Raw genomic sequence first — 230,686 nt, 5'->3', positions numbered from 1 at the left:
CCGTTCGTCGTCTTCTCGAACTTCACCGTCCGGCCCAGCCCGGCGTCGAACGGGGTCGTCGCCGTGGTCAGCTCGTGCCCGTACAGCGGCATGCCCGCCTCCAGGCGGAGCGTGTCCCGGCAGCTGAGCCCGCATGGCACCAGCCCGGCGCCCTCACCCGCGGCGGTCAGCGCCGCCCAGACGGCGACCGCGTCGCCGGGGGCGACGAACAGCTCGAAACCGTCCTCACCCGTGTAGCCCGTACGGGCGATCAGCGCGGGCACCCCGGCCACCGTGCCCGGCAGGCCCGCGTAGTACTTCAGACCGGCCAGATCGGCGTCCGTGAGCTTGCCCAGGATGCCCGCGGCCTGCGGGCCCTGCACGGCGAGCAGCGCGTAGGCGTCCCGGTCGTCCCGCACGCCGGCGTCGAAGCCGCCCTGCCGGTCGACCAGCGCGTCGAGCACGACCTGCGCGTTGGAGGCGTTGGCGACGACCAGGTACTCCTGGGCCGCGGCGGCGGCGTCCGATCCGCCCAGCCGGTAGACGATCAGGTCGTCGAGGATGCCGCCCCGCTCGTCGCAGATCATCGTGTAGCGGGCGCGGCCGGGCTTGAGCGCGGAGAGGTTGCCGATCAGCGCGTAGTCGAGCAGCTCGCCCGCCTGGGGGCCGCTGATCGTGATCTCGCCCATGTGGGACAGGTCGAACAGGCCGGCGCGCTCGCGTACGGCGAGGTGCTCGTCCCGCTCGCTGCCGTAGCGCAGCGGCATGTCCCAGCCGGCGAAGTCGGTCATCGTCGCGCCGAGCGCGCGATGCGTGGCGTCGAGGGCGGTCCGGCGGGGACCGCCGGAGGGCGTGCTGGGGGTAGTCATGTCAGGCTCCCGGGACTGGTGACACGGATGTCCTCCCCATCTGTCATCGGAACCTGAGAGGTTCGCCACCAGTCCGTGCGTACGGACGGGTGGCTTGCACCTTGGGTGGGGCCGCGCACGGCCCGCTTTTCAGATCTGCCTCGCCCTGCGCGGTATCGGGGCCTGAGAGATTCAAGGGAGGATCTTGCTCCTTCGGCGCCCCTGCACACACGAACTGTCACACGAACGTGTGATACCGGGGACTCTCCCGCGCGGATTCAAGCGGCCTGTATGGAGTTGGCGCCCTCATCATTGCACGGGCCGCGCGGACATGGCAGATCGCGTGGACGGCGAGCAATCGTCTTGAATCGCATTACCTTTTCTTGACACTCTCGTGGGTAGCCGCGAACGAGCGGCACGGCCACAGGAGGACATCAGGTGGAGAGCCTGCGCAGCGCCTACGCGACGACGGGCGGGAGCGCACTGCCCGCACCGGCCTCGGTGCCCCTTGCGGGGCGCGACCTGCGCGGGTCGACCACCGCGAGAACGCTGCTGTTCCCCGCCGGCGACCGGGTCGTGGTCTCGGGGCTGCCCGGCAGCGGCAAGTCGACGCTCATCCGCCGCACGGTCGCGGTGGTGGAGCACTCGGTCAGCCGGATCGACTCGCAGGACACCCGGGAGCGCTGGGAGCGCCGGCTGCCCCGCTGGATTCCGTACGTGATCTACCGTCCGCTGGTCCGGCTGGCGCACTACGCCGCGCTGCGCGGCGCGTTGGCCTCGGGGGCCAGCGTGGTGGTGCACGACTGCGGTACGCAGCGCTGGGTGCGCCGCTGGCTGGCCGCCGACGCGCGGCGGCGCGGTCGCGGGCTGCACCTGGTGCTGCTGGACGTGCCCGCGCGCACGGCGCTGGCGGGCCAGGCCGAGCGGGGCCGCGGCGTCTCCGGATACGCCTTCGCGCGGCACCGGCGGGCGGTGGGCAGGCTGCTGGCCGAGGCGGCGGCGGGCCGGATGCCGTCGGGGTGCGCCTCGGTGGTGGTGCTGGACCGCGAGGCGGCGGGCGCGCTGTGCGGGGTGGCCTTCGAGGGCGGCTGACCGGTGCAGGTGCAGGTGCAGGTGCGTGGGGCGGGGCGGCGGGTGGCCGGCCGGCCCGGCGGCGGGTGCACGCGGCCCGCCCCTCCACGCGGGAGCGGCGGGCCGTGTACGGGGACAGCCGTAGGCCGGGCGGGTCGCGCCGCGGGGCCGCGGGCCGGGCCGACGAGGGGCGTCGGCGGTCAGCCGGGAAGCGGTCAGCCGGGGATCTGCGCCGCGGTCTGGCTCTGGTTCTCCGAGACGTCGGGCAGCGCGGGCAGTCCGTCCAGCTCCGGTGCGGGCAGCTGGCCGCTGAGCACGACTGCGGTGAGCAGGTCGACGGTGGCCGACACCGTCGCCTTCAGCTCGGCCCGCACCTTCCGCACGTCCGCCGGACGCTCGTCGGCCGCGGCGTCCTGCCCGGCGGTGCGGAAGGCCGGGGCCGACACCCTGATCAACTCGTCGGCCTGTTCCTGCAACTCGCCCGCCGCGCGGGAGACCAGGTCGGCGGGGGTCGCGGCGGGTGCCACCACCGCACGGCCGCCGGTGCCGCCCGCGACGGCCGACTGCCGGACCTTGGCGACCGCCGCCCGGACCGCCTCGGCGTGCTGCTCGGCGGCTGCGGCGGGCAGTCTGCCCTCGGGGGTCCGCAGTACGGCGCCGATCAGCTCGGTGACCGGGGCGAGTACGCCGCCGGTGTGCGCCAGCAGGTCGTTCTGCGCGGCGATGTCGCCGGCGCCGGGCAGCGGCGCCGGGGACTGTACGGACGGGGAGACAGGCTGGGGGCCGACCGCGAACGCGGTGGTGGCCGCGCCGACTCCGCCGAGGGAGAGGGTGGCCGCGAGGGCCAGGGACGTCGTCTTGTTGACGCGCATGGGGACATATCTTTCTCTGCGGTGTAACGGGAACATTCCTCACCTTTCGAGATGAACCCACACACTGCAACCGGTCGATCGCATCCGGTGACCAATCGGGTTACCCGCTCCGTGAACCGAGGCGCCTGATCCGGCCAAGATCACCCGGCCGTCTCCCCGCAACCGGCGCCCTAAACTTGCCGCATGACCATCCCGCACCAGTACGGACCGGGCCACGGCGGCGGCTGGCCCGGCAACGAGCTGGAGGAGACCCTCGCCGCCTCCCTCGCCGTGTCGCACGCGAGCGCGCGGCTGCTGGAGGTACTCGCGCGCAGCAGCGTCTGGGTGCCGCTGCCCGAGGGCGGCGGACCGGGCAGCCCGCATCTCGACCTGCCGACCGTGGAGCTGGACGGGGCGCCGTACGTCCCCGTCTTCAGCTCCGAGCAGCAGTTCCTCCAGGTGGTCGGCTCCCACATGTCCTTCAGCGTGGCGCCGGTGGGCGAGCTGGCCCGCGGTCTGCCGCCGCAGTTGGGCATCGCGGTGAATCCCGAGGGGACCGTCGGGGTGCCGCTCCCGCCGGCCGCGGTGGCCGAGCTGTGCCGGGGCACCCCGGGCGCCCGGGTGCCCGGGATGGCCAGCGGCGCGCGGGTGCGGCTCTACGAACCGGACTGGCAGGACGACCCGGTGGACTTCCAGGCCGCGGCGGCCGGTGAGTTCGCGGCGGTACCGCAGGTGCGCACGGCGCGGCGCGCGCTGGCCAGCAGCGAGGGCGAGGCGCCCGCCCTCTTCGTGGGGATAGAGCTGGACCTGCTGGACCCGGGGGCGCGGCAGTCCGCGCACGACGCGCTGGGCCGCGCGCTCGGACGCGTGCCGGTGAAGTGGCCGGTGCAGTTGGTGCTGCTGGACGCCGCGCGCGATCCGGTGGTCGACTGGATGCGGCAGTGCGTGCGGCCCTTCTACTCGCGCGAGCAGACCGGCTGAGAGCGACCGGCCCCCGGCGTCACCGGCATCCGCCGGGCTCCGGGGAGCCCCCCTCTGGCGCGGCACTGGCCGCGCTCCGCCACCCCGGACTCGTAAGCTGGTTGGATGTCCGACGGGGGCACAGCCGCGTCCCGGGCGCGGACGACCGATTCGGCGGCGCGGGCGTGGCCGCCGAAGACCCAGTCACTGAGCGACGACTTGAAGGGGGCGGCCCACGTGAGCGCGGGTGAGAGCGTCGAACAGCTGCTGCGGCAGGTGTCGCCCGGCCGGTACGACGTCTACGAGGCACTGCTGCACCACCTCGCCGAGTCCCGGCTGTGGATGCTGCTCTGGAACGGCCAGGCGGGTTCCCCCGACGCGCAGTACGGGAACATGGAGGTCGCCGGCCACGGCTACGCCCCCTGTGTCACCTCCGCCCAGGAACTGGCCGCCTCCGGCTGGAACCGTGCGCACGAGGTGATCGGCGGGCGCGAAATCGCCGCCGCGCTCTTCCCCGACCGCTGGGGCATCTGGCTGAACCCGCACGCTCCCGGCGGCGGGGTCGGCATCCCCTGGCTCGATCTGCGCCGGATCGTCTCCGGCCTCGACCGGCTGCCCGCCGGGCCGCTGCGGATCACCGAGCCCTCGCTGGAGCTGCCGCAGTTCTACGCGCTGCTCTCCCAGAACGCCCACCGGACCCCGGCGGTGCGTTCGCTTCGCCGCGCCTGGGTGCAGCCCGCGCTCGGGTCGCCGTACCTGGCGATCGGGCTCGACCTCTACGACACCGGGCAGCCCGCCGTCGACTCCGTGCGGCTGATGATGCAGCAGTCGGTCGGCGCGGTGCCGGACGGACTGCCGGTGTCCAGCGTGGCCATGTCGGACGACCTCGATCCGGTGACGATGTGGCTCCGCCTCCGCGCGCGGCCCTTCTTCGACCGGGACGCGCACGCGGGTGCGATCCCGGGTGCCGCGCCGGGGTACGGGTACGGTTACCCGCGATCGTATTGAGCGGAAGGCATGTGGGCAGGGAAGACCGGATTTCCCGCCCACGTCAGCGTCAAGAGGCGGGGATCGCCGGGCTGGATTTGATCAAGGCGGACAGATGCGGACTTTCTTGGCGGCATTTCACCGCTCACCAAAGATCTCCGTCCGTATAACGGGAACCCTTTGAAGACATCACAGTTGCGCATCCATTCACCTGGAGGTCTGGCGAGTGATCGTGAGCGCGATGAAGACTCCCGACCCATGGGCCGTCGGCCTTTTGTACGAACCGCAGGGAACTAGCCGCTACAGCGGCGGGCGTGGGCCGGCCACCGCCGGCCGAGAGGGGTCCTCACCACGATGACGGCACCAATGCACGACACGGTTCCGGCCGATGCCGCGGACGCCGATGTCGCAGCCAGCGTCGCCAAGGACGCGGTGGAAGGCCGGTCGCTGGGCCGCATCGCCTGGACCCGCCTGAAACGCGACAAGCTGGCGGTCGCCGGTGGTGTGATCGTCCTCTTCCTGGTCCTGGTCGCGATCTTCGCGCCGGTGATCACCAGCATCGTCGGGCAGGACCCGAACGAGTACCACCAGGACAAGATCGACCCGCTCTTCGGCACCCCGACCGGCTCGCTCGGCGGCATCAGCTCCGAGCACCTGCTCGGTGTCGAGCCGGTGAACGGCCGCGACGTGTTCGCCCGGATCGTCTACGGCGCCCGGATCTCGCTGCTCGTCGGCTTCCTCTCGGCGATCGTCGCCGTGGTCCTGGGCACCGTCCTGGGCATTCTCGCGGGCTACTTCGGCGGCTGGCTCGACGCCCTGATCAGCCGGACCATGGACATGCTGCTGGCTTTCCCGCAGCTGCTCTTCATCATCTCGCTGATCGCCGTCATGCCCAACAAGCTGCTGGGCCTGGAGGGCACCGGAGTCCGGCTCCTGGTGATGATCCTGGTGATCGGCTTCTTCGGCTGGCCCTACATCGGTCGGATCGTGCGCGGCCAGACGCTCTCGCTGCGCGAGCGGGAGTACGTCGAGGCGGCCCGCAGTCTGGGCGCGGGCAAGCGCTACATCCTGTTCAAGGAACTGCTGCCCAACCTGATCGCTCCCATCACGGTCTACACGACCCTGATGATTCCCACCAACATCCTGACCGAGGCCGCTCTCAGCTTCCTCGGCGCCGGAGTCAAACCCCCGACGGCCTCCTGGGGACAGATGCTCAATACCGCCGTGCGGTATTACCAGGAGGATCCGATGTACATGGTGGTTCCGGGCGTAGCGATCTTCATCACCGTGCTTGCTTTCAACCTGTTCGGGGACGGCGTACGCGACGCACTCGACCCGAAGGGCACCCGTTGACCCCCCATTGCCCCACCCCCGGCCCGGCGCAAAGTCCGGTCCGTGACAACCCGGAGGATGCGACATCGTGAGATTCCTACGCACATCGAGGCGCCGGAGCGCCGCGGCGTCAGCCGTGGTGGTCGCGGCCCTGCTGACCACAGCGGCCTGTGGCGGTGGCGACAGCGACGACGGCGGCGGCGGTGACGGGGCGGGCTTCAACGCCGCCGTGGACAAGGTCGCCAACAAGTCGGACAAGAAGGGCGGCACGCTGAAGTTCATCGGCGTGCAGGACGCCGACTCGTGGGACACCACCCGCGGTTACTACGGCTTCGCCTGGAACTTCATGCGCTACTACTCGCGCCAGCTGGTGACGCCCGCGGCGGCGCCCGGCGAGGGCGGCCTCGAGCTGAAGCCCGACCTGGCCAAGGCCGTGGCGAAGGTCAGCGAGGACGGCAAGACCTACACGTACGAGCTCAAGGACGGCATCACCTGGCAGGATGGCAAGCCCATCACCGCCCAGGACATCAAGTACGGCATCGAGCGGCAGTGGGCGCAGGACGTGCTCCCCGGCGGCCCGGTCCACGTGAAGAACACCCTGGACCCCGAGGGCAAGTACAAGGGTCCCTACAAGGACACCTCCGAGGCGGGCCTGAAGGCCATCGAGACGCCGGACGAGAAGACGATCGTCTTCAAGCTGCCGAAGGCGAACAGCGACTTCGAAGAGATGCTGTCGATGACGTCGTCCTCGCCGGTGCGCAAGGACAAGGACACCAAGTCCAAGTACGGCCTGTCGCCCTTCTCCAGCGGCCCGTACCAGTTCAAGGACTACCAGCCGAACAAGAAGCTGACCCTGGTCCGCAACAAGAACTGGAAGCGCTCGACGGACACCGTCCGCGCCGCCCTGCCGGACAAGATCACGGTCACCCTGATCACCAACGGTGACGAGCTGGACAAGCGGCTCATCAGCGGCGACTACGACGTCGACCTGAACGCCACCGGCCTCAGCGCGGCCGGCCGCTCCTCCGCCCTGAAGGAGCACAAGGGCAACGTCGACAACCCGGAGACCGGCTTCATCCGCTACGCCGCGTTCCCGCAGTCGGTCGAGCCGTTCGACGACATCCACTGCCGCAAGGCCGCCATCTACGGTTCGGACCACAAGTCGATCCAGACGGCGCGCGGCGGCCCGATGGGCGGCGGCGACATCGGCACCAACATGCTGCCTCCCGTGGTGCCGGGCTCCGACACCTCCTACGACCCGTACGGCCTGGCCAAGAACGACGGCGCGGCCAACGTGAAGAAGGCGAAGGAGGAGCTGAAGAAGTGCGGTAAGCCGAACGGCTTCAAGACCACCATCGCCGTCCGCAACAACAAGGACGTCGAGGTCGACACCGCCGAGGCGATGCAGGCGTCGCTGAAGAAGGTCGGCATCGAGGCGCAGGTCGACGAGTACGACGGCGCGCAGATCGCCGGCATCGTCGGCAACCCCGAGGTCGTCAAGAAGAAGAACTACGGCATCATCGTGATGGGCTGGGGCCCGGACTTCAACTCGGTCCAGGGCTACGGCAAGCCGCTGTGGCACAGCTCCAACATCCTCGACCAGGGGAACAACAACTTCCCCGAGATCGACGACCCGGAGATCGACAAGAGCTTCGCGCAGTTCGAGGCGGAGCTGGACAAGGACAAGGCCGCGAGCATCGCCACCTCCATCAACAAGAAGGTCATGGAGGGCGCGTACTACATGCCCTTCACCTTCGAGAAGATGATCTCCTGGCGCTCGAGCCGGCTGACGAACGTCTACTCCACCTACGCGTACAGCGGGCAGTACGACTACGCCTCGCTGGGCGTGAAGTAACCGACCGCCGGCACACCCGCCAAGAGGCACGAAGGGCAGGTGAGGGCCGTGGCGGCGGCCCGGGTGACTCTGGACGATCTCCGGAGACACCCGGGCCGCCGCAGGGCCGAGCGCAGTGCTCACATACCTGATCAGGCGGCTGTTCGCCGCCGCAGTGATGCTGGTCGTCATCGTTCTGGTGGTCTTCAGCATCTTCTTCCTGATTCCCAAGTGGACGGGCGTGGACCCGGCCACCATGTATGTAGGGAAGGCTTCCGACAAAGCAGCACTGGAAGGCATCCGGGAGAAGCTCAGCCTGGACGACCCGATCCTCGTCCAGCTGTTCGAGTTCTTCAAAGGCATCTTCGTCGGCCGTGACTACACCGGCGGCGGGGACACGCTCCACTGCTCGGCCCCCTGCTTCGGCTACTCCTTCAAGACCGAGCAGGCCATCTGGCCCGTGCTGACCGACCGCTTCCCGGTCACCTTCGGGCTGGCCATCGGCGCGGCCGTGATCTGGCTGCTCATCGGCCTCACCGCCGGTGTGCTCTCCGCCCTGCGCCGCGGCACGCTGTGGGACCGCGCGTCCATGACCGTGGCCCTGGCCGGCGTCTCGCTGCCGATCTACTTCACCGGTCTGATCTCGCTGGCGGTCTTCTCCTACGGACTCGGCTGGGTGAGCAACGAGTACACACCGATGGAGGAGAGCATCCCCGACTGGTTCAGCGGGATGATCCTGCCCTGGGTGACGCTGGCGTTCCTCTTCGGCGCCATGTACGCCCGGCTCACCAGAGCCACCATGCTGGAAGTGATGGGGGAGGACTACATCCGTACGGCCCGGGCCAAGGGCGTACGCGAGGTGGTCGTCATCCGGAAGCACGCGATGCGCTCCACCATGACCCCGATCATCACCCTGCTGGGTGTGGACCTGGGCATGCTGATGGGCAACGCGATCCTGACGGAGACGACGTTCTCCCTGCCCGGCCTCGGTCAGGCGGTCCTCAAGGCGATCGGCGAGCGCGACCTGCCGCTGATCCTCGGCGTCACGCTGATCACGGCCACCGCCGTGGTCCTCGCGAACCTCGTCGTGGACATCCTGTACAGCGTGATCGACCCCCGAGTGAGGCTCGCATGACAGACCTCAGCAAGTCCGGCGCGGCCGCCAGCAAGTCCGGCGCGGCCGTCGGCGAGCCGAAGGCCGCGGGCTCGCCCGCACCCAGGGCGTTCCTCGAAGTCCGCGACCTGAAGATCCACTTCCCGACCGACGACGGCGTGGTCAAGTCGGTGGACGGGCTGTCCTTCCAGCTGGAGAAGGGCAAGACCCTCGGCATCGTCGGCGAGTCCGGTTCGGGCAAGTCGGTGACCTCGCTGGGCATCATGGGCCTGCACACGGTGGGCCAGTACGGCCGCCAGAAGGCCCAGATCTCCGGCGAGATCTGGCTGGAGGGCACCGAACTGCTCTCCGCCGACCCCCACACGGTGCGCAAGCTGCGCGGCCGTGAGATGGCGATGATCTTCCAGGACCCGCTGTCTGCCCTGCACCCGTACTTCACCATCGGCAAGCAGATCATCGAGGCGTACCGGATTCACCACGACGTCGACAAGAAGGTGGCCCGCAAGCGGGCCATCGAGATGCTCGACCGGGTGGGCATCCCACAGCCCGACCAGCGCGTGGACAGCTACCCGCACGAGTTCTCCGGCGGCATGCGGCAGCGCGCCATGATCGCCATGTCGCTGGTCAACAACCCCGAGCTGCTCATCGCGGACGAGCCGACCACCGCCCTGGACGTCACCGTGCAGGCGCAGATCCTCGACCTCATCCGCGATCTCCAGAAGGAGTTCGGCTCGGCGGTCATCGTGATCACCCACGACCTGGGCGTCGTCGCCGAACTGGCCGACGACATCCTGGTGATGTACGGCGGCCGGTGCGTCGAGCGCGGCGCCGCCGAGAAGGTCTTCTACGAACCGCAGCACCCCTACACCTGGGGTCTGCTCGGCTCGATGCCGCGCATCGACCGGGAGCGGACCGAGCGCCTCATCCCGGTCAAGGGTTCCCCGCCCAGCCTGATCAACATCCCCGACGGCTGCGCGTTCAACCCGCGCTGCCCGTACGCGGACGTACCCAAGGGCGGCATCACCCGCACCGAGCGCCCCGAACTGCGCGAGGTGGCCGACGGGCACTTCTCCGCCTGCCATCTGCCGCGCGAGGACCGGGAACGCATCTGGAACGAAGAGATTGCGCCGAAGCTGTGAGCGAGGACGAGCAGATGACCAAGCCCGAAGGGGCGGGCACGCCCGAGCCGAGCGCGCCGGCCGAGGAGCCCGCAGCCGCCCCCGGCGCCGCCGAGGCCCGGCACGCGGGTCAGGTGGAGGCCGGTGAGGTGCTGCTGCGGGTGAGCGGTCTCACCAAGCACTTCCCCATCACCAAGGGCGTGCTCAAGCGCCAGGTGGCGGCGGTGAAGGCGGTCGACGGCATCGACTTCGAGGTGCGCGCGGGGGAGACCCTGGGCGTGGTGGGCGAGTCCGGCTGCGGCAAGTCGACCATGGGCAGGCTCGTCACCCGGCTGCTGGAGCCCTCCGCGGGGAAGATCGAGTTCCAGGGGCGGGACATCACCCACCTGGGGACCTCGGGCATGCGGCCGCTGCGCCGCGACGTCCAGATGATCTTCCAGGACCCGTACTCCTCGCTGAACCCGCGGCACACCGTGGGCGCCATCGTCAGCGCGCCGTTCAAGCTCCAGGGCGTCCAGCCCGAGGGCGGCGTGAAGAAGGAGGTGCAGCGTCTGCTGTCGGTGGTCGGGCTCAACCCCGAGCACTACAACCGCTATCCGCACGAGTTCTCCGGCGGCCAGCGGCAGCGCATCGGCATCGCCCGCGCGCTGGCGCTCAACCCCAAGCTGGTCGTGGCGGACGAGCCGGTCTCCGCGCTGGACGTGTCCATCCAGGCCCAGGTGGTCAACCTGCTGGACGACCTCCAGGACGAACTGGGCCTGACTTACGTGATCATCGCCCACGACCTGTCGGTGATCCGGCACGTCTCGGACCGGATCGCGGTCATGTACCTGGGCAAGATCGTGGAGCTGACGGACCGGCAGTCGCTGTACAAGTCGTCGATGCACCCGTACACCCGCGCGCTGATGTCCGCGGTGCCGGTGCCCGACCCGCGCGGCAAGGCCAAGCGGAACAGCGGGCGCATCCTGCTCCAGGGCGACGTGCCCTCGCCGATCAAGCCCCCGTCCGGCTGCCGGTTCCACACCCGGTGCTGGAAGGCGACCCGGGTCTGCAAGACGCTGGAGCCGCCGATGCAGGAGCTGCGCACGGGGCACTTGGTGGCCTGCCACCACCCCGAGGACCACGAGGACCTGCACCCCGAGGACACCGAGCTGCTGACCGCCGCGGAGAAGGCGGCGGACAACCTGGAGTCCGAGAAGAAGGCCGTGGAGCAGCGCGACCGGGAGGCCGTGGGCAAGGACTGAGCCGGGTCCGTCCGCCTCGCGCGACTCCCCGTACGGCGCCCCCGGGCGTGCGGTGCGGGGAGTTCTCGCGTGGGCGCACTGCGCGGTGCCGTGCGGAGCGCCGGGTGCGCGGTCCCGCGCGTGCCGTGCGCGGACGGGCCGTCAGAACGGGAAGAGGCTGCGGCCGTGCTGCACCGAGACCCAGCGCTGCGTGGTGAACGCCTCGACCATCGCGTCGCCGTTCAGCCGCCCCATGCCGGAGTTCTGCTCGCCGCCGAAGGGCACTATCGGCTCGTCGTGGACGGTGCCGTCGTTGATGTGGAACATGCCGGTGTCCACGAGCCGGGCGATCGCCAGCCCGCGCTGCACGTCCGCGGTGTGCACCGCCCCGCCGAGCCCGTACGGCGTGTCGTTGGTGATGCGCACCGCGTCCTCCACCTCGTCGAAGGGCAGCAGGATCGCCACGGGGCCGAAGATGTCCTGGCGCAGCACCGCCGACTCGGCGGGTACGTCGATGAGCACCGTCGGCTCCACGAGGCAGCCGTCCGTACGCCCGTGCAGCAGCGCGGTGGCGCCCTCGCGCAGCGCCTGCTCCGCGGCGGCCGTGACGGCCTCGGCCTGGGAGGAGTTGATCAGCGGGCCGATGTGGGTGGCCGGGTCCTTGGGATCGCCGACCTTGAGCGCGCGGACGCGGGCGACGAATTTCTCGGTGAACTCCTCGGCCACGGCCCGCTGGACGAGGATGCGGTTCGCGGCCATGCACGCCTGGCCCTGGTTGACGAACCGGCTGAAGACGGTGGCGTCGACGGCGTAGTCGATGTCGGCGTCGTCCAGCACGATCAGCGCGCTGTTGCCGCCCAGCTCCATGATGGGCCGCTTGAAGTTCGCGGTCGCGACGGTGGCGACGTGGCGGCCCGTGCGGTCCGATCCGGTGAAGGAGATGACCTTGGGCACCGGGTGCTCCAGCAGCACGTCGCCGACCTCGGCGATGTCCGTGATGACGACGTTGAGCAGGCCGGGCGGCAGCCCCGCCTCCTCGAAGAGCCGGGCGAGCAGCGTCCCGCCGGTGACCGGGGTGTTCTGGTGCGGCTTGAGCACCACCGCGTTGCCCAGGGCGAGGGCGGCCGCCACCGATTTGACGGACAGGAGGAAGGGGAAGTTGAAGGGGCTGATGACGGCGACCACGCCGACCGGGTCGCGGTGGAGGTGGTTCTCCTTGCCGTCCGTCGGCGAGGCGAGTATCCGCCCGGTGGGGCGCAGCGCCAGGGAGATGGACTCGCGCAGGAACTCCTTGGCCAGCTCCAGCTCCAGCGCCGCCTTGATGTGGGTGCTGCCCGCCTCCGTGATGATGGCGTCGCGCAGCTCTCTCTCGCGGTCGTCGATCAGCCGTATGACGCGCTCGAGGACGGCACGACGCGCGTAGCCGCCGGCGGCGGCCCAGGCGGGCTGGGTGCTCTCGGCGGCGCGGAACGCCTGGTCCACCTCCTCCGCCGTGGCCACGGTGAGGGCGGCCAGCTTGTCCCCGCTGTACGGATCGAAGTCGATGATGTCCCAGGACCCGGAGCCGGGCCGCCATTCACCTGCGATGTACTGCTGGGTCAGCTCCGAGAAATACGACATCGCTTGCCTCTCCGTCGAGCGCACAGCCGAACACACTGCACAGGTCCTGTCGCGATGTCCCATGTTACGTATGGGGGAGGGGAGTTGGCCCCGTTTCAAGACGATGGCCGGACACCGGAGGCGGGTGGTGCCGGGGGGCGTGCCGAGGCCGGTGCCGCGGGTCGGCCCCGGCGGGCGGGCAGGCAGCGGCACAGGGCGTCCAGGGCGGCGGCGTAGGCGTGGTCGGGCGGGGCGGCGTAGCCGACGACCAGGCCGTCGGCGGCGGTGCCCGCGGGGCCGGTGTCGTCGGCGGCGCCCCCGGCACTGCTCCGGGTGGCGTCCGGGTGGCGGAAGGCGGCGAGCCCGTCCAGTGCGACGCCGTGCCGGGCGGCGGCCTCGACGGCGGCGCGCTCCGTACCGGGCGGCAGCCGGAGCACGGCGTGCAGCCCGGCGGCCACACCGGTGGGCACGATGTGCGGGGCGCGCTCGGCGAGCGTGGCCACCAGTTGGTCGCGGCGCCGCCGGTAGCGCTGCCGGGTACGGCGGACGTGCCGGTCGTAGTGGCCGGAGGCGAGGAACTCAGCGAGCGTGAGCTGGTCCAGCACCCCGGTCGACGCCTCGCGTTCGCCCTTGGCCGCCAGTACGGGGCCGACAAGCCGGCCGGGCAGGACCATCCAGCCCAGCCGCATGGCGGGGGAGAGGCTTTTGCTGACGGAGCCGAGGTAGACCACGTGCTCCGGGTCCAGCCCCTGTACGGCGCCGACGGGCTCGCGGTCGTAGCGGAACTCGCCGTCGTAGTCGTCCTCCAGGAGCAGTCCGCCGCCCGCACGGGCCCAGCTGACCGCGGCGGTACGGCGCGACGCGGCCAGCGGCCCGCCCGTGGGGAACTGGTGGGCCGGGGTGAGCAGCGCCGTCCGCAGGCCGCCGGCGGCCTGCGGCCCGCTCAGCTCGCCGACGCGCGCGCCGTCCGCGTCCACGCCCAGCGGCACCGTACGGACCCCGGCGGCGGCCAGCAGGGCGCGGTGGAAGCCGAGCCCGTACGCCTCCACGCCCAGCGGGCCGCGCAGTACGGGGCCGTGGACGCCGCCGCCGAACAGCAACCGCAGGGCGTGCCCGACGCCCGAGCAGACCACGATCCGCTCCGGCGCCGTACGCACGCCGCGCACGCGGGCCAGGTACTCGGCCAGCGCCCGGCGCAGTTCGGGGCGGCCCTGCGGATCGCCGGGGCCGAACACCTCGTGCGGCGCGGTCCGCATCGCACGGCGGGCGGCGGTGAGCCAGGCGGCGCGCGGGAAGGAGGCGCCGTCCGGCAGGCCCTGGCGCAGGTCGTGCGCGGCGCCGGGGGCGGTGTGCGGCGGGCCGTCGGGGCCCGGCCTGTCCGCCGCTCCCGCGGAGGACGGGCGCGCGGCGGGGGTGCGGGGTGCGCCGGGTGCGGAGACGGGAGGCGGCGCGGCGCGCCGGGCGACCCGGGTGCCGGAGCCCTGGTGTGCGGTCAGCCAGCCCTCGGCGACCAGCTCGGCGTACGCCCCGGCGACGGTGTTGCGGGCCAGTCCGAGATCGGCGGCGAGCGAGCGGTAGGGCGGCAGCAGGGCGCCGGGCGGCAGCCGTCCCTGCCGTACGGCGTCCCGCAGCGCGCGGATGAGGGCGGCGCGGCGGCCACCGGCGCCGGACAGCTCCAGATGCAGGTCGCTGCCGATCCGCTGCGCCAGATTGACCCATGACTCCGTCATGAAAATGCACCTTACGCAAGGTCTATCGCCCCTCCTAGCGTCGGGGTCAGGACGACTACCGCAGGAGCAGCCATGACCGACGAACCCGCCATGACCGAAGAGCCCGCCATCCGCGCCGCCTCCGCCGCTTCGCGGGGTGCCGACGCCCCGGCCGCCGCCCCGGTGCTGGTCCGCGCGGCGGACGCCGAGGTCCTCGCCGACGGCCCCACCAGCCTGATCACCCTGCTCGCCGACGCCGACGCCACCGGCGGCGCGCTGACCGCCAACCGGGCCACGTTCGCCGAGGGGTCCCCAGGAGCGCCCGCCCACTTCCACACCCGCGCCGGCGAACTCCTCTTCGTGCTCGACGGCGCGCTACGGGTGCTGGCCGGAAGAGAGGTGCACACCCTGGGCACCGGGGACTTCCTGTTCGTGCCCCCGCGCCTGCCGCACGCGTTCGCGCCCGCCCCCGGCCGTACGGCGGACGCGCTCGTCCTCTTCACGCCGGGGATGGAGCGCTTCGGCTACTACCGCCTGCTGGAGCGCGTGCACTGCGGCGAGGCCTCCTTCGCGGACGTCCGGGAGTCCGCCGAGCTGTTCGACAACCACTACGTGGAGAGCCCGGCCTGGCGCGCCGCCCTCGCCGCGGGCTGACCGCCCCGTACGGTGCGCACCGTCTGACTACCCGCCGGTAATAAAATCGGTGTAGCGTGCACCTCATGTCTGACGCGACCCTCAGTGAGTTCGACCGCGACACCGCCGTGCGCCGTCGGGAACCCGGCGTCTACGACGCCGACCTCTCCGGGGGCTGGGCGATCGGGCACGCGCTGAACGGCGGTTATCTGCTCGCCGTCCTCGGCCGCGCCCTCGGCGACGCCCTGCCGCATCCCGACCCGTTCAGCGTCAGCGCCCACTACCTCACCGCGACCGCGCCCGGCCCCGCCGTCATCCGCACGGCCACCGCGCGCGGCGGCCGCACCCTCTCCACCGGCTCCGCCTCGCTCCTCCAGGCGGACGCGGACGGCCGCGAGGTCGAGCGCGTCCGCGTGCTCGCGACGTACGGCGCCCTCGCCGCCTTGACGGACGATGTCCGCACCAGCGCCAAGCCGCCGCAGATCCCGCCGTACGAGCACTGCCTCGGTACCGAGCACGACCCGGGCGGTGCCCACACCCCGGCGATGGCAGCGCGCCTCGACATGCGGCTCGATCCGGCGACGATCGGCTGGGCGCTGGGCAAGCCCTCCGGGAGGGGTGAGGTGCGTGCCTGGTTCGGGCTGGCCGACGGGCGGGCGCCGGACCCGCTGTCCCTGCTCCTGGCCGTCGACTCGCTGCCGCCCACCGCCTTCGACCTGGGGCTGAGCGGCTGGGTGCCCACCGTCGAACTCACCGTCCACGTACGGGCGGTGCCCGCCCCGGGGCCGCTGCGGGTCGCGCTGACCACCCGCAACCTGGCGGGCGGCTTCCTGGAGGAGGACGCCGAGGTCTGGGACTCGGCGGACCGCCTGGTGGCGCAGTCGCGCCAGCTGGCCCGGCCGCTGCTCGACCGCTCCTGAACGGTGCGCTGAACGGCCCAGAGCGGCGGCGCCGTACGGGGCCGTCCAGCGCGTGGCTGCCGGGGACCAGTCCGGGCGGCGCCCCCTGCGGCGCCAGCAGTGCGACGCGCAGCGCCGCCGTCAGCACCCTCTCGAGCTTCACGAGGTCTACGACGTGCCCCCTGCGGGGCCGGGCGCCTCCGCGTCGCGGGGGCAGGGCAGTAGCAGTTCGTCGATGCTCCGGTCCAGTTCGCGTTTGAAGTGCGCGTTCGGCGCGTCCTCGTGGTCGCTCCGGCTGCGGGTGTCGCTCTCGGCGGGGTGCGGCATCTGCTCCTCCTGCTCTTTGCGTGCGCGGTGGCGCGTGGCGGCGCGCCACCGCCTTTGGAAAACTGTGCGAACGGTCGTGCTAACTTATCACTGTCGGCCGCCCCGTACGCCGCAGCTTCCGAGGAGAAACCACGATGTACACCGGCAGGACCCTCGTCCGCATCGCGCTCAACGGCACCTCGGTGCTCTCCCCCCGGCTGGCCGGCTACGCGGCCTTCCGCTTCTTCCGGCTGCCGTTCGCCCGCAGCGCACCGCGCCCCGCCGAGCGGCTGGTGACGGCCGAGGCGGCAAAGGAGCGGCTCCGGCTGGGCGACCGGGAGGTGGTGATCTACCGCTGGGGGAACGGGGAGAGGCCGGTACTGCTCGTGCACGGCTGGCGCTCACGTGGCTCCCGGTTCGCCGCGTTCGTGCCCGGTCTGCTCGCCGCGGGCTACAGCCCCCTCGCCTTCGACGCCCCCGGCCACGGCGACTCCACCGGCGACACCACCACGGTCCTGGACTACCGGGAGATCATCGGGCGGCTGCACGCGCGGTACGGGGACTTCGAGGCGATCGTGGCCCACTCGATGGGCGTCCTGGGCAGCTTCCTCGCGCTGCGCTCCGGCGTGCACGCCAAGCGCGTGGTCGCCATCAGCGCCGTCGCCGAGTTCCGCTTCCTGGCCGACGCGTTCTGCGCGATCCTGGGCCTGGGCCCCCGGGTCGGCACGGAGCTGCGGCGCCGGATCGAGACCCGGCTCTTCCCCGGTGAGACGGACATCTGGACGGAGTTCTCGGCGGGGTACCGGCCCGAGGACACCCAAGCACAGGTGCTGCTCATCCACGACGCCGACGACGACATGGCGCACATCGGCCAGTCCCACCTCATCCTCCGGGCCTACGGCGAGACCCGCGCCCGCATGCTCACCACCCGCGGGCACGGGCACCGGCGCATCCTGGGCGCGTCCGAAGTCGTCGACGCGGCGCTGGAGTTCCTGCGCGCCGATCCGGACCGGCACGGGAGGGTGCCGTCGCGGGAGCGCGGGGCCACGGCCCCGAGCTGACGTACGCGGCGCCCGGCGCCGTACGGGGCGGCGCCGGTCCGGCCCGCTCGGCCGTCTCAGCCGGCCGCGGGCGGGGCCAGCAGCTCCGGGTCCGTGGCGCAGCCGCGCAGCCGCGCCGTGACGGCCGTGCGGGCCCGGTCGTAGGAGCGGGAGTCTTCGTGCAGGACGGAGTCCGCGTTGGCCGTCTCCAGGAAGGCGAGGAGCTCGAAGGTCAGCTGGGACACGTCGGTCTCCGGCCGGATCTCGCCCACCCGCACCGCGTCGCCGACGGTCTGCTCGATGTAGGCGATCCAGTTCCCGCGGGCGGTGGCGATCGCGTCCCGCACCGGGCCCTGGCGGGCGCCGAACTCGGCCGAGACGGAGTAGAAGAAGCAGCCGCCGGGGAAGACGCGCTCCGCCGAGTAGCGCAGCCAGCTCTCCGCCAGCGTCAGCACCCGGCGGACGCCGGGCGGTTCGCTTTCGGCGGGCGGCACCACGTGGTCGATGTAGATCCGGGTCGCCGCCCGGATCGTCGCGAGCTGAAGCTCCTCCTTGGAACCGAAGAGCGCGAAGACACCGCTCTTGCTCAGCTCCAGCTCACCCGCCAGCCGCCCCAGCGACAGGCCCCCCAGCCCCTCCACCGAGGCGATGTCGACCGTCCTGCGCAGGATCAGCCGCCGTGTCTGGTTGCCGCGCTCGACGCGGCCGTCCGCCTTGCGTACCGGCCCGCCTCCGTGTGGCCTGCCGCCGGACGGCTCGGTGCCCGGACCGCCGCTCACCTCAGCCGCCGACGGCACGTCTCACGCTCCGGTGGGGGACGGGAGGGGCCGGGCCCGCTCCGTCGTCGCGATCGTCGCCGAGCCGACCACGCGGGTGCCGTCGTACAGCACGATCGCCTGCCCGGGCGCCACCCCCCGCACCGGCTCGCGGAACCGCACCCGCAGTTCGCCGCCGTCCGGCTCCGCGGTCACCTCGCTCTCCGAGCCGTGCGCGCGGAGCTGCGCCGTGTAGCGGCCGGGCGCGGCGGGCGCCGTACCGCACCAGCGCGGGCGGATGGCGGTGAGGGCGCTGACGTCCAGGGACTCCACGGGGCCGACGGTGACCGTGTTGTCCACCGGGGAGATGTCCAGTACGTAGCGCGGCTTGCCGTCCGGCGCAGGGTGCCCGATGCGCAGGCCCTTGCGCTGGCCGATGGTGAAGCCGTGCGCCCCCTCGTGCGTGCCCACACTGGCCCCCGACTCGTCCAGGATCTCACCCGGCTCCCGGCCGAGGCGGTCGGCGAGGAAGCCCTGGGTGTCGCCGTCCGCGATGAAGCAGATGTCGTGGCTGTCCGGCTTGCGGGCCACCGCCAGGCCGCGCCGCTCGGCCTCGGCGCGGATCTCGTCCTTGGTGGTGAGGGTGTCGCCGAGTGGGAACATCGCGTGCGCCAGCTGCCGCTGGTCGAGCACCCCGAGCACGTAGCTCTGGTCCTTGGCGGCGTCGCTCGCCCGGTGCAGCTCGCGGGCGCCGTCGGCCCCCCGTACGACCGTGGCGTAGTGGCCCGTGCACACCGCGTCGAAGCCCAGGGCCAGGGCCTTGTCCAGCAGCGCCGCGAACTTGATCTTCTCGTTGCAGCGCAGGCAGGGATTGGGCGTACGCCCCGCCTCGTACTCTGCGACGAAATCCTCCACGACGTCCTCGCGGAAGCGCTCGGCCAGGTCCCACACGTAGAAGGGGATGCCGATCACGTCGGCCGCGCGGCGGGCGTCGTGCGAGTCCTCCACCGTGCAGCAGCCGCGCGCGCCCGTACGGAAGGACTTCGGGTTGGCGGAGAGCGCGAGGTGCACCCCCGTCACGTCGTGCCCCGCGGCGACGGCGCGGGCGGCGGCGACGGCGGAGTCGACGCCGCCGGACATGGCGGCGAGGACGCGGAGGCGGGCGGTGGGCGCGGGCGGCGGCACGGCGGCGGAGGTGGCATCCATAACCCCTCCAGAGTACGGGGCCGCCGCGGGTTCCCCCGGGCGGCCGGGGGACGGGGAACCGGCGGGTGCGCCGTGCGCGTTGTCCCGTCGCCGGGCCGGAGATCATCGCGGCGCCTCCGGGCGCCCGGCGCCCGCAGCCGCGCACAGCCGACGGGAGACACGTGGGGGACGAGGAGCAGCCGGAGCGGGAGCCGGCGCCGGAGCGCCGCGTCGTCGGCAGACGGGCGCTGCTGATCGGCGGTGGCAGCGCCGCCGCGCTCGCCGGCGCCGGATACGCGGCGCGGGACGAGCTGTCGCGCTGGTGGTGGCGCCTCCCGGGGAACGACAAGCCGCGTACGCCCGGCGCGGTCGACTACCGCACCGCCCGGTGGGTCGCCGCCGACGGGGCGAACTGGCGGCGGGCCGACCGCCCGGCCGACTTCGCCGTGGACCGGATCGTCATCCATGTCGTGCAGGGCACCTACGCGGTCGCCCTCAAGGTCTTCCGGGACCCGGCGCACGGCGCGGCGGCCCACTACGTGGTGCGTACGCGCGACGGCCAGGTCGCGCAGACCGTACGCGAGTTGGACGTCGCCTACCACGCGGGCAACCGCGACTACAACCAGCGCAGCATCGGCATCGAGCACGAGGGCTTCGTGGACCGGCCGCAGGACTTCACCCGCGGCATGTACGCGGCCTCGGCCCGGCTCGCGGCGGACATCTGCGCGCGCTACGACTTCCCCGCCGACCGCGAGCACATCATCGGCCACCACGAGGTGCCCGGCGCGGACCACACCGACCCGGGGCCGCACTGGGACTGGGACGGCTACCTGCGCCTCGTCCGGCGCGAACTGGCCCGCCGGGAGGGCTCCTGACCCAGCCCGGTCCGGCCCCGTCAGCTCAACGGGTCAGCCCGTCACGCCGGCCCGTCACGTCAGCCCCGTCACGTCAGCCCCGCCGACCGCGCCCGCTCCACCGCCGGGCCGATGGCCTCCGCCAGCGCCCGCACCTCGGCTTGCGTGGAGGTGTGCCCGAGCGAGAAGCGCAGGGTGCCGCGCGCCAGGTCCCGGTCGGCGCCGGCGGCCAGCAGCACGTGGCTGGGCTGCGCCACCCCGGCCGTACACGCCGACCCGGTCGAGCACTCGATGCCCTGGGCGTCCAGCAGCAGCAGCAGCGAGTCGCCCTCGCAGCCGGGGAAGGAGAAGTGCGCGTTGCCGGGCAGCCGCCCCGCCGGGTCCGGGTCGCCGTTGAGGACCGCGTCGGGCACGGCCTCGCGTACCGACGCGACCAGGGCGTCCCGCAGTCCGCCGATGTCCTCGGCGAACCGGTCCCGCCCCTTCCCGGCCAGTTCGACGGCGGTCGCGAACGCGGCGATGGCGGGGACGTCCAGCGTGCCCGACCGCACGTCCCGCTCCTGGCCGCCGCCGTGCAGCAGCGCCACCGGCGTGTGCTCGCGCTCCAGCAGCAGCGCGCCCACGCCGTACGGTCCGCCGATCTTGTGGCTGGTCAGGGTGAGCGCGGCGAGGCCGGAGGCGGCGAAGTCGACCGGCACCTGCCCGACCGCCTGCACCGCGTCGGCGTGCATGGGGACACCGAACTCGGCAGCGACAGCGGCCAGTTCGGGCACCGGCAGCACCGTGCCGATCTCGTTGTTCGCCCACATCACGGTGACCAGCGCCACGCTTGCGGGGTCCCGCTCGAGCGCCGCGCGCAGCGCGTCAGGGTGCACCCGCCCGTAGGAGTCGACCGGGAGCCATTCGACGGCGGCGCCCTCGTGGTCGGCGAGCCAGTGCACCGCGTCGAGCACGGCGTGGTGCTCGACGGGGCTGGCCAGCACCCGGGTACGGGCGGGGTCGGCGGCCCGGCGGGACCAGTAGAGGCCCTTGACCGCCAGGTTGTCGGACTCGGTGCCGCCGCTGGTGAAGACCACCTCGCTGGGACGGGCGCCGAGGGCCGCCGCGAGGGACTCGCGCGCCTCCTCGACGGTGCGGCGCGCCCGCCGGCCCGCGCCGTGCAGCGAGGAGGCGTTGCCGGTGACCGCGAGGTGGGCGGTCATCGTGCGCACCGCCTCGGGAAGCATGGGCGTGGTGGCGGCGTGATCGAAGTAGGCGGAATCAGCCATGGTGCCTCCGATTCTACGAGCCGCCCGGGGGGCGCATGACGGGGCGCGTCGTCGCGCGCCCCGCAGGCCGGTGTGCGGCGCCCCTTGCTAGGGTCGCCCAGCCGGTCGACCGGCCCGGGGGAGAGGAAGTTTCCGGTGGGGGTGGAGCGGGTGGCGGCGGGGCGGGTGCGGGTGCTCGGTACGGGTGCGCGGGTCACGGGCGGGATCTTCTGTCTCTTCTTCACGCTGCACACCTGGGCATGGGTGGTCTACGACATCTCCGAGCAGGGGCTCGGCGTTGTCTGGGATCTGTGGACGGGCGTCGCGCCGGGGGCATCGCTGGAGAGCATGCCCGCCACCACGGCCGCTGATGTCGGCCTGGGACTGCTCCAGCTCACCGCGGCGTTCGCCGCCTTCACCGGCGCGTGTTCGGCGGGCGGGCTGCTGGCGGTGACCTGTGCGCTGACCTTCGCCTACCGGCTGCCGGTGGTCTGGTTCACCGCGCAGCACGAGGAGTCCTCCCCGTGGTACGCGGTCCAGGGCTTCTTCCACGACACCTCGACGGACGTGGCGCTCCTCACCTGCGGCTGGGTGGTGCTCTTCACGCTGCCGCTCGCGGCCGTGCTGCTGACGGGCACCCGGGTCTGGCCGCCGGTCCCGCCTCCGTACGCGCCCGCGACCGCCCCACCGTACGGGGCGCCCGCGCCGCCGCTGCCCGTCGAGCCGCCGCGCCGTCCCACGACGGCCGGAGCCGTCGCCATCACGCTGAGTCTGGGGCTCATGGCGGTCTTCGGCATCGGCTGGAACCTCTACACACTGGCGGAGGGCGGTGCCGGCTCCTGGCGCCGCTCCTTCCTGGGCGAGCACCGGGTCTACCAGCTGCTGGACCTCGCGCCCGCCTGGCGCTGGACGGCGCTGGCAGTGGTCGGCACCGTCGGCGCGCTGCTGGCCGTGCGGCGAGGGGTCGCGGCGCGGGGCTTCGGGCTGGGTGCCGTGGTGGCGGTGCTGCCCGAGGCCGTCGCCGCGCTGTGGGGCTTCCTGGAGACCGGGCGGCTCTTGGACCTGGGCGGGAGCGCGCAGGTGGTGGGGTTCTTCAGCCGCCTCGAGGTGGCGCTGATGCTGGTCTGCGGACTCGCCGTGATCCTCCTCAGCTTCCGGCTGGGCGTCCCGGCCCTCCCGCCGGAGGCCGCGGTGGAGCGGTCCACGCCGCCGGCCCTGCACGTGACGCTGGACCCGTACGAACCGCGGCCGCGGCCGTATCAGCCACCGCACTTCCCGGCGCAGCAGCAGTATCCGCCGCCACCGCCGCCGGAGGGGCCGTCCCGCCGGTGAGGCACAGCGCCACCCGGTGAGGCTCAGCGCCACACGTCCGGGCCGCCGCCGCGCCACTCGATCAGCGCGGGGTCGTCCAGCTGGATGTGCTCGGGGTCCAGGCCCGCCCGGCGCAGGAACTCGCGCACGTCCGCCGCGCTCCGGGCGAGCCCGAGGACCTGAGCGTGCGCGGTCACGCGCCGTTCACCGGAGTGCGACGGCGGGTGGACGACTATCGGAGGGGTCATCTTTCCAGGGTGCGCCTGGTGGCACCGACGCGCACCCCGGGCCCCCGCACGGGGACCCGGGGCCGGTCTCCCGTCAGCTGACGTTCTCCGCCTGGAACATCCAGTGCTCCTTCTCGAGTTCGCCGATGAGCTGGATGAAGATGTCCTCGGTCACCGGGTCGACCTTGCCCACCGCCGCCATGCGTTCGCGGGCCTTGCCGATCGACGACGACAGGGCCGCGACCATGGTGCCGACGGCCACGGTGTCCTGGAGCCAGCCGTCCTTGACCTTGCCGATGGCACTGCCGGAGGCGACGGTCGAGGACCGCCCGTCGGGGCTGATGCCCAGGGCGGAGGCGCGCTCCGCGACGGTGTCCGAGAACTGCCGGGCGAGGGTGACGACTTCGTCCAGCTGGAGATGGATGGAACGGAAGCGCGGCCCCACGATGTTCCAGTGGATCTGCTTGGCCGCCAAGGAGAGGTCCACCAGGTCGATCAGCTCTCCCTGGAGTGCCTCACCGACGATCTTGAGATCCTGATCGGGGAGTGTGCTCTTCACCGCGTACGACACGATCGGACCACTTTCTCTCGGGTGCGTCTTTTCCGCGCTCCCACGGTAACGCCGGGTTCCCGGCGGCGCCTGCCGTGGAATCCGTGGCACTGCGTGCCGTACGGCCGTCCGACGATCTCCGCCTGTTCCTCATGAATTGAGAGGGAATGTCGCTCTGCGTGTGCAGAAAAATTCTGGAAGCCGAATGCGCTGGTCGAGAGCGCCTGAGGCGTCGAATGGCCGGTGGGGCCGCAGGGGCGGTGGCATAAATCCCGCCCGGGCTGGACAGTGATGCCCGTGGAGCCCCGCGCGTGGTTCCCCCCAATTCTCCGCAGCGTCGGGGTCGCCGCGCGTCGCGGAGGCCGCCGACTCGACAACCGGAGGTTTCGTCATTTCAGCGCGACCAGTGCAGGAATTCGGAGACAACCCGGTAGAAGTCCGGGAAACGGGCCACTACACCGAAGAATATGTGCCGAGCTTCGTGGAGAAGTGGGACTCGCTCATCGACTGGGAGAAGAGGAGCCAGAGCGAGGGAAACTTCTTCATCGACCTGCTGCGCAAGCGGGGCGTGCGGAGTGTGCTCGATGTCGCGACCGGCACCGGGTTCCACTCGGTGCAGCTGCTGGAAGCGGGATTCGAGACGGTGAGCGCCGACGGCAGCGCCGAGATGCTGGCGCAGGCGTTCGAGAACGGGGTCAAGTACGGGGACCACATCCTGCGCGTCGTCCAGGCCGACTGGCGCTGGCTGAATCGCGACGTGCACGGCGAGTACGACGCCATCGTGTGTCTCGGCAATTCCTTCACGCACCTCTTCTCGGAGCGTGACAGACGGAAGGCACTGGCCGAGTTCTACGCCATGCTGAAGCACGACGGAGTCCTCATCCTGGACCAGCGGAACTACGACGCGATCCTCGATCGCGGGTTCTCCAGCAAGCACACCTACTACTACTGCGGTGAGGATGTCGCAGTGGAACCGGAATACATGGACGAGGGGTTGTGCCGCATGCGGTACAATTTCCCCGACGATTCCGTGTACCACCTCAACATGTTTCCGCTGCGTAAAGACTACACGCGTCGGCTCATGTCCGAAGTCGGATTCCAGCGGGTCGAGACCTACGGCGACTTCCAGCACACCTACCGGGAAGAGCAGCCCGACTTCTTCGTCCATGTGGCGGAGAAGTCGTACGTCATGGACGAGGGCGAGGGCGGGCACTCGGCGGCGGTCTCCACGGCCCGCAGCTACTACAACTCCTCGGACGCCGACACCTTCTACAGCTCGGTGTGGGGCGGCGAGGACATCCACATCGGCCTGTACGAGCGGCCGGACGAGCCCATCGCCGACGCCAGCCGCCGCACCGTCGAGCGGATGGCCTCGAAGCTCGCGCTGACCGAGCGCTCCATCGTCCTGGACCTCGGCTCCGGCTACGGCGGCTCCGCCCGCCACCTGGCCGAGACGTACGGCTGCCGGGTGCTCGCGGTCAACCTCAGCGAGGTGGAGAACGAACGGCACCGCACGCTCAACGCCGCGCGCGGCCTCACCGGAGCCATCGAGGTCGTCGACGGCTCGTTCGAGGCCGTGCCCTACCCCGACGACAGCGTCGACGTCGTCTGGTCCCAGGACGCCTTCCTGCACAGCGGCGACCGGCACCGGGTGCTGGAGGAGGTGGCGCGGGTGCTGCGGCCGGGCGGTGAGCTGATATTCACCGACCCGATGGCCGCCGACGGCTGCCCCAGCGACGTGCTCCGGCCGATCCTCGACCGCATCCACCTCGACGACATGGGCTCACCCGACTTCTACCGCCGCCAGCTGGCCCGGCTCGGTTTCACCGACGCGGCCGACGGCGGCTTCGAGGAGCACCGCGAGCAGCTCGCCCGGCACTACGGGCGGGTGCTGGAGGAGACCGAGCGGCAGGAGGCCGAAGGGCTGGCCGACCGGGTCAGCGCCGACTACCTCACCCGCATGAAGAAGGGCCTGCGCGACTGGGTGCACGGCGGCCGGGAGCAGCACCTGACGTGGGGAATCTTCCACTTCGTGCGCTAGGTCTTTCGTTTGGGTCAGGCTGGGTCAGGGAGCGGGATCCGGTGTGTGCGGCTGCAAGGCGGAGGAGCGAGTCACTGCGGAGCGTCGGCGACCGACGACAACGCCGCAGACGCGCACCGGACCCCGCGAGCCCAGCATGACCCAAACGAGAGGCCCGGGGCCCGCCGCGCCTCGGCCGGCCCGCCCTCACCCGGCGTCCGGGGGTGGCGGCGGGCCCGGGACCCGGTGCGGCCCCGTGCCCGGTATCGGCGACGGCGCGGGGCCCCCCGCCAGCAGTGTGCCGAGCCCGCGCCGCGTGGCGGCGACCACCACCCGGTCACCCCGCCGCAGCACGTACCCCGGGTGCAGCCCCCACGCCAGCTCACCGGCGGGTTCCGCGTCGGGCGACGACAGCGAGGAGAGGTCCGCCCGCCGCTCGTCCGGCTGCGCCACGTCCAGCGCGAGCACCCGCCAGGTGCCCCGCCGGAAGGCCTCGGCCACCGTGCGCCCCTCCAGCAGCGGATTGCCGCGCACCTCGACGGCCGCGAAGACGAGCACCCGGCGGCCGACCGGGATGGCACCGAGCACCTGACGCCCCATCATCGCGCCCGCGAACGCGGGGGCCGCCAGCGCCGAGACGGACCGGCTGCGGGTCTGGGCCAGCGGGTAGGTGTCGCGGAGCGTGCGGTAGACGGTGGTGGCGAACTCGTCGTCGAACAGCCGCATGACGACCCGCAGCTCGGGCTTCACCTGGCGGGCGTACAGAGCCGCCTCCAGATTGGTGCCGTCGTCGCTGGTGAGGGCCAGCAGCGCCCGGCTCCGTTTGATCTTCGCCGCCTCCAGCACGCCGTTCTCGGTGACGTCCGCGATCAGCGTCGGAACCCGGCGGGAGCGGGCGAAGGCGATGCCCCGCGCCTCGTCGTCGCGTTCGATGCACACCACGGGGATGCCCAGCTCCAGCAGCCGGTCCAGCACCCGGGTGCCCACCTTGCCCAGGCCCAGCAGCACCACATGACCGGCCAGGCCGCGCGGCGGATCGGTCAGCGAGGCCGCCTTGCGGAACGCGCCGTAACTCTCCAGCACCACCGCGAGCAGCAGCGGAAGCATCATCAGCCCGGCCATCCCGGCCAGGAGTTGGAGGATCTGCTCGTCCCGCGGTTCCGCCACCTTGGGGTCGTTGATGGCGAAGAAGTCGAGCAGCACGATGTACGCCGCGTGCATCAAAGTCCCGCCGCTCATCCACCAGTTGGCCGCCCCCAGCGCGGCCACCACGGCGCCCATCGCGGCCAGCGAGTAGCGCAGCCGCCGCGAGAACAGCTCCTTGAGCGGCTGGAACGGCAGCAGCCTGGGCAGCCGCCGCCCGGCCGCGCCCGGGCGCTCGCGCCGGGTGATCGCCTCCAGCACCACGGCGCCGCGCCGTGCCGGAAGGCCGGCCAACTCGGCCTCACCGGGCAGCAGTACGGGCCCGCCCTCCTCCTCGGAGTCCTCGTCCGTATCGCCCTCGCCGGGCCCGCCCCGGCCCGCCGTCGCATCCGGCAGCAGCGCCAGCGTGCACAGCGGACGCCGACCGCCGGCCTGCCCGCTGATCGCGCCGAGGCTGCGCTCCTTGGCCCGCAGCAGCAGCCCGTCGGCGGCCACGATCTTGTCGCTGCCGACGACGGCGGCGGCCACCAGCGAGGGCGCGGCCGTGTCCGAGTCGGACAGGACGCTGGTGGAGGCGTCTATCTCCGACGGGTCCAGGTCGGGGTAGTTGACCTCGACCGCCCGGTCCAGCAGGTCCTCCAGGTAGCTGCCCAGCGTGCGGTTGAACATCCGGATCACCAGCCGCAGCCGCGGGTTGATCCGGCGGGCCCGCAGCGCGATGTGGATGTTGAGCTGGTCGTCGCCGGAGGTGAGCGCGAGCGCCGCGGCGTGCTCGACGCCCGCTGCGCGCAGCGCCGCGTCGTGGGGGACCTGCGCCTCCACGACCTGGACGCGCAGCTGAGGCGCACCCACCAGGGCGGCGATCTGCGGACCGTGGTCGCCGCCGCGCAACGACGGCAGCACCACGGTGACGTGCTGCCCGTACACCGAGGACAGCTCCTTGGTGAGCCGCTGCGCCAGCGCGTTGTCGCCGCAGATCACCATGTGGGGATGCCGGCCACGAGGAGCGCCTACCCTGCTGTTCATGGCCAACACGGACACCCCCCTGCGCATCTGTGTCTTCTGCTCCGCAGCCGAACTGGACGACGTGTACACGGCGGCTGCCCGCGAGTTCGCCGAGCTTATCGGCAAGCGCGGGCACGCCCTGGTCTGGGGCGGCTCCGACGTCGGCCTCATGAAGGTCATGGCGGACGGCGTGCAGGGCGCGGGCGGACGCCTGATCGGCGTCTCCGTGCAGTTCCTCCAGCACAAGGCCCGCCCGGACGCCGACGAGATGATCGTCGCGGCCAACCTCGCCGAGCGCAAGGCCCTGCTCCTGGAGCACGCGGACGCGGTCGTCGTCCTGGTCGGCGGCACCGGCACGCTGGACGAGGCGACCGACATCCTGGAGCTGAAGAAGCACGGCATGCACCGCAAGCCGGTCGTCGTGCTGAACACGGCGGGCTTCTACGACGGGCTGCGGCAGCAGATGCTGCGGATGGAGGAGGAACGCTTCCTGCCGCTGCCGCTGAGCGAGCTGGTCGTCTTCGCGGACGACGCCGCGGAGGCGATCACCGCCCTGGGCGCGTGAGCGGGCGGCCGGTGGCCAGGCGGGTGCCCGGGGTGCGGCACGATGGAGCCATGGCTGCACCGAGAACACACCTGATCACCGGCGCCGGTTCCGGCATCGGCGCCACCGTGGCGCGGCGCTTGCTGGAGCGCGGCGACCAGCTGTGGCTCCTGGCGCGCGACGCGGGCCGTGGCAAGGAGCTGCGCGAGGAGTTCCCCGGCGCCCGAACGGTCGTCGGTGATCTCGCCGAGCCCGAGCGGCTCTCCTGGGCGCTGAGCCACCAGGAGCTGCCCGGGCGGCTGGACTCCCTCCAGCACATCGCCGGCGTGGTGGACCTGGGAGCGGTCGGCGAACTCACCCCGAAGGTCTGGAACGCCACCCTGGCGGCGAACCTCGTCGCGCCCGCGGAGCTGACCCGGCTGCTGCTGCCGCAGCTGCGCTCCGCGCGCGGGCACGTCGTCTTCGTCAACTCCGGTGCCGGGCTGCGCGCCGGCGCGGAGTGGGGCGCGTACGCCGCCAGCAAGCACGGGCTCAAGGCGCTGGCGGACGCGCTGCGCGCCGAGGAGGGCGCGGGCGGCCTTCGCGTCACCTCCGTCTACCCCGGCCGTACGGCCACCCCGATGCAGGCGAAGGTGCACCAGCAGGAGGGTAAGGAGTACGATCCCGACCGCTGGATCACCCCCGAGTCGGTGGCGACGGCGCTGCTGACCGCGCTGGACCTGCCGCGCGGGGCCGAGGTGACGGACCTGACCGTCCGGCCGGGCGGCTGAGGGCCGGGCCCCCGCAGAGGCGCGCTGCCTCAGGGGCGTCCCGGGTGGATGTCGCACAGGTCCTCGGCGTCGAGCAGTCCGCCTTCCCGGTGGATGCGGTCGCCTTCCTCACTCAGGCACTGCTGGTAGTCGTCCTGCCGGGTGTCCTCCGCCTCTCCCCGCGAGTTCATCACCGCCACGGAGAGGGTGCAGACCGCCGCGACCACCGTGCACAGGAGTGCCGCGGCCTGGCGGGCGGGCGAGACGCTGTGCTCGTTCCGGTTCATGTCAGTTTCCCCCGATTCTGACCATGGACGTGGTACGGCCAGGGACGTGCGCTGCGCCCGGCACGGTTCCCGTACGGGGGCGCGTCCGTACGCCCGTAGGCTTGCCGGGTGACGGACAAGGACAGGTTCAGCTGGGGTACGGCCGCCGCGACGGGCATCGGGTCGATGCCGGGCACGGACGCGCGCGAGGCCGCGAAGACGATCACCGGGTCGCTTTCGGCCCTGCCGCATCTGGCGGAGCTGCCCGGCCGCGGGCCCGGCGCGGACATGGTCGGACGCACGGCCGGGATGCTGGCCGAGCTGTACGTCCAGCTGGAGCCCAGCGGCTGGCGGCTGAGTGACCGGCCCGGCCGGGACACCCGCCGCGCCCGCGCCTGGCTGGGCGAGGACCTGGACGCGCTGGAGGAGTTCACCCAGGGGTACCAGGGCGCGCTGAAGGTCTCCGCCGTCGGCCCGTGGACGCTGGCCGCCGCGCTCCAGCGGCGCGGCGGCGAGGCCATGCTCGGCGACGCGGGCGCCTGCCGGGACCTGACCGCGTCGCTGGCGGAGGGCCTGCGCGCGCACCTCGCGGAGCTGCGGCGCCGGGTGCCCGGGGCGGTGCCGGTGCTCCAGCTGGACGAGCCGTCGCTGACCGCCGTACTGCGCGGCACGGTGCGCACCGCCAGCGGCTACCGCACCTACGGCGCGGTGGACCGGGCCGTGGTGGAGGGGGCGTTCCGCGAGCTGCTCGCCGTCCACGACGGGCCGGTCGTGGTGCATTCGTGCGCCCCCGAGGTCCCGTTCGCACTGCTGCGGCGGGCCGGCGTCACAGGGATCTCGTTCGATTTCGGGCTGCTCACCGAGAGTGAGGACGAGTTGATCGGGGAAGCGGTCGAGGGCGGCCTCGCGCTGTTCGCCGGTGTCCTCCCCGGGACGGGCGGTGCATCCGGCGCGTTGTCAGACCCGGCCGGTAGCGTCATGGGTGTCAGGTCGTTGTGGCGCAGGCTGGGGCTGTCACCGGCGCTCCTCGCGGAGTCGGTGGTGATTGCCCCCGCGTGCGGGCTGGCGGGCGCCTCGCCCGCCTACGCCCGCGCCGCGCTCGCCCACTGCGTCCGGGCCGCGAGGTCCCTCGCTGACAACCCTGAGTACTGATGATCTCCGGTTCACCCCGGACCCCAGGGAGGACGAGACGGTGGCTGGCGAACAGCACACGGATGTGCCCGCGGAGAAGCGCGAGCAGCACGCTCAGCTCGCGGAGGAGATCGAGGAGCACCGCTTCCGGTACTACGTCAAGGACGCGCCGGTCGTCAGCGACGCCGAGTTCGACCGCCTGCTGCGGGCGCTGGAGGCGCTCGAGGAGGAGTACGCCGCGCTGCGTACTCCCGACTCGCCCACCCAGAAGGTGGCGGGGCAGTACGAGACGGAGTTCACCGAGGTCGCCCACCGCGACCGGATGCTCTCGCTGGACAACGCCTTCGACGACGCGGAGCTGGAGACCTGGGGCGACCGGATCGCCCGCGAGCTGGAGGGGGTGGAGGAGCACCACTTCCTGTGCGAGCTGAAGATCGACGGCCTCGCGGTCAACCTCACCTACGAGCACGGGCGCCTCACCCGCGCGGCGACGCGCGGGGACGGGCGTACGGGCGAGGACATCACGCCCAACGTCCGCACCATCGCGGACATCCCGGAGCGCCTGACGGGCGAGCGGATTCCGGCACTGGTCGAGGTGCGGGGCGAGGTCTTCTTCCCCATGGAACGCTTCGAGGAGCTGAACGCGCGGCTGGTGGAGGCCGAGGAGAAACCGTTTGCCAACCCGCGTAACGCGGCGGCCGGCTCGCTGCGCCAGAAGGACCCGCGGGTCACCGCGACGCGCCCGCTGCGCATGGTGGTGCACGGCATCGGCGCACGCGAGGGCCTGGACCTCGACCGGCTCTCGCACGCCTACGAACTGCTGGGCGAGTGGGGCCTGCCCACCTCCCCGTACGTCCGGGTGGTCGACGGGCTCGCCGGAGTGCGGGAGTTCATCGCCTACTACGGCGAGAACCGGCACTCCGTCGCCCACGAGATCGACGGCGTCGTCGTCAAGCTCGACGAGATCCCGCTCCAGGGCAGACTCGGCTCCACCTCCCGGGCGCCGCGCTGGGCAATCGCCTGGAAGTTCCCGCCCGAGGAGGTCAACACCAAGCTGACCGACATCCGCGTCGGCGTCGGCCGCACCGGGCGCGTCACGCCGTACGCGGTGGTGGAGCCCGTGACGGTCGCGGGCTCCGAGGTCGAGTTCGCCACCCTGCACAACCAGGAGGTGGTCAAGTCCAAGGGCGTCCTGATCGGGGACACGGTGGTGCTCCGGAAGGCGGGTGACGTCATCCCGGAGATCCTCGGTCCCGTCGCGGACCTGCGGGACGGCAGCGAGCGGGAGTTCGCGATGCCCGCCGAGTGCCCGGACTGCGGCACGGCGCTGCGCCCGATGAAGGAGGGCGACATCGACCTGCGCTGCCCCAACGCCCGGTTCTGCCCGGCGCAGTTGCGCGAGCGCGTCTACTACCTGGCCGGCCGCAAGTGCCTGGACATCGAGCACTTCGGGTACGTGGCGGCGGCGGCGCTCACGCAGCCCCTGGAGCCCGCCGAGCCGCCGCTCAAGGACGAGAGCGGCCTCTTCGAGCTGACGCTGGAGCAGCTGCTGCCCATCCGCTCCTACGTGCTGGACCAGGACAGCGGTCTGCCCAAGCGCGACCCGGAGACGGGGGAGAAGAAGATCGTCACCTTCTTCGCCAACAAGGAGGGCGAGCCCAAGAAGAACACCCTGGCCCTGCTGGAGCACATCCAGGCGGCCAAGCGGCGCCCGCTGGCCCGCATCCTCACCGGGCTGTCGATCCGTCACGTGGGTCCGGTCGCGGCGGAAGCACTGGCGCGGGAGTTCCGTTCGCTGGACCGCATCGCGGAGGCGGACGAGGCGGAGCTGGCCGCGGCCGACGGCGTGGGGCCGACGATCGCGGCGTCGCTCAAGGCGTGGTTCGCCGAGGACTGGCACCGCGAGATCGTCGAGCGCTGGCGGGCGGCCGGGGTCCGGATGGAGGACGAGCGGCCGGAGGGCGAGGCCGGTCCGCGCCCGCTGGAGGGCCTGACCGTCGTGGTGACCGGGACTCTCCAGTCGCACACGCGGGACGGGGCAAAGGAGGCACTGCAGAATTTGGGAGCGAAAGTGACCGGGTCAGTTTCGAAGAAGACCGGATTTGTCGTTGTGGGTGACAATCCTGGCTCGAAATATGACAAGGCCGTGCAACACAAGGTGCCAATTCTGGACGACGGCGGTTTCGCCGTGCTCCTGACGGAAGGTCCGGAGGCCGCACGCGAGGCGGCGCTCGCGCCACCCGAATAGCTCCGCGCCTCCCCGAACGGCCCTGGTCCGCCCGGTTCTGACGGGCCGGGACCCGTTCCGGGGGGCCACCGGCGGCCGGGAGACGGCCCCTCGGCGCGGCGCGGGGAGCGCGCGCGACACCCGTACGGCGCATAGCAGATGACCGGTGAAGGCCAGATCGCATTGAGGCAACCACGGCCGATCGCTGCCCAGCAGGCAATCCCCGGCCTACTGTTGAAGTGTGAGCCTGTCGTGGCGGCGTCAGGTGCGGACGTGGTGAGAGGGACGGGCATGCAGGAACCCCGCGGTGCTGACGCTGCATTCTCCCCGGGGACGCCGCAGTCGTCAGCGGCTTCCCCACGGGCCGGAACGGTGAACGGAGCCGTCTCCCGGGCCGCGCCGCAGCGGCAGCGGGGCACCGGCCGCCCACCCGACGGCGGCAGGTCCGAGGACCGGCCGCCGGCCGGCTGGGGCCGGGCCGGGCTCCAGCGGCTGGCGTCGTTCCGGGTGCCCGGCCTGCCCGCGGCGATCGCCGCCGCGGCCACCCTCGCCCTCGCCACCGTGGCCTACCGCGTCCTGGGCGAGCAGCGCGCGCTCTTCCCCGACGGCGCGGCCGGCTGGTCCTTCGCCATCCTGACCGGCGTCATCGTCGGCCACCTGGTGGCGCTGGGCCCGGACCGCTGGTGGAGCGGCACCGGTTCCGGCGCCGCGCTCACCCTGGCCATCCTGCTGCTCTACGGCTGGATGGCGGCCGTGCTCGTCTCGCTCGCCGTCGTCTTACTCGTGGGTGCCGCGCGGCGGCACCGCTGGCGGCAGGCGCTGCTCCACTGCGCCATCGACATCGCGGGCATCGGCGGCTCGGCCCTGACCCTGCTCGCCTTCGGCACCCGCGCCTCGGTCGAGAGCCCCTGGGACCCCGCCTCCTGGGGCCTCTCCGCGCTCCCCGAGATCGTGGTCGCCGCCTGCTCCTACCTGCTGCTCACCCGCGCCCTGCTCTGGTACGCCTTCCCGGGCCGCAGCGCCCCGCTGAGCACCGTCGCCCGCACCGCCCTGGTACGGCAGGCGCTGGTCGCCGTCGCGCTGCTGGGCATCTCCCCGCTGATCGTGGTGGTCGCGGTCGACACCCCGCTGCTGCTGCCGCTCTTCGCGGTGCCGCTGATCGCCCTCGACTCCACCTTGTGGATGGCGCGGGCCCGCGCCGAGGAGGCGTTGCGCGACCCGCTCACCGGGCTGCCCAACCGGCTCTGGCTGATGGAGCGGGCCTGGGCGGCGCTGGAGGAGGCGGACCGCGCCGGGGAGCGTTCCGCGCTGCTCCTGATCGATCTGGACCGCTTCCGGTCGGTGAACGACACGCTGGGCCATCTCGCGGGCGACCGCCTGCTGCTGCAGATAGCGGACCGGCTCCGGGACGTGCTGCCGCGCGGAGCCGAGGCGGCCCGGCTGGGCGGCGACGAGTTCGCGGTGCTGCTGCCGGTCACCGGCTCGACCACGAGCGCGCAGCGCGTCGCCCGGAGCCTGGTCGCCGCTCTCGGCTCCCCGCTGGACCTGGACGGCCTGACCCTGGTCCTGGAGGCGAGCGCGGGCGTCGCCGTCTTCCCCGACCACGCGGCCGAGGCGGAGGGCCTGCTCCAGCGGGCGGACGTCGCGATGTACGAGGCCAAGCGCGACCGCACGGGCGTGGAGGTCTACGAGGCGGCGCGGGACAGCAACACCCCCGACCGGCTCGGCCTGCTGGCCGATCTGCGCCGCGCGCTGGACGCGGGCGAGGTGGAGCTGCACTACCAGCCCAAGGTCGGCTTCGACGGCCGGGTCGCCGGCCTGGAGGCCCTGGTGCGCTGGGCGCACCCGGAGCGGGGCAAGGTGCCGCCCGACGAGTTCATCGCCATCGCCGAGACCTCCGGCCTGATGCCCCGGCTGACGGAGTACGTGCTGGAGACCGCCCTCGCCCAGGTCGCACGCTGGCGGGCCGAGGGACTGACCGTGCCGGTCGCCGTCAACGTCTCGCCCCGCGACGTGCACTCTCCCGGGTTCGCCGGATCGGTCGCCGCCCGACTTGCCCGGCACGGCGTGCCGCCGGGCGCGCTGCAACTGGAGATCACCGAGCACGTACTGCTGGAGGACCCGCAGCGGGCCGCGGACACCCTGGCGGGTCTGACCGGCCACGGCGTGAAGATGTCCCTCGACGACTTCGGCACCGGCTACTCCTCGCTCGTGCACCTGCGGCGGCTGCCGGTGAGCGAACTGAAGATCGACCGCTCCTTCGTCGCCCGCCTCGCGGTCGACGCGGAGGACGCGGAGATCGTCCGCTGCACCCTCGACCTCGCGCACTCGCTGGGGCTGCTGGTGGTGGCCGAGGGAGTGGAGGACGACGAGACCTGGGAGCGGCTGCGGGACCTGGGCTGCGACGCGGTGCAGGGCTGGCTGGTCGCGGCGGCGATGCCGCCCGCGGAGGCCACCGCCTGGCTCCGCTCCCGGGTCGCCGGCCGCTCCCCGGCGCCGCCCGCGGCGCAGCTGCCCGCCCCGCCGGCCGCTCCCCGGCCTGGACCGCCGGACGCGGTGCCGCCGGTCCCGGCCCCCACCGAGGAGGGCGCGGACCAGCCGGTCACCTAGTCTCTGTCGTCAAAATGACGGCGTCCGGCCGGACGCCGCACAGCAGGCGACATTTTGACGACAGAGACTAGACCCACCGGTCTGCACGGGCGGGGCAGGCCGCGGGGCCGCTCATCGGGGCCGGGCGCGGAGCCCGGCGGAGCGCCCCGGCGGAATCCGTTTCGCGGGCGGGGGCGGCGGCCCCATAGGATTGGGCCGGATTCCCGAAGGACTTCAGGGGAACCCGGAGGACCGCAGAGGCTCCGAGACCCCGAAGCCCCGAGGAAAGACCGCCCCTGAAGCACGAAGCCCGAAGAACCGCCCTTACTCACCCATTCACCCATGAGGATCGCATGCCTGGCATCACGCGCGAGGAGGTCGCCCACCTCGCACGGCTGGCGCGTCTGGAGCTGAAGGACGAAGAGCTGGATCACTTCGCCGGTCAGCTCGACGACATCATCGGCGCGGTCGCAGCCGTGTCCGATGTCGCCGACGAGGACGTACCGCCGACCTCCCATCCGCTGCCGCTGACCAACGTCATGCGCCCGGACGAGGTCCGACCGAGCCTGACCCCCCAGCAGGCGCTCTCCGGCGCCCCGGCCCAGGAGCAGCAGCGTTTCAAGGTGCCGCAGATCCTGGGGGAGGAGTGACCGCCATGAGTGAACCGATCGACCTGACCAGCCCGTCCGGCCTGACCAGACTGACCGCCGCCCGGATCGCGGCCGGGATCGCCGCCGGCGAGGTGACCGCGGTGGCGGTGACCGAGGCGCACCTGGCCCGGATCGAGGCCGTCGACGAGAAGGTGCACGCCTTCCTGCACGTGGACCGCGAGGGAGCCCTCGCCCAGGCCCGTGCGGTGGACGAGCAGCGGGCGCGCGGCGAGGAGCTGGGCCCGCTGGCCGGAGTGCCGCTCGCGCTGAAGGACATCTTCACCACCGAGGGCGTGCCGACCACGGTCGGCTCCAAGATCCTCGAGGGCTGGATTCCGCCGTACGACGCGACGGTGACCAAGCGGCTCAAGGAGGCGGGCGTCGTCGTGCTGGGCAAGACCAACATGGACGAGTTCGCCATGGGGTCCTCCACCGAGAACAGCGCGTACGGCCCGACGGGCAACCCCTGGGACCTCACCCGCATCCCCGGCGGCTCCGGCGGCGGCTCCTCCGCCGCGCTGGCCGCCTACGAGGCGCCGCTGGCCATCGGCACCGACACCGGCGGCTCCATCCGCCAGCCCGCCGCCATGACCGCCACGGTGGGCGTCAAGCCGACGTACGGCGGCGTCTCCCGGTACGGCATGGTCGCCTTCTCCTCCTCCCTCGACCAGGGCGGCCCCTGCGCCCGTACGGTGCTGGACGCGGCGCTGCTGCACTCCGTCATCGCCGGGCACGACCCGCTGGACTCCACCTCCATCGACCAGCCGGTGCCGGACGTGGTCGCCGCCGCGCGCCGGGGGGACGTGCGGGGCCTGCGGGTCGGTGTGGTCAGGGAGTTCCGCGGCGAGGGCTACCAGGCCGGGGTCATGCAGCGGTTCGACGAGTCGGTCGCCCTGCTCCGGGAGCTGGGCGCGGAGGTCGTCGAGGTCTCCTGTCCCTCCTTCACCAAGGCGCTGGCCGCGTACTACCTGATCGCCCCGAGCGAGTGCTCCTCCAACCTCGCCCGCTTCGACGCCATGCGCTACGGCCTGCGCGTCGGCGACGACGGCACCCGCGGCGCGGAGGAGGTCACCGCCCTCACCCGCGAGGCGGGCTTCGGTGACGAGGTGAAGCGGCGCGTCATGCTCGGCACCTACGCGCTCAGCTCCGGCTACTACGACGCGTACTACGGCTCCGCGCAGAAGGTGCGGACGCTCATCACGCGGGACTTCGAGAAGGCGTTCGAGGACGTGGACGTGCTGGTCTCGCCGACCACGCCCACCACGGCCTTCCCGATCGGGGAGCGGGCCGACGACCCGATGGCGATGTATCTCGCCGACCTGTGCACCATCCCGTCCAACCTGGCGGGCAACGCCGCCATGTCGCTGCCCTGCGGCCTGGCTCCGGAGGACGGGCTGCCGGTGGGGCTCCAGATCGTCGCCCCCGCCATGGCCGATGACCGGCTCTACCGTGTCGGTGCGGCTCTCGAGGCCGCCCTCCAGGCACGTTGGGGCCATCCGCTGCTCGAGGAGGCACCGTCACTATGAGTGGAAAGCTGCAAAAGGCCAAGGGTTTCAAGAAGTCCAAGACCGGCATGTACGTGTCCATCGCCACCTCGCTCTTCGGGGTCGTGGGCACCGTCAAGCGCGCGAAGCGCGCCCGGGAGGAGGGCGACACGCTCCAGCTGCTGGACGTGGCCGTCTCAGCCGCCGGGATCGTCACGGGCGTCGCCCTGCTCGTACGAGAGATCCGGCGCCTGGACACGGACGATGTCCTCGCGGACGACTGAGAGGCAAGATTTTCCGTGACCGTCACTGAACTGGCGTCGTACGAGAACGCGCTCGACGCCTACGACCCCGTCATGGGCCTCGAGGTCCACGTCGAACTGGGCACCAGGACCAAGATGTTCTGCGGCTGCGCGACCGGCCTGGGCGCCGACGCGAACAGCCAGACCTGCCCCACCTGCCTCGGCCTGCCCGGCTCGCTGCCCGTCGTCAACGCGACGGGCGTCGAGTCGGCCATCCGGATCGGCCTCGCGCTCAACTGCGAGATCGCCCAGTGGTGCCGCTTCGCGCGGAAGAACTACTTCTACCCGGACATGCCGAAGAACTTCCAGACCTCGCAGTACGACGAGCCGATCGCGTTCGAGGGCTATCTCGACGTGCAGCTTGAGGACGGCGAGGTCTTCCGGGTCGAGATCGAGCGGGCCCACATGGAGGAGGACACCGGCAAGTCCACCCACATCGGCGGTGCGACCGGCCGTATCCACGGTGCCTCGCACTCGCTGCTGGACTACAACCGGGCGGGCATCCCGCTGATCGAGATCGTCACCAAGCCCATCGAGGGCGCGGGCGCGCGGGCGCCCGAGGTCGCCAAGGCGTACGTCGCCGAGCTGCGCGAACTCATCCGCGCCCTCGGCGTCTCCGAGGCCCGGATGGAGATGGGCCAGCTGCGCTGCGACGTGAACCTCTCGCTGCGTCCGCACGGCACCGCCACCTTCGGCACCCGCTCGGAGACCAAGAACGTCAACTCGCTGCGCTCGGTCGAGCGCGCCGCCCGCTTCGAGATCCAGCGGCACGCCGCCGTGCTCGACGGCGGTGGCACGATCGTCCAGGAGACCCGCCACTTCCACGAGGAGGACGGTTCCACCACCTCGGGCCGGATCAAGGAGGAGGCGGAGGACTACCGCTATTTCCCCGAGCCCGACCTGGTGCCCGTCGCCCCTTCCCGCGAGTGGGTGGAGCAGCTCCGGGCCACGCTGCCCGAGCTGCCGCGCCTGCGCCGCAACCGGCTGCGCGAGGAGTGGGGCATCTCGGAGCACGAGATGCAGTCCGCGCTCAACGCGGGCGCGGTCGGCCTGATCGTCGCCACGATCGACGCGGGCGCCCCGGCCGACCAGGCCCGCAAGTGGTGGATGGGTGAGCTGGCCCGCCGGGCCAACGAGGACGGCGTCGAACTGGCCGACCTGCCCATCACGGCGGCGCAGGTCGCCCGGCTCGCCGAGCTGGTCAGCGAGGGTTCGCTGAACGACAAGCTGGCCCGGCAGACCATCGAGGGCGTCCTGGCCGGGGAGGGCACCCCGGACGAGGTGGTCGACAAGCGCGGCCTCAAGGTCGTCTCGGACGAGGGCGCGCTCGGCACAGCCGTCGACGAGGCCATCGAGGGCAACCCCGCCATCGCCGACAAGATCCGCGGCGGCAAGGTCGCCGCGGCGGGCGCCCTGGTCGGCGCGGTCATGAAGGCCACCCGCGGCCAGGCGGACGCGGGGCGCGTTCGGGAGTTGATTCTGGAGCGGCTCGCTCCCGGCGAATGACGGGGGAATGACCGGGAGCTGCTCCCCAGCCGCGTGAAGGGCGGTCCGCCGGACGGCGGACCGCCCTTCGGCGTGCGGGCCGTGCCGCGACGGCGACGGCCGCCCGGGGTATGAGGATGCGATCGTGTGAGGAAACGCACGAAATGCCCGAACGATCTCTGTTCACTGTCAGAGTGCGAAACGTTGCCACATACACAGGCATGTGCTCTTTGAGGGTGAGTAGTCCCTGAAAGACCTACAGATCGAGCAGGGAACTCCCATATGGCCCGACTCACCCGGTGGTGTCTGCGCCGCCGTCCCGTCGTCATGATCCTGTGGCTCGTCGCCCTCATCGGCGTGGGAGCCACCGTAGCCGTAGCGGGCACGGCGTACTCGAACGACTACGGCGTCTCCGGCACCGAGTCCGCGCGCGCCGGTGAGCTGATGGGCGAGGGTTTCCCGCGGCAGGCGGGCGAGAGCGACACCGTCGTGTGGCGGGCGGACGGCACGGACGCGGGGGTGCGCGGCGCCGAGGTCGAGGCGCGGATGAGCCAGGCGCTCACCGGCATCGCCGCGCTGCCGGGCGTCGCAGAGGTCACCGGCCCCTACGGACCGGACGCCGCCGCCGAGAGCGCGGGCGGTCCGGGAGCATCCGGTGGGGCGGACCGGGCGGACCGGGCGGACCGGGCGGACGGGGCGGGCCGTGCCGAGACGGGCGACCGGATCAGCGCCGACGGCCGCACCGCGTACGCCACCGTGCACTTCGAGGCACCCACCGAGGACCTGGAGCAGAGCCGGGTGGACGCCGTCGTGCACGAGGCGCGGGCCGCCGCCGACGACGTGCCGGGCCTGGACGTGGCGCTGGGCGGTCCGGGGATCGCCTCCACCGAAGGAGCCACCTCGCACCTGAGCGAGCTGATCGGGGTCGGCGCCGCGGCCGTCGTGCTGCTCCTCGCGTTCGGCTCGCTGGCCGCGATGCTGCTGCCGCTCATCACCGCGCTGGTCAGCGTGGGGACGGCCTATCTGGGGATAGGGCTGCTCGGCCACCTGATGACGCTGGCCGACTTCGCGCCCATGCTCGGCACCCTGATCGGACTGGGCGTCGGCATCGACTACGCGCTGTTCATCGTCACCCGGCACCGGCGCGGCCTGAAGCAGGGGCTCCCGGTGCCCGTCGCCGCCGAACAGGCCGTCGCCTCGGCGGGCCGGGCCGTGGTGTTCGCCGGGGTGACCGTGTGCATCGCCCTGCTGGGGATGCTGGTGCTGCGGCTCGACTTCCTCAACGGCGTCGCGGTCGCCGCCTCGCTGACCGTGGTGCTGGCGGTGCTGGCCTCGGTGACCCTGCTGCCTGCCCTGCTCGGCGTGATCGGCGACAAGGCGCTCAGCCGACGGGAGCGCGCGCGGCTGGCGGCGGACGGGCCGGTGGACCCGGAAGGCGGTACCGGCCCGGCCGCCCGCTGGGCCGCACTGGTGGAACGGCACCCCAAGCTGCTGGGCGCCGTCGCCACGGTCCTCATGGTGGTGCTGTCGCTGCCGGTGCTCGGCCTCCAACTGGGCACCGCCGACCAGGGCAACGGCCCTGGGTCGGCCACCACGCGGCAGGCGTACGACATGCTGGCCGAGGGCTTCGGGCCGGGCGCCAACGGGCCGCTGACCCTGGTGGCCGAGATCGACGGTGCGGCGGGCAAGCTCGCCTTCGACGAACTCCCAGACCACCTGCGGGCCACCGAGGGCGTGGCCGAGGTCACCGGCGCGACGCTCAACGGCAGCGGCGACACCGGGGTCATCAGCGTCGTCCCCGAGAGCGCGCCGCAGGCGGCCGAGACCTCACAGCTGGTGGAGCGGCTGCGCACCGAGGTGCTGCCGCGGCAGACCGACGGGAAGCCGCTAGAGGTCCACGTGGGCGGGCTCACCGCCGGCTACGACGACTTCGCCTCGGTCATCCTCGGCAAGCTGCCGCTCTTCCTGGGCGTGGTCGTCGCGCTCGGCTCCGCGCTGCTGCTGCTCGCCTTCCGCAGCATCGGCATCCCCGTCAAGGCCGCGCTGATGAACGTGATGGCGGTGGCGGCGTCCTTCGGCGTCGTGATCGCCGTCTTCCAGTGGGGCTGGGGCAGCGGCCTGCTCGGCCTGGGGGGCGCCGGGCCGATCGAGCCCTTCCTGCCGGTGATCATGATCTCGGTGCTCTTCGGGCTCTCGATGGACTACCAGGTCTTCCTGGTGAGCCGCATGTACGAGGAGTGGCAGCTGACCGGGGACAACTGCCGCGCCGTACGGGTCGGGCTCGCGGAGACCGGCCGGGTGATCAACTCGGCGGCGGCGATCATGATCGCGGTCTTCGGCGCGTTCGTCCTCAGCGGCGACCGGATCATCGCGATGTTCGGCATCGGGCTCGCCGCGGCCGTCGCCCTGGACGCCTTCGTGCTGCGGACCCTGCTGGTGCCCGCGCTGATGCACCTGCTCGGCGGCGCGAACTGGTGGCTCCCGGGGTGGCTGGAGCGGGTGCTGCCGCGCTTCAGCATCGAACCGGCGCGGGAGCCCGTGCCCGCTTCGCCGTCCGGGCTCGCCGACGGCGCCGCGGCCGGACCGGCGGCAGCCGCCGCGGGCATGCCGGCCCAGCGCGAGGGCGCGGAGGCGGCGTCCGGCTCCTGACCGCTCCCGCACCCCCGGCCGCGCGGCGTACGGGGCGCCCGCGATGATGCCCGCATGGCCCGATTCCGGCACCGCCTCATCGTGGTCCCCGTGCCGCGCCGCTGGTTCGAGGCGTACGTCCTGATGCTGCACGAACTCGCCGAGTCCGTACGGGCCGGGCCCGACGGAGTGCCGCGCCTGCCCGACGGCCGCGTCGTCCCGGGCCTGCGGATGGCGCACGGCGAGTCCGCGCGCCCCGGCACGCGCTACGAAGCGCAGCCGGAGGCGGACGGCTCACGAGTAGCGCTCCTGGTCGAGGAGTGGCAGCGCGCCTCGGCCACCGCCGTACGTCTGGATCTGCGTTCCGCCGACGGCGCGGCGCTCAGCGGGACCGTACGGCTGGTGAGCGCACGGCGCCCCGGCACACTCCGGATCGACGGGGACCTCACCGCTCCGGGCCGGGCATCGGCCCTGCGGCGCGCCACCGGGACGCTCCGGGTGGACCTCGCGGCCTGGTGGGCCGCGGCCGACCGGCGACGCGGCGTACGGGGCGGCCCGGCGCCCGTCACGTGCGCTGTCGACCACCGGCTGGCCCGTGCCGTCATCCGTGTCACGCCCCGGCGGACGGCTTCCGGCCGCATGGAGCTGACCTGCTCGCTCTCCGTACGGGGGCGCGCGTGGGCCCGGCCGCTGGCAGCGCCGGCGCTCCTGCTCGCGCGGCGGCGGGTGCGGCGCGAACTGGCGTCCGCGCTGGAGCAGCTGGCCGCCGGCTGGAACCGCGAGGTACCCGCCGTACTGCGCAAGGACGCCGCCCGGCTGCGGGCGGAGCTGACGCAAGCGCTGCTGCGGGCCCCGGAGGCGGCGGACGGTGCGGACGGGGCGGCCACCTGAGGCCGTGCGCCGCGGCGGCGAGGCCGCGTAAGTACCTCACCGCCCCCTGCGCCCCGTCCGCCGCGCCCCGGGCCCGGGCCTAAGGCATCCCGCCCGGCCGGCTAAGGCCCCGCCCGCCGCCGACACTGGGCAGACGCCCGATGTGGCGGACCCCTCCGGGAGAAGAGAGTGGAGCCATCAACGAGATGGACCCCACGAAGTTCCCGAGGAGCGCACACGATGTTCGAGTCCCAGTACCAGGCACAGCTGCTGAGGATCGAAGACCTCTACCGCGACGCCGCCGAGGAGCGCCGCGCCCGGTTCGCCGTCGCGGGCCGTCTGCCGCGCCGGACCGGCAAGGAGCACGAGGGGCGGGTGAGGCGGCACGTCATCCGGCGGACCAGGGTCGCGTAGGCGGCCGGCGATGCCGGTCAGCCCAGGACCTGCCGAGATGTCGGTGGCGAGTGTCATGCTGGACGGCGTGGAGAACAACACAGCCGTCAGCCCCGTCTTCGTAGGTCGCCGAGAGGAGTTCGCCGCGCTCACCGAGGCGCTCGCCCGCGCCGGGGCGGGCGAGCCGCAGGCGCTGCTCGTCGGTGGCGAGGCGGGCGTCGGCAAGACCCGCCTCCTGGAGGAGTTCCTCGCCCACGCGCGCGCAAGCGGCGCCGTCACCGCGCTCGGCGGCTGTCTGGAGCTGGGGGCGGACGGCCTGCCGTTCGCCCCCTTCGCCACGGCGCTGCGCTCCCTGCACCGCTCGCTCGGCAGCGCGGAGCTGACGGCGGCGGCGGGTGGCCGCGAGGCGGAACTCGCCCGGCTGCTGCCGGACCTGGCGACGCCGCAGTCGGCCGCCGCCCCCGCCTACCGCGAGACCTACGGCGACGAGGACGGCCGGGCCCGGTTCTTCGAGCTGACCGCGCAGCTGCTGGAGCGGCTGGCCGGTGAGCGCACCCTGGTCCTGGCGATCGAGGACCTGCACTGGGCCGACCGCTCCACGCGTGAGCTGCTCGGCTATCTCTACCGTTCGCTCCAGTCCTGCCGCCTCGTCCTGATCGCGACGTACCGCGCGGACGACATCCACCGGCGCCATCCGCTGCGCCCCTTCCTCGCCGAGCACGACCGGTTGCGTACCGTCCGCCGCGTCGAACTGCCCCGGCTCAGCCGGGGGGAGGTGCGGGAGCAGATCGCCGGTATCCAGGGCGTGGCCGAGCCCGAAACCGAGCTGGTCGAGACGGTCTTCGCGCGCACGGACGGCAATCCGTTCTTCGTCGAGGAGCTGACGGAGAGCTGCGGCACCTGCGGCATCAGCGACTCCCTGCGGGATCTGCTGCTGGTCCGGATCGAGGCGCTGCCCGAGCAGGCACAGCACGTGGTGCGGATCGCCGCCCAGGGCGGCTCCACGGTCGAGCACACCCTGCTGGCGGCGGTGTGCGACCTGCCCGAGGAGGAACTGCTCGAAGCCCTGCGCGCCGCTGTGGGAGCCAACGTCCTGCTGCCCGTCGAAGACCTCGGGAACGACGGGGGCTACCGCTTCCGGCACGCGCTGCTGCGCGAGGCCGTCGGCGACGACCTGCTGCCCGGCGAGGGCGCCCGGCTGAGCCGCCGATACGCGCAGGCGCTGGAGGCCGATCCCGGCCTGGTGCCCGCGGAGATGCGGGCGACGCGGCTGGCACACCACTGGGTCCGCGGCCGGGACGCCGCCAAGGCGCTGCCCGCCCTGCTCGCCGCGTCCGTCGAAGCCCGCGCCCAGCACGCGTACGCGGAGCAGCACGCGCTGCTGGAGCGCGCCATCGAGCTGTGGGACGACGTCCCGGAGGACATCCGCGCGCAGGTGCGGCCCATCGACGACGCCGAGGCCTATCCGGCGTGCGCGGCCGAGCCGCAGGCGCAGTCGCTGCGCTTCATGGACCTGCTCGCCGAGACGGTCGTCGCGGCCCGGCGAGGGGGCGAGATGGAGCGCGCGCTCGCCGTCGCCAAGCGCGCGCTGACGATGCTGGACGAGAGGCGGGACGCGCTGCGCGCCGCGTGGTTCTGGGTGCAGCGCTCCCTGGGGATGGACGCGCTGGGGCGCGGCGACGGCTGGGACGAGATAGCCCGGGCGCAGCAGCTGGTCCGCGGTCTCCCGCCGTCGGCCGTGCACGCGGAGGTGCTGACCGCCGTCGCCGGCTGGGGCATGCTGCACGCTCCGGGGGCGGACGCCCTGTCCACGGCGATGCGCGCGGCCGAGCTGGCCCGGGTCGTGGGCGCGCGGCAGACCGAGATCGCCGCCCGGATCACGCTGGGCGTGCTCATGGTGCACTCGGGGGATGTGGAAGGCGGTCTGGCCGAGATCCGTACGGCCCGCGATCGTGCCCAGGAACTGGGCGCCTCCGTCCAGGTGGGCCGCGCCGGAATCAATCTCGCCGCCGAACTGGACCTGGTCGGCCGCTCGGCCGAGGCCGTCGAGGAGGCCGTGCGGGGTGCGCGGGCGGCGCAGGAGCACGGCAGGCGGGACCAGCAGTCGTTCGCGATGGGGAACCAGGCGTCCGCGCTGCGGTCGATGGGGCGCTGGAAGGAGGCCGCCGAGGTGCTGGAGGGCGCCCGCCGCCTCGCGGTCTGGCCCACCACCCGCGGCTGGCAGGACCTGGTAGCCGGCCAGCTGGCGCTGGACCAGGGCGACTTCGCCGCGCTGGAGGCAGCGCACGCCAGGGGGCGGGAGCTGCTGGCCCAGCGGCGGCAGCCGCAGACGGAGATCCGGCTGCGGCACTTCGCCACCGTCCTCGCGGCGCGCAGAGGCGACTACGCCGAGGCGCGCGCGGAGCTGGCCGGCGTGCTGCGCCAGAAGATCGGCGACGGCATGCACCAGCACGTGTGGCCGCTGCTGTTCACGGCGGCCAGCAACGAATCCGATGCACGGGGCCTCCCCTCGGCGGAGCCGGGGCGGGCCGAGACCCTGGCCGACATCCGCCGGGTGGCCCGCACCCTGGCGCACCCCGCCCCCGTGTGGGAGGCGTACGCGCGGCTGGTCACCGCCGAACTGACCCGTGCGGAGGGCGCGTCCGACGCGGCGAAGTGGGCGGAGGCCGCCGCGGCCTTCGAGCCGCTGGAGCGGCCCTACCAACTGGCGCAGGCCCGGCACCGCTGGGCGGAGGCGCTGCTTTCCGGCACCGGGCCGGGGGCCGCGCCGGTGGCCGCCGTCGGCGCACCGGAGCCGGACCCCCGGGCCCGGGCCGCCGAACTGCTGGTCGCCGCGTACACGGTGGCCGCGGAGCTGGAGGCGCTGCCACTGCGGGAGGAGGTCGAGCGGCTCGCCGGGCGGGCGCGGATCGACCTGCGTGCCGCAGGCGAGGGCGGGCCGGGACGGGGGAGCACGGCGGCCGAGCCCGCCGGGCCGGCGGCGTCGTTCGGCCTCACCGCCCGGGAGCGCGGCGTCCTGGAGCTGGTGGCGGCCGGGCGTACGAACCGCCAGATAGCCGAGCAGTTGTTCATCTCACCGAAGACCGCCAGCGTGCACGTGTCGAACATCCTGACCAAGCTGGGTGTGGCGGGCCGCGGCGAGGCGGCGGCGATGGCGCACCGCCTGCGGCTGGTGACGGGCGCGGTGGCCGGCGGCTGACCGCGGGAGCGGGCGGGAGCGGAGGCGCCCGCCCGTCAGACGGAGGTGTCCGCCCCGTCCTCCTCCGCCGACTCCTCGACGCGCGGCCTGGGCGGGAGCACCGCCTCCTCCGGAGCGAGGACCACTATCCGGCCCGACTGCAGATCCACGGGCCCGCAGCCCGGCCCGTGGTCGCCCTCGACCACGCGGGTGTGCTCCAGCCGCTGCCGCTCGTCCTCGGCGTGCTGGGCTCCGGGGGTAAACAGTTCCTCGGCCATTCCGAGCATGATGCCCCTCCCCTTCCCGCCTTGCGGGACAGGTGCGGAGCGGCCGCCGCACGACACGGGCGTACGGAGGGCAGCTCCGGCGGCGAGCCCGCGCGGCCGGTCCGCTTCGGTCAGCTCACCTTCAGCTTCAGGATACGGTCATCGCCCTTCTCCGGTGTGCCCCGTGAGTCCGTCTCGCTGGTGAGCACCCACAGTCCGTCGCCGCCGTCCGAGGCCACCGCGCGCAGCCGCCCGTACTTGCCCTTGAGGAACGACTCGGGCTCGGCCACCGGCTCGGCGCCCGCCAGCGGGACCCGCCACAGCCGCTCGCCGCGCAGCGAGGCGAGCCAGACCGAGCCCTTGGCGACGGCGATGCCGCTCGGTGAGGCGTCCTTCGTCCGCCACTCCTCGACCGGGTCGGTGTAGCTCCCCTCGTCCTCGGTGCGGCCCTCCGCCTCGGGCCAGCCGTAGTTCTTGCCCGGCTCGATGAGGTTCAGTTCGTCCCAGGTGTCCTGGCCGAACTCGGAGGCCCACAGCCGCTCGTCCTTGTCCCAGGCCAGGCCCTGCACGTTGCGGTGGCCGTAGCTGTAGAAGACCGAGTCCGACTCGGGGTTGCCGCGGCCGGGCGGGTCTCCGTCGGGGGTCATGCGCAGGATCTTGCCGCCCAGCGACTCCTTGTCCTGCGACTGCGCGCGGTCCCCGGCCTCGCCCGTGCCCGCGTAGAGCATCTTGTCCGGGCCGAAGGCGATGCGCCCGCCGTTGTGGATCTGGCCCTTGGGGATGCCCTTGAGGAGGGTGTCGGGGGCGCCGAGCTGGTTCCCCGGTTCCTTCTTCTCGTCGTAGAGCATGCGCACGATGCGGTTGTCCGAGGCCGTGGTCAGGTAGGCGTAGACCATCCCGGCGTCTCCAGGCGGCACCGCGATCCCCAACAGCCCGCCCTCGCCGCCGGGAGCGACTCCGGGTACGGCGCCCAGCTCCGTCTTCTTGCCGGTCCGCTCGTCGACCCGGAGGACCGTGCCGCTGTCGCGAGAGGAGACGAGCAGATCGCCGTCGGGCAGGGCAGCCAGCCCCCAGGGGGTCTTGAGCCCCGTGGCCACCGTCCGCTCCACCTTCACCGACCCCTTCGCGGGCGGGGCGCTCGCGCTGCCGGAGGGGCTCGCGGAAGGCTTCTTCGGCGAGGACGGGCCGCTCTTGCCCGGGGAGCCGCCGCGGTCCTCGCCGGACGAACCCCCGTCGGACGAACAGCCGGCCGTGAAGAGGGCGCCGGCGGCGAGCACGGCCACGGCCGCCCTGGCCCGCCCTCCGGACAGCGGATGCCTACGCACGTTCAGCGCCTCCCGAAATACGCGGATCACCGGCGGACCACCCGCCGGGTGATCGTCCTGCCCAGGACATCACATCCGCCACGGTACGCGGCGGGGCGGGCACCCGGGGTCAGACGTGCGAGCCGGCAGACGGCGGCACCTCGACGACGAAGAAGAGGAAGCAGGGTTTGGCCGACAGGTCGCGGAAGCCGTCGGGGAACAGCTCGCGGGCGGCCGGGTCGGGGCGCGGTTCGCTGAGGGCGGAGAGCCGGAAGCCGGCCGCGGCGAAGGCGCCGGTCATCGCGTGCAACGACTTGCGCCAGAACCTCATCGGGACGGTCTGCCCGTTCAACATCCAGTCGAAGCTGTAGCTGGTGGTCGCGAAGTAGTCCGGCCGGGGCTCGTGGATCGTGTAGGCCACGAAGGGGTGGTCCACCGACGCGATCAGCCGGCCGCCGGGCCTGAGCACCCGCCGCAACTCCGCCAGCGCCGGCCCCCAGTCCTCCAGGTAGTGCAGTACCAGCGACGCGACCACGTCGTCGAACTCCCCGTCGCCGAACGGCAGCGGGCCGCCGAGGTCGGCTTGGTGCAGGGCCGCGTCGTCGCCGAGCCGCCGCCTGGCCAGCGCCAGCATGCCGGCGCTGGCGTCGATGCCGGTGACGAGGGCACCGCGGTCGCGGAGCGCAGCGGACAGGGGACCCGAGCCGCAGCCGGCGTCCAGAATCCGGCGGCCGGACACCTCACCGGCGAGATTCAGCATCGCGGGCCGCTCGTAGTACGCGTTCACGAGGCTGTCCTCGTTCTCCGCCGAGTACGCCCTGGCGATTCTGTCGTAGTCGTTCACCTGGTCCTGGTCCTGGTCCTGGTCCGCGGACTGGGCGGGGCTCCGGGGTACGTCTGTGTCGCGTTGCATCGTCACAGGGTAGTGGTCACATGATCGTGCCGGGCGCCTCTCTCCCCGGCCGGGCACGGACCGGGCGGGGACGGACAGAACCTGATGCCGCGTCGGGCGAGGCCGTCCCGTGGCGAGGCGTCCTGGTGCGGTGCGTCCGCCGCCCTCGGCGCTGCGGCCGGGGAGGCCCCTCGCCATGGGCTGCCCGGGCTTTCGGCCGACGCGGCGCTAAGGGCTGTCCCAGGATTCCTGTGCCCGGGGCAGGGCCGAGATCTCCGCGAGGTCCTCGGCGCTGAGCACCAGATCCGTCGCCGCCGCGTTCTGCGCCGCCCAGCGTGCCTTCTTCGCTCCCGGCACCGGCACCACGTGCCGCCCCTGCGCCAGCAGCCAGGCCAGCGCGACCTGTGCCGGGGTAGCGTCCCCGTGCCGCCCGGCTATCCGGCGCAGCCCGGCCACGATCGGCTGGTTGGCGGCCATCATCTCGGCCGTGAAGCGGGGGTGCCGGGCCCGGACGTCCTCCTGCTCGAAGCCGCTGCCCGGCGTCAGGGTGCCGGTCAGGTAGCCGTTCCCCAGCGGCATCGCCGCCAGGAGACCCACGCCGCGCGCCTCGCACCAGGGCAGCAGCCCCTCCAGCGCCTCGCGGGACCACACGGACAGCTCGGCCTGCACACTGCTCACCGGGAAGACCTGCTGGACTCTGGCCAGTCGGCGCAGCGTCGGCCCGTACAGCGCCGAGCCGCCGGAGGTGCCGCCGCCTCCGCTCCCGCCTCGGCCGCCCCGGCTGCCGGTACGGCGGTCGGCGGCGCGGCGGTCGGCGCGCGCGCCCATGGCGCACAGCCCGAGCGCCCGCACCTTCCCGGCGGCGACCAGCTCGCCCATCGCTCCCCAGGTCTCCTCGATCGGCACCTCGGGATCGGGGCGGTGCAGTTGGTAGAGGTCGATCACCTCGGTCTGGAGCCGCCGCAGCGAGGCGTCGCACGCGCGTTTCACGTAGCCCGGCCGCCCGTTGGCCACGAGGTGCTGCTCGCCCGCGACGAGGCCGCCCTTCGTGGCGACGAAGGCGTCGCCGCGGCGCTCCCTGAGCACCCGGCCGATCAGCAGTTCGTTGGTGAACGGCCCGTACATGTCGGCGGTGTCGAGCAGCGTGCAGCCGCGGTCCAGTGCCGCGTGCACCGTGCGCAGGGAGCCCTCGCCGTCCTGCTCGGAGGCGGCGTACGCCCAGCTCATCGGCATGCAGCCGAGGCCGATCGCGCCCACCTCGAGAGCCGCCGCACCGACAGTCCTGCGCTCCACGTGGATGAACCCCCTCCTGACGGCCCCAACCTAGCGGGTGCCTCCGACACCCTTCGCATAGCCTCTGGCCATGGCTTCCGTCTCCCCGCGTCCGCACGTCTCCGTACCGTCCGCCGACGAGGTCTGGCTCCCTTTCCCGCCCGGCGGGATCGAGGATCTGCCCGGATCGCTGACCTACCGCCACTGGGACGGCGGCGCGGACTTCCCCGCGGACCCGGCGCGCTGCGCCTTCTACGTCACGCCGTACATGAAGGGGCCCACAGTCGCCGTACGCCCGCTGCGGCACATGACGGGTCTGCGAGTGGTGCAGACTCTCACGGCGGGCGTCGACCACGTCACCCCGGCCCTCCCCGATCTGCCCACCGGGACTCAGCTGTGCAACGCACGCGGTGTCCACGACACCAGCACGGCCGAACTGGCACTCGCCCTCATCCTCGCCTCCCTGCGCGGCATCCCCGAGTTCGTACGGGCGCAGCCGTCGGGCAGTTGGCGCCCGAGCGTGCGCCCGGCGCTCGCGGACCGCGTGGTGCTGATCGTCGGCTACGGCGGGATCGGTGCCGCCGTCGAGGAACGGCTCGTCCCGTTCGAGGTGACGGAGGTGCTGCGGGTGGCACGTTCGGCGCGTACGACGGCGCGCGGGCCGGTGCACGCCCTCACCCAGCTGCCCGAACTGCTGCCGCGCGCCGACGTCGTGATCCTGTGCACCCCGTTCACCGAGGAGACCCGCGGCCTGGCCGGAGCCGACTTCCTGGCCCGGATGCCGGACGGCGCGCTGCTGGTCAACGTCGGACGCGGGGGAGTGGTGGACACCGGGGCCCTGCTGGCCGAGTTGTCGGCGGGCCGGCTGCGGGCGGCGCTCGACGTCACCGACCCCGAACCGCTGCCCGCCGGCCACCCGCTCTGGCAGGCTCCGGGCGTGCTGATCAGCCCGCACGTCGGCGGACCTACCACGGCTTTCCCGCCAAGGGCGGAGCGCCTCCTGCGCGCGCAGTTGCACCGCTGGGCGGCCGGTGAACCCCTCGAGCACGTCGTCGCCGTCGCGGACTGAGCCGCGCGGATTCGTACATCGCTCTTGGTCGTCACAGTCTGTATCGGAACTATGTCCCTGTGTGACCGTCCTGGTGTATCGTCCCGACGGGGGGCGAAACCAGGACACGAGGGGGGCTGAGGGCGAATGCGCGGCCAACGGACACACCGCAGAACGCGTCATGCGTGGTGCGGCCTGCACGGCACATCCGGACACCGGCCCGGTCCGTCCCGGGAGGCGCCATGAGTGCCCAGGGGGCGGTCCCCCGCAACAGCTGCTGGGCCTCGCAGCCGCCGTCCGCGCCCGCCGCCCCGGTGGCCCCGCCCCGGTCGCGGTGCACGCCGCCGCGTGCGGGCGGGGCGCCGGGCCGGCCCTGGTACGGCGCGGCGTCCGGCAGTGTGGTCCCGCAGCTCGTACTGGCCGCCTTCTGCGGCGCGTACGCCACAGGCGCGGCCTTCAACTGGGGCTCCGAGACGCTCTCGCTGGTCATGGGCGACTTCGGGCTCAGTGCGGCGGCGCTGCTCGCCGCCGCCTCCTGCCTGTGGTACGCCCATGTCCACCCGGGCGACCGCTTACGGCCCGCCTGGTTCCTCTTCGGTCTCTCCTCCGCCATGGCGGGGCTCGGCAACGCCGTCTGGGGCTGGTACGAACTGGTGCTGGGCCAGCCGGTCCCGCGCACCTCGATCGCCGACTGGTGCTTCCTGCTGTTCGCTCCGCCCGCCATCATCAGCCTGTTGGTGTTCGCCAAGCGTCCGCTGACCCGTTCCGGCTGGATCTGCCTCGGGCTGGACGCCTGGCTCATCGGCGGATCGCTGCTGACCCTCTCCTGGTCGCTGGCGCTCGTCCACATCGCCGCCTGGCGGGACGCGACGGTGGCCCGCGCGGCGCTGAGCCTCGCCTATCCGCTGCTGGACATCGTGCTGGTCACCATGGTCCTCGCGCTGCACTTCCGCCGCTCGACGGCCGGGCGCCCCGCGGTCAACACCGCGATCGGCGCACTGGCTCTGACGGTGCTGTGCGACGCGATGTTCGCCTTCCCCTCGATCCGCGAGAGCTACCACTCCGGGCAGCTCCTCGACGCAGGCTGGTTCGCCGGGTCGCTGCTGCTCGCCTACGCGCCCTGGGCCGGCCGCTCCACGCCCTGGCGCCGCTCCGCCGACCGCGTGCGGGTGCGTCAGGAGGCGCCCTTCGGTCCGGCCGAGCCCGCGTCGGAGCACGGGCACCCCGCGAGCGCCCCCTCGGCGCCTCCGACCGCCCCGGCGCCCGCAGCTTCGGCCGCCGCGCCGCCGCGGGCCGCCGCCCGGGGGAAGGCCCGCGAGCCCCGGCCCACGCCGGCGGGGCGCCCCGTGGCGGGCTCGCTCGCGGCGCTCACCCCCTACCTCGCCGCCGCCGTCTGCACGCTGGGCATCATCTACAACTCGATACACGGCCGGGAGATCGACCGCGTCGTCCTGTTCACCGGCTGCACCGTCGTGCTCGCCCTCGTCGTACGCCAGGGCATCATGCTCGTCGACAACATCTCGCTCACGCACGAGCTGGCCCAGAAGGAGAACCACTTCCGCTCCCTTGTCCAGGGCTCCAGCGACGTCATCATGATCGCCGCGGCCAGCGGGGCGCTGCGCTACGTCTCACCCGCCGCCTCCGGCGTCTACGGGCGGGACGGCGACTGCCTCGTCGGCACCGAACTGGCCTCACTCATCCACCCGGAGGATCTCGCCCGCGTCCTGCACGAGGTGCGCCGGTTCCTGGCCACCCCGGCCACCACCGAGCCCTCCACCCGCATCGAGTGCCGCATCCGGCACGGCGCGGGCCACTGGCTGAACGTCGAGTCCACGGTGAACCGCTATCACGGCGGCCTCATCTTCAACAGCCGCGACGTGACGGAACGCGTGCGCCTCCAGGCCCAGTTGCAGCACAACGCCTCGCACGACCCGATGACCGACCTGCCCAACCGGGCCCTGTTCACCGAGCGGGTCCGCCAGGCCCTCAGCGGCCGGCGGGGCGGCGACAGCGAGTCCGCGGTCCTCTTCATCGACCTGGACGGCTTCAAGGCGGTCAACGACACGGTGGGGCACCAGGCGGGTGACGAACTCCTCATCCAGGCCGCCCGGCGCCTCCAGGACTCCGTCCGGGCGGGGGACACCGCGGCGAGGCTGGGGGGAGACGAGTTCGCCGCCCTCATCCTGGGCGACGGACACGCCCGCTCCCCGGGAGCCCGCGACGCCCGCGTCCGCGAGATCGCGGACCGGCTCCGCCTCACCCTCTCCGAGCCCTACCGGGTGGAGGGCACCGTGGTGCGCGTCGCCGCCTCCATCGGCATCGCCTTCGCCGAGCCGGGCATCTCCCCGGCCGGGCTCATGCGCAACGCCGACCTCGCCATGTACCGCGCGAAGCAGGCGGGCAAGGCGCAGGTGAAGCTCTACGCGCCGCAGATGCAGGGGGACGTGGCCCGCCGGACCGAGCAGGCGACCAAGCTGCGCAGCGCGCTGCACCGCGGTGAGTTCACCCTGCTGCACCAGCCGGTGATCGAGCTGGCCAGCGGCGTGGTCACCGCTGTGACGGCACAGGCCAGATGGCGTTCCGCCCAGGGCATACTCTTCACCCCCGCGGAGTTTCTCCGCCCCGACGGCGCGCACGGCACCGAGCCGCAGGGCGACCGCGCGTCCGAGATGAGCGCCTGGCTGCTGGAGGAGGCGGTGGCGCAGGCCGCGGCCCGGCACCGGGCCGGGTTCGACGCGCCGGTGACCGTACGCCTGTCGGCCGGCCGGCTGACCCACCGCGCCCTCGGGCTCGGGACGGTCGAGACGCTGCTGGAGCGGCACGGACTGCCGCCCGGCGGCCTGATCCTGGAGCTCTCCGACAGCGACCCGCGCATACCCCTGGACGAGCTGGAGCAGCGCCTCACCGGGCTGCGCGGTCTCGGCGTGGGCATCGCGCTGGACGGCTTCGGCAGCGGGTACGCGGCCATGGCCGCACTCCGGCGGCTTCCCCTGGACCTGCTGCGACTCGACCGCGGCCTGGTCGACGGCATCGCCGAGTCCGTGCGGCTGCGCAAGATCACCGCAGGGCTGCTCCGCATCGCGGGTGACCTGGGCCTGTCCTCGGTCGCGGACGGCGTCGACCTGCCCGAGCAGGTCTCCGTCCTGCGCGCGATGGGCTGTACGCACGGCCAGGGTGCCGCGTTCTCCGAAGCGCTGGACGAGCACCGCCTGCGCCGCGCGCTGGCCGGCGGCGGGTTCCCGGTGCCCGGGCGCGGTGCGGAGCCGGTGGAGCACGGCGGGAGCGGCGGCGCAGGCGGGAGCGGGAGCAACGGCCGCTCCGTGGTGGTCGCGGGCTCGCTGTCCGCGCGGCGTGCGGGGAATCCGGCGTCCGACCAGGTCGGACCACCCGCGATGCGCCCAAATAGTGAGACGTCCGTCCCACCCGCTTGACACCTACAGGCCGCTCGGAGGAAGGTCAATGTCATGCGCACCCGAATTCTCGTACTTGGACAGCGCGTCCGCTGACCCGGGGCTGCTCTCACCCCCCGATCACCAGCGACGCGCTCCCCTCGCTTGCCTCGCGGCACGGGGGGTTTTTTGTTGCACCGATGCCCCGGCGCCACCCGGGATTCGGGCCACGAACGACACCAACCGTACAAAACGAGCGTCAACCTTCACTCTCCGAGAAGAGACAGCCGATGACCGAGCAGGCCACCGGGGCCCCCAAACCTCAGCCGCGGGCCCGTACCGGCGGATCACAGCAACAGGCCGCACCGGGCCGAGTCGAGCACATGACGGGCGCCCAGTCCCTCATCCGTTCGCTCGAGGAGATCGGCGCCGACACCGTATTCGGCATCCCCGGCGGAGCGATCCTTCCCGCGTACGACCCGATGATGGACTCCGCCAAGGTGCGCCACGTCCTGGTGCGCCACGAGCAGGGCGCGGGCCACGCGGCCACGGGATACGCACAGGCGACCGGCAAGGTCGGTGTGTGCATGGCCACTTCGGGTCCCGGTGCCACCAACCTCGTCACCCCCATCGCCGACGCGCACATGGACTCCGTCCCGCTCGTCGCGATCACCGGCCAGGTGGCCTCCCGCTCCATCGGCACCGACGCCTTCCAGGAAGCCGACATCTGCGGCATCTCGATGCCGATCACCAAGCACAACTTCCTGGTCACCGAGGCCGCCGACATCCCCCGGACCATCGCGGAGGCGTTCCACATCGCCTCCACCGGCCGCCCCGGCCCGGTCGTCGTCGACATCGCCAAGGACGCCCTCCAAAACCGCGCGCCCTTCTCCTGGCCGCCGCAGCAGGACCTGCCCGGATACCGGCCGGTGACCAAGCCGCACGCCAAGCAGATCCGCGAGGCGGCCAAGCTGATCGGCGAGGCCGCCCGGCCGGTGCTCTACGTCGGCGGCGGTGTGCTCAAGGCGCGCGCCACCGCCGAGCTGAAGGTGCTGGCCGAGCTGACCGGCGCTCCCGTGGTGACGACGCTGATGGGCATCGGCGGCTTCCCGGACAGCCACCCGCAGCATCTGGGCATGCCCGGCATGCACGGCACCGTCGCCGCCGTCACGGCGCTCCAGAAGTCCGACCTGATCGTCGCCCTGGGCGCCCGCTTCGACGACCGGGTGACCGGGAAGCTCGACTCCTTCGCCCCGTACGCGCAGATCGTGCACGCCGACATCGACCCGGCCGAGATCGGCAAGAACCGCGCGGCCGACGTGCCCATCGTCGGTGACGCGCGCGAGGTCATCGCCGACCTGATCGTCGCGGTCCAGTCGGAGTACGAGGCGGGCCGCAGGGGCGACTACACCGACTGGTGGAAGCAGCTGAACCGCTGGCGCGAGACCTACCCGCTGGGCTACGACCTGCCCGACGACGGCTCGCTCTCCCCGCAGCAGGTCATCGAGCGGATCGGCAAGCTCGCCCCGGAGGGCACCGTCTTCGCCGCAGGCGTGGGCCAGCACCAGATGTGGGCCGCGCACTTCATCGAGTACGACGAGCCCGCCACCTGGCTCAACTCCGGCGGCCTGGGCACCATGGGATACGCGGTGCCCGCCGCGATGGGCGCCAAGGTCGGTGCCCCGGACCGCACGGTCTGGGCGATCGACGGCGACGGCTGCTTCCAGATGACCAATCAGGAGCTGGTGACCGCCGCGCTCAACAACATCCCGATCAAGGTCGGGATCATCAACAACGGCGCGCTCGGCATGGTCCGCCAGTGGCAGACCCTCTTCTACAACCAGCGCTACTCCAACACCGTGCTCAGCTCGGGCGGCGGGACGGGCCCGGACGCCGACGGCGAGCCGCCGCTCAAGGGCACCCGTGTCCCGGACTTCGTCAAGCTGGCCGAGGCGATGGGCTGCGTGGGCATCCGCTGCGAAGATCCGGCCCAGCTGGACGCGGTGATCGAGAAGGCCAACTCCATCAACGACCGCCCGGTCGTGGTCGACTTCATCGTCCACGAGGACGCGATGGTCTGGCCGATGGTCGCGGCGGGCACCTCCAACGACGAAGTCATGGCGGCGCGCGGCGTCCGGCCCGACTTCGGCGACAGCGACGACTGAGGAATCGGAGATCCACGACAGATGTCCAAGCACACGCTCTCCGTCCTGGTGGAGAACACACCGGGAATCCTCGCCCGGGTCGCCGCGCTCTTCTCCCGGCGCAGCTTCAACATCGACTCCCTCGCGGTCGGTGTCACCGAACACCCCGACATCTCCCGCATCACCATCGTGGTCAATGTCGAGGACCTTCCGCTGGAGCAGGTCACCAAGCAGCTCAACAAGCTGGTCAACGTCCTGAAGATCGTCGAGCTGGAGCCCGGATCGGCCGTCCAGCGCGAACTCGTTCTGGTGAAAGTGCGGGCCGACAACGCGACCCGCTCCCAGATCGTCGAGATCGTCCAGCTCTTCCGCGCCAAGACGGTCGACGTGGCGCCGGAGGCCGTCACCATCGAGGCCACCGGGAGCAGTGACAAGCTCGAGGCGATGCTGAAGATGCTGGAGCCGTACGGCATCAAGGAGCTGGTGCAGTCAGGCACCATCGCCATCGGGCGCGGCGCGCGCTCCATCACCGACCGTTCCCTGCGGGCGCTCGAACGCAGTGCCTGACCGCACCGCGCCGAAGCCCCCTACGCACCGCACCGACTCACGCACAACGAATCAAGGAGTTCAGAGAAGTGGCCGAGCTGTTCTATGACGAAAACGCCGACCTGTCGATCATCCAGGGCCGCAAGGTCGCGGTGCTCGGCTACGGCAGCCAGGGCCACGCCCACGCGCTGTCCCTGCGCGACTCGGGTGTCGACGTCCGGGTGGGCCTGCACGAGGGCTCCAAGTCCCGTACGAAGGCCGAGGAGCAGGGCCTGAAGGTCACCACCACGGCCGAGGCGGTCAAGGAAGCCGACGTGGTCATGGTCCTGGTCCCGGACCCGATCCAGGGCAAGGTGTACGAGGAGTCGATCGCCCCGAACCTCAAGGACGGCGACGCGCTCTTCTTCGGCCACGGCCTCAACATCCGCTACGGCTTCATCAAGCCCCCGGCCGGTGTCGACGTCTGCATGGTCGCCCCGAAGGGTCCGGGCCATCTGGTCCGCCGCCAGTACGAGGAGGGGCGCGGCGTGCCCTGTATCGCCGCCGTCGAGCAGGACGCCACCGGCAAGGCGTTCGAGCTGGCGCTCTCCTACGCCAAGGCCATCGGCGGCACGCGGGCCGGTGTCATCAAGACCACCTTCACCGAGGAGACCGAGACCGACCTCTTCGGCGAGCAGGCGGTCCTCTGCGGCGGCACCTCGGCCCTGGTCAAGGCTGCTTTCGAGACCCTGGTCGAGGCGGGCTACCAGCCGGAGATCGCCTACTTCGAGTGCCTGCACGAGCTGAAGCTGATCGTCGACCTCATGTACGAGGGTGGCCTGGAGAAGATGCGCTGGTCCGTCTCGGAGACGGCGGAGTGGGGCGACTACGTCACCGGTCCCCGCATCGTGAACGACCAGACCAAGGCCGAGATGAAGAAGGTCCTCGGCGAGATCCAGGACGGCACCTTCGCGCACAACTGGATGAAGGAGTACGACGCCGGCCTGCCGAACTACAAGACGTACAAGAAGGCCGACGAGGACCACCTGCTGGAGACCACCGGCAAGAAGCTCCGCAAGCTCATGAGCTGGGTCGACAACGACGCCTGACAGCTCTGTCGGCCGGTGGCGGACCGCGGCAGCGGTCCGCCACCGCCCGCCCCGGGACGTACGGCGCCACGGTCGGGTGATCAATGCCCGGAAGGGGCGGTACGACCCGCGCCCGGTGGATACACTGCCCAGCACAAGCGCGTCACAGGCTCACAGCGTCGTGCGTCTCCACGCGGCTGCCAACCCACCGCCTTCGGCCGTCGGGACGCGGCCGTCCGCACAGGACAAGTGAGGACTGAGACCCAGTGAGCAAGCCCGTAGTACTCATCGCCGAAGAGCTGTCGCCCGCCACGGTCGACGCGCTCGGACCGGACTTCGACATCCGCCACTGCAACGGCGCCGACCGGGCGGAGCTGCTTTCGGCCATCGCCGACGTCGACGCCATCCTGGTGCGCAGCGCCACCAAGGTGGACGGCGAGGCCATCGCGGCGGCCCGCAGGCTCAAGGTCGTGGCGCGCGCCGGGGTCGGCCTCGACAACGTCGACGTGCCGGCGGCCACCAAGGCCGGTGTCATGGTGGTCAACGCCCCGACCTCCAACATCGTCACGGCCGCCGAGCTGGCCTGCGGCCTGCTCGTCGCCACGGCGCGCAACATCCCGCAGGCCAACACCGCGCTGAAGAACGGCGAGTGGAAGCGCAGCAAGTACACGGGTGTCGAGCTGGCGGAGAAGACGCTCGGCGTCGTCGGCCTGGGCCGCATCGGCGTGCTGGTCGCGCAGCGGATGTCCGCCTTCGGCATGAAGATCGTGGCCTACGACCCCTACGTGCAGCCCGCGCGGGCGGCGCAGATGGGCGTCAAGCTGCTCAGCCTGGACGAGCTGCTCGAGGTCTCCGACTTCGTCACCGTCCACCTGCCCAAGACCCCCGAGACGCTCGGTCTGATCGGGGACGAGGCGCTGCACAAGGTGAAGCCCAGCGTCCGCATCGTGAACGCCGCGCGCGGCGGCATCGTGGACGAGGCGGCGCTGGCGTCGGCGCTCAAGGAGGGCCGGGTCGCGGGCGCGGGCCTGGACGTCTACTCCTCGGAGCCGTGCACGGACTCGCCGCTGTTCGAGTTCGACCAGGTCGTGTGCACTCCGCACCTGGGCGCCTCCACCGGTGAGGCGCAGGAGAAGGCGGGCGTCTCGGTCGCGCGTTCGGTCCGCCTCGCGCTGGCGGGCGAACTGGTGCCGGACGCGGTGAACGTCCAGGGCGGCGTGATCGCCGAGGACGTGCGCCCGGGGCTGCCGCTCGCGGAGAAGCTGGGCCGGATCTTCACCGCACTGGCCAGCGGGGTCGCCGTCCGCCTCGATGTCGAGGTGTACGGCGAGATCACCCAGCACGACGTCAAGGTGCTGGAGCTGTCCGCCCTCAAGGGCGTCTTCGAGGACGTCGTGGACGAGACGGTGTCGTACGTCAACGCGCCGCTGTTCGCGCAGGAGCGCGGCGTGGAGGTCCGGCTGACCACGTCCAGCGAGTCGGCCGAGCACCGCAACGTGGTGATCGTGCGCGGCACCCTGGGGGACGGCGAGGAGGTGTCGGTCTCCGGCACACTCAGCGGCCCCCGGCACCAGCAGAAGATCGTCGCGGTGGGGGAGCACGACATCGACCTCGCGCTCGCCGACCACATGGCCTTCCTGCGGTACGGCGACCGGCCCGGTGTCGTCGGCGCCGTCGGCCGCATCCTGGGTGAGGCGGGCATCAACATCGCCGGCATGCAGGTCTCGCGGGCCACTGCCGGCGGCGAAGCGCTGGTGGCGCTGACGGTGGACGACACCATCCCCGCCGCCGTGCTCACGGAGATCGCCGACGAGATCGGCGCCACCTCGGCGCGCAGCGTCAACCTCCAGGACTGACACCGGGGACCCCGGGCCGGGCCTTCGCGCCGGGCGGGCCCGGACCAGCGCACTGTCGCTGGTCCGGGCCCTTTCTGCTTTTTCCGGCGGGCGGTTCTCCGCTTCCGCGGTGGCAATTCCGTGCGGGTCGGCACGCATTTCCCGCGTGTCCGTTCGACTACCGGGAGGCATCTGCAACGGGTCTGGCGACTTGTCTATCACTTCGACCTACGCGGATGAAAAGTCTCCACTTGGCCCCTACCGTGGTTCTAGGCGGAGGAAATTCATCCACCTAGGGCTTCGATGTCGGCCACCTCTGGAGGTGTGAGATGCGCGCGGACGCACAGCACAACCGTGAGCAGATCCTGCGGGCCGCCCGGCAGATCTTCGTCCATGAGGGGCCGGACGCCCCGCTCGACGAGATCGCGCGCCGGGCGGGTGTGGGTGTCGCCACCCTCTACCGCCGGTTCCCCAGCCGCGAGGATCTCGTGCAGGCCGTGGCGGTCAGCACCCTCCAGGGGCTCTACCAGGCGATCAGCAGCTCGGTGGAGCGGGAACGCGATCCGTTCGAGGCCTTGCGCCGCTCGATGCACGCGGCGCTGGACCTCAAGATCGGCGCCGTGATGCCCTCGCTGTACGGCCGGATCGAGCTGAACAGGCTGCTCGGCGAGGCTCCCGACGCCGTCGATCCGCTCCAGGAGCTGATCATCAGGGCGCAGGAGGCGGCACTTCTGCGGGCCGACGTGGTGCCGGGCGACGTCATCTTCATGATCATCCGGCTGACGCGCCCGATGCCCGGCGGGCGGTTCCCCGAGGACGACGCGCTCGCACACCGGCAGTTGGAGATCTACCTGGACGGCCTGCGCCCGTCGGCCGCCTGGCCGCGCGAGCAGCGCCTGCCCGGACCGGCCATCGGCGTCAGCTGGTTCCGGCGCATCCGCGAGCGCATGGTGGGCGGCTCGCCGGTCGCCACGGGGGCCGCGCGCCGCGAGCGGTAGGCCGGCGCCCGCCGCGCCCCGTCACCGGCGACCTCGGCACCCCTCGTACCCCACCCCTCCGTTCTCCCGCCTCCCGCCCGTCACCCGCCACACCCCTGACGTCCCGGCGCCCCGGCCCCGGAACCTCCCATGGCCCGACGGGCTCCCGAACCTGAGCATTACGAGAAAGGCAGTGTCATGTCCACAACCGAAGCGGCGCGGCCGCCGGAGGCCAATCCCCGGCGCTGGTTCGCCCTCGTCTTCATCGGCCTCGCGCAGCTGATGATCGTTCTCGACGTCACCATCGTGAACATCGCACTGCCCTCCGCGCAGGCGGAGATGAACATCAGCGACGGTGACCGCCAGTGGGTCATCACCGCCTACACGCTCGCGTTCGGCAGCCTGCTGCTGCTCGGCGGCAGGATCGCCGACTACACGGGCCGCAAGCGCGTCTTCATGATCGGCCTGTTCGGCTTCGCCGCGGCGTCCGCGCTCGGCGGTGCGGCGGCGAACTTCGGCATGCTGCTCGCCGCCCGCGGTCTCCAGGGCGTCTTCGCCGCGCTGCTCGCGCCCGCCGCCCTGTCGCTGCTGTCGGTGAGCTTCACCGAGCCGGGCGAGCGCGCCAAGGCGTTCGGCGTCTTCGGCGCCGTCGCGGGCGGCGGCGGCGCCGTCGGCCTGGTGGTGGGCGGCGCGCTGACCGAGTACCTCGACTGGCGCTGGTGCCTCTACGTCAACATCCCGATCGCCATCGTCGCCGCGTTCGGATGGTACGTGCTGCCCACCGACGTCCGCGGTACCCGGCGCGCCCACTTCGACCTGCCCGGCGTCTTCCTGGCCGTGACCGGTCTGGTGTCCGTGGTCTTCGGATGCAGCGAGGCCGAGTCCGAGGGCTGGGACTCGCCGCTCGTCGTCGGCGTGCTGACGCTGGGGGCCGTGCTGATCGGTCTCTTCGTCTTCGTACAGGCCCGGGTCCCGCAGCCGCTGCTGCCGCTGCGGGTGGTGATGCACCGCGCCCGCGGCAGCGCGTACCTCGCCGTGGCGCTCTCGATGATCGGCATGTTCGGGATGTTCCTGTTCCTCACCTACTACATGCAGGTGGTCAAGGAGTACTCGGCGGTCCTGACCGGTGTCGCCTTCCTGCCGCTGACCGGCGGCGTGCTGATCTCCGCGGGCGGTCTCGGCCCGCGCCTGCTGCCCCGGGTGGCACCGCGCCTGGTCATGGTGCCCGGCCTGCTGCTGGTCGCCTGCGGCACCGGCTGGCTCACCCAACTGGAGGCCGACACCTCGTACGCGGCCGGGGTGCTGCCCGCCGAGATCCTCGTCGGCCTGGGCATGGGCCTGGTGATGGCCCCGGCGATGAACTACGCGACGTACGGGGTCGGCCCGGAGGAGGCGGGTATCGCCTCGGCCACGGTCAACACCTCCCAGCAGATCGGCGGTTCCATCGGCACGGCCCTCCTGAACACCGTCGCCACCAGCGCGACGGCCGACTACATCGCCGACCGCAAGCCGACTCCCGAGGTGCTCAAGGACGGGCTGGTCGACGGCTTCGCGAAGGGGTACGCGGTGGCGACCGCCGTACTCCTGCTCGCGGCCGTGCTGATCTCCCTGCTGATGAACACCCCCCGGCCCCGGCGGGACTCCCAGGCACCGGTGAGCGACATGCCCGCCGCACACCTGGGGTGAAGCGTCGCGCGCTCCCCCCGGCGCGCGGCACCGCACGGCTCATCGGAACGCGGCGTTCCCGGTGAGCCGTGCGGCTTTGAGTGCCATGTGCAGCAGCAGGCGGTCGCCGCCCGCCCGCAGGTCGAGGCCCGTCAGCGCCTCGACGCGGGAGAGCCGGTAGTAGAGCGTCTGCCGGTGGATGCCCAGCTCCGCCGCCGTACGCCCGGCCTGGCCCGCGTGGTCGAGGAACACCTCGGCGGTGCCCGCCAGTTCGCGCTGCGCGGGGGCGAGCAGGGGCCGTACGGCCGGATCGGGCTCCAGGGGCGCGGGCAGCGCGGTCAGCAGCCGGTAGGGACCGAGCGCCGCCCACTCGGCGACCGGCCCGTGGCGCGGGTCCGCGCGGGCGACGCGGGCTGCGGCCACCGCCTCCCGCCAGGCCGCGACCAGCCCGGTGAGCGCGACGCCCGGGGTGCTGAGCCCGGCCGTGCCCAGCGTCCCGGACGGCGTCGTCCGCAGCAGGCGCTCCGCCACCGTGCGGGCCGGGGCCGGCTCGTCCGGGGCCCGCAGGCGCACCAGGACGGCCAGCGGGCCCCCCGCACCGCCCCGCCCGGCGGTATCGGCCGCCGGGCCGGGCGCGCCGTCGGCGGTCGCGGGCAGCACGCAGCTCGCCGCCACGCTGGGCAGCCCGGCGGCGCCGGGCGCCCGCCCCGTTGCGGCGTCCGCCGGGGCGCCGTCCGCGCGGTGGGGCGCTCCGCCCCGGGCGGCGGGCGCGGCGCCCGGCCCGCCGCGCCGCTCGGCGCCCTCTGCCGCGCCGTGGGGCTGGTCCGGCCGCGGCAGCACCGCCACCAGCGCCAGCGGTTCCCGCGCCGTCGGCCCCAGCGCGGTGCGCAGCTCGGCGGTGACCTCGTCCCGGCCGCCGGAGCCGCCGAGCAGGTCCCGGAGCAGCTCGCCCGTACGCGCTCCCGCCCGCGCCTCGTCGGCCAGCAGTCCCCCGATGCGGTCCGCCGTCCTGGCGGCCCGGGCCAGGCGCGGGTCGGCCAGGTCGAGCGCGCCGTCGTCCAGCAGCCAGACGTAGCCGTAGACCACGCCGTTGTGGCGCACCGGCAGGCACAGCCGCCCCGTCACCACGCCCACCGCCGGATCGAGCGGGGTGCCGCCCGGTCCGCCCGGGTCCGGGGCGGGGATGCGTACCGGCCCGGTGGCGCGGGTGATGCCGAAGCTCTCGAACCACTCCCGTACGGCCGCGGACGAGCGGCGGTGGAGGATCGAGCGGGTGCGCACCGGGTCGAGGGCCGGGTCGGGGCCGTCTTCGGGGCCCTCGTGCGCGCCGAAGGCGATCAGCCCGAAGTCCCGGTTCTCCAGCGTCGCCGGGGTGCCCAGGAGCGTGGAGACCTCGTCGATCAGCTCCTGGTAGTCCTCGCGCATCCGGTGCCCGCCCTTCCCCGTGCCCTGTGCCTGCTCCGCCCCACCATTCTCATACAGATGTCTGAGATCGGGGACACAGATGCGTGACAGCTGTCGATGGCCGTTCGGCGGGCGGGGTCCTTAGGTTGCACTCAGGAGCCCGGCCGGCCTGCCCGCCCGTCCGGCGTCGCCGCTCCGCCGTCAGCTCATTCCCCCGGAGGTGCCCCGTGCTCGGTCCCGTGCTCCTGGCTGCCGCACGCAGCGACAGCATCCGCCGCCTCGTCTCGGCCGCACCGGTCACCCGCCCCGTGGTCGACCGGTTCATCGCCGGGGAGCGGCTCGACCAGTCGGTGCGCAGCGTCCACGCCCTGACGGAGCGCGGCCTGGACGTCACCCTGGACCACCTGGGCGAGGACATCACCGACCGGGCGGAGGCCCTGCGCAACCGGGACGCCTACCTCGCGCTGTGCGCCGCCCTGGAAGGCGGCGGCCTGGGCACCCGCGTCGAGATGTCCGTGAAGCTGTCCGCCTTCGGGCAGGCGCTGCCGGGCGGCCACGACATCGCCTACGAGAACGTCCTGCCGGTGGTGGAGAGCGCGGCGGCCTCCGGCACCACTGTCACCCTGGACATGGAGGACCACACCACGGTCGACTCCACCCTCGCCATCCTCGCCGATCTGCGCCGACGCTTCCCGCAGACCGGGGCGGTCGTGCAGTCCTACCTCTTCCGCACCGAGGACGACTGCCGCGCCCTGTCGGGGGAAGGCTCCCGGGTGCGACTGGTCAAGGGCGCCTACCGGGAGCCCGCCGAGGTCGCCTTCCAGGACAAGCGCGAGGTCGACCGGGCGTACGTCCGCTGCCTGAAGATCCTGATGGCGGGCGACGGCTACCCCATGATCGGCTCCCACGACCCCCGGATGGTGGCCATCGGGCAGGAGCTGGCCCGCCGGCACGGCCGCAAGCAGGACGAGTACGAGTTCCAGATGCTCTTCGGCATCCGCGAGGCGGAGCAGGCCCGGCTGGTGGCGGAGGGCCACCGGATGCGCGTGTACGTCCCGTACGGCACAGACTGGTACGGCTACTTCATGCGGCGTCTCGCGGAGCGCCCGGCCAACCTCGCGTTCTTCCTGCGCGCGCTGGCCGGCCGCCGCTGACGCCCGGCCGCGGCGGGCGGCGCAGCGGTACGCCACCGCGTGACGGCGGCGCCCCCCTTTGAACCTCCTCACCGAACACCCTCGAAACGCGAAGGAGACACGGCAGCCATGGACGCTGTGACCCACGTCCCCGCCCCGTACAACGAGCCGGTGCACACCTACGCGCCCGGCAGCGCGGAGCGTGCCCGCCTCGAGCGAAAGCTCAAGGAGCTGGCCGAGAACCCGGTCGACCTGCCGATGACCATCGGCGGCCGGAAGCGGATGGGCGGCGGCGCACGTTTCGACGTCGTGCAGCCGCACAACCACAAGGCCGTGCTCGGCACCTACGCCAACGCCACCCGCGACGACGCGCAGGAGGCGGTCGACGCCGCGCTGGCCGCCGCCCCGGCCTGGCGCGCCCTGTCCTTCGACGACCGGGCCGCGATCATCCTCAAGGCCGCCGAACTGCTGTCCGGGCCGTGGCGCGAGACGATCGCCGCCTCCACGATGCTGGGCCAGTCCAAGACGATCCAGCAGGCGGAGATCGACGCCCCCTGCGAGCTGATCGACTTCTGGCGGTTCAACGTGCACTTCGCGCGGGAACTGCTGGCCGAGCAGCCCCCCATGCAGCCCAAGGGCGTCTGGAACCGGCTGGACCACCGGCCGCTGGAGGGCTTCGTCTACGCGATCACGCCCTTCAACTTCACCGCCATCGCGGGCAACCTGCCCACCGCGCCCGCCCTGATGGGCAACGTGGTCGTCTGGAAGCCGTCACCCACCCAGACGCACTCCGCCATCCTCCTGATGGAGCTGCTGGAGGAGGCCGGGCTGCCCAAGGGTGTGATCAACCTGGTCACCGGCGACGGCCTGGAGGTCTCCGAGGTCGCGCTGCCGCACCCGGAGCTGGCGGGCGTGCACTTCACCGGCTCGACCGCCACCTTCCAGCACCTGTGGCGGACGGTCGGCGAGAACATCTCGGGCTACCGCTCCTATCCCCGCATCGTCGGTGAGACGGGCGGCAAGGACTTCATCGTCGCGCACCCCACCGCCGACCCCGCGGTGCTGAAGACGGCGATCACCCGCGGCGCCTTCGAGTACCAGGGGCAGAAGTGCTCCGCCGCCTCCCGCGCGTACATCCCGCGCTCGCTGTGGGAGGGGGGCCTGCGCGAGGAGCTGGCCGCCGAGGTGGACGGCCTGACCATGGGCGACGTCAGCGACCTGTCGAACTTCGTCGGCGCCGTCATCGACGACCGGGCCTTCGCCAAGAACAAGGCCGCCATCGACCGCGCGCGGTCCACCCCCAGCTGCGAGATCGTCGCGGGTGGCACGTACGACGACTCGGTCGGCTACTTCGTGCGGCCGACGGTGATCGCCTGTACCGACCCGGAGGACGAGGTCTTCAAGACCGAGTACTTCGGCCCGGTCATCGCTGTGCACGTCTACGAGGACGGCGACTTCGACGCCATGCTCGACCAGATGGAGTCGGCCTCCGCCTACGCCCTCACCGGTGCGGTACTGGCCAAGGACCGCGCGGTGCTGGCCGCCGCGTCGGAGAAGCTGCGCTTCGCGGCGGGCAACTTCTACCTGAACGACCGGCCGACCGGGTCGATCGTGGGCCAGCAGCCGTTCGGCGGCGCCCGTGCCTCGGGGACGAACGACAAGGCGGGCTCGAAGTTCAACCTGCTGCGCTGGATGTCGCCCCGTGCCATCAAGGAGACCCAGGTCGCGCCGACCGACTACCGCTATCCGCACATGGGGTGACGCACCCCGCCACTCTCGCACCCGCTGGAGCCCGGCGCCCCGCCCGGGGGCGCCGGGCTCCAGCGCGTGCGGGGCCGTGCCGCACCGTTCCCGGGCGTTCCCGGGCGTTCCCGGGCGCGACGATTCACCCGTTCGGATGAGTCCGGCCGGGCTCGCCGTCTCAGATAGTAGGAAGCCCAAGTAAAAACGAGACATCGCCTCCGCCAGCTCTTACCGTGGAGGAAGCCGAACGTCGCGCTCCATCGAGCGAACGCGGAGCAGGCGCGCTGACACACGCGGGTGACCCCCGCCGCAGCGCACGCCCCCGCACCCTTCCGGCGCGCTGAATCCGCCTTTGTGAAGCCATGCGCAGAAGGAGTTGCCGACCATGGACGAGACCACTCGCCGCCGTGCCGCCCGCCACACCTCGATCCGCAACGGCCGGGACGGCCGGGACGCCGACCGCAGGAACGCCGCCGCCGCCCTCCAGCGCGCCCTGGACCGCCGGGACAACGGAGGCGCGACCGGGCACTGAGTGCCCGGGGGTGCTCCCCGGCCGCCCGCTCCCCGCCCGCCAGGCTCCGGCGGTCACGTACGGCGCACGGTGAAGTGGTCGACGCGCCGTCCCGACTCCGCCAGCGCCGAGACCTCCAGTTCGGGCCTGCGGCCGGGCCGCGACTCCACCGCGAGGAACGAGAAGCCGGTGTAGCGGACCCTGGACCACTCGACGCTGTCCGGCTCGCGGTCGCCGTCCTTCGTCCAGTGGAACGTGCGGACGTGGTCGCGCTCCCTCTCGTGGCCCTCGTAGCTGTCCGGCACGGGGAAGTCGTAGAGCTTCCGCCCCGCGCCGCCCGCCGTGACGTAGACGGTGCCCTCGCGCGCGGGGTCGACGGTGCCGCCGACGGGCAGTGCGCGCGTCGGCTCGTGGCGCCGGAGCGGGTCGGTGCGCTCGTAGACATGGTTGTGCCCGTTGACGACCAGGTCGACCCGGTGCTCCTCGAAGAGCGGCACCCACTCCTGCCGTACGCCGCCGTCCGAGGCGTGGGTGCTCGTGGAGTAGGCGCAGTGGTGGAAGAAGACCACGACGAAATCGATGCCGGGTGTGCCGCGCAGCCGGCCGAGCCGGGCGTCGAGCCAGCGGGTCTGCGCACCGCCGGTGTAGCCCCGGTTCGCGGGGATCTCGTACGAGACGTCGTTCGCGTCCAGTGCGACCACCCCGACGTTGCCGTAGACGAACGAGTAGACCCCGGGCGCGTTCTCGGCGTCGGGGCCGTTGTCCGGCAGGGACCAGCGCGCGGCCTGGCCCCCGTAGCCGCTCGGCGAGTACCACGCCTCCATGTCGTGGTTGCCGGTCGTCACCATCCAGGGCACCCGGGCCGCCACCGGCTCCGTCTGCGCGAGGAACTGGTCCCACACCCGCGCGTCGTAGGTGTCTCCCTTCTCGCCCTGGCCGCTCTCGTCGGCGTAGCAGATGTCGCCCGCGTGCAGGTGGAAGGAGGGGTTCTGGCCCAGCAGCTGCTGTCCGCCCGCCAGCGCGGCGTAGCTGACGCCCTGGTCGCCGAAGGCGGTGAAGACGAACGGCTCGCTCCCGCGAGCCGGGGCGGTGCTGAAGGAGCCCAGGGTCGAGAGGCGTTCGGCCGCGGTGGGGTCGAAACCGTCGTGGCCGACCCCGTAGTAGTAGGTCGTGCCCGGCCGCAGGTGGTCCAGGGCGGCGTGCAGGTAGAACTGCTCGACCTCGGGGAGGTCCGGCGTGAGCGCGGGCGTACGCAGCGCGCGCACCTCCGCCTCGAACTTCCGGCTCAGCTCCCACGGTTCGGTGCCCACCCGCAGATACGGCTTGCGTACCGCGAAGGGGACCTGCCAGGACACCCGCATCTGGGTCCGCGGATCGGCCCCGAAAGCCAGGTGCCGTCCGAAGGGCGCCACCAGCGAGCCGAGCACCCGTACCGACGAGGGCGCCGGGGTGTGCCCGCGCCCGCCGTCGCGCGCCCCTTCCGCGGTGCAGGCCGCGAGCCCGCCGCCGCCGAGCGCCGCGGCCGCGGTGAGGCCTCCGCCGCGCAGTACGCCGCGCCGGGAGAGGCGGGAGCGCAGGTACTCGTGCTGCTCGGCCATGCTCATCCGCCCGGCGAGGTGCTCCGGAATCCCCATCCGTGGTGTCTCCATGGGGGTGAAGTTCCCAGCGGGGGCCAACTTCTGGAAGACTCCGGGCGGTCGGCACGGTGAAGCACACCCGTCCGGCAGGTCGTTCGTCCGGGATGTGGACCGGTGGTGTCAGCTCCTGGGACGGGAGGTAGGGTCCGCAGCATGTCGCGCAGCCTGAATCTCGCAGTGATCCCCGGTGACGGAATCGGCCAGGAGGTCGTGGCCGAGGGACTCAAGGTCCTGACCGCCGTCCTCCCGCAGGACGTGAAGCTGGAGACCGAGAGCTACGACCTCGGCGCGCGGCGCTGGCACGCGACCGGAGAGACCCTCCCGGACGCCGAGCTGGAGCGGCTCAAGAGGCATGACGCGATCCTGCTGGGCGCCATCGGCGACCCGTCCGTCCCCTCCGGGGTCCTCGAGCGCGGGCTGCTGCTCAAGCTGCGCTTCGCCTTCGACCACTACGTGAACCTGCGCCCCTCCAAGCTGTTCCCGCAGACGGCGACGCCGCTGGCGGGCCGCCCCGAAATCGACTTCGTCGTCGTCCGCGAGGGCACCGAGGGCCCCTACGTCGGCAACGGCGGCAGCCTCCGCACCGGCACCCCGGCCGAGGTCGCCACCGAGGTCAGCCTCAACACCGCCTACGGCGTGGAGCGCGTCGTCCGCGACGCGTACGCCCGGGCCGCGGCCCGGCCGCGGAAGAAGCTGACGCTCGTGCACAAGAACAACGTGCTCGTGTACGCGGGGCACCTGTGGAAGAATCTCTTCGACAAGGTGGGCCAGGAGTACCCCGAGGTCACCACCGACTACCTGCACGTCGACGCCGCGACGATCTTCTTCGTCACCGACCCCGCGCGCTTCGACGTGATCGTCACCGACAACCTCTTCGGCGACATCCTTACCGACCTGGCCGCCGCGGTCTCCGGCGGCATCGGTCTCGCCGCATCCGGGAACATCAATCCGGCGGGCGACTTCCCCTCGATGTTCGAGCCGGTCCACGGCTCCGCGCCGGACATCGCGGGCACCGGCAAGGCCGACCCCACCGCGACGATCCTCTCCGTCGCCCTGCTGCTGCGCCACCTCGGCCACGAGACCGAGGCCGTACGCGTCGAGGACGCCGTATCCGCCGACCTGGCGGAGCGCTCCGGCGCCCGTACGACCACCCAGACCGGCGACGCGATCGCCGTACGAGTAGCAGGCTGAGCCCGCCCGCCGCGGCGCCGCGTCCCGGAGAACCCGTCCGGACGCGGGCCGCGCGCCCGGCCGGGCCTCGCCACCCCGGCCGCTGGGCAACCGAGCGGTTGGGTGTCACCATCTATTGCAGGGCCGCCACCCGCGTCTGTCTTCCGGTCACCAGCGAGCGATAATCGAACTCGGGACCGGCCGGAGTGCGACGAGAAGCTCGGACGTCCTAGTACACCGGGCGGCGGGACGCGGTCCGTCAAGACACTCAGTGAAGGACGCGCTCATGACGACGCCCCGAATCGATTTCGACCTCAAGCCCTCGGCGCAGCCGCTGTCCGACGCGGAGCGCGAGGCGCTGCTGCTCAGCCCCGGCTTCGGCCGGCACTTCACGGACCACATGGTCACCATCAGGTGGACCGAGGGCCGCGGCTGGCACGACGCCCAGCTCCAGCCGTACGCGCCGCTCCAGGTGGACCCGGCGAACATGACGCTGCACTACGCGCAGACGATCTTCGAGGGCCTCAAGGCGTACCGCCAGCCGGACGGCTCGGTGGCGACGTTCCGCCCCGACGCCAACGCCCGCCGCTTCCAGAACTCCGCCCGCCGGCTGGGCATGCCGCAGCTTCCGGTGGAGACGTTCATCGAGGCGTGCGACGTCCTGGTGCGGCAGGACCGCGGCTGGGTGCCGAGCGAGCCCGAGCAGTCCCTCTACCTGCGGCCGTTCATGTTCGCCACCGAGGTCGGGCTCGGCGTGAGGCCCTCCGCGGAGTACCTCTTCATGGTGATCGCCTCACCGGCGGGCGCGTACTTCCCGCGCGGGGTCAAGCCGGTCTCGGTCTGGCTCTCCCAGGAGTACGTCCGTGCGGCCCCGGGCGGCATGGGCGAGGCCAAGACCGGCGGCAACTACGCCGCCTCGCTGGTCGCCCAGGCCGAGGCGGCCGAGCAGGGCTGCGACCAGGTGGTCTGGCTGGACGCGCTGGAGCGCCGCTGGATCGAGGAGATGGGTGGGATGAACCTGTGCTTCGTGCGCGGGTCGGGCCCCGAGGCGACCATCCTCACCCCGGAGCTGACCGGCACGCTGCTGCCGGGCATCACCCGTGACTCGCTGCTGACGATGGCCCGGGATCTGGGGTACGGCACGGAGGAGACCCGCATCTCCACCGACGACTGGCGCGAGGGCAACGCCGACGGCACCCTGACCGAGGTGTTCGCCTGCGGTACGGCCGCGGTGATCACGCCGGTCGGACAGGTGAAGTCCGCCGCCGCGCAGTGGACCGTCGGCGACGGGCAGCCCGGTGCCATCACCACGCAGCTGCGTGAGCGACTGCTGGCGCTCCAGACCGGCCAGGCTCCCGATCCGCACGGCTGGATGCACACGCTGGCCTGAAGCTCCGCCGCCTTCGCACGGCGCTGCCCCCGCACCGCACGCGGCGGTGCGGGGGAGCCGCCGAGCGCCGGCGCTTCCGCATCGTGAGACCGTTCCGCACAGGATGGCCGGATCGTGTCAGAATCCGACCGTGCTCCCGTTCGCCATGATTATTGGTGACAGCGCGCCGGTCCTCAGTGACCACTGACCGCACCCATCCACAGCGGCAGTGGACATCGTGTCCCAGACCCGCGCGCAGACCTCTCGCACCCGCGAGGGGTTTTTTCGTTTTCCGGCCCACCGAGCCGGACGACGGGAGCGCACGGGATGATGGGGATAAGTGGAGCCGGGAATTCCGTATCCCTCGCTCACCCCGACAGGAGCTTGACCACTATGACGAAGGACGTCCCCAGCGACGACTTCCATGTCTTCGACACCACGCTGCGCGACGGCGCCCAGCGCGAGGGCATCAACCTGAGCGTCGCCGACAAGCTGGCCATCGCCCGCCACCTGGACGAGTTCGGCGTCGGCTTCATCGAGGGCGGCTGGCCCGGCGCCAACCCGCGTGACACGGAGTTCTTCCAGCGGGCACGGAGCGAGATCCCCTTCCGGCACGCCCAGCTCGTCGCCTTCGGCGCCACGTGCCGGGCGGGAGTGCGCGCCGCGGACGACCCGCAGGTGGCCGCCCTCGCCGACTCCGGCGCGCCCGTGGTCACCCTGGTCGCCAAGTCCCACGACCGGCACGTCGAGCTGGCCCTGCGCACCACCCTGGAGGAGAACCTCCGGATGATCCGGGACACCGTCTCCCACCTGCGGGGGCTGGGCCGCCGCGTGTTCCTCGACTGCGAGCACTTCTTCGACGGATACCGGGCCAACCCCGGCTACGCGAGCGACGTCGTCCGCACCGCGCACGAGGCGGGAGCAGAGGTCGTGGTGCTCTGCGACACCAACGGCGGCATGCTCCCCGCCCAGATCCAGGAGGTGGTGGCGGCCGTGCTGGCGGAGACCGGCGCCCGGCTCGGCATCCACGCGCAGGACGACACCGGCTGCGCGGTCGCCAACACCCTGGCCGCCGTGGACGCCGGGGCCAGCCACGTCCAGTGCACCGCCAACGGCTACGGGGAGCGCGTCGGCAACGCCAACCTCTTCCCCGTCGTCGCCGCGCTCCAGCTCAAGCTGGGCCGCGTGGTGCTCCCCGAGGGCGCGCTCGCCGAGATGACCAGGATCTCGCACGCGATCGCCGAGGTCGTCAATCTGACCCCCGCCACCCACCAGCCCTACGTCGGCACCTCCGCCTTCGCCCACAAGGGCGGCCTGCACGCCTCCGCGATCAAGGTGGACCCGGACCTCTACCAGCACATCTCCCCGGAGCTGGTCGGCAACTCCATGCGGATGCTCGTCTCGGACATGGCCGGCCGCGCCTCCGTCGAGCTCAAGGGCCGGGAGCTGGGGTACGACCTGACGGGCGACCGCGAACTGGTCGGCCGCATCGTCGCGCGCGTGAAGGCACAGGAACTGCGCGGCTACTCGTACGAGGCGGCGGACGCCTCCTTCGAACTCCTGCTGCGGGAGGAGGTGTACGGCCGGGTGCCGGGCTTCTTCCGGCTGGAGTCCTGGCGGGCCATCGTCGAGGACCGTCCTGATGGCACCCACGCGAACGAGGCGACCGTACGGCTGTGGGCCAAGGGGGAGCGGGTCGTCACCACGGGCGAGGGCAACGGGCCGGTACACGCGTTGGACCGGGCGCTGCGCGTCGCGCTGGAGCGGATCTTCCCGCAGCTGGCCAGGCTGGAACTGGTGGACTACAAGGTCCGCATCCTGGAGGGCAGGCACGGCACCGAATCCACCACGCGGGTGCTGATCTCCACCAGTGACGGCAGCAGCGAGTGGTCCACCGTCGGTGTCGCGGACAACGTCATCGCCGCCTCCTGGCAGGCCCTCGACGACGCCTACACCTACGGACTGCTGCGGGCCGGGGTGACCCCGGACGCCGAGGCCGGGCAGGGCTGACCCCGCCGGGCAGCGTATGACGGGGGCACCGCGGGGTCGCGCGAGCGCGGCTCCGCGCTCCCTCGCGAGCCCTGTGGGATCTCAACAGCCCACCTTCGTCCGGCTGGGAGACTTCCACGCTTGGCACCTGTCCAGGGGTGCGGTTCTGTCCAGCGCAGCCATGAATCGGGCGCGGAGACTGTACGAATCTGACGACGGCGTGGCGGGCGTGGGTTTCGTAGGGTCTATACATGACCGATCAGTCTCAGGACTCCCGTGGCCGCGTGGCCGAACTGCACGCTCTCCGGGAGCAGGCCCGCCGCGGGCCGAGCGAGAAGGCCACGGAGGCGCAGCACGCCAAGGGGAAGCTGTCGGTCCGGGAACGGATCGACCTGCTGCTCGACGAGGGGTCCTTCCGCGAGGTGGAGGGGCTGCGCCGGCACCGCGCGACGGGGTTCGGGCTGGAGGAGAAGCGGCCCTACACCGACGGTGTGGTGACCGGCTGGGGCCTGGTGCACGGCCGGACGGTGTTCGTGTACGCGCACGACTTCCGCATCTTCGGCGGCGCGCTGGGTGAGGCGCACGCCGCGAAGATCCACAAGATCATGGACATGGCCATCGCGGCGGGCGCCCCGCTGGTGTCGCTGAACGACGGCGCGGGAGCCCGTATCCAGGAGGGTGTCTCCGCCCTCGCCGGATACGGCGGGATCTTCCAGCGCAACACCCGGGCCTCCGGGGTCATCCCGCAGATCTCCGTGATGCTGGGTCCGTGCGCGGGCGGCGCGGCCTACTCGCCGGCGCTGACGGACTTCGTGTTCATGGTGCGCGAGACCTCGCAGATGTTCATCACGGGCCCGGACGTGGTGCAGGCGGTGACCGGCGCCGAGGTCACGCAGAACGGCCTGGGCGGCGCCGACGTGCACGCGGGCACCTCCGGGGTGGCGCACTTCGTCTACGACGACGAGCGCGGCGCGCTGGAGGAGGTCCGCTACCTGCTGTCGGTGCTGCCGGCCAACAACCGGGAGAACCCGCCCTCGGTGGAGTCCACCGATCCGGCCGGCCGCAGCTGCGACGCGCTGCTGGACCTGGTGCCCGCCGACGGCAACCAGCCCTACGACATGCGGGCGGTGATCGAGGAGCTGGTGGACGACGGGGAGATCCTGGAGATCCACGAGCGCTGGGCCACCAACGTCCTGTGCGTACTGGCCCGGCTGGACGGCGAGGTGGTGGGCATCGTCGCCAACCAGCCGCAGTCGCTGGCGGGCGTGCTCGACATCGAGGCGTCCGAGAAGGCGGCCCGGTTCGTGCAGATGTGCGACGCCTTCAACATCCCGCTGGTGACCCTGCTGGACGTGCCGGGATTCCTGCCCGGTGTCGACCAGGAGCACGGCGGCATCATCCGGCACGGCGCCAAGCTGCTCTACGCGTACTGCAACGCCACCGTGCCGCGGGTCTCGGTGGTGCTCCGGAAGGCGTACGGCGGCGCGTACATCGTGATGGACTCGCAGTCCATCGGCGCGGACGTCACCTACGCCTGGCCGACGAACGAGATCGCGGTGATGGGCGCGGAGGGCGCGGCCAACGTGGTCTTCCGCAGGCAGATCGCCGCCGCCGACGATCCGGAGGCGATGCGCAGCCGGATGGTCAAGGAGTACAAGGCCGAGCTGATGCACCCCTACTACGCGGCGGAGCGGGGCCTGGTCGACGACGTCATCGACCCCGCCGAGACCCGGCAGGTGCTCATCGAGACGCTGGCCATGCTCCGCACCAAGCACGCCGACCTGCCCGCCCGCAAGCACGGCAACCCCCCTCAGTGACGGAGAGAACGATGACGACGACCACGACAGCGGCCCCCGCGGGCGCACCGGCCAACCTGGTGCGGCTCGAGCGCGGCCTGGCGGAGCCGGAGGAGCTGGCCGCGCTCACCGCCGTGCTGCTCGCACGCGCGGCGGCGCACAGCCGGCCGGCCCCGGCGGCCGGGCGCAGCCGGGCGGCCTGGCGGCGGCTGGAGCGCCAGCACGGCTTTCCCACGGCGCACAGCTGGCAGCGCTGACCGCGCCCGTACGCCAGAAGACCCCGGGACACCTTCTCGCAAGGTGTCCCGGGGTCTTCTGGCGGTAGGGTCGGGCGGGGACGCTCAGACGCTGCCGGGGATGTCCATGAGCACGGTACGGCGCGGGTTCGCGGTCCGCTCCGGGAGCTGGGTCTCGTGACCGGTCTCGAGGGCCTCGGCGGTGAGTTCGTCGGTGTCCTTGAGGTGGGCGAGGGTGGTGCGCCGCGGGTTGGCTATGTTGTTCGTGATCATCGTGGTCTTCACGTGAGATGTCCCCAGCGAGTCGCTTGTCGTTTCCGTACAGCCTGTAAATGCTGAGGGTAGGTGCGCTATTCCCTCCGCCGACGTGATCTAGGCAACTCCCGGCATGTGAGTTTTCTCACTTAGGTGGGAGCAAAAGAGACAAAACTCCCGATCAATTCCATACTCGGGAACGGACAACAAGGGGCAGAAGTGAAGATTATGTGTTCACTCGCTGCCAGTGGGAGACGGTGATCGCGCGAGGTGTTCGCCCGGAAGGCCCGTTTTGTGGTGTGGGTTTTCTACCGTCGGTGATCCGATATCTGCGTAGCGTCACGTGTGTCACAGGCTTATCCACAGCCCTTGTTGGAGATCCAGCACTGTGCTGGAATTCCACGGACCGCCGCGGGAACAATCAGCCGGCGCGCAGGGGGCGCAGACCAAGCGCCGCGCGGCGGCACTGAGGGGACGCGCCGGTCACTCACGACGCCCAGGGGGCCCTGGAACCCCCATGACTCGATACCGTGCCGCCGCCGCAAGCGGCGGGACGCCTGGTCCAGAGGTTGCGACGCTAGTGCAGGGACGTTTCAAGAGGGATGGCAGCGCTGAGGGAGACCCGGAGCTGCGCGGTTCGGCCAACCGCGGCTCCTCTCCCCAGCGCGCCCACGGGAGCGGGCCGGCCGTAGCCGCCCAGGACTCCGACAGCGGCGCGAGCGGCAAGAGAGCGGGCGGCAAGAAGTCGGGCGGCAAGAAGGACGGCAAGGGCGCTGCGAAGTCCGCCAAGGACAGCGCACCCACCGGCCCCGGCTCCCGCCTCGCGCTGCGCAACTGGCGGATCAGCACGCGCCTGGTGTCCCTGCTGGCCCTGCCCGTGGTGGCGGCCACCACGCTGGGCGGGCTGCGTATCCAGGACGCTCTGGACAACACCGAGCAGCTCGACAAGATGAAGCTCCTCACCGAGATGACGGAGCACGCCACCGAGCTGGCCGCCGCCCTCCAGGAGGAGCGCGACAAGTCGGCCGGTCCGCTCATCAGCCAGGGCAACGACAAGGACGACGCGGTCGTCGCCGCCCGTGAGGACACCGACCGGGCACGTCAGGCGTTCCACGAGAACACCAGCGACATCAACTCGGACGACGAGGTCCTCTCCGGCGTCCAGACCACCGTGGTCGACATCACTCGCCAGCTGAACGGCATCAAGCAGATCCGGGAGGCCGCGTACGACAACGAGGAGTACACCTCCCAGACGGTCGACCGGTACAGCAGGCTCATCGAGTCCCTTCTCTCGCTCTCGCTCGACATGGCGCAGGCCACCAGCAACAGCGAGATGATCCAGAGCACCCGCGCGCTGGCCGCGTTCTCCTCGGCGAAGGAGTTCGCCTCCGTCCAGCGGGCGATCATCAGCGCCGGCCTGGCCCGCAAGGACGGGCCCGAGCTGTCGCAGACGGACCGCCTCTACGCCAGCACCGCGATGACCAGTGAGGACGCCAAGCTCACGACGTTCGGCCAGATCAAGAACAAGGGCGCCGCCGAACTCCTCAAGCCCCTCGAGGGCGGCATCGTCAACATCACCGCGGCCGACACCTACCGCGACCGCGTGCTGAAGTCGGCGAACGGCATCAAGCGCGAGCAGCGCTCGTACATGGACTGGTACGACCAGGACAGCAGCAAGATCGACGAGATGGGCAAGATCGAGGCGACGCTGCTCTCCGAGATGGAGCAGCAGGCCCGCAAGCTCCGCTCCGAGGCGCAGCGGGACGCCATCGTCAACGGTGTCGTCATCTTCCTCGTCCTGGGCATCTCCCTGGTGGGCGCCTTCGTCGTGGCCCGCTCGATGGTCCGCTCGCTGCGGCGGCTCCAGGACACCGCCCAGGACGTCGCGCGCCGGCGTCTGCCCGAGCTGGTCAAGCAGATGTCCGAGGCGGAGCCGCAGGACGTGGACACCTCGGTCGAGTCCGTCGGTGTGCACAGCCGGGACGAGATCGGCCGCGTGGCCGCGGCGTTCGACGACGTCCACAGCGAGGCCGTCCGGCTCGCGGGCGAGCAGGCGCTCCTGCGGGGCAACGTCAACGCGATGTTCACCAACCTCTCGCGCCGCAGCCAGGGCCTCATCCAGCGCCAGCTGTCCCTCATCTCCGAGCTGGAGTCGCGCGAGGCTGACCCGGACCAGCTCTCGTCCCTCTTCAAGCTCGACCACCTCGCCACCCGCATGCGCAGGAACGGCGAGAACCTGCTGGTGCTCGCGGGCGAGGAGCCCGGCCGCCGCTGGACCAGGCCCGTCCCGCTGGTCGACGTGCTCCGCGCTGCGGCCTCCGAGGTGGAGCAGTACGAGCGCATCGAGCTGAGCTCCGTCCCGCCCACCGAGGTCGCGGGCCGCGTGGTCAACGACCTCGTGCACCTGCTCGCCGAACTGCTGGAGAACGCCACCTCGTTCTCCTCCCCGCAGACCAAGGTCAAGGTCACCGGTCACGCGCTGCCCGACGGCCGGGTGCTGGTCGAGATCCACGACACGGGCATCGGCCTGTCCCCGGAGGACCTCTCCGCGATCAACGAGCGGCTGGCCAACCCGCCGACGGTGGACGTCTCCGTCTCCCGCCGCATGGGCCTCTTCGTGGTCGGCCGCCTGTCGCTGCGGCACGGCATCCGCATCCAGCTCCGCCCGTCCGACTCCGGCGGCACGACCGCGCTGGTCATGCTTCCCGTCGACGTCGCCCAGGGCGCCGCGCAGAGCAATGGGCCCGGTGCCAAGGGCAAGCCCGGCCCCGTCCCGCCCAACGGCGCACCGAACCTTCCCGGCGGCGCACCCAAGGGCGGCCTCGCCGCGGCGCTCCAGCGGGAGCCCAGGGCCGGTGCCACCAGCCGGCTCGGCGCGGTCCCGCCGCGCGGGCAGGTCGCGGGCGGCTCCCAGCGTCCCGCGCTCCCCGGCAGCGGCAGCGGGGAGACCGGCCGTAACCGCGGTGCGGGCCTGCCCACCCGTCCGCTCGGCGGCAGCTCCGCCGGAGCGGACCCGGGCGGCACAGCCACCGACTTCTTCGGCACCAGGAGCGGCCCCCCGGCCGCCGCCCCGCCGCAGGCGCCCCCGCCGAACGGCGCGGGTCAGCCCCCGGCGCCGCCGCTGCCCACCCGCAGCGGCTCCGCGGGCGAGCTGCCCCCGCGCCCGCGGAGCGGCGGTCCCGGCGACACGGGTGAGTTCCCGCAGCCCGGGTTCCCCGCGCAGCAGACGCCCGCGCAGTCCAGCGGGCCGGGTGACACGGCCGCGTTCGACCGCCCGGACTTCGACGGGCCGCCCCCGCCGGGCGTGCCTGGTACGCAGGACCGCGCGACCGATCAGGGCAGGCCCAGCTGGGCCAGCGCCGAGGAGACCCCGCGCGGCCACGACGACGCCGAGACGAGCGGCGAGTACCCGAGCCCCGGTTACCCGGCGGGCAGCCCGCAGGACACCGGCGAGTACGCACGCCCCGGATATCCGGAGCGGTCTTCGCAGGACACGGGCGAGTACCCGCACCCCGGTTACCCGGCGGGTCCGCAGGACACCGGGGAGTACGCACAGCCCGGGTACCCGGAGCGCTCCCAGGACACGGGGGAGTACCCGCAGCCCGCACAGCCCTCCTCGCCCGGCCAGAGCCCGCAGCACACGGGCGAGTTCGCGCTGCCTGCGGCGCCGCAGGCCCCTGGTCGGCAGCAGGACCCGGAGTTCGGCATCCCGGCCGGGCCGCCGGCCGCAGCCGACACACCCACCCCGATTTTCGAGTCGATGGAATCGAACTGGTTCCGTGGCTCCGGCGCGTCGCAGCCGCGTCCCGCATCGGCGGAGGCGGCACCCGAAGGCGACGTCCAGCAGCCGCAGGCGCGTACCCCGCGCCCCGGTCCCGCCTCTGCCATACCCGCGATGCCCCAGCGCGAGCCGGCCCGCGGCACTCTGGAGAACGGCGGCGGCGCCGGCACCGGGAACCCCCGCGACGCGGGAGCCAACTGGGGATCGCCTCCGAACGACGAGCGCTGGCGGCAGGCGGAGCAGCTTCGCCAGCCCGCGGCCGGTGGAGTCACCACCTCGGGACTGCCCCGCAGGGTGCCCAGGGCCAACCTGGTCGCGGGCACCGCGCAGCAGCAGTCGTCCGCGCAGTCCGGTCCCCAGGTCTCGCGTGCGCCCGACGACGTGCGCGGGCGGCTGACCAACCTCCGTCGTGGCATCCGGCAGGGCCGACAGGCCACGGATGGGCACGGCATCGGCCCCACTTACCAGCAGGAGCGTTAGTTGAGTCCGATGAGCCAGGCGGCGCAGAATCTGAACTGGTTGATCACCAACTTCGTGGACAACACCCCCGGTGTCTCCCACACGGTGGTGGTCTCCGCCGACGGCCTCCTACTGGCCATGTCCGAAGGGTTCCCGCGTGACCGTGCCGATCAGCTGGCGGCGGTGGCGTCGGGGTTGACCTCGCTGACGGCGGGGGCGTCCCGGATTTTCGAGGGCGGTGCGGTGAATCAGACGGTGGTGGAGATGGAGCGCGGTTTCCTCTTCATCATGTCGATCTCGGACGGTTCCTCACTGGCCGTCCTCGCCCACCCGGAGGCCGACATCGGCCTCATCGGGTACGAGATGGCCCTTCTTGTCGACCGCGCCGGGACGGTACTCACCCCAGATGTGCGCGCCGAACTGCAAGGCAGCATCCTCAACTGATCCGAAGCTCCCCACACCCGAGCACCACAGTCCGTCTCGTCGACCTCATGCCTCGCCCGGAGGAGCCATGACCCCGCCGCCCGCCTCGCCCGGCCCGTACGGTGTCCCGCACCATCAAGCACCGTACGGGGGTGAAGGCGACCAGCCGCTGGTGCGCCCGTATGCCATGACGGGCGGCCGGACCCGGCCGCGCTACCAGCTGGCCATCGAGGCTCTGGTGAGCACGACGGCCGATCCGGCGCATCTCCAGGGTCTGCTGCCCGAGCACCAGCGGATATGCCACCTCTGCCGTGAGGTGAAGTCGGTGGCGGAGGTGTCCGCGTTGCTGGCCATCCCGCTGGGCGTGGCCCGGATTCTCGTCGCCGACCTGGCCGAGGCCGGAATGGTGGCCATTCACCAGCCGGGCGGCACCGCTGAGCCAGGCGGCGCCCCCGCTGTGACCTTGCTGGAAAGGGTGCTCAGTGGACTTCGCAAGCTCTAGCCCACAGACAGGGCAGACAGGTCAGATGGGTCAGATGGGATACGGAGCGCCTGAGCCGCGAGCGGCTACCTCGGCCAAGATTGTGGTGGCTGGTGGGTTCGGTGTGGGGAAGACGACCTTCGTGGGTGCGGTCTCGGAGATCAATCCGCTGCGTACGGAGGCGGTGATGACGTCGGCGTCTGCGGGGATCGATGATCTGACGCATACGGCGGACAAGACGACGACGACTGTGGCGATGGATTTTGGTCGGATCACGTTGGATCAGGATCTGATTCTGTATTTGTTCGGTACGCCGGGTCAGGATCGTTTCTGGTTCATGTGGGATGACTTGGTGCGTGGTGCGATCGGTGCGGTGGTGCTGGTGGACACGCGTCGGTTGGCGGACTGTTTTCCGGCGGTGGATTATTTCGAGAATTCGGGTCTGCCGTTCGTGATCGCGTTGAACGGGTTTGACGGGCATCAGCCGTATACGCCGGAGGAGGTGCGGGAGGCGTTGCAGATCGGTCCGGACGCGCCGATCATCACGACCGATGCCCGGCACCGCGCCGACGCAAAGAGCGCGCTGATCACTCTCGTCGAGCACGCGCTGATGGCCCGCCTGAGATGACGTGACCGCGCCCCGCCTTCCTTGCCGGGGCGCGCTGTCCGACCTCACGCTTCTGCCCGCCCCCTCCTCCCGCCGTTGCCGCGGCCCCCGGCGCCGCCGCCCGCCCCGTACGGGGCGCGGGCCGAGCCCGGAGGCGGCCGTGTGCCGCGGCGCGCGCCCGTCGCGAGGGGGTCGGGCTCGCGGCCCCGTCCGGCGGCCGGAGACCGCCCCGTACGGGGCCCGCGGCCCCCGCCTCGCCTGGGCGCGAGGCGCTCCGCCTCCGGCCGTTGCGAGGACGTGAGCCCTTCTTCGCGCGGCGTACGGCGCCGGTCACGCCGCGTTTCCGCGCGGCGTGAGGACGAGCGGCCCCCGGCCGCGCGTGCCGGGTGACATACGCTGGGGTGCCGTCTCTCCGGAAACCGAAAAGCGTGAAGGACACCCGTGCGTATCGCCAGATTCTCTCTCGACGGGAACGTCGCCTTCGGTGTGGTCGAGGGCCAGGAACTCGACATCATCAAGGGCCATCCCTTCGCCGGATTCGAACGGTCGGGCACGCGCATCCCGCTGGACAAGGTCCGGCTGCTGCCGCCCGTGCTCCCCAACAAGGTCGTCGCGATCGGCCGGAACTACGCCGAGCACGCCCGGGAGCTGGGCAACGAGGTCCCCGACGCCCCGGTCGCCTTCTTCAAGCCGTCCACCTCCGTGGCCGGTCCCGGTGACCCGATCGTGTACCCCTCGTTCTCCTCCGAACTGCACTACGAGGCGGAGCTGGCCGTCGTCATCGGCCGGATGTGCAAGGACGTACCGCGCGAGCGGGTGCCGGACGTGGTCCTCGGCTACACCTGCGCCAACGACGTCACCGCCCGCGACGTCCAGCGGGCCGAGGCGCAGTGGGCGCGGGCCAAGGGCTTCGACACCTCCTGCCCGCTGGGTCCGTGGGTGGAGACCGAGGTGGACCCGGCCGACCTGGCCGTGCAGTGCACGGTCAACGGTGAACAGCGGCAGCTGGGGCGCACCAGCGAGATGCTGCGCTCCGTGGCGGACCTGGTCGTCCACATCACCGAGGCCATGACGCTGCTTCCCGGAGACGTCATCCTCACCGGCACCCCGGCGGGGGTCGGCCCGCTCAACGTCGGCGACGAGGTCGCCGTCACCATCGAAGGAATCGGCACTCTCACCAACAAGGTGATCAAGCGTGACTAACGCGACGAACGTCCGCGTACGTTTCTGTCCCTCCCCGACCGGCAACCCCCACGTGGGACTGGTCCGCACCGCCCTGTTCAACTGGGCGTTCGCCCGGCACCACGGCGGCACCCTGGTCTTCCGCGTCGAGGACACCGACGCGGCGCGCGACTCGGAGGAGTCCTACGAGCAGCTGCTGGACTCGTTGCGCTGGCTCGGCCTGGGCTGGGACGAGGGGCCGGCCCCGTTCGACCCCGCCGCGGCTCCCGGGGCGGTCGGCCCGCACGCCCCCTACCGGCAGTCCCAGCGGATGGAGATCTACCAGGAGATCGCGGCCAAGCTCCAGGCCGCCGGCCACGCCTACCGCTGCTTCTGCACCGCCGAGGAGCTGGAGACGCGCCGGGACGCCGCACGCAAGGCGGGGCGGCCGTCCGGCTACGACGGGACCTGCCGGGAGTTGACCGGGGAGCAGATCGCGGCGTACGAGGCCGAGGGACGGACTTCCATCGTCCGCTTCCGGATGCCCGACGAGCCGATCACCTTCACCGACCTGGTGCGCGGTGAGCTGAGCTTCGCCCCGGAGAACGTCACCGACTACGGCATCGTCCGCGCCAACGGAGCCCCGCTCTACACGCTGGTCAACCCGGTGGACGACGCGCTCATGGAGATCAGCCACGTGCTGCGCGGCGAGGACCTGCTCTCCTCCACCCCGCGCCAGATCGCGCTCTACCGCGCGCTCGCGCAGATCGGCGTCGGCAACGGCTCGATCCCGGCCTTCGGCCATCTGCCGTACGTGATGGGGGAGGGGAACAAGAAGCTCTCCAAGCGGGACCCGGAGTCCTCGCTCAACCTCTACCGCGAGCGCGGGTTCCTGCCCGCCGGGCTGCTCAACTACCTTTCCCTGCTGGGCTGGTCGCTCTCCGAGGACCGCGACATCTTCTCGCTCGACGAGCTGGTCGCCGCCTTCGAGATCGGCGACGTGAACGCGAACCCGGCGCGCTTCGACCTCAAGAAGTGCGAGGCGATCAACGCCACGCACCTGCGCGAGCTGTCCGTCGCGGACTTCACCGCCGCCTGCGCGCCGTGGCTGCGTGCGCCGTACGCGCCGTGGCGGCCGGAGGCGTTCGACCAGGCCGCGTTCGAGGAGCTGGCGCCGCTCGCGCAGACGCGGCTCACCGTGCTGTCCGACATCACGCAGAACGTCGACTTCCTCTTCCTGGAGGAGCCCGCCGAGGACGAGAAGTCCTGGCAGAAGGCGATGAAGCCGGGTGCGGCCGACGTGCTGCGCAGCATCCACTCCCGGCTCGCGGAACTGGACGGCGCGCACTGGCGTGCGGAGCCGCTCAAGGACGCGGTGCTGGCCGCGGGCGAGGCGCACGGTCTGAAGCTGGGCAAGGCGCAGGCACCGCTCCGCGTCGCGGTCACCGGCCGCACCGTGGGGCTCCCGCTCTTCGAGTCGCTGGAGATCCTGGGGCGCGCGCGGACCCTGCTGCGCGTGGACGCGGCCCTGGCGAAGCTGGCCGCCCAGCCCGAGGGCTGAGGAGGACCGGCTCGCGGCCGGGCCGTACCCCCGTGCGGGCGGGTACGGCCCGGCGGGGCCGCCACGCGGTGTCCTGGGAACAACCCGTTTTGGAGCGGGCAGCACGATCAGGTAATGTTCTTCCTGTCGCCGAACGGACCGGGCCGCAGGGCCGGGTCATACGGGAGGCGGCCACCCAGACGAGATCCCCGATGGGGATTGTGTTTTGGTGGGCTATGGTGTAATTGGCAGCACGACTGATTCTGGTTCAGTTAGTCTAGGTTCGAGTCCTGGTAGCCCAGCGCGATCTGCTTTTCGAGTAGATCGATGTTCAAAGAGATCGATGCCCCCGTTGTGTAGCGGCCTAGCACGCCGCCCTCTCAAGGCGGTAGCGCCGGTTCGAATCCGGTCGGGGGTACTGATTCTGCGGAATCACGCTAGGGCCCCCGTTGTGTAGCGGCCTAGCACGCCGCCCTCTCAAGGCGGTAGCGCCGGTTCGAATCCGGTCGGGGGTACACGATCAGCTGGATTGCAGCACCAGAAGCAGCACAGAGAGCCCTCCGCCGCGGCGGAGGGCTTTTTCGTGTGCGCGCTCCGTCGCCTCGCCCCGGGTGCGCCCCGTACGGCGGTCCGGCGCGCCGCTGTACGGGGCCAAGCCCCGTGTGGGCGGCGGCGGTTGCGCGCGCCTCGGGGCCGCGCCCGAGGCCGGGCGGCAAAGCGCCCCGGCCCTCGGTGGCGGCCCGGCGGTCCGGCCGCACCTCCCGGTGCCCCGCCGGTCACGCTCAGAGACCGCCGCCACGCCGCAGCGACTCGCTCAGCCGCGCCGCCGCGTCGACGATCGCCTGCGCGTGCATCCGCCCCGGATGCCGGGTCAGCCGCTCGATCGGCCCGGAGACGGAGACCGCCGCCACCACACGGTTCGACGGCCCGCGCACCGGCGCGGAGACGGAGGCGACCCCCGGCTCCCGCTCGCCGATCGACTGGGCCCAGCCCCGGCGCCGTACGCCGGAGAGCGCGGTGGCCGTGAAGCGGGCGCCCTGGAGGCCGCGGTGCAGCCGCTCCGGCTCCTCCCAGGCCATCAGGATCTGGGCGGCCGAGCCTGCCTTCATGGGCAGGGTGGAGCCCACCGGCACGGTGTCCCGGAGCCCGGAGAGCCGCTCCGCGGCGGCCACGCAGATCCGCATCTCGCCCTGGCGGCGGTAGAGCTGGGCGCTCTCGCCGGTGATGTCGCGCAGGTGGGTCAGTACCGGTCCGGCCGAGGCGAGCAGCCTGTCCTCGCCCGCCGCCGCGGCCAGTTCGGCCAGTCGCGGGCCGAGGATGAACCGGCCCTGCATGTCCCGGGCCACCATCCGGTGGTGCTCGAGGGCCACCGCGAGGCGGTGCGCCGTCGGGCGGGCGAGCCCCGTCGCCCCGACCAGGCCGGCGAGCGTGGCCGGGCCGGACTCCAGGGCACCGAGGACCAGAGCCGCTTTGTCCAGTACGCCCACTCCGCTCGTGGCGCCGCTAGTGTTGTCCATGCGTCGATACTTGCGTCTCAGAGTGTGAAACGCAAGTTCAAATTTCCGCCGCACCCGCCAGTCTGTGGAGACGGCCACCATCCGGCGCGTGGGGAACGGGTGCGGGCGAAGGTTTCGAGCATGGGCCGGCGATGCGGCCGGCCGGAGGGAATCCGATGGGACGGACACTGGCGGAGAAGGTCTGGGACGACCATGTCGTCCGGCGGGCGGAAGGCGAGCCCGACCTGCTCTTCATCGATCTGCACCTGCTGCACGAGGTGACCAGTCCGCAGGCTTTCGACGGCCTCCGCAAGAGTGGGCGCCGCGTGCGGCGTACGGACCTCACGCTCGCGACCGAGGACCACAACACCCCCACCCTGGACATCGACAAGCCCATCGCGGACCCGGTCTCGCGTGTCCAGCTGGAGACGCTGCGTAAGAACTGCGCGGACTTCGGGGTACGGCTGCACCCGCTCGGTGACGTCGAGCAGGGCGTGGTGCACGTGGTGGGGCCGCAGCTGGGGCTGACCCAGCCGGGCACGACGGTCGTCTGCGGCGACAGCCACACCTCCACGCACGGCGCGTTCGGCGCGCTGGCGTTCGGCATCGGCACCAGCCAGGTCGAGCACGTACTGGCCACCCAGACCCTGCCGCTGGCCCCGTTCCGGACCATGGCGATCACGGTCAACGGCGAGCTGCCCGAGGACGTCAGCGCCAAGGACCTGATCCTGGCGGTGATCACCAAGATCGGCACCGGCGGCGGTCAGGGCTATGTGCTGGAGTACCGCGGCGAGGCCATCGAGAAGCTGTCGATGGAAGCCCGGATGACCATCTGCAACATGTCCATCGAGGCGGGCGCCCGAGCCGGGATGATCGCCCCGGACGCGACCACCTTCGCCTATCTCCAGGGCCGGGACCACGCCCCGCACGGCGCGGACTGGGACGCGGCGATGGAGTACTGGGCCACGCTGCGCACCGACGAGGACGCGGTCTTCGACCACGAGGTGGTCATCGACGCCGCCGAGCTGGCGCCGTTCGTCACCTGGGGCACCAATCCGGGGCAGGGGGCGCCGCTGTCCGCGAGCGTGCCCGACCCCGCCGGCTTCGAGGACGAGGCCGAGCGCCTCGCCGCCTCCAGGGCGCTGGAGTACATGGGGTTGACCGCGGGTACGCCGCTGCGCGAGGTCGCCGTCGACACCGTGTTCGTCGGCTCCTGCACCAATGGCAGGATCGAGGACCTGCGCAACGCCGCGTCGGTGCTGGCGGGCCGTCAGGTGGCCGACGGCGTCCGGATGCTGGTCGTGCCCGGTTCGGTGCGGGTGGCGCTCCAGGCGGTCGAGGAGGGGCTGGACAAGGTGTTCACCGCTGCCGGAGCCGAATGGCGGCACGCGGGCTGCTCGATGTGTCTGGGCATGAACCCCGACCAGCTGGCCCCCGGCGAGCGCGCGGCCTCCACCTCCAACCGCAACTTCGAGGGCAGGCAGGGCAAGGGCGGCCGGACGCATCTGGTCTCCCCGCACGTCGCCGCCGCCACCGCGGTCCTGGGCCATCTGGCCTCACCCGCCGACCTGTCCGACGACCGCACCCGCACCCCCGCCGGAGTCTGAGAACCATGGAAGCCTTCACCACCCACACCGGCCGGGTCGTACCGCTGCGCCGCAGCAACGTCGACACCGACCAGATCATCCCCGCGCACTGGCTGAAGAAGGTCACCCGCGACGGCTTCGAGGACGGCCTGTTCGAGGCGTGGCGCAAGGACCCGGAGTTCGTCCTCAACCAGCCCCGTCACCAGGGCGCGACCGTACTGGTCGCCGGTTCCGACTTCGGTACCGGCTCCTCCCGCGAGCACGCGGTCTGGGCACTCCAGAACTACGGCTTCAAGGCCGTCATCTCCTCGCGCTTCGCCGACATTTTCCGGGGCAACTCGCTCAAGAACGGCCTGCTCACCGTCGTACTCCCGCAGCCGACGGTGGAGCGCCTGTGGGCGTTGGCCGACGCCGACCCCGCCGCGGAGGTGACCGTCGACCTCGTGGGGCGCAAGGTCCTGGCCCCCGGTGTCGACGCGGACTTCGCTCTGGACGAGAACGCCCGCTGGCGGCTCCTGGAGGGTCTCGACGACATCAGCCTCACTCTCCAGAACGAAGCGGACGTCGCGGCGTACGAGGCGCGCAGGCCCGCCTTCAAGCCGCGCACCCAGGCGGTCTGACGAGGAAGGACTCCCGCCGCGCCGCGACTGCGCCCCCCGCCTCCGGGCGGGGGGCGCACTGTTGCGTTGAGTGCCCACGAAGTGACAACTCGCCCCAGATGGCACAATCGGCGCATGGAACGCGACGGTCAACTCGAGCTGTACGACCGCGTCGCCGCCCGCCTGAAGGAGGCGCACGCGCGCGTGCGCACGCTGCAAGTCCCCGAGAGCGTACGGGTGGCACTGACGCGGAAGCTGCTCGTGATCACGGCCGCTACCAAACACGACCTGGCGGACGCCGAGCGGCGTCTGGACCAGCTGATGGCCGACCTCGACGCCGGGCGGTTACCTCCCGTGCCGGGCGACCGCCGTGCCGACGGATCTCGTTGACAGCCGATTTCGTTGCGGCACAAGGGTGATTAGCCCGTTTCGTGTTTGATTTGCGGTATATATCTGCCTACCGTGCGAAAAAGCTCGGACACATTCGTTCCCGTGCAATGCCTCCGAAGGGGAAGACGTGAACAAGGCGCAGCTCGTTGAAGCAATTGCCGACCAGCTCGGCGGACGTCAGCAGGCCGCTGACGCGGTCGATGTCGTACTGGACGCGATTGTCCGCGCGGTGTGCGCGGGTGACCGGGTCTCGGTCACAGGTTTCGGTTCCTTCGAGAAGGTCGACCGGCCCGCCCGCTACGCACGTAACCCGCAGACCGGTGAGCGGGTGCGGGTCAAGAAGACCTCGGTGCCGCGCTTCCGGGCCGGCCAGGGGTTCAAGGACCTGGTCAGCGGGGCGAAGAAGCTCCCGAAGAACGACGTCGCGGTGAAGAAGGCGCCGAAGGGCAGCCTCTCGGGTGGCTCTTCGACGAAGAAGGCCGCCACCAAGAAGGCCGCGGCGAAGACGGCGGCCAAGAAGGCCACCGCGAAGAAGGCCACCGCCAAGCAGGCGGCGGTCAAGAAGACCGCCGCGAAGAAGACGGCCACCGTCAAGAAGACGGCCGCCAAGAAGGCCACCGCGAAGAAGACGGCGGCCAAGAAGACCACGGCCAAGAAGGCCACCGCGAAGAAGAGCGCGGCCAAGAAGGCCACCGCGAAGAAGGCCCCGGCCAAGAAGAGCGCGGCCAAGAAGGCCCCGGCCCGCAAGTCGTCGGCGCGCAAGACCACGGCCAAGAAGGCCGCTGCCCGCAAGAAGTGAGGCGGAGGCACGTACCAGCGCCGGGCCGGGCTCCCTCGGGGGAGCCCGGCCCGCGGGCGTTGCGGGAGCTTTGCGCGGTGATTCCGCGCGGATTCCGGACGGGGTCTGCGGGGGTTTTGCGGGTGCTCCGGGCGCGCGGGCTCGAGGAAGTCGCGGGAATCACAGGGTCTGGAGTGTGAGGAAGGTGACCCGGCGCTCGCCGCCCTCTCCCGTCACCTCCACCCGGACCCGCTGCCCGGGCCGCAGCAGCCGCAGGCCGCCCGCGTCGAACGCGGCGGCGTCGAAGGGCACCGGCGTCCCGTCGTCCAGCAGCACACTGCCGGAACGGGTCTCGGGGTCGTAGGTGTACGAGGTCGCCTGCATGGCCAGCAGCGTACGCGCCGTCGCCTTCGCCGAGTACACACCCACCCCCAGGGCGAGCGCCGCCCGCAGGTCGTCCGCCGTGTCCACGTCCTGCCGTGCCCCGGGGACGTCCGGCAGCGCCAGTTCCACCGCCCCGGAGGCCCGGTGCCGGGCGCGGGACGGGCCGCCGAACTCCGGCCGCAGTTCCCTGCCCGGCAGCGCGGCCAGCAGCGTGGTGCCCACCCCGGCGGTGTCCGGGAGGAACGCCCGCGGGAAGCGCGCCGCGGCGGCGAGCACCCGGGTCAGCTCCGCGGGGCGCAGCGCGGGCAGATCCGCGTTCAGCGCGGCGACGGCGGAGCCCGGGGCGCGGGCGCGCACCCGCGCCGTACCGTGCGCGAGCGCCGCGTTCAGGCCGCCGGCCGGGGTGTCCGGCACGATGCGCGCCCCGAGCGCCGCGAGCGCCTCGGCGGCCAGCGGATCGTCAGTGACAACTGCCACATCGCGTACGGCCGCGCAGCCCACCGCCGCGCTCACCGTGTCCTGGGCGAAGGCCAGGGCGAGGCCGGGACGGAGCGCCTCACCAGCCGTGGCGCCGAGGCGGCTCTTCGCCCTGGAGAGCGGTTTGAGGGGAATGACCACGCTCCACACGCCCGCTGCCCCCGGCTTCTGGTGACGTTGCATCGCACTCATTCTCGCCTGCTCCCGGCGCACGTCGGCGGCCTCGGGGTTACGGTGTGCACGACAGCCGGTGTCCGATGGCGTGGACACCCGGTTGTGCGCGACAGAGAACCAAGAGGAGATGGTGTCCCGGTGTCCCGCCGCAGAATCGGCTTCTGGTACCGCCTCGCCGCGGTGGTGGCGAAACCACCGCTGGTGGTCCTCTTCAAGCGGGACTGGCGTGGAATGGAACACATTCCGACTGACGGCGGGTTTATCACCGTCGTCAATCACAACTCCTATCTCGACCCTCTCTCGTACGCCCACTTCCAGTACAACACCGGCCGCGTCCCGCGATTCCTGGCGAAGGTCGCCCTCTTCAAGGCCGGTGCCGTCGGGGCCTTCATGCGCGGCGCGGGGCAGATCCCGGTCTACCGCGAATCGGCGGACGCCGTCGGCGCCTTCCGGGCCGCCGTGGAGGCGATCAACGACGGCGAATGCGTGGCCTTCTACCCGGAGGGCACCCTCACCCGTGACCCCGAGATGTGGCCGATGCAGGGCAAGACCGGCGCCGCGCGGGTGGCTCTGGTCACCAAGGCTCCGGTGATCCCCGTCGCCCAGTGGGGCGCCAACCTCGCGGTCCCCCCGTACGCCGGGCTCAAGCAGCTCCGCTTCTTCCCGCGCAAGACCCTCACGGTGCGGGCCGGCCCGCCCGTGGACCTCTCGGAGTTCTACGGGCGCGACCCCACGGCCGAGGTACTGCGCGCGGTCACCGAGACCATCATGGACGCCCTCACCGAGCAGCTGGCCGAGATCCGCGGCGAGCCGGTGCCCGCGGAGCGGTACGTCGGTCGCGGGCGGAGTGACGGGCGGCCCGGCGCGGGACGGCCCCCGAGCGGTCCGTCCGCAGCGGTAGGGACCGGTGTGGTGGACACAGGCCAGCAGCCGGCCGGGAAGGCCGAAGAGGGAGAGACAGCGTGACGCGAGCCGCCGTGTACGGCACCGGTTCCTGGGGTACGGCGTTCGCCGTGGTGCTCGCCGACGCGGGGTGCGAGGTCACTCTGTGGGGGCGGCGCCCGGAACTGGTTGACGCCGTCAACGCCACCCGCACCAACCCGGACTACCTGCCGGGAGTCGAACTCCCCCCGTCCGTCACGGCCACCGCCGACCCCGCCCGCGCTGCACGCGGCGCGGACTTCACGGTGCTCGCCGTGCCCTCCCAGTCGCTGCGCGGCAACCTGGAGCGCTGGGCCCCGCTGCTGCGCCCCGACACCGTGCTCGTCTCCCTGATGAAGGGGGTGGAACTGGGCACGGCCGAGCGGATGAGCGAGGTCATCGCCGAGGTCACCGGGGCGGGCCCGGAACGCATCGCCGTGCTCAGCGGCCCCAACCTGGCCAAGGAGATCGCCGCGCGGCAGCCCGCCGCCTCCGTGGTCGCCTGCCGGGACGCCGCGGTGGCACGGCGGCTCCAGACCGCCTGCCACACCCCCTACTTCCGCCCGTACACGAACACCGACGTCGTCGGCTGCGAACTGGGCGGCGCCGTCAAGAACGTCATCGCGCTGGCCGTCGGCATCGCGGAGGGGATGGGGCTGGGCGACAACGCCAAGGCCTCGCTGATCACCCGCGGCCTGGCCGAGACCACTCGGCTCGGCCTGGCGATGGGCGCCGACGCGCACACCTTCGCCGGCCTCGCGGGCATGGGCGACCTGGTCGCCACGTGCTCCTCGCCGCTGTCCCGCAACCACACCTTCGGCACCAACCTCGGCCGGGGCATGACGCTGGAGGAGACCATCGCGGTCACCCGGCAGACGGCCGAGGGCGTCAAGTCCTGCCAGTCGGTGCTCGATCTGGCGCGGCGCCACGCGGTGGAGATGCCGATCACGGAGACGGTGGTGAGCATCGTCCACCAGGGCACGCCGCCGCTGGTCGCGCTCAAGGAGCTGATGTCGCGCAGCGCCAAGGCCGAGGGGGAGTGACCGGTGCCGCCGGAGTCCTCGCCACCGACGCCCTCGCCGCCGGAGGCACGGCGCCGAGGGCTCACGCCCCGACCGGGGCGAGACGGTAAAGTCAGGGCGATATGAGCAGCCACAGCCCCAACCCCAAGCCCCGGGTCGCCGTCGTGTTCGGTGGCCGCAGTTCCGAACACGGGATCTCCGTGGTCACGGCCGGCGCGGTCCTGCGCGCCATCGACCGGGAGAAGTACGAGGTGCTGCCGGTCGGCATCACCTCGGACGGCAGCTGGGCACTGACCGCCGACGACCCCGAGCGCATGGCCATCGCCGACCGGCAGCTGCCCAGCGTGGCGGGCATCGCCGACCCCGGCACGGGCGGCGTGCTGCTGCCGGTCGACCCCGGCAACCGCGAGGTCACCGTCACCGAGCCCGGGCAGGTGCCGAAGGCGCTGGGCGAGGTGGACGTCGTCTTCCCCGTGCTGCACGGCCCGTACGGCGAGGACGGCACACTCCAGGGGCTGCTGGAGCTGTCCGGGGTGCCGTACGTGGGGGCCGGGGTGCTGGCCTCGGCCGTCGGCATGGACAAGGAGTACATGAAGCGGATCTTCGAGTCCTTCGGGCTGCCGGTCGGCCCGTACCTCACGGTCCGCCCGCGCGAGTGGGAGAGCGACCCGTCCGCCGCGCGGAAGAAGATCGTGGACTTCGCCGGTGAGCACGGCTGGCCGCTCTTCGTGAAGCCGTCCCGCGCCGGATCGTCGATGGGCATCACCAAGGTCGACGGCCTCGGCGATCTGGACGACGCGGTGGAGGAGGCCCGCCGCCACGATCCCAAGATCATCGTGGAGTCGCTGCTGAGCGGCCGTGAGATCGAGTGCGGGGTGCTGGAGTTCGAGGACGGGCCGCGCGCCAGCCTGCCGGCCGAGATCCCCCCGGTCGCCTCACACGGCTTCTACGACTTCGAGGCCAAGTACATCGACTCCGCCACCGGGATCGTGCCCGCGCCGCTCACCGAGGAGCAGACCGCACGAGTGCGGGAGCTGGCGGTGAGCGCGTTCGAGGCGGTCTCCTGCGAGGGGCTCGTCCGTGCGGACTTCTTCCTCTGCGACGACGGCGAGTTCGTCATCAACGAGATCAACACGATGCCCGGTTTCACACCCATCTCGATGTACCCGCGGATGTGGCAGGAGACCGGGGTCGGCTACGCCGAGCTGGTCGACCGGCTGATCCAGGCGGCGCTGCGCCGCCGTACGGGGCTGCGCTGAGGCGGAGCGGCGGGCGCGGCGGCGTGCCGGAACCGCGCGCCGCACGGGGCTGCGCGCGGACCGGATGCGGACCGGATGCGGTGGCGGATCACGGCATGGCTGCTACGGCTCCGCCACGGGCACGGACTTGCCCACCGCGCTGGTGAGGTCCGTCAGCGTGCCCACCTCGGGCGCGTAGTCGTCGGGCACACTCACCTCCACGAACGCGACGAGGTCCGTCGTGGTGAAGCGGTAGCCGCCGTCCCGCTGCTCGATCAGCCAGGAGACGCCGTTCACTTCCACCGCGTCGGAGGTGGGGTTGTAATGTTCACTCCCGGGTGTGAGCCTCTCGGGCCGCGGCACGCCGCAGCGCAGCTCGATGGCGGGATCACCCCAGGCGGCGGTGTACTTCGAGGCGGGGTCGAGTGTGGTCCGGTCCTCTCCGTCGACGCGTCCCGGCAACTCCCCGTGCAACGCCCGGCAGGCCCCGGCGGCCTTTCCGGATGGAGTGGGGACCGCCGGGCCGGCGCCGTCGTCCGAGGACGAACAGCCCGCGAGCGCGACCGCAACGGCGAGAGCGAGCGGCGGAAGTGACAACCGGCGAGGGGGGCGGTCAGGTGCGGATCTCACCGGGCGAGCATACGGGGGAGCTACAGATGGACCACTGGGCAGGTCAGGGTGCGAGTGATGCCGTCCACCTGCTGGACCTTGGCCACCACCAGCCGACCGAGGTCGTCGACGGTGTCGGCCTGGGCGCGCACGATCACGTCGTACGGTCCTGTCACGTCTTCGGCTTGGATCACACCGGGCACCTTGGCGATGACTTCGGCGACGGTCGACGCTTTGCCGACCTCGGTCTGGATCAAGATGTATGCCTGTACCACGGAACCTCCAGGGCGGGTACGAGGATCATGGGGAGAAACGGGACGCTACGGTACCGCGTCCCCGCCCGCGCCGGGGAGACCTGCGGGGGCGCCGGGAACGGCGGGTTGACGTCATCGGAACGTGAAGGGGCAGTCGCATGCTGAGTACTCCCGGGGGTCGCCCCCACACTCCCAGTACCGTGGCGGAGCTGGGGGAGTTCGGCCTCATCAGGGAGTTGACCTCCCGGCTCACCACCACTGCGGCCGTACGCATCGGTCCCGGCGACGACGCCGCGGTGGTCACCGCGCCGGATCGCAAAGTCGTCGTCAGCACCGACATTCTCCTCGAAGGACGGCACTTCCGCCGTGACTGGTCCACCGCCTACGACGTCGGCCGCAAGGCCGCGGCGCAGAACATGGCCGACATCGCGGCGATGGGCGCCGTGCCCACCGCGCTGCTGGTCGGCCTCGTCGTCCCCGCCGAACTCCCGGTGAACTGGCCGACGGAACTGATGGACGGCATCCGTGACGAGGCGCAAGTCGCCGCCGCGGCCGTGGTCGGCGGCGACGTCACGCGCGGCGAGACGATCACCGTGGCCATCACCGCGCTCGGCGACATGCGCAACCAGGAACCAGTCACTCGCGCCGGCGCGCGCCCGGGTGACGTGGTGGCCGTCACCGGCTGGCTGGGCTGGTCTGCCGCCGGTCACACGGTGCTCTCGCGCGGCTTCCGGTCGCCGCGGGCCTTCGTGGAGGCGCACCGCCGGCCCGAACCGCCGTACCACGCCGGTCCGGCGGCGGCGGCGCTCGGCGCGACCGCGATGACCGATGTCAGCGACGGCCTGGTGGCCGACCTCGGCCACATCGCGGAGTGCAGCAAGGTCCGCATCGACGTGCGCTCCGCGGAACTGGACGTGCCCGCGCAGATGTTCGACATCGGCCAGGCGGTCGGGGTCGACCCGCTCCAGTGGGTGCTCACCGGCGGTGAGGACCACGCGATTGTGGCCACCTTCCCGCCGGACCAGAAGCTGCCGGCGCGCTGGCGCACCATCGGTGAGGTGCTCGCCCCGTCGGCGCTGCCGCAGGTGACGGTGGACGGAGCCCCCTGGGACAAGGCCGGGGGCTGGGACCACTTCGGGGACTCGGCGCAGGCCTGAGCACCGCTCTCCTTCGCACCGTACGGGGCGGAGGTCCGCCGGGGGAAGCTCCGCGCGGCACCGCTAGATTCGTACGCATGAGCACACCTGCACGAGTACTGACCATCGCCGGCTCCGACTCCGGCGGCGGCGCGGGAATCCAGGCCGACCTCAAGACGATGCTGGCGCTGGGCACCCATGGGATGAGCGTGCTCACGGCTGTCACGGCGCAGAACTCCCTGGGCGTGCAGGGCGCCTGGGACCTGCCCGCGGAGGCCGTGGAGGCGCAGTTTCGCAGCGTCGTGGACGACATCGGGGTGCAGGCGGTCAAGACCGGGATGCTCTCCTCCGCGCCCCTGGTCGAAACGGTCGTCGGACTGCTGGCCGGGATCTCGGCTCCGGTGGTGGTCGATCCGGTCGGGGTCTCCAAGCACGGCGACGCGCTGCTCGCCGCCGACGCGCTGGACCAGGTACGGACCGGCCTGCTGCCCGTCGCGACCGTGGCCACGCCCAACCTCGACGAGGTCGCCCAGCTCACGGGCGTCCGCGTGGAGGCGGAGACGGACCTGCGGACGGCCGCGGAGGCCGTGCTCGCCCACGGTCCCCGATGGGCACTGGTCAAGGGCGGTCACCTGCGCGGGGACGCGGTCGACCTGCTCACCGACGGCACTCAGGAACACTGGCTGCGCGCGGCGCGGGCGGACAACCGCCACACGCACGGCACGGGCTGCACCCTGGCCTCCGCCATAGCCGCGGGGCTCGCAAGAGGGCGGACGGTGCCGGAGGCGGTGGTGGCGGCGAAGGAGTACGTCACCGGGGCGATCGCGGCGGGGTTCGCCCTGGGGGCGGGCATCGGCCCCGTCGACCACGGGTGGCGGTTCAGGGGACCGGCGACGGGTGACGGGCCCGCCTGACGCCGCCCCGTACGGCGCGGCGTCAGGGGCGCGGCGACGCGGAAAAGCCGGTCCACCCGAGGGCGGACCGGCTTCGCAGCAGCCAGCGAGGTGGCCGCGCTGACGTCAGCGCGAGACCTTGCCGGCCTTGATGCACGAGGTGCAGGCGTTGAGCCGCTTCGGCGTCCCGCCGACCACGGCACGCACGCGCTGGATGTTGGGGTTCCAGCGACGCGGCGTACGGCGGTGCGAGTGGGAAATGCTGTTGCCGAAGCCCGGCCCCTTGCCGCAGACGTCGCAGTTGGCAGCCACGGGACACTCCAAAGACTTCAGATGCGCTTACGGTGAATCCCGGCGTCGCAGGATCAGGGATGACCGGCCGCGCCAGGGAGAATTCCTGCCCGATTCACATCAGGCAACCGGAGCAGCATACAACGGCTGCCGTGGAACGGCGAAACCCGCCCCGGCCTGCGGCCCCCGCCCGCTCGCGTGGTCACCCGCCGCGCCGTACGGCGCTACGTTGAAGGCATCCCGCCGCGCTGGTACCCACCGGGGCCGGTCCCGCGTACGCTGCATCCAGGAGGCCCGCACGTGCCGCGACAGCTCGACCACACGGCGGTACACACATGGTGCGCGCTCGCGCTCGCCGCACTCGAGCGGGACCGCGCGGAGATCGACGCGATCAACGTCTACCCCGTCGCCGACGGCGACACCGGCAGCAACCTGTGCCTGACGCTCGAGGCCGCGTACCGCGCGCTGCGCGAAGCCCCCGGCGACACGGTGCCCGAGGCGCTGCGTGCCATGGCACGGGGCGCGCTGCTCGGTGCCTGCGGCAACTCGGGCACCATCCTGGCCCAGCTCCTGCGCGGCGTCGCCGAGGTGTACGCCGCGCCGCCTTGCGGCGAACCGGGGGGGAGCGACCCGGCCGCCGCCGACGCCGTGCTGCTGGCCCGTGCCCTGCGGCGTGCGGCGGACTCCGCCTACGGCGCGGTGGCCCGCCCCGTCGAGGGCACGATGCTCACCGTCGCGTCCGCGGCGGCGGCCCAGGGCGCCGCCGCGGCGGACGCGACCCCGACGGTGGCCGAGGTGGCCCGCGCCGCGCACCGGGGCGCCCGTACGGCGCTCGCCGCGACGACCGGCCAGCTCGACGTGCTCGCCCGCGCGGGCGTCGTGGACGCGGGGGGCAGCGGCCTCGTCGCCGTTCTCGGCGCGCTGACGGAGGCCCTGGGCGCCGCGGCCGCCCCGGACGCCGCAGACGGCAGCGCCGCCCCGGACGCCGCCGGGGCCGGCCCCGCGCCGCGCAGTACGGAGCCGGCGGCCTCGGCCACCGTGGCGGCCCCGGAGTCGGCCCCGGCGCCGGCGTTCGAGGTGATGTACCTCCTGGAGGCGGAGGACGCGGCCGTCGCCGCGCTCCGTACGGTGCTGGACCGCCTCGGCGACTCGCTCGTCCTCGTCGGCGGCGACGGGCTGTGGAACGTCCACGTCCACGTCGACGACGCCGGGGCGGCGATCGAGGCGGGCATCGAACGGGGCCGCCCGTACCGCGTGCGCATCGCCTCGCTCGCCGGCGCCGCACCCCCGCCCCTCGACGGCGCGACCGCCGCCGCCCCCTGCCCCGCCGCCCCCGAAGGCTGGGCGGCCCCTTCCGCGCGCTCCCGGACGCGTCGCCGCGCGGTGGTCGCCGCGGTGCACGGGGACGGGCTCGCCGCGCTCTGCGAAGCGGCGGGCGCGACGGTCGTCCCGGCGGCCGACGCCGCCGACGAGACCGTCCTCGCCCGCGCCGTCCGCCGCACCGGCGCGCGCGAGGTCGTCCTGCTGCCCAACGACCCCGACCTCCAGGACGCCGCGGTGCGCGCCGCCGAACGGGCCCGTGCCGACGGCATACGCACCGCGCTGATCCCCACCCGCGCCGCCGTACAGGGCCTGGCCGCGCTCGCGGTACACGAACCGGAGCACCGCTTCGACCAGGACGTGGTGGCCATGACCTCCGCCGCCGGTGCCACCCGCTACGGCGAAGTGACCGTCGCCGAGCGGGAGTCGTGGACCATGGCGGGCATCTGCCAGGCGGGCGACGTGCTCGGGCTCGTGGAGGGCGACGTGGCGGTCATCGGGTCGGATGTCGGCCAGGTGGCCGCCGACGTGCTGGAGCGGATGCTCGCCGCGGGCGGCGAACTGGTCACCCTCGTGCTCGGCGCCGACGCCCCGGAGGGCCTGGCGCAGCAGCTGCAAGAGCGCGTACGCCGCGGGCACCTGGCCGTCGACACGGTGGTGCACGAGGGCAGGCAGCGGTCGGAGGCCCTGCTGATCGGCGTCGAGTAGCCCCTGCTCCGGCGGGCGCGCCCGCCAAAGCGGGCCCGTGCTGTCACTGCCATGGTGTGCAATAGGCGGCGTGCCCTCGCTCGACGAACCCCTCAAGAAGGCCCTCGGCGGCAACACCGCGAAGGTGCTGGCCGATCAGCTCGGCCTGCACACGGTGGGCGACCTGCTGCACCACTACCCGCGCCGCTACGCCGAGCGTGGCGAGCTGACCAGGCTCGCCGACCTGCCCCTGGACGAGCACGTCACCGTCGTGGCGCGGATCGCCGACGCCCGCGTGCACACCTTCAACCGGGGCAAGGGCCAGCGGCTCGAGATCACCCTCACCGACGGAAGCGGCCGTCTCCAGCTCGTCTTCTTCGGGCGCGGCGTCCACGCCAACAAGCAGAAGCTGCTCCCCGGCCGCCGCGGCATGTTCGCGGGGAAGGTCGGGGTCTTCAATCGCCGACTCCAGCTCTCCCACCCGGACTACAAGCTGCTCGACGACGAGACGGACCAGGGCACGGTGGAGAGGTTCGCCACCGAGCTGCTGCCGCTCTACCCGGCCTGCAAGCAGCTGGAGTCGTGGAACATCGAGCAGGCCGTCGACACCGTGCTCACCTCCATGGAGGCCACCGGCTGGGCCGCGCTGACCGACCCGCTGCCGCCGTCGCTGCGTGCGCAGCGCGGCCTCATCACGCTTCCGGAGGCGTTCCGCAAGGTGCACCGGCCGCGTTCCAAGGCGGAGATCGCCGAGGCACGGGACAGGCTGAAGTGGGACGAGGCGTTCGTCCTCCAGGTGGCCCTGGCACGCCGTCGCCTCGCCGACGCCGCGCTGCCCGCCGTCCCGCGCCGCCCCGTGCCCGGAGGTGTGCTGGACGCCTTCGACGCGTCGCTGCCCTTCACCCTCACCGAGGGCCAGCAGCGGGTCGGCGCGGAGATCTTCGCCGACCTCGCGACCGCCCACCCCATGCACCGGCTGCTCCAGGGGGAGGTCGGCTCGGGCAAGACGATGGTCGCCCTGCGCGCCATGCTCACGGTCGTGGACTCGGGCGGCCAGACGGCGCTGCTCGCCCCCACCGAGGTGCTGGCCCAGCAGCACCACCGGTCCATCACCGAGATGATGGGGGCACTCGCCGAGGGCGGCATGCTCGGCGGCGCCGAACGGGGCACCAAGGTGGTCCTCCTCACGGGCTCCATGGGGGCGCCCGCCCGCCGCCGCGCGCTGCTGGACCTGGTGACCGGCGAGGCCGGGATCGTCATCGGCACGCACGCCCTGATCGAGGACAAGGTGCAGTTCCACGATCTGGGGCTGGTCGTCGTGGACGAGCAGCACCGGTTCGGGGTCGAGCAGCGCGACGCGCTGCGCTCCAAGGGCAGTCGGCCCCCGCACCTGCTGGTGATGACGGCCACCCCGATCCCGCGCACCGTGGCGATGACGGTCTTCGGCGACCTGGAGACCTCCGTGCTGGACCAGTTGCCCGCGGGCCGGTCGCCCATCGCCAGCCACGTGGTGCCCGCGGCGGACAAGCCGCACTTCCTGGCCCGCACCTGGGAGCGGGTGCGGGAGGAGGCGGAGGCGGGCCACCAGGCGTACGTCGTGTGCCCCCGCATCGGGGACGAGCAGGACGCCGCGCGCGGGCGGACGGGCGCCGGGGGGCATGGCAAGAAGGAAGCGGGCGGAGCCGACGAGGCGGACGGGACCGGCGGCGCGGAGGGGGCCGACGGGGCGGAGAGGCGTCCGCCGCTGGCCGTCCTCGACCTGCTCGGCACGCTGTCCGCGGGTCCGCTGTCGGGGCTGCGTGTCGAGGCCCTGCACGGCCGGATGCAGCCGGAGGCGAAGGACGAGGTGATGCGCCGCTTCGCCGCCGGTGAGGTGGACGTCCTCATTGCCACCACCGTCATCGAGGTCGGCGTCAACGTCCCCAACGCCACCGTCATGGTGATCATGGACGCCGACCGCTTCGGCGTCTCGCAGCTGCACCAGCTGCGCGGCCGGGTCGGGCGGGGCGCCGCGGCCGGGCTCTGCCTGCTGGTGACCGAGATGCCGGAGGCGGCGCCCGCCCGCGCCAGGCTCACCGCTGTCGCGGGCACGCTGGACGGCTTCGAGCTGTCCCGGATCGACCTCGAGCAGCGCCGCGAGGGCGACGTCCTGGGCCGGGCGCAGTCCGGGGTCCGCTCGTCACTGCGCATGCTGGCCGTCATCGACGACGAGGAGGTGATCGCCGCGGCCCGCGAGGAGGCCACGGCCGTCGTCACCGCCGACCCGGAGCTGACCGCGCTGCCGGAGCTGCGTACGGCGCTGGACGCGCTGCTCGACGAAGAGCGCGAGGACTACCTGGACAAGGGCTGACCGGTACCGACGCCATATCGTGGCAGGAGCCGGCCGCCGCGCACCGGTGACACCTGCGGCGGCCCCGCCGCCAGTCGCAGCTCCCCGACGAAGGGCCCGAATCCCATGACCCGCGTGATCGCCGGTACGGCCGGCGGACGACGGCTGGCCGTGCCTCCGGGCACCGGCACCCGGCCCACATCCGACCGGGCCCGCGAGGGCCTGTTCTCCAGTTGGGAGGCACAGCTGGGCGGCGCGGGCGGCTGGCAGGGCCTGCGGGTGCTGGACCTGTACGGCGGTTCGGGCGCCGTCGGGCTCGAGGCGCTCTCGCGCGGCGCCGCGCACGTCCTGCTGGTCGAGTCGGACCCTCGTGCGGTGGCGACGATCCGGGCCAACGTACGGGCACTGGGGCTCCCCGGCGCCGAGGTGCGCGCCGGACGGGCCGAGCAGGCCGTCGCCGGAGCGGCCCCGGCGGCACCGTACGGCCTGGTCTTCCTCGACCCGCCGTACGCCGTCGGCGATGACGATCTCCGCGAGATACTGCTCACACTCCGCTCGGAAAGGTGGCTGACGGGCGACGCACTCGCCACCGTGGAGCGCAGCACCAGAGGCGGCGAATTCCGCTGGCCCCCCGGCTTCGAGGGCCTGCGGTCCCGTCGTTACGGCGAGGGCACTCTTTGGTACGGTCGCGCCGCCGTACGGGAAGTTACTCCCGAGTCATGCTGAGGAGAACCACCGGGGGTGACCCCCACACCCCGCATCGTCCGGAGAGCGAGGAGACGCCCATGCGTCGCGCGGTCTGTCCGGGGTCCTTCGACCCCATCACCAATGGCCATCTCGACATCATCGGACGGGCCTCCAAGCTCTACGACGTCGTGCACGTAGCCGTCATGATCAACAAGTCGAAGCAGGGCCTCTTCACGGTCGACGAGCGCATGAGCCTCATCCGCGAGGTCACCTCCGCCTACGAGAACGTGCAGGTGGAGGCGTTCCATGGGCTCCTGGTCGACTTCTGCAAGCAGCGCGACATCCCTGCGATCGTCAAGGGGCTCCGGGCCGTCAGCGACTTCGACTACGAGCTGCAGATGGCCCAGATGAACATGGGACTCTCCGGCGTCGAGACCCTCTTCGTGCCCACCAACCCCACCTACTCCTTCCTCTCGTCCAGCCTGGTCAAGGAGGTCGCGGCCTGGGGCGGCGACGTCTCGCACCTGGTGCCCGCGCCGGTGCTGCGGGTGCTGGGCGACCGGCTCGCCAAGCCCTGAGCTTCCCGATCCGGTGCCGGGCCCCGCTCCGCTGGCCGTACAGTCGTTTCCGTGGACGTACAGCAGAGACTCGACGAGATCGTGGCGACCGTCGACGGGGCCCGCTCGATGCCCATGTCGGCCTCCTGCGTGGTGAACCGGGCCGAGCTGCTCACGATGCTCCAGGAAGTGCGCGACGCCCTGCCCGGGTCGCTGGCCCAGGCGCAGGAGCTGCTCGGCGGCCGGGAGCAGGTGGTCGCCGAGGCGCAGCGTGAGGCCCGCCGGATCATCGAGACGGCGCAGGCGGAGCGGGGCTCGCTCGTCTCCGGCACGGAGGTCGCCCGGTACAGCCAGGACGAGGCGGAACGCATCCTCTCGGAGGCGCGCCGGGAAGCGGCGGAGATCCGTGCCGAGGCCGACGACTACGTCGACAGCAAGCTGGCCAACTTCGAGGTCGTTCTGAGCAAGACCATCGGATCGGTGGACCGCGGCCGGGAGAAGCTGCTCGGCAGCGGCCCGGGAGCCGACCAGTACGGCGAGCAGTACGCCCAGGAGGCGCCGGAGCGCACCGCCGATCCGGCCGAGCTGCGCCAGCGCGCGGACGCCTACGTGGACGCCCGGCTCGGCTCGGTCTCCGCGGTCCTCGGCAAGACGCTCGAGGCCGTGGGACGTGGCCGCCAGAAGCTGCTGGGCCACCGCGCCGCCGACGACCTCGGTGCGCACATGGACGCCCAGGACGGCGCGGCCGGCCGGCACCTCTCGCACACGAGCGACGCGGACTACCTGGCGGGCCTGGCCGATATCCCGGCCCCGCGGCAGGAAGTCCCACGTCAGGAGCCCGCGCAGCCCCAGCTGCCCCCGCAGCCCCCGGCCGCCGCCCCGCACATCCCGCCGCAGCCCGCCGCCGACCCCTACTACACACAGCAGGCCCAGCAGGCTCAGCAGGACGGCCAGCTCGCCCAGCCGGTGCAGCAGGGCGGCTACTACGACCAGCAGGGCACGTACTACGACCAGCAGCAGGCCGCGGCGTACTACGCGCAGCAGCCCGGGCACGGCTACGGCGAGCAGCCTCAGCAGGGCTACGACCCGCAGTACTACCAGCAGGCGCCAGAGCAGCAGCCCGCCCAGGTCCAGCACCAGGCCCAGGCGCCGCACCAGCCGGCCGCCGCGCTGGACGAGACCAGCCTCTTCGACACCAGCATGATCGACCTGAACCAGGTCCGGCAGTACGAACAGCGATACGACCAGGGCCGCTGATCCGTCGTCCGGGCCGCCCCGGCGCACCGGATTGGGTCAGGAGCGGGCCGTCCAGTATCCTGTCTCTTCGGTCGCGCGTACACCCGCGCTGCTGGCTGCCCGGACTCGTCGTCCCGGCGGCCGGACCGTCCGTAGAAAGCAGGAAGCCCTGAACGCCTCCCTCGACCACCGTGCCCCGCTTGTGTTCGACACACGCGAGCTGGGGCGGCGGCCAGGTGCGATGAAGCGGCTCTCCCGCACGGTGAAGGCCCCGAAGGATCTCGGTATCGAGTTCGTCGGAGTGCCGGAGGGCGCGGCCGTCGAGCTGGACCTCCGCCTGGAGTCGGTCATGGAAGGTGTGCTTGTCACAGGCACCGTCGATGCGCCGCTGCGGGGGGAGTGCGTAAGGTGTCTGGAGCCGCTCGAGCAGCGATGCGAGGCGGAGTTCCAGGAGCTGTTCTCCTACCCCGACGCCGACGACCGGAACCGCCCCGCGGTGGAGGCCGGCGACGACGCGGAGGAGGAGGACACACTCTTCCTCGAGGACGATCTCTTCGACCTCGAGCCCGTGCTGCGGGACGCGGTGGTGCTGTCACTGCCGCCGCAGCCGGTGTGCCGGGAGGACTGCCCCGGTCTGTGCCCCGAGTGCGGGGCACGGCTGGCGGACGATCCGGATCACCGGCACGACGATGCCGTCGACATCCGTTGGGCGGCACTGGAGGGACTCGCCGGGACCATCCGGGACGGCGAGAAGGACGACCAGAGCGGCGCCGCACCGGACGCCGACGAGAAGCAGGAGAAGTAGCCGTGGCTGTTCCGAAGCGGAAGATGTCGCGCAGCAACACGCGCCACCGCCGGTCGCAGTGGAAGGCTGCGGTCCCCAACCTGGTGAAGTGCGAGCGCTGCCAGGAGCCGAAGCTCCAGCACATCGCGTGCCCGAGCTGCGGCACCTACAACAAGCGTCAGGTCCTCGAGGTCTGATCGGCGGGTGACACGCTCCATGGCAGACGCCATCACGCCCGGCAGCCCCCCGCGTCGCAGCGGGGGCACGCCGGCACCGGCGGATCTGATGGACGCGGCGTCGTCGCACACGCTGCTGGAAGGGCGGCTCGGGTATCGGCTCGAGTCCGCCCTTCTCGTGCGTGCGCTGACGCATCGCTCGTTCGCGTACGAGAACGGCGGGCTGCCCACGAACGAGCGCCTCGAGTTCCTGGGGGACTCCGTGCTCGGCCTGGTCGTCACGGACACGCTCTACCGGATTCACCCCGACCTTCCCGAGGGCCAGCTCGCCAAACTGCGCGCGGCCGTCGTCAACTCCCGGGCACTCGCCGAGGTGGCCCGCGGGCTCGACCTCGGCGCGTTCATCCGGCTGGGCCGCGGTGAGGAGGGCACCGGAGGCCGGGACAAGGCCTCGATCCTGGCGGACACTCTGGAGGCCGTCATTGGCGCCGTCTACCTCGACCAGGGTCTGGACGCCGCATCCGAGATGGTGCACCGGCTCTTCGACCCGCTCATCGAGAAGTCCTCCAGCCTCGGTGCGGGGCTCGACTGGAAGACGAGCCTCCAGGAGCTGACGGCGGCGGAGGCGCTCGGGGTCCCCGAGTACGTCGTCACCGAGACCGGGCCCGACCACGAGAAGGTCTTCACGGCTGCCGCCCGCGTCGGTGGTGTCGCGTACGGCACCGGCACCGGCCGCAGCAAGAAGGAAGCCGAACAGCAGGCGGCGGAGGCCGCGTACCGTGGGATTCACACGGCGTCCGAGGCGCGTGCCTCCGAGGCCCGCGCGTCCGGGGGCGACACGTCCGGAGGCGATGCCGACGGCAGCGCTGCGGACGACACGGTGGACGCCTGACCCCAGGCCCCTTCGCACCACCCGCCCCGTCGCCCACCCGACCGCCGGAGGAGAGTCATGCCCGAGCTTCCCGAGGTCGAGGTGGTGCGGCGCGGCCTGGAGCGCTGGGCCGACGGCCGCACGATCGCGAGCGTGGAAGTGCTGCACCCGCGCGCCGTACGCCGCCACGTCGCGGGTCCGCAGGACTTCTCGGCACGGTTGGCCGGGCAGGTCTTCGGCCCGGCGAAGCGGCGTGGCAAGTATCTGTGGCTGCCGCTCGCGGACACCGGTTTCGCGGTGCTCGCGCATCTGGGCATGAGTGGCCAGCTCCTCGTCCAGCCCGGGTCGGCGCCGGACGAGAAGCACCTGCGCGTCCGCGTCCGCTTCACCGAAGCCGCCGGGCCCGGCCCGGACGGCGCTGCGGAGTCCGCCCCGGACGGCGCGGCCGAGCTGCGCTTCGTCGATCAGCGCACCTTCGGCGGACTCTCCCTGCACCCGGTCGGTCCGGACACGGACGGCGCGCTGCCGGACGTGATCGCGCACATCGCCAGGGACCCGCTGGACCCGGCGTTCGAGGACGCCGCCTTCCACACCGCGCTGCGCGCGCGGCGTACCACGCTCAAGCGGGCGCTGCTGGACCAGTCGCTGATCAGCGGCGTCGGCAACATCTACGCCGACGAGGCGCTCTGGCGCGCCCGACTCCACTACGACCGCCCCACCGCCACGATGACCCGCACCCGCAGCGCCGAGCTGCTCAGCCACATCCGCGACGTGATGACGGCGGCGCTGGCCGCCGGCGGCACCAGCTTCGACAGCCTGTACGTCAACGTCAACGGCGAGTCCGGCTACTTCGAGCGCTCGCTCGACGCCTACGGCCGCGAGGACGAACCCTGCCGCCGCTGCGGTACGGCGATGCGCCGCCGTCCGTGGATGAATCGCTCCAGCTACTTCTGCCCGCGCTGCCAGCGCCCGGTCCGGCCGCGGGCCGTGGCGGCGGTGCGCCCCGCGACGTCGGGCCGCTGACTCAGCCCCGGCCCGTACGCGCCTGCTGGTCGATGCGTTGCAGCTTGCGCAGGGCGAGGTAGAGCAGCCAGCTGCCCCAGACGGCGCCGGGAACCGCGGGTACGGTCCACGCCGGGGCGCCGTTGCCGTAGGTGAGCAGGAAGGGCAGTGGCGCCACGCTCACCATCAGGACCCCCAGGAGACGTTCTGCGAAGACGGTGCGCCCGAGGCGCGGGGCGGAGACGGCCAAGGCCCGCCACAAGAACCGGAGCAGGATCGGATAGCCGAGGGCGACGGTGACCGTGAGTGCCCACTCATCCCCGTCCCCCGCCACGTCGTTCGACGGCTGTTCGATGAATTGCCTGATGGCGGCCCCGGTCCCGGTCGAATCGACGATGACCGCGGCCCCGTACGAGAGGAACCAAGCGCCCGTGCCGGCGGCGGCGAGGATCAGCAGGTCACGGAGGACCCGGATGAGGTAGATAACCGAACCGGCGAACATCTGCATCCTGGTGCGCTGCCCGCGCAGACGGCCAAGGCGAGCACTCAGCCGCCGTCCTGCGCGGCGTAACGGTGAGACGGTGGCGGGCCGCCCATTGGTGCTCCCGTTGTTCGCGGCGGGATCGTCGGGTTCGGCGGGCGGTGCCTGCGCCGTGAAGACTCGTGTGGCGCGCAAGCGGTGGACGGTGTCCGTCGCGTGCTGTTCCATGCGCCTGAACGCGAGCATGGCCACTTGCCGGGCCGTCGTGCTCGCGGGGGTGGTGGAACGACCGCCACCGTCCGGGTGCGAGCCCCGCAGCGACCCCGCCGCGTAGGCGTGCAATCTGGCGGCGCACTCGGCCGCGGGCGGCCGCTGGTCGTGTTCGTGACTGGTCATGCTCGCCAGCAGCCTGCGCAGCCGCCAGGGGATACGGCCGCGCGCGTCGGCACCGAGCTGGCGGGCGGCAGTGCACTGCCCGCTGAACTTCTCGATCAGCAGCAGGCCGAGCGCGTACACGTCGGAGGCGGGCGTCGCCGGGTGGCGCGCGAGCTGCTCCGGAGCCATGTAGGCGGGTGTGCCGAAGAAGGCCCCCGTGGTGGTTGCCCTGCGGGTGACGGAGTCGTCGCGGGCAATGCCGAAGTCCATGAGGACGGTGCGTCCGTCGGCGCAGATCATGATGTTCGCGGGCTTGACGTCCCGGTGCACGATCTGTGCCTCGTGGACGTGCGCGAGCGCTTCGGCGATTTTGGCCCCGTTCCGCGCGACGTAGCCGGCTTCGGCCGCTTCCCAGGTCGTGCCGGTGAGGCGCTCCATGACGAGGTACGGCAACGGGACGCCGCCGTGGTCGACTCTTCCCGCGTCGTGGATGGTCACAATGGCGGGGTGTCGCATGGTCGCCAGGGTCCGGGCCTCGCGCGCGTACCGGTCGGCGGCCAGCGGGTCCTCGCTGACGATGGTGAGGAACTTGATGGCGACCTCGCGGCGGAGGCTGCCGTCCACGGCCTCCCACACCTCGCCGAAGCCGCCCCGGCCGATGAGTTCACCGACCGTGTACCGTCCCCCGATGACCATGCCCTCGTGCATGTGCGCCTCCGTGACTCGACCGCCGTCAGACGACCCCTCAGCAGATCAAACACCCATTATGAGAAGGGCCGTACGGCGCCGCCATGGATTCACGGGAGCCGCCGGCGTCTCGAGCGGGCGCGGCGGTCGGGGCGTCCCAGAGGGCAGAACAAACAGCTTCCGCGGGCTTTCTCAGAAGCCGAAGTTCTGCGTCCACCACGGCCCGCCCGGCGCGAAGTGCGCCCCTACGCCCATAGTGCGGTAGTCGCAGTTGAGAATGTTCGCGCGGTGGCCGGGGCTGTTCATCCAGGAGTCCATCACCGACTGGGCGTTCGCCTGACCGCGGGCTATGTTCTCGCCGCCCAGGCCGTCGATGCCCGCGGCCTCGGCCCGGTCCCACGGGCTCTTGCCGTCCGGCGTGTCGTGCGAGAAGAAGCCGCGTGCCGCCATGTCGGCGCTGAACTCCGCGGCGAAGCCCGCCAGGGTCGGATCGGCGGTCACCGGCTTGCAGCCGGCACGGGCGCGTTCCTGGTTGACCAGCGTGAGCACCTCGGCCTCGGCGGCGGTCTCCGCGCCCTGGCTGCCGGAGCCGGTCTCCGGCGGCGGCTTCCCGATGTCCTCGGCCGGGGGAGGGGAGTCGCCCTCCTTCGGCTCGTCCTCCTTCTCCGCGCGGTCGGGGGCGGGCTTGTCACGCTTCGGTGTGGGCGACGGCGCGGGCTTCTCCGCCGCCTCGGTCCCGGCGGGGGACGCCGAAGGTGCCGTCCGGTCCGCCTCGGCGCGCTCCGCGGGCTCGGCGCGGTCCTCCTGCGCGGGAGGAGAGGAAGGTCCACCCTGGGTGGCGAGGTCGGAGGGGCCGTCCGCCCGGACCCGGCTGCCCGGCTCCTGTGAGTCGGCCACGGTGTAGCCGCCCGGCCCGGGTATCACTCCGGAGGTCACCGCCACGGCGCCCATCGCGACGGCCGCCGAGGCGCCCAGCAGCCCCGTGCGTACCGGCGCGGCGCGGCGCCCGCGGTGTGCGGCGCGGCGCCGGGCACCTCCATCCGGCGCACCGTGCGCCCCGTACGGGGCGGGAGTGTCGTGGACGACGGGTTCGGGAGCGTCCGGGGTGGCGCGTCGATGGCGGCCCATCTCTGCCTCCTCACATGCTCGGCTTCGCAGGCATTCACCCGTTCGGGTGACCTCGTTTGACGGGGGAGACTACGGCATGGGTCGGTCGGCCGCCGTGCCGCTCAGGGAATTGCCCCGATAGCGTGCGCTCATGCCTGGGAGCGCGAGCACGAGTACGGACGGGGAGCGGGTCAGGATGACCGCTTGGGTACGGGGCCGGGTCCAGGGGGTGGGCTTCCGGTGGTTCACCCGGGCCGAGGCGCTGCGCATCGGCGGCCTGTCCGGCTTCGCGGCCAATCTCGGCGACGGCAGGGTGCAGGTGGTGGCCGAGGGCGGGCAGGCGGGCTGCGAGGCGCTGCTGACGTGGCTGCGTACGGGCGACACGCCCGGGCGGGTCGACGGTGTCACCGAGATCTGGAGCGCACCGCGCGGCGGCTACGACGGCTTCGCGATCCGCTGATCGGCGAGCGGCCGGGAACTGGTTGCCAATTCTGGCCTGCCGTGCAAGGCTGCCGACACAAGTGATCTACGTGCCCCCGCGGGCGGTCGAATCCGGCGAGTGAGTGCCGTGAGTCAGGACCGTCCGGCCGTCGGGGTGTGATCGTGTTGACCGTCAATCCTTTTGGTGAGACTCTGGGAAAACCCCGCGCACCCCAAAGGTCTGCCCCTGGAGCAATCCCCGGAGCAGGTACCGCGGGTGCGATTCCCTGACGACCCACACCGCTACGGTCGGTCACTCATTGTGGAGGACCATCCATCATGGCAAAGGCGCTTCTCGGTTACGTCGGCGGCTCCGACCCCCGAGTCCTCGCCGAGATGCGACGGCTTCAGCAGCGCGTTCAGGACCTCGAATCCGAGCTCATTCGGATTCAGGCGGAGAACGACGCGCTGGCGGCTGCCGCACGACACGGCGACTCGCTGCTCGAAAGCATCGACGTACCCACGGCGGAGCCTGCGCTGACCTGACCCCAGCCCCACCGGGCCGGTCGGGCAGTTGCTGCGACGCCACCGCTCAGGTACTTCAAGGGACGCTCCGGCGTCCCTTCGTCGTTTCCGCTGCCGTGCCGCCCCGGTAACCGCCTGTTCGCGTCCCGCTTACCGTCTGATGTGCCCTGCACCTTCCGCGCCCAAACCCCAAGCCGCCCGGCGCGCGGCGTCCGGCGCCGGGCGACGGGGCGGGCACGAGAGGTAGAGTCCGACGCCGTGCACCTCAAGAGCCTGACCCTGCGGGGGTTCAAGTCCTTCGCCTCCGCCACGACGCTGCGCTTCGAGCCCGGCATCACCTGCGTGGTCGGCCCGAACGGCTCCGGGAAGTCCAACGTCGTGGACGCGCTCTCCTGGGTCATGGGTGAGCAGGGCGCCAAGTCGCTGCGCGGCGGGAAGATGGAGGACGTCATCTTCGCCGGTACCACCGGCCGCCCGCCCCTGGGCCGCGCTGAGGTCTCGCTCACCATCGACAACGCCGACGGCGCCCTGCCCATCGAGTACTCCGAGGTGACCCTCACGCGGATCATGTTCCGCAACGGCGGCAGCGAGTACCAGATCAACGGGGACACCTGCCGGCTGCTGGACATCCAGGAACTGCTCTCCGACTCCGGCATCGGCCGCGAGATGCACGTGATCGTCGGCCAGGGCCAGCTCGACTCCGTCCTCCACGCGGACCCGATGGGCCGCCGGGCCTTCATCGAAGAGGCCGCCGGGGTGCTCAAGCACCGCAAGCGCAAGGAGAAGGCGCTGCGGAAGCTCGACGCGATGCAGGCCAACCTCGCGCGGGTACAGGATCTGACCGACGAACTGCGTCGGCAGCTCAAGCCGCTCGGCCGCCAGGCCGCCGTCGCCCGCCGGGCACAGGTCATCCAGGCGGATCTGCGCGACGCCCGGCTGCGGCTGGTCGCCGACGATCTGGTGACACTGCGTCAGGCGCTGCGCGCCGAAGTCGCCGACGAGGCGGCGCTCAAGGAGCGCCGGGAGGCAGCCGAGACCCGGCTGAAGGCGGCCCTCCAGCGGGAGGCCGAGCTGGAGCAGGAGGTGCGCACGCTCACGCCTCGGCTCCAGCGCGCCCAGCAGATCTGGTACGAGCTGTCCCAGCTCGCCGAGCGTGTGCGCGGCACCGTGAGCCTGGCGGACGCCCGGGTCAAGAGCGCGAGCGCGCAGCCGGAGGAGGAACGGCGCGGCCGTGATCCGGAGGACATGGAGCGGGAGGCAGCGCGCGTACGCGAGCAGGAGGCGGAGCTGGAGGCCGCGTTGGAGGCGGCGTCCCGCGCGCTGGAGGACACGGTGTCGCACCGTGCCGAGCTGGAGCGCCGGTTGCAGGAGGAGGAACGGCGGCTCAAGGACGCGGCCCGTGCCCTGGCGGACCGCAGGGAGGGCCTGGCCAGGCTGCACGGGCAGGTGAACGCCGCCCGGAGCCGCGCCGCGTCGGCGCAGTCCGAGATCGACCGCCTGGCGGCCACGCGCGAGGACGCGGCGGACCGGGCCGACACTGCTCAGCGGGAGTACGAAGCCCTTCAGGCGGAGGTCGAGGGGCTCGACGCGGGCGACGAGGAACTCACCGTGCGGCACGAGGCCGCCAAAGAGGCCGCTGCGGAGGCCGAGAGCGCCCTCACACAGGCCCGCGACGCACTGAACGCGGCGGAGCGCGAGCGCGCCGCCACCTCCGCGCGGCACGACGCGCTGGCGCTGGGGCTGCGCCGCAAGGACGGCACGGGCGCCCTGCTGGATGCCAGGGAGCGGCTGAGCGGCCTGCTGGGGCCCGCGGCCGAACTGCTCACCGTCACGCCGGGCTTCGAGGTCCCGGTGGCCGCCGCGCTCGGCGCGGCGGCGGACGCGGTGGCCGTTGAGGGCACCGCTGCCGCGGCGGACGCGCTGCGCCTCCTGCGCAAGAACGACGCCGGGCGCGCCGCCCTGCTGCTGGCCGCGGCCGGGCCCGCCGTACGGGGGGAGGAGGTCGTCGCGGGGGAGGCGCCGGAGCCGCACCCCGGGAGGCTGGAGGAGCCTGCTGAAACGCCGGAGGCGGCGGAGCCGGGTGCGGCGGCCCTCCCGCCGATGACCCGCGCCGTCCGCCTCGTACGGGGCCCCGGACCGCTGCTGCCCGCGCTGCGTGCACTGCTGCGCGACGTGGTGGTGGTCGCCACCCTGGAAGAGGCGGAGCAGGTGGTGGGCAGCCGCCCGGACCTGGTCGCCGTCACCGGTGAGGGCGACGTGCTGGGCTCCCACTTCGCCCAGGGCGGTTCGGCGGGTGCGCCCAGCCTGCTGGAGGCCCAGGCCGCCGTCGACGAGGCGGCAGCCGAGCTGGCGGAGCTGGCGGTCCGCTGCGAGGAGCTGGCCGGGCGGCAGGAGAGTGCCAAGGAGCGGCGCCGTGAGTGTTCGCGGCTGCTGGACGAACTCAGCGGCAGGCGCAGTACGGCGGACCGTGAGCGGTCGCAGGTCGCCGGGCAGCTGGGGCGGCTCGGGGGACAGGCGCGGGCTGCGGCCGGGGAGGCGGAACGGTCCGCGGCAGCGGTGACCAGAGCGGAGGAGGCGCTGGTACGGGCGCGGGAGGAGGCCGAGGAGCTGGCCGAGCGGCTCGCGGTGTCCGAGGAGGCGCAGGAGGACGAGGCCGAGCCGGACACCTCCGAGCGCGACCGGCTCGCCGCCGACGGGGCCAATGCCCGGCAGACGGAGATGGAGGCGCGGCTCCAGGTCCGTACGCACGAGGAGCGTGTCAAGGGCCTGGCGGGGCGTGCCGACTCGCTCGACCGCGGCGCGCGGGCCGAGCGGGAGGCCCGCACCCGGGCGGAGCGCCGGCGTGCCCGGCTGCGGCACGAGGCGGAGGTCGCCGCGGCGGTGGCGAGCGGCACGCGCCAGTTGCTCGCCCACGTGGAGGAGTCGCTCCGGCGGGCACAGCACGAGCGGGAGACGGCCGAGGCGGCGAAGGGGGAGCGCGAGCAGGCGCTCGTCGCGGAGCGGAACGAGTGCCGTGAGCTGAAGGACGAACTGGACAAGCTCACCGACTCGGTGCACCGGGGCGAGGTGCTGGGAGCGGAGAAGCGGCTGCGGATCGAGCAGTTGGAGACCCGGGCTCTGGAGGAGCTGGGTGTGGAGCCGGCCGGCCTGGTGAGCGAGTACGGCCCCGAGCAGCCGGTCCCGCCCTCGCCTCCCGCCGAGGACGAGGAACTCCCCGAGGACCCGGAGCATCCGCGCAACCAGCCGGTGCCCTTCGTCCGCGCCGAGCAGGAGAAGCGGCTGCGGGCGGCGGAGCGCGCGTACCAGAAGCTGGGGAAGATCAACCCGCTGGCGCTGGAGGAGTTCGCCGCGCTGGAGGAGCGTCACCAGTTCCTGAGTGAGCAGCTGGAGGACCTCAAGAAGACCCGCGCGGATCTGCTGCAGGTGGTGAAGGAGGTCGACGAGCGGGTCGAGCAGGTGTTCACCGAGGCGTACCACGACACCGCCCGCGAGTTCGAGGGCGTGTTCTCCCGGCTCTTCCCCGGCGGCGAGGGGCGGCTGGTGCTCACCGCGCCCGACGACATGCTGGCCACCGGGGTCGACGTGGAGGCCCGGCCGCCGGGCAAGAAGGTCAAGCGGCTCTCCCTGCTCTCCGGCGGCGAACGTTCGCTGACCGCGGTGGCGCTGCTGGTGTCGATCTTCAAGGCGCGCCCGAGTCCGTTCTACGTGATGGACGAGGTCGAGGCGGCGCTCGACGACACCAACCTGCAACGGCTGATCGGCATCATGAAGGAGCTGAAGGACAGCTCCCAGCTGATCGTGATCACCCACCAGAAGCGCACCATGGAAGTGGGTGACGCCCTCTACGGCGTCTCCATGCAGGGTGACGGCGTATCGAAGGTGATCAGCCAGCGGCTCGGCTGACCTCCAGCGCACGCAGGCACGCGAAGTGTCGACCACTTTCACATTTTGAACACGTGGAGACATGCGGGGATGCAGCGCACTGCTGGGCGGCGCCCGCACCGTACTGTGGGGAAGGGCGAGCATTCGCCGAGATTCACCCAGACCCCTTGACTTAGACACTTGAAGGAATAGTGTCAGCAGGGTCGCTTTTATCGTCAAAAGCGTGGGAGGAGACGGGCACCATCCCCGCCGCCGGCTCCTTCGCATGGGTGCCGCCCCCGCTCGGTCCGAGCCGGGGTGGCAGCCGTGTGCCCGGGCCCGTGCCCCGTAAGCGTCCGGGGGCAGCTGGGCCCGGCGCCGCGGGCACGCGGGGGAGCGCACCCGTCCGCGTGGCGAGCCCCTGATGGAATACTTTGGGTCGCGTCGGCTCCTCCCCGCAAAGGAGCGGCTGCGCACCGGCCGCCCGACGGCCTCGTGACGGCCGAGCCCCGACCGTGCCCGGAGGCAGGCCGCCGCACCCCTCACGTACCGGCTCAGCTGGTGGGTTTGTTCTGAAAGGCGCCGATGGACATCGTCATCCTTGCACTGATCATCGCTGTGGCCGCGCTCGCCGCGATCACCGGCCTCGTGGTCACCGGCCGCAGGAAGAAGAAGGCGGAGTCCCGTGAGTCCGCCGCTCCCACGACCGCGCCGCCGGCCGAACCGCGCGTAGGCGAGGACGCGGAGACCTCACTGGAGGAGCCGCGCCGGACGATCGAAGAGGTCGGCCTGCCGGACACCGACGTCCGGGAGGCCCCGGCGGACGCGGCGGCCGCAGCCCCCGCCGCGCCCGAGATCGAGATCCCCGAACCGTCCGCCGGCCGGCTCGTGCGCCTGCGGGCGAGGCTCTCCCGCTCCCAGAACTCCCTCGGCAAGGGGCTGCTGACCCTGCTCTCGCGGGAGCGGCTGGACGAGGACACCTGGGAGGAGGTCGAGGAGACCCTGCTCACCGCGGACGTCGGCGTCGCGCCCACGCAGGAGCTGGTCGAGGCGCTGCGCGAGCGCGTGAAGGTGCTCGGCACCCGCTCGCCGGAGGACCTGCGCGGCCTGCTGCGGGACGAACTGGTCAAGCTGGTCGGCGCGGACCTGGACCGCACGGTCCACACGGAGACCCGGGGAACCGTGGACCGGCCGGGCGTCGTGCTCGTGGTCGGAGTCAACGGCACCGGCAAGACCACCACCACCGGCAAGCTGGGCCGGGTGCTGGTGGCCGACGGCAAGTCCGTGGTCCTCGGCGCCGCCGACACCTTCCGCGCCGCCGCCGCCGACCAGCTCCAGACCTGGGGCGAGCGCGTGGGGGCCCGTACGGTGCGCGGACCGGAGGGCGGCGACCCGGCCTCGGTCGCCTTCGACGCCGTCAAGGAGGGCACGGACGCGGGCGCGGACGTCGTTCTGATCGACACCGCCGGACGGCTGCACACCAAGACCGGGCTCATGGACGAGCTGGGCAAGGTCAAGCGCGTCGTCGAGAAGCACGGCCCCGTGGACGAGGTGCTGCTGGTGCTGGACGCCACGACCGGTCAGAACGGACTGGTGCAGGCCCGGGTCTTCGCCGAGGTCGTGGACATCACCGGGATCGTGCTCACCAAGCTCGACGGCACGGCCAAGGGCGGCATCGTCGTCGCGGTCCAGCGGGAGCTGGGCGTGCCGGTCAAGCTGGTCGGTCTGGGCGAGGGGGCGGACGATCTGGCCCCGTTCGAGCCCGGGGCTTTCGTGGACGCCCTCATCGGCACGGAGTGACGAAGCGGGCGGACGGCCGGGCGGTGTGTGCGGCCCGGTCCTCGTCCGTGCCCCGGTCGCACCACCCCGTACGGTGTGGCCGGTGCGACTGCGCGCCGTCAGCCCGTCGAGCGGTGGCAGGCGTAGGCGAGCGTCCCCAGCAGCAGCCGGGCCTCCGGCGGACGCGCGGCGCGCTCCGGCGTCGGAGGGCGCAGCCAGCGCACCGCGCCCAGGCCGCCGAGGTCGGAGGGCGGCGCTGTGATGTGCTCGCCCGTCCCCAGGCCGCGCAGGTCGATGCCGGAGTCGTCCCACCCCATGCGGTAGAGCAGCTGCGGGAGTTCGGCGGCGGCGCCCGGCGCCACCAGGAACCAGGCGCGCCCGTGCGGTGCGAGGGCGACGGGGCCCAGCGGAAGCCCCATGCGCTCGAGTCGCGCGAGGGCCTGGCGACCGGCCGCCTCGGAGACCTCGAGCACGTCGAAGGCCCGCCCGGCGGGCAGCAGCAGCGCCGCGCCCGGCACCTGCTCCCAGGTCTCGGCGGCCTCTGCCAGCGTGGCCCCGGCCGCAACCTCCAAGGACGCGTCCAGTGGATGGGCGCCCGGTGCGAGGCAGGCGTCGGCGCCGCAGGAGCAGCGCGTACGGCCGCCGTTGCGCGCGGCGCGCGCGCCGGGGACGACGGGCCAGCCCCACAGCCCGGCGTACTCCGCGACGACGGTGCACTCCGAGGCGCGGCTGCGGCGCCGCGATCCGGGGCGCAGCTCCCGGATATCCCGCATGTCGCGGATACCGCTTCCGATGGCGCCGATCGTGAAGCCCATGCTCCCTCCAACGGGTCCTGGGTGCTGATGGTTACGACCGCGCTGCGGACGGCGCGGGGAGCCGGACCGGCCGCCCGTCCGCCGGGCGCGGGGCTACGGCCCTTACGGGCTGCAGCCCCGTGGGCTCGGCCCCGTCAAGTGAATCGCGCCGGGCCGTCGAAAGGTTCATTCGAAGGGGTGGCGAATGGTGGCGATTCCGTCATCACCCTCGCGCGACGGGTGATCAGAGGGTTACTTTCGGTACACACAACGACGAGATGCTCAGCGCACACCTATGCCGGAGGCATGGCGTGCGGCGGGCCGGATGGGGGCGTTACCCGTGGGCGGCAGCGTGGGCGGCGCGGCGGACAAGTGCCCGAACGAGCTACTGGGTTCGTGGTTCGCGCGCAGCGGCTGGTCGAAAGGCGAGCTGGCCCGCCAAGTCAACCGCAGGGCACGCCAGCTCGGCGCTCACCACATCAGTACGGACACCTCGCGGGTGCGGCGCTGGCTGGACGGCGAGCAGCCCCGTGAGCCCATTCCGCGCATCCTCTCCGAACTCTTCTCCGAGCGGTTCGGCTGCGTCGTCGCGGTGGAGGACCTCGGGCTGCGCCCGGTGCGCCGGCCACCCGCCGCCTCCGGGATCGATCTGCCGTGGGCGGCCCCGCAGACCGTCTCGATGATCAACGAGTTCTCGCGCAGCGACCTGATGCTCGGCCGTAGCGGCTTTCTCGGCAACTCCCTGTCGATGGCCGCGGGTCCTTCACTGATCGAGCCCATGCAGCGGTGGCTGGTGCCGGCGCCCGCCTCCTCGCCCCCCGCCGCCCCCACCGGCACGTCCGCGGCCACCGCACCCGGTGCCGCCGCGGGCGCCGGAGCCCCAGGCCCCCTCCCCGGCCCGGGGTCATCCGGTGTGCGACCCCTGCCACCGCCCCCGCCCGGCCGGGGCAGCGGTACGGACACCGGCAGCGCGGGCGGGGCGGCCACGGGCGGGGCGGCTGCCGGCGGGCGCCGCGCCACCGGGCTCTCCCTCCCGGAGGTGGAGCTGCTGGAGCAGACCACCGTGATGTTCCGCCGCTGGGACGCCCAGTGCGGTGGCGGTCTGCGGCGGAAGGCCGTCGTCGGCCAGCTGCACGAGGTGACGGACCTGCTGCAGGAAACCCACCCGGAGGCCGTCAGCCGCCGCCTCTTCCGGGTGACCGCCGAGCTGGCCGAGCTGGCCGGCTGGATGTCTTACGACGTGGGCATGCAGCCGACGGCGCAGAAGTACTTCGTCCTGGCGCTGCACGCGGCCAAGGAGGCGGGCGACCGGTCCCTGGGGTCGTACGTCCTGTCCGACATGAGCAGGCAGATGATCCATCTCGGGCGGCCCGAGGACGCGCTGGAGCTGACGCACCTGGCGCAGTACGGTAGCCGCGAGGCGGCCACGGCGCGTACGCAGGCGATGCTGCACGCCATGGAGGCCCGTGCCTACGCCAACATGGGCCAGCCCGGCAAGTGCAAGCGCGCCGTGCGGATGGCGGAGGCCACCTTCGAGGACATCGACGAGGCCGACGGCGACCCGGACTGGATCCGCTTCTTCTCCGAGGCCGAACTGCACGCGCAGAACGCCCATTCCTATTGCGACCTCGCCTACTCCTCCGGCCGCAGCCCGACGTACGCCTCGATGGCCGAGCCGGAGATGGAGCGGGCGCTGGAGCTGTTCCGGCAGGAGGCCGAGGGGACGAACGGCGGGGGGCACCAGCGCTCGTACGCCCTCAACCTGATCGGCATGGCGAGCGTGCATCTGCTGCAGAGGGAGCCGGAGCGCTGTGCCTTCCGCGCGGCGGAGGCGATCGACGTCGCGGGGCGGCTCCGTTCGGAACGCGTGCACAACCGGCTGCGCAAGACGGCAGCGACGGCGGCGCGGGACTTCGGGCAGGTGCCGGAGATCGTGCGGCTGACGGAGCGGATCGCGGTGGAACTGCCCGAAGGGGAGGGAGCGGTGGCCTGCTGAGCACCGTACGCCGCGCGCCCGCACGGGAGAGGCCCGTATGCGGGCGGGCGCGATCGAGGGCCACCGGCCGCGACGGCCGCCCCGGACAGCCCGACTCGGCTCCCCCGCCAGGTCACATCCGGGTGGGTGTCGCGGCCGGTTCTCGCGCCCTGGGCCGGCTCCTCTGCCGGTCTCCCCGCCCGGCGCACGGGGCGCCCGGCGCCGCGCGGCCAGCTCACGTTCATCAGGGTGTAACAACCGGTGGCTCTTCGTCATGGTCGTGAAACACCGCGCGGCCCGGCTCGAAACGGGGCCTCGGGATTCTGGGGCGCGTTCCAGCCGCCAGACCCTGCGCCGCAAGGTCGCCAGCCCCGAGGAGACACCCACAGTGAACGGCGCGGACACCGCCTTCGTACTGATCAGCGCAGCGCTGGTCATGGTGATGACGCCCGGACTCGCCTTCTTCTACGGCGGTATGGTCCGGGTGAAGAGCGCACTCAACATGCTGATGATGTCCTTCGTCTCGATGGGCGTCGTCAGCGTGCTCTGGGTGCTCTACGGATACTCACTCGCCTTCGGTACCGACAACGGCGGTGTCATCGGCAACCTCGACCACATCGGCCTCAAAGGCATCGACACCACCACGCTGACCGGCGGGGACGAGGGCATCCCGGTGTTCGCCTTCGCCCTCTTCCAGTTGATGTTCGCGGTGCTGACGCCCGCGCTGATGAGCGGCGCGCTCGCGGACCGGGTCAAGTTCAGCGCCTGGGGTCTGTTCATCGCGCTGTGGGCGACCCTGGTCTACTTCCCCGTCGCCCACTGGGTGTGGGCCGAGGGCGGCTGGCTCTACGAGCTGGAGGTCATCGACTTCGCTGGCGGCACCGCGGTCCACATCAACGCCGGTGTCGGCGCGCTCGCCGCGGTCCTGGTCGTCGGCAGGAGGATCGGTTTCCGTGAGGAGCCGATGCGCCCGCACAGCCTGCCGCTGGTGATGCTCGGCGCCGCGCTCCTGTGGTTCGGCTGGTTCGGCTTCAACGCCGGTTCCGCGCTCGCCGCCGACGGCACCGCCGCCACGATGGCACTCAACACCCAGGTCGCCACCGGCGCCGCCATGCTGGGCTGGCTGGCGTACGAGCGGATGCGGCACGGCGCGTTCACCACCCTCGGTGCCGCCTCCGGCGCGGTGGGCGGATTGGTGGCCATCACCCCCGCCGGTGCACATGTCAACGCGATGGGCGCGATCCTGATCGGACTGCTGGCCGGTGCCGCCTGTTCGTGGGCGGTCAGCTTCAAGTACAGGCTGGGGTACGACGACTCGCTCGACGTGGTCGGCGTGCACCTGGTCGGCGGTGTCATCGGCACGCTGCTCGTGGGTCTCCTGGCAGTCGACGGGGCGGGCGGCGCCACGCAGTTCGGCAAGCAGGCGATCGGCGCGTTCGCCGTGATGGCGTACTCCTTCGCCGCCTCCTGGACTCTTGCCAAGCTGATCCAGTCGACGATCGGGTTCCGCGCGGCGGAGGACGACGAGGTCGCCGGACTCGACCAGGCGTTCCACGCGGAGACGGCGTACGACGCGAGCGCCGTCGGCTCCTCCGCCGCCGTACGGGGCACGGCCGGCCGCGGCCCCGTCACCCGCGGCCCCGTGACTTTGCGCGGTACGGCGGGCAGCGGCACCAACGCGCCCGCGGACGGCAGCACCGAGGCGATCGAGAAGGTGGACGCGTGAAGCTCATCACGGCGGTCATCAAGCCGCACCGGCTGGACGAGGTCAAGGACGCCCTCCAGGCGTTCGGAGTGCGGGGGCTCACGGTCACGGAGGCCAGCGGCTACGGCCGCCAGCGCGGTCACACCGAGGTCTACCGGGGCGCGGAATACACCGTCGACCTGGTGCCCAAGGTGCGGATCGAGGTACTGGTGGACGACGCGGAAGCGGAGCACCTGATCGAGGTCGTCGTCAAGGCGTCCCGCACCGGCAAGATCGGCGACGGCAAGGTGTGGTGCGTGCCGGTGGAGACGGCCGTCCGCGTACGAACCGGTGAACGCGGTCCGGACGCGCTCTGACATGCCGCCCCGGGATTACGCGGAAGCCCGGCGTCGCCTCCTTCGCCCCTCCGTGCGGCCGGGCTTCGCGCGCCGTGCGGAGCTGGCCCGGCTGACCGACCACTGGCTGTCCGGGCTCGCGGGCCGGCTGCCGCCCGGCGTCGCCCTCGCGGCCACCGGCGGCTACGGACGGGGGGAACTGTCACCCCGCAGCGACCTGGACCTCCTGCTGCTCCACGACGGCCGCAGTGCGCCCGCGGAGATCGCCGCGCTCGCCGACCGGATCTGGTACCCGGTGTGGAACCTGGGGATCGAGCTGGACCACGCCGTACGCACCCCGGCCCAGGCACGCGACACCGCGGCCGAGGACCTCAAGGCGCAACTGGGGCTGCTCGACCTCCGCCACCTCACCGGTGAGGCGGCCCTGACCTCCGCAGTGCGCACCGACGCGCTCGCCCGCTGGCGCGCCCAGGCCCCGCGGCGGCTGCCGCAGCTCCACGAACTGACCCGCCTGCGGGCGGAGCGCCACGGCGAACTGCGGTTCCTGCTGGAGCCCGACCTCAAGGAGGCGCACGGCGGACTCCGGGACGCCACCGCACTGCGCGCCGTCGCCGCCTCCTGGCTGGCCGATGCGCCGCGCGAGGGGCTGGAGGATGCTCGCCGCACGCTGCTCGACGTGCGTGACGCGCTCCAGCTGGCCACCGGACGGGCTACCGACCGCCTCGCACTCCAGGATCAGGACGAGGTGGCGGCCGATCTGGCGCTGCCGGATGCGGACGCGCTGCTGAGGCGGGTGTACGAGGCGGCGCGCACGCTGTCGTACGCCAGTGAGGTCACCTGGCGCGAGGTGGGCCGCGTCGTACGGGGCTGCTCCGGACGGCGACGGCCGCGTGTGATGCCGCCGAGGCGCACCGCACCGCCGGGGAGCACCGCCGCGACAGCGCGGCAGGAGCGGACACCACTGGCCGAGGGCGTGGTGGAGCATGCCGGTGAGGCCGCCCTCGCCCGCACCGCACGCCCCGAGCGCGACCCGGTGCTGCCGCTGCGTGCGGCGGCGGCCGCGGCGCGGGCGGGGCTGCCGCTCACCACGGCCACCTTGCGCAGGCTGGCGCGTACGGTGCCGCCGCTGCCGACACCGTGGCCGGACGAGGCCCGCGGGGAATTCGTCACCCTGCTCGGCGCGGGCCGGGCGACGGTGCGGGTGTGGGAAGCCCTTGACGAGGCGGGCCTGATCACACGGCTGCTGCCGGAGTGGGAGCACGTCCGGTGCCGGCCGCAGCGCAACCCCGTGCACCTGTGGACGGTCGACCGCCACCTGGTCGAGACGGCGGTGCGGGCCGCCGGTCTCGCCCGGCGCGTGCGGCGGCCCGATCTGCTGCTTGTCGGCGCGCTGCTGCACGACATCGGCAAGGGGCGACCGGGCGACCACGCCGAGACAGGTGCGGACATCGCCCGCGGCCTGGCCCTCCGCATCGGCTTCGGCCAGGCCGACGCGGACGTGCTGGACACCCTCGTACGACACCACCTGCTGCTCGTGGAGACCGCCACGCGCCGGGACCTGGACGACCCGGCCACCGTCCGCGCCGTCACGGACGCGGTCGGCGGATTCGGCACGCTCGGACTTCTGCACGCCCTGACCGAGGCGGACGCCCTCGCCACCGGCCCCGCCGCCTGGTCCCGGTGGCGCGCCGGGCTCGTGGCCGACCTCGTCGCACGGGCCGGTGCGGCGCTCGGCGGCGACGCGCCACCGAGCGGGGGAGCGGGCGCCGTGCGCGCTGCCCGCGCCTCGACAACGGACGCCGTCTACCCGCCCGGCCCGGCCGCGCACACGCCGGAGGCCGAGCGGCTGGCCCTGGAAGCCTGGTGCACCGGCGGCCCCGCCCTGGAACTCCGCAGCCGTCCGGAGTCGCCGCGGCCTGAAGGCGACGAGGCGTCCGGCACGGCAGCGGGGGAGGTCGCCGAAGAGGCGGTCCAGGTGCTGGAGGAGCGCGACGACGCGCACCGTACGGGGCGGCCCGGCGCGGTGGGCGGGTCGGCATGTTCCGCCGGGGAGCCGGCCGGGGCGCACCTGCTGGTCGCGCTGCCGGAACGGCCCGGCGTACTGCCCGCGGTCGCGGGGGTGCTGGCGCTGCACCGGCTGACGGCGCGGACGGCCGAACTCCGCCGCCTGCCGCTTCCCGCCCCAGCGACCCGCCCGGCAGCGGCAGCGGCGGCGGAAGCGGAAGTCACATCCGCGCCTGCTGGGCACGACGCCGACGGCGCCGCCCCGGGTGCCCCCGTACTGCTGCTCAGCTGGCACGTCGCCGCGGAGTACGGCGCGCTCCCGCAGGCCCACCGGCTGCGCGCGGACCTCGTACGGGCGCTGAAGGGCACGCTGGACATCGCCGCCCGGCTCGCCGAACGCGAGGCGGTGTACCGGGCGCACGAGCGCCGGAACACCCCCGCCCCGCCACCGCGGGTGACCGTCGCAGGCACCGGCTCGCGGCGCGCCACCGTGCTGGAGGTACGTGCCCAGGACGCCCCCGGGCTGCTGTTCCGGGTGGGCAGCGCACTGGAGCGGGCGGGCGTGGCGGTGCGCAGCGCACACGTCAGCACGCTGGGCGGGAACGCCGTGGACGCCTTCTACGTCACGCGCCCCGACGGTGCGCCGCTGCCGCCCGCGGACGCCGCCGCGCTGGCACGGGAGCTGGAGCGGGCACTGGGCCCCTGACCGCACCTGACCGTTCGGCCGCCGGGCGGATACCCTGGGACCTGTTGTGAAGGTCTGCCGGCCCGCGACGTCGCGGTGAAACCAGCCGCTGCCGCGGCGGGCGCGCGTCTTCCGCCCGGCAACCGCCGGGAGGTTCCGCTGCGTTGTCGGACCGTCCGCGCAGCCCAGGCCAGGCACGCAGCCCGGCCGAGGCGACGAGGACGATCCGCTGCCCCGCGAGGGCGCCTACCGGGCATCGCGGGCCTCGCCCTGCCAAGGCGGTCCCACCGGGGCGCCGCAGCACGGGGGAGGTTCGCGTTACTTTCGCAGCAAGCCCCCTCGGGGGTGGACCGTCCGTACGACATCCGACGCGAAGGATCCGCGACCGCCGTGTTCGACACTCTCTCCGATCGCCTCGCAGCGACCTTCAAGAACCTCCGGGGCAAGGGCCGCCTCTCCGAGGCGGACATCGACGCCACGGCACGCGAGATCCGCATCGCCCTGCTGGAGGCGGATGTCGCGCTGCCCGTCGTCCGGGCCTTCATCAGCCAGGTCAAGGAACGCGCCACGGGCGCCGAGGTCTCGCAGGCGCTGAACCCGGCCCAGCAGGTCATCAAGATCGTCAACGAGGAGCTGGTCGGCATCCTCGGCGGCGAGACCCGGCGCCTCCGGTTCGCCAAGAACCCGCCGACCGTGATCATGCTGGCCGGCCTCCAGGGTGCGGGCAAGACGACCCTCGCCGGCAAGCTCGGCCGCTGGCTCCACCAGCAGGGGCACACGCCGCTGCTGGTCGCCTGTGACCTTCAGCGGCCGAACGCCGTCAACCAGCTCTCCGTCGTCGCCGAGCGTGCCGGAGTCGCGATCTACGCGCCCGAGCCCGGCAACGGCGTGGGCGACCCGGTCAAGGTGGCCACCGACTCCCTCGCCCACGCGCGGGAGAAGCAGTACGACGTGGTGGTCGTCGACACCGCCGGCCGGCTGGGCATCGACCAGGAGCTGATGCGGCAGGCCGCCGACATCCGGGACGCGGTGCGCCCCGACGAGATCCTCTTCGTCGTCGACGCGATGATCGGCCAGGACGCGGTCACCACCGCCGAGGCGTTCCGCGACGGCGTCGGCTTCGACGGTGTCGTCCTCTCCAAGCTCGACGGCGACGCGCGCGGCGGGGCCGCGCTGTCCGTGGCCCAGGTCACCGGCAAGCAGATCATGTTCGCCTCCAACGGCGAGAAGTTGGACGACTTCGACGCGTTCCACCCGGACCGCATGGCGTCCCGCATCCTGGGCATGGGCGACATGCTCACGCTGATCGAGAAGGCCGAGCAGACCTTCAGCCAGCAAGAGGCCGAGAAGATGGCGGCCAAGCTGGCGAAGGGGCCCAAGGAGTTCACGCTCGACGACTTCCTGGCGCAGATGGAACAGGTCCGCAAGATGGGCTCCATCTCCAAACTGCTCGGCATGATGCCGGGCATGGGCCAGATGAAGGAGCAGATCAACAACCTGGACGAGCGCGACGTGGACCGCACGGCGGCGATCATCAAGTCGATGACGCCCGGCGAGCGCGCCGAGCCGACGATGATCAACGGTTCGCGGCGGGCCCGTATCGCCAAGGGCTCCGGCGTCGACGTCAGCGCGGTCAAGAACCTGGTGGAGCGTTTCTTCGAGGCCCGCAAGATGATGTCCAAGATGGCCCAGGGCGGCGGGATGCCGGGAATGCCCGGAGTACCGGGCATGGGCGGCGGAGCGGGGCGCAAGAAGGGCAAGCAGCAGAAGAAGGCCAAGGGCAAGCGCCAGTCGGGCAATCCGATGAAGCGCAGGCAGGAGGAGCAGGCCGCGGCGGAGCGGCGTGCCTCGGGCCAGTCCGGCGCGTTCGGGCTGCCGCAGGACGGTCAGGCCGTCGAGGACTTCGAGCTGCCCAAGGAGTTCAAGGACCTGCTGCCGCCGAAGTGAGAGTGGGGCAGGGGGATGATGTGACGCATGCGTGTACACATCCGGCACCCGCGGTCCGAGGACGAGCGGGTCTACAGCGAGGCTGTCGTGCGTTCGGCCGACCACCTCAGTCCCTGGAACCCGGTGGAACCGGACGGCCTGCCCGACCTGCTCCGCCGGCAGGGCGCGGTGCTGCGCACTTTTATGATCTTCAACCAGGAGGACGGCGGGCTGGTCGGGCGGGTGAACGTCGCGAACATCGTGCGTGCCCGCCTGCGCAACGCCACGCTGGGGTACGACAGCTACGTGCCCTATCAAGGGACCGGCCGGATGACGGAGGGCCTGCGGCTGGTCGTCGACCGCTGCTTCGCGGACGGGCCGGACGGGCTCGGGCTGCACCGGCTCGAGATCAACGTTCAGCCGGAGAACCAGCGTTCGATCGCGATGGCCAAGCGGCTCGGCTTCCGGCACGAGGGCTTCTCGCCCCGGCTGCTCTACCTCAACAACGCCTGGCGTGATCACGAACGGTTCGCGCTGACGGCCGAGGAGTGGCCCGGAGCCGGTGCGGCCACCGGCGGGTAGCGGGCGCCGGGCGACCAGCCTGCCCGCACCCTCCGCCGCCGTGTTCCGCTGCCCCGTACCGGGGGAGTGGGGCGGGCGGGTGCGCCGGGTGCGGGCGGGCGCTGTTTACCGATGGTGAGTCGGGCTACACGGACGGGTGACAGAAATCCGTCACCGACCAGCCGGAGGTGCGCGTGCCATGGGCACAGCCATCGTCATCATCCTGATCGCGGTCGTGGTCGCCGCTGTCGCCGGGCTCGTCTACGCCCTGCGGGGGCGGGGCGGCGGTCGTGGGCTCCGCCAGCGGTTCGGCCCCGAGTACGACCGCGTCCTCGCCCGGCACGGCGGGGACACCCAGGCGACCGACCGGGAACTCCGGGAGCGGGTGCGCAGGCATGGTGCGCTCGTGCCCAGGCCCCTGGCGCCCGAGACCGCCGAGGGATACGCGGTCCGCTGGGGCGCCGCCCAGGAGCGGTTCGTGGAGTCGCCGCCACGAGCGGTGGAGGAGGCGGCCGGGCTGCTTGCCCGGCTGGCCGCGGACCGCGGCTTCCCCGCTGCCGAGGATCACGACCAGCAATGCGAGGCACTGTCCGTCCATCACGCCGAGCACGTGCAGGGGTTCCGGCTCGTGCACGCGGCGGCGCTGGGGCAGGCGACGACCGAACAGATGCGGGAGGCGTTCGTGCAGGCCCGCGCCCTCTTCGACGTGCTGCTGGAGGAGCGGCCCGCGCCGTACGGCGGGAAGAGCGGCATGGCGAGCGGCCTCCGGGGCAAGTCGGCCTCAGGACCGCAGCGGGCCGGGACGGGCGAGGCGACATGAGCGCCGAAGCCGGAGCCGGGGGAGCCGGGCGGGACGCGTCGCCCGCGGGTGAGCCGCGTGCGGAGGGAGTCGGCGGAGCCGCCGGAGGAGCCGGGGGAGGCGCGCCGACGGGGGCGGCCACGCCCCCGTCCCCCTGCCCTCCGGTGCCCGTGACGCCCCCCGCACCGGCCGCCCCGCCTGCGCCCGTTCCCGCTCCCGTCGCGACGCCCGTACCAGGGGACGGCCCCGTTGCCGGTGCCCCGTCCCCCGCAGCGGAGCGCCCCGGCTCACGGCTCCTCGCGGACGGTGAGCGGACGCGGCTTGCGGAAGGGCTGCACAGTGCGCTCGTCGGCTTCGTGGACGGTCCGCGGGGTTCGGTCGAGGAGGCCGAACGGATGCTTGCCGAGGCGAGCCGCCTGGTCAGCGAAGGGCTCGCACGGCAGGGCCGGCTGCTGGCCGAGCCCTGGAAGGGTGCGGGCGTCCAGGAGGACACGGAGGCACTGCGGATCGCGCTCCAGCACTACCGGGAGGCGACGGAACGGCTGCTGGAGCTGTAGCGGGACCGCGCGGCCGGACGTCCGTGACACCGGGCCGACGATCCCGGGCTTCTTCTCGCGGGTTCCCGTCCCAGGCTTCATGGCTACCCGGGGCCGAACCGCGCCGGGTGCCGCCGTAGCATGCGTGACAGCCGAGCCGCACCGTACGGCGCCGCACGGGGCCTGGTCCGCCGCCCCCGGCAGAGCCCGACGGTCGGGGCCGGGGTCCGCAGCCCGGAGCGGGTACCGCCGGAGTTCCCCGTCCGGCGGTACTCCCTCCACGCCTCCGGCGTTACGTCCAGGGATGGGACGGGTGCGCGAGTTCTCCACAGATCTGCGTACCCGCCCTCGTCCGGGCCCATCGGAGTGAACTGACTGGTACGTGCAAATTATTTGGGATGCCCCGGAATCGGAACACCGGGGCACTTCCGCTCGTTGTACGCGACGTGAGCACGACACCACCAGTTCTTGCCGCCGAGCTGGCAGCCGCCTGGGCCGATATTCAACGGCACCACCCCGAGCTGCCTGATCTGGCCGCACCTGAATCGCTGATCGGAGAGTCGTCGTCCGCCTGCGGCGCCGAGCTCTCCTTCGAAAGGCTGCTGCACGAGGCGGTCCACGGAATCGCCGCCGCGCGCGGAATCCGCGACACCTCCCGGGCGGGCCGCTATCACAACCGACGCTTTCTGGCGGTCGCGGAGGAGCTGGGTCTCGATCATTCCGAGGAGCCGCATCCCAGCAGCGGCTTCTCCCTCGTCGTCCTCTCGCCCGCCACCCGCAGGCGCTACCGCCCGACCATCGAGCGCCTCCAGCGCGCGCTGCGGGCGCACACCGCCGCCACGGCGACCGACACCGGGCGAAGCTTCCGCGGTCCCGCCGCCCGGCACGGTTCGTCCGGCGGCGGGGTGCGGGTGAAGGCCGTGTGCGACTGCGGGCGTAACGTCCGGGTGGTCCCCTCGGTGTTGGCCCAGGCGCCGATCATGTGCGGGGCGTGCGGAAAGCAGTTCCGTATCCCTGACACCCCGGATGCGCCGGGCGCTGCCGAGCCGCTGGCGGTGGCGGGCTGACGGGAGCCCTTCCCATCCGAGTTCGGCGGCCTGGTCGAGGTGTGGCATCATGGACGGCTGTACTCGACAGTCGCACAGGACCCCTCTCTCCTCCGGCTGACGCGTCCATCGGGCACCTCGGGTACCACAACCCCACGTGGCCACCCGCTGTGCCTCACCACGTCAAGACCAGGAGACACCACACCCGTGGCAGTCAAGATCAAGCTGAAGCGACTGGGCAAGATCCGTTCGCCTCACTACCGCATCGTCGTCGCCAACTCCCGTACCCGCCGTGACGGCCGGGCCATCGAGGAGATCGGCCTGTACCACCCGGTGCAGAACCCGTCCCGCATCGAGGTCGACTCCGAGCGTGTCCAGTACTGGCTGGGTGTCGGCGCGCAGCCGACCGAGCCGGTCCAGGCCATTCTCAAGGTCACCGGCGACTGGCAGAAGTTCAAGGGTCTGCCCGCGCCGCCGCCGATGAAGGTCGCCGAGCCCAAGACCGACAAGAAGGCTCTCTTCGAGGCCGCGGCCAAGGACTCGTCCGGCGACCCGAAGGGTGAGGCCATCACCCCGAAGGCGAAGAAGGCAGACAAGGCCGCGGCGGAGCAGTCCGCCACCGAGCCGACCGGGGCCTGAGGATGCTCGAGGAGGCCCTCGAGCACCTCGTGAAGGGCATCGTCGACCACCCCGACGAGGTGCAGGTCGCCTCGCGCAACCTTCGCCGGGGCCAGGTGATCGAGGTCCGTGTGCACCCCGACGACCTCGGCAAGGTGATCGGCCGCAACGGCCGCACCGCGCGCTCGCTGCGCACCGTCGTAGGAGCGCTCGGCGGCCGTGGTATCCGTGTCGACTTCGTCGACGTGGACCAGGTCCGCTGAACAGCAGCATGCAGCACCGGCAGCGGCCGGGGGTGGCTTCGGCCTCCCCCGGCCGCTGCCTGTCGTACGAAGGGGACCGAGCACAGTGCAGCTGGTAGTCGGGCGAGTGGGCCGCGCCCACGGCATCAAGGGCGAGGTCACGGTCGAGGTGCGCACGGACGAGCCGGAGCTGCGCCTGGGGCCCGGCGCGGTGCTGGCCACCGAGCCGGCCGCCACCGGCCCGCTGACCGTCGAGACCGGACGGGTGCACAGCGGCAGGCTGGTGCTGCGCTTCGCGGGCGTCCGCGACCGCACCGCGGCGGAGGAGCTGCGCAACACCCTGCTGATCGCCGAGATCGATCCGGAGGAGCGGCCCGAGGACCCGGAGGAGTTCTACGACCACCAACTGGCCGATCTCGACGTGGTCACCCGGGACGGCCGCCGGCTCGGGCGGATCGAGGAGATCTCGCATCTGCCGGGGCAGGACCTGCTGATCGTGCGGACGCCGGACGGGGGCGAGCTGCTGATTCCGTTCGTCCAGGAGATCGTCCCCGAGATCGACCTGGCGGCACAGCGGGTGGTCGTCGATCCGCCGCCGGGCCTCATCGAGGACGCGGGCGGAGGCGACGCGCGGTGAGGCTCGACGTCGTCACGATCTTCCCCGAGTACCTGGAGCCGTTGAACGTCTCCCTCGTCGGCAAGGCGCGCGCCCGCGGCCAGCTGGACGTTCGGGTGCACGACCTGCGGGACTGGACGCACGACCGGCACCACACGGTCGACGACACCCCGTACGGGGGCGGACCCGGCATGGTGATGAAGCCCGAACCCTGGGGTGAGGCGCTCGACTCGGTCATCGCCTCCGGCCACGGCGATCCTGTCGTCGTCGTTCCCACGCCCAGCGGAGTCCCCTTCACCCAGGAGCTGGCCCTCCGGCTCGCGGAGAAGCCCTGGCTGGTGTTCACCCCGGCGCGCTACGAGGGGATCGACCGCAGAGTCGTCGACGAGTACGCCGAGCAGCTGGAGGTGCTGGAGGTCTCCATCGGGGACTACGTCCTCGCCGGGGGCGAGGCGCCGGTGCTGGTGATGGTGGAGGCTGTCGCGCGACTGCTGCCGGGAGTGCTGGGCAACGCCGAGTCGCACCGCGACGACTCCTTCGCACCGGGGGCGATGGCCGGCCTGCTCGAGGGGCCCGTCTACACCAAGCCGCCCGAGTGGCGCGGGCGCGCCGTACCCGAGGTGCTCCTCAGCGGGCACCACGGCAAGGTGGCGCGCTGGCGGCGGGACGAGGCGCTCGCCCGTACGAGCAGCCATCGCCCCGAGCTGATCCGGAGCGCCGACCCCGCGCTGTTCGACAAGCGGGACCGCGCGGCGCTGGCGGGGCTGGGCTGGGAGCCCGGGCCGGCCGGTTCCGGGAGTCCGGCCCCGGACGCCCGTCACCCCGCGGCGTCCGCCGCCACCCCTCCGCGCGCCCCCGAAAGCTCGGCCCCGGGCGGCCCGGGTGACCACGGCGAACCCTGCCGATTTGGGCGTACGGGCGAAGCCGTGGAAGAATAGGCCGCTGCCATCACCTCCGGTGCGCGACCCTGCCACAGGGGGACGAACGCCGCCCGGACGGCGGCATCCACCAGCATCACGATGATTCCGCTCCTGACCTGTGGCATGGGCGAGGAAAGCAGACGGTATGTCCCACCTTCTCGACAACGTCGACTCCGCTTCGCTGCGCAGCGACATCCCGACCTTCCGCCCGGGTGACACGGTCAACGTCCACGTGCGCGTGGTCGAGGGCAACCGCTCGCGTGTCCAGCAGTTCAAGGGCGTCGTCATCCGCCGTCAGGGCTCTGGCGTCCGGGAGACCTTCACGGTCCGCAAGGTCAGCTTCAGCGTCGGCGTGGAGCGCACCTTCCCGGTGCACACCCCGGTCGTGGAGAAGATCGAGGTCGTCACCCGCGGCGACGTCCGCCGCGCCAAGCTCTACTACCTGCGTGATCTGCGCGGCAAGGCCGCCAAGATCAAGGAGAAGCGCGAGAACTGATCTCCCTTCGGGCGGCCCCGGGTTGTCCGGATAGGCTCTCGGCCTGATGGACACCGAACCCCCGAAGCCGGGACAGCCGGAGCAGGAATCGGAGCGCGACCGCTCCGCCGACCCCGAACAGGGGCGTCGGCGCTGGTCGCGCTCCGTTCGTGTGTCCATGGCGGGCGCGTTCGTGCTGACGGTGGTCTTGCTGGTCAGTACCTTCGTGGTGCAGCCTTTTCTGATTCCGAGTTCATCGATGGACCCCACCCTGCGAGTCGGCGACCGGGTCATGGTCAACAAACTGGCCTACCGTTTCGGCAACCATCCGGCGCGGGGGGACGTTGTCGTCTTTGACGGCAGGGGGTCGTTCGTGGAGGAGGAATCACGCGGCAATCCGGTGACCGGCCTGCTCCGGGCGGCCGGAGCGGCGGTCGGCCTGATGGAGCCGGCCGACACCGATTTCGTGAAGCGCGTGATCGGGATCGGCGGTGACCGGGTGACCTGCTGCGACGAACGGGGGAGGCTCGAGGTGAACGGCGCGCCGGTGGAGGAGGCATACCTGCACGCGGGAGACGCTCCGTCGGCGGTGCCGTTCGACATCGAGGTGCCGCGGGGTCGGCTCTGGGTGATGGGCGATCATCGTTCCGGCTCCGTCGACTCCCGCGACTACCTCGGCAAGCCCGGTGGTGGCACCGTCCCCGTGGACCAGGTGATCGGCCGGGTGGACTGGGTCGGCTGGCCGCCCAACCGCTGGGACTCCCTCGGCGCGCACCGGCTCCCGGGCGCCGTGAGGGCACACGGCGATGCGTGACCGCGGCCGTCGGCCGTACGGGCACCACCGGCGCCCCCAGAGAGACCCCGCGAGCCCCGTCGACGACGCTTCCGCAACCTCCGGCTCCGGCCCTGCGGGCGCCGATGCCGCGAGCCCGCCGCTGCGCGGACCCGGCGAGGGCCGGGCCGCCCGGCGGCGGGCCGCGAAACGGATCAAGCGCCGCAGACGGCTGTCGATGACCAAGGAGATTCCGATCCTGATCGGGGTCGCACTCCTGATAGCGCTGGTCCTCAAGACGTTCCTGGTGCAGGCTTTCGTCATCCCGTCAGGCTCGATGGAGCAGACGATCAAGATCGGCGACCGGGTGCTGGTCGACAAGCTCACCCCGTGGTTCGGTGTCAAGCCGGAGCGCGGGGACGTGGTCGTCTTCAAGGACCCGGGCGGCTGGCTGGGGGAGGAACAGGAGAAGAAGGAGGAGGAGGCTCCCGTCGGCATCAAGCAGGCCAAGAGCTTCCTGACCTTCATCGGCCTGCTGCCCTCCGACGACGAACAGGACTTGATCAAGCGGGTGGTCGCGGTCGGCGGCGACACCGTCGCGTGCTGCGGGAAGAGCGGCCGGGTCTCGGTCAACGGCACACCGCTGCACGAGCCCTACCTCTACCCGGACAACGCGCCGTCGAAGATGGAGTTCAAGGTGAAGGTGCCCGACGGCCGGGTGTTCGTGATGGGAGACCACCGCTCCAACTCCGCCGACTCCCGCTACCACCTGGACGACGAGGGCAGCGGTACTGTTCCGGAGGATCTGATCGTCGGCCGTGCCGTGGTCATCGCGTGGCCCTTCAACCACTGGCAGCGCCTGGAGGAACCCGGCACCTACGCTTCGGTCCCCGACGCGCGCGGCGGTGCGACAGCCGCGGGCCCCCTCGGGGACAATCGATTGGTTCAACTCCCGAGCCCTGCGGAACTCCCGCTCGTTATGGGAGTGGTGGGTCTGTCCCGGCTGTGGGACAGACGACAGCGCAGTGTGAGGAGTGGATGTGGGGGACGTGGCGGTCGGCGCGCAGTCCGGTTCGGGCGATCCGGAACGAGAAGGCTCCGAGGTACGGCCCGACGGGAGTGACGAAGGCCCGACCACCGAGACGGGGCGCACGGACGGCAGCCCCGACGAGGCTGCCGACGCCCCCCCGGGCCATGGCCGGAGCAAGCCCAAGAAGCCGCGCTCCTTCTGGAAGGAGCTTCCCCTTCTCGTCGGTGTCGCGCTGATCCTGGCACTGCTGATCAAGACCTTCCTGTTGCAGGCGTTCTCCATTCCGTCGAACTCCATGCAGAACACGCTCCAGGTCGGTGACCGTGTCCTGGTCGACAAGCTGACGCCCTGGTTCGGCTCCGAGCCGGAGCGCGGCGAGGTCGTGGTCTTCCATGACCCCGGCGGCTGGCTGCCCGACACCGAGACCGACCAGAACGTCGTGCAGAAGGTGTTCAGCTTCGTCGGCCTGATGCCGTCCGCCGATGAGAAGGACCTGATCAAGAGGGTCATCGGGGTCGGCGGCGACACCGTGGAGTGCAAGCGGGGCGGCAAGGTCATGGTCAACGGGAAGGCGCTGGACGAGCCGTATCTCTACCCGGGGAACACACCCTGTGACGACAAGCCCTTCGGCCCGGTCAAGGTGAAGGACGGGTACATGTGGGTGATGGGCGACCACCGCCAGGACTCGCTGGACTCCCGCTATCACCAGGGCAAGGACGGCGGTGCCGTACCGGTCGACGAGGCGGTCGGCCGCGCGGTCGTCGTCGCCTGGCCCCTCGACCGCTGGGCGACGCTGCCGGTGCCGGACATCTTCGAGGACAAGGGCCTCGCGGCGAAGGCAGCCGGAGCGGCTCCGGCGGTCTTCGGGCTGGCGGGGGCCTTGCCCCTGGTGCTGTGGCGGCGCAGGCGGCGTCAGGAATCCGGCGGGCATGACGACGGAGGGGTGCGTACCGGACAGGCCTCAGCCACCGGCTGACGCGCCGCGTACGCCCCGGTAGGGTGCGCCCAGACCGCAGCGGCGCGGGCCGCGCGGGCGAGTATCCGGGAGCACACGGTATGGGCACAGCGGGACGTACGGCCACCGGCGAGACCGGACGGCGCGGGCAGGTGCTGTCCGGAATCGCCGTGGCGCTGGGCTGTGTCCTCTTCCTGGGCGGCTTCGTCTGGGGCGCGATCGTCTACCAGCCCTACACCGTGCCCACCGACTCCATGGCGCCCACGGTCAAGGCCGGTGACCGGGTGCTGGCGGAGCGTATAGACGGTGGCGACGTACGCCGCGGTGACGTCGTGGTCTTCCGCGACTCGGTGTGGGGCGACCTGCCGATGCTGAAACGGGTCGTGGGCGTGGGCGGCGACAAGGTCGCCTGCTGTGACGCGGAGGGGCGGCTCACGATCGACGGCCAAGCCGTCGACGAGCCGTACCTGCCCGGCGGAGGCCCGGCCTCGGAGACCGGCTTCGAGGAGACGGTTCCCCGGGGCAAGCTCTTCCTGCTCGGTGACCAGCGACAAGATTCGCAGGATTCCCGGATGCGCCTGAAGAGTGATGACTGGGCCGTCGACCGATCGGCCGTGGACGCGCGGGTGGACGCGGCGGCGTGGCCCATGGCGAGCCTCGGCGTTATCAGTCGCCCCGACGCCTTCGCCGCGCTGCCCGGCGGCGTCTCCGAGCCGGGGCCCGTGCGCCCGCTCGTCCTCGCGATCCTCGTCGGAGCGGTACTCATCCTCGGCGGCGCGGCCCACGGGCCGATCTCCCGCCGCCGGGCGCGGGCCGCACGCGGCCGTCCGGCCTGACGCACAATAGGGGGACGCACGGCTGAAGGGGAACATGCCATGAGCGCCGAGGACCTCGAGAAGTACGAAACCGAGATGGAGCTGAAGCTCTACCGGGAGTATCGCGACGTCGTCGGCCTGTTCAAGTACGTGATCGAGACCGAGCGGCGCTTCTACCTCACCAACGACTACGAGATGCAGGTGCACTCGGTACAGGGCGAGGTCTTCTTCGAGGTCTCCATGGCTGACGCCTGGGTCTGGGACATGTACCGGCCGGCTCGCTTCGTGAAGCAGGTCCGGGTGCTCACCTTCAAGGACGTGAACATCGAGGAGCTGAACAAGAGCGAACTCGATCTGCCCGAGGACTCGGGCTTCAAGGGCTGACCCGGTCCTGGTCCGCTCCGTCCTTCTGCGTCCGGGACTCCCGCTCCGGCCCGCTCCTCCCGTCCCGATCCCCACCTTCGGTCCTGTGGCGGCTGCCTGGCGCGAGAGCCGCTGATCCCGCCCGTGAGGGTGACGAAGTTATCCCCAGACGGCGGGTTGTCCACCGAAGAACAGCAAGATCACCAAAATGCCTCCGGTGCCGTCACAGTCGGTCACGGAGGTGGTTCCCGTGAACGCCCGAGGAGCACTCGGCCGCTACGGCGAGGATTTGGCCGCGCGAAGGCTGCGCGAAAGCGGCATGACCATTCTGGCTCGCAACTGGCGCTGCAGCGATGGCGAGGTCGACATCGTCGCCCGAGATCTGGACGCCCTCGTCATCTGCGAGGTGAAGACCCGCAGCCTGGGCTCCTACGAGCATCCGATGGCGGCGGTCACCCCGGCCAAGGCGGCCCGGCTGCGTCGCCTGGCGTCCCGCTGGCTGGGCGAGTGCTGGGTGGCCCGCTACGGCCGGCCGCCCGCCGGCGGAGTCCGCATCGACCTGGTGGGAGTGCTGGTCCCCGGGCGCGGTGCGCCGCTGGTCCAGCACGCGAAGGGGGTGGCCTGATGGGATTCGCCCGTACCTGCTCGGTCGCGCTGGTGGGCGTGGAGGGCGTCGTGGTAGAGGTCCAGGCCGACCTGGAACCCGGCGTCGCGACGTTCACCCTGGTCGGACTGCCGGACAAGAGCCTCGTGGAGAGCCGCGACCGCGTGCGGGCCGCAGTGGTCAACGCGGGTGAGCAGTGGCCGCAGAAGAAGCTCACGGTCGGGCTCAGCCCGGCTTCCGTGCCCAAGAGCGGCAGCGGGTTCGACCTCGCCGTCGCCTGCGCGGTCCTCGCCGCCGCCGAGCGGATCGACCCGCGCGCCATCGCCGACCTCATGATGATCGGTGAGCTGGGGCTCGACGGCCGGGTCCGTCCCGTGCGCGGAGTGCTGCCCGCGGTCCTGGCCGCGGCGGACGCCGGGTACCGGCACGTCGTCGTCGCGGAGCAGGCAGCCGCCGAGGCGGCGCTGGTCCCGGACGTCTCGGTCCTCGGTGTCCGCAGCCTCCGCCAGCTGATCGCCGTGCTCACCGACGGGCCGGTGCCCGAGGAGGACGCCGTGGAGCAGGACCCCGCCGGCCCGCCCACCGCCCGCGAGGGGCGGCCCTCCCCGGCGGCGGGGCTCCCTACGCCGGGAGCCGACCTGTGGGGCGGGATGTCCGGAGACCAGCAAGGACTGGACATGGCGGAGGTGGCTGGGCAGGGCGGGGCCCGCCGCGCGCTGGAGATCGCGGCGGCGGGTCGCCACCACATCTTCTTCAAGGGCCCGCCAGGCGCCGGCAAGACGATGCTCGCGGAGCGGCTTCCCGGCCTGCTGCCCGCACTCACGGCCAAGGAGTCGCTCGAGGTGACGGCCGTGCACTCGGTGGCCGGATCACTGCCGCAGGGGCAGCCGCTGGTGACCCGGCCGCCGTACTGCGCGCCGCACCACTCGGCGACGATGGCGGCCCTCGTCGGCGGGGGCAGCGGCCTGCCGCGCCCCGGAGCGGTCTCGGTGGCCCACCAAGGGGTGCTTTTTCTGGACGAGGCCGCGGAGTGCAGCGCCAAGGTCATGGACGCCATGCGCCAGCCGCTCGAGTCCGGGTACGTCGTGGTGGCCCGTGCCCAGGGGATGATGCGCATGCCCGCCCGCTTCCTCCTCGTGCTCGCCGCGAACCCGTGCCCGTGCGGGCGGCACGGGATGCGGGGTGCCGACTGCGATTGCCGTCCCTCCTCAGTGCGGCGCTACCGCGCGAGGCTGTCGGGCCCGCTGATGGACCGGATCGACCTCCGCGTGACGGTGCAGCCGCTGGCCCGCTCCGAACTGGCCGCTCTCGGCGGGCGTGCCGAGTCCACCGCAACGGTGGCCGAAAGGGTGCTGGCGGCCCGCGAGCGAGCAGCCGCCCGGCTGGCGGACACGCCGTGGACAACGAACAGCGAAGTCCCCGGTCACGCCCTGCGCGCTCGCTGGCCGCTGGCGTCGGGCGCCCTGGACAGAGCGGAGGAGGACATGGACCGCGGCCTGCTCACCGCGCGCGGCCTGGACCGCGTGCTGCGTGTCGCCTGGACGGTGGCGGACATCGCCGGGCACGGCCGTCCCACCGCCGAGGACGTCGCGTGCGCGCTGGAACTGCGCACGGGGATCGGCCGGGGTGTCCCCAGCACGCGGCGCGGCGGCGCGGGGGGACGTCGTGAACGCCCCGCTACGGACGCAGGCCGTCACGCGGGGAGCAGCTTCGCAGGCGGCGGCCCCGCGGAGGGGGCGCGGTGAGCGCCGACGCCGAGCGAGCCGCCCGGATCACGCTCACCCGCGTCGCGGAGCCTGGTGACGAGCTGATGGGGCGGTGGCTGGAGCGGTACGGAGCGCAGGAGGTGGTGCGCGCGCTGACGGCGGGTGGTGCCCGGCTGGACGGGGCGACCGAACACCGCTGGGAGGGACTGCGGCTGCGGGCCCGCGACGCCCGGCCGCGAACCGACCTGGAGGAGGTGTCCCGGCGGGGTGGGCGCTTCCTGTGCCCCGGGGACCCAGAGTGGCCCGGGCAGTTGGACGACCTGGGATTCGCCCGGCCGATCGGACTCTGGATCAGGGGCGCGCCCTCGCTCCGTTTCTGGGCGCTGCGCTCCGTAGCGGTGGTGGGCGCCCGGGCGTGCACCGACTACGGCGTGCACGTCGCCTCCGGGCTGGGCGCCGGTCTGGCCGAGCGGGGCTGGACGGTGGTCTCCGGAGCCGCCTACGGCGTCGACGGTGCCGCGCACCGTGGTGCGCTGGCGGCCGGCGGGGCGACCATCGGGGTGCTGGCCTGCGGCGTCGACGTCGGCTACCCGGCCGGGCACCGCGAGCTGATCGAGCGGGTGGCCGCGCAGGGCCTGCTGCTGGCCGAGCTGCCACCGCGTGACCATCCGACCCGCAGCCGCTTCGTACTGCGCAACCGCGTCATCGCCGCCCTGACACGCGGCACGGTCGTGGTGGAGGCGGAACTGCGTAGCGGCTCCCTCTCCACGGCACGGCGGGCCAGGGAACTGGGCAGGATCGTCATGGGCGTTCCGGGCGCGGTGACTTCGGGCATGTCGGCGGGAGTGCATCAACTCCTGCGCATGGAAGGTGAACTGGTCACGGACACGGACGAAGTGATCGAGCTGGTCGGCGGGATGGGGGAGCTCGCCCCGGAGCGGCAGGGGCCCGTACTGCCGCGGGACGTGCTGCCCGTGGAGACGGCGCGGGTGCTGGAGGCGTTGCCCGCCCGGAGCGGGGTCGAGGTGGAACGCCTCGCGGGCATGGCGGGGGTGCCGCCACAGCGGACGCTCGTGAGGCTTCACGAGCTGCGGTCCCTCGGCTTCGTCGAACGCAGGGGCGAGTACTGGTGGTTGAAGCCGGGTGTCGGTGGCGGTGACAGGCACTCCATCGGGTGACGGTGCGGTCCTTGACCTGCGGCTCCCGGGTGAAAGGGTGAGCCGATGCGCCGAACCTTCGCGCCCCTGCCCCGCCCGTCAGCCACGGGTACGACGTTCGGGGCGTAACCCAGGGGTGCGTGCAGCGGAACGTATCTGCGCATGCTTGACCGAGGGGTCATCGCACATCGCGACATGCCAGTCACGCTACGCTCACGACATCTCTTCGACTCTCCACTAGAACGGCTCAAGGCGACGAATGCCCCAGCACAACTCCGGGCCCGACCGTACGGCCACTGCCGCGGCGCCCGTCGCGGTCGATGATGCCGCGGCCGGGGCTGCTCCCAGCTCTCTCGAGGAGCTGTGGCGGTCGTACAAGGGCAGTGGTGACGGCAGGCTGCGGGAGCAACTCATCCTGCACTACTCGCCGCTGGTGAAGTACGTCGCCGGGAGGGTGAGCGTGGGGCTGCCGTCCAACGTCGAGCAGGCGGACTTCGTCTCGTCCGGGGTCTTCGGGCTCATCGATGCCATCGAGAAGTTCGATCCGGAGAGGTCCATCAAGTTCGAGACCTACGCCATCACCCGCATCCGTGGCGCGATGATCGACGAACTCCGGGCCATGGACTGGATTCCTCGCTCGGTCCGGCAGAAGGCACGCGCGGTGGAGCGTGCGTACGCCACGCTGGAGGCCTCGCTGCGGCGCACTCCGTCCGAGACCGAGGTCGCCGCCGAGATGGAGGTCACGCTCGAGGAACTCCACGGCGTCTTCAGTCAGTTGTCGCTGGCGAACGTCGTGGCGCTGGAGGAACTGCTGCACGGCAGCGGCGACAGCGGTGAGCGGCTGAGCCTGATGGACACGCTGGAGGACACGGCGGCCGACAACCCCGTGGAGATCGCTGAGGACCGCGAACTCCGCAGGCTCCTGGCCCGTGCGATCAACACGCTGCCCGAGCGGGAGAAGACGGTGGTCACCCTCTACTACTACGAGGGCCTCACTCTGGCCGAGATCGGCCAGGTACTGGGGGTGACCGAGAGCCGGGTCAGCCAGATCCACACGAAGTCCGTACTCCAACTCCGGGCCAAACTTGCCGAGGTAGGTCGCTGAACCGGTACAGCCGTCCGTAGAGTGGCCAGGTGCCCAGGATCCGAGCAGCCTCCGTGGCCGAACACCGGACCATGCAGCGCGACGCCCTGCTGGACGCCGCGCGCTCCTTGCTGTCCGAGGGCGGCACCGAAGCGCTGACCTTTCCGGCCCTCGCACGGCGCACGGGCCTCGCCCGGTCCTCCGTCTACGAGTACTTCCGCTCCCGCGCGGCTGTCGTCGAGGAGCTGTGCGCAGTCGATTTCCCCGTCTGGGCCGCCGAAGTCGAAACGGCTATGGCCGAGGCGGACACCCCCGAGGCGCGGATCGAGGCGTACATCCGCTGCCAGCTGGCGCTCGTCGGGGACCGGCGGCACCGGGCAGTGGTCGCCATCTCGGCGGGAGAGCTGGACGCCTCAGCGCGAGAGCGCATCCGAGCCGCGCACGGCGGTCTGATCTCGATGGTGGTCGAGGCGCTGGGAGCCCTTGGGCACGACCAGCCCCGGCTCGCCGCGCTGCTCCTCCAGGGCGTCGTCGACTCGGCGGTCCGGCGTATCGAACTCGGCGCGGCCGAGGACCCTGACCGCATCACGGAGGCCGCGGTGTCCATGGCACTGCACGGAGTGCGTGGCTGATTCCGCCTCCGGGCGAGGCTTGGCCCGCGGCCCCTCCACAGCCGGTGATGCGCCCAGACCGTGACCAGCGCCAGGCCGAACGCGAGACCGGCGGGGACCGCCGATGCCACCCTCCCCGTGGGCCGAGGCCTGCCCGCTCCAATGCCCCTCCGTGCCGCTGCCCGCCCGTCCACGCGCGCCGCCGATGTCTCCCGCTGCTCGGGCAGCGGGAAACCGAGGTAGGGCAGCAGCCGGGACGGCCCGCGGTGCAGCATCCACGACGGGAGCAGGGACAGCGGATCGAGGTAGGTGTCGCCCTGCAGCAGCCCCCAGTGCAGGCAGGCCCGCCCGCAGTGGAAGGGCCCGGACTGCACCGCACCCACCACCTGCCCGGCGCGTACCCGGTCGCCCTTCGCGACCGCGGCGCGTACCGGCTCGAAGGTCGTGCGCAGCGGCGGACCGCCCCGGGCGGGGCGGCGGTCCGTCAGTTCGACGGAGACGACGCCGCGGCCGGCCACGGTGCCCGCGAAGGTCACGCGGCCCTCCGCCACGGCGTGGACCGGGCTGCCCGGCCCGGCTGCGAGATCCACCCCTCGGTGCCCCGCGCCCCAGGGGGTCGCCGGTGGTGCCCAGCCGCGGAGTACGAGAGGTCGAGCCCCGCTCCGCCCGCCCGTCACGGGCCAGCTGCGCTCACGCCCCGACGGACGGGTGCGGTCCGCCGCATCGGTCTTGCCTGCGGCGGGTGCGGCTGCCCCTGCCCGGGGTACGGGTGATACCGCGGGTGCGACTGCGAACGCAGGGGACGCCCCGGCGCCCTCCGTCCGGAGCGTGACGCTGCTCGAACCCGCGGCGACCGCATCCGGGGGCGTTTCCGGCGAGCCCTCGGGCCGCGACGCCGCGGCCACGAGCAGCGCCGTCGTCACCATGGCCGCCGCCAGCCCTGCGCATACGTACCGTCGTGTGTTCATGGGCTCACGGTGACGGGTGCGGCGTCCCGCGGGGGATCATGATGAGATCCGGTGGACTACTGATCGGTTGTGGATATCTCCGTCACCCTGACGTGTCGTACCTGCCGGACGGGTGCCGCGTGAGAGGTCCCGGCACGGCGCGCCGTCCGCCGCCGGGCGCCGTCGCGCGCGGCCCGGCGGGTCCCGTACACTTCTGGTGGCGATCCGGGTCACCGGATCGACTTCGCACGCCCCGCCACCCTCGCCCGGTGGCCGCGTACCTCGGTCCCCGGACGCTTTCTCAGGAGAGCTTCCCGGGCACAGCGCGTCAGGGGCGTCAGGCATGCGGCGTCCGCGCGGGCGTCGCGAAACAACCGAGTACCTCAAGGAGAACGGCCATGGCCGTCGTCACGATGCGGGAGCTGCTGGAAAGCGGCGTCCACTTCGGGCACCAGACCCGTCGCTGGAACCCGAAGATGAAGCGCTTCATCTTCACCGAGCGCAATGGCATCTACATCATCGACCTGCTCCAGTCGCTGTCGTACATCGACCGCGCCTACGAGTTCGTCAAGGAGACCGTCGCTCACGGCGGCTCCATCATGTTCGTGGGCACCAAGAAGCAGGCCCAGGAAGCCATTGCCGAGCAAGCCACCCGCGTGGGGATGCCGTACGTCAACCAGCGTTGGCTCGGCGGCATGCTCACCAACTTCTCGACGGTGTACAAGCGCCTGCAGCGCTTGAAAGAGCTGGAGCAGATCGACTTCGAGGATGTGGCCGCCTCCGGCCTCACCAAGAAGGAGCTGCTCGTCCTCTCCCGCGAGAAGGCCAAGCTGGAGAAGACCCTCGGCGGTATCCGCGAGATGCAGAAGGTGCCCAGCGCCGTCTGGATCGTGGACACCAAGAAGGAGCACATCGCCGTCGGCGAGGCGCGCAAGCTCAACATCCCGGTCGTCGCGATCCTCGACACCAATTGCGACCCGGACGAGGTCGACTACAAGATCCCGGGCAACGACGACGCGATCCGTTCCGTCACCCTGCTCACCCGAGTGATCGCCGACGCCGTCGCGGAGGGCCTCATCGCCCGTTCCGCCGGCTCCTCGGAGGGCAAGGGCGAGAAGGCCGCCGGTGAGCCGCTGGCCGAGTGGGAGCGGGAGCTGCTCGAGGGCGAGAAGGCCGAAGGCCCCAAGGCCGACGAGGCCGCGGCGGAGGAGAAGCCCGCCGAGGCGGCCCCCGAGGCCGTCGCGGCTGAGCCGGAGGCTGCGGCACCCGCGGCGGAGGAGAAGCCGGCCGAGGCCGCTGCCGAGCCCCAGGCCGCAGAGAAGCCCGCCGAAGACGCGTGATACGCGCCGGGCGGCGGTGAGAGGCTCCTCCCACCGCCGCCCGGCGTATCCGGTCCGGCTCGTCCGAGCAGGCACGCGGGCACACTGTGACGTCCCGTCACCTGTGCCCGGGCCCGCTCGTCCGGCCGCTCCAGCGACCCTCATACGGATCAGCCCCGCCCGGTGCTCAGCATGGTGCGGGGCCCAGTGCACAGAAGGAAAGAAGGATGGCGAACTACACCGCCGCTGACGTCAAGAAGCTGCGCGAGCTCACCGGCGCCGGCATGATGGACTGCAAGAAGGCGCTGGACGAGGCCGAGGGCAACGTCGACAAGGCCGTCGAGATCCTCCGGGTCAAGGGCCAGAAGGGCGTCGCCAAGCGCGAGTCGCGCACCGCCTCGAACGGCGCGGTCGTCGCCCTCATCGCCGACGGAAACGCCTCGGGCGTGCTCGTCGAGCTCAAGTGCGAGACCGACTTCGTCGCCAAGGGCGACAAGTTCGTCGCCGTCGCCGACGCGATCGCCGCGCATGTCGCCGCGTCCGGTCCGGCCGACACCGCGGCTCTGCTCGCGTCCGAGATCGAGGGCGGCAAGACCGTCCAGGCGTATGTCGACGAGGCCAACGCGACCCTCGGCGAGAAGATCGTCCTGGACCGCTTCGCGCAGTTCTCCGGCGGGTACGTGGCTGCCTACCTCCACCGGACGAGCCCTGATCTGCCCCCGCAGGTCGGCGTGCTGGTCGAGTTGGACGCTCCGTCCGCGGACGACGCCGCCAAGGCCTCCATTGCGAAGGACGTCGCGCAGCACATCGCCGCGTTCGCGCCGACATTCCTCTCCCGCGAGGATGTTCCCGCCGAGACGGTGGAGAACGAGCGCCGCATCGCGGAGGAGACCGCGCGTGAGGAGGGCAAGCCCGAGCAGGCCCTGCCGAAGATCGTGGAAGGCCGGGTCAACGGCTTCTTCAAGGAGAACGTCGTCCTGGACCAGCCGTTCGCCAAGGACAACAAGAAGTCCGTGCAGAAGGTGCTGGACGAGGCCGGAGTCAAGCTGAAGCGCTTCGCCCGTTTCCGCGTCGGCGCCTGACCGTACGCGACGCCGCCCCACCTCATCCGCGGACCGGACGGGGACCCGCTAGGGTCGGGCACACGGCAGTTCTGACGAGGAGGCCATTGCCACGAGGAGCCGAGAGGGTCCAGAGGCAATGGCCTCCTTCGTATGCACGAGGAGATCTCCATGAGCAATGACACCGACAAAGTCGGCAGCCGGCGTCGCTTTCTGCTGAAACTCTCAGGCGAGGCATTCGCCGGAGGCGGGGGATTGGGGGTCGACCCCGATGTGGTGCACAAGGTGGCGCGGGAGATCGCCTCCGTCGTGCGTGAGGGGGCCGAGATCGCCGTCGTGATCGGTGGCGGCAACTTCTTCCGCGGGGCGGAGCTCCAGCTGCGCGGCATGGACAGGGCGCGTTCCGACTACATGGGGATGCTCGGCACGGTCATGAACTGCCTCGCCCTCCAGGACTTCCTGGAGAAGGAGGGCATCGACTCCCGGGTCCAGACCGCCATCACCATGGGGCAGGTCGCGGAGCCGTACATCCCGCTGCGGGCCGTGCGACACCTGGAGAAGGGCCGCGTCGTCATCTTCGGTGCGGGCATGGGCATGCCCTACTTCTCCACTGACACGACGGCCGCACAGCGTGCTCTGGAGATCGACGCTGAGGCGCTGCTGATGGGCAAGAACGGCGTGGACGGCGTGTACGACGCCGACCCGGCGAAGAACCCGTCCGCCGTGAAGTTCGACGCGCTGGAATACGGCGAGGTCATTACGAGGGACCTGAAGGTCGCCGACGCCACCGCGGTCACCCTCTGCCGGGACAACAAGCTGCCGATTTTGGTCTTCGAACTGCTGGCCGAGGGCAACATCGGTCGGGCGGTCAAGGGTGAGAAGATCGGCACGCTGGTGAGCAGCCAGGGCACCCGCGACTGAGCTGCTCGCCGGCCGACCGAATTCGCCTGCGGCAGCGTGCCGTTGGAAAGCGCCGTACGGGGATGGACAACAGCCTGCCGGTCGGACACCGTGCAGGAATCAGGGCACTGCGGACGTCCGGGGGGTGTTCCCGGAAGAATGCAGTTTCAGGCTCATTCATCGAAAAACCAGGAGCACATGGTGATCGAAGAGACCCTCCTCGAGACCGAGGAGAAGATGGAGAAGGCGGTCGTCGTCGCCAAGGAGGACTTCGCCGCGATCCGCACCGGCCGTGCGCACCCGGCGATGTTCAACAAGATCGTGGCGGAGTACTACGGTGCGATGACGCCGATCAACCAGCTGGCGTCCTTCTCCGTGCCCGAACCGCGCATGGCCGTGGTGACGCCGTTCGACAAGACCGCGCTGCGCAACATCGAACAGGCGATCCGGGACTCTGATCTCGGCGTCAACCCGTCGAACGACGGGCATCTCATCCGGGTGGTCCTGCCCGAGCTGACCGAGGAGCGCCGCAGGGAGTTCATCAAGGTCGCCAAGACCAAGGGCGAGGACGCCAAGATCTCGATCCGCAGCGTACGCCGCAAGGCCAAGGAGACCATCGACAAGGCCATCAAGGACGGCGAGGTCGGTGAGGACGAGGGCCGCCGTGCGGAGAAGGAACTCGACGACACCACCGCGAAGTACGTCGGGCAGGTTGACGAGCTGCTCAAGCACAAGGAAGCCGAGCTGCTCGAGGTCTGAGGCTGTTACCCGTGACTGACTCATCCCAAGGGGCCCCGCCGCCGCGCGTGGGCCACTGGAACCCGCGCCGTCCGGGGCCCCCCGGCCCGGGGGGGCCCGCCCAGCTAAGCGACGGGTCGGCTTCCGCGCGCCTAGGCGTCGACCCGGCGGCCACGTCGCAGACTCGGCCCATGCCCATCGTGCCTGACCCGGGAGCACCCGAGCCCGGCGATCCTCGTTTCCGTCCCCGCGCCCGTCCCGGCCCGGACCCCGGCGCCGACCCCGGTGGCCGCGGCCGGGGTGAACAGGCGCCGGGTGAGCACGGCAGCCGTGACGACGCGGGCGGCGCCCTGCCGCGCGGTTCCGGTGAGCCGCCGCAGGCGCCAGCTCCGGGCAACCGTGCGGGCGCGCGTGCGGAGGGAAAGAAGCGTGCCGGGCGTGACCTGCCCGCCGCGATAGGGGTCGGTCTCGGGCTCGGCGCCGTCATCATCGCCTCGCTCTTCGTCTACAAGCCGGCATTCGTCGGTGTGATCGTCGTGGCCGTCGTCGTCGGTCTCTGGGAGCTGACCTCCCGGCTCGCCGAACGCAAGGACATCCGGGTTCCGCTCGTGCCGCTCGCCCTGGGCGGCGCCGCGATGGTGGTCGCGGGCTACGTACGGGGGGCGGAGGGCGCCTGGGTGGCGATGGCCCTGACGGCGCTCGCGGTGCTGGTCTGGCGGATGACGGACGCGGCAGAGCAGTACCTGCGGGATGTCACCGCGGCCGTCTTCGCGGCGTTCTACGTACCGTTCCTGGCCACGTTCGTGGCGCTGATGTTGGCTGCCGACGACGGCGCCTGGAGGGTTCTCACCTTCCTGCTGCTGACCGTCGTCAGTGACACCGGTGCGTACGCGGTCGGGTGGCGCTTCGGCTCACGCAAGCTCGCACCGAGGATCAGTCCCGGCAAGACACGGGAGGGGCTCTTCGGCGCCGTCGCGTTCGCGATGGCGGCCGGAGCGCTGTGCATGCACTTCTTGATCGACGACGGCACCTGGTGGCAGGGGCTCGTTCTCGGCCTGGCCGTGGCAGTCAGCGCCACCCTCGGCGATCTCGGGGAATCCATGATGAAGCGGGACCTGGGCATCAAGGACATGGGCACCCTGCTGCCGGGTCACGGGGGAATCATGGACCGGCTCGACTCCATACTGCCGACGGCGCCGGTGGTGTGGCTTCTGCTGGTGGTCTTCGTCGGGTCCGGCTGACCCGGCCGGCCGCGGTCTGGGGCCGATGCGGCCCCGTACGGTGCGGCCGCGGCGCGTGCGTGCGCCGTCGGCGCGGCGTACGGCGCGGAGCCGTACCGGGGCGGGGTCAGTGCGGTACGGGGCTCCGCCGCGGGTCTGCGACACTTGAGGAATCATGCCTGTACCCGGAGAACTCACTTTCGTCGCGCCGCGCGGGGCCACCCGGCCGCCGCGGCACCTGGCCGACCTCGACCCCGGTGAACGCCGCGAGGCGGTCGCCGCGCTCGGCGAGAAGTCGTTCCGTGCCAAGCAGCTCTCGCAGCACTACTTCGCCCGCTACGCGCACGACCCGGCGGAGTGGACGGACATTCCGGCGGCTGCCCGCGAGAAGCTCGCGGCGGAACTGCTGCCGTCGCTGATGAGTGTCGTACGGCACATCAGCTGCGACGAGGACACCACGCGGAAGACTCTCTGGAAGCTGCATGACGGGACGCTCGTCGAATCGGTGCTCATGCGCTACCCCGACCGGGTCACCATGTGCATCAGCTCACAGGCCGGATGCGGCATGAACTGCCCGTTCTGCGCCACCGGCCAGGCAGGGCTGGACCGCAACCTCTCGACCGCCGAGATCGTCCACCAGATCGTCGACGGGATGCGGGCGCTGCGGGACGGCGAGGTGCCGGGCGGCCCGGCGCGGCTGTCCAACATCGTGTTCATGGGCATGGGGGAGCCCCTGGCCAACTACAAGCGGGTGGTCGGGGCGATCCGGCGGCTCACCGATCCCGAACCGGACGGGCTGGGCATCTCGCAGCGCGGCATCACGGTCTCCACGGTCGGTCTGGTACCGGCGATGCGGCGCTTCGCCGACGAGGGCTTCACCTGCCGGCTGGCCGTCTCCCTGCACGCACCGGACGACGAGCTGCGAGACACCCTCGTCCCGGTGAACACCCGGTGGAAGGTGCGCGAGGTCCTGGACGCGGCCTGGGAGTACGCCGAGCGCTCGGGGCGGCGCGTGTCCATCGAGTACGCGCTGATCAGGGACATCAACGACCAGGCATGGCGGGCCGACCTGCTCGGCCGACTCCTCAAGGGCAAGCGCGTCCACGTCAACCTGATCCCGCTGAACCCCACCCCCGGCTCCAAGTGGACGGCCTCCCGCCCGGAGGACGAGCGCGAGTTCGTACGGGCACTGGAGGCGCACCGCGTGCCGGTGACCGTGCGCGACACTCGCGGCCAGGAGATCGACGGTGCCTGCGGCCAGCTGGCCGCTACCGAGCGCTGACCCGGGGAAGGCCGGCCGGGCGGACTGGTACTGTTCGAAAGAACGTTTATGTAGAACCGACAGGGGAGCGCGAGCAGCGCTGAGAGTGCGGCAGTATCGGCCGCAGACCCTCGAACCTCGCCCAGGTCATGCTGGGTAGGAAGTTCGGACCTCCTCTCGTGCTGCCCGCGTGCCCGCGTACTTCCGTACCCGAAGGCAGTCCGATGAAGCAGTCCGCTATCGCCCTACTCACCGTTGCCCTGGGTCTTCCGTTGTTGGCCGCCTGCGGAGGCTCCGACGGAGACCAGGGGGGTGACGGGGCGAAGAGCGTCACGCTGGTCACGCACGACTCGTTCCAGGTCTCCAAGAAGGTGCTGCGGGAGTTCACCGCGAAGACCGGCTACAAGGTGCGAATACTGCGCGGTGGTGATGCGGGAGCCGCCGTCAACCAAGCGGTGCTGAACAAGGACAATCCGCAGGGAGACGTCTTCTTCGGCGTGGACAACACCTTCCTCTCCCGCCCCTTGGACGAGGGAGTGTTCGCCCCGTACGAGGCCAAGGGCTTGAACAAGGTGCCGAAGAAGCTCCAGCTGGATGCGGGGAAGCACCGTGTGACGCCGGTGGACACCGGGGACATCTGCGTCAACTACGACCGGAAGTACTTCGCCGACCGGAAGCTCGAGCCGCCGCGCACCCTCGCCGATCTGGCCCACCCCGACTACAAGAACCTCCTGGTCACCGAGAACGCGGGCACCTCGTCGCCGGGCCTGGGCTTCCTGCTCGCCACGGTGCGGGAGTACGGGGCCGACGGATGGCAGGACTACTGGAAGAAGCTCCGGAAGAACGGAGTGGAGGTGGTCGACGGCTGGGAGCAGGCGTACACCGAGCGCTTCAGCGGTTCCGGCGCGGGCAAGGGCAAGGGCGACCGTCCGCTCGTCGTGTCGTACGCCTCCAGCCCGCCGGCCGAGGTGGTGGGCAAGGACCCGCAGCCGAAGCAGGCTCCGACGGGGGTGGCCGAGGGCACCTGCTTCCGGCAGATCGAGTTCGCCGGGCTGCTCGAGGGCGCTTCCAACGTGCAGGGGGGCAAGGCACTGCTGGACTTCCTGTTGAGCAGGTCGTTCCAGGAGGACCTGCCGCTGAGCATGTTCGTCAACCCCGCCAGCACCGAGGCCGAGCTGCCGGAGCTGTTCACGACCTACGGCGTGACCATCGACGATCCGGCCACTATGGAGCCGGCCCGGATCGGGAAGAACCGCGACGAGTGGGTGAAGGCGTGGACCTCACTCATGCTGAAGTGACCGTGTGAGCGGCATACCGTGCTGAACGAGGCGACCAAGCCCCGTACGGGGCCACCGGCGCCGCCGCTCCCGCGCGGCGGTTCGATGCGGCACCGGGCAGCGGTGGTGCGGCTCGGCCTGATGGCCGTGCCGGTGGTCTTCTTCGCGCTCTTCTTCGCCTACCCCGTCGTCGCCATCGTCGGCAGGGGCCTGCGAGCGGACGGCCACTGGCAACCGCACCGTGTCGCGGACGTGCTCACCGACTCCGCCACGCTCCACGTCCTGTGGTTCACCCTCTGGCAGGCCGCCGCCTCGACGGGGCTCACGCTGCTGATCGCCCTGCCGGGCGCCTATGTGTTCGCCCGCTTCGACTTTCCGGGCAAGCAACTGCTGCGCGCGCTGGTGACGGTGCCCTTCGTCCTGCCGACAGTAGTGGTCGGTTCGGCCTTCCTCGGACTGCTGGGCCGCGGCGGGGTACTCGACGAGCTGTGGGGCGTACGGCTGGACACCTCTGTCTGGGCCATCCTCCTGGCACACGTCTTCTTCAACTACGCGGTGGTCATACGCACCGTCGGAGGGCTGTGGTCCCAGCTCGATCCGCGGCAGGAGGAGGCCGCCAGACTGCTGGGAGCGAGCCGCTTCGGTGCTTGGCGGCGGGTGACCCTGCCTGCCTTGGGCCCCGCACTGGCCGCAGCGGCACTGATGGTCTTCCTGTTCACCTTCACCTCCTTCGGAGTCATCCAGATCCTGGGCGGACCGCGTCACGCGACGCTTGAGGTGGAGATCTACCGGCAGACGGCCGGTCTGCTCCAGCTGCCGACCGCGGCGGTGCTGACACTGGTGCAGCTCGCGGCCGTCACTGTGCTGCTTGCCCTGCACGCGTGGACGGTGCGGAAGCGGGAGAGTGCGCTTCGGCTCGTCGACCCCGAACACACCTCGCACCGGCCTCGGGGCGTGGGGCAGTGGGCGCTGCTGTGCGGTGTCCTGACCGTCATCGCACTGCTGATACTTGCGCCCCTCGGCGTCCTGGTCGAACGTTCGCTCCGCACCTCGGCGGGCGGTTACGGGCTGACGTTCTACCGTGCCCTGGGGACCGTCGACGAGACCGGCACCTTCCTGGTCGCGCCCGTCGAGGCGATCGGCAACTCCCTCGCCTACGCGGCTGTGGCCACCCTGATCGCCCTGCTGGTCGGGGGCCTCGCTGCTGCCGCGCTCACCCGCCGGGCAGGCAAACTGGTGCGGGGGTTCGACGCGTTGCTGATGCTCCCGCTCGGCACCTCGGCCGTCACAGTCGGTTTCGGATTCCTGATCGCCCTGGACGAACCGCCACTTGATCTGCGCGCATCCTGGATTCTCGTGCCGCTGGCCCAGGCCCTGGTCGGTGTCCCCTTCGTGGTGCGGACGATGCTTCCGGTCCTGCGGGCGGTCGATGTCCGGCTCCGCGAAGCGGCTGCCGTGCTCGGCGCCTCACCGTGGCGCGCCTGGCGCGAGGTCGATCTGCCCCTCGTACGGCGCGCACTCCTGATCGCGGCGGGCTTCGCCTTCGCCGTCTCGCTGGGGGAGTTCGGCGCCACCATCTTCATCGCCCGCCCTGACAGCCCCACGCTGCCCGTCGCCGTCGGACGCTTCCTGGGGCGCGCCGGAGAACTCAACTACGGGCAGGCCATGGCCCTGAGCACGGTGCTGATGCTCGTCTGCGCCTGCTCCCTGCTCGTACTCGAACGTCTGCGGACCGATCGCTCAGGAGAGTTCTGATGCTTCGACTCGAAGGAGCGAGTGTCCGTTTCGGCGCGCGCACCGCCCTGGACACGGTTGACCTGGAGGTCGCCGACCACGAGACGGTCTGTGTGCTGGGGCCGAGCGGAAGCGGCAAGTCCACTCTGCTGCGGGTGGTGGCCGGCCTTCAGCCGCTCGACGCGGGGAGGGTGCTGCTGTCGGGGCAGGATCAGAGCGGCGTTCCGGCGCACAAGCGCCAACTCGGCCTCATGTTCCAGGATCACCAGCTCTTTCCGCAGCGCGATGTCGGCGGCAACGTCGCCTTCGGCCTCCGCATGCGCCGTACGGGGCGCGCGGAGGTGGAACGGCGCGTGGCCGAACTGCTGGAACTGGTCGGACTGCCAGGTGCCCGTGGCCGCGCCGTCGCATCCCTGTCCGGAGGAGAGCAGCAGCGTGTGGCACTCGCCCGCGCCCTGGCGCCGCAGCCGCGCCTGCTGATGCTCGATGAGCCGCTCGGCCAGCTCGACCGCAGCCTGCGGGAGCGCCTTCTCGTGGAACTGCGGCAGCTCTTCCGCCGGCTGGGCACCACGGTCCTCGCGGTGACGCACGACCAGACGGAGGCGTTCGCCCTGGCGGACCGACTGGTCGTCATGCGGGACGGACGCATCGCGCAGACCGGTTCCCCCCTCGAGGTGTGGCAGCGTCCCGCCTCCGAATTCGTGGCCCGCTTCCTCGGTTTCGAGAACGTCGTCGAGGCGACGGTGCGTGGTGACACGGCGGAGACGCCCTGGGGCACCGTCCCGGTCCCGGCCGGCACTCCAGGCGGAGACTGCCGCCTCCTGGTCCGCCCGACCGGCCTGGCGGTGTCGGGGCCGCGGGAAGGCTTGCCGTGCACGGTCGTCGGCCGAACGTTCCGCGGCGGGGCGACCTCAGCCGTCTCGCTGCTGCTTCAGCCCGCGACCGGGCCCCGTCTGGAGGCCACCTCCACGCTTCAGGCGGCTCCTGAGATGGACGAGAAGGTCGGGGTCAGCTTCACCGGGGGCGACGTCGTGGTGCTGCCCGGTACGTAGCACCCGCCGCCCGCCCGCTGCCGAGGCAGGAGGCTCGGCACGTCCGGAGCTTGTCCGTGTCCGGCGTCTGTCCCGTGTCCGGTCGCCGCGCCGATGATGTTGCTGACCCTCTTCCGGCTCCGGACGATGCGCACCGGGAACCTCTCCGCCCTGCTGGTGTTCGGTGCCTTCGGCGCGCTGTTCTACTTCGCCAATGCCCCTCGTCGTGGCGGCCCGAGCGGTGGTCGCCTCGGCGCTGACCGCCAGGCAGTCCGCGCGATCCGTCCTCGTCACCGGGCTGGTGGTCTCCGTGACGGGGCTGCTGCTCCTCGGCCGTGTAGAGCGCGGCCCGGTACGGGCCGAACGGCACAACCGGGGCGCGACCGGGAAGACCGGAGCACCGCCTGCCTGCGCCCGCGTGGCGGAGTCGGCGGGCACCCGGCACCCGGCACCCGAGGAAGACGGTGCCCTCGGTGTCGGCGTCCGCCAGGGGCATCCGTGCGGGTGGTGAGGTCGAGGAATTGTATCCGGAGTTGGCAGAGGGACCGCGTCTTCGCGAGGACTCGGTCGAAGGCGTCGAGTGTCCCGATCTCCCCGTGCGGGGCGGCGGTTCGGGAATCTCCAGGGGCAGCATGCCGTGAGAGCGGGGCGCGGCGTGTCCGGGGCCGGACGAGCGGCCCGGATCACTCTGCGGCTTGGCTCAGGGGCAGTGCGGCGAGCGTGCCCACGAGACAGGTCAGCGGCAGCAGTACGGCCACCAGCACCGCACCCCGCAGCGCCGCCGCTCTGCGCAGCAGTGACCTGGGCGCACCCAGCTGAAGAAGGACCCTGTTCGTGGGGGCGCGCGAGGCTCGGGACGCGGTGACCGCCGTCACCGCGCTCGCGGTCGCGCAGGACACGATCAGCAGCGTCCCCAGCACGGTCAGCGGCCCGAACACCCGCGCTCCGTCGGCGGATGCCGCGCCGTACAGGTCGAACGCCGCGAGCGCACCCGCGGCGACGGCGCAGAGCACGCCGAGGGGGCGGCCGAGGCGCTCGGCTTCTTCCTGGAGAACTCTCCCGGACAGGAGTCGCAGGGCGCCGGGCCGTCCCGCGCTGATCAGCCGCCCGGACAGGCGGGTGAGTCCGGGCCCGGCCAGGACCAGGCCCAGCGCCGTCAGCAGCCAGCCGCCGAGCACCCCGGGCGGGCTGCCCTCCAGGGTGCCGGGCAGTGGAAGCAGTTCGGGCTTCGCCGCGCCCTCCTGTGTTGCGCGGCCCGCAAGCGTGCTGATCGCGATGCCGAGCGCGGCGATCGCCGCGCCCCAGGGCAGGCTTGCCTGCATCGGGGGTCGTCCCGCGTGAGGCGGTGACCAGGCGCCACACACGTCGCGCCGTACGCCGCTCTCCGTCAGCTCCGAACGCGGCCGGACGGTGAGCGCGCTCGCCGATGCCACGGCGAACGGGGCCACGCACAGCAGGAGCATCATCGCCCCCGCGGGGAGCGGCCGGTGCGCGGAGAGCGCGTCGGCCGCCGCGCCGTGGAACGGCACCGAACCCGGGCCGCCGCGCAGATGCAGGAACGCCAGCAGCGCCACAGCGCTGCCCAGCGCGGACGCGACGCCGGTCGAGAACGCCGCAAGCACCGGCAGCCGCCCCGGACCCATCCCCGCCGCGTCCAGCGCGGACAACGATCTGGGCCCTGCCTCGGTGCGCACCCCGACGACAGCCAGCTGCACCGTCGCCGCCAGCGGTGTCAGGCACCACAGGAGCCGCACGAGGGCGTCGCCGGAGTGACGCGGATGAGCGGCGGCATAGCTGAGGGTGCTCAGCAGGAGGAAGCCGATGCCGGCGGTCGCGCAGGTGAGCAGCAGCCTCCTGGCCAGAGCGGGCGGAGGTGCGCCGCGTACTAGGCGGAGAGCGAGCACTCGGCGCTGCCCTCCGGCTCGGGCGCGGGAGCTGCCTGGGGGCGCCGCCCGTCGACGAGCGCGACACATCGGTCCACCAGCATGGCCCCGGCGGAGTCGTGGAGGCGGGCGGCCGGGTCACCGCCGCCCGCGGCGGTCGCGACGGCAGCGGGGTCATGGGAGGCGAGTACGACCGTGATGCCGTGCGACCGCGCCGCCGCGGTCAGCGCGCGTAGCGCCCGCAACCGTTCGACCTGGTGGAGGGGCGCGGTCGGTTCGTCCGCGAAGAGGACGGCGGGGGAGTGTGCCAGCGCTCGGGAGATGGCCACCCGTTGACGCTGCGACTGGAGCAGGCCTGCCGGGCGCACGCGGGCGCAGCCGCCGATGTCCAGCCGCTCAAGCCACTCGTGGGCCGCCGTACGCGCCGCACGGTGCCCCGTACCGCGCAGGAGCAGGGGCAGCGCGACGTTCTCCCAGGCGGTGAGTTCGGGGACCAGCTCAGGCCCGCTGCCGATCCAGCCGAAGTGCTCCCGACGGAGCCGCTCGCGCCCCGACCGCCCCAGCGTGTGCACCGGCACGTTGCCGAACCAGACCTCGCCCGTGGCGGGGAGGAGCCGTCCGGACAGGCAGGCCAGCAGGGTGGTCTTGCCGCTGCCGCGGGGGCCGGCGATGCTGACGATCTCCCTCTCCCGCACTCCGAGACCGACTCCCTGCAAGGCCGGGGAGCCGTCGTACGCGTAGTGCAGTCCGCGTGCCCAGAGCACGTCGTCCTCCGGCGGGGCAGCCATGCACAGCACCTCCACTCACCTCGGCTCCGCTCGTCCTACCCCCGGCCGGGTGAACGACCGTCGGGCGTATTGGTCACTGGCACCGTAGGGACAGCCGCGGTGCCGGTGCGCGGAGGCTCGGCGCGAGGGCGGCCCACTTCCCTCCGTATGGACTCATTCCCGCACGCCTCATCCCGGACCCTGCGATGCGCGCCCCTTCGGGATGGCCGCCGCGGTGGTTAGGCTGGCGGCTCCAAGGATGTGTCTCAACTGATGGACAGCTGACAGGAGGGTGCGAAGTGACCGCCGAGCTGCGTCGACTGCGCAACTACATCGACGGGGAGTTCCGGGATGCCGCGGACGGGCGTACGACTGAGGTGATCGACCCGGCGACCGGCGAGGCGTACGCGACCGCCCCGCTGTCCGCCGCCGCCGACGTGGATGCCGCGATGTCCGCCGCCCAGGCCGCCTTTCCGGCCTGGCGTGACGCCACTCCCGCCACCAGGCAGCGCGCCCTCCTCAAGATCGCGGACGCGCTTGAGGAGCGACAGGACGAGCTGCTGGCCGCCGAATGCGAGAACACCGGCAAGCCGCTGGAGCTGACCCGGCAGGAGGAGCTGCCGATGATGCTGGACCAGATCCGCTTCTTCGCCGGGGCCGCCAGGATGCTGGAGGGGAAGTCCGCGGGCGAGTACATGGACGGGCTCACCTCGTTCGTCCGTCGCGAGCCGGTCGGCGTGTGCGCGCAGGTCGCGCCCTGGAACTATCCGATGATGATGGCTGTCTGGAAGTACGCCCCGGCGCTCGCCGCGGGCAACACGGTCGTTCTCAAGCCCTCCGACACGACCCCCGCCTCGACCGTCCTGATGGCGGAGATCATCGGCGGCGTGCTCGCCGCGGCGGATCTGCCCCAGGGCATCTTCAACATCGTCTGCGGTGACCGGGACACCGGCCGGCTCATGGTCGAGCACCCGGTGCCCGCGATGGCTTCCATTACCGGCTCCGTGCGGGCGGGAATGGAGGTGGCCGGCAGCGCGGCCAAGGACGTGAAGCGGGTCCATCTGGAGCTGGGCGGCAAGGCGCCTTGCGTCGTCTTCGGCGACGCCGACATCCCGACTGCGGTCGAGGGCATCCGGGACGGCGGCTTCTTCAACGCCGGACAGGACTGTACGGCCGCCACCCGTGTACTGGTGCACGAGTCCGTGCACGACGAGTTCGTCACGGCGCTCGCCAAGGCCGCGGCCGAGGTGAAGACGGGCGACCTGGGTGACGAGGACTGCTTCTACGGCCCTCTGAACAACGCCACGCATCTCGCCAAGGTCAGCGGCTTCATCGATCGGCTTCCCGCTCACGCCAAGGTGGAGGCAGGTGGTGAACGCGTGGGGGACAAGGGCTACTTCTTCGCCCCGACCGTCGTCTCGGGCCTGAGGCAGGACGACGAGATCGTGCAGAACGAGGTGTTCGGCCCGGTCATCACCGTCCAGTCCTTCGCCACGGAGGAGGAGGCGGTGGCCTGGTCGAACGATGTGGAGTACGCGCTGGCCTCGTCCGTCTGGACGACGGACCACGGGCGGGCGATGCGGATGTCGAGGGTGCTGGACTTCGGCTGTGTCTGGATCAACACGCACATCCCGCTCGTCGCCGAGATGCCGCACGGCGGCTTCAAGAAGTCAGGCTACGGGAAGGACCTCTCCGCCTACAGCCTTGAGGACTACACGCGCGTGAAGCATGTGATGACGGCGCTGTAGACGCCGCCGTACGGGGCACGGTTTCCCGGTCTCTCCGCCGATGGGGCGGGCGGCCTGGGCCGCGCCCCGTACGGCGCGGACGCAAGCGCGGGCTGAGGGCCAGGGCCGCCCCCGGGGTGGGCATCTGTCCCGGCTTGCAGCGGAGTTGTGACGCCTGGTCCTTGACGGGTGGAGTGCGGTGAATGGTTGGCTAGGGGGTGTCCGCACAGTACCGGCGGAGCGGCACGAAGACGGCGCCCTCACCGCCGCTCCTGCCTCCCGTGACACACTCCACCTCCGTGCTTCAGTGAATGTGCTACCGCACATGCCCGGAAAGGCGATCATCCCGTGATCATTTTTGGCACCTCCTCGAAGACGCTTCAGCTGGCGATGCTGAACCTGCTCTGCGGCTTCTGTGGCAATCCGTCGGCCCACGCCTTGCGTAAGCGGGTCACGAAGTTCTCCCTCTTCTTCATTCCGCTCTTCCCCATAGCACCTGCGAAGCACTCCATGCAGTGCACCTTCTGCGGCGCCGAGAGCGAAGTGAGCAAGGAGAACGTCGAGCACCTTCTCGCCCAGGGTGGCCAGCCGCAGCCGCAGGGGTACGGCGCGCCCCAGCAGCAGGCGCCCGCCCAGCCCCAGAACACGGGCAACCCGTTCGCGGGCCAGCCCCAGCAGGGTGGTCAGCCGGGCCAGAACCCCTACCAGTCCTGAACGCGAGCGGGTCGACCGGGCCGTTCGGTCCGGACCGGTCGGACCAGCGGTCAGCACCGCAGGGGGCGGATCACGTCCCCCGCACGGTGCGGCCGAGGAGGCCGGACAGCGTGTCGATGCGGTTGGTGGTCAGGGACTGGACACCCATCGCGATCAGCCGCCGCATGGCCCACCGCGTGTCCGGGGTCCAGGCCGAGACGCGGTAGCCCGCCGCCTTCGCGCCCCCCACCCGCTGCTCGCTGAGTACTCCGAAGCGGTAGTTGAGCCATCGGGGCTCCACGTCCGCCAGCAAGGAGGCTCTGATCGGCGCGCTGCGGCTCCAGGTGAGGGCGATCTCCGCGTGCGGATCGGCGGCCCGTACGGTGCGCATCGCCACTGGTCCGCCGCAGTAGTAGACGCGGTCGGCCGCCCCGGCCTCCCGTGCGGCGTGCACCGTCGCGGGGCCGGCGGTGGGGTCCGGGAGATCGATCAGGGTGCGTACCTGCCGCGTCGCCGCCAGAGCTTCGGCCAGGGTCGGCACGCCGCCGTCGGTGAGTTCGCGGAGGCGGGCAGCAGTGATGCCTGTGACGGCCGCGTCGTGGCCCCACAGCCGGTGGAGAGTGCGGTCGTGCACCACGACCGGCACGCCGTCGCGGGTGAGTCGGACGTCCAGTTCGACGGCATCCGCTCCGGCCGCCAGCGCGCAGCGGAAGGACTCCAGGGTGTTCTCCCGGGCGGCGTACGGTGCGCCTCGGTGCGCGACGGCGGTTACCGCTGCTGCTGCCATGCCGACAGGTATACGTCGATCTCCGCCGTGAGCCGGTTTTTGCCAGGGGTGTCGAGGAAGGACGCCTGGACCGCGTTCTTCGCCAGTGCGGCCACTCCCGGTGGGCCCAGCCCCAGCAGCCGTGCGGCGATGCCGTATTCGGTGTTGAGATCTGTTCCGAACATCGGGGGGTCATCGCTGTTGACGGTCACAAGCACTCCGGCGCCGACCATCGTGCCGATCGGATGCTCGTCCAGCGTCTCGACCGCGCGCGTGGCGACGTTGGACGTCGGACAGACCTCCAGCGGGACGCCCTGCTCCGCCAGGTACGCGAGCAGCTTCGGGTCCTGGGCCGCACTCGTACCATGCCCGATGCGCTCCGCCCGCAGGAAGGTGAGCGCTTCCCACACCGTCTCCGGCCCGGTGGTCTCCCCCGCGTGCGGCACGCTGTGCAGGCCGGCGGCGATCGCCCGGTCGAAGAAGGGCTTGAACTGCGCGCGGGGCACTCCGATCTCCGGGCCGCCCAGACCGAACGAGACCAGGCCGTCCGCGCCGAGCCGGGTGTCCGTCGCGATGCGCGCCGTCTCCTCCGCCGCCGCCAGGCCCGCTTCGCCCGGGATGTCGAACGACCAGCGGAGCACGACACCCAATTCCTTCTCCGCGCCGCGCCGCGCATCCTCGATGGCCTCGACGAACGCGGCGTCGGGAATGCCGCGGCGGGTCGAACTGAAGGGCGTGACGGTCAGTTCCGCGTAGCGGATGTTCTGACGGGCCATGTCGCGGGCGACCTCGTACGTCAGCAGCCTCACGTCATCGGCATCCCTGATGAGGTCGACGACCGAGAGGTAGACGTCGATGAAGTGCGCGAAGTCCCGGAAGGTGAAGAACTCTGCGAGTGCCTCCGGATCCTTGGGCACCGGGGTGTCAGGGTGCCGTGCGGCGAGGGAGGCGACGATCCGAGGGGAGGCGGAACCGACATGGTGTACATGCAGCTCGGCCTTCGGGAGCCCGGCGATGAAGGTGGTCAGATCAGACAACTAGGGCCTCCGGTACGAGGGGTTGGAGTCATCGTAATCGGGCGTCGGCGCCCGCCGCGGGTGCCCGCAGATCGCCACGTGGCCGACGGGGCGGCACGGCCAGCGGTGCGCCCTGTCGGGGCCTGGCGCCACGGCCACCGCCCGGCCGTCCGCCGGTCACCCTCGGCTTCGGCTACCGGCCAAGGGGGCAGGGGCACAGTCCGCGGCCCGCCGTCGGGCGCCCCGTCCTGCGCCTCTTCGGCTGTGACGTGGGACACGAGAAGCCGAGTGGTGAAGTGATGTAAGGATTCTTCTCGACAGCCCTCTCTGTGGTGACAGCGCATCATCAGAGAGGCGGACCATGAACAGCACACCGGAGGCCGGCGGCCCCGTCGAGTGGCTGGCTTCCGTGGCCGCCGACCCGGTGGTCTGCCGACGTGACTGGGAGCGGAGTCCGCTCGGTGTGACCCTGCTGCCCGCCGGTCTGCGGTGGGATGTACTGATCGTGACGGGTGCCCTGGGCCCTCTCACGCTGAACGTGCTGACTGCCTGCCTGGAGCGGCCGGGCCCGGTCCTCGCGGACTTTGGGGTCTCCCGGCTGGGATTCTTCGTCCCGCCCGGCACGGTCACCCACTGGCTGGGGGCAGGAGTGCGAGGCGCGGGTCCCGGAACCTGGATCGTCGCGCCGTACCCCGGGCGTACGACGGGGGGTGTGCGCTGGCTGATCCCGCCGGACGGCTCCGGAACACTCACTGATCCCGGGGTCCTGGAGTCGGCGATGCACGAGGCCGCGGCGCGAATCGCCGGTGTCGGCTGAGGCGTTTGCCCAGAGCCGCCAGCCCACAGAGCACCAGCACTGCCAGCGCCCAGCTCGCTGCGACGTCCGTGGCCCAGTGGTACCCCCGCAGCACGAGTCCCGCGCCGACCCCGAGGTTCAGGAGCGCCGCCGCGGCGTACGGGGCCCGGCGCCGACCGTCGTACAGCAGCGCGAGCGCGCCGTACGCCAGCGCGGCCGTCGCCGCGTGGCCCGAGGGGTAGTAGCCCGCGTAGTCACCCAGCGGCGCGCCATCCGGACCCGAGCGGCCCACGAGGTACTTCAGGGGCAGCACCAGGAGCGGAACGGCCACGGCCGCGAGAGCGGCGAGAGCCAGCGGTGCCGGAGAACTCCGGCGGTACGCGAACACCGCGGCGCCACTCGCCAGCACCGTCAGCGCGATCAGAGCGCCGCCGAGGTCGGCGAAGAGCTGCGCCGCCGCGGCCACGAGGCCGCCCGACGGTGCCCCGTCCGGGGCGGAGTCACGCAGCGCCCGGTCCGCAGTGAGCAACGGTCCATCGACGGCGACCTGCCACGTGAGCAGCAGGAAGACGACAAGGGAGGAGACGGCGCAGACGAGGAGCGGCCGCCCCGGGACCGGGGGGAGGGTCCCGAGACGGCCGCTTGGACCGGACCGCCGCACGCCCCGGGGGGTGTGGGACGAGCGGCCATCCGGTCTGTGAGGTGCGTGCGCGAGGGCACGGCCGGGCCGACCCTGGGGAAGAGGCGACTCGGCGTTCATCTGCTGGAACGGTACGACAGGCGGCGTGTGCCGGACAGCGGGATCACGGTCCCAGCATGCGGCTCACACACACTCTTCACCCCGCACGTTCCGGAGGGGGACCCGCTGGTACCGGATGTGCTCAGAGCCCGGCCAGCGCACCCTCGATGATGTCCAGGCCCTCGTGCAGCAGCTCCTCGCCGATCACCAGCGGAGGCAGGAACCGCATCACGTTGCCGTAGGTCCCGGTGGTCAGGACCAGCAGGCCGTCCTGGTGGCAGGCCTTGGCGAGCGCGGCGGTCGCCTCCGGGTTCGGCTCCTTGCTCCCCGGCTTCACCAGCTCGATCGCCAGCATGGCCCCGCGACCACGTACCTCGCCGATGACCCCGTACTGCTCCGCGAGCTTGTGCAGTCGAGGCTTCATGACCTCCTCGATCCGCCGCGCACGCGCGGGCAGGTCCAGCTCGCGCATGGTCTCGATCGACCCGAGGGCCGCGGCACAGGCGACCGGATTGCCGCCGTAGGTGCCGCCGAGGCCGCCGGAGTGGGCCGCGTCCATGATCTCCGCACGGCCCGTGACGGCCGCCAGCGGCAGTCCTCCGGCGATGCCCTTGGCCGTGGTGATCAGGTCCGGAACGATACCCTCGTCCTCACAGGCGAACCACTGGCCCGTCCGGCAGAACCCGGACTGGATCTCGTCGGCGACGAAGACGATTCCGTTCGCCTTGGCGAATTCGGCGATCCGCGGCAGGAAGCCCTTCGCGGGCTCGATGAATCCGCCCTCGCCCAGCAGCGGCTCGATCAGGATGGCGGCCACGTTCTCCGCCCCCACCTGCTTGTTGATCTGGTCGATGGCCTGGGTCGCTGCCTCCTCGGCGCAGTTCTCCGGCCCCGTCAGCCACCGGTAGGGGTAGGCGACCGGGACCCGGTAGACCTCGGGCGCGAACGGCCCGAACCCCTGCTTGTACGGCATGTTCTTCGAGGTGAGGGCCATGGTGAGATTCGTACGGCCGTGATAGCCGTGGTCGAAGACCACCACGGCCTGACGCTTGGTGTGCACCCGGGCGATCTTCACCGCGTTCTCGACCGCTTCGGCGCCGGAGTTGAAGAGCGCGGACTTCTTGGCGTGATCGCCGGGGGTCAGCTCCGCCAGCTGCTCGCAGACCTCCACGTACGGCTCGTACGGCGTCACCATGACGCAGGTGTGGGTGAACGCGGCCAGCTGGGCGCTCGCGCGCCGTACGACGGCCTCCGCGCTGTTGCCCACCGAGGTCACGGCGATGCCTGAGCCGAAGTCGATGAAGGAGTTGCCGTCGACGTCCTCGAGGACGCCACCGCCCGCGCGCCGCGCGAAGACCGGCATCACGGTGCCGACACCGCTGGCCACAGCCGCTTCTTTACGAGCCATCAGCGCCTGCGACTTCGGCCCGGGGATCGTGGTGACAATGCGGCGCTCCTGCGGGAGGTCCGGTCCTCCGGACGCATCGGTCATCGTGCTCATAGCGCTCTCCTCGGGAGGAAGTGGTGTGCCTCGTTCTCCGCAGGCTAGGGGCAGGTGCTGGGGGGAGACATGCACCGTCGCGGAGAAGTGGCCGTGTCGTGTTGGCCGCGGCGGACATAGGCGTTCACGAGCCAGGCCGGAGGCCGCGAGGAAACGTCCCCTGACCGCGCGCCGAACGGGGCCGCCCACGCCGGTACGAGACCCGCACCAGCGCACCCCGGCCCTCTCCGGCGCGGTTCGGGAATCGAGTAACTCGCGCACTGTGCCGCTAGATTGGGTAAGCAGACGGTGACACTCGTGGGCTGAGCAGAGGTAGAGGCACTTGACGGACATGGACTCCGCCCGTCGTGGACAGGAGCCGGGCGGCACCTACGGATACGGCGTGCCGCGGCCCGGTGCGCCCCGGAACGGGGCTCTCCCTCCGGCAGCCTCGCGGCCGGCAGGCCCCCCGCCTCCCGCGGCCCCGCCGTCGCCTCCGCGAGTTCCGTCGCGGGCCGCCGGGCAGCCTCCGATGCCCGAGCAGGCTCCGAACGCCGGCCCGCCGCTGAGCGACTGGTTGCGGATGCCCCGTCCGGAGGCGGAACCGGGCATTTGGCGCTGCGGATACGAGCGGCGCCCGCCGCAGGACCCCGAGCGCACCCCGGCCCGTCAGCTGATCAGTGGCGCCGTGGTCTCGTTCCTGATCGGCTGGCTCCTGTGGTCCCTGCTGTGGAACGGATACCTGGGCCCCTACTGGCTGTGGCCGCTCGACGTCCTGACCCCTGAAAGCGGGCGGTCCGGGGATCTCTGGGGTCTGGTCTCCTACGCCTACTGCGGCCTCGTCCTCGCGGGGATCGCGGTCGTCTTCGGCCGGATCGGCCACTGGCAGGAGGTCTGGCGCCGTGCCCGCGCGCGGCTGGCCCGCCGCCGCCCTCCCGTCGCGGCTCCACGACAGCCGGCGACCCCCGAGAGTGACCCCGCCGAGTGGCCCGAAGTACGCGCCGGCGGTGCCCCGGACGTGGCGGAGCGGCTTGCCGCCGAGGTCCGGAGCGGCCGGATGGGCGACGTCGACCACGCCCGCATCGCCCGTGCGTGGCATTCCGTACGGGCCAGTGCGGGGCGGCTGCCCGCGTTCACCGAGGCCGTTCTGCGGGACGGCGCCGCCGCCTGTGCCCACCCTTCCGGCGACCGCGACCTCCCCGTCCGCGCCGCCCGGCACGACCTCTCGCTGCGGCAGGTCCGCATCGGCACCGCCGCCGACACCACGCGCAACCCCGACGACTACCGGGGTGCCGGCTTGGCCCTCGACCCGGCCCTGCTCGGGACTTCGGTCCTGGCGGTCGGACCACCCGGTTCGGGAAAGTCCAGCAGGCTGGTGCGGCCTGTGGTGGAGTCCTTGTGCCTGCAGGCGCTGGCGGGACAGGCGGCGGTCGTCGCGGTGACCGCGGCCGGTGCCCGGCTCGCCCCGGACGACGCCTTCGATGTCGTCGTGCGCCTGGGCCGCCCCGAGTCCGCCTACGGGCTGGACCTGTACGGCGGCTCCGCCGACCCTGATGAGGCGGCCGGGATGCTGGCGGAGGCCCTGGTGGGCGATCTGGCCGCGACGCTGCCGGGAGGGGACAGCCGCCGCGCGGCGACGGCGCTGGCTCAGCTCATAGGCCCCTTCCAGGCCGTCTACGGGCGTTTCCCGGACGTGCCGGAGCTGCGGGAGCTGCTGGACGCCTCACCAGCCGCTCTCGGCGGCCTGCGGGCCGCGTTGGAGGAGGCCGGGCTGCATACCCAGGTCCGGGAGTTGGACGCGCATGAACGGCAGTCCGGCCGCTCGGGCGACACCGGCCCGCTGCTCGCGGACCGTATCGCACTGCTGGACCGCCCGGCGTTCGCCGACTTCTTCGTTCCCTCCGGCACGAAAACCGCTCCCGGCGCGCACCGCCCGTTCTCCCTGCGCACGCTGGAACACCCGCTGCGCGTCCGGATCGATCTGCCGGAACGTGGCCACGCGGAGGCTTCCCGTATCTTCACGCGATTGGTGCTCGCCCAGTTCACCGAATGCGTGGCGGCACGTGGCGACCAGTCGTTGTTCGCTTGCCTGGTCCTGGACGACGCCGCGCAGACGGTCACCCCGCAAGCTCTTCGCGGAATCCAGCGGCTGCGCTCGGCGCACGCCGGCGTGCTGCTCACGCTCCGCGCGCTGGATGAAGTGCCCTCCGCGCTGCGGGGCCCGCTGCTCGGCGCCGTCGGCTGCCGGATGGTGTGCGCCGGGGTGACTCCGTGGGACGCCGAGCACTTCGCCGAGGTATGGGGGACGGAGTGGGTGCAGACCCGCGATGTCACCAACCGCGAACTGGTCTCGGACGAGCCCCTCACCCGCGTGATGCACGCGGTGCGACGCCTCGCGACGGGCAGGTACGTCTCTGCGGAGTCCGTGACCGTGCGGACCGTGCAGCGTGAGCGCTGGTCCGCCTCCGACCTGGCGAACGAGCTGCCGCCCGGACACGCGGTGCTCTCCATGATGACGGTGCGCGGCGAGCGCACGCCGCCCGTGCTGGCCAGGCTGGGGGAGTGAGGAGGGGCGCGAGGAGAATGCCTGTAAGGGGATGGGCGCCTGTACGGTGAGGGCGTTATGCCACCGACTCTCGCCAGCCTCGTCCAGCACTCCGCGCTCCGGCTCTCCGTGCTCGCGGGACAGGACCGGCTCGATACCCCCGTGCGCTGGGCTCACGCCAGCGAGCTGGCCGATCCCACGCCGTACCTGGACGGCGGGGAGCTGATCATGATCACCGCGCTGAAGCTGGACGCGGAGGACCTCGAGACCATGCGCGGATACGTCCGGCTGCTCGCAGGCAAGGGGGTGGTGGGGCTGGCCTTCGCCGCCGGGGTGAACTACGAGAAGGCGCCGGAAGCCCTGGTCAGGGCGGCTCAGGAGGCTGACCTCCCGTTGCTCGAGGTGCCGCGGCGTACCCCCTTCATCGCGATCAGCAAGGTGGTGTCGGCGTCCATCGCCGCCGGCCAGTACCGCGCGGTCACGGCGGGCTTCGACGCGCAGCGCGACATGACCGCCGCGGCACTCTCGGAGGAGGGCCCGGCGGCCCTGCTGGCCCGGCTGGCCGGGCACGTGAACGGCTGGGCCGCGCTGTACGACGCCGCCGGCACCATGGTCGCCACCGCGCCGGCCTGGGCGGTTCGCAGGGCCGCCCGGTTCATCGGAGACGCGGAGCGCCTGCGCGACCGCCCGGCGCCCGCGAGCGCCGTGGTCAGTGAGTCGGAAGCGGGTGACGACCGGGTCGAGCTCCAGTCGGTGGGGACGGGGCGCCGGGCGAAGGCCGTGCTCGCCGTGGGTACGGCTGCCCGGCTGGGCACGGCGGAGCGCTATGCGGTGCACTCGGCCGTGGCACTGCTGACCCTGACCACCGAGCGCTCGCGTGCCCTCCAGGAAGCCGAGCAGCGGCTGGGCGCGGCGGTCCTGCGGATGCTGCTGTCCGGCGAGGCGGACCACGCGCGTGCCGTGGCCGGGCAACTGTACGGCGGGCTGCTGGACGCTCCGATGCGTGTGATCGTCGCGGAGCCGGCGTCGGCTCCGGTCGGCCGTACCCGGGGCGCCGGGACAGCCGCCGCGCGGCGCGCCATCACGCCTGCGGGCGCTCCCGTGACGGGGCGGGAAGCGCCTCCCCCTGGTGACAGCGGACGGAGACCGAGAGCGATACAGAGCGGCGCCCCGCTGGGCGGCCCCCTCACGGCGCCGTCCGGGCACTCCGCGCCGGACGTTCTCGACGATCTTGCCGACGCTGTGGAGACGGCTGCGGCGCGCAACGGTGAGGCGGTACTCGTCGTCCCGGACGGTGAGCGGCTCGTGGTGCTCGCTTCGGACGGCGGTGCGGCGGTCGCCGCCTGCGCGCGCCACGCGGCCGAAGTCGCGGCAAACCGGCCGGAGGCTGGTTCCCGACAGGTGGAGACAGCGGTCATCGGCGTCTCCGCGCCCGCCGGGCTCCCGGCCGTCCCCGTGGCCTTCAAGCAGGCGGGCCAGGCCCTCTCCGTCGCACGCCGTCGTGGCACGGTCCTCGTGGAACACGAGGATGTCGCCGCGGGCTCCGTACTGCCGCTGCTCGCCGACGACGCCGTGCGCGCCTTCGCGGACGGCCTGCTGCGCAAGCTCCACGAGCACGATGCGCATGGACGGGGCGACCTCGTCGCCTCGCTCCGCGCCTGGCTGTCCCGCCACGGCCAGTGGGACGCCGCCGCGGCCGACCTCGGCGTACACCGGCACACGCTCCGCTACCGGATGCGCCGTGTCGAGGAGATCCTCGGGCGTTCCCTGGACGACCCGGATGTGCGGATGGAACTCTGGCTGGCGCTCAAGGCCACCGGCTGAGTGCTCTCGGCGTACGCCGCTCCCCGCATACGCCGCTCCCGGATCGCCGGGTTGCCGCTCGGAGGGCCGTGGCCCCGTACGCCGCGGCCTGCTCCGCCGGACGGCCCGGCGGCCACCGGCCGGGCCGTCCGTGTCCGCGGGGTCAGCCGGCTGCGCAGTACTCCTGTTCCTTGCCGATCGAGCGGTACATGCAGTCCGCGTTCTCGAGCAGGATCAGCACCGCTTCCTTGTTGCGGGCGGTCTGCTCACCGATCACCTCGTCAGGCGGGTAGAAGCCGCCGCCCCCGGCGGAGCCGGGATACATCTCGAAGGTGTACGAGAAGATCTTCTGGTCGGCCCACATCCAGTCGTTCACGGAACCGTCGGTGATGTAGAGGTCGCTCGACTGCTGCGGCGTGTAGCCGTTGCTGTCGGCCATCGACGTGCCGATCGCTGCGAAGGCGTCCCGGTCGTCCTGGGTGAGCCCGCCCGCGGTGTCGTCGTAGGTGTAGCCGTAGGGCCACAGCACCAGCTCGCTGTACGTGTGGAAGTCGATGTGCGCGGTGATCTGCTGTTCGCCGGCCACCACCCGGCTGCGGGCGAAGTCCGCCACCACGCCGACCTCCGTCGAGGATTCCGCCGAGGGCCCGTGGTAGGTCTCGGAGCCGGGGCTGCCGCTGGAGCCGCCGCAGCAGGCCCACTTGTAGTCCCAGTTGCGGTTGAGGTCGGTACCGACGGCCGACGAGCCTGGGTTGGGTTCCCGGTTCTTGCGCCACATCCGGTAGCTGCCGGAGGCGATGTCGTACTCACCACCGTCAGGATTGACGTCCGGGATGACCCACAGCTCCCGTTCGTCGACCATCTTGGTGATCCGTTCCTCGGCCCCGTACTTCGCGCCGAACTCGCCCAGGGTGTACAGCGCCATCTCGACGGTGAGGTGCTCGCGGGCGTGCTGGTGGTGGGTGAAGAGGACCTCGGGCTCGTCCTCGTCCTGTGCCGCGTTGTCGCTGATCTTGACGGCGACGATGTCCCGGCCCTCGTAGGACTTGCCGATGACCTTCTTGGCCATGATGTCCGGGTACTTCGCGAGGTAGCCGTCGATCTTCTCGTTCGCCTCGGCGTAGTTGTGGTAGCCGGAGTCCGCCGGCGGGAAGTCCTTCGCCTTGGGCGGCTCGCCTGACCGCGTGCGGTCGGGTGGGCCCTCGAGCGAGGTGAGCCGGTGGCCGAGCCGTTCGACGGCGCGGATTCCGGCCGCGTCCCCGGTGATGACCACCGAGTCCGTGTGCACGGTGTCGATCGAGACGCCGGTCGCGGCGACGGCGCTGCGCTCCTTACGGCTGTCGACGCCGGCGACCCGGTAGCTCTTGGGCGCCGCAGGCGCGGCCAGGTCTCCGGTCTGTGCTCGGGGTCCGGCGCTGCGCGCCGACGGCGCGTCGGACCGTGCTGATTCGGTGGCCTGTGCGGTCACCGGGGCGGCCAGCGCGAGGGCCAGCAGTACGGCTGCGGTGGTGGTCCGCTTCTTGCCGCGTATTCGTGTGCGCATCGCATCTCCTGGGGTGTCCAGTGCGACGGGTGGGGGACTGTGCTGAGCTGCTGTGCGCGCGCATACTCGCGTCTTGGCATGGCCTGGTCAAGTATTGGGGTGTCTTCTCGGCCGCCTAAGGACAATCCGGCGTGAGGGTGGGCGGGATTCTGCCGCGCTGGACAATCAAACTTCAGGGGCTTGCGCCCTACGGTGGGCGGCAGAGAGCCAACCGCATCATCCCCTTCATTTCCCCACCATTTCGGAAGGGCCGGGATTCACTGTGCCAGCCACGAAGGAAGTCGCCACCCACGCGTTCTGGCTCGCCGGCCGTCAGGCGACCGGCGAGGAGTCATTCGAGGTCACCTCTCCCTGGGACGGCCGCGTCGTCGGCGCCGTGAGCGTGCCCACCGCGGACCAGGTCGAGGAGGCCGTGGCCGCCGCCGTCTCGGTCGCCGCCGAGTTCGCGGCAACCCCCGCGCACGTACGGGCAGCTGCGCTCGACCACGTCTGTTCCCGGATCAAGGAGCGGGCCGAGGAGATCGCGGAACTGATCTCGGCCGAGAACGGCAAGCCCATGAAGTGGGCGCGCGGCGAGGTGGGCCGGTGCATCTCGGTCTTCCGGCTGGCGGGAGAGGAGGCCCGCCGCTTCAACGGCGGCGTGGCCCAGCGCCTCGACTCCGACGCGGGCGGCACCGGCCGGCTCGGGCTGACTCGTAGGTTCCCGCGTGGCCCCGTACTGGGCATCGCGCCTTTCAACTTCCCGCTCAACCTCTGCGCCCACAAGGTCGCCCCGGCCCTCGCGGTGGGTACCCCGATCCTGCTCAAGCCCGCCCCCGCCACGCCGCTGTCCGGTCTGCTGCTCGGCGAGCTGCTGGCGGAGACCGACCTTCCGGCCGGCTCCTGGTCGGTGCTGCCGGTGCCGAACGACCGGATGCCGGCTCTGGTGCAGGACGAGCGGCTGCCCGTCGTCTCCTTCACCGGCTCCGCACCGGTCGGCTGGTCCATTCTTGACTCGGCGCCGCGCAAGCGCGTCACCCTGGAACTGGGCGGCAACGGCGCGGCCGTGGTGCTCGCCGACTATGCCAGCGATGCCGACATCGACTGGGCGGCGCAGCGCATCGCCACGTTCTCCAACTACCAGGGCGGGCAGTCCTGCATCTCCGTGCAGCGCGTCATCGCCGATGCCTCGGTCTACGACCGGCTCGTGCCGAAGATCGTCGAGGCGGTCGAGGGGCTCCGGACCGGAGACCCCGCCGACTCCGCCACGGACGTGGGCCCGCTGGTGAGCGAGGACGCGGCCAAGCGTGTCGAGGCCTGGGTGGCCGAGGCCGTGGTGGCCGGGGCCAAGGTGCTCACCGGCGGTACGAGGGACGGCGCGACCTACGCCCCGACGGTGCTGGAGAACGTCCCCGCCGACACCAAGATCGGTTGCGAGGAGGTCTTCGGGCCGGTCATGTCCGTCACCAGGGTCGAGGGTGAGGAGGCGGCGTTCGCCGCGGCGAACGACTCCCCTTACGGGCTCCAGGCCGGAGTGTTCACCCACGACGTCCAGGCCGCCTTCCGTGCGCACCGTGAGCTGGAGACGGGCGGCGTGATCATCGGTGACGTGCCGTCGTACCGGGCGGACCAGATGCCCTACGGCGGCGCCAAGCAGTCCGGAGTGGGCCGCGAGGGCGTGCAGTTCGCGATGGAGGACTACACCTACGAGCGGGTCATGGTGCTCACCGGCCTCGACCTCTGAGGTCCTCGGCCAAGCTCACGGGGCGCGCCCCCGTGCGCTCCGCCCCCGCTCCACACTCCTGCCGCTGCCCGGTCGCAGGACCGGGCAGCGGTTCTTTGCCTGGACTGTGTACCTACTGGTATGTACAGTCGCTGCATGAGCACAGCCGAGAAGCTGATCGCTGCCACCCAGGAGCTGCTCTGGGAGCGGGGCTACGTGGGCACCAGCCCGAAGGCCATCCAGCAGCGGGCTGGTGCAGGCCAGGGCAGCATGTACCACCACTTCACCGGGAAGCCGGGCCTCGCGGCCATCGCCGTACGGCGCAGTGCCGAGCAGCTGCGGGCGTCCGCGGAGCGGGATCTGCGCAGTGGGGGCAGTGCGGTGGAGCGGGTGCGGGCCTACCTCACGCGGGAGCGCTCCGTACTGCGCGGCTGCCGCATCGGAGGTCTCGCGCAGGATCCGGAGATCATCGCCGACCCGGACCTGCGCCGCCCGCTGGAGGAGACCTTCGAGTGGCTGCGCGGCCAGTTGGCGCAGGTGCTCCAGGAGGGCCGGGAGAGCGGAGAGCTGACGGCCTCGCTGGACGCACGGGCCACCGCCGCCACCGTCGTCGCGGTCGTCCAGGGCGGTTACGTCCTCGCCCGGTCCGCCGCCGACGAGGCGCCCTTCCAGCAGGCCATCGACGGTCTCCTGGCGCTCCTCGAGGCTGCCCGCACGCTGCCCCGCACCTCCGCCTGACCTGACGGGAATATGTTTCATGCACGCCATGCAGTACGAGATCACCCTGCCCGCCGACTACGACATGGGGGTCATACGCCACCGGGTGCGGACCAGGGGCCACCTGCTCGACGGCCTGCCGGGGCTGGGCCTCAAGGCCTTCGTCATCCGCGAGCGGGGCAAGGACGGCTCCACAGTCAACCAGTACGCGCCCTTCTACCTCTGGCGTGACCCCGAGGCCCTCACCGACTTCCTGCGCGGCCCCGGATTCGGTGGTCTCACCGCCGACTTCGGGCGACCCGCCGTACGGAACTGGCACGGCCTCGCCCAGGCGGACGGCCCGGCACGGTCCGAATCCCCCGAGGCGGCGGAGCGGCTGGTGCGGCCCGTTCCGGAAGGCGCGGACATCGCCACCGAGATCGCTGCCGCGCACGAGGAACTGCGCTCGACACTCCGCGAGCCGGATGTCCACAGCGCCGCCCTCTGCCTGGACCCGCACCGCTGGGAGCTGGTCCGCTTCGTCCTGCGCCGTCGACCCGCCACCGGGGACCCCGAAGGCGAGCGCTACCAGGTGCTGCACCTGTCCCATGGCACGGGCGGCGCAGGCCGTTGATCCGCACCGTACTGGGCGACCGGAGCCCCACGGGCCTCGGTGCCTTCGACTCGCACGACCACGTGTTCCTGCACAGCGCACCGCTGACCGGGCAGGAGCTGGCCGACCGGACCGCCGCCGAGGCGGAGGCTGCGCCGGTTTGCGGCGCTCGGCGGCAGCGTCCTCGTCCGGTGGACCCCTGGGGGATGGGGCGGCGCGCGGGAGAACTGGTGGGCCTCTCACGCCGCATCGGTGTGCACCTGGTGGCGGCCACCGGACTCCACCAGGCCCCAGCACTACGCGTCGGACCCGCACGGCACCTCGGAGGGAAGCCCTCCCCGGGACCTGGCCGGACTCTTCGTCGACGAACTCACCCCGGGGCATCCGCGGCGGACGGGGCAGCCAAGGCGGCGCCCGTGGCGACGGCGCCCGCGAGCGGGGCTCGTCAAGGTCGCCGGGGCTTCCACCACCTGGGCTTCCATGCCCGGACCGCCCTCTCCTCCGCCGCGGACGCGCACCATGCCACCGGCGCGCCCCTCGCCGTGCATCTGGAGGGCGGACCGCCGCGCTCGACTCGTCGAACTCCTCTGCCGGGACCGGGGCGTATCTCAGCACCCTGTGCTGCTCGGCCATCTGGGCCGGTGCGCCGATCGGCGCATGCAGCGGTACGCCGTCCGCCGCCACCGGAGCCCTGCTCGTGTTCGACGGCCCTTCCCGCGCCCACCACGCCACCGACGGCGGTCTGCTGGATTCCCTCGAAGTGCCGGCCGCCGCCGGACACGCCGAGCAACTCCTGCTGGGGAGCCGACACGACCACCACCACCGCCCGCGCTGCCCCGGGCGCCGCGTACCTCCTGGGCCGGGCACTCGCCGCCCAGATCTTCCCGCACAATCCCGCCCGCGCTTTCTCCGTCACCTGGAAGTGAGATCCCGCCCGTGTTCGTCTTCGCCCACTTCAGCGACATCCACCTCGGCCAGGACCGCGACGGCGACCACGGCGCCCGCGCCCGCGAGCGCACCGTGCGCGTGCTGCGCTACCTGGACGACCTGCCCGGCGAACTGGACGCCGTGCTGCTCACGGGCGACATAGCGGACCACGGCGCACCCGAGGAGTACGAGGAAGCGGCGAAGCTGCTCGCCGGCTCCCGCCACACTCCGCTGCTCTGCCCCGGCAACCACGACGTACGGGGCCCGTACCGCGCCGGGCTGCTCGGCGGCGACGCCGCGGACGCCACCCCCGTCAACGCGGCACACCGCCTGCCGGGAGCGACCTTCCTGATGTGCGACTCCAGCATTCCGGGGCGAGACGCGGGCCGTCTCGACGACGCCACGCTCGCCTGGCTGGACGACGAACTGAGCGCAGGGCCGCACGAGGCCCCGGCATTCGTCTGCTTCCACCACCCGCCTGTGCCGCTGCACGCGCAGTACGCCGACACCGTCCGGCAGACCGGCGAGGAGCGGCTCGCCGCGGTGACCGCCCGGCACCCGCACGTCGCGGCGTTCCTGTGCGGTCACACCCACACGGCCGCGGCGACCACCTTCGCCGGGCTGCCGATGATCGCGGCCCCGGGCGTGGTCTCGACGCTGCGCATGCCCTGGGAGGGCAAGCCCTTGATCGACTACGGGCTGCCGCCGATGCTCGCCTTCCACATCCACGACGACGAGGGCCGCCTCACGACCCACTACCGCGCTGTGCCCTGACCCCCCGTACGCCGCCCCGCCGCCTTCGCGCGGGTCCGCCCCGCGCGGGGGCTGGCACCCACGGTGCGTATCGGGTACATACGGACGAGTAGCACCCGTCGGCAGAGTCTGTGCGAGTACGCGGGCGCCCATGCGCCGTGAGCGCCGGAAGTGCGAGGTGGACGAGCGTCATGACCGTCACGGAGCGCGAGGCACGAGAGGTGGCCGAGGCCGCCCGTGAGCAGGGCTGGCGCAAGCCCAGTTTCGCCAAGGAGCTGTTCCTCGGCCGGTTCCGGCTCGATCTCATCCACCCCTGCCCCGAGCCGGAACCGGAGTCCGTACGCCGCGGCGAGGAGTTCCTCGGCCGTCTCCGCACCTTCTGCGAGACCGCTCTGGACGGCGCGCTGATCGAGCGCGAGGCCCGTATCCCGGACGAGGTCCTGCGCGGGCTCAAGGAGCTGGGCGCGCTCGGCATGAAGGTCGACACCGAGTACGGCGGCCTCGGCCTCTCCCAGGTCTACTACAACAAGGCCCTGACGTTGGTCAGTTCGGTCAGCCCCGCGGTCGGCGCGCTGCTCTCGGCGCACCAGTCGATCGGTGTCCCCCAGCCCCTGAAGATGTTCGGCACCCAGGAGCAGAAGGACACCTTCCTGCCGCGCTGCGCCCGTACGGACATCTCGGCGTTCCTGCTGACCGAGCCCGACGTGGGCTCCGACCCCGCGCGGCTCGCCACCTCCGCGGTGCCGGAGGGGGACGAGTACGTCCTCGACGGGGTGAAGCTGTGGACGACCAACGGCGTGGTCGCCGACCTGCTGGTCGTCATGGCGCGGGTGCCCCGTACGCCGGAGCGCCGGGGCGGCATCACCGCGTTTGTGGTGGAGGCGGACTCGCCGGGTGTGACCGTCGAGAACCGCAACGCGTTCATGGGGCTGCGCGGCCTCGAGAACGGCGTCACCCGCTTGCACCGGGTGCGCGTGCCCGCCGCGAACCGGATCGGCCCGGAGGGGGAGCGGGCCTCAAGATCGCACTCACCACGCTGAACACCGGCCGGCTCTCGCTGCCGGCCACCTGTGTCGGTGCGGGCAAGTGGTGCCTGAAGATCGCCCGGGAGTGGACCGGTGCGCGCGTCCAGTGGGGCAGGCCGGTGGCGAAGCACGAGGCCGTCGGCAGCAAGATGTCCTTCATCGCGGCGACGACCTTCGCCCTGGAAGCCGTACTCGACCTCTCTTCCCAGATGGCGGACGAGGACCGCAACGACATCCGGATCGAGGCCGCGCTCGCCAAGCTCTACGGCTCCGAGATGGCCTGGCTGATCGCGGACGAACTGGTCCAGATCCGCGGCGGACGGGGCTTCGAGACCGCGGAGTCCCTGGCAGCCCGCGGCGAGCGTGCCGTACCGGCCGAACAGGTCCTGCGCGATCTGCGCATCAACCGCATCTTCGAGGGATCCACCGAGATCATGCACCTGCTGATCGCCCGTGAGGCGGTCGACGCGCACCTCGCCGTCGCCGGTGACCTGATCTCGCCGGAGGCGTCACTGTCCGACAAACGGCGGGCCGCCGTGGCCGCAGGCGGCTTCTACGCCCGGTGGCTGCCCCGACTCGTCGCCGGTGCGGGGCAGCTGCCGGGCTCCTACGCCGAGTTCGGTGACCTTGCCCCGCACCTGCGCTACGTCGAACGCGCCGCACGCAAGCTCGCCCGCGCGACGTTCTACGCCATGACCCGGTGGCAGGGCCGGATGGAGACGAAACAGGGCTTCCTGGGCCGCGTCGTGGACATCGGCGCGGAGCTCTTCGCGATGAGCGCCGCATGCGTACGAGCCCAGCAGTTGCGTCGTGACGGGGCCCACGGCGGCACGGGCACCGGCGCCGGCAGCGGGCGGTCGGCGCCGCAGCTCGCGGACGCCTTCTGCCACCAGGCCCGCATCCGCGTCGACGAGCTGTTCGGCAGGCTGTGGACCAACACGGACGACCTGGACGGCCGCGTCGCCCGCGGCATCCTCGAGGGCTCCTACAGCTGGCTCGAGGAAGGCATCATCGACCCCTCCGGCGACGGCCCCTGGATCGCCGACCAGACGCCGGGCCCCACCCGGCGGGACAACGTGCACCGGCCCGTCCGCTGACCCGCCGGACGGGCCCCGTACGGCGGGAGGGCGCGGTGACACGGGTTCCGGCGGACCAGACACAATAGGGCAATGACCAACTCCCTCGCTGATCCGCACACGCGCTTCCCGGCCGGTGCCACGGCACCAGACGGCCCTCGCGACATCGTGATTCTCGGGTCGACCGGCTCCATCGGCACCCAGGCGGTCGACGTGGTGCTGAGCAATCCCGGGCGCTTCCGGGTCACCGGGCTGTCGGCGGCGGGTGGCCGGGTGGGCCTGCTGGCAGGGCAGGCCCACCGGCTCCAGGTGCGTACGGTCGCGGTCGCGCGGGAGGACAGGGCCGTCGAACTGCGGCAGGCGCTGCGCGCGGAGTACGGGGCCGGAGAGCCGATCCCCGAAGTACTGGCCGGCCCCGACGCCGCGACCGAACTGGCCGCCGCCGAGTGCCACACGGTACTCAACGGCATCACCGGTTCCATCGGCCTCGCCCCCACCCTGGCGGCGCTGAAGGCCGGTCGGCTGCTGGCCCTCGCCAACAAGGAGTCGCTGATCGTCGGCGGCCCGCTGGTGAAGGCGCTCGCGGCACCCGGCCAGATCATCCCTGTCGACTCCGAGCACTCCGCGCTCTTCCAGGCGCTGATGGGCGGCACCCGCCAGGAGGTGCGCAAGCTCCTGGTCACCGCCTCGGGCGGCCCGTTCCGGGGCCGCACCCGGGCGGAGCTCGCCGAGGTGACGCCGCAGGACGCCCTCGCCCACCCCACCTGGGAGATGGGCCCCGTCATCACTGTCAACTCCGCGACCCTGGTCAACAAAGGGCTGGAGGTGATCGAGGCCCACCTGCTCTACGACATCCCGTTCGACCGCATCCAGGTTGTCGTGCACCCGCAGTCCTTCATCCACTCCATGGTGGAGTTCACCGACGGCTCGACCCTGGCCCAGTGCGGCCCGCCGGACATGCGGCTGCCCATCGCGCTCGCGCTGGGCTGGCCCGCCCGGGTCCCCGACGCCGGTCCCGTCTTCGACTGGTCCAAGGCCATGTCCTGGGAGTTCTTCCCGCTGGACGAGAAGGCGTTCCCCGCCGTGCCGCTCGCCTGCCACGTCGGTGCGCTCGGCGGCACCGCGCCGGCCGTCTTCAACGCGGCGAACGAGGAGTGCGTCGACGCGTTCCTCGCCGGCAGGCTGCCCTTCACCGGGATTGTCGATACGGTCTCCGCTGTGGTCGGTGAACACTCCGGGAGCCATTCCACGGGAACCGATCCGACCCTGTCCGATGTCCTGGAGGCCGAGAGCTGGGCGCGTAGCCGAGCCCGCGAGCTGGCCCAGGCCGTAGTGGAGGCCCGTGCATGACGACGTTCATGACCATCCTCGGCATAGTCGTCTTCGTCGTCGGCCTGCTCTTCTCCATCGCCTGGCACGAGCTGGGGCACCTGTCCACGGCCAAGATGTTCGGCATCCGGGTGCCGCAGTACATGGTCGGTTTCGGGCCGACGATCTTCTCGCGGCGCAAGGGCGAGACCGAGTACGGCATCAAGGCGATCCCGCTCGGCGGCTACATCCGCATGATCGGCATGTTCCCCCCGGGCGACGACGGGGCCATCAGGAAGCGCTCCACCTCGCCCTTCCGGGGCATGATCGAGGACGCGCGAGCCGCGGCGTTCGAGGAGCTTCAGCCCGGCGATGAGAAGCGGCTCTTCTACACGCGCAAGCCGTGGAAACGCGTGATCGTGATGTTCGCCGGGCCGTTCATGAACCTGATCCTGGCCGTGGGGATCTTCCTGAGTGTGCTGATGACATTCGGCGTCAACACCACCACGACCACGGTCTCCAGCGTCTCCGACTGCGTCCTCCAGGCCTCCGCCGACACCGGCAAGTGCACCAGCGGCGCCCCGGACTCCCCGGCGAAGGCCGCGGGCCTGAAGCCGGGCGACGAGATCGTGGCCTTCAACGGCCACAAGGTCACCGAGTGGGACGAACTCCAGCAGGACATCCGCGACACCATCGGCCCGGCCACCCTCACCGTGGAGCGCGACGGCGCGCGCAAGACCCTGCACGCCGATCTGGTGGAGAACCAGGTCGCCAAGTTCGACGGCCGCGGCGGCTATGTCGAGGGCGAGTTCGTCACCACCGGCTTCCTCGGCTTCACCCCGGCCAGCGGCATCGTCGAGCAGTCCTTCCCGCAGGCTGTCGACCGGATGGGCGACATGATGGTCGACGGCGTCCAGGCGCTGATAGACCTCCCCGCCAAGATCCCCGACCTGTGGGACGCGGCGTTCGGCGACGGGGAGCGCGAGCAGGACTCCCCGATGGGCGTCGTGGGCGCGGCCCGGGTCGGCGGCGACGTCTTCGCGCTGGACATCCCGCCGGAGCAGCGGGTGGCGACCATGCTCTTCCTGGTGGCGGGCTTCAACCTGTCGCTGTTCCTCTTCAACATGCTGCCGCTGCTCCCGCTCGACGGCGGCCACATGGCCGGAGCACTGTGGGAGTCGGTCCGCCGGAACGTCGCCAAGGTCTTCCGCCGTCCGGACCCCGGGCCGTTCGACGTGGCACGGCTGATGCCCGTCGCCTACGTGGTCGCGGGCGTTTTCATCTGCTTCACGCTGCTGGTGCTCGTCGCCGACGTGGTGAACCCCGTACGCCTCACAGGCTGAGGGCCCGTACCGGAAAGTGACGCCCGGGCGGCTCTCCCCGGGCGTCACCGTGTACCGCCTCGCGCGCCCGGCTCCTCGGCTAGCCTGGTTCCTGCACGCACGCGGACCTTCGCTCCTCCCGCGCGGAGGGGGTTCCAGCGGCCACCCGCCGGTTCGTCCACCGAGAGCCGCTGCCCGATCACGCAGCGTGCTTTGCCGTCACGAGAGAAGGCCCATGACCGCGATTTCGCTCGGAATGCCGGATGTACCGATCAAGCTCGCCGAACGCCGCAAGAGCCGGAAGATTCAGGTCGGTACGGTCGCCGTCGGCGGCGACGCGCCCGTTTCCGTGCAGTCGATGACCACCACCCAGACCTCGGACATCGGCGCCACGCTCCAGCAGATCGCGGAGCTGACGGCGTCGGGGTGCCAGATCGTGCGGGTGGCGTGCCCCACCCAGGACGACGCGGACGCCCTGGCGACCATCGCCGCGAAGTCGCAGATCCCGGTGATCGCGGACATTCACTTCCAGCCGAAGTACGTGTTCGCCGCGATCGACGCGGGGTGTGCGGCGGTGCGGGTGAACCCGGGCAACATCCGGCAGTTCGACGACAAGGTGAAGGAGATCGCGAACGCGGCGTCGGCCGCGGAGGTGCCGATCCGGATCGGGGTGAACGCGGGGTCGCTGGACCGGCGGCTGCTGGCGAAGTACGGGCGGGCGACGCCGGAGGCTCTGGTGGAGTCGGCGCTGTGGGAGTGCTCGCTCTTCGAGGAGCACGGCTTCCGGGACATCAAGATCTCGGTGAAGCATAACGATCCCGTGGTGATGGTCAACGCCTACCGCCAGCTGGCGGCCCGCTGCGACTATCCGCTGCACCTGGGGGTGACGGAGGCGGGTCCGGCGTTCCAGGGGACGATCAAGTCCGCAGTGGCCTTCGGCGCACTGCTCTCGGAGGGGATCGGGGACACGATCCGGGTGTCGCTCTCGGCACCGCCCGCGGAGGAGTGCAAGGTGGGGATGCAGATCCTGGAGTCGCTGGGCCTGCGGGAGCGGCGGCTGGAGATCGTGTCGTGCCCTTCCTGCGGTCGCGCGCAGGTCGACGTCTACAAGCTGGCGGACGAGGTGACCGCCGGGCTGGAGGGCATGGAGGTGCCGCTGCGGGTGGCGGTGATGGGCTGCGTCGTCAACGGCCCCGGCGAGGCGCGGGAGGCGGACCTGGGCGTGGCCTCCGGCAACGGCAAGGGGCAGATCTTCGTGAAGGGCGAGGTCATCAAGACCGTGCCCGAGTCGAAGATCGTCGAGACTCTCATCGACGAGGCCATGAAGATCGCGGAGCAGATGGAGAAGGACGGCGTCGAGTCCGGCACCCCCGTCGTCACCGCGGCGGGTGAGCCCGCGCCGTCAGCCGTCGGTTGAGCGCTGGGGGCAGCAGGCCGCCCGCGGCGCGGGAGGGTCGAACAGGCTCGCCGTGCGGCCCGGAGGTAGAGTGCGGGGAGATCGTTCCCTACGCCCACGGGCAGCACGGCGAGGCGGCCAGCACGTGTTGACGACCACCGCGCTCAAGGTGCTCGAGCCCAGCGCGCTCGACGAGACCCTTGCCGTGTTGCGCCGTGAACCCGTGAACAACGCGTTCGTCACCGCCCGCGTGCAGGCGTCCGGCCTCGACCCCTGGCGCCTGGGCGGCGAGATGTGGGGCTGGTACCACCGGGGGCGCCTCGAGTCCCTGTGCTACGCCGGGGCCAACCTCGTCCCCCTGTGCGCCGGGCCCGCCGCCATAAGCTGCTTCGCCGACCGGGCCCTGCGCCAGGGGCGCCGCTGCTCCTCCATCGTGGGCCCCGCCAGGCCCACCGCCGCGCTGTGGTCCGCGCTGGAGCCGCACTGGGGCCCCGCCAGGGACGTGCGCCCGCACCAGCCGCTGATGGTGACCGAGACGGTTCCGCCGGACATCACGCCGGACCCCCTCGTACGGCGCATACGCAAGGACGAGATGGACCTCATCCTGCCCGCGTGCGTGGCGATGTTCACCGAGGAGGTGGGCATCTCCCCGCTGGCGGGCGACGGGGGTCTGATCTACCAGTCGCGCGTCGCCGAGCTGGTCGGCTCGGGGCGCTCCTTCGCGCGCGTCGAGAACGGCAGGGTCGTCTTCAAGGCCGAGATCGGTGCGGCGACGGCGCACGCCTGCCAGATCCAGGGCGTCTGGGTCGCCCCCGAACGCCGCGGCCAGGGACTGTCGGAGACCGGCATGGCCGCCGTGCTCCGCTATGCGCTGACCGAGGTGTCCCCGGTCGTCAGCCTCTACGTGAACGACTTCAACGCCGCCGCACGTGCGGCGTACCGCCGCGTGGGCTTCCGTGAGACCGGCGCGTTCATGAGCGTGCTGTTCTGACCCGAGCGCCGGGCGCCGGGCGCCGGCAGCGTTGCCGCTGGCCGCCGAGGCACCGTGGCGGCCTCGCGTCGACTCCCGCCGCGCGCCGCCCCGCGGTCGCGTTCGCCGACCGCACCCCCGGCCCGGCATGATCCCCGAGGCCGTCCCTAGTAGCCTCCCCGCCATGCTGCATTCTCCCGGGGACCAGCCCCCGGATTCCCGGGACGTCTCCGTCGGACCGCTCGACCTGGCCGCACGCGTGGACGACGCCCTGGCCGTACAGGCACTCGCCTTCGGCCTGACCGACGACGAGATCGGCGTCCGGCGGCACATCGTCCTGCGCCACGTCCGCGCGCCGTCGGCGCGGGCGTTCGGGGCGACCACCGAGGAGGGGCGGCTGGTCGGCTTCGGATACGGAATGCCCAACGACCGCACCCAGTGGTGGTCCACCGTTGTGCACCCCTATCTCCGGCAGGAGGGGAACGACGGCTGGCTCAGCGGCTCGTTCGTCATCACCGAACTACACGTGCACCCCGCCTTCCAGAACCGCGGCATCGGCCGGGAACTGATCACCCGGCTCACCGAGGGTGTCGCCGAGCCCCGCTCGCTGCTCTCCGCGCTCGACACCGAGAGCCCCGCCCGCGCCCTCTACCGCTCGCTCGGCTACCGGGACCTGGCCCGCCGGGTGCGCTTCCCCTCCGCCGCCAGTCCGTACGTCGTGATGGGCGCATGGCTGCCCCTGCGCGGACGGTGAGGGCGCGCGGAACTCATTTCGCCCTTGCCCGCGCCACCGGATAACCTCCTGACCTCACCGCAAACCGTACGCAGGAGATCCCATGGCAGCCCGTGTCCAGCGCATGTCCCGGTCGATGCTGAAGACGCTGCGCGACGACCCGGCGGACGCCGAGACGCTCAACCACAAACTGCTGGTACGAGCGGGATACGTGCGCCGCACCGCCGCCGGGATCTGGACGTGGCTGCCGCTCGGCAAGCAGGTGCTGGAGAACGTCACCCGTGTCGTCCGCGAGGAGATGGAAGCGATCGGGGGCCAGGAGGTGCTGCTCCCCGCGCTCCTGCCCAAGGAGCCGTACGAGGTCTCCGGGCGCTACACGGAGTACGGCGACCTGCTCTTTCGGCTCAGGGACCGCAAGGGCGGCGAGTACCTGCTCGGTCCCACGCACGAGGAGATCTTCACCCAGCTCGTCAAGGACCAGTGCAGCTCCTACAAGGACCTGCCGGTCATCGCCTACCAGATCCAGACCAAGTACCGGGACGAGGCCCGGCCCCGTTCCGGCATCCTGCGGGGCCGCGAGTTCATCATGAAGGACGCCTACTCCTTCGACGTCAGCGACGAAGGGCTCGAGGAGTCGTACGGGCTGCACCGGAGCGCGTACCAGCGGATCTTCGAGCGCCTGGGCCTCGACTACCGCATCGTCTCCGCCGTCTCCGGGGCCATGGGCGGCTCTGCCTCCGAAGAGTTCCTGGCCCCGGCCGCCGCGGGGGAGGACACCTTCGTCAGCTGTCCGGCCTGCGGCTACGCGGCCAACACCGAGGCGGTCACGACCACCGTGCCGGCCGTCGACGGCTCCGCGCACCCCGCCTCCCAGGAACTGGACACCCCGGACACCCCGACGATCGAGACGCTCGCCGCGCACCTCGGCGTCCCCGCCTCGGCCACGCTGAAGAACCTGCTGGTCAAGGTCGACGGCGAGATCACCGCTGTCGGCGTCCCGGGAGACCGCGAGGTCGACCTCGGCAAGCTGACGGAGCAACTCGCACCGGCGGTGGTGGAGCTGGTGACCGCCGAGGACTTCACCGACCGCCCGCACCTCGTGCGCGGCTACGTCGGTCCGCAGGGCGGAATGGCGGGCAAGGCGTTCCGGTACCTGGCGGACCCGCGGGTCGCGCCTGGCACCGCGTGGATCACGGGCGCGAACAAGCCCGACACCCACGCGCGTGACGTCGTGTGCGGGCGCGACTTCGAGGTCGACCGCTACCTGGACGTGGTGGTCGTCGAGCCCGGGGACCCCTGCCCCACCTGCGGGGCAGGGATCGAGCTGGGGCGGGCGATCGAGATCGGCCACATCTTCCAGCTCGGCCGGAAGTACGCCGACACCTTCGGGTTCGACGTCCTCGGCCAGAACGGCAAGCCCGTGCGCGTGACGATGGGCTCGTACGGCGTCGGCGTCTCCCGCGCCGTCGCGGCGCTCGCCGAGCAGACCGCGGACGAGCAGGGACTGTGCTGGCCGCGCGAGGTCGCCCCCGCGGACGTGCACGTGGTGGCGGCGGGCAAGGCCGCCCAGACGGAGCTGGCACTGGAGGTCGCCGGTCAGCTGGGGGCGGCCGGGGTCCGGGTGCTCGTGGACGACCGGGCCGGGGTCTCGCCCGGTGTGAAGTTCACGGACGCCGAGCTGATCGGGGTACCGACGATCCTGGTCGTCGGCAGGGGAGCCAAGGACGGTCTGGTCGAGCTGAAGGACCGGCGTACAGGTGCGCGCGAGGAACTCCTGGTGGCCGAGGCGGTGGCCCGCCTCGCCGAGGCGGTCTGATCCCGGGTGATCCCGAGCCGCGTGGCCCTCCGGTACAACGGCGGGCCACGCGGCGTACGGGGCGGCGCTGGGGCTCGGGGGCGCGGCGTACGGGGCAGCGCGGCGTACAGGGCTGTCAGAGCCAGCCCGCGAACTCCAGCAGGGCCTCGCCGTCCGCGCGGTTCCCGCGAGACAGGTTGCGCACGCCCGACTCGACCGCCCGGTACACAGTCCAGCCGCGCAGCCGTTCGCGGTCGACGTCGAGCGAGTCCGCCAGCCGATGCAGGCGTCGTCGGGTGGCCGCCGGGGCGCCCGGCGACGCCAGCAGGTCGTGCAGCCGGTCCCGCACCAGCCTCGCCAAGTCGTACGCCCGCTCACCCACCAGCGGTTCCGGGCCCACGGCCAGCCACGGTGCCCGCTCCGCGTCGGCGGCGAGTACCGTGCCCTGCCGGAAGTCACCGTGCAGCAGCACGGACTCGGGCGCGTCGGCCACCAGGTCCGCACGCAGCGCGAGCGCCTCGTCGGTCAGCCCGGTGACCTCGGGCGGCGCCCCCGCGAGGAGAGCCTCCGCCGCGGCGGTGTGCTTCTCGACGGTGGGGAAGCCGTGCCCCGCCGGCGGGTCCACCCACAGCCGCCGCACCGCCGAGGCGGCCTCCAGTATCGCCTTCGCCTCGGGCAGCGAGCGCAGCGACACCTCGCCGTGCAGGCGCTCCAGCAACAGGGCCCCCTCGTCCGCACGGGCACCGCCATGGAGCACGCGTACGGCCCCCCAGCCGTCCCAGTGGGCGAGCGCGGCCTCCTCCAGCGTCGCCGAACTCCCCGGGGCCGCCAGCTTCAGCGCGCCGGGCGTGCCGTCGCGCTGCCGCACCAGGACGATCAGCGAGCCTCGTCCGCCGGGGGAGACCACGCGCTCCGCCGTCAGCTCCCAACGCTCCAGTACGCGCTCCAGAAGCCCGGGGAGCGCGGCGAGCCAGGCGGCGGCGACGGCGCCGTCGGGATGCCCTGACAGCGCCTGGACGAGCCGCTGCGGGGGGTCGAGGGGCAGAGGGGAGGGCATTGCCGGGCAGAGCCTTTCCTGACGGGCCGGGAATCGGACGGGGCCGGACGCGGGTGTCGGGCGCCCGGCCCGGTCACAGCTCGCGCGTCTCCTCGTCCGGTCCGGCCGAAGGCGTGCGGCGTGCCGGTGCGGCACGCTCGGGAAGCCCAGGGAAGGCTACGCCCGTGCCCCGCCAGCGGACCGCCCGGACGGCCGCTTCGCGCAGCGCGTCGGCCGCCTCGCGGCGCCGGGCTCCGTCGCTGGAGCGCACGAGGTCCGCGTAGACGGCGGCGACACGGTCCTCCAGTTCCGCCGCCAGGCGTACGGCGGCCGGACCGTCCGGTACGGCGAACGGCAGCGCGTAGGCGGCGGCAGCGGCCTCCGGCTGGCCGCCCAGATCACGCACCGTACGCCGCAGTGTGTCCCGTCGTGCGCGGTGCGCGTCGTACGCCGTGCGGGCCTCAGCCCGGCGTGGCTGCGCGATGCGGCCCCCGACGACCCCGTAGCCGTACACGGCCGCGTGCTCCGCGGCCAGCGCCGCCTGCGCGGCGGCCAGTTCCCCGGTCGTCATGTGTCACGCTCCGTCAGCAGGTAGGTGTGCGCGGCGCCGTTCGCCGCCAACGAGGCCAGCAGCCGGGCGAGTTCGGGCGGGGCACCGGCCAGCGCCCGGACGCGGGCGTCCGCGGTGCGGCGCTCCGCGTCCGCGAGCGCCGCCAGCGCGGCCTTCTCGTCGCCGGGAATCCGCTCCGCTGCGCCCCGCGTCCGTCCGCTACCGTCCGCGTCGCGGTGCCCGGATTCCGCCCCGTCGCCGCCCTTCGCGTCAGGGCTCTTCCCGCCACCGCTGCCCGCCTGGCTGCCCCCCGTCTCACCGTCGGACCGGGCGCCGTTCCCCGCGCCGGTACCCCGCCCCGCCGGCTCGCCGGTCAGCTCCTCCACGTGGCGGGCGACGGCGGCGCGCAGCGGCCCGAGGCGTTCGGTGAGACCCGGGTGGGCGGTGACCGTGCGGTCGTAGCGCGAGAGCAGCCGCGTGCTGTCCCGTGCCGCCGTACGCCGCAGTTCCCGTGCCTCGTCGGTGCGTTCCGGCCCAGGACCCTCAGCGCCGCCGGAACAGCCGCTGAGGACCACCACGGCGCCGGCCCCGCAGAGGGCACCGGCCAGCAGCGACCTTCTGCGAGGCCCGGTGACCTCGTGCGCTCGCGTGGGCGGCATGGTGCACTCCCTGGCAGTGGTGCGTCCCCCCATGGCGGGGAGGGCTCGGTGTTCCCGGCGCGCGGCGCCCGGCGCGCGGGTCCCGGTCCGGCAGGTAGCAGGCCCGTCCGCGAGCGTGATCGCGCCAGGTGAGAGTACCTGTGTGATTTCCGGCTTAGCCGCCCGGCTGTCCGGGGCGCGCCCGTGGCGCACTCCAGCGGCGCAACGACGGTGCGGTGAGGGGCCGCGACGGGGCGGAGCACGGCCGGTCCACGCGCCTTCGCCGCCCCCCGCCGTCACGCGATCCCGGCCGTCACGTGATCCCGCCCCGTACGCCGCCCGAGACGGGGCGGAATCCGGTCGGCGCCCCCCGCGCGGCCCTCGCCCCGAGTGCGGTCGGCGCAGGCCGCCGCAGGCGATAGGCTTTGACACCGACACGTGACCATTCCCTACAACAGCACACGCGGCCGAGGAGTCACCCGGATGAGCACGACCCAGAGCGAGAGGCTTCGCGGACTGCTGGAACCGCTCGCCGGCGACAGGGGGCTGGATCTCGAGGAGATCACCGTGACCCCTGCCGGGAACCGGCGCGTGCTGCGCGTCGTGGTCGATTCGGACGAGGGTGTCCAGCTGGACGTCTGCGCCGAGCTGAGCCGCTCGGTCTCCGAACTGCTGGACGACTCGGACGTGATGGGCGGCGCGCCGTACGTCCTCGAGGTGACCTCGCCCGGTGCCGAGCGTCCGTTGACGACACGTCGTCACTACGACCGCGCGGTGGGCCGCCTCATCAGGGTGCAGCAGCACGAGGGCGGCGAACTCGTCGCCCGGATCACGGCTGTGGACGATGCGGGAGTGGATCTGGAAGTGCCGGGTGTCAAGGGCCGCAAGCCCACCCGGCGACGCCTCGGCTTCGACGCGATCGCCAAGGCGCGGGTAGAGGTCGAGTTCAACCGCAAGGGCGCTGAGCGCACGGCAGACGATCCGGCCGCAGCCGCCGACGACGAGAGCCAGGAGGAGGCGTAGCCGTGGACATCGACATGAGTGCCCTGCGGGGACTGGTCCGGGAAAAGGAAGTCTCCTTCGAGCTGCTGGTGGAGGCGATCGAGTCCGCGCTCCTCATCGCGTACCACCGCAGCGAGGGAAGCCGCCGGAGTGCCCGGGTGGAGCTGGACCGCGAGACCGGCCATGTGACGGTCTGGGCGAAGGAGAGCGCCGAAGAACTCGAGGACGGGGCCGAGCCCCGCGAGTTCGACGACACGCCAAGCGGCTTCGGCCGGATCGCCGCGACCACGGCCAAGCAGGTCATCCTGCAGCGGCTGCGGGACGCCGAGGAGGAGATCACCTTCGGCGAGTACGCGGGCCGTGAGGGTGACGTGGTGGCGGGCGTGGTCCAGCAGGGCAAGGACCCGCGGAGCGTGCTGGTCGACATCGGCAAGCTGGAGGCGATCCTGCCTCCGCAGGAGCAGGTGCCCGGCGAGGACTACGCGCACGGCACCCGCCTGCGTACCTACGTGGTGCGGGTGGCGAAGGGCATGCGCGGCCCCTCGGTGACGCTCTCGCGCACCCATCCCAATCTGGTCAAGAAGCTCTTCGAGCTGGAGGTCCCCGAGATCGCGGACGGCTCGGTGGAGATCGCGGCCATCGCCCGTGAGGCGGGACACCGTACGAAGATCGCGGTGCGGTCGACGCGCTCCGGGCTGAACGCCAAGGGTGCCTGCATCGGCCCGATGGGCGGGCGGGTGCGGAACGTGATGGCGGAGCTGCACGGCGAGAAGATCGACATCGTCGACTGGTCCGACGACGCGGCCGATCTCGTGGCGAACGCGCTGTCGCCGGCCCGGGTCAGCAAGGTGGAGGTCGTCGACCTCGCGGCCCGTTCGGCGCGGGTGATCGTGCCCGACTACCAGCTGTCGCTGGCCATCGGCAAGGAGGGGCAGAACGCCCGTCTCGCCGCCCGGCTGACCGGCTGGCGGATCGACATCCGCCCGGACACACCGCCGAGTAGTGCACCGGAGGCGGACCGTGACCGGGGGCAGGCCGCCGAGCAGGCTTGAATCAGCCAGTGCGCCCACACCCCCGGAGGAGTGAGGCGGCGCGGGGAGGTAGACTTAACAGGTGTCTGGCCGGACGCGAGCGCATGCATGCCCTGAGCGGACTTGTGTGGGCTGTAGAAAGCACTCTGGGAAGGGCGATCTGCTGCGTGTGGTGAGGATCGGGGACCGTTGCGTTCCGGATCTTCGCGGTACGCTGCCCGGCCGGGGTGCGTATGTGCATCCTGTACGGACCTGTGTCGATCTGGCGGTCCGCCGCCGGGCGTTCCAGCGGGCCTTCCGGGCCCCGGGTGCGCTCGATACCGCGGAACTGCGGACCACACCGCTGGCAACACCGTAGGACAGCCCGCGCGAAACCCCGCGCGGGATCAGGTACCTCGCGAGTTGGAAGTAGGTCGAGATTGCGATGAGCAGCACTCGATGAGTACGCGATGAGTACGCCCATGCATAAGTAGCGAAGGTCCGGCGGACACCCACCCCGGACCGTATAAGGAGCGAAGTGGCTAAGGTCCGGGTATACGAGCTCGCCAAGGAGCTTGGAGTCGAAAGCAAGGTCGTCATGGCCAAGCTCCAAGAACTAGGCGAATTCGTCCGTTCGGCGTCCTCGACCATTGAGGCGCCAGTAGTACGCAAACTTTCCGACGCCTTCGACGGCGGCGCCAAGAAGTCCGCCGCGAAGCCCGCGGCACCGAAGAAGTCCGCTGCGGCCCCCAAGCCGGGCGCGGCCCCCGCGGCCCCGAAGCCGGGTGCCGCCCCGCGGCCCGGCGCCCCCAAGCCGGGGCAGTCCGCCCCCAGGCCCGCGGCGCCCGCCGCACCGGCGGCAGAAGCCGCCAAGCCCGCCGACTCCGGCCCCCGGCCGGGCCCGAAGCCACCGGCCCCCAAGCCGGCTCCGGCCCAGCCCGCGGCCCCGGCGAAGCCCGAGTTCACGGCGCCGCCCGCGGCGCCCGCCGCACCGGCGGCATCCCCGGCCGCGCGGCCGGGTGCGCCCAAGCCGGGTGCCCCGAAGCCCGCACAGGGCGCCAGGCCTGGTCAGGGCGGTGGCTCGGCCGGCGCGAAGCCGGGCGGTCGCCCGTCCGGCCCGCGCCCGGGCAACAACCCGTTCACGTCCGGCGGTTCCACCGGAATGGCCCGCCCGCAGGCGCCCCGCTCCGGTGGCGCGCCCAAGCCGGGTGGCCGTCCGCCGGCGCCCGGTCAGGGTGGTCAGGCCGGTCCCCGTCCGCAGGCACCCGCCGGCGGCCGTGCCACTCCGGGCAACATGCCTCGTCCGCAGGGCGGCGCAGGCCAGGGCGGTCCCCGTCCCGGCGGCGGCAACCGTCCGAACCCCGGCATGATGCCGCAGCGTCCCGCCGCGGGCCCGCGCCCCGGTCCGGGCCGCAGCGGCCCCGGCGGCGGTGGCGGCGCGGGCCGTCCCGGTGGTGGCGGCGGCGCGGGTCGTCCCGGTGGCGGTGGCGGCGGTTTCGCCGGCCGTCCCGGTGGCGGTGGCGGCGCGGGTCGTCCCGGTGGCGGTGGCGGCGGTTTCGCCGGCCGCCCCGGTGGTGGCGGCGGTGGCCGTCCCGGCTTCGGCGGCCGTCCCGGCGGCCCCGGTGGCCGCGGTGGCACGCAGGGTGCCTTCGGCCGCCCCGGCGGTCCGGCACGCCGTGGCCGCAAGTCGAAGCGGCAGCGGCGCCAGGAGTACGAGCAGATGCAGGCGCCGTCCGTCGGCGGTGTGATGCTGCCGCGCGGCAAGGGCGAGACCGTCCGGCTGTCGCGTGGTGCCTCGCTCACGGACTTCGCGGAGAAGATCAACGCCAATCCGGCATCGCTGGTCCAGGTGATGTTCAACCTGGGCGAGATGGTCACCGCGACCCAGTCCGTGCCCGACGAGACGCTGCACCTCCTCGGCGAGGAGATGAACTACCTCGTCCAGATCGTCAGCCCGGAGGAGGAGGACCGCGAGCTTCTCGAGTCCTTCGACATCGAGTTCGGCGAGGACGAGGGCGGCGAGCAGGCCCTGGTGCCGCGTCCGCCGGTCGTCACCGTCATGGGTCACGTCGACCACGGCAAGACGCGTCTGCTGGACGCTATCCGCAAGACCAACGTCATCGAGGGCGAAGCGGGCGGCATCACCCAGCACATCGGCGCCTACCAGGCAAAGACCGAGGTCAACGGTGCCGAGCGCAAGCTCACCTTCATCGACACCCCGGGTCACGAGGCGTTCACGGCCATGCGTGCCCGTGGCGCCAAGTCCACCGACATCGCGATCCTCGTGGTGGCGGCCAACGACGGCGTCATGCCGCAGACGGTCGAGGCGCTGAACCACGCCAAGGCGGCCGACGTGCCGATCGTCGTCGCGGTCAACAAGATCGACGTCGAAGGTGCGGACCCGACCAAGGTGCGCGGTCAGCTGACCGAGTACGGCCTGGTGGCCGAGGAGTACGGCGGCGACACCATGTTCGTCGACATCTCCGCCAAGCAGGGCGAGAACATCGACGGACTGCTGGAAGCCGTCGTCCTCACCGCGGACGCCGCGCTCGACCTGCGGGCCAACCCGGAGCAGGACGCCCAGGGCATCGCGATCGAGGCTCACCTCGACCGCGGCCGCGGCGCCGTGGCGACGGTCCTGGTCCAGCGGGGCACGCTGCGGGTCGGCGACACCATGGTCGTGGGCGACGCCTACGGCCGAGTGCGCGCGATGCTCGACGACAAGGGCGACCAGATCAAGGAAGCCCACCCGTCGACGCCCGTTCTGGTGCTCGGTCTCACCAACGTGCCGGGAGCGGGTGACAACTTCCTGGTCGTCGACGAGGACCGTACGGCCCGTCAGATCGCCGAGAAGCGCGCCGCCCGTGAGCGCAACGCCGCCTTCGCCAAGCGGACCCGCCGGGTCTCGCTGGAGGACCTGGACAAGGTGCTCAAGGCCGGCCAGGTGCAGCAGCTCAACCTCATCATCAAGGGCGACGCGTCCGGTTCGGTCGAGGCCCTGGAGTCCTCGCTGCTCCAGCTGGACGTCGGCGAAGAGGTCGACCTCCGGGTCCTGCACCGCGGCGTCGGTGCGGTCACCGAGACCGACATCGACCTGGCGACCGGCTCCGACGCCATCGTCATCGGCTTCAACGTGCGCGCCGAGGGGCGTGCCACGCAGATGGCCGAGCGCGAGGGTGTGGACGTCCGCTACTACTCGGTGATCTACCAGGTCATCGAGGAGATCGAGGCGGCGCTCAAGGGCATGCTCAAGCCGGAGTACGAGGAGGTCGAGCTGGGCACCGCGGAGATCCGCGAGGTCTTCCGCTCGTCCAAGCTCGGCAATATCGCGGGTGTGCTCATCCGCTCCGGCGAGGTCAAGCGCAACACCAAGGCCCGGCTCCTGCGCGACGGCAAGGTCGTCGCGGAGAGCCTCAACATCGAGGGTCTGCGGCGCTTCAAGGACGACGTCACCGAGATTCGCGAGGGCTTCGAGGGCGGCATCAACCTCGGCGGCTTCAACGACATCAAGGTCGACGACGTCATCGCCACCTACGAGATGCGGGAGAAGCCGCGCAGCTGATGTTGCGGGGCTGACCGGGCGCGGCACTCGCTGCCGCGCCCGGTCCCCACGGTGCGAGCGGTCCCGGGCCGGTCGGCGGAGCGGAAACTCCGTCGATCGGCCCGGGCATTCCGCGTACGATCACCGGGTGTATGTGGGGACTCTTTCTTTCGATCTGCTGCTGGGCGACGTGCATTCGCTCAAGCAGAAGCGATCAGTGATCCGTCCGATAGTCGCCGAGCTTCAGCGCAAGTACGCGGTGAGTGCGGCGGAGGTCGGCGAGCAGAATCTGCACCGTCGGACGAGGATCGGCCTCGCGGTCGTCTCGGGCGACGCGGCACACGTGACGGACGTGCTGGACCGGTGCGAGCGCATGGTCGCCGGTCGGCCGGAAGTGGAGCTGCTGTCCGTGCGGCGGCGGTTCCACGGTGATGAAGACGAATAGCAAGGAGACGGACCAGTGGCCGACAATGCGCGGGCGAAGAGGTTGGCTGACCTCATCCGTGAGGTGGTCGCCCAGAAGCTGCAACGGGGCGTCAAGGACCCCCGGCTCGGCTCGCACGTGACGATCACGGACACGCGTATCACCGGCGACCTGCGGGAGGCGACGGTCTTCTACACGGTGTACGGGGACGATGAGGCGCGCGAGCAGGCCGCCCAGGGTCTGGAGAGCGCCAAGGGCGTGCTCCGTTCGGCGGTGGGCGCGGCGGCCGGGGTGAAGTTCACCCCGACGCTGACGTTCGTCGCGGACGCGCTGCCCGACAACGCCAAGGCGATCGACGATCTGCTCGCCCGGGCGAAGGCGTCCGACGAGGAGGTGCGCAAGGTGTCCTCCGGCGCGGCGTACGCCGGGGAAGCGGACCCGTACCGCAAGCCCGCGGAGGACGACGACGCGGACGGCGCCGAGGCGGACTCCCACGGCGACCCGGCTGGTGCCGAGGCCGGAGCCGACGCCGAAGAGCACGGTCGGGGCGCTGCCGGGGACGGGGCTGGCTGAGTGAAGCGCGGGATTTCGCAGGAGCCCGGCGGGCTTGTCCTTGTCGACAAGCCCGCCGGTTTCACGTCGCACGACGTCGTGGCGAAGATGCGCGGTATCGCGCGCACGCGGCGCGTGGGCCACGCGGGGACGCTCGATCCGATGGCCACCGGTGTGCTTGTTCTCGGCGTCGAGCGTGCCACCAAGCTGCTCGGCTATCTGGCGCTGACGGAGAAGGAGTACGTCGGCACCGTGCGCCTCGGGCAGACGACCCTCACGGACGACGCGGAGGGCGAGATCACCGCCTCGACCGACGCCTCCGCCGTGGCCCGCCCCGCCATCGACGCCGGCATCGCGGCGCTGACCGGCGATTTGATGCAGGTGCCGTCCAAGGTCAGCGCGATCAAGATCGACGGCCGGCGTTCCTACAAGCGGGCACGCGAAGGCGAGGATTTCGAGATCCCCGCCCGGCCGGTGACGGTCTCCGCATTCGAGGTGCACGGTGTGCGCGCGGAGCGTGCGGCGGACGGCACGGCCGTGGTCGACGTGCTGGTCTCGGTGGTCTGCTCCTCCGGTACCTACATCCGGGCGCTTGCCCGGGACCTGGGTGCCGGGCTCGGTGTCGGCGGCCATCTCACCGCGCTTCGCCGGACCAGGGTCGGCCCGTACGGCCTCGACGGGGCCCGCACGCTGGAGCAGCTCCAAGGGGAGCGGGACGCTTCCGACGCGATCTCCCTGCTGCCCCTGGGGGACGCTGCGGCGGCGGCCTTCCCGCGCTGGGACGTCGACGTCCGGCAGGCGGGGCAACTGGCCAACGGCATGCAGATCCCGATGCCGGGCACGGACGCCGGGCCGGTGGCCGCCTTCGGGCCGGAGGGCCGCTTCGTCGCTCTTGTCGAGCCGCGGGAGGGGCGGGCGAAGAGCCTCGCGGTCTTCGGTTAGGGCCTGTCGTTCGGACTTCGCCGCGTCGGCGAGCGCGAGGCCGGGGCCGGAGTTGAGGTCGGGGTCCTCCGGGCCCTGGGAGCTGGACAAGATCCCTATGACAAGCCCCGGGCGGGCCGCGGCGGATGGTCACCGGCCGGCGCTGGTGCCCGCACCGTGCGCTCGGTACGCCGCCACCTTCTCCTTCGCCCCCCCCGGGGGTCGCTACCCGACCAGCGCCAAGGGATTCACCCAGTCGGCCGGGCGCTCGGAGTGAAGCGGGGCGCAGTGGGGGCGTGTTGGTCCCGCGAACTGTCCCCACTGATCGTTTCCGTCCTACCGTCAGAGCACGGGGCGGGTGTACGGGAGGGTTCAGGCGATGGCTGCGGTGCGCGCGGAGACCGCGCTGGCGCGGATCTGCGACCTGGCGGGACGGCCGCGCGGTACCGCCTTCGCGGCCGACGGGCTGGGCACGCTGATCACCAGTCACGAGGCCGTCGACGGGCTCAGCCGGGTCGTCGTGCACGCGGCGGGCGGGCAGACCTGTCTCGCCGAGGCCGAGCACATCGTTCCGTTGCCCGAATGGGATCTCGCCCTGGTGAGCACCACCGGGCTCACACTGCCCCCGTTGGTCGTGGGTGCGCGGCGCACGCCGCCCGCGGGCACCCCCGTACGGCTGTGGGACGGCCACTGGGTGGAGGCACGGACCGCGGGCGGTGCTGCGGTGACCTACACCTCCACCGAGCGCTACCACCCGCTGGACGGGGTGCTCGCGCTGGATCTCCCGCCCGCCTCCGCCGCCCGACTGCGCCTGAGCCGGCGGGTCTCGGGCACCCCGGTCCTGGATGTCGAGACCGGCGCCGTGCTGGCCGTGCTGGGCACGGCGCTGCACGCGCCCCGCGACGGCGGGGCGGCGGTGTTCGCGGTCCCGCCGCACCTGGCGGGTCTGCCCGATCCCGAGGGCCCGGTGGCGCGGCTGCTGCGGCGTAACGGCGCGGTGGCACCGGGGTTCGGCCCTGATCTCAACCTCGCGGGCGCGCTGCAGGTGACCGCCATCTCCGTGGGCCCGCCGCCGCGAGGGCGGGTACGTCCGGTGGCCCGGCCCGAGATCTCGGAGGAACTGCGCCGGTTCGGGGCGAGCGGCGTCTCCGTCGCCGCGCTGGTCGGCGCCCCAGGCACGGGACGTACGACGGAGCTGGCGGCGTACGCGGAGCGCCGTGCGCGAGGCGTGGCCCCGGCGCCGACCGTGTGGCTGCGCGGCGCGGAACTGCGCGAGGGCGACGACGGTGTGCGTGCCGCGGTGGGGCGCGCGCTGGCGGAGGCAGGGCGCGTCGTGCTGGCCTCGGCCGCCGCGCGGCACGACGCCGTGGCTCCGGTGCCAGTCCCGGTGCCGGACGCGGAGCCTCTGAGGGAGGCGGCCCCCCGGGGTGCCGCGAAGGAGCCGTTCGGCTGCCGGTTCGGTGACCTGCCCACCGTCGGGGACCCGCGCGCGGTCGATCCCGATGTGGTGGCCCGGCTGGCGCGACAGGCCGGGCGGGCACTCCTGGTCGTGCTGGACGCGCCGGAGGAGATGCCGCCCGGCCTCGCGCACCGGCTGCGGCGGTGGGCCGCGGGTACGTCGAGCTGGCTGCGGGCCTCGGGCGCCAGGATGGTCACCGCCTGCCGTCCCGAGTTCTGGGAGCAGGCGGGCGCGTTCTTCCCGCAGGGCATGCTGTACGCCCCCGGTGTTCGCGCGGGCTCGGAGGACGCGGCGTTCCCCCCGGAGCGGGGCGCCGGGACCGCCCCGCTGCTGCCGGCCTGCGTACGGATCGGCGACCTTCCGCCGGGCCAGGCCGCCCGGGCACGGGAACGCTACCGCCTGCCGGCGCACGTACTCGCCCCGGCGGACGCCGGGCATCCGCTGACACTGCGGATGCTCGCCGAAGTGCGGGAGGCCCAGGGACAGGCGACCGGAGACGAGGCCGCGGTGGGCACCGTGGCCGCTTCCGGGCCGCTCCCGGCGTCCGGGGCCTGCCCCGACGAGTGGCCGGGCGGGGCCGCACTCCCGCTCCGCGCCGAGGTCGCACCCGGCAGGCCGGAGATCTTCTCCGCCTACCTGGATCTCACCGCTCTCCGCATCGCCGTGCGGCTCGCCGGCCCCGACGGCGGAGCCCCGCCCTCCAACGGCTCGGTACGGCGCCTCGCCGCACGGGTCGCCGGTCAGCTGCACGAGGCCGCGCGGCACTGCCTGGGGCCGGGACAGGGACAGTTGGACCGCGCCACCTTCGAGCAGGTCTTCCCCTGGGGCGGCGGCTGGGCCTCGTCGGTCCTGGCGGAGGGAGTGCTCGCCCCTGCGGGCGACGGGTACCGCTTCGTGGACGAGGAGTTCGGCGACTGGCTCCAGGGCACGCACCTCCAGTTGGACGTCGCCCTCGCGGCGCTGCTGCGCCGGCCGGGGGAGCGCGCGGGCGCCGACGGGGCGGAGAGCGTACCGGTGCCGCGGCACCGGATCGGCCCCGTCGTCCAGGCGCTGCTGCTGTGTGCCGTCCGTGAGGGCCCGGCGGGTCTGGCGCGCCGTCTGCGTCAGCTGATCGGGGCTCTGCCCGTTCCGCCCACCAGCGCCGCCCAAGCCCCGACCTTCCGCGGCGACGCCGCCGAACGGGGCGCGCCCGCCGATGCCGTGTCCGTCCCCGAGCCCCGTTCCGCGGCGGCGGAGGACGCCCCCGAGTGTCCGGAACGGGCCTGGTGGGCGGCGCACCTGCTGGGGGAGACGCTGCTTCGTGTCCCCGACGCAGAACCGTATGCGGGCGTGCTCCGCGCCCTGGCGGAGCACGTCGCGGCGCTGGGGGGCCGCAGGGGCCTCGGACCACCGTTCTGGCAGCGGCTGCCGCTGGGCGCCGCCGCCCGGGCCGAACTGCTGCACCGCCTGCTCCCCGCGGACCCGCCCCACCGTGCAGGCGCCGGTGCGGACGGTCGCTACCTGGATGTCCTCGGCACGCTGCTGGCCACCGACCCACGTACGGTCCAGCCCCTGCTGTGCTCCTGGTTCGCCGACGAACGCCCCTTGCGCGGGCACTTCCCGAACCCGTCCGACGACCGCCCCGTACGGCGCGGTGTCGCCCCCGTCGGGAGGCCCACCGTCGCGGATGCGGTCCTGGCTCTCCTGCACACCCACCGTGCGCAGGACACCGACACCCTGCTCGAGACGCTGGCCGCCACCGAGCATCCCCGCGCCGCGGAACTCCTCGCCGAACTCGCCGAGGACGAGCCGTCCGCCTCCTGCCGGGCCGCCGCCCGCTGGGCCCGGGACTCGCGCATGGAGCTCCGCCGGGCCGCCGCCGTGTACGGACTTCGAGCCGCACGTCACACGGAGCGGGACGCGGATCGCGATCTGCTGCGCACCGCCGCGCTCCAACTGCTGAGCCGTCCCGCCGACCGTGTGCTCCACGGACACGCGCTGGCCCTGCTCGTACGGGACCCCGTGCGCCGTGCGCGACACCTGGACGAGGCTCTCGCACACTTCACCGACTCCGGCTCGCCGCAGCTCGCGAGCGCGCTCGGTACCGCGCTGGCGACCCACCCAGAGCCGGTCCTGGCCGCGTTCCGCGCGCGGCTGCACCACCGGGAGGCCCGGCCGACCGAGGCGTTGCGCGCTCTGGCGGAGGCACCCGGAGCGGGCCCCGTACGCCGCGCGGCGGGCCTGGTGCGGGAGTTCGCGGAGCGGTGGCCCCGGAGCACCGGCGAAGACGTCGCCGCCTTCGTCGTCCGCAGGCTCGCGGCGGCGCCTGCCGCGCGCGGCGTGCTCCATCCCTTGGTGGACGAATTGCTGCGGGCCCGCCCCGCCTCCGCGCGGGTGCCGCTGGCACGGGTGCTGGGAGTAGCCCGAGGCGTGCCCGGTGAGCAACTGCGCGGCGTGCTGGAGGCAGGTGAGAGCGATCCGGCCGTGCTGGTCGAAGTGCTGGACGCAGCCGTGCGGCACGGTGCCGCGGCGGACGGTGCGGAGACCGTGCGCCGTATCGGCCTGCTGGTGGTGCGTACGCCCCAGGGGGAGAAGCTTCTCGACGAGCGGCTGGCGGTCCTGGCGCGTACGGCCCCGGGCTTCGCCGCCCGGCTGCGCGCCTGGGCGGAGGACGACCCGGAGGTATGGGCCGCTCTGCTCGGGCCGGGCGCCCGGCGGGCCTGCTCCACACCGGCCGGAGCCTCCGGAGCGTAGCCGCCCCCTGCTGCCGGGTGCCGCCGTCCATGGCCCGGCTTCGCCCCTCTGAAGGCCACGCCAGCGGCCCCGTCCGCCGCGCGGGAGCGTAACCCCGGGTCTGGTGCGGGCGGCAGGCCCGGCCATGGCACCCTTGGACCGGCACCGTCACCTAGGTATCGGCGAGGAGCAGACAGAGTGCAGCGCTGGCGTGGTTTGGAGGACATCCCCGAGGGCTGGGGGCGCAGCGTCGTCACCATCGGTTCGTACGACGGAGTGCACCGCGGGCACCAGTTGATCATCGGGAAGGCGGTGGAGCGGGCCCGGGAGATGAAGGTACCCACGGTCGTGGTGACCTTCGATCCGCACCCGAGCGAGGTCGTGCGCCCAGGCAGCCACCCCCCGCTGCTGGCACCGCACCATCGGCGTGCCGAACTCATGGCCGCCCTCGGAGTGGACGCCGTCCTCGTGCTCCCCTTCACGTCCGAGTTCTCCCAGCTCTCGCCCGCCGACTTCGTCGCCAAGGTCCTGGTCGACAGGCTGCACGCGTGTGCCGTCGTCGAGGGGCCGAGCTTCCGCTTCGGGCACCGTGCGGCGGGCAACGTCGGCACACTGGCCGAACTCGGTGCCACCTACGACTACGAGGTCCTGGTCATCGACCTCTACGAGCGCGGCGAGGCGGGCACCGGAGAGCCTTTCTCCTCGACGCTCGCTCGGCGGCTCATCAGCGAGGGGGAGGTGCGCGGCGCCGCCGAGGTCCTCGGCCGTCCGCACCGGGTCGAGGGGGTCGTCGTACGCGGTGCCCAGCGTGGCCGGGAACTCGGTTTCCCTACCGCCAACGTGGAGACACTGCCCCATACCGCCGTTCCGGCGGACGGCGTGTACGCGGGCTGGCTGACGGCGGACGGCGAGGTGATGCCCGCCGCGATCTCGGTGGGCACAAACCCGCAGTTCGACGGGGTCGACCGCACGGTGGAGGCGTACGCCATCGACCGGGTCGACCTCGACCTCTACGGACTTCACGTCGCGGTCGACTTCCTGGCTTACCTCCGAGGCCAGGAGAAGTTCGACACGCTCGACGCGCTGCTGGCGCGCATGTCCGAGGACGTCCGGCAGTGCCGTGAGCTCATCGCCGATGCCGATGCTGCCCCGGACGGCGCGACGTCCTAGCCACACGTGGACGAAGGACAGCGCGCGCCGCGTTGACCGTCCCTCACCAGCCCGGTGGCGGCCACGGTGCGTCGCCTCCCCGGGCGCCCCGGGTGAGCGAGGCGACCGGGCGGCGGGTTCGCAGGACTCGCCACGGCCCTGCGCTCACCGTGGTGGCTGCTGCGGCCAGCCGCCGCCCTGCTGCGGGTAGGCCTGCGGGGGCCCCGCCGGGGACTGCTGCTGAGGCGGCTGTGCGTACGGCTGGCCGGGATACGGCTGCTGCCCTTGGTGCCCCTGGTGAGCGGGCGCGTAGCCCTGCCCCGGCATCGGGGGAGCGAGCTGCGGAGGCGGGTTGCCGTCCGCGGTCCACAGCCCCTGCTCCTGCTGCGCGCGCGAGAAGTCCTCGGCAATCATCGCCGAGAGGTTGAAGTACGCCTCGCGGGTCTTCGGGCGCATCATGTCCAGATCCAACTCGGCGCCGGCAGAGAGGTGTTCGTCGAAGGGAACGGTCACGACGCCCCGGCACCGGGTCTCGAAGTGCGACACGATGTCCTCGACTTTGATCATCTTCCCCGTCTCCCGCACCCCCGAGATGACGGTGATGCTGCGCTGTACGAGGTCGCTGTAGCCGTGTGCGGAGAGCCAGTCGAGGGTGGTGCTCGCGCTGCTGGCGCCGTCGACCGACGGCGTGGAGATGATGATCAACTGGTCCGCCAGGTCCAGTACTCCGCGCATCGCGGAGTACAGGAGTCCGGTGCCCGAGTCGGTGAGGATGATCGGGTACTGCTTGCCGAGAATGTCGATGACCCGGCGGTAGTCGTCGTCGTTGAAGGTCGTCGAGACGGCCGGGTCCACGTCGTTCGCCAGGATCTCCAAGCCGGAGGGCGTCTGCGAGGTGAACCGCCGGATGTCCATGTAGCTGTTGAGGTACGGGATAGCCGTGACCAGATCCCGGATCGTCGCCCCCGTCTCGCGCCGTACGCGGCGGCCCAGAGTGCCCGCGTCCGGGTTCGCGTCGATGGCGATGACCTTGTCCTGGCGCTCGATCGCGAGAGTGGAGCCGAGCGCGGTCGTGGTCGTCGTCTTGCCCACGCCGCCCTTCAGACTGATCACCGCGATCCGGTAGCAGGACAGCACCGGCGTACGGATCAGCTCCAGCTTGCGCTGCCGCTCGGCCTCCTCCTTCTTGCCGCCGATCCTGAAGCGTGAACCGCTGCGGCCCGGGTTCTGCGAACGCGGCTTCCGCTTGCCGCTGAGCAGCCGGTCCGAGGACAGCTCCACCGCTGCGGTGTATCCCAGGGGCGAGCCGCCGTGCGCCGTACGGCGCGGGTCCTGCGGAGCCTGGGGCTGGCCCGGCAGCTGTGGCGGTGCCGCCTGGGCGGGGGCAGGCCCGGGATGATGCGCCGCCGGAGCGGCTGCTGCCGGGTCCTGCGGCGCGCCGGGAAGCGCGGGGCGCCCACCGCCGTCGGCCGGGAGGGGAGGGAAGGCCCCGGTCTGCCCCGGGCGGTGCGCCGCGTAGGGATCGGGATAGGCGGCGGGCTGGGCACCGTACGGTGCGGGCGCGGGCGGTAGGGGCCCTGAGGGCGCCTGACCGGAGTGCGGTCCCTGTCCTGCGGCGGGGGAAGGGGCTGGGGGCCGGCCCTGCACCTGGCCGGGCGGCAGCGGCTGGGGGAAGCCGTAACCACCGGGCTGCACGGGGTGGTTCGGCTGATGCGGTGCGGGCGCGCCCGGCTGCGGCCGAGGCTGCTGCGGCTGGGCGGCGGGCTGCGGCTGTGCCTGTCCGGGCTGCTGCGGGTAGCCGTAGCCCGCCCCGTACGGCGTCGGCGGGGCGCCGGTCGCCTGCTGGGGCGCGCCGTACCCGCCCTGCGGCATCGCCGGGGGGAGCGGGGTGCCAGAGCCCGGCAGCGTGCCGTGTCCGCCCGTCGGCTGTGCGGGCACGCCGGGAGCCGGCCGGGAGGCGGGGGCACCGGCGTCCACCGGAGCCGAGGGGCCCGCACCCTGTGCGGGCGGCCCTCCGAACCCGGGCGGTCCGTGGGGCGGCCCGCCGTACGGACCCGGCGTGGCCGGAGCCGACTGGGGAGTCGGCTCGCCGGCGGCGGGCCAGGGCGACGCCGCGTGAGACGGAGAGGCCGGTGTTTCGCCGGCCGGGGCCGGGTCGGCGGGCTGGAAGTGCGGGGGCAGCGGCGGGAGTCCGCGCGGCGGCGTGCCCGTACCGGTCGCGGACGTCGGCCACGGAGCGGCCTGCTGCGGCGTGGCGGACAGCGGATGCGGTGGCGGTGTGTCCCGGGGCTCGGAGACGTCACCGGGCGCCCCGTCCGGCGCCCCGTACGGTGCGGAACCCGCCGGAACGGCGTCCCACGGAGCGGCCTGCGCGGAAGCGGGCTGGGCAGGTACGGCGTCACGAGGTTCGCTGGTGCTGCCCTCGCCGACCGCCGCAGCGCCATCCGACCCGCCGTCCGCGGCGGAGACGCTCTCCGCCGCGGTGGGCGACGGTTCGGCAGCGGGTGGACGCGACGGCTCCGACCACGCTGAGTCAGGCTCCGCGGCGCGCGGCTCGGCACCCGACGGCCCTTCGTCGCCGCCGTCCGTTCCCGCTGCTCCGTCCGTTGCTGCTGCTCCGTCAGTGCCCGCGGACCGGTCGGACTGCGCCTCGCTCCGGTAGCGGGCGATCTCACTGCGCAGGTCGGCGGCGGAGAACCGCATGGTCGCCCCGCTGTCCCCGCTCTCCGACGCGCCCGCGGCCATCGCTTCGGCGTGCGGAGTCCGGTCGGCGGCGTCCCGTCCGTCCGAGGGATCGCCGTCAGGCACGTCCGCCGACCTCGCCCCCTCGGCTCCGCCCACGGCGCGCTCGTCGTCCCAGGCGTCGTCCCCGGACATGTCCTGGCCGGCTTTCCGCTCGTCCGCGGCGACCGGGGCGTCCGCGGCCGCCTCCGGCTGCGGCTGGTGCTGTGGCAGCGGGGCTTGGCCAGGGGCCTGGTCCACGTACGGCACGGAGCCTGCGCCCGGTGTGGCGACCGCTTCGCCCGTCGGCGGCGCGAGCGGATAGGCCACCGCTCCCGCGCCGTCCGCTCCCGCCCCGTCCGCCGCCGCGCCCTGGGGCGCAGCGTCCTGCGTGTACCAGGCAGGCGGGGTGTAGTCGATGGTGAACTGGCCGGTGGTCTCCGTCTCGTGCTCGGACTCGGCCTCCGTGTCGAGCCGCTCAGAGTCGGGCGTGGTCCCGCCGACGCGGATCTCGTCCCGATCGCTGCTCACAAGTCCTCCTGCTGCTGTGGTCGTACACCCCGGTTTGCGGCTGCGCGTACCGACCAGAGTAATCATCGCCACGCAGGTTGCGACGACGGTCCCGTCCCCGCTCTGCGGTAGAACCCCGCCATCCGGTTCCACTGGCCCCAGGCAGCAATTCCGTCTCGGAGCGCGGTGTACGGGGTCGGCCGTCGCACCCCCGTGCGCCGCGGCTCCGTCCCGTCCAGGTCGGGCGGACGGCGGCCGATCCGGCCCGCCGCCACTCCGCCGACACGCCTCCTGTATGCCACCCGTACACGGGCATAGTAGTTGCCGCGCGACGGCCTCAGCCACGACGTGCCGTCACTCGCCCACTCGCCCACAGGACCGCGGCAACCAGCCAAGAGCACGGCGGCCCAGGGTGCCGCGGACGCGCGCGGGCCCGCCCGCTCAGTCCAGCCGGCGCGCGGTGCCCAGCAGCCCTGACTCCGCGTCGGTCGGCTGGGTCATCGAGTAGTGCCGGTCCCGACGGGTGCACCACAGGGTGACGCCCTCGCCCAGAGTGGACAACGCCTCCACATCCGCGGGCGGCAGGGACATCACCCGGCCGATCTGCTTCGCCTCGTCCGGTGACACCCGCTGAACGCCTACCAGCGCCGCGCCGCGCAGCAGCCGCGGTGCCACGGGGCTCAGATACGGCAGCAGCGTCAGCACCGACTGCCACGGCGCCGCCGCGACCCGCCCCCGGGGCGGGCGCATCCCGCAGTCGCGGATGACCAGCACCGGACTGCCCACCGTCGGCCCCAACGGCGGTACCCGCCCTACCTCGTGCAGCGTGATGCACTCCAGCCCGCCGCCCGCCGCCTGCGCCAGGTTCGTCCACACCTGTGGCCGGCCTGTCTCCACTGCGACGCGCGCGCCCGTGCCCGCCGTACGCAGCGCCAGCACCTGCGCCGTCCAGAGCCCGCCCACCAACACCACGTCGTAGGGCGTCGGATGGTGGAAGCCCAGCACCTGCGGGCGGCCCTCCCCGTCGCTGCCGATCACGACGCCGTCGTCCCCGATGGGCAGCGACAGCGCGCCCAGCTGGTCTACCGGCAGCGCGTGGTGCGCGCGGCGCGGTCCGCGCAGCCCCTGGAGGTATCCCAGCCCGGCCGCCATCAGCGGGCACCGCCCAACGGCAGTGTCGCCAGCACTCCGGGGAGTTGCTCGCGGTCCAGCCGGACCAGCCCGACCTTCGCGCTCCGCGAGGAGCGCTCCAGATGGTGCCGTGCGGCGGTCAGTTCAGTGTCCGTACGCCCCGTCACCCGTACATGGCCGGTGACCGACACGGACCGGCGCCGTACGCCGCGCGCGACGGTCAGGCTGAAGGTCGTGGTGAGCGCCGGCACGGACGTCAACAGCGACACCAGACGGGGCAGCGGTGTCGCTGCCCGCCCCAGTTCCGGCCAGCGGCCCACCGCGTACGTGGTGTGCAGCCGGTCGTCGCAGCGCCAGGTCCGCGACGTCTCCGCCGTACGCCGCACGAGAGGCGCGTCGGGCTGGCTCGCCCGCGCGGTGGCGAGGGGGTTCACGCAGGCGGAGGTGGCCACTGCCGAGATCAGCTCCTCTTCGTTGAGGACGCTGGCGCGGAAGCCCGCCCCCGTGATCCGGCTCGCCAGCTGGTCGGCCGCCCGCAGCAGGCACTTCTGCGCCCCCTGGAGCCCGCCGCCACGCGCCTCGACCGCCTCCCGGCACAGCTCGGGGTCCAGCTTCAGCGCCACCCACGTCAGCCGCAGTGCCGGCGAGCCGGTCTGCTCCTGGAGCGGGGCGTAGCTGCGGCGTGCCACCGCCTGCTCCGGCAGATGCGGCGCCGGGGCGGGCTGCACGTGCTGGACGAGCTGCGCCGACTCGAGTCGTATCCCGTCCATCTCCAGCGCGTCGTGCAGCAGCCCCAGCGGCAGCGCGCGCGCACCGAAGGCGGGCCGCAGCGCGGTGACTCCCGCCTCGACGCGTACGACGGCGCTGACGAAGCTGCCGTCACCGATCATCCCGACCGTGCGCCGGTCGCGGTCCACGAACGCGTACGTGCGCAGCCCCGGTACGCACTCCGCCGCCGGTGCCAGGCTCGCGTCGACCCGCTCGGTCAGCGGCCCGGCCAGCTGCCTCCGGCGGGCGCGCAGTGCCAGCACCGTGGCCATCCAGTCCCGTACCGACCGCTGGTGGCGGCGCAGGACCGCGAACAGCACCAGCACCGCGGCGACCGCGCCGGCCGGGACGAGCATCAACTCGTCGATGGCGGCACCGACCACCAGCGCCGTGAGTGCCAGCTCGATCAGTACGAGCTGTTGCAGTTGGAACGGCCCGAGGCGGCTTGTGCGCGACTCGGTTCGCAGCACGGTGGACGCGGGTGTACGGGGCCGCGAGCCGTTCGCACCGGCCCCGGGGCCGCCGGGCCCAGGCGTACCGGAGCGAGCTGCGGAACCCCGGGCGCGCGTGGCAGTTCCCATCGCCGCAAAGCCCCCTCATATCCGAATTCGCCCCAGTAATTCACGGGACGCTGGCCGGGCGATCACCCTACCGGAGCAGCGGAGGAGGACCGTCAACGGGCATAGTAGGGGCCGGTCAGACAATCGGCATCTGTGGCAGTGTTCCCGGGGACGCTGGAGCCGGCCAGTGGGGAGAAGCAACAAGACATGGCATCACGGCGGGACGAGCTCAACGCCTACACCTTCGCGAAGAAGCGGCTGCTGGCTGCATTCCTCCAGCCCACGCCGAGCGGTACCGAGGAGGGCGCGCCGCGCCCGCTGCGGGCCGTGGTGCCGGGGCTGATCATCGGAGTGGTGATCATGGCGGCGTTCGGCGCCTGGGGAATGTTCAAGCCCAAGGCACCCGAGGGCTGGGACGAGCCCAACCAGAAGGTGATCATCGGCAGCGACTCGACCACGCGGTACGTCGTCCTCGTCACCGACGACAAGAAGCAGCTGCACCCCGTGCTGAACCTCGCCTCCGCCAAACTCCTCCTGGACCCCGACAAGTTCGAGATCGTCAAGGTCGACGAGAAGACCCTCGACAACGGCGACATACCGCACGGCGCCACTCTCGGCATCCCCTACGCTCCCGACCGGCTGCCCGACGCGGGCGAGGCGTCCGAGGCGAAGCGCTGGGCCGTGTGCACCCAGCCGGGAGCCAACGGCGAGTCCTCGCAGAAGGCCGCCTTCGTCCTGGCGGACCGTGAGAAGGACAAGGTCGAGGGCAAGAACCGGCTGCGCCGCGGCGACATCATGTACGTGGAGGGCCCCGGCGCCCGGCTCTACGTCATCGACAAGAGCGGCACCGCGTACCCGATCGCCCGCGACCCCAACCTTCTGCTCAACGTGGTCGGCAAGACCAGGAACGAGCCCCAGCGGGTCACCGAGGACTGGCTGAAGACCTTCAAGAAGGGCGACACCATCCAGTTCCCGACGGTCGAGCGCATCGGCGACCCGGCAGGTGCGCCGGGGAATCTGGATGCTAATGCGAACAAGATCGGTACGGTGCTCAAGGCGGAGACGGGTGACGGCCCACAGCACTACGTGGTGCTGGAGCGGCAGGTGCGGCCGGTCACCGACTTCATGGCGAAACTGCTGCTCAACAGTGAGGAATCCGTCCCGCTCGGACAGCACGGCAAGCCGACGGCCGTGAACTCGGGAGCCATCTCGCCCAGCAACGACATCTACGGCGGCACCCTCAAGTGGCCCGAGCACGAGGCGGAGACGGTCAACAAGTCCGACGGCGACCGCGGCACGCTGTGCAACGTGCTGCGCGACGTGGACAAGGGCAAGGGCACCACCAAGCTCAGCACCTGGGCAGGCGGCGACTACCCCGCCGCCCTGCCCAACGGCGCCACCAGCGCCTACGTCACCCCCGGTTCGGGGCTGCTCTTCCGCCAGATCAAGGGCCAGGACACGAAGTCCGGCGGTGTCTTCCTGGTGACCGACACGGGGCTGCGCTACGCGGTGCAGGGGAACACCGACAGCGGCACGGACGAGTCCGAGATCGGGACGGACGGCAAGAAGCGGGAGGAGTCGCAAGGGGAGGGGAACGCCGCGCAACTCCGCCTCGGCTTCAAGGACGCCACCCCGGTGCCGGTGCCCGCCGCGTGGTCGCAGTTCCTGCCGACCGGTCCACGGCTGAGCACCAACGCGGCCAAGCAGCCGCAGGGTTCCTGAACGGCGGGGGAGGACGCACACGATGACTCAGCGACGTACCAGCGGGGCGCGAGGGCAGGGCCGGGCAGGCCGAACCGAGGTCCCCCCGGGCGGCGTTCGGGGCCCGAACCCGAGCCGGGTCCGCGGGTGGGCCGCGCTTCCGGTGGCCGGTGCGGTGGCCCTCGCGGGTCTGACCGGACTCGCGGGTGCGGCCTGGGCGCCCCCGGCCGCCGCGGAGGGCGGCCAGTGCACCTTCCCGGCCAAGCCGTTCGAGGGACTGCCCTGGTCGCTCAAACGAGTGCTCCTCGACCAGCTCTGGCAGACCACCCAGGGGCAGGGTGTCCGAGTCGCCGTCATCGACACCGGCGTGGACGTGAAGCACCCGCAGCTCAAGGACGCGGTCGACACCAAGCGCGGCAAGAACCTGCTGCCCAAGAAGCGCAAGAAGGACAAGTACGGCCAAGCCCCGGAACGGGGCAAGGAGAACGGCACCACCGACGTGATCGGCCACGGCACCAAAGTGGCCGGGATCATCGCCGCCCGCCCCAGCGACAAGACCGGATTCGTTGGGATCGCTCCCAAGGCCACCGTCATCCCCATCCAGCAGAACGACGCGGAGGGCAGCGGTACGGCCGGCACCCTCGCCACCTCCATCGACTACGCGGTCGAGGCGGGCGCCGACGTCATCAACATCTCGCAGGACACGGCTGAGGCGCTCAAGCCCGAGTCCGACCTCAAGCGCGCGGTCGACGAGGCGCTCGCGGCCGACGTCGTCATCGTCGCCTCCGCGGGCAATGACGGGCTGGGCGGCAACGTGAAGGAGACCTACCCCGCCTCGTACCCGGGCGTGCTGGCGGTGGCCTCCTCGGACCGCAACAACGAGCGGGCCCCGTTCTCCCAGTCCGGTGATTTCGTGGGCATCGCGGCGCCCGGCGTCGACATGATCTCCACCGTCCCCGGGGGCGGCCACTGCGCGGACAACGGCACGAGCTTCTCCGCCCCGTACGTCGCGGGCGTGGCGGCGTTGCTGCGCGCCGAACACCCCGACTGGAAGCAGCACCAGATCGTCGCCCAGCTCGAGCAGACGGCCGAGCGTTCGATCAGCGGGCGGGACCGGCACGTGGGCTGGGGGGTCATCGACCCGGTGCGTGCCCTCACCGAGGACGACCGGCCCATCGACAAGCCGGTGGCGCGTGAGGGGGTCAGCAAGGCCAAGGAGCCGACCCCGGCCAAGCTCCAGCTCGGTGAGTCCACCCAGGAACGCAACGAACGTCTCGGCACGTACGTCGTGGTGGGCGGCGGAGCGCTGGTGGGGGTCCTCGGCGGAGGCTCGCTGGTCTACCGGGACTGGCGCCGTCGCAGCGTGGCACGTTAGCGGTCGGGGGCGGCCGCGGCAGTACGGCGCCCGCGGGAGGTCATCGTGACACAATCCTTACGTCGATCCGGCGACCGGGGCAAAGCGCCCACGAAGCCCGCCGTGAAGCTTTGTGTCGCACGGATGTCGACAGGATGATTCCTTCCTGTTGCAGAGCGCGGGTTGACAGCGGCGCCCTCCCCAGCCCCCTGGGGGGTCGGGCTCAGGTGGCTCAAGTTATCTCTTGTGGTTTGCAGTTGGAACAACAGTGCGCAGTGGCTAGAGTGTTTCCTGAACATCAGCACGAGAACTGCGATGGGCGAAGCGGGCGGAGGGGGAGGCTTGATGAGGGCGCCGATGTATGGCGGGGTTCCCGCGAAGGACCTCAAGGTCGAGGCCGAGTCACTCAAGACGTTCAAGACGCGGGTGGACGGCATCCTCACGGAGCTGGAGACGTCGGCCGCCTCCAAGGGCAAGGTCTCGGCCCAGGACGTGCCCCGCAGTTCGTTCGGCGGCAACTTCAACGAAGCCGACGCTCTCTTCAAGCAGTACAACCGCGTGCACACGCTCCTCACGACGCTCTCGCAGACCCTGAGTGACCAGATCGAGGCCATGGGCATCGCCGTCCTGGGCGCGAAGGTCGGCTTCGACAACCTCGACGACGACCACAAGCGCCGCTTCTGGGAGATCCAGACGCGTGCCGAGGAGCGGTACGAGGGACAGCGGCGGGACCGCGACGAGCGCCGGCTCGAGGAGAAGGAACGTCTCGGCGAAGGCCCAGGTAAGGCAACCGACGACCGTACCGGTGACTTCGACTAGCCGGGGGAGGTAGCGCATATGAGTGAGAACGAGCAGGCGACTCCGGACGCGGTCGCTCATGCACAGGTCCTCATCACCGACCTGCGGAGAAAACTCTCGCCGTTCTTCGGCGGAGGTTTCGGCGACAACAAGACGACGGCCTTCAGCAAGACGGCGTTCGACGGGTTCGACCTGAACTCCATGGTCGACATGGTCGACGACTCCAAGCCCAGCGACCTGGAAGCGGTGGGCGACGCGCTGGCCGCCGCCGCCACCAAGATCGAGCAGGTGGGCGAGGACCTCAAGACCCATATCGGGAACGTCGACTGGGACGGCGAGGCCGGTACCGCCTTTCGCCGCTGGGGCGGCGACATGGCCAAGAACACCCTGAAGCTGGGCACGTTCACCACCGGGGCCAGCATCCAGATCAAGGCGGCCGGGCTCGGCCTGGCGATGGTCAAGAGCTCCATGCCGCCCCGGGAGGGTGGTGGCGTCGGCCCGAAGGTCGCCGCGATCCCGGAGAAAGAGCGCAAGGGCAACAACCAGGACTTCGTGAAGGCGGCGAAGGCTGATGCCACGAAGCGGGAGGAGACCCGCCAAGAGGCCATCATCCAGATGAACAAGCTCAGCTCGTACTACCAGGTGTCGCACGACACGATGTACGCGCAGGAGGAGCCGATGTTCAAGCCGCTGCAGGGTAAAGACATCGGCATGCCACCGGCGCCTCCTGGATGGAGGAAGGTAGCCCCGGAGAGCGGCGGAACGTATGCCGCGGCTGGAGGGCCGGGTGCCGGATTCGGCGCCGCTTCGGTCCCGTCCGGCGGTGGTCCTGGCGGTGGCGGTGGTGCGGACTTCACCGGTCCCGGTGCTGTGACTCCCGCGCCTCTCCCGCCTGCGCCGGGTACCGCCCTGCCAGACGCTTCGGCGACGCCTCTGCCCGGTTCCGCGCTGCCGCCCGACCACCAGGTGGGGACGGAGATCGACAGCATCACGCAAACGGCTCCGCCCGTGGACCAGACGGTCAACAGGCCGACGGTTCCGCCGGTGGTAAATCCCGGGACGCCGCCGCCCAGCCCGGTCATCGGCCCGGTCGGCTACCCGAACACCGGGCCCCCTCGGACGCCCAGTCCGGTGGTCCCCAGGAATCTCCCCGGGCCCAGGCCGGTTGGTCCGGGTGCGCCGATTGCTGGTCGTCCGCCGGTTGGTCCGGGTGCGCCGATTGCTGGTCGTCCGCCGGTTGGTCCGGGTGCGCCGATTGCTGGTCGTCCGCCGGTTGGTCCGGGTGCGCCGATTGCTGGTCGTCCGCCGGTTGGTCCGGGTGCGCCGATTGCTGGTCGTCCGCCGGTTGGTCCGGGTGCGCCGATTGCTGGTCGTCCGCCGGTTGGTCCGGGTGCGCCGATCGCCGGTCGCCCGCCGGTTGGTCCGATGGTGCCGAGCACCGGTCGAACCTCGTCGCCGATGGGTCCGCCCATGGGGCGCCCGCCCGTGATGGGGACGCCCATCCCTCCGTCACGCACGAGCACGGCTGCCCCGCCGGTGGGCCGTCCGCCGAGCATCGTCGGCGGTACACCGAGCCGCAACAGCCCCAACTCGGCCACCGCGCCCCGCATCCCGCACGGCACCGTCATCGGCGGCGAGCACCCGATGGGTCGTCCTCCGATGGGCGGCATGGGTATGGGCCCCGCCGGTATGGCGTCACCGCCGTCGAGAAGGACGGGCGGAAGCCAGGACGGTCGGCTCGTCTCTACGCCGGGTGGTGTCGTGGGGACTCCGCGTACCGGTGCCCACCATCGCGCCCGGCGCGCATTCACGCCCGGTGGAACCGGATTGCTGCGAGGCTCCGGTGCCGGACGGAACGACATCGGGACGATTTCGCGTGGTGACTCACGGAGCGGCGGAGGCTCAGAGCGCAGAGGAACGCGGCAGCCCGACTACCTGGATGAGGCACGCGACTTGCGGACGACCGGGCGACGTCACAGCGTGCCCTCGGTCGTCGAGTAGCCCGGCGAGAGAGCAGGTATGACTGCGACGATTCAGCGCGCGGGGGGAGCCTCGCGGTCAGTGCGTTCGGGCTGCGTGCTTCCCGTGCTGGCCGCCTTCGCGGCATGGAGTGTGTGTCTCGTGGGCTTGGCTCCACCTGCGGCTGCCGAGGACATGCGTTCCCGGCAGTGGTATCTGGAAGCCATGCAGGCGGAGAAGATGTGGCGCGTGAGCAAGGGGGAGGGAGTCAAAGTCGCCGTGCTCGACACCGGGGTGAGGGAGACCTCTTCTCTGCGGGGGCAGGTCCTGCCCGGCAAGGACGTGTCAACCCTTCCGGGTGAAGCGTCGGACGACTACGACGGCCACGGCACCACGATGGCGGAGCTGATCGCGGGTACTGGGGAGGGAGGCGGCCTGAAAGGCCTTGCTCCTGGTGCTGAGATCATCCCTATCCGTACCTATTTGATGGACTACAAGCATCCTGACGCCCCGAAGGAAGGCAACCTTCACAAAGCAATCCGCGCGGCGGCGGACAGTGATGCCAAGATCATCAACATGTCCGTCGGTGGATTTATCGCTGACGGGTATCTGGATGACGCAGTGAAGTACGCGGCCAGCAAGGGCAAGCTGATGTTCGCGGCCACCGGGAACTCCGGCGACAAGAAGAACCAGGTCGAATATCCGGCCGCCTATCCCGAGGTGGCCGGGGTGGCTTCGGTGGACCGCTCTGCCGAGGTGGTGAAAACCTCCACCAGCGGCCGACACGTCACGCTGTCTTCGCCGGGAGACGACATCCCGGGCTGGTGTGACGAGAACTTCGCGAGCTACTGTCGCAGCGGTGGTACGTCCAGCGCCACTGCGATCGCCTCCGCCTCCGCCGCGCTCATCTGGTCCGAGCACCCCGACTGGACCGCCAACCAGGTGCTCCGGGTCATGATCGAAACCGCCGGCAGGGCCGACAAGAAGGCCCACGGCCGCAGTGACTTCATCGGATACGGGACAGTCCGCCCGAGCCGCGTCCTGCTCAAGGGCGAGGGCAACCCGGGCCCCGCCGGGGGGAGTCCGCTCGTCGAGGGGGACTCGGAACCATCGACGGCCCCTTCTCCGTCTCCCTCCACCAGGAAGGAAGACGGCGAAAACGGGGAACCCGGCGAGAAGAACACGGCTGAGAAGACGGATGCCGCGGACGCCACCGATTCGGGTGACGACAGCAACCTCTTGCCCATTGTCGGAACGGGCGCTGGAGTGGCCGTTCTGGTAGTTGGCGCCTTCGCTTACCTGCGACTGCGCCGGAGATAGCAGGTGTCGTCCGACGTCGGCTTTCCGGCTCGGCAGCAGGCACCGGCATACGAGCAACATCCACTGAAGGAGGAACACCATGGCTGAGGGCGGCGGAAGCGGTCTCCAGACACATGATGATGATCTCAAGACGCTCATCGGTGATGTGCAGCGGATGCAGCAGACCCTGAAGAGCAAGATCAGCAACCTGAACGCGGTCGTGGACGCGATCGAGGTCGCGTGGCAGGGCGAGGGGCACAAGTCCTTCGACCGCACGCAGCGCAAGGCGAACGAGTACGCCCAGACTCTGGACCGCAAGCTCCAGATGATGGAAGAGGCGCTCCAGATGAGCAAGGACGGTTTCACCGCCGAAGAGCTCAATCAGATCGAGACCTTCAACAAGGTGGAGAACACCAGCCCGATCGCCGACTTCAGCGGCGTCGGCACCGCGCCCACCGCCAGGTAGTAGGACAGGAGAGACATGACCATCAAGATCACGTATCACACCGTCACCTCGGCGGCGGACGACATCCAGAGCGCCGCGACGACGCTCCAGGGTGAGCTGGAGGCCCTGGACGCCCGGGTGAGGAAGGTCGTGGCGACCTGGGACGGTGAAGCGCAGCTCGCCTTCAACGGCAAGCACAAGGGCTGGGGCTCCAACGTCACCGGGCTGACTCAGACCCTCACGGCGCTCTCCCAGGCTGTGCACGGCGCGGCCAGCGGCTACCAGCGAACGGACCGGAAGGGTGCCATGCTGTTCGACTTCTGAGCCTTCCGCCCTCGCGAGGGCATCGGCTTGGGTCAAGTGGCCCACCCGCAGACCGCGTTCCTCAGTCCAAGTGCCCGACGCACGCCGCGTCGGGTACTTGGACTGAGTGGTGTCAGGGGCGCGTCCAGCCGAAGCGGCCCGGTGCCCCACGGCCGCCGCGGCGTGCCGCGTGGGGCCCCGCTCGGCGGCGGGGCGGCGGATTCTAGGGATGGTCGCAATACGTGGTCGGTTGATCAGGCCGCGAGCAGTTTAGACAGGCGCTCGGCTGGGGTTTCCCAGCCGAGTGTTTTGCGTGGGCGGCCGTTGAGCTGGGCGGCGACGGCGTCGAGGTGCTCTCGGGTGTGGACGGACAGGTCGGTGCCCTTGGGGAAGTACTGGCGGAGCAGGCCGTTGGTGTTTTCGTTCGAGCCGCGCTGCCAGGGGCTGGCCGGGTCGCGGAAGTAGACGGGGATGTCCGTGGCGAGGGTGAAGCTGCGGTGGGCGGCCATCTCTGCGCCCTGGTCCCAGGTCAAGGACCGTTTCAGGTGCTGCGGGAGCCTCTGCGCGGTCTCCGTCAGGGGCATCGCTGACGCTGGCTGCGGTGTGGTCGGTGGGCAGGTGCAGAAGCATCACGTAGCAGGTGCTGCGTTCGACGAGGGTGCCGATCGCCGAGCCGCTGTCCTTGCCGATGATCAGGTCGCCCTCCCGGTGGCCGGGCACGGCCCGGTCGTCCGCTTCGGCGGGCCGCTCACTGATCATGACCATGGGATCGGTGAAGCGGGGCTGGCGGCAGTTGGCCTGGCGGTGTGGCCTGCGCCGGGCGCGTCCGCTGCGCAGGGCGCCCGCCAGTTCCCGCCGTAGCTGGCCGCGTCCTTGCACGTAGAGCGCCTGGTGGACCGTTTCGTGGACCACGTGCATCTCCGGCCGGTCGGGGAACTGTCTGCGCAGAGCGTGACAGATCTGCTCCGGGCTCCACCGCTCGTCCAGGCCCGCCTGGACGGCGTCCCGCAGTTCGGGGTTCTGGCTGTTCTTCCGAGGTTTCGGCTGTGGCCTGCGGCCATCGGCGCGGGCCTGGGCGGCGAACGGCCGGTAGTGCCACTGCTTGCGGGGGCCGTTGGTTCGGTTGCGCCGGATCTCCCGGCTGATGGTGGAAGGACTGCGGTCCAGTTCGGCGGCTGTCGACCGGATGGACGCCTTCTCCCGGAGCCGGTCAGCGATGTGGATGCGCTCGCGCTCCGACAGATAGCGCGAGCGCACTTCCACGGACACAGGTACGGCTGCGGGCACCGCGTCCTGGAGAACGGGTGCCCGCTTGGTGTAGACGCGCTCCTGATCGGGGCGGAGCGTCGCCTGGGCCGCCGGCGGTCTGAGCCGCTGAGGGTCCCACCGGCCGTTGCGCCACTCACGGCCGGTGCGCTCGTTCACACCGACCGCTGCGGACGCTTCCTTGTTGGTGTATCCCGCCTTCACGAGCCGGAAGTATTCCTCCCGCTCAGCGTGGAGCTTCCGGGGCCCATGGGCCACCGTCCTGCCCTCACGGATCTCGAAGTCCATCGCACCCCTTGAGCTGGGGTGTTGCGACGACTACTAGAACCCAAGGGCCCACGCGCGGGGCTCACTTGAGGTCGAACTCGCCGTCCCGCGCACCGAGTACGAACGCGCGCCACTCGGCTTCGGTGTAGCGCAGCACCGTGTTCGGGTCCTTGGAGTTGCGCATGGCGACGGCGCCGCCCGCCAGATGCGCGATCTCGACCTTCTCCTCCTCGGGCCCGCCGGGAGCGCTCTCCCACACGGCGTCCGAGATGTCCATGGCGTACAGCTCGGCCTTCTCCTGCTCGCTGGCCACTGGCGGGTGTTCCCTTCGTCGAGAGCGGCGAGGCGCTTCCCCGCACGCCGCACGCGCAGCCTATCCCCGCCGGTGTCCACGCGACCACGGTCTGACGTTCTCTCCCTCGCCGGGTCGGCGCTTCGCGTAGTCGAGGTCGCAGGCGAGGGTCACCAGGACGCCCGCCGCGCCGATCGTCAACTGTCCGACGGCGGTGAGCAGTCCACCGCCGCCGGAGAGGGTGCGCAGGGCGCCCGCGACACCGCCGACCGCGAAGGCCACCCCGAGGACGAGCACGCGGCTGCCCCGTGGCCTGCACCACCCGCACCCGCGCAGTACGGTGCGGGCCTTCGCCTGCGCTGTGGCGGCGGACGGCTTCCGCCGTACGGCGGGCGGACCGTGCTTCGCGTGGGACACGGAGCTAGTACTTCCGGTTCAGCGGCCCCGGAGCCACGGTGCGGCTGTGCTTCTCCTTGACCGCGGGGTCGCTCGCGGGCGTGTACAGGTAGTCGACGATGGTGGCCGGAATGGAGACCGGGGCCCCGAATATCTTGACGCCCACCTTCCCGACCACATTCAGAAATGAAGGCTTCCGGTGCCTTCCGCCGCAGCCCCGGTACCTCTCCAGTCCTTTGCTGGCATTTCCGCCGACGATCGCCGGGGCTCCGCCGAGCGCGTACGTCCACGCGTCGCTGGAATTCCCCCGCATGGCGGCGGACCCGCCGTTGATGAAGGGCCGGTAACTCAGGAACTCTGCCACCGGTTTCACGGTACCGCTGCCGAACGGCTCGGAATTGGTCCGGGTCCGCACCGACGGCTCTTCCTCCGCGGCCTCCAGTTGCCAGTTCCGGCTGTGCCGCGCCTCTTTGAGGGAGGAATAGTAGTCGCCGTTGAATCCCTTGCGGTACTGGTTGACGTCCTGCCCCAACGCCCATTTCAGCGCGCTGTCCGCGGCTCTGGCGCTGCTGACCGCCTCCCGGGTGCTCGCGCGGTACGACGCGATGCTCTCCTGGTAGGACTTCACCAGTTGCGCGTGATGCTGCGGCTCCACCTTGTCCGGGTCGACGTAGACCGACCCCTCCTGCGTGTTGACGCTCAGGTGCACATGGCCGCTGATCTCGGTTTCGATGTCGTCGAGGACCCTCTTCGCCGCCCGGAACGCCTTGAGCGCGCCGGCCAGCAGCCCGTGTACGGCGGTCGCCTCCAGCGCCGCGTCGGTGAACTGCTCGCGTACGCCGGTGAACCTGCCGAACGCCACCTCGGCCGCGTCCCCCGCCCAGCGCGAGTCGCGCAGCCCCTTGGTCACCTCCGTGTCGAAGGTCGTCCGCACCTGCTGGAACTTTCCGGGCAGCGTGCACCACGCGTCGACCGCCGCGGAGAGGCCGCTGAGGTCGGCGTTCTTGACATGGGTGTACTCCGGTGCCATGACGGCCTCCTCAGATGACGTCGCCGTCCTGGTACCGGCGGGTGGGCTGGAAGCTCCGCTCCCGCAGCTTCTCCTCGGTGGTGAATTCGGCGGCGGCTGTGCGCAGCGCCTTGGCCACCCCCTCGTCGCCGAGGAGGCTCTCCATGTACCGCACCTGTTTGTTCCAGCGATCGAGGAAGGTGTCGATCGCGCCGTCGCAGGCGAATCCCCGCAGACTGCCGGATACGGCCCCGGTCTTCTTTTTGGCCTCGTCCTGGGCCCTGCGGAATTCCGGTGCCACGGTGTTCTGGGATTTCACCGCGCGGGCCCGCAGGAGAGCGGGTGTGACGTCCAGTCTCTTTCCCGGCCCGTTCGGCCCGTAGGGTCCGGGCGATCCGCCATTGCCGCCGCCCGCCTCGTTCAGCCGCATCCGGGCCGACGCGCGCTCTCTCGAATCCGCGACAAGCCGGGCCCACTCATCGTCAAAAGACATGTTCATCATTATTGGATGCCGCCCCGGCGCTGGGAATGCCGTCCGCGTATGGGCTGCGTCAGGGGTGCGTCAAGGCCGGGGGTGCGTCAGGGCCGGCGCCGGGCGCGCAGCACGGCGCGCGGGAAAGACGGAGCGGGTGGTTCCGGACCAGGTCCGGCACCACCCGCACACTCCAGGACGCTGCTCGCGGCTACTCCGCCGGGTACCAGCCCAGCTGCACGAGTGGCGCGCCCCGCTTGCGGGAGGCGAAGAATCCACGGCCTGCGGGCATGGGCCGGGCGCGGATGTTGCCGAGGATGTCGCCCTCGGTCGGGTCGCCCGCCAGCACCATGCCCTGCGCGCCCAGTTCCTTGATCCGCTGCATGAACGGCTCGTACGAGGAGCGGGAGGCTCCCGCCGCACTGCGCGCGATGATGAAGCACACCCCGATGTCCCGGGCGAAGGGCAGATGGTCGGTGAGCGCGGCGAGCGGGTTGCCGCTCGAGTTGGAGACCAGCTCGTAGTCGTCGACGATCACGAACATCTTGGGGCCGTTCCACCAGCTGCGGTCCCGCAGTTGCTGCGGGGTCACGTCCTCCGGCGGCGTCCGCTTCTCCATGAGGTCGGCGAGGGCGGCCATGTGGGTGTCCATGGCGTTGGACATGGCCGCGTAGACGATCAGGTGCGACTCGGGGATCGCGCCGAGCAGCCCCCTGCGGTAGTCGGCGACGACGATACGCGCCTCGTCCGGTGTGTACCGCTCGCAGATCTGTTTGGCGAGCAGCCGGATGAGGTTGGTCTTGCCCGACTCGCTCTCTCCGAAGATGAGGAAGAAGGGGTCGGTCTCGAAGTCGACGAAGACCGGTTCGAGGTTGTTCTCGTCGATCGCGAACGCGATGCCGCGCTCGGGGTAGTCGTTGCCCTTCGGCAGCTGGTGGCCGGGGAAGTCCCGGGGCAGCAGCCGGACGCCCGGTGCCTTCGGGCCCTGCCACGCGTCGGCGACGGCCTGGTTCATGGCCGCCGTCGCGTCGGACAGCTCGTCGTCCGATCCGATCCCGTCGATGCGGGGGACGGCCGTCATGAAGTGCAGGGACTCGGGCGACTGCCCGCGCCCGGGCACGTCGGTCGGCACGTTCGCCGCCACCTTGCGGTTGAACTCCGAGTCCATGGTGTCGCCCAGCCGCAGCTCCAGCCGGTTCGCGAGCTGGTCCTTGAGCGCCGGCCGCACCTCCATCGTCCGGGAGGCGGCGACGATGACGTGGATGCCGTAGCCCAGTCCCCGGGAGGCGATGCTGGTGACGACCTCCTCCAGCACGTCGTACTCCTGCTTGAAGGTGCCCCAGCCGTCGACGATCAGGAAGACGTCCCCCCACGGCTGGTCGGTGATCTCGCCCCGCGCCCGGCGCCTGCGGAAGGTGGCGATCGAGTCGATGCCGTTGGCGCGGAAGTACTCCTCGCGCTGGTTGAGGATTCCGGCGACCTCCGCCACCGTACGCCGCACCCGCTCCGGGTCCAGGCGGGAGGCCACGCCGCCCACATGGGGGAGGCCCGCGATGGCCCCGAGACCGCCACCGCCGAAGTCGAGCCCGTAGAACTGCACTTCGTAGGGGGTGTGGGTGAGCGCGAAGGACGAGACCAGGGTGCGCAGCAGCGTGGACTTGCCCGACTGCGGGCCGCCGAGCAGCATCATGTGGCCCGCGGCTCCGGAGAAGTCGCAGTAGAGCGGGTCACGGCGCTGTTCGAAGGGCTTGTCGACCAGGCCGAGCGGTACGACGAGCTGGCCCTTGCGCGCGTAGTCGGGCTGGGTCAGCCCGCGGCCCTCGACCGCTGCCAGGCCCGGCAGCAGCTCGTCGAGCGGGGCCGCGGTCTCCAGCGGGGGCAGCCACACCTGGTGGGCCGGGGTTCCCTGGCCCTCCAGCTTGCGGACGATGACGTCCAGGACGGTGTCCGCGAGCGCGTCGTCGTCCGCCCCCGTACGGGGCGCGCTGGGGCGTACCACCGTGCTGGGGTCCGGTGCCGTGTACTGGACGGGGACCATCGCGGCAGTGAAGGGGACAGGCCGCCGGTTGGCCGGCAGGGGCCCGCTGTTCTCCTCCTCGTCCGAAGCGCCGGAGCGGTACACGCCGGAGACGTACGCCGCCTTGAAACGGGTCATCTCGTCGGTGCCGAACTTCAGGTAGCCGGAGCCGGGCACGGACGGCAGATGGTAGGCATCGGGGACGCCCAGCGCCGCGCGCGACTCGGCGGCGGAGAACGTGCGCAGACCCACGCGGTAGGACAGGTACGTCTCCAGCCCGCGCAGCCTGCCCTCCTCCAGGCGCTGCGAGGCGAGCAGCAGGTGTACGCCCAGGGAGCGGCCGATGCGGCCGATCTGGATGAACATGTCGATGAAGTCGGGCTTGGCGGTGAGCAGCTCGCTGAACTCGTCGATGACCAGGACCAGCGAGGCGATCGGCGCGAGCGGGGCGCCCGCCGCGCGCGCCTTCTCGTAGTCCTTGATGTTCGCGTAGTTGCCCGCGTCGCGGAGCATCTCCTGGCGCCGGTTCAGCTCGCCGCGGATCGAGTCGCCCATGCGGTCGACCAGGGTCAGGTCGTCGGCCAGGTTGGTGATGACGGCCGCGACGTGCGGCATCTGGGACATGCCCGCGAAGGTCGCGCCGCCTTTGAAGTCGGCGAGGACGAAGTTCAGCGTCTCGGAGGTGTGCGTGACCGCCAGGCCGAGCACCAGGGTGCGCAGCAGCTCCGACTTGCCCGAGCCGGTGGCACCGACACACAGCCCGTGCGGGCCCATGCCGTCCTCCGCCGCCTCCTTCAGGTCGAGCATGACGGGCTGACCGTCCTCGCCGACGCCGATGGGGACGCGGAGCCGTTCCGCCTGCGAACGCGGTCGCCAGGTGCGCTGGACGTCCACCGAGGCCGCGTCGCCGAGATTGAGCAGGTCGGTGAACTCCAGGTTCGCCAGCAGCGGTTCGTCGTCGTCACCGCCGGTGCCCATGCGCAGCGGCGCCAGCTGCCGGGCGAGTGCCTCGGCCGCCGCCATCGACATGGTGTCCGGCTGCCCGTCGTAGATCAGGCCGTGCCCCGACTCCAGCTGGAGCTTCCCCGGCCGTACGGTCACCGCGAGCCCGCCGCGCGGGTTGTCGATCTCGCCCGGCACGACCTCTATCACCGTCACACCCTGCAGGCCCTCGGGCGCCGCCAGCAGCGATCCGGGGGGCACGGTCGCCCCGCCGTCCAGCACCACCAGCACATGCGGCTGGTCGAGCAGCGGCTGTCCGGCGGAGTTGAACCGGGGGCGCCCCTCCAGCCGGGCGCCGATGAGGTGCTCCATCTCCAGCGGGTCGTCCGAGATCATCCGCCTGGAACCGGCGCCGTCCGCCGCGCCCGCGACCTGTACGTGCGGCAGCCACTTGGCCCACTCCCAGCGCTCCGCCGCACCGGTGCCGGTGAGTACGGCGACCACCAGGTCGTCCGGGGAGTGCAGGGACACCAGCGAGCACACCAGGGCCCGCGCCGTACCGTGCACCGCCTCGGGGTCGCCGCTGACCGTCATGTGGTAGAAGGCGCGGAGCGAGACGGCCATCGGCAGTGAGTCCAGCGTGCCGTGCGCCGCCAGGAACTGGTGCATCGCGCCCGTCGTCAGCGGTTCCAGTTCGTCCACCGGCGCGGTCTGCGGGGCCACCAGCGGCGTCGCCAGCTGCTGCGCCCCCAGACCGATCCGCACCTGACCGAAGTCGCCGTCCCCGGCGCGCCGCTCCCACACCCGGCTGCCCTCGGCGACCAGTGCCCACAGCTGCTCCGGCGAGGGGTGCAGGTAGTACTGCGCGTCCCGCTGCCTGCGCGCCGTCTTGCGCACCTTCCGCCGGGTCTGCGCGAGGTACTTGAGGTAGTCGCGCCGCATGTCGGACATCTGTCCCTGTGTGCCCTTGCGAAATCGCACCACCATCGCGACGACCATGGCGATCGTCGAGGCGACCATCACGATGCCCATGATGCGCATGAAGGGATGCGCACCCGGCATGAAGAAGAACACCACGGACCCGCCCATGCCGAGCATGGGCAGGATCTGCATCAGCATGCCCTCCTGCTGCCCGCGCGGCAGTTCGGGAGGCGGCTGGAGCGTCAAGTCCTCGCTCGGCACACTGGGCGGCAGGGCCCGTGGCGGACGCTTGACGACGATCTGACTCACGGCGCACCAATCCGTCATACGTACGGGACAGTTCCTCGGTCGACGCCCCCGTGGCGACGGACCCCGTCCGCGCGGGCCGATCCTACTGGCATGACAAGAAGACAGGGAGCGGTAGGGTAGCGCGCGGCGCATGCGCAGCAGCGAACGGGCATCCGTGAGGGGCGCGTTCCGGAGGCGGGGCGCCGAGGCCGAATCCGGCGCACGGCCGGGTGTAACAGGCCGCCACCGCACCCGTACGGCCTCGCCCGCGGCGTACGGCGCGCGGCCACGCCGGCAGATCAGTGCACAGACCAGGTCAGCGAGCAGCTCATGAGGGGGATCCCAGGGTGAGTACGACGGCATCGGCAGCCGCCACCGGCTTCTGCCGGGTCACCATTGTCGCGCCCGACAGCCGCATCGACGTGGCGCTGCCCGAGGACATTCCGGTCGCGGACATCTATCCGGAGATCCTCCGGCTCAGCGGCCAGAGCCCGGCCGAAGGGGCCCCGGTCGGCTACCACTTGGTGCGTCGGGACGGCACGGTGCTGGACAGTGCCCGGTCGTTCGCCTCGCAGCGCATCCTCGACGGCGACGTGCTCAGCCTGCGCCCGTTCGCGGAGTCGCTGCCCCCGGCCGTCTTCGACGACGTGTCCGACGCCGTGGCCACCGCCGTCACCCGGGACCGCACGCTGTGGAGCGACAGCCTGCTGCGTGGCGCCGGACTGATCGGCGGCGGCGCCCTGCTCACCCTGATGGCCTTCGTCCTGTGGTACGCCGACCCGGTACGGCACGACATGCACGGCCTGCCCGGCATCCTCGCCGGTGTCGTGAGCCTGCTGCTGGTCGCCTTCGCGGCGGTACGGGCGCGGGTCTACGGGGACCGGGTCTCCGCCGTCGCGCTGGGGCTGGGGGCGCTGCCGAACGTCATGGTCGCCGGCTCCGGGCTGCTGCCGCTGGAGGATGGGCACGGCATCGGCCGGCTCCAGTTCCTGCTGGGCTGCGTCGCCGTCCTGGTCGCCTTCACGGTGCTGATCGCCGCCACCCCCGACCGGGACGGCCCGTTCGTCGCCGTGGCCTTCGCCGCCGCTATCGGCACCCTGCTCACCTTCATCGCGATCCTCAGCGACATCGAGCCGGTGGAGATCGCCGCGATCTGCGCGCCGGTCGCGGTCGGCCTGGTCGCCTTCCTGCCTGGACTCTCGTCCCGCTTCGCCAGGCTGCCCATCGGCTACACCGCGCCGCAGTCCGGCACGATGCGTTACGACGACGATCCGGACGCCACCCCGGACACCGCGGGCCCCGTCGACGCGGAGCGCATCGCCGCGCAGGCCAGGCGCGGCCACGAGATGCTCGTCGGTCTGGTCGGCGGCTGCGCGGCGCTCGTCATCGGCGCCACCGCGGTGCTCGGCTTCTCCGACTCGGGCTGGGGACAGCTGCTCGCCCTGGCGACCGGGCTCGCGATGCTGCTGCGAGCCCGCCTCTTCCGCTACACCTCGCAGGTCAGCTGCGCGCTGGTGGCCGGTCTCGGGGCCCTCCTGCTGCTCGGCATCGGCCTGGCGCTTAACCCGCCGGCCCAGGTCGTCGTGGACATGCTCAGTGGTGACCGGGGTGCCCTGGACATGCGGACGATCTGGCTCACCGCCGCGCTCACGGGCACGGCGGCGCTGATCACCGCCATCGGCCTGGTCGTGCCGAGCAAGGGGGTCACTCCCTTCTGGGGGCGCTTCCTGGAGATCCTCGAGACGTTCGTACTGCTCACGCTCATCCCGCTGTGCCTCGCCGTGATGAACGTCTACTCCGCGGCGCGGAGCATGACCAGCTGACCGCCCCGGCGTACCCGCCGCTCCCGCCCCTCCCTTCCCGCCCCTCCCGGCCCGGGCAGGGGCGGGGGCGCCCGGTCGGAGGGGCGGCCGACCGCTGGTAAGCTGGCCCGGCCTCCCGAGTGTCGAAGACTCCCCTGTGACGCAGACCAGGGGCGCTCGGTGGCCGGAACCCCTGAGGAGTACGCGTGTCATCCCTCGATGCCGCCACGAAGAAGCAGATCATCTCCGAGTTCGCCACCAAGGACGGTGACACCGGCTCCCCCGAGGTGCAGGTGGCGCTGCTCTCCCGCCGCATCTCGGACCTCACCGAGCACCTGAAGCTGCACAAGCACGACCACCACTCGCGCCGTGGCCTGCTCCTGCTCGTCGGCCAGCGCCGCCGTCTTCTCCAGTACCTGGCGAAGAAGGACATCCAGCGCTTCCGCGCCCTGGTCGAGCGCCTCGGCATCCGCCGCGGCGCGGCGGGCGCCCGCTAGCACGACACGAGGGGAGCGGTCCCGGCTGACGGGGCCGCTCCCCTTCGCCGTCTCACGGGACGCGGAAGGTTTGTAGTCTGGTCCCAGTACGACCCGCACCACCGGTACGACCCGCACCACGACATCAGCACGACATCAGCACGCGGCGAGCGCCGCCCCACGACGCCGGTCCTCGGTAGTGGCCCCCGGACGACGACATGACCCGGGTGCTTCGATCGAAGACCGGCACCGCACCGGGGGCGCTCCGCCACAGACGGTCCGCCGCCACACGGGTGGCGGACGCAGACGAGGAGATATCCCGAGTGGAGAACGAGACCCACTACGCCGAGGCCGTGATCGACAACGGCGCCTTCGGCACCCGCACCATCCGCTTCGAGACGGGCCGGCTGGCCAAGCAGGCCGCCGGTTCCGCCGTGGCGTACCTGGACGACGACACCATGGTGCTGTCGGCCACCACCGCCTCCAAGAACCCGAAGGACCAGCTCGACTTCTTCCCGCTGACGGTGGATGTCGAGGAGCGGATGTACTCCGCGGGCAAGATCCCCGGTTCCTTCTTCCGGCGCGAGGGCCGCCCGAGTGAGGACGCGATCCTCACCTGCCGCCTGATCGACCGCCCGCTGCGCCCGTCCTTCAAGAAGGGCCTGCGCAACGAGATCCAGGTCGTCGAGACGATCATGGCGCTCAACCCCGACCACCTCTACGACGTGGTCGCCATCAACGCCGCCTCCTGCTCCACGCAGCTGGCCGGTCTGCCCTTCTCCGGCCCGATCGGCGGCACCCGCGTCGCTCTGATCCGCGGCCAGTGGGTCGCCTTCCCCACCCACACCGAGCTGGAGGACGCCGTCTTCGACATGGTCGTCGCCGGCCGTGTGCTGCCCGACGGAGACGTCGCGGTGATGATGGTCGAGGCCGAGGCCACCGAGAAGACCATCGAGCTGGTCAAGGGCGGCGCCGAGGCGCCCACCGAGGAGGTCGTCGCCGCCGGTCTGGACGCGGCGAAGCCCTTCATCAAGGTCCTGTGCAAGGCCCAGGCCGAGCTGGCCGCCAAGGCTGCCAAGCCGACCGGCGAGTTCCCGGTCTTCCTGGACTTCCAGGACGACGTGCACGAGGCGCTGACCCAGGCCGTCCGCGACGAGCTGGCGCAGGCCCTCACCATCGCGGGCAAGCAGGAGCGCGAGACCGAGCTGGACCGCGTCAAGGCGCTGGCCGCCGAGAAGCTGCTGCCGCAGTTCGAGGGGCGCGAGAAGGAGATCTCCGCCGCGTACCGCGCGCTGACGAAGTCCCTGGTGCGCGAGCGCGTCATCAAGGAGAAGAAGCGCATCGACGGCCGCGGCGTCACGGACATCCGTACGCTGGCTGCCGAGGTCGAGGCGATCCCGCGGGTGCACGGCTCGGCGCTCTTCGAGCGCGGCGAGACCCAGATCCTGGGTGTGACCACGCTGAACATGCTCCGCATGGAGCAGCAGCTGGACACGCTCTCGCCGGTCACGCGCAAGCGGTACATGCACAACTACAACTTCCCGCCCTACTCCACCGGTGAGACCGGCCGCGTCGGCTCGCCCAAGCGGCGCGAGATCGGCCACGGTGCGCTGGCCGAGCGCGCCCTGGTGCCGGTGCTGCCCGCCCGCGAGGAGTTCCCCTACGCCATCCGGCAGGTCTCCGAGGCGCTCGGCTCGAACGGCTCGACCTCGATGGGTTCGGTCTGCGCCTCGACCATGTCGCTGCTGAACGCCGGTGTGCCGCTGAAGGCCCCCGTCGCCGGTATCGCCATGGGCCTGATCTCGCAGGAGATCGACGGCGAGACGCACTACGTGACGCTGACCGACATCCTCGGTGCCGAGGACGCCTTCGGCGACATGGACTTCAAGGTCGCCGGCACCCGGCAGTTCGTCACCGCCCTCCAGCTCGACACCAAGCTGGACGGCATCCCGGCCTCCGTGCTCGGCGCCGCCCTCAAGCAGGCCCGCGACGCCCGGCTGCACATCCTGGACGTGATGAACGAGGCCATCGACGTCCCCGACGAGATGTCGCCGAACGCCCCGCGCATCATCACGGTCAAGATCCCGGTGGACAAGATCGGTGAGGTCATCGGCCCCAAGGGCAAGATGATCAACCAGATCCAGGAGGACACCGGCGCCGACATCTCCATCGAGGACGACGGCACGATCTACATCGGTGCCTCGGACGGCCCGGCGGCCGACGCCGCCCGCGCCACGATCAACGGCATCGCCAACCCGACGATGCCCGAGGTCGGCGAGCGGTACCTGGGCACGGTCGTGAAGACCACCACCTTCGGTGCCTTCGTCTCCCTGCTCCCGGGCAAGGACGGCCTGCTGCACATCTCGCAGATCCGCAAGCTCGCCGGCGGCAAGCGCGTGGAGAACGTCGAGGACGTGCTCGGGGTGGGCCAGAAGGTCCAGGTCGAGATCGCCGAGATCGACCAGCGCGGCAAGCTCTCGCTGATCCCGGTCCTGGACGAGGACGCCGAGGGCGGTGCCGAGGACGGCGCCGCCGACAGCGGGAAGGACGACGCCTCCAAGTGACGCGTACGCCCCGTACGACGGCCCGCCCCACCGTTTCGGAGGGGCGGGCCGTCGCCCGTACCAAGACCCGGGCGCGTCCGGGCGGCGGCGACGCCGCGGGCACCGTCCGCAAGACGGTTCTCCCCGGTGGCCTCCGGGTCATCACGGAGGCCGTGCCCACCGTGCGCTCGGTCACCTTCGGCATCTGGGCCCACGTCGGCTCGCGCGACGAGACGCCCGCGCTGAACGGCGCCACCCACTACCTCGAACACCTGCTCTTCAAGGGCACCCGCCGACGCTCCGCGCTCGACATCTCGGCGGCCGTGGACGCCGTAGGCGGGGAGATGAACGCCTTCACCGCCAAGGAGTTCACCTGTTACTACGCGCGTGTGCTGGACACCGACCTGCCGCTCGCCATCGACGTCGTCTGCGACATGCTCACCAGCTCGGTCATCGACTCCGCGGAGGTGGACGCCGAGCGCGGCGTCATCCTCGAGGAGATCGCGATGACCGAGGACGACCCGGGCGACAGCGTCCACGACCTGTTCGCGCACACCATGCTCGGGGACACGCCGCTGGGCCGCCCCGTCCTGGGCACCGTGGAGACCGTCAACGCGCTGACGCGCGACCGCATCGCCCGCTTCTACCGCAGGCACTACGACCCCACCCATCTCGTCGTCGCGGCGGCGGGCAACATCGAGCACGAGTCGGTCGTGGAGCAGGTCCGCGCCGCGTTCGAGCGCGCCGGCGCGCTGTCCGCCACCGAGGGCCGTACGCCCGTCGGCCCGCGCTCCGGTACCCGCTCCATACGGACCACGGGCCGCGTCGAGCTGCTGGACCGGCACACCGAGCAGGCCCACGTCGTCCTCGGCATGCCGGGGGTCTCCCGCAACGACGAGCGCCGCTGGCCCCTGGGCGTGCTGAGCGCTGCGCTCGGCGGCGGCATGAGTTCGCGCCTCTTCCAGGAGATCCGGGAGAAGCGCGGTCTGGCCTACAGCACGTACTCCTACACCTCCGGCTTCGCCGACTGCGGCCTCTTCGGCGTGTACGCGGGCTGCCGCCCGAGCCAGGTGCCGGACGTGCTGAAGATCTGCCGCGAGCAGCTCGACCAGGTCGTGCGGGACGGGCTGACCGACGAGGAGGTGCGGCGGGCGATCGGACAGCTGTCCGGCTCGACCGTGCTCGGGCTGGAGGACACCGGCGCGCTGATGCACCGGATCGGCAAGAGCGAGCTGTGCTGGGGTGAGCAGATGTCGGTCGACGACATGCTGGCCAAGATCGCCGCAGTCACGCCGGAAGACGTCCGCACCGTGGCGCGCGACGTGCTGGGCGCGCGTCCGTCGGTCTCCGCCATCGGCCCGCTCACCGACCGCCAGGCGTCCCACCTGCACGAGGCGGTCGCCTGAGCGGGCACGGCCCGCACCATCGACCGTGGCGCGCGTTCCGCGGCGTCCGGCACCAGGAGTGAGAGTACAAAGAGAGGACTCCAGATGAGCGACCGAATCCGGGTGGCTGTGCTGGGCGCCCACGGGCGCATGGGCTCCGAGGCCGTCAAGGCGGTGGAGGCCGCCGACGACATGGAGCTGTCCGCCGCCCTCGGCCGCGGTGACAGCCTGGACGCCCTGACCAGTTCGGGCACCCAGGTGGCCGTGGAGCTGACGCACCCGGACTCCGTACTGGAGAACCTGGAGTTCTGCGTCCGGCACGGCATCCACGCAGTGGTCGGCACCACCGGCTGGACGGCGGAACGCCTGGACCAGCTGCGCGGATGGCTGGCCGGGACGCCCGGCACCGGGGTGCTCATCGCGCCGAACTTCGGTATCGGCGCGGTCCTGACCATGCGCTTCGCGCAGCAGGCCGCCCGCTTCTTCGAGTCCGTCGAGGTCGTCGAACTGCACCACCCGCACAAGGCCGACGCCCCGAGCGGCACGGCCGTGCGTACCGCGCAGCTGATCGCCGAGGCCCGCCGAGAGGCGGGCTGCGCCCCGCAGCCCGACGCCACCAGCACCGCCCTGGAGGGGGCGCGCGGCGCCGACGTGGACGGTGTCCCCGTGCACGCGGTACGGCTGCGCGGGCTGGTCGCGCACCAGGAGGTCCTCTTCGGCGACGAGGGCGAGGTCTTCACCATCCGCCACGACTCGATGAACCGGGGCTCCTTCATGCCCGGCGTGCTGCTGGGCGTCCGCCGGATCGGGGCGGCACCCGGGCTGACCATGGGTCTGGAGCACTTCCTGTTCGACGACGCCGGACGCTGACATGCGTGCCCGTCTCACCTACATCACGCTGGCCGCCGTCCTCGTCGTCTACTTCTTCCTGGTCGGCAGCCGGGGGGTGCTGCTCATCAAGCAGGGCACGGCGGTCACCATCGTCTTCGGGGCGTCGGTGCTGGTGCTGCCGTTCATCGGCATGTGGTTCCTCTGGCACACCACCCGGTTCGCCCGTGGCGCCAACCGGCTCGCGCGGGAGCTGGAGGCCGAGGGCGGACTGCCGGTGGACGAGCTGAAGCGGACCGCCGGAGGCCGTATCGACCGGGACTCCGCGGACGCCGTCTTCGTCCGGAGGCGGGCGGAGACCGAGGCGGCCCCGGGCGATTGGCGCAACTGGTTCCGGCTGGCGGTGGCGTACCACGACGCGCGCGACACGCCGCGGGCGCGGAAGGCGATGCAGCGCGCGATCGCGCTGCGGGCGGGCGAGCGGAGCTGACGAGGTGCACGGCCCTACGAGCCGCATGGCCGTGCGGTAGGTAGGACCGCACGGTCGGCAGGACTGCACGGAGAGCGGAAGCCGCAGGGCGGGGCGCCGACCGGTCGGCCTCGGGCCGGGTCTGCGCGCCGCCCCCGCCCGGCGCCTGCGCGCGGTCAGACCCCGGCGCGCGAGGCGCGCGACTCCGCGGTCCACGCCTCTATGACGTCGGCTGCTCGGTCGAACGCCTCGGGCCGGGTCAGGAAGTCGGAGTTGTGGTCCGTGAGCAGGGTCCGCAGGGCGCGGCCCTCGCCGCCCGCCGCCCCGGCCTTGGCCCGCACGATCACCAGGGCCTGCCCCTGCACCGTGCGGGGGAGCCCCAGCCAGCGCACCGGCTGTTGCGCGGTGCGCACGGCGGCGACCTCGCGCCAGCGCAGCGTCACGGTGCGGAAGACGCCGACCTGCCGCAGTCCGTGCGCGCTGACCCACACGCCCACACGCAGCAGCCGCAAGGCGAGCGCGATCACCGCGGCCGCCGTACCGGCGCAGGCACCGGCGCCCGGCACCGCACCCGCCACGCCGATGATCACCGCGGAGATCAGCAGGTACGACGCGAGGAGCAGCAAAAGGGCGGCGCCCGCCACCCGCAGCGGACCGGGGCGGTAGGGACGCCGCCACTGGTCGCGCTCCTCGAAGGGGAGCGGCGGCTCGGCTGCCTGTTCGGCGTGGTCACGGTCGGCCGACAGGAAGGTCAGGGGCACGGCGGGTCCTCGATCACGGGCTGGGTGAGCTGGCGAGTCTGTGCCCGGTGAGATTAGCGAGACCGATGAGGACCTTCCACCCCTGGGGTACCGCTACGGCGTGTCAGCGCCCCTCGGCGCTGTTCGACCGGCCGTCGCCGGAGGAGGACTGCTCCGGGTCGAGGGCTGGAACCCCCAGCAGCAGCGACCCCACCAGGGCCGAGACGATGGTGAGCCCGAACAGGACGTTCCCCACGCGCTGCCGCGGGTTGTGCCGGGGCGGGGGAGGGGGAGTGACATTGCTGCGGAAACGGTCGGCCTCGGCGACGAAGGTGAACGGCACGGGCTCTCCGCGACGGCGGAACATGGGCGGGACTCCTGAGAATTGTTTACTGCGGATCGTCCGGGACTGTCCCTGGAGGAACGTCCGTACCTTCCCCGAAGTGCCCGGATTTGCCGCCTGATCGAGAATTCCAGGTCCCCGGCGACCCGTAGGGTGAAACCGCCCTGGTGCGTACGTATCTGGAAGGAACCACCGGTGACCGAAGCCGACACCCCCGCCAGCCCCCGCTTCCGCAGCGACATGACCGTTGAGCTGGTCAAGCACAGCGCCACCGACACCGACGTGCTGTGGGCCGCCAGGGTCTCCACGGCCGGGGAGCAGTCCCTGCAGGAGCTGGAGAAGGACCCCGCGCGTTCGAAGGGCCTGATCAACTACCTGATGCGGGACCGGCACGGCAGCCCGTTCGAGCACAACTCCATGACCTTCTTCGTCAGCGCCCCGCTCTTCGTCTTCCGAGAGTTCCACCGCCACCGGGCGGGCTGGTCGTACAACGAGGAGTCGGGCCGCTACCGCGAGCTGGAGCCGGTCTTCTACGTGCCGGACGCCGCCCGCAAGCTGGTGCAGGAGGGCCGCCCCGGCAAGTACGTGTTCGTCGAGGGGACCCAGGCCCAGCGGGAACTCGTGGGCCGGGCCATGGCGGACTCGTACCAGCGGTCGTACGAGACCTACCAGGAGATGCTGGCGGCGGGTGTGGCCCGGGAGGTGGCCCGCGCGGTGCTGCCGGTCGGCCTGTACTCCTCGATGTACGCCACCTGCAACGCCCGTTCGCTGATGCACTTCCTGGGGCTGCGCACCCAGCACGAGCAGGCCCGGGTGCCGTCGTTCCCGCAGCGTGAGATCGAGATGGTGGGCGAGCTGATGGAGGCGCAGTGGGCGCAGCTGATGCCGCTGACCTACGCGGCGTTCAACGCCAACGGGCGCGTGGCACCGTAGCAGGGCGTCACCGCTCCGAGGTGGTGTCCGTATTGCGGTATTTCGGGAAGTTCATCTAGGCTGAATAAACGGACCCGGCACTGCCTGAACCCCCGAGCAGGCAGTGCCGGGCTCCGTAACCGAGTGCCCCGAGGGAGCGACCGACAGCTGGCTGCGAGTAGCGTGGGACCCATGGCTCCGACCTCCACACCGCAGACGCCCTTCGGGCGGGTCCTGACCGCGATGGTCACGCCGTTCACCGCGGACGGCGCTCTCGACCTCGACGGCGCGCAGCGACTTGCCGCCCACTTGGTGGACGCCGGCAACGACGGCCTGATCCTCAACGGCACCACGGGCGAGTCCCCGACCACGAGCGACGGGGAGAAAGCCCGGCTCGTGCGGGCCGTGGTGGAGGCGGTCGGTGACCGCGCCCACATCGTGGCCGGAGCCGGTACGAACGACACCGAGCACAGCCTCCGGCTGGCGCGGGACGCCGCCGAGGCGGGCGCGCACGGCCTCCTGGCGGTGACGCCGTACTACAACAAGCCCCCGCAGGAGGGCCTCTTCCGGCACTTCAGCGCGATCGCGGATGCCACCGAGCTGCCGGTGATGCTCTACGACATCCCCGGCCGCAGCGGTGTCCCGATCAACACCGAGACGATGGTCCGCCTCGCCGAGCACCCGCGCATCGTCGCGAACAAGGACGCCAAGGGCGACCTCGGGCGCGCCAGCTGGGCCATCGCCACCACAGGTCTGGCCTGGTACAGCGGGGACGACATGCTGAACCTGCCGCTCCTGTCGGTCGGCGCGATCGGCTACGTCTCGGTGGTCGGCCACCTGGTCGCCCCCGAACTGCGCGCCATGCTGGAGGCCCACGTCAGCGGGGACGTGGTCAAGGCGACGGAGATCCACCAGAAGCTGCTGCCGGTCTTCACCGGAATGTTCCGCACCCAGGGCGTGATCACCACCAAGGCCGCGCTGGCCCTGCGGGGCCTGCCCGCCGGGCCGCTCCGGATGCCGCTGGTCGAGCTGTCCTCCGAGGAGACCGAGCAGCTGAAGCGAGACCTCGCCGCCGGCGGGGTACAGCTCTGAGCACAGACTTCACAACTACATACAGCCGAACAACAGCAAGTGAACGACTATCGCTCGCGCCACGTGTCCTCCCCGGGTGCGTGGCGTGCGTGGTGAGGAGAGTCTTTTGAGTCATCCGCATCCCGAGCTCGGCCCGCCGCCGAAGCTCCCCGAGGGCGGCCTGCGTGTCACCCCGCTCGGCGGCCTGGGTGAGATCGGCCGCAACATGACGGTGTTCGAGTACGGCGGCCGTCTGCTCATCGTCGACTGCGGCGTCCTCTTCCCGGAAGAGGAGCAGCCCGGCATCGACCTGATCCTGCCGGATTTCAGTTCGATCCGGGACCGCCTCGACGACATCGACGGCATCGTGCTGACGCACGGGCACGAGGACCACATCGGCGGCGTGCCCTTCCTGCTGCGCGAGAAGCCGGACATTCCGCTGATCGGCTCCAAGCTGACCCTCGCGCTCATCGAGGCGAAGCTCCAGGAGCACCGCATCCGCCCGTACACCCTGGAGGTCCGGGAGGACCACCGGGAGCGCATCGGGCCCTTCGACTGCGAGTTCGTGGCGGTCAACCACTCCATCCCCGACGCGCTGGCGGTGGCGATCCGAACGCCCGCCGGGATGGTCGTGCACACCGGCGACTTCAAGATGGACCAGCTGCCCCTGGACGGCCGGCTCACCGACCTCCGCGCCTTCGCGCGGCTGGGTGAGGAGGGCATCGACCTGCTGCTCTCCGACTCGACCAACGCCGAGGTGCCGGGATTCGTCCCGCCCGAGCGGGACATCTCGCAGGTGCTGCGCCAGGTGTTCGGCAGTGCCCAGAAGCGCATCATCGTGGCCAGCTTCGCGTCGCACGTGCACCGGATTCAGCAGATCCTCGACGCGGCGCACGAGTACGGGCGCCGCGTCGCCTTCGTCGGCCGCTCGATGGTGCGCAACATGGGCATCGCCCGCGATCTCGGCTATCTGAAGGTGCCCGGCGGGCTCGTCGTCGACGTGAAGACGCTCGACGATCTGCCCGACGACGAGGTGGTGCTCGTCTGCACCGGCTCGCAGGGTGAGCCCATGGCGGCCCTCTCCCGCATGGCCAACCGGGACCACCAGATCCGCATCGTGCCCGGTGACACGGTGATCCTCGCCTCGTCGCTGATCCCCGGCAACGAGAACGCGGTGTACCGCGTCATCAACGGCCTCACCCGGTGGGGCGCCAACGTGGTGCACAAGGGCAATGCCAAGGTGCACGTGTCCGGGCACGCCTCGGCCGGCGAGCTGCTGTACTTCTACAACATCTGCCAGCCCAGGAACCTCATGCCGGTCCACGGCGAGTGGCGCCACCTGCGGGCGAACGCCGAGCTGGGCGCGCTGACGGGTGTCCCGAAGGACCGGGTGGTCATCGCCGAGGACGGCGTGGTCGTGGACCTGGTGAAGGGCAAGGCGAAGATCGTCGGCAAGGTGCAGGCGGGATACGTGTACGTCGACGGGCTGTCGGTCGGCGACATCACGGAGTCCTCGCTCAAGGACCGCCGCATCCTGGGTGAAGAGGGGATCATCTCCGTCTTCGTGGTGGTCGACAGCAGTACGGGCAAGATCGTCGGCGGACCGTACCTCCAGTCCCGCGGTTCGGGCATCGACGAGGCCGACTTCAGCGCCGTTCTGCCGCGCATCGACGAGGCGCTGGCCAGGTCCGCCCAGGACGGCATCTGCGAGCCGCACCAGCTCCAGCAGTTGGTGCGGCGTTCCGTGGGCAAGTGGGTCTCGGACACCTACCGGAGGCGTCCGATGATCCTCCCCGTGGTCGTCGAGGTCTGAGCGCGGCACGCGCACGTAGGGAGCGGGGTCCCCCGATTTGCATCGGGGGACCCCGCTCCAGTACGTTTACGGCTCCACCACACGGGAACCCGCTGCAGTCCTGCACGGGAGTTCCCGGCCGGGGAGAATATCGGATCGGAATTCGACCCGAAATCCTCTGGTAAGGTGGGGAACACGAAATACCGAAGGGAAAGCCCGGAGGGTGTCGGAGACGGCATTCGAAGGAAGCGTCCGTTCTTTGAGAACTCAACAGCGTGCCAAAAGTCAACGCCAGATATGTTGATACCCCTGCCATTCGGGGTCTGCCTGCAAGTCTGTGGGTGGGTTTCGGTGGTGGTGGTTCCTTTGAATGATGTTGTACAGCGAGGACGCTGTGGTCGGCTGGATTATTCCTCCGGTCGACCCGCTCTCGTGCTGCTTTTTAAAGCATTCACGGAGAGTTTGATCCTGGCTCAGGACGAACGCTG

192 protein-coding genes, 3 tRNA genes, 4 pseudogenes and 1 riboswitch (1 of these 200 cut by a window edge) are annotated in these 230,686 nt (G+C 72.0%); of the genes and pseudogenes, 149 read left to right on the top strand and 50 right to left on the bottom strand.

Going from position 1 to position 230,686, the window contains the following annotated elements:
• On the bottom strand, positions 1-848 hold the 5' portion of the coding sequence (gene gcvT / locus H299_RS0130500; protein WP_027751533.1) for a glycine cleavage system aminomethyltransferase GcvT. The gene continues 331 nt to the left of window position 1, outside the view; the window shows 848 of its 1,179 coding nt (coding positions 1-848); the start codon lies at positions 846-848; the stop codon falls past the left edge of the window.
• 140 nt (positions 849-988) lie between these two features.
• A riboswitch (glycine riboswitch) is annotated at positions 989-1,108 on the bottom strand.
• 166 nt (positions 1,109-1,274) lie between these two features.
• Here gcvT and H299_RS0130495 point away from each other — a divergent pair.
• Positions 1,275-1,919 (top strand): AAA family ATPase, encoded by a 645-nt coding sequence (locus tag H299_RS0130495; RefSeq protein WP_051263024.1) that lies wholly within the window; start codon positions 1,275-1,277, stop codon positions 1,917-1,919.
• Positions 1,920-2,113: 194 nt separating this feature from the next.
• On the opposite strand, the gene H299_RS39785 is transcribed toward H299_RS0130495, so the two are convergent.
• Positions 2,114-2,770 (bottom strand): hypothetical protein, encoded by a 657-nt coding sequence (locus tag H299_RS39785; protein WP_027751531.1) that lies wholly within the window; start codon positions 2,768-2,770, stop codon positions 2,114-2,116.
• A gap of 183 nt (positions 2,771-2,953) precedes the next feature.
• Here H299_RS39785 and H299_RS0130485 point away from each other — a divergent pair, with 183 nt between their 5' ends.
• From H299_RS0130485 to H299_RS37075, 7 genes are all read left to right on the top strand, one after another.
• Entirely contained in the window at positions 2,954-3,730 is a 777-nt protein-coding gene (locus H299_RS0130485) for an enhanced serine sensitivity protein SseB (protein ID WP_027751530.1), read from the top strand.
• Positions 3,731-3,946: 216 nt separating this feature from the next.
• A complete protein-coding gene (locus H299_RS0130480) occupies positions 3,947-4,717 on the top strand; it encodes an enhanced serine sensitivity protein SseB C-terminal domain-containing protein (RefSeq protein ID WP_027751529.1) in 771 nt (256 codons plus the stop codon).
• Between the two features lie 333 nt (positions 4,718-5,050).
• The gene (locus H299_RS0130475) at positions 5,051-6,049 is read left to right on the top strand and encodes an ABC transporter permease (RefSeq protein ID WP_027751528.1); all 999 of its coding nucleotides are present in this window, start codon (positions 5,051-5,053) and stop codon (positions 6,047-6,049) included.
• Positions 6,050-6,116: 67 nt separating this feature from the next.
• Positions 6,117-7,883: an ABC transporter substrate-binding protein gene (locus H299_RS0130470; protein WP_027751527.1), complete on the top strand. Its 1,767-nt coding sequence runs from the start codon at positions 6,117-6,119 to the stop codon at positions 7,881-7,883.
• Between the two features lie 115 nt (positions 7,884-7,998).
• Complete coding sequence (locus tag H299_RS0130465) at positions 7,999-8,997, top strand: ABC transporter permease (RefSeq protein WP_027751526.1); 999 nt, start codon at positions 7,999-8,001, stop codon at positions 8,995-8,997.
• On the top strand, positions 8,994-10,115 hold the full coding sequence (locus H299_RS0130460; protein WP_027751525.1) for an ABC transporter ATP-binding protein: 1,122 nt from the start codon (positions 8,994-8,996) through the stop codon (positions 10,113-10,115). Before H299_RS0130465 ends, H299_RS0130460 begins: the two co-directional genes overlap by 4 nt.
• A gap of 14 nt (positions 10,116-10,129) precedes the next feature.
• Complete coding sequence (locus H299_RS37075; protein WP_078513185.1) at positions 10,130-11,338, top strand: dipeptide ABC transporter ATP-binding protein; 1,209 nt, start codon at positions 10,130-10,132, stop codon at positions 11,336-11,338.
• Positions 11,339-11,479: 141 nt separating this feature from the next.
• On the opposite strand, the gene H299_RS0130450 is transcribed toward H299_RS37075, so the two are convergent.
• Both H299_RS0130450 and pdxR read right to left on the bottom strand, forming a co-directional pair.
• Complete coding sequence (locus H299_RS0130450) at positions 11,480-12,937, bottom strand: aldehyde dehydrogenase family protein (RefSeq protein ID WP_027751524.1); 1,458 nt, start codon at positions 12,935-12,937, stop codon at positions 11,480-11,482.
• A 95-nt stretch (positions 12,938-13,032) separates the two neighbouring features.
• A complete protein-coding gene (pdxR, locus tag H299_RS37070; RefSeq protein WP_051262992.1) occupies positions 13,033-14,646 on the bottom strand; it encodes a MocR-like pyridoxine biosynthesis transcription factor PdxR in 1,614 nt (537 codons plus the stop codon).
• A gap of 90 nt (positions 14,647-14,736) precedes the next feature.
• Here pdxR and H299_RS0130440 point away from each other — a divergent pair, with 90 nt between their 5' ends.
• Entirely contained in the window at positions 14,737-15,279 is a 543-nt protein-coding gene (locus tag H299_RS0130440) for a cupin domain-containing protein (RefSeq protein ID WP_051263023.1), read from the top strand.
• Positions 15,280-15,344: 65 nt separating this feature from the next.
• Positions 15,345-16,178, top strand: a complete 834-nt coding sequence (locus H299_RS0130435; RefSeq protein ID WP_027751522.1) for a thioesterase family protein — start codon at positions 15,345-15,347, stop codon at positions 16,176-16,178.
• A gap of 147 nt (positions 16,179-16,325) precedes the next feature.
• Here the strand turns inward: H299_RS0130435 and H299_RS39780 are convergent, their stop codons facing one another.
• The gene (locus H299_RS39780; RefSeq protein ID WP_158692413.1) at positions 16,326-16,484 is read right to left on the bottom strand and encodes a hypothetical protein; all 159 of its coding nucleotides are present in this window, start codon (positions 16,482-16,484) and stop codon (positions 16,326-16,328) included.
• 134 nt (positions 16,485-16,618) lie between these two features.
• Here H299_RS39780 and H299_RS0130425 point away from each other — a divergent pair, with 134 nt between their 5' ends.
• Complete coding sequence (locus H299_RS0130425) at positions 16,619-17,524, top strand: alpha/beta hydrolase (RefSeq protein WP_051262991.1); 906 nt, start codon at positions 16,619-16,621, stop codon at positions 17,522-17,524.
• Between the two features lie 56 nt (positions 17,525-17,580).
• Here H299_RS0130425 and H299_RS37065 read toward each other — a convergent pair whose 3' ends face one another.
• On the bottom strand, positions 17,581-18,177 hold the full coding sequence (locus tag H299_RS37065) for a TetR family transcriptional regulator C-terminal domain-containing protein (RefSeq protein WP_051263022.1): 597 nt from the start codon (positions 18,175-18,177) through the stop codon (positions 17,581-17,583).
• A 126-nt stretch (positions 18,178-18,303) separates the two neighbouring features.
• A complete protein-coding gene (gene mnmA, locus H299_RS0130415) occupies positions 18,304-19,464 on the bottom strand; it encodes a tRNA 2-thiouridine(34) synthase MnmA (RefSeq protein WP_051262990.1) in 1,161 nt (386 codons plus the stop codon).
• Positions 19,465-19,625: 161 nt separating this feature from the next.
• On the opposite strand from mnmA, the gene H299_RS0130410 reads away from it, so the two are divergent.
• A complete protein-coding gene (locus H299_RS0130410) occupies positions 19,626-20,318 on the top strand; it encodes a peptidoglycan recognition protein family protein (RefSeq protein ID WP_037761462.1) in 693 nt (230 codons plus the stop codon).
• Between the two features lie 68 nt (positions 20,319-20,386).
• On the opposite strand, the gene H299_RS0130405 is transcribed toward H299_RS0130410, so the two are convergent.
• Positions 20,387-21,565 (bottom strand): cysteine desulfurase family protein, encoded by a 1,179-nt coding sequence (locus H299_RS0130405; RefSeq protein ID WP_027751518.1) that lies wholly within the window; start codon positions 21,563-21,565, stop codon positions 20,387-20,389.
• A gap of 135 nt (positions 21,566-21,700) precedes the next feature.
• Here H299_RS0130405 and H299_RS0130400 point away from each other — a divergent pair, with 135 nt between their 5' ends.
• Positions 21,701-22,876: a hypothetical protein gene (locus tag H299_RS0130400; RefSeq protein ID WP_027751517.1), complete on the top strand. Its 1,176-nt coding sequence runs from the start codon at positions 21,701-21,703 to the stop codon at positions 22,874-22,876.
• Between the two features lie 23 nt (positions 22,877-22,899).
• Here the strand turns inward: H299_RS0130400 and H299_RS0130395 are convergent, their stop codons facing one another.
• Both H299_RS0130395 and H299_RS0130390 read right to left on the bottom strand, forming a co-directional pair.
• Positions 22,900-23,103, bottom strand: a complete 204-nt coding sequence (locus H299_RS0130395; RefSeq protein ID WP_027751516.1) for a hypothetical protein — start codon at positions 23,101-23,103, stop codon at positions 22,900-22,902.
• Between the two features lie 73 nt (positions 23,104-23,176).
• Positions 23,177-23,653: a Dps family protein gene (locus tag H299_RS0130390; RefSeq protein ID WP_027751515.1), complete on the bottom strand. Its 477-nt coding sequence runs from the start codon at positions 23,651-23,653 to the stop codon at positions 23,177-23,179.
• A 385-nt stretch (positions 23,654-24,038) separates the two neighbouring features.
• Here H299_RS0130390 and H299_RS0130385 point away from each other — a divergent pair, with 385 nt between their 5' ends.
• The gene (locus H299_RS0130385; protein WP_486587494.1) at positions 24,039-25,673 is read left to right on the top strand and encodes a glycine/sarcosine N-methyltransferase; all 1,635 of its coding nucleotides are present in this window, start codon (positions 24,039-24,041) and stop codon (positions 25,671-25,673) included.
• A gap of 186 nt (positions 25,674-25,859) precedes the next feature.
• Here H299_RS0130385 and H299_RS37060 read toward each other — a convergent pair whose 3' ends face one another.
• On the bottom strand, positions 25,860-27,821 hold the full coding sequence (locus tag H299_RS37060) for an NAD-binding protein (RefSeq protein ID WP_078513163.1): 1,962 nt from the start codon (positions 27,819-27,821) through the stop codon (positions 25,860-25,862).
• Between the two features lie 19 nt (positions 27,822-27,840).
• Between H299_RS37060 and H299_RS0130375 the strand changes: the two genes are divergently transcribed.
• Complete coding sequence (locus H299_RS0130375; protein WP_027751513.1) at positions 27,841-28,365, top strand: LOG family protein; 525 nt, start codon at positions 27,841-27,843, stop codon at positions 28,363-28,365.
• A gap of 50 nt (positions 28,366-28,415) precedes the next feature.
• Positions 28,416-29,114: an SDR family oxidoreductase gene (locus H299_RS0130370; RefSeq protein ID WP_027751512.1), complete on the top strand. Its 699-nt coding sequence runs from the start codon at positions 28,416-28,418 to the stop codon at positions 29,112-29,114.
• Positions 29,115-29,143: 29 nt separating this feature from the next.
• On the opposite strand, the gene H299_RS0130365 is transcribed toward H299_RS0130370, so the two are convergent.
• A complete protein-coding gene (locus H299_RS0130365; protein WP_027751511.1) occupies positions 29,144-29,380 on the bottom strand; it encodes a hypothetical protein in 237 nt (78 codons plus the stop codon).
• A gap of 108 nt (positions 29,381-29,488) precedes the next feature.
• Here H299_RS0130365 and H299_RS0130360 point away from each other — a divergent pair, with 108 nt between their 5' ends.
• The 11 genes from H299_RS0130360 to H299_RS37045 all read left to right on the top strand — a co-directional run bounded on the left by H299_RS0130360 (position 29,489) and on the right by H299_RS37045 (position 46,317).
• Entirely contained in the window at positions 29,489-30,511 is a 1,023-nt protein-coding gene (locus H299_RS0130360) for a methionine synthase (protein ID WP_027751510.1), read from the top strand.
• A 40-nt stretch (positions 30,512-30,551) separates the two neighbouring features.
• A complete protein-coding gene (ligA, locus tag H299_RS0130355; protein WP_027751509.1) occupies positions 30,552-32,738 on the top strand; it encodes an NAD-dependent DNA ligase LigA in 2,187 nt (728 codons plus the stop codon).
• Positions 32,739-33,089: 351 nt separating this feature from the next.
• Entirely contained in the window at positions 33,090-35,327 is a 2,238-nt protein-coding gene (locus H299_RS37055; RefSeq protein ID WP_486587493.1) for a putative bifunctional diguanylate cyclase/phosphodiesterase, read from the top strand.
• 332 nt (positions 35,328-35,659) lie between these two features.
• The gene (gene gatC / locus H299_RS0130345; RefSeq protein WP_027751508.1) at positions 35,660-35,956 is read left to right on the top strand and encodes an Asp-tRNA(Asn)/Glu-tRNA(Gln) amidotransferase subunit GatC; all 297 of its coding nucleotides are present in this window, start codon (positions 35,660-35,662) and stop codon (positions 35,954-35,956) included.
• 5 nt (positions 35,957-35,961) lie between these two features.
• Complete coding sequence (gene gatA, locus H299_RS0130340) at positions 35,962-37,482, top strand: Asp-tRNA(Asn)/Glu-tRNA(Gln) amidotransferase subunit GatA (protein ID WP_106965897.1); 1,521 nt, start codon at positions 35,962-35,964, stop codon at positions 37,480-37,482.
• Entirely contained in the window at positions 37,479-37,724 is a 246-nt protein-coding gene (locus H299_RS0130335) for a hypothetical protein (RefSeq protein ID WP_027751506.1), read from the top strand. The genes gatA and H299_RS0130335 overlap by 4 nt, the downstream gene beginning before the upstream one ends.
• Positions 37,725-37,739: 15 nt before the next feature.
• Complete coding sequence (gatB, locus tag H299_RS0130330; RefSeq protein ID WP_027751505.1) at positions 37,740-39,248, top strand: Asp-tRNA(Asn)/Glu-tRNA(Gln) amidotransferase subunit GatB; 1,509 nt, start codon at positions 37,740-37,742, stop codon at positions 39,246-39,248.
• Between the two features lie 261 nt (positions 39,249-39,509).
• Entirely contained in the window at positions 39,510-41,876 is a 2,367-nt protein-coding gene (locus H299_RS0130325) for an MMPL family transporter (protein WP_027751504.1), read from the top strand.
• Between the two features lie 54 nt (positions 41,877-41,930).
• Entirely contained in the window at positions 41,931-42,746 is an 816-nt protein-coding gene (locus H299_RS37050) for a hypothetical protein (protein WP_051262989.1), read from the top strand.
• A 219-nt stretch (positions 42,747-42,965) separates the two neighbouring features.
• A complete protein-coding gene (locus tag H299_RS39775) occupies positions 42,966-43,139 on the top strand; it encodes a hypothetical protein (RefSeq protein ID WP_158692412.1) in 174 nt (57 codons plus the stop codon).
• A 37-nt stretch (positions 43,140-43,176) separates the two neighbouring features.
• Positions 43,177-46,317 (top strand): helix-turn-helix transcriptional regulator, encoded by a 3,141-nt coding sequence (locus tag H299_RS37045; protein WP_486587492.1) that lies wholly within the window; start codon positions 43,177-43,179, stop codon positions 46,315-46,317.
• Between the two features lie 35 nt (positions 46,318-46,352).
• Here H299_RS37045 and H299_RS0130305 read toward each other — a convergent pair whose 3' ends face one another.
• The 4 genes from H299_RS0130305 to H299_RS0130290 form a co-directional block, all read right to left on the bottom strand.
• Positions 46,353-46,574 (bottom strand): DUF6191 domain-containing protein, encoded by a 222-nt coding sequence (locus H299_RS0130305; RefSeq protein ID WP_486587491.1) that lies wholly within the window; start codon positions 46,572-46,574, stop codon positions 46,353-46,355.
• 119 nt (positions 46,575-46,693) lie between these two features.
• Positions 46,694-47,872 carry a PQQ-dependent sugar dehydrogenase gene (locus H299_RS0130300; RefSeq protein ID WP_486587503.1) on the bottom strand — a complete coding sequence of 393 codons (1,179 nt, stop codon included), beginning with the start codon at positions 47,870-47,872 and terminating at the stop codon, positions 46,694-46,696.
• 124 nt (positions 47,873-47,996) lie between these two features.
• On the bottom strand, positions 47,997-48,779 hold the full coding sequence (locus tag H299_RS0130295) for a class I SAM-dependent methyltransferase (protein WP_027751501.1): 783 nt from the start codon (positions 48,777-48,779) through the stop codon (positions 47,997-47,999).
• Between the two features lie 207 nt (positions 48,780-48,986).
• On the bottom strand, positions 48,987-50,051 hold the full coding sequence (locus H299_RS0130290) for an aldo/keto reductase (RefSeq protein WP_027751500.1): 1,065 nt from the start codon (positions 50,049-50,051) through the stop codon (positions 48,987-48,989).
• Between the two features lie 70 nt (positions 50,052-50,121).
• Here H299_RS0130290 and H299_RS0130285 point away from each other — a divergent pair, with 70 nt between their 5' ends.
• The 8 genes from H299_RS0130285 (at position 50,122) to H299_RS0130250 (ending at position 62,722) form a co-directional block, all read left to right on the top strand.
• Positions 50,122-51,099, top strand: a complete 978-nt coding sequence (locus tag H299_RS0130285) for a 2-hydroxyacid dehydrogenase (protein WP_027751499.1) — start codon at positions 50,122-50,124, stop codon at positions 51,097-51,099.
• A 221-nt stretch (positions 51,100-51,320) separates the two neighbouring features.
• On the top strand, positions 51,321-54,509 hold the full coding sequence (locus H299_RS37040) for an EAL domain-containing protein (protein WP_078513161.1): 3,189 nt from the start codon (positions 51,321-51,323) through the stop codon (positions 54,507-54,509).
• 248 nt (positions 54,510-54,757) lie between these two features.
• Positions 54,758-56,632 carry an acetolactate synthase large subunit gene (locus tag H299_RS0130275; RefSeq protein WP_027751498.1) on the top strand — a complete coding sequence of 625 codons (1,875 nt, stop codon included), beginning with the start codon at positions 54,758-54,760 and terminating at the stop codon, positions 56,630-56,632.
• A gap of 21 nt (positions 56,633-56,653) precedes the next feature.
• The gene (gene ilvN, locus H299_RS0130270; RefSeq protein WP_027751497.1) at positions 56,654-57,178 is read left to right on the top strand and encodes an acetolactate synthase small subunit; all 525 of its coding nucleotides are present in this window, start codon (positions 56,654-56,656) and stop codon (positions 57,176-57,178) included.
• 68 nt (positions 57,179-57,246) lie between these two features.
• Positions 57,247-58,245, top strand: coding sequence for a ketol-acid reductoisomerase (ilvC, locus tag H299_RS0130265; protein ID WP_027751496.1), 999 nt, complete (start codon positions 57,247-57,249; stop codon positions 58,243-58,245).
• A gap of 245 nt (positions 58,246-58,490) precedes the next feature.
• Positions 58,491-60,080: a phosphoglycerate dehydrogenase gene (gene serA / locus H299_RS0130260; protein ID WP_027751495.1), complete on the top strand. Its 1,590-nt coding sequence runs from the start codon at positions 58,491-58,493 to the stop codon at positions 60,078-60,080.
• A gap of 308 nt (positions 60,081-60,388) precedes the next feature.
• Complete coding sequence (locus tag H299_RS37035) at positions 60,389-61,057, top strand: TetR/AcrR family transcriptional regulator (RefSeq protein WP_051262988.1); 669 nt, start codon at positions 60,389-60,391, stop codon at positions 61,055-61,057.
• A gap of 177 nt (positions 61,058-61,234) precedes the next feature.
• The gene (locus H299_RS0130250) at positions 61,235-62,722 is read left to right on the top strand and encodes an MFS transporter (RefSeq protein ID WP_027751494.1); all 1,488 of its coding nucleotides are present in this window, start codon (positions 61,235-61,237) and stop codon (positions 62,720-62,722) included.
• A gap of 39 nt (positions 62,723-62,761) precedes the next feature.
• On the opposite strand, the gene H299_RS0130245 is transcribed toward H299_RS0130250, so the two are convergent.
• Positions 62,762-64,126 carry a helix-turn-helix domain-containing protein gene (locus tag H299_RS0130245; RefSeq protein WP_027751493.1) on the bottom strand — a complete coding sequence of 455 codons (1,365 nt, stop codon included), beginning with the start codon at positions 64,124-64,126 and terminating at the stop codon, positions 62,762-62,764.
• A 206-nt stretch (positions 64,127-64,332) separates the two neighbouring features.
• Here H299_RS0130245 and H299_RS0130240 point away from each other — a divergent pair, with 206 nt between their 5' ends.
• The 3 genes from H299_RS0130240 to H299_RS40055 all read left to right on the top strand — a co-directional run bounded on the left by H299_RS0130240 (position 64,333) and on the right by H299_RS40055 (position 67,513).
• Positions 64,333-65,259, top strand: a complete 927-nt coding sequence (locus H299_RS0130240; protein WP_027751492.1) for a proline dehydrogenase family protein — start codon at positions 64,333-64,335, stop codon at positions 65,257-65,259.
• Between the two features lie 108 nt (positions 65,260-65,367).
• A complete protein-coding gene (gene pruA, locus H299_RS0130235; protein ID WP_027751491.1) occupies positions 65,368-66,999 on the top strand; it encodes an L-glutamate gamma-semialdehyde dehydrogenase in 1,632 nt (543 codons plus the stop codon).
• 367 nt (positions 67,000-67,366) lie between these two features.
• On the top strand, positions 67,367-67,513 hold the full coding sequence (locus tag H299_RS40055; RefSeq protein WP_199782529.1) for a hypothetical protein: 147 nt from the start codon (positions 67,367-67,369) through the stop codon (positions 67,511-67,513).
• 53 nt (positions 67,514-67,566) lie between these two features.
• Here H299_RS40055 and H299_RS0130225 read toward each other — a convergent pair whose 3' ends face one another.
• Positions 67,567-69,141, bottom strand: a complete 1,575-nt coding sequence (locus H299_RS0130225; RefSeq protein WP_027751490.1) for a purple acid phosphatase family protein — start codon at positions 69,139-69,141, stop codon at positions 67,567-67,569.
• Between the two features lie 141 nt (positions 69,142-69,282).
• Here H299_RS0130225 and H299_RS0130220 point away from each other — a divergent pair, with 141 nt between their 5' ends.
• The 5 genes from H299_RS0130220 to H299_RS0130200 all read left to right on the top strand — a co-directional run bounded on the left by H299_RS0130220 (position 69,283) and on the right by H299_RS0130200 (position 75,710).
• Positions 69,283-70,320 carry a 3-isopropylmalate dehydrogenase gene (locus H299_RS0130220; RefSeq protein ID WP_027751489.1) on the top strand — a complete coding sequence of 346 codons (1,038 nt, stop codon included), beginning with the start codon at positions 69,283-69,285 and terminating at the stop codon, positions 70,318-70,320.
• 265 nt (positions 70,321-70,585) lie between these two features.
• Positions 70,586-71,689, top strand: coding sequence for a branched-chain amino acid aminotransferase (locus tag H299_RS0130215; RefSeq protein WP_027751488.1), 1,104 nt, complete (start codon positions 70,586-70,588; stop codon positions 71,687-71,689).
• A gap of 372 nt (positions 71,690-72,061) precedes the next feature.
• On the top strand, positions 72,062-73,678 hold the full coding sequence (gene cimA, locus H299_RS0130210; protein WP_037761448.1) for a citramalate synthase: 1,617 nt from the start codon (positions 72,062-72,064) through the stop codon (positions 73,676-73,678).
• 230 nt (positions 73,679-73,908) lie between these two features.
• Positions 73,909-75,474, top strand: coding sequence for an acyl-CoA carboxylase subunit beta (locus H299_RS0130205; protein WP_027751486.1), 1,566 nt, complete (start codon positions 73,909-73,911; stop codon positions 75,472-75,474).
• 11 nt (positions 75,475-75,485) lie between these two features.
• Positions 75,486-75,710: an acyl-CoA carboxylase epsilon subunit gene (locus H299_RS0130200; protein WP_027751485.1), complete on the top strand. Its 225-nt coding sequence runs from the start codon at positions 75,486-75,488 to the stop codon at positions 75,708-75,710.
• An 84-nt stretch (positions 75,711-75,794) separates the two neighbouring features.
• Here H299_RS0130200 and H299_RS0130195 read toward each other — a convergent pair whose 3' ends face one another.
• Positions 75,795-75,974 carry a hypothetical protein gene (locus H299_RS0130195; protein ID WP_027751484.1) on the bottom strand — a complete coding sequence of 60 codons (180 nt, stop codon included), beginning with the start codon at positions 75,972-75,974 and terminating at the stop codon, positions 75,795-75,797.
• Positions 75,975-76,524: 550 nt separating this feature from the next.
• Here H299_RS0130195 and H299_RS0130190 point away from each other — a divergent pair.
• The 9 genes from H299_RS0130190 to H299_RS0130150 all read left to right on the top strand — a co-directional run bounded on the left by H299_RS0130190 (position 76,525) and on the right by H299_RS0130150 (position 84,911).
• The gene (locus H299_RS0130190; RefSeq protein ID WP_027751483.1) at positions 76,525-80,205 is read left to right on the top strand and encodes a nitrate- and nitrite sensing domain-containing protein; all 3,681 of its coding nucleotides are present in this window, start codon (positions 76,525-76,527) and stop codon (positions 80,203-80,205) included.
• A gap of 9 nt (positions 80,206-80,214) precedes the next feature.
• The gene (locus tag H299_RS0130185) at positions 80,215-80,628 is read left to right on the top strand and encodes a roadblock/LC7 domain-containing protein (protein WP_037761444.1); all 414 of its coding nucleotides are present in this window, start codon (positions 80,215-80,217) and stop codon (positions 80,626-80,628) included.
• A 67-nt stretch (positions 80,629-80,695) separates the two neighbouring features.
• Complete coding sequence (locus tag H299_RS0130180; RefSeq protein ID WP_027751481.1) at positions 80,696-81,109, top strand: DUF742 domain-containing protein; 414 nt, start codon at positions 80,696-80,698, stop codon at positions 81,107-81,109.
• Positions 81,090-81,716, top strand: coding sequence for a GTP-binding protein (locus H299_RS0130175; RefSeq protein WP_486587490.1), 627 nt, complete (start codon positions 81,090-81,092; stop codon positions 81,714-81,716). Before H299_RS0130180 ends, H299_RS0130175 begins: the two co-directional genes overlap by 20 nt.
• A 420-nt stretch (positions 81,717-82,136) precedes the next feature.
• The gene (locus tag H299_RS0130170) at positions 82,137-82,898 is read left to right on the top strand and encodes a fumarylacetoacetate hydrolase family protein (protein WP_027751479.1); all 762 of its coding nucleotides are present in this window, start codon (positions 82,137-82,139) and stop codon (positions 82,896-82,898) included.
• Positions 82,891-84,417, top strand: coding sequence for a glutamate--tRNA ligase (gltX, locus tag H299_RS0130165; RefSeq protein ID WP_037761440.1), 1,527 nt, complete (start codon positions 82,891-82,893; stop codon positions 84,415-84,417). The genes H299_RS0130170 and gltX overlap by 8 nt, the downstream gene beginning before the upstream one ends.
• Before the next feature lie 209 nt (positions 84,418-84,626).
• A tRNA-Gln gene (locus H299_RS0130160) sits at positions 84,627-84,698 on the top strand.
• Positions 84,699-84,741: 43 nt separating this feature from the next.
• Positions 84,742-84,814 (top strand) — tRNA-Glu (locus H299_RS0130155).
• A gap of 24 nt (positions 84,815-84,838) precedes the next feature.
• Positions 84,839-84,911: transfer RNA gene (locus H299_RS0130150), tRNA-Glu, on the top strand.
• 267 nt (positions 84,912-85,178) lie between these two features.
• Here the strand turns inward: H299_RS0130150 and H299_RS0130145 are convergent.
• Positions 85,179-85,913, bottom strand: coding sequence for an IclR family transcriptional regulator (locus tag H299_RS0130145; RefSeq protein ID WP_027751477.1), 735 nt, complete (start codon positions 85,911-85,913; stop codon positions 85,179-85,181).
• Between the two features lie 155 nt (positions 85,914-86,068).
• On the opposite strand from H299_RS0130145, the gene leuC reads away from it, so the two are divergent.
• The 4 genes from leuC (at position 86,069) to H299_RS0130125 (ending at position 89,266) form a co-directional block, all read left to right on the top strand.
• Entirely contained in the window at positions 86,069-87,499 is a 1,431-nt protein-coding gene (gene leuC, locus H299_RS0130140) for a 3-isopropylmalate dehydratase large subunit (RefSeq protein ID WP_027751476.1), read from the top strand.
• A gap of 5 nt (positions 87,500-87,504) precedes the next feature.
• On the top strand, positions 87,505-88,098 hold the full coding sequence (gene leuD, locus H299_RS0130135) for a 3-isopropylmalate dehydratase small subunit (protein WP_027751475.1): 594 nt from the start codon (positions 87,505-87,507) through the stop codon (positions 88,096-88,098).
• A 114-nt stretch (positions 88,099-88,212) separates the two neighbouring features.
• Complete coding sequence (locus H299_RS0130130; RefSeq protein WP_027751474.1) at positions 88,213-88,467, top strand: SCO5555 family protein; 255 nt, start codon at positions 88,213-88,215, stop codon at positions 88,465-88,467.
• A 127-nt stretch (positions 88,468-88,594) separates the two neighbouring features.
• Positions 88,595-89,266 (top strand): HU family DNA-binding protein, encoded by a 672-nt coding sequence (locus H299_RS0130125; protein ID WP_027751473.1) that lies wholly within the window; start codon positions 88,595-88,597, stop codon positions 89,264-89,266.
• Positions 89,267-89,632: 366 nt separating this feature from the next.
• Here the strand turns inward: H299_RS0130125 and cofC are convergent.
• Positions 89,633-90,289: pseudogene (gene cofC, locus H299_RS37030) on the bottom strand (2-phospho-L-lactate guanylyltransferase); the annotation flags it as partial.
• Positions 90,290-90,418: 129 nt separating this feature from the next.
• Between cofC and H299_RS37025 the strand changes: the two are divergent.
• The 3 genes from H299_RS37025 (at position 90,419) to H299_RS0130105 (ending at position 93,482) form a co-directional block, all read left to right on the top strand.
• Positions 90,419-91,246 (top strand): lysophospholipid acyltransferase family protein, encoded by an 828-nt coding sequence (locus H299_RS37025; protein WP_051262987.1) that lies wholly within the window; start codon positions 90,419-90,421, stop codon positions 91,244-91,246.
• Entirely contained in the window at positions 91,243-92,244 is a 1,002-nt protein-coding gene (locus H299_RS0130110; RefSeq protein ID WP_027751472.1) for an NAD(P)H-dependent glycerol-3-phosphate dehydrogenase, read from the top strand. Before H299_RS37025 ends, H299_RS0130110 begins: the two co-directional genes overlap by 4 nt.
• Positions 92,245-92,345: 101 nt before the next feature.
• A complete protein-coding gene (locus H299_RS0130105) occupies positions 92,346-93,482 on the top strand; it encodes a D-alanine--D-alanine ligase family protein (RefSeq protein WP_027751471.1) in 1,137 nt (378 codons plus the stop codon).
• A 102-nt stretch (positions 93,483-93,584) separates the two neighbouring features.
• Here the strand turns inward: H299_RS0130105 and H299_RS0130100 are convergent, their stop codons facing one another.
• Entirely contained in the window at positions 93,585-94,091 is a 507-nt protein-coding gene (locus H299_RS0130100) for a DUF3515 domain-containing protein (protein WP_486587489.1), read from the bottom strand.
• Between the two features lie 20 nt (positions 94,092-94,111).
• On the bottom strand, positions 94,112-94,345 hold the full coding sequence (locus H299_RS0130095) for an Lrp/AsnC ligand binding domain-containing protein (protein ID WP_027751469.1): 234 nt from the start codon (positions 94,343-94,345) through the stop codon (positions 94,112-94,114).
• Between the two features lie 137 nt (positions 94,346-94,482).
• Here H299_RS0130095 and H299_RS0130090 point away from each other — a divergent pair, with 137 nt between their 5' ends.
• Both H299_RS0130090 and thiD read left to right on the top strand, forming a co-directional pair.
• Positions 94,483-95,481, top strand: a complete 999-nt coding sequence (locus H299_RS0130090) for a thiamine-phosphate kinase (protein ID WP_051262986.1) — start codon at positions 94,483-94,485, stop codon at positions 95,479-95,481.
• A gap of 77 nt (positions 95,482-95,558) precedes the next feature.
• The gene (gene thiD / locus H299_RS0130085; protein WP_027751467.1) at positions 95,559-96,374 is read left to right on the top strand and encodes a bifunctional hydroxymethylpyrimidine kinase/phosphomethylpyrimidine kinase; all 816 of its coding nucleotides are present in this window, start codon (positions 95,559-95,561) and stop codon (positions 96,372-96,374) included.
• A gap of 105 nt (positions 96,375-96,479) precedes the next feature.
• Here the strand turns inward: thiD and rpmB are convergent, their stop codons facing one another.
• Positions 96,480-96,665 carry a 50S ribosomal protein L28 gene (rpmB, locus tag H299_RS0130080; RefSeq protein WP_027751466.1) on the bottom strand — a complete coding sequence of 62 codons (186 nt, stop codon included), beginning with the start codon at positions 96,663-96,665 and terminating at the stop codon, positions 96,480-96,482.
• Positions 96,666-96,944: 279 nt separating this feature from the next.
• Here rpmB and H299_RS0130075 point away from each other — a divergent pair, with 279 nt between their 5' ends.
• The 9 genes from H299_RS0130075 to mutM all read left to right on the top strand — a co-directional run bounded on the left by H299_RS0130075 (position 96,945) and on the right by mutM (position 106,314).
• On the top strand, positions 96,945-98,672 hold the full coding sequence (locus tag H299_RS0130075) for a DAK2 domain-containing protein (protein ID WP_027751465.1): 1,728 nt from the start codon (positions 96,945-96,947) through the stop codon (positions 98,670-98,672).
• A gap of 61 nt (positions 98,673-98,733) precedes the next feature.
• Positions 98,734-101,001 carry an ATP-dependent DNA helicase RecG gene (recG, locus tag H299_RS0130070; RefSeq protein WP_027751464.1) on the top strand — a complete coding sequence of 756 codons (2,268 nt, stop codon included), beginning with the start codon at positions 98,734-98,736 and terminating at the stop codon, positions 100,999-101,001.
• A gap of 105 nt (positions 101,002-101,106) precedes the next feature.
• Positions 101,107-101,706: a 16S rRNA (guanine(966)-N(2))-methyltransferase RsmD gene (gene rsmD / locus H299_RS0130065; protein WP_027751463.1), complete on the top strand. Its 600-nt coding sequence runs from the start codon at positions 101,107-101,109 to the stop codon at positions 101,704-101,706.
• 59 nt (positions 101,707-101,765) lie between these two features.
• Positions 101,766-102,245: a pantetheine-phosphate adenylyltransferase gene (coaD, locus tag H299_RS0130060; RefSeq protein ID WP_027751462.1), complete on the top strand. Its 480-nt coding sequence runs from the start codon at positions 101,766-101,768 to the stop codon at positions 102,243-102,245.
• 51 nt (positions 102,246-102,296) lie between these two features.
• Entirely contained in the window at positions 102,297-103,481 is a 1,185-nt protein-coding gene (locus H299_RS0130055) for a hypothetical protein (protein ID WP_027751461.1), read from the top strand.
• Between the two features lie 91 nt (positions 103,482-103,572).
• Positions 103,573-104,265, top strand: a complete 693-nt coding sequence (locus tag H299_RS0130050) for a DUF177 domain-containing protein (RefSeq protein ID WP_051263018.1) — start codon at positions 103,573-103,575, stop codon at positions 104,263-104,265.
• A 2-nt stretch (positions 104,266-104,267) separates the two neighbouring features.
• Positions 104,268-104,441: a 50S ribosomal protein L32 gene (rpmF, locus tag H299_RS0130045; protein ID WP_027751459.1), complete on the top strand. Its 174-nt coding sequence runs from the start codon at positions 104,268-104,270 to the stop codon at positions 104,439-104,441.
• A 19-nt stretch (positions 104,442-104,460) separates the two neighbouring features.
• On the top strand, positions 104,461-105,312 hold the full coding sequence (rnc, locus tag H299_RS0130040) for a ribonuclease III (RefSeq protein ID WP_037761433.1): 852 nt from the start codon (positions 104,461-104,463) through the stop codon (positions 105,310-105,312).
• 57 nt (positions 105,313-105,369) lie between these two features.
• The gene (mutM, locus tag H299_RS0130035) at positions 105,370-106,314 is read left to right on the top strand and encodes a bifunctional DNA-formamidopyrimidine glycosylase/DNA-(apurinic or apyrimidinic site) lyase (RefSeq protein WP_027751457.1); all 945 of its coding nucleotides are present in this window, start codon (positions 105,370-105,372) and stop codon (positions 106,312-106,314) included.
• 1 nt (position 106,315) lies between these two features.
• Here the strand turns inward: mutM and H299_RS37830 are convergent, their stop codons facing one another.
• Positions 106,316-107,857: a serine/threonine-protein kinase gene (locus H299_RS37830; protein WP_051262985.1), complete on the bottom strand. Its 1,542-nt coding sequence runs from the start codon at positions 107,855-107,857 to the stop codon at positions 106,316-106,318.
• Between the two features lie 171 nt (positions 107,858-108,028).
• Positions 108,029-108,964, bottom strand: coding sequence for a CAP domain-containing protein (locus tag H299_RS0130025; protein WP_027751456.1), 936 nt, complete (start codon positions 108,962-108,964; stop codon positions 108,029-108,031).
• Between the two features lie 175 nt (positions 108,965-109,139).
• Between H299_RS0130025 and H299_RS0130020 the strand changes: the two genes are divergently transcribed.
• The 4 genes from H299_RS0130020 to ftsY all read left to right on the top strand — a co-directional run bounded on the left by H299_RS0130020 (position 109,140) and on the right by ftsY (position 115,549).
• The gene (locus H299_RS0130020) at positions 109,140-109,403 is read left to right on the top strand and encodes an acylphosphatase (RefSeq protein ID WP_027751455.1); all 264 of its coding nucleotides are present in this window, start codon (positions 109,140-109,142) and stop codon (positions 109,401-109,403) included.
• Between the two features lie 299 nt (positions 109,404-109,702).
• The gene (locus H299_RS0130015) at positions 109,703-109,909 is read left to right on the top strand and encodes a hypothetical protein (RefSeq protein WP_027751454.1); all 207 of its coding nucleotides are present in this window, start codon (positions 109,703-109,705) and stop codon (positions 109,907-109,909) included.
• Positions 109,910-110,146: 237 nt separating this feature from the next.
• Positions 110,147-113,791: a chromosome segregation protein SMC gene (gene smc, locus H299_RS0130010; RefSeq protein ID WP_027751453.1), complete on the top strand. Its 3,645-nt coding sequence runs from the start codon at positions 110,147-110,149 to the stop codon at positions 113,789-113,791.
• A 543-nt stretch (positions 113,792-114,334) separates the two neighbouring features.
• Positions 114,335-115,549 (top strand): signal recognition particle-docking protein FtsY, encoded by a 1,215-nt coding sequence (gene ftsY, locus H299_RS0130005; protein WP_027751452.1) that lies wholly within the window; start codon positions 114,335-114,337, stop codon positions 115,547-115,549.
• A gap of 98 nt (positions 115,550-115,647) precedes the next feature.
• On the opposite strand, the gene H299_RS0130000 is transcribed toward ftsY, so the two are convergent.
• Positions 115,648-116,343, bottom strand: coding sequence for a bifunctional DNA primase/polymerase (locus H299_RS0130000; RefSeq protein ID WP_027751451.1), 696 nt, complete (start codon positions 116,341-116,343; stop codon positions 115,648-115,650).
• A 304-nt stretch (positions 116,344-116,647) separates the two neighbouring features.
• Between H299_RS0130000 and H299_RS0129995 the strand changes: the two genes are divergently transcribed.
• The 24 genes from H299_RS0129995 (at position 116,648) to H299_RS0129880 (ending at position 139,883) form a co-directional block, all read left to right on the top strand.
• Entirely contained in the window at positions 116,648-118,318 is a 1,671-nt protein-coding gene (locus tag H299_RS0129995) for an NsdA family TPR-like regulatory protein (RefSeq protein WP_027751450.1), read from the top strand.
• Between the two features lie 367 nt (positions 118,319-118,685).
• Positions 118,686-120,023 carry an ammonium transporter gene (locus H299_RS0129990; protein ID WP_027751449.1) on the top strand — a complete coding sequence of 446 codons (1,338 nt, stop codon included), beginning with the start codon at positions 118,686-118,688 and terminating at the stop codon, positions 120,021-120,023.
• On the top strand, positions 120,020-120,358 hold the full coding sequence (locus H299_RS0129985) for a P-II family nitrogen regulator (protein ID WP_027751448.1): 339 nt from the start codon (positions 120,020-120,022) through the stop codon (positions 120,356-120,358). The genes H299_RS0129990 and H299_RS0129985 overlap by 4 nt, the downstream gene beginning before the upstream one ends.
• Position 120,359: 1 nt before the next feature.
• Complete coding sequence (locus tag H299_RS0129980; RefSeq protein WP_027751447.1) at positions 120,360-123,047, top strand: [protein-PII] uridylyltransferase; 2,688 nt, start codon at positions 120,360-120,362, stop codon at positions 123,045-123,047.
• A gap of 369 nt (positions 123,048-123,416) precedes the next feature.
• A complete protein-coding gene (gene ffh / locus H299_RS0129975) occupies positions 123,417-124,973 on the top strand; it encodes a signal recognition particle protein (protein WP_027751446.1) in 1,557 nt (518 codons plus the stop codon).
• Positions 124,974-125,000: 27 nt separating this feature from the next.
• Positions 125,001-125,534: a GNAT family N-acetyltransferase gene (locus H299_RS0129970; protein WP_027751445.1), complete on the top strand. Its 534-nt coding sequence runs from the start codon at positions 125,001-125,003 to the stop codon at positions 125,532-125,534.
• Between the two features lie 178 nt (positions 125,535-125,712).
• Positions 125,713-126,333 carry a hypothetical protein gene (locus tag H299_RS0129965; protein ID WP_027751444.1) on the top strand — a complete coding sequence of 207 codons (621 nt, stop codon included), beginning with the start codon at positions 125,713-125,715 and terminating at the stop codon, positions 126,331-126,333.
• Between the two features lie 374 nt (positions 126,334-126,707).
• On the top strand, positions 126,708-126,869 hold the full coding sequence (locus H299_RS39385) for a hypothetical protein (RefSeq protein ID WP_158692411.1): 162 nt from the start codon (positions 126,708-126,710) through the stop codon (positions 126,867-126,869).
• Positions 126,870-127,246: 377 nt separating this feature from the next.
• Positions 127,247-127,915, top strand: coding sequence for a hypothetical protein (locus H299_RS0129955; protein WP_078513155.1), 669 nt, complete (start codon positions 127,247-127,249; stop codon positions 127,913-127,915).
• Positions 127,916-128,101: 186 nt separating this feature from the next.
• The gene (rpsP, locus tag H299_RS0129950; protein ID WP_027751442.1) at positions 128,102-128,533 is read left to right on the top strand and encodes a 30S ribosomal protein S16; all 432 of its coding nucleotides are present in this window, start codon (positions 128,102-128,104) and stop codon (positions 128,531-128,533) included.
• Positions 128,534-128,535: 2 nt separating this feature from the next.
• The gene (locus H299_RS0129945) at positions 128,536-128,775 is read left to right on the top strand and encodes an RNA-binding protein (RefSeq protein ID WP_027751441.1); all 240 of its coding nucleotides are present in this window, start codon (positions 128,536-128,538) and stop codon (positions 128,773-128,775) included.
• A gap of 85 nt (positions 128,776-128,860) precedes the next feature.
• Positions 128,861-129,391 (top strand): ribosome maturation factor RimM, encoded by a 531-nt coding sequence (gene rimM, locus H299_RS0129940; RefSeq protein WP_027751440.1) that lies wholly within the window; start codon positions 128,861-128,863, stop codon positions 129,389-129,391.
• Positions 129,388-130,308 carry a tRNA (guanosine(37)-N1)-methyltransferase TrmD gene (trmD, locus tag H299_RS0129935; RefSeq protein WP_027751439.1) on the top strand — a complete coding sequence of 307 codons (921 nt, stop codon included), beginning with the start codon at positions 129,388-129,390 and terminating at the stop codon, positions 130,306-130,308. Before rimM ends, trmD begins: the two co-directional genes overlap by 4 nt.
• A 127-nt stretch (positions 130,309-130,435) precedes the next feature.
• Positions 130,436-130,786: a 50S ribosomal protein L19 gene (gene rplS, locus H299_RS0129930; protein ID WP_027751438.1), complete on the top strand. Its 351-nt coding sequence runs from the start codon at positions 130,436-130,438 to the stop codon at positions 130,784-130,786.
• Positions 130,787-130,832: 46 nt separating this feature from the next.
• A complete protein-coding gene (gene lepB, locus H299_RS0129925) occupies positions 130,833-131,579 on the top strand; it encodes a signal peptidase I (protein WP_027751437.1) in 747 nt (248 codons plus the stop codon).
• Positions 131,572-132,660, top strand: a complete 1,089-nt coding sequence (lepB, locus tag H299_RS37010) for a signal peptidase I (protein WP_037761425.1) — start codon at positions 131,572-131,574, stop codon at positions 132,658-132,660. The genes lepB (H299_RS0129925) and lepB (H299_RS37010) overlap by 8 nt, the downstream gene beginning before the upstream one ends.
• Complete coding sequence (lepB, locus tag H299_RS37005; RefSeq protein WP_051263017.1) at positions 132,587-133,543, top strand: signal peptidase I; 957 nt, start codon at positions 132,587-132,589, stop codon at positions 133,541-133,543. The genes lepB (H299_RS37010) and lepB (H299_RS37005) overlap by 74 nt, the downstream gene beginning before the upstream one ends.
• Before the next feature lie 80 nt (positions 133,544-133,623).
• Entirely contained in the window at positions 133,624-134,358 is a 735-nt protein-coding gene (gene lepB, locus H299_RS0129910) for a signal peptidase I (RefSeq protein ID WP_027751436.1), read from the top strand.
• Positions 134,359-134,397: 39 nt separating this feature from the next.
• Positions 134,398-134,721 (top strand): DUF2469 domain-containing protein, encoded by a 324-nt coding sequence (locus H299_RS0129905; protein ID WP_023527784.1) that lies wholly within the window; start codon positions 134,398-134,400, stop codon positions 134,719-134,721.
• A 229-nt stretch (positions 134,722-134,950) separates the two neighbouring features.
• Positions 134,951-135,325: a YraN family protein gene (locus tag H299_RS0129900; RefSeq protein WP_027751435.1), complete on the top strand. Its 375-nt coding sequence runs from the start codon at positions 134,951-134,953 to the stop codon at positions 135,323-135,325.
• Positions 135,325-137,049 carry an ATP-binding protein gene (locus H299_RS37000; protein WP_078513154.1) on the top strand — a complete coding sequence of 575 codons (1,725 nt, stop codon included), beginning with the start codon at positions 135,325-135,327 and terminating at the stop codon, positions 137,047-137,049. The genes H299_RS0129900 and H299_RS37000 overlap by 1 nt, the downstream gene beginning before the upstream one ends.
• A complete protein-coding gene (gene dprA / locus H299_RS0129890) occupies positions 137,046-138,188 on the top strand; it encodes a DNA-processing protein DprA (RefSeq protein WP_027751434.1) in 1,143 nt (380 codons plus the stop codon). Before H299_RS37000 ends, dprA begins: the two co-directional genes overlap by 4 nt.
• A 238-nt stretch (positions 138,189-138,426) precedes the next feature.
• Positions 138,427-139,272: an RNA polymerase sigma factor WhiG gene (gene whiG / locus H299_RS0129885; protein ID WP_027751433.1), complete on the top strand. Its 846-nt coding sequence runs from the start codon at positions 138,427-138,429 to the stop codon at positions 139,270-139,272.
• A gap of 53 nt (positions 139,273-139,325) precedes the next feature.
• Positions 139,326-139,883: a TetR/AcrR family transcriptional regulator gene (locus tag H299_RS0129880; protein WP_027751432.1), complete on the top strand. Its 558-nt coding sequence runs from the start codon at positions 139,326-139,328 to the stop codon at positions 139,881-139,883.
• Between the two features lie 335 nt (positions 139,884-140,218).
• Here H299_RS0129880 and H299_RS40760 read toward each other — a convergent pair.
• A pseudogene (locus tag H299_RS40760) lies at positions 140,219-140,422 on the bottom strand (M23 family peptidase); the annotation flags it as partial.
• Positions 140,423-141,207: 785 nt separating this feature from the next.
• On the opposite strand from H299_RS40760, the gene rpsB reads away from it, so the two are divergent.
• The 10 genes from rpsB to H299_RS0129830 all read left to right on the top strand — a co-directional run bounded on the left by rpsB (position 141,208) and on the right by H299_RS0129830 (position 151,861).
• Entirely contained in the window at positions 141,208-142,149 is a 942-nt protein-coding gene (rpsB, locus tag H299_RS0129875) for a 30S ribosomal protein S2 (protein WP_027751431.1), read from the top strand.
• A gap of 206 nt (positions 142,150-142,355) precedes the next feature.
• The gene (gene tsf, locus H299_RS0129870) at positions 142,356-143,210 is read left to right on the top strand and encodes a translation elongation factor Ts (protein ID WP_027751430.1); all 855 of its coding nucleotides are present in this window, start codon (positions 142,356-142,358) and stop codon (positions 143,208-143,210) included.
• A gap of 132 nt (positions 143,211-143,342) precedes the next feature.
• A complete protein-coding gene (gene pyrH, locus H299_RS0129865) occupies positions 143,343-144,110 on the top strand; it encodes a UMP kinase (RefSeq protein ID WP_027751429.1) in 768 nt (255 codons plus the stop codon).
• Between the two features lie 180 nt (positions 144,111-144,290).
• A complete protein-coding gene (gene frr / locus H299_RS0129860) occupies positions 144,291-144,848 on the top strand; it encodes a ribosome recycling factor (RefSeq protein WP_027751428.1) in 558 nt (185 codons plus the stop codon).
• An 11-nt stretch (positions 144,849-144,859) separates the two neighbouring features.
• Positions 144,860-146,068: a phosphatidate cytidylyltransferase gene (locus H299_RS0129855; protein WP_027751427.1), complete on the top strand. Its 1,209-nt coding sequence runs from the start codon at positions 144,860-144,862 to the stop codon at positions 146,066-146,068.
• 154 nt (positions 146,069-146,222) lie between these two features.
• A complete protein-coding gene (rlmN, locus tag H299_RS0129850; RefSeq protein ID WP_027751426.1) occupies positions 146,223-147,329 on the top strand; it encodes a dual-specificity RNA methyltransferase RlmN in 1,107 nt (368 codons plus the stop codon).
• Positions 147,330-147,532: 203 nt separating this feature from the next.
• Complete coding sequence (locus H299_RS0129845) at positions 147,533-148,606, top strand: thiamine ABC transporter substrate-binding protein (RefSeq protein ID WP_027751425.1); 1,074 nt, start codon at positions 147,533-147,535, stop codon at positions 148,604-148,606.
• 84 nt (positions 148,607-148,690) lie between these two features.
• Complete coding sequence (locus H299_RS0129840; protein ID WP_199782535.1) at positions 148,691-150,340, top strand: ABC transporter permease; 1,650 nt, start codon at positions 148,691-148,693, stop codon at positions 150,338-150,340.
• On the top strand, positions 150,340-151,371 hold the full coding sequence (locus H299_RS0129835; protein WP_037761416.1) for an ABC transporter ATP-binding protein: 1,032 nt from the start codon (positions 150,340-150,342) through the stop codon (positions 151,369-151,371). Before H299_RS0129840 ends, H299_RS0129835 begins: the two co-directional genes overlap by 1 nt.
• A 193-nt stretch (positions 151,372-151,564) precedes the next feature.
• Entirely contained in the window at positions 151,565-151,861 is a 297-nt protein-coding gene (locus H299_RS0129830; RefSeq protein WP_027751422.1) for a hypothetical protein, read from the top strand.
• A gap of 172 nt (positions 151,862-152,033) precedes the next feature.
• On the opposite strand, the gene H299_RS0129825 is transcribed toward H299_RS0129830, so the two are convergent.
• Positions 152,034-153,254: a hypothetical protein gene (locus H299_RS0129825; RefSeq protein ID WP_027751421.1), complete on the bottom strand. Its 1,221-nt coding sequence runs from the start codon at positions 153,252-153,254 to the stop codon at positions 152,034-152,036.
• The gene (locus H299_RS0129820; protein WP_027751420.1) at positions 153,236-154,021 is read right to left on the bottom strand and encodes an ATP-binding cassette domain-containing protein; all 786 of its coding nucleotides are present in this window, start codon (positions 154,019-154,021) and stop codon (positions 153,236-153,238) included. Before H299_RS0129820 ends, H299_RS0129825 begins: the two co-directional genes overlap by 19 nt.
• A gap of 278 nt (positions 154,022-154,299) precedes the next feature.
• Here H299_RS0129820 and H299_RS0129815 point away from each other — a divergent pair, with 278 nt between their 5' ends.
• Positions 154,300-155,748 (top strand): gamma-aminobutyraldehyde dehydrogenase, encoded by a 1,449-nt coding sequence (locus H299_RS0129815; protein ID WP_027751419.1) that lies wholly within the window; start codon positions 154,300-154,302, stop codon positions 155,746-155,748.
• Between the two features lie 327 nt (positions 155,749-156,075).
• Positions 156,076-156,441, top strand: a complete 366-nt coding sequence (locus tag H299_RS0129810; protein ID WP_027751418.1) for a zinc-ribbon domain-containing protein — start codon at positions 156,076-156,078, stop codon at positions 156,439-156,441.
• Positions 156,442-156,511: 70 nt separating this feature from the next.
• Here the strand turns inward: H299_RS0129810 and H299_RS0129805 are convergent, their stop codons facing one another.
• Positions 156,512-157,207 (bottom strand): glycerophosphodiester phosphodiesterase, encoded by a 696-nt coding sequence (locus tag H299_RS0129805; protein ID WP_037761413.1) that lies wholly within the window; start codon positions 157,205-157,207, stop codon positions 156,512-156,514.
• Positions 157,189-158,223: an adenosine deaminase gene (locus H299_RS0129800; RefSeq protein WP_027751416.1), complete on the bottom strand. Its 1,035-nt coding sequence runs from the start codon at positions 158,221-158,223 to the stop codon at positions 157,189-157,191. Before H299_RS0129800 ends, H299_RS0129805 begins: the two co-directional genes overlap by 19 nt.
• 340 nt (positions 158,224-158,563) lie before the next feature.
• Here H299_RS0129800 and H299_RS38785 point away from each other — a divergent pair, with 340 nt between their 5' ends.
• Complete coding sequence (locus H299_RS38785; RefSeq protein ID WP_078513153.1) at positions 158,564-159,019, top strand: hypothetical protein; 456 nt, start codon at positions 158,564-158,566, stop codon at positions 159,017-159,019.
• On the opposite strand, the gene H299_RS36995 is transcribed toward H299_RS38785, so the two are convergent.
• Positions 158,952-159,527, bottom strand: coding sequence for a phosphatase PAP2 family protein (locus H299_RS36995; RefSeq protein WP_486587488.1), 576 nt, complete (start codon positions 159,525-159,527; stop codon positions 158,952-158,954). The genes H299_RS38785 and H299_RS36995 overlap by 68 nt on opposite strands.
• Before the next feature lie 352 nt (positions 159,528-159,879).
• Positions 159,880-161,229 carry a 4-aminobutyrate--2-oxoglutarate transaminase gene (gabT, locus tag H299_RS0129790; protein ID WP_027751415.1) on the bottom strand — a complete coding sequence of 450 codons (1,350 nt, stop codon included), beginning with the start codon at positions 161,227-161,229 and terminating at the stop codon, positions 159,880-159,882.
• A gap of 340 nt (positions 161,230-161,569) precedes the next feature.
• Here gabT and H299_RS36990 point away from each other — a divergent pair, with 340 nt between their 5' ends.
• Both H299_RS36990 and H299_RS0129780 read left to right on the top strand, forming a co-directional pair.
• Positions 161,570-163,783: a type IV secretory system conjugative DNA transfer family protein gene (locus H299_RS36990; RefSeq protein WP_486587502.1), complete on the top strand. Its 2,214-nt coding sequence runs from the start codon at positions 161,570-161,572 to the stop codon at positions 163,781-163,783.
• A gap of 57 nt (positions 163,784-163,840) precedes the next feature.
• Positions 163,841-165,586 carry a PucR family transcriptional regulator gene (locus H299_RS0129780; protein ID WP_027751414.1) on the top strand — a complete coding sequence of 582 codons (1,746 nt, stop codon included), beginning with the start codon at positions 163,841-163,843 and terminating at the stop codon, positions 165,584-165,586.
• A 142-nt stretch (positions 165,587-165,728) separates the two neighbouring features.
• On the opposite strand, the gene H299_RS0129775 is transcribed toward H299_RS0129780, so the two are convergent.
• Entirely contained in the window at positions 165,729-167,108 is a 1,380-nt protein-coding gene (locus tag H299_RS0129775) for a M14 family metallopeptidase (protein ID WP_027751413.1), read from the bottom strand.
• 262 nt (positions 167,109-167,370) lie between these two features.
• Here H299_RS0129775 and H299_RS0129770 point away from each other — a divergent pair, with 262 nt between their 5' ends.
• The 11 genes and pseudogenes from H299_RS0129770 (at position 167,371) to H299_RS0129720 (ending at position 181,445) form a co-directional block, all read left to right on the top strand.
• Positions 167,371-168,831 (top strand): aldehyde dehydrogenase family protein, encoded by a 1,461-nt coding sequence (locus H299_RS0129770; RefSeq protein WP_027751412.1) that lies wholly within the window; start codon positions 167,371-167,373, stop codon positions 168,829-168,831.
• Positions 168,832-168,966: 135 nt separating this feature from the next.
• Entirely contained in the window at positions 168,967-169,548 is a 582-nt protein-coding gene (locus H299_RS0129765; RefSeq protein WP_027751411.1) for a TetR/AcrR family transcriptional regulator, read from the top strand.
• A gap of 19 nt (positions 169,549-169,567) precedes the next feature.
• The gene (locus tag H299_RS0129760; RefSeq protein ID WP_027751410.1) at positions 169,568-170,140 is read left to right on the top strand and encodes a DUF4865 family protein; all 573 of its coding nucleotides are present in this window, start codon (positions 169,568-169,570) and stop codon (positions 170,138-170,140) included.
• A 915-nt stretch (positions 170,141-171,055) separates the two neighbouring features.
• The gene (locus tag H299_RS0129755; protein WP_027751409.1) at positions 171,056-171,820 is read left to right on the top strand and encodes a metallophosphoesterase; all 765 of its coding nucleotides are present in this window, start codon (positions 171,056-171,058) and stop codon (positions 171,818-171,820) included.
• Between the two features lie 170 nt (positions 171,821-171,990).
• Positions 171,991-173,921, top strand: a pseudogene (locus tag H299_RS36985) (acyl-CoA dehydrogenase family protein).
• 72 nt (positions 173,922-173,993) lie between these two features.
• Entirely contained in the window at positions 173,994-175,250 is a 1,257-nt protein-coding gene (dxr, locus tag H299_RS0129745) for a 1-deoxy-D-xylulose-5-phosphate reductoisomerase (protein ID WP_027751408.1), read from the top strand.
• Positions 175,247-176,551 (top strand): site-2 protease family protein, encoded by a 1,305-nt coding sequence (locus tag H299_RS0129740; protein WP_027751407.1) that lies wholly within the window; start codon positions 175,247-175,249, stop codon positions 176,549-176,551. The genes dxr and H299_RS0129740 overlap by 4 nt, the downstream gene beginning before the upstream one ends.
• A 214-nt stretch (positions 176,552-176,765) precedes the next feature.
• Positions 176,766-177,947, top strand: a complete 1,182-nt coding sequence (ispG, locus tag H299_RS0129735) for a flavodoxin-dependent (E)-4-hydroxy-3-methylbut-2-enyl-diphosphate synthase (protein ID WP_027751406.1) — start codon at positions 176,766-176,768, stop codon at positions 177,945-177,947.
• Between the two features lie 124 nt (positions 177,948-178,071).
• A complete protein-coding gene (locus H299_RS0129730; RefSeq protein WP_027751405.1) occupies positions 178,072-178,917 on the top strand; it encodes a GNAT family N-acetyltransferase in 846 nt (281 codons plus the stop codon).
• Between the two features lie 163 nt (positions 178,918-179,080).
• The gene (locus H299_RS0129725) at positions 179,081-179,650 is read left to right on the top strand and encodes a GNAT family N-acetyltransferase (RefSeq protein ID WP_027751404.1); all 570 of its coding nucleotides are present in this window, start codon (positions 179,081-179,083) and stop codon (positions 179,648-179,650) included.
• Between the two features lie 82 nt (positions 179,651-179,732).
• A complete protein-coding gene (locus tag H299_RS0129720) occupies positions 179,733-181,445 on the top strand; it encodes a proline--tRNA ligase (protein ID WP_027751403.1) in 1,713 nt (570 codons plus the stop codon).
• A gap of 115 nt (positions 181,446-181,560) precedes the next feature.
• On the opposite strand, the gene H299_RS0129715 is transcribed toward H299_RS0129720, so the two are convergent.
• The 3 genes from H299_RS0129715 to H299_RS0129705 all read right to left on the bottom strand — a co-directional run bounded on the left by H299_RS0129715 (position 181,561) and on the right by H299_RS0129705 (position 183,669).
• Positions 181,561-182,481, bottom strand: a complete 921-nt coding sequence (locus H299_RS0129715; RefSeq protein ID WP_027751402.1) for an aminoglycoside phosphotransferase family protein — start codon at positions 182,479-182,481, stop codon at positions 181,561-181,563.
• Positions 182,482-182,554: 73 nt separating this feature from the next.
• A complete protein-coding gene (locus H299_RS0129710) occupies positions 182,555-183,031 on the bottom strand; it encodes a ferritin-like domain-containing protein (protein ID WP_027751401.1) in 477 nt (158 codons plus the stop codon).
• A complete protein-coding gene (locus H299_RS0129705; protein WP_027751400.1) occupies positions 183,028-183,669 on the bottom strand; it encodes a hypothetical protein in 642 nt (213 codons plus the stop codon). The genes H299_RS0129710 and H299_RS0129705 overlap by 4 nt, the downstream gene beginning before the upstream one ends.
• Before the next feature lie 462 nt (positions 183,670-184,131).
• Between H299_RS0129705 and rimP the strand changes: the two genes are divergently transcribed.
• From rimP to H299_RS0129665, 9 genes are all read left to right on the top strand, one after another.
• Positions 184,132-184,671, top strand: coding sequence for a ribosome maturation factor RimP (rimP, locus tag H299_RS0129700; protein WP_027751399.1), 540 nt, complete (start codon positions 184,132-184,134; stop codon positions 184,669-184,671).
• A 2-nt stretch (positions 184,672-184,673) separates the two neighbouring features.
• The gene (gene nusA / locus H299_RS36980; RefSeq protein ID WP_051262983.1) at positions 184,674-185,702 is read left to right on the top strand and encodes a transcription termination factor NusA; all 1,029 of its coding nucleotides are present in this window, start codon (positions 184,674-184,676) and stop codon (positions 185,700-185,702) included.
• A 61-nt stretch (positions 185,703-185,763) separates the two neighbouring features.
• Positions 185,764-186,039, top strand: a complete 276-nt coding sequence (locus H299_RS38775; RefSeq protein WP_078513151.1) for a YlxR family protein — start codon at positions 185,764-185,766, stop codon at positions 186,037-186,039.
• Positions 186,040-186,198: 159 nt separating this feature from the next.
• Positions 186,199-189,222, top strand: coding sequence for a translation initiation factor IF-2 (gene infB / locus H299_RS38770; protein WP_078513150.1), 3,024 nt, complete (start codon positions 186,199-186,201; stop codon positions 189,220-189,222).
• Positions 189,223-189,349: 127 nt separating this feature from the next.
• Entirely contained in the window at positions 189,350-189,646 is a 297-nt protein-coding gene (locus H299_RS0129685; protein ID WP_027751397.1) for a DUF503 domain-containing protein, read from the top strand.
• Positions 189,647-189,661: 15 nt separating this feature from the next.
• Entirely contained in the window at positions 189,662-190,198 is a 537-nt protein-coding gene (gene rbfA / locus H299_RS36975) for a 30S ribosome-binding factor RbfA (RefSeq protein ID WP_051262982.1), read from the top strand.
• Positions 190,199-191,119, top strand: a complete 921-nt coding sequence (gene truB / locus H299_RS0129675) for a tRNA pseudouridine(55) synthase TruB (RefSeq protein WP_486587487.1) — start codon at positions 190,199-190,201, stop codon at positions 191,117-191,119.
• 358 nt (positions 191,120-191,477) lie between these two features.
• Positions 191,478-195,290 carry a hypothetical protein gene (locus H299_RS36970; protein ID WP_051262981.1) on the top strand — a complete coding sequence of 1,271 codons (3,813 nt, stop codon included), beginning with the start codon at positions 191,478-191,480 and terminating at the stop codon, positions 195,288-195,290.
• A 177-nt stretch (positions 195,291-195,467) separates the two neighbouring features.
• Positions 195,468-196,439, top strand: a complete 972-nt coding sequence (locus H299_RS0129665) for a bifunctional riboflavin kinase/FAD synthetase (RefSeq protein ID WP_027751395.1) — start codon at positions 195,468-195,470, stop codon at positions 196,437-196,439.
• A gap of 144 nt (positions 196,440-196,583) precedes the next feature.
• Here H299_RS0129665 and H299_RS36965 read toward each other — a convergent pair whose 3' ends face one another.
• From H299_RS36965 to eccE, 3 genes are all read right to left on the bottom strand, one after another.
• Positions 196,584-199,670 (bottom strand): SCO5717 family growth-regulating ATPase, encoded by a 3,087-nt coding sequence (locus tag H299_RS36965; RefSeq protein ID WP_051262980.1) that lies wholly within the window; start codon positions 199,668-199,670, stop codon positions 196,584-196,586.
• A gap of 420 nt (positions 199,671-200,090) precedes the next feature.
• Positions 200,091-200,801, bottom strand: coding sequence for a hypothetical protein (locus tag H299_RS0129655; RefSeq protein WP_027751394.1), 711 nt, complete (start codon positions 200,799-200,801; stop codon positions 200,091-200,093).
• A complete protein-coding gene (eccE, locus tag H299_RS0129650) occupies positions 200,801-202,129 on the bottom strand; it encodes a type VII secretion protein EccE (RefSeq protein WP_078513149.1) in 1,329 nt (442 codons plus the stop codon). Before eccE ends, H299_RS0129655 begins: the two co-directional genes overlap by 1 nt.
• 186 nt (positions 202,130-202,315) lie before the next feature.
• Between eccE and eccB the strand changes: the two genes are divergently transcribed.
• The 7 genes from eccB (at position 202,316) to H299_RS0129610 (ending at position 209,988) form a co-directional block, all read left to right on the top strand.
• Entirely contained in the window at positions 202,316-203,830 is a 1,515-nt protein-coding gene (gene eccB, locus H299_RS0129645) for a type VII secretion protein EccB (RefSeq protein ID WP_027751392.1), read from the top strand.
• 142 nt (positions 203,831-203,972) lie between these two features.
• Positions 203,973-205,184, top strand: coding sequence for a type VII secretion-associated serine protease mycosin (gene mycP / locus H299_RS36960; protein ID WP_037761400.1), 1,212 nt, complete (start codon positions 203,973-203,975; stop codon positions 205,182-205,184).
• Positions 205,185-205,508: 324 nt separating this feature from the next.
• Complete coding sequence (locus tag H299_RS36955) at positions 205,509-205,982, top strand: hypothetical protein (protein ID WP_199782527.1); 474 nt, start codon at positions 205,509-205,511, stop codon at positions 205,980-205,982.
• Positions 205,983-206,000: 18 nt separating this feature from the next.
• Positions 206,001-207,962, top strand: coding sequence for a hypothetical protein (locus tag H299_RS39770; protein ID WP_158692410.1), 1,962 nt, complete (start codon positions 206,001-206,003; stop codon positions 207,960-207,962).
• Between the two features lie 18 nt (positions 207,963-207,980).
• Positions 207,981-209,240: a S8 family serine peptidase gene (locus H299_RS0129620; protein WP_027751390.1), complete on the top strand. Its 1,260-nt coding sequence runs from the start codon at positions 207,981-207,983 to the stop codon at positions 209,238-209,240.
• A 79-nt stretch (positions 209,241-209,319) separates the two neighbouring features.
• A complete protein-coding gene (locus H299_RS0129615; RefSeq protein WP_027751389.1) occupies positions 209,320-209,685 on the top strand; it encodes a WXG100 family type VII secretion target in 366 nt (121 codons plus the stop codon).
• A 15-nt stretch (positions 209,686-209,700) separates the two neighbouring features.
• Entirely contained in the window at positions 209,701-209,988 is a 288-nt protein-coding gene (locus tag H299_RS0129610; RefSeq protein WP_037761397.1) for a WXG100 family type VII secretion target, read from the top strand.
• 233 nt (positions 209,989-210,221) lie between these two features.
• Here the strand turns inward: H299_RS0129610 and H299_RS36950 are convergent.
• The 6 genes and pseudogenes from H299_RS36950 to H299_RS0129580 all read right to left on the bottom strand — a co-directional run bounded on the left by H299_RS36950 (position 210,222) and on the right by H299_RS0129580 (position 217,858).
• Positions 210,222-211,521 (bottom strand): annotated as a pseudogene (locus H299_RS36950) (IS30 family transposase).
• 61 nt (positions 211,522-211,582) lie between these two features.
• Positions 211,583-211,813 carry a DUF397 domain-containing protein gene (locus H299_RS0129600; RefSeq protein ID WP_027751386.1) on the bottom strand — a complete coding sequence of 77 codons (231 nt, stop codon included), beginning with the start codon at positions 211,811-211,813 and terminating at the stop codon, positions 211,583-211,585.
• A 60-nt stretch (positions 211,814-211,873) separates the two neighbouring features.
• On the bottom strand, positions 211,874-212,209 hold the full coding sequence (locus H299_RS36945) for a hypothetical protein (protein ID WP_037761394.1): 336 nt from the start codon (positions 212,207-212,209) through the stop codon (positions 211,874-211,876).
• A gap of 4 nt (positions 212,210-212,213) precedes the next feature.
• Positions 212,214-213,218 (bottom strand): hypothetical protein, encoded by a 1,005-nt coding sequence (locus H299_RS0129590; RefSeq protein ID WP_027751385.1) that lies wholly within the window; start codon positions 213,216-213,218, stop codon positions 212,214-212,216.
• A 10-nt stretch (positions 213,219-213,228) separates the two neighbouring features.
• Positions 213,229-213,690, bottom strand: coding sequence for a hypothetical protein (locus tag H299_RS0129585; protein ID WP_158692409.1), 462 nt, complete (start codon positions 213,688-213,690; stop codon positions 213,229-213,231).
• Between the two features lie 190 nt (positions 213,691-213,880).
• Positions 213,881-217,858: a type VII secretion protein EccC gene (locus H299_RS0129580; protein ID WP_027751383.1), complete on the bottom strand. Its 3,978-nt coding sequence runs from the start codon at positions 217,856-217,858 to the stop codon at positions 213,881-213,883.
• Positions 217,859-218,139: 281 nt separating this feature from the next.
• On the opposite strand from H299_RS0129580, the gene eccD reads away from it, so the two are divergent.
• From eccD to H299_RS0129550, 6 genes are all read left to right on the top strand, one after another.
• Positions 218,140-219,660, top strand: a complete 1,521-nt coding sequence (gene eccD, locus H299_RS0129575; RefSeq protein WP_051262979.1) for a type VII secretion integral membrane protein EccD — start codon at positions 218,140-218,142, stop codon at positions 219,658-219,660.
• Positions 219,661-219,845: 185 nt separating this feature from the next.
• The gene (rpsO, locus tag H299_RS0129570) at positions 219,846-220,136 is read left to right on the top strand and encodes a 30S ribosomal protein S15 (protein WP_027751381.1); all 291 of its coding nucleotides are present in this window, start codon (positions 219,846-219,848) and stop codon (positions 220,134-220,136) included.
• Positions 220,137-220,438: 302 nt separating this feature from the next.
• Entirely contained in the window at positions 220,439-222,679 is a 2,241-nt protein-coding gene (locus tag H299_RS0129565) for a polyribonucleotide nucleotidyltransferase (RefSeq protein WP_027751380.1), read from the top strand.
• A complete protein-coding gene (locus tag H299_RS0129560; protein WP_027751379.1) occupies positions 222,676-224,064 on the top strand; it encodes a M16 family metallopeptidase in 1,389 nt (462 codons plus the stop codon). Before H299_RS0129565 ends, H299_RS0129560 begins: the two co-directional genes overlap by 4 nt.
• 84 nt (positions 224,065-224,148) lie before the next feature.
• The gene (gene dapB, locus H299_RS0129555; protein WP_027751378.1) at positions 224,149-224,913 is read left to right on the top strand and encodes a 4-hydroxy-tetrahydrodipicolinate reductase; all 765 of its coding nucleotides are present in this window, start codon (positions 224,149-224,151) and stop codon (positions 224,911-224,913) included.
• A gap of 1 nt (position 224,914) precedes the next feature.
• Positions 224,915-225,361, top strand: a complete 447-nt coding sequence (locus H299_RS0129550; protein WP_027751377.1) for a hypothetical protein — start codon at positions 224,915-224,917, stop codon at positions 225,359-225,361.
• Positions 225,362-225,516: 155 nt separating this feature from the next.
• On the opposite strand, the gene H299_RS0129545 is transcribed toward H299_RS0129550, so the two are convergent.
• Together H299_RS0129545 and H299_RS0129540 are read right to left on the bottom strand one after the other, a co-directional pair.
• The gene (locus H299_RS0129545; protein ID WP_027751376.1) at positions 225,517-226,101 is read right to left on the bottom strand and encodes a PH domain-containing protein; all 585 of its coding nucleotides are present in this window, start codon (positions 226,099-226,101) and stop codon (positions 225,517-225,519) included.
• Between the two features lie 103 nt (positions 226,102-226,204).
• Positions 226,205-226,447, bottom strand: a complete 243-nt coding sequence (locus H299_RS0129540; RefSeq protein WP_027751375.1) for a hypothetical protein — start codon at positions 226,445-226,447, stop codon at positions 226,205-226,207.
• Between the two features lie 216 nt (positions 226,448-226,663).
• Here H299_RS0129540 and thyX point away from each other — a divergent pair, with 216 nt between their 5' ends.
• From thyX to H299_RS0129525, 3 genes are all read left to right on the top strand, one after another.
• On the top strand, positions 226,664-227,356 hold the full coding sequence (gene thyX / locus H299_RS0129535; RefSeq protein WP_051263015.1) for an FAD-dependent thymidylate synthase: 693 nt from the start codon (positions 226,664-226,666) through the stop codon (positions 227,354-227,356).
• Positions 227,357-227,527: 171 nt separating this feature from the next.
• On the top strand, positions 227,528-228,427 hold the full coding sequence (gene dapA, locus H299_RS0129530) for a 4-hydroxy-tetrahydrodipicolinate synthase (RefSeq protein ID WP_027751373.1): 900 nt from the start codon (positions 227,528-227,530) through the stop codon (positions 228,425-228,427).
• 106 nt (positions 228,428-228,533) lie between these two features.
• Entirely contained in the window at positions 228,534-230,219 is a 1,686-nt protein-coding gene (locus H299_RS0129525; protein WP_027751372.1) for a ribonuclease J, read from the top strand.
• A gap of 264 nt (positions 230,220-230,483) precedes the next feature.
• On the opposite strand, the gene H299_RS40755 is transcribed toward H299_RS0129525, so the two are convergent.
• On the bottom strand, positions 230,484-230,686 hold a 203-nt coding region (locus H299_RS40755; protein WP_486587486.1), incomplete at its 5' end, for a hypothetical protein.

Source organism: Streptomyces sp. CNH287 (assembly GCF_000424825.1).
This window is presented reverse-complemented; position numbering and strand designations above follow the sequence as displayed.

Bases quoted from the DNA above. Each gene is read 5' to 3' on its own strand.
- H299_RS39785 (WP_027751531.1), bottom strand. From the start codon at position 2,770: ATGCGCGTCAACAAGACGACGTCCCTGGCCCTCGCGGCCACCCTCTCC.
- H299_RS0130485 (WP_027751530.1), top strand. From the start codon at position 2,954: ATGACCATCCCGCACCAGTACGGACCGGGCCACGGCGGCGGCTGGCCC.
- H299_RS0130475 (WP_027751528.1), top strand. From the start codon at position 5,051: ATGACGGCACCAATGCACGACACGGTTCCGGCCGATGCCGCGGACGCC.
- H299_RS0130460 (WP_027751525.1), top strand. From the start codon at position 8,994: ATGACAGACCTCAGCAAGTCCGGCGCGGCCGCCAGCAAGTCCGGCGCG.
- H299_RS37075 (WP_078513185.1), top strand. From the start codon at position 10,130: ATGACCAAGCCCGAAGGGGCGGGCACGCCCGAGCCGAGCGCGCCGGCC.
- H299_RS0130450 (WP_027751524.1), bottom strand. From the start codon at position 12,937: ATGTCGTATTTCTCGGAGCTGACCCAGCAGTACATCGCAGGTGAATGG.
- pdxR (WP_051262992.1), bottom strand. From the start codon at position 14,646: ATGACGGAGTCATGGGTCAATCTGGCGCAGCGGATCGGCAGCGACCTG.
- H299_RS0130440 (WP_051263023.1), top strand. From the start codon at position 14,737: ATGACCGAAGAGCCCGCCATCCGCGCCGCCTCCGCCGCTTCGCGGGGT.
- H299_RS0130435 (WP_027751522.1), top strand. From the start codon at position 15,345: ATGTCTGACGCGACCCTCAGTGAGTTCGACCGCGACACCGCCGTGCGC.
- H299_RS39780 (WP_158692413.1), bottom strand. From the start codon at position 16,484: ATGCCGCACCCCGCCGAGAGCGACACCCGCAGCCGGAGCGACCACGAG.
- H299_RS0130425 (WP_051262991.1), top strand. From the start codon at position 16,619: ATGTACACCGGCAGGACCCTCGTCCGCATCGCGCTCAACGGCACCTCG.
- mnmA (WP_051262990.1), bottom strand. From the start codon at position 19,464: ATGGATGCCACCTCCGCCGCCGTGCCGCCGCCCGCGCCCACCGCCCGC.
- H299_RS0130405 (WP_027751518.1), bottom strand. From the start codon at position 21,565: ATGGCTGATTCCGCCTACTTCGATCACGCCGCCACCACGCCCATGCTT.
- H299_RS0130395 (WP_027751516.1), bottom strand. From the start codon at position 23,103: ATGACCCCTCCGATAGTCGTCCACCCGCCGTCGCACTCCGGTGAACGG.
- H299_RS37060 (WP_078513163.1), bottom strand. From the start codon at position 27,821: ATGAACAGCAGGGTAGGCGCTCCTCGTGGCCGGCATCCCCACATGGTG.
- H299_RS0130370 (WP_027751512.1), top strand. From the start codon at position 28,416: ATGGCTGCACCGAGAACACACCTGATCACCGGCGCCGGTTCCGGCATC.
- H299_RS0130365 (WP_027751511.1), bottom strand. From the start codon at position 29,380: ATGAACCGGAACGAGCACAGCGTCTCGCCCGCCCGCCAGGCCGCGGCA.
- gatC (WP_027751508.1), top strand. From the start codon at position 35,660: ATGCCTGGCATCACGCGCGAGGAGGTCGCCCACCTCGCACGGCTGGCG.
- gatA (WP_106965897.1), top strand. From the start codon at position 35,962: ATGAGTGAACCGATCGACCTGACCAGCCCGTCCGGCCTGACCAGACTG.
- H299_RS0130335 (WP_027751506.1), top strand. From the start codon at position 37,479: ATGAGTGGAAAGCTGCAAAAGGCCAAGGGTTTCAAGAAGTCCAAGACC.
- H299_RS0130325 (WP_027751504.1), top strand. From the start codon at position 39,510: ATGGCCCGACTCACCCGGTGGTGTCTGCGCCGCCGTCCCGTCGTCATG.
- H299_RS37050 (WP_051262989.1), top strand. From the start codon at position 41,931: ATGGCCCGATTCCGGCACCGCCTCATCGTGGTCCCCGTGCCGCGCCGC.
- H299_RS39775 (WP_158692412.1), top strand. From the start codon at position 42,966: ATGTTCGAGTCCCAGTACCAGGCACAGCTGCTGAGGATCGAAGACCTC.
- H299_RS37045 (WP_486587492.1), top strand. From the start codon at position 43,177: ATGTCGGTGGCGAGTGTCATGCTGGACGGCGTGGAGAACAACACAGCC.
- H299_RS0130305 (WP_486587491.1), bottom strand. From the start codon at position 46,574: ATGGCCGAGGAACTGTTTACCCCCGGAGCCCAGCACGCCGAGGACGAG.
- H299_RS0130295 (WP_027751501.1), bottom strand. From the start codon at position 48,779: ATGCAACGCGACACAGACGTACCCCGGAGCCCCGCCCAGTCCGCGGAC.
- H299_RS0130285 (WP_027751499.1), top strand. From the start codon at position 50,122: ATGGCTTCCGTCTCCCCGCGTCCGCACGTCTCCGTACCGTCCGCCGAC.
- H299_RS37040 (WP_078513161.1), top strand. From the start codon at position 51,321: ATGAGTGCCCAGGGGGCGGTCCCCCGCAACAGCTGCTGGGCCTCGCAG.
- H299_RS0130275 (WP_027751498.1), top strand. From the start codon at position 54,758: ATGACCGAGCAGGCCACCGGGGCCCCCAAACCTCAGCCGCGGGCCCGT.
- ilvN (WP_027751497.1), top strand. From the start codon at position 56,654: ATGTCCAAGCACACGCTCTCCGTCCTGGTGGAGAACACACCGGGAATC.
- H299_RS37035 (WP_051262988.1), top strand. From the start codon at position 60,389: ATGCGCGCGGACGCACAGCACAACCGTGAGCAGATCCTGCGGGCCGCC.
- H299_RS0130250 (WP_027751494.1), top strand. From the start codon at position 61,235: ATGTCCACAACCGAAGCGGCGCGGCCGCCGGAGGCCAATCCCCGGCGC.
- H299_RS0130245 (WP_027751493.1), bottom strand. From the start codon at position 64,126: ATGCGCGAGGACTACCAGGAGCTGATCGACGAGGTCTCCACGCTCCTG.
- pruA (WP_027751491.1), top strand. From the start codon at position 65,368: ATGGACGCTGTGACCCACGTCCCCGCCCCGTACAACGAGCCGGTGCAC.
- H299_RS40055 (WP_199782529.1), top strand. From the start codon at position 67,367: ATGGACGAGACCACTCGCCGCCGTGCCGCCCGCCACACCTCGATCCGC.
- H299_RS0130225 (WP_027751490.1), bottom strand. From the start codon at position 69,141: ATGGAGACACCACGGATGGGGATTCCGGAGCACCTCGCCGGGCGGATG.
- H299_RS0130220 (WP_027751489.1), top strand. From the start codon at position 69,283: ATGTCGCGCAGCCTGAATCTCGCAGTGATCCCCGGTGACGGAATCGGC.
- H299_RS0130215 (WP_027751488.1), top strand. From the start codon at position 70,586: ATGACGACGCCCCGAATCGATTTCGACCTCAAGCCCTCGGCGCAGCCG.
- cimA (WP_037761448.1), top strand. From the start codon at position 72,062: ATGACGAAGGACGTCCCCAGCGACGACTTCCATGTCTTCGACACCACG.
- H299_RS0130205 (WP_027751486.1), top strand. From the start codon at position 73,909: ATGACCGATCAGTCTCAGGACTCCCGTGGCCGCGTGGCCGAACTGCAC.
- H299_RS0130200 (WP_027751485.1), top strand. From the start codon at position 75,486: ATGACGACGACCACGACAGCGGCCCCCGCGGGCGCACCGGCCAACCTG.
- H299_RS0130185 (WP_037761444.1), top strand. From the start codon at position 80,215: ATGAGCCAGGCGGCGCAGAATCTGAACTGGTTGATCACCAACTTCGTG.
- H299_RS0130180 (WP_027751481.1), top strand. From the start codon at position 80,696: ATGACCCCGCCGCCCGCCTCGCCCGGCCCGTACGGTGTCCCGCACCAT.
- H299_RS0130145 (WP_027751477.1), bottom strand. From the start codon at position 85,913: ATGGACAACACTAGCGGCGCCACGAGCGGAGTGGGCGTACTGGACAAA.
- leuC (WP_027751476.1), top strand. From the start codon at position 86,069: ATGGGACGGACACTGGCGGAGAAGGTCTGGGACGACCATGTCGTCCGG.
- leuD (WP_027751475.1), top strand. From the start codon at position 87,505: ATGGAAGCCTTCACCACCCACACCGGCCGGGTCGTACCGCTGCGCCGC.
- H299_RS0130130 (WP_027751474.1), top strand. From the start codon at position 88,213: ATGGAACGCGACGGTCAACTCGAGCTGTACGACCGCGTCGCCGCCCGC.
- H299_RS0130105 (WP_027751471.1), top strand. From the start codon at position 92,346: ATGAGCAGCCACAGCCCCAACCCCAAGCCCCGGGTCGCCGTCGTGTTC.
- H299_RS0130090 (WP_051262986.1), top strand. From the start codon at position 94,483: ATGCTGAGTACTCCCGGGGGTCGCCCCCACACTCCCAGTACCGTGGCG.
- thiD (WP_027751467.1), top strand. From the start codon at position 95,559: ATGAGCACACCTGCACGAGTACTGACCATCGCCGGCTCCGACTCCGGC.
- rsmD (WP_027751463.1), top strand. From the start codon at position 101,107: ATGACCCGCGTGATCGCCGGTACGGCCGGCGGACGACGGCTGGCCGTG.
- coaD (WP_027751462.1), top strand. From the start codon at position 101,766: ATGCGTCGCGCGGTCTGTCCGGGGTCCTTCGACCCCATCACCAATGGC.
- rnc (WP_037761433.1), top strand. From the start codon at position 104,461: ATGGCAGACGCCATCACGCCCGGCAGCCCCCCGCGTCGCAGCGGGGGC.
- mutM (WP_027751457.1), top strand. From the start codon at position 105,370: ATGCCCGAGCTTCCCGAGGTCGAGGTGGTGCGGCGCGGCCTGGAGCGC.
- H299_RS37830 (WP_051262985.1), bottom strand. From the start codon at position 107,857: ATGCACGAGGGCATGGTCATCGGGGGACGGTACACGGTCGGTGAACTC.
- H299_RS0130025 (WP_027751456.1), bottom strand. From the start codon at position 108,964: ATGGGCCGCCATCGACGCGCCACCCCGGACGCTCCCGAACCCGTCGTC.
- H299_RS0130020 (WP_027751455.1), top strand. From the start codon at position 109,140: ATGACCGCTTGGGTACGGGGCCGGGTCCAGGGGGTGGGCTTCCGGTGG.
- H299_RS0130015 (WP_027751454.1), top strand. From the start codon at position 109,703: ATGGCAAAGGCGCTTCTCGGTTACGTCGGCGGCTCCGACCCCCGAGTC.
- ftsY (WP_027751452.1), top strand. From the start codon at position 114,335: ATGGACATCGTCATCCTTGCACTGATCATCGCTGTGGCCGCGCTCGCC.
- H299_RS0130000 (WP_027751451.1), bottom strand. From the start codon at position 116,343: ATGGGCTTCACGATCGGCGCCATCGGAAGCGGTATCCGCGACATGCGG.
- H299_RS0129995 (WP_027751450.1), top strand. From the start codon at position 116,648: ATGGGGGCGTTACCCGTGGGCGGCAGCGTGGGCGGCGCGGCGGACAAG.
- H299_RS0129980 (WP_027751447.1), top strand. From the start codon at position 120,360: ATGCCGCCCCGGGATTACGCGGAAGCCCGGCGTCGCCTCCTTCGCCCC.
- H299_RS0129970 (WP_027751445.1), top strand. From the start codon at position 125,001: ATGCGTGTACACATCCGGCACCCGCGGTCCGAGGACGAGCGGGTCTAC.
- H299_RS0129965 (WP_027751444.1), top strand. From the start codon at position 125,713: ATGGGCACAGCCATCGTCATCATCCTGATCGCGGTCGTGGTCGCCGCT.
- H299_RS39385 (WP_158692411.1), top strand. From the start codon at position 126,708: ATGCTTGCCGAGGCGAGCCGCCTGGTCAGCGAAGGGCTCGCACGGCAG.
- H299_RS0129955 (WP_078513155.1), top strand. From the start codon at position 127,247: ATGCCCCGGAATCGGAACACCGGGGCACTTCCGCTCGTTGTACGCGAC.
- H299_RS0129945 (WP_027751441.1), top strand. From the start codon at position 128,536: ATGCTCGAGGAGGCCCTCGAGCACCTCGTGAAGGGCATCGTCGACCAC.
- rplS (WP_027751438.1), top strand. From the start codon at position 130,436: ATGTCCCACCTTCTCGACAACGTCGACTCCGCTTCGCTGCGCAGCGAC.
- lepB (WP_027751437.1), top strand. From the start codon at position 130,833: ATGGACACCGAACCCCCGAAGCCGGGACAGCCGGAGCAGGAATCGGAG.
- lepB (WP_037761425.1), top strand. From the start codon at position 131,572: ATGCGTGACCGCGGCCGTCGGCCGTACGGGCACCACCGGCGCCCCCAG.
- lepB (WP_027751436.1), top strand. From the start codon at position 133,624: ATGGGCACAGCGGGACGTACGGCCACCGGCGAGACCGGACGGCGCGGG.
- H299_RS0129905 (WP_023527784.1), top strand. From the start codon at position 134,398: ATGAGCGCCGAGGACCTCGAGAAGTACGAAACCGAGATGGAGCTGAAG.
- H299_RS37000 (WP_078513154.1), top strand. From the start codon at position 135,325: ATGGGATTCGCCCGTACCTGCTCGGTCGCGCTGGTGGGCGTGGAGGGC.
- whiG (WP_027751433.1), top strand. From the start codon at position 138,427: ATGCCCCAGCACAACTCCGGGCCCGACCGTACGGCCACTGCCGCGGCG.
- rpsB (WP_027751431.1), top strand. From the start codon at position 141,208: ATGGCCGTCGTCACGATGCGGGAGCTGCTGGAAAGCGGCGTCCACTTC.
- tsf (WP_027751430.1), top strand. From the start codon at position 142,356: ATGGCGAACTACACCGCCGCTGACGTCAAGAAGCTGCGCGAGCTCACC.
- pyrH (WP_027751429.1), top strand. From the start codon at position 143,343: ATGCACGAGGAGATCTCCATGAGCAATGACACCGACAAAGTCGGCAGC.
- rlmN (WP_027751426.1), top strand. From the start codon at position 146,223: ATGCCTGTACCCGGAGAACTCACTTTCGTCGCGCCGCGCGGGGCCACC.
- H299_RS0129845 (WP_027751425.1), top strand. From the start codon at position 147,533: ATGAAGCAGTCCGCTATCGCCCTACTCACCGTTGCCCTGGGTCTTCCG.
- H299_RS0129840 (WP_199782535.1), top strand. From the start codon at position 148,691: ATGCGGCACCGGGCAGCGGTGGTGCGGCTCGGCCTGATGGCCGTGCCG.
- H299_RS0129835 (WP_037761416.1), top strand. From the start codon at position 150,340: ATGCTTCGACTCGAAGGAGCGAGTGTCCGTTTCGGCGCGCGCACCGCC.
- H299_RS0129830 (WP_027751422.1), top strand. From the start codon at position 151,565: ATGCCCCTCGTCGTGGCGGCCCGAGCGGTGGTCGCCTCGGCGCTGACC.
- H299_RS0129820 (WP_027751420.1), bottom strand. From the start codon at position 154,021: ATGGCTGCCCCGCCGGAGGACGACGTGCTCTGGGCACGCGGACTGCAC.
- H299_RS0129805 (WP_037761413.1), bottom strand. From the start codon at position 157,207: ATGGCAGCAGCAGCGGTAACCGCCGTCGCGCACCGAGGCGCACCGTAC.
- H299_RS38785 (WP_078513153.1), top strand. From the start codon at position 158,564: ATGAACAGCACACCGGAGGCCGGCGGCCCCGTCGAGTGGCTGGCTTCC.
- gabT (WP_027751415.1), bottom strand. From the start codon at position 161,229: ATGACCGATGCGTCCGGAGGACCGGACCTCCCGCAGGAGCGCCGCATT.
- H299_RS36990 (WP_486587502.1), top strand. From the start codon at position 161,570: ATGGACTCCGCCCGTCGTGGACAGGAGCCGGGCGGCACCTACGGATAC.
- H299_RS0129780 (WP_027751414.1), top strand. From the start codon at position 163,841: ATGCCACCGACTCTCGCCAGCCTCGTCCAGCACTCCGCGCTCCGGCTC.
- H299_RS0129775 (WP_027751413.1), bottom strand. From the start codon at position 167,108: ATGCGCACACGAATACGCGGCAAGAAGCGGACCACCACCGCAGCCGTA.
- H299_RS0129765 (WP_027751411.1), top strand. From the start codon at position 168,967: ATGAGCACAGCCGAGAAGCTGATCGCTGCCACCCAGGAGCTGCTCTGG.
- H299_RS0129760 (WP_027751410.1), top strand. From the start codon at position 169,568: ATGCACGCCATGCAGTACGAGATCACCCTGCCCGCCGACTACGACATG.
- dxr (WP_027751408.1), top strand. From the start codon at position 173,994: ATGACCAACTCCCTCGCTGATCCGCACACGCGCTTCCCGGCCGGTGCC.
- H299_RS0129740 (WP_027751407.1), top strand. From the start codon at position 175,247: ATGACGACGTTCATGACCATCCTCGGCATAGTCGTCTTCGTCGTCGGC.
- ispG (WP_027751406.1), top strand. From the start codon at position 176,766: ATGACCGCGATTTCGCTCGGAATGCCGGATGTACCGATCAAGCTCGCC.
- H299_RS0129725 (WP_027751404.1), top strand. From the start codon at position 179,081: ATGCTGCATTCTCCCGGGGACCAGCCCCCGGATTCCCGGGACGTCTCC.
- H299_RS0129720 (WP_027751403.1), top strand. From the start codon at position 179,733: ATGGCAGCCCGTGTCCAGCGCATGTCCCGGTCGATGCTGAAGACGCTG.
- H299_RS0129715 (WP_027751402.1), bottom strand. From the start codon at position 182,481: ATGCCCTCCCCTCTGCCCCTCGACCCCCCGCAGCGGCTCGTCCAGGCG.
- H299_RS0129710 (WP_027751401.1), bottom strand. From the start codon at position 183,031: ATGACGACCGGGGAACTGGCCGCCGCGCAGGCGGCGCTGGCCGCGGAG.
- H299_RS0129705 (WP_027751400.1), bottom strand. From the start codon at position 183,669: ATGCCGCCCACGCGAGCGCACGAGGTCACCGGGCCTCGCAGAAGGTCG.
- rimP (WP_027751399.1), top strand. From the start codon at position 184,132: ATGAGCACGACCCAGAGCGAGAGGCTTCGCGGACTGCTGGAACCGCTC.
- H299_RS36970 (WP_051262981.1), top strand. From the start codon at position 191,478: ATGGCTGCGGTGCGCGCGGAGACCGCGCTGGCGCGGATCTGCGACCTG.
- H299_RS0129655 (WP_027751394.1), bottom strand. From the start codon at position 200,801: ATGGCGGCCGGGCTGGGATACCTCCAGGGGCTGCGCGGACCGCGCCGC.
- eccE (WP_078513149.1), bottom strand. From the start codon at position 202,129: ATGGGAACTGCCACGCGCGCCCGGGGTTCCGCAGCTCGCTCCGGTACG.
- eccB (WP_027751392.1), top strand. From the start codon at position 202,316: ATGGCATCACGGCGGGACGAGCTCAACGCCTACACCTTCGCGAAGAAG.
- H299_RS36955 (WP_199782527.1), top strand. From the start codon at position 205,509: ATGAGGGCGCCGATGTATGGCGGGGTTCCCGCGAAGGACCTCAAGGTC.
- H299_RS39770 (WP_158692410.1), top strand. From the start codon at position 206,001: ATGAGTGAGAACGAGCAGGCGACTCCGGACGCGGTCGCTCATGCACAG.
- H299_RS0129620 (WP_027751390.1), top strand. From the start codon at position 207,981: ATGACTGCGACGATTCAGCGCGCGGGGGGAGCCTCGCGGTCAGTGCGT.
- H299_RS0129615 (WP_027751389.1), top strand. From the start codon at position 209,320: ATGGCTGAGGGCGGCGGAAGCGGTCTCCAGACACATGATGATGATCTC.
- H299_RS0129610 (WP_037761397.1), top strand. From the start codon at position 209,701: ATGACCATCAAGATCACGTATCACACCGTCACCTCGGCGGCGGACGAC.
- H299_RS0129590 (WP_027751385.1), bottom strand. From the start codon at position 213,218: ATGGCACCGGAGTACACCCATGTCAAGAACGCCGACCTCAGCGGCCTC.
- H299_RS0129585 (WP_158692409.1), bottom strand. From the start codon at position 213,690: ATGTCTTTTGACGATGAGTGGGCCCGGCTTGTCGCGGATTCGAGAGAG.
- dapB (WP_027751378.1), top strand. From the start codon at position 224,149: ATGAGCGACCGAATCCGGGTGGCTGTGCTGGGCGCCCACGGGCGCATG.
- H299_RS0129550 (WP_027751377.1), top strand. From the start codon at position 224,915: ATGCGTGCCCGTCTCACCTACATCACGCTGGCCGCCGTCCTCGTCGTC.
- H299_RS0129540 (WP_027751375.1), bottom strand. From the start codon at position 226,447: ATGTTCCGCCGTCGCGGAGAGCCCGTGCCGTTCACCTTCGTCGCCGAG.
- thyX (WP_051263015.1), top strand. From the start codon at position 226,664: ATGACCGTTGAGCTGGTCAAGCACAGCGCCACCGACACCGACGTGCTG.
- dapA (WP_027751373.1), top strand. From the start codon at position 227,528: ATGGCTCCGACCTCCACACCGCAGACGCCCTTCGGGCGGGTCCTGACC.